At 55.8% G+C, this 229803-nt stretch carries 212 protein-coding genes, 5 tRNA genes and 3 pseudogenes (1 of these 220 only partly in view); 143 read left to right on the top strand and 77 right to left on the bottom strand.

The features are described from left to right. The first annotated feature begins 69 nt into the window (after positions 1-69). The 3 genes from C7H08_RS18330 (at position 70) to C7H08_RS04075 (ending at position 1889) form a co-directional block, all read left to right on the top strand. A complete protein-coding gene (locus C7H08_RS18330; protein ID WP_106669738.1) occupies positions 70-291 on the top strand; it encodes a GDCCVxC domain-containing (seleno)protein in 222 nt (73 codons plus the stop codon). A gap of 465 nt (positions 292-756) precedes the next feature. Beyond that, positions 757-1254 carry a DUF3291 domain-containing protein gene (locus tag C7H08_RS04070; RefSeq protein WP_106670506.1) on the top strand — a complete coding sequence of 166 codons (498 nt, stop codon included), beginning with the start codon at positions 757-759 and terminating at the stop codon, positions 1252-1254. Between the two features lie 122 nt (positions 1255-1376). Then, positions 1377-1889: a hypothetical protein gene (locus C7H08_RS04075; RefSeq protein WP_106670507.1), complete on the top strand. Its 513-nt coding sequence runs from the start codon at positions 1377-1379 to the stop codon at positions 1887-1889. A gap of 155 nt (positions 1890-2044) precedes the next feature. Here the strand turns inward: C7H08_RS04075 and C7H08_RS18075 are convergent, their stop codons facing one another. Beyond that, positions 2045-2353 carry an uL1 family ribosomal protein gene (locus tag C7H08_RS18075; RefSeq protein ID WP_133169816.1) on the bottom strand — a complete coding sequence of 103 codons (309 nt, stop codon included), beginning with the start codon at positions 2351-2353 and terminating at the stop codon, positions 2045-2047. A 131-nt stretch (positions 2354-2484) separates the two neighbouring features. On the opposite strand from C7H08_RS18075, the gene C7H08_RS04085 reads away from it, so the two are divergent. The 10 genes from C7H08_RS04085 to ltrA all read left to right on the top strand — a co-directional run bounded on the left by C7H08_RS04085 (position 2485) and on the right by ltrA (position 9422). Continuing rightward, the gene (locus C7H08_RS04085; RefSeq protein ID WP_106670509.1) at positions 2485-2982 is read left to right on the top strand and encodes a hypothetical protein; all 498 of its coding nucleotides are present in this window, start codon (positions 2485-2487) and stop codon (positions 2980-2982) included. Between the two features lie 131 nt (positions 2983-3113). Then, positions 3114-4247: a DUF6602 domain-containing protein gene (locus C7H08_RS04090; protein WP_106670510.1), complete on the top strand. Its 1134-nt coding sequence runs from the start codon at positions 3114-3116 to the stop codon at positions 4245-4247. Between the two features lie 87 nt (positions 4248-4334). Continuing rightward, a complete protein-coding gene (locus tag C7H08_RS04095) occupies positions 4335-4667 on the top strand; it encodes a hypothetical protein (RefSeq protein ID WP_106670511.1) in 333 nt (110 codons plus the stop codon). Positions 4668-4786: 119 nt separating this feature from the next. After that, a complete protein-coding gene (locus C7H08_RS04100) occupies positions 4787-5257 on the top strand; it encodes a hypothetical protein (RefSeq protein ID WP_106670512.1) in 471 nt (156 codons plus the stop codon). Between the two features lie 101 nt (positions 5258-5358). After that, entirely contained in the window at positions 5359-5643 is a 285-nt protein-coding gene (locus tag C7H08_RS04105) for a hypothetical protein (RefSeq protein WP_106670513.1), read from the top strand. A 118-nt stretch (positions 5644-5761) separates the two neighbouring features. Next, positions 5762-6349, top strand: coding sequence for a hypothetical protein (locus C7H08_RS18080; RefSeq protein ID WP_207768284.1), 588 nt, complete (start codon positions 5762-5764; stop codon positions 6347-6349). 147 nt (positions 6350-6496) lie between these two features. After that, positions 6497-6775 (top strand): type II toxin-antitoxin system RelE/ParE family toxin, encoded by a 279-nt coding sequence (locus C7H08_RS04110; RefSeq protein ID WP_106670514.1) that lies wholly within the window; start codon positions 6497-6499, stop codon positions 6773-6775. A 10-nt stretch (positions 6776-6785) separates the two neighbouring features. Further along, on the top strand, positions 6786-7100 hold the full coding sequence (locus C7H08_RS04115) for a HigA family addiction module antitoxin (RefSeq protein ID WP_106670515.1): 315 nt from the start codon (positions 6786-6788) through the stop codon (positions 7098-7100). 124 nt (positions 7101-7224) lie between these two features. Next, on the top strand, positions 7225-7584 hold the full coding sequence (locus tag C7H08_RS04120; RefSeq protein ID WP_106670516.1) for a hypothetical protein: 360 nt from the start codon (positions 7225-7227) through the stop codon (positions 7582-7584). A gap of 557 nt (positions 7585-8141) precedes the next feature. Further along, positions 8142-9422 (top strand): group II intron reverse transcriptase/maturase, encoded by a 1281-nt coding sequence (gene ltrA / locus C7H08_RS04125; RefSeq protein WP_106670517.1) that lies wholly within the window; start codon positions 8142-8144, stop codon positions 9420-9422. A gap of 97 nt (positions 9423-9519) precedes the next feature. Here the strand turns inward: ltrA and istB are convergent, their stop codons facing one another. Beyond that, a complete protein-coding gene (gene istB, locus C7H08_RS04130; RefSeq protein ID WP_106670518.1) occupies positions 9520-10275 on the bottom strand; it encodes an IS21-like element helper ATPase IstB in 756 nt (251 codons plus the stop codon). Positions 10276-10287: 12 nt separating this feature from the next. Further along, a pseudogene (istA, locus tag C7H08_RS04135) lies at positions 10288-11829 on the bottom strand (IS21 family transposase). A 392-nt stretch (positions 11830-12221) separates the two neighbouring features. Between istA and C7H08_RS04145 the strand changes: the two are divergent. Next, positions 12222-12533, top strand: a complete 312-nt coding sequence (locus C7H08_RS04145; protein ID WP_012137896.1) for a type II toxin-antitoxin system RelE/ParE family toxin — start codon at positions 12222-12224, stop codon at positions 12531-12533. Then, positions 12526-12813, top strand: a complete 288-nt coding sequence (locus C7H08_RS04150; protein ID WP_106670519.1) for a helix-turn-helix domain-containing protein — start codon at positions 12526-12528, stop codon at positions 12811-12813. The genes C7H08_RS04145 and C7H08_RS04150 overlap by 8 nt, the downstream gene beginning before the upstream one ends. 82 nt (positions 12814-12895) lie before the next feature. On the opposite strand, the gene vapC is transcribed toward C7H08_RS04150, so the two are convergent. Beyond that, a complete protein-coding gene (vapC, locus tag C7H08_RS04155; protein ID WP_106670520.1) occupies positions 12896-13297 on the bottom strand; it encodes a type II toxin-antitoxin system VapC family toxin in 402 nt (133 codons plus the stop codon). After that, positions 13294-13488: a type II toxin-antitoxin system VapB family antitoxin gene (locus C7H08_RS04160; protein WP_106670521.1), complete on the bottom strand. Its 195-nt coding sequence runs from the start codon at positions 13486-13488 to the stop codon at positions 13294-13296. The genes vapC and C7H08_RS04160 overlap by 4 nt, the downstream gene beginning before the upstream one ends. 175 nt (positions 13489-13663) lie before the next feature. Between C7H08_RS04160 and C7H08_RS04165 the strand changes: the two genes are divergently transcribed. The 4 genes from C7H08_RS04165 (at position 13664) to C7H08_RS04180 (ending at position 14961) form a co-directional block, all read left to right on the top strand. Beyond that, entirely contained in the window at positions 13664-13942 is a 279-nt protein-coding gene (locus C7H08_RS04165; protein ID WP_106670522.1) for a BrnT family toxin, read from the top strand. Beyond that, positions 13939-14211 (top strand): antitoxin, encoded by a 273-nt coding sequence (locus tag C7H08_RS04170; RefSeq protein ID WP_106670523.1) that lies wholly within the window; start codon positions 13939-13941, stop codon positions 14209-14211. Before C7H08_RS04165 ends, C7H08_RS04170 begins: the two co-directional genes overlap by 4 nt. A 146-nt stretch (positions 14212-14357) precedes the next feature. After that, the gene (locus C7H08_RS04175) at positions 14358-14636 is read left to right on the top strand and encodes a type II toxin-antitoxin system RelE/ParE family toxin (RefSeq protein ID WP_106670524.1); all 279 of its coding nucleotides are present in this window, start codon (positions 14358-14360) and stop codon (positions 14634-14636) included. Positions 14637-14646: 10 nt separating this feature from the next. Beyond that, on the top strand, positions 14647-14961 hold the full coding sequence (locus C7H08_RS04180) for a HigA family addiction module antitoxin (protein ID WP_106670525.1): 315 nt from the start codon (positions 14647-14649) through the stop codon (positions 14959-14961). A gap of 241 nt (positions 14962-15202) precedes the next feature. On the opposite strand, the gene C7H08_RS18335 is transcribed toward C7H08_RS04180, so the two are convergent. From C7H08_RS18335 to C7H08_RS04195, 5 genes are all read right to left on the bottom strand, one after another. Then, the gene (locus tag C7H08_RS18335) at positions 15203-15520 is read right to left on the bottom strand and encodes a group II intron maturase-specific domain-containing protein (protein WP_227663377.1); all 318 of its coding nucleotides are present in this window, start codon (positions 15518-15520) and stop codon (positions 15203-15205) included. A gap of 92 nt (positions 15521-15612) precedes the next feature. Beyond that, entirely contained in the window at positions 15613-15996 is a 384-nt protein-coding gene (locus C7H08_RS18340) for a reverse transcriptase domain-containing protein (RefSeq protein WP_227663376.1), read from the bottom strand. A 206-nt stretch (positions 15997-16202) separates the two neighbouring features. Further along, positions 16203-16385: a hypothetical protein gene (locus tag C7H08_RS18085; protein ID WP_133169818.1), complete on the bottom strand. Its 183-nt coding sequence runs from the start codon at positions 16383-16385 to the stop codon at positions 16203-16205. 345 nt (positions 16386-16730) lie between these two features. Then, positions 16731-16985, bottom strand: coding sequence for a Txe/YoeB family addiction module toxin (locus C7H08_RS04190; RefSeq protein WP_106670526.1), 255 nt, complete (start codon positions 16983-16985; stop codon positions 16731-16733). After that, the gene (locus C7H08_RS04195; RefSeq protein WP_106670527.1) at positions 16982-17233 is read right to left on the bottom strand and encodes a type II toxin-antitoxin system Phd/YefM family antitoxin; all 252 of its coding nucleotides are present in this window, start codon (positions 17231-17233) and stop codon (positions 16982-16984) included. Before C7H08_RS04195 ends, C7H08_RS04190 begins: the two co-directional genes overlap by 4 nt. A 207-nt stretch (positions 17234-17440) precedes the next feature. Between C7H08_RS04195 and C7H08_RS04200 the strand changes: the two genes are divergently transcribed. After that, positions 17441-17665, top strand: coding sequence for an addiction module protein (locus C7H08_RS04200; protein WP_106670528.1), 225 nt, complete (start codon positions 17441-17443; stop codon positions 17663-17665). Further along, the gene (locus C7H08_RS18090; RefSeq protein WP_133169819.1) at positions 17662-17955 is read left to right on the top strand and encodes a type II toxin-antitoxin system RelE/ParE family toxin; all 294 of its coding nucleotides are present in this window, start codon (positions 17662-17664) and stop codon (positions 17953-17955) included. The genes C7H08_RS04200 and C7H08_RS18090 overlap by 4 nt, the downstream gene beginning before the upstream one ends. Before the next feature lie 66 nt (positions 17956-18021). Here the strand turns inward: C7H08_RS18090 and C7H08_RS04205 are convergent, their stop codons facing one another. From C7H08_RS04205 to C7H08_RS04220, 4 genes are all read right to left on the bottom strand, one after another. After that, entirely contained in the window at positions 18022-18339 is a 318-nt protein-coding gene (locus tag C7H08_RS04205) for a CcdB family protein (RefSeq protein ID WP_106670529.1), read from the bottom strand. Continuing rightward, positions 18339-18587: a type II toxin-antitoxin system CcdA family antitoxin gene (locus tag C7H08_RS04210; RefSeq protein WP_423793502.1), complete on the bottom strand. Its 249-nt coding sequence runs from the start codon at positions 18585-18587 to the stop codon at positions 18339-18341. The genes C7H08_RS04205 and C7H08_RS04210 overlap by 1 nt, the downstream gene beginning before the upstream one ends. Before the next feature lie 330 nt (positions 18588-18917). Next, entirely contained in the window at positions 18918-19190 is a 273-nt protein-coding gene (locus C7H08_RS04215; protein ID WP_106670531.1) for a Txe/YoeB family addiction module toxin, read from the bottom strand. After that, the gene (locus tag C7H08_RS04220) at positions 19171-19443 is read right to left on the bottom strand and encodes a type II toxin-antitoxin system Phd/YefM family antitoxin (protein WP_106670532.1); all 273 of its coding nucleotides are present in this window, start codon (positions 19441-19443) and stop codon (positions 19171-19173) included. The genes C7H08_RS04215 and C7H08_RS04220 overlap by 20 nt, the downstream gene beginning before the upstream one ends. 387 nt (positions 19444-19830) lie before the next feature. Between C7H08_RS04220 and C7H08_RS04235 the strand changes: the two genes are divergently transcribed. From C7H08_RS04235 to C7H08_RS04260, 6 genes and pseudogenes are all read left to right on the top strand, one after another. Next, on the top strand, positions 19831-20058 hold the full coding sequence (locus tag C7H08_RS04235) for a HigA family addiction module antitoxin (protein WP_265013617.1): 228 nt from the start codon (positions 19831-19833) through the stop codon (positions 20056-20058). Between the two features lie 128 nt (positions 20059-20186). Continuing rightward, positions 20187-20483, top strand: a pseudogene (locus C7H08_RS04240) (transposase); the annotation flags it as partial. Positions 20484-20578: 95 nt separating this feature from the next. Next, positions 20579-20836 carry a type II toxin-antitoxin system Phd/YefM family antitoxin gene (locus C7H08_RS04245; RefSeq protein WP_022990189.1) on the top strand — a complete coding sequence of 86 codons (258 nt, stop codon included), beginning with the start codon at positions 20579-20581 and terminating at the stop codon, positions 20834-20836. After that, positions 20824-21126 carry a type II toxin-antitoxin system RelE/ParE family toxin gene (locus tag C7H08_RS04250; RefSeq protein ID WP_106670535.1) on the top strand — a complete coding sequence of 101 codons (303 nt, stop codon included), beginning with the start codon at positions 20824-20826 and terminating at the stop codon, positions 21124-21126. Before C7H08_RS04245 ends, C7H08_RS04250 begins: the two co-directional genes overlap by 13 nt. 130 nt (positions 21127-21256) lie before the next feature. After that, positions 21257-21886, top strand: a pseudogene (locus C7H08_RS04255) (transposase); the annotation flags it as partial. A gap of 118 nt (positions 21887-22004) precedes the next feature. Further along, the gene (locus tag C7H08_RS04260) at positions 22005-22541 is read left to right on the top strand and encodes a GNAT family N-acetyltransferase (protein ID WP_106670536.1); all 537 of its coding nucleotides are present in this window, start codon (positions 22005-22007) and stop codon (positions 22539-22541) included. Positions 22542-22769: 228 nt separating this feature from the next. On the opposite strand, the gene rlmF is transcribed toward C7H08_RS04260, so the two are convergent. After that, positions 22770-23708: a 23S rRNA (adenine(1618)-N(6))-methyltransferase RlmF gene (gene rlmF / locus C7H08_RS04265; RefSeq protein WP_106670537.1), complete on the bottom strand. Its 939-nt coding sequence runs from the start codon at positions 23706-23708 to the stop codon at positions 22770-22772. Between the two features lie 209 nt (positions 23709-23917). Then, a complete protein-coding gene (locus tag C7H08_RS04270; protein WP_106670538.1) occupies positions 23918-24850 on the bottom strand; it encodes a formate/nitrite transporter family protein in 933 nt (310 codons plus the stop codon). A 240-nt stretch (positions 24851-25090) separates the two neighbouring features. On the opposite strand from C7H08_RS04270, the gene C7H08_RS18150 reads away from it, so the two are divergent. Both C7H08_RS18150 and C7H08_RS04275 read left to right on the top strand, forming a co-directional pair. Further along, positions 25091-25252, top strand: coding sequence for a hypothetical protein (locus tag C7H08_RS18150; RefSeq protein WP_165793926.1), 162 nt, complete (start codon positions 25091-25093; stop codon positions 25250-25252). Positions 25253-25403: 151 nt separating this feature from the next. Then, positions 25404-25604 carry an alternative oxidase gene (locus C7H08_RS04275; RefSeq protein ID WP_279303195.1) on the top strand — a complete coding sequence of 67 codons (201 nt, stop codon included), beginning with the start codon at positions 25404-25406 and terminating at the stop codon, positions 25602-25604. 62 nt (positions 25605-25666) lie between these two features. Here the strand turns inward: C7H08_RS04275 and C7H08_RS04280 are convergent, their stop codons facing one another. Both C7H08_RS04280 and C7H08_RS04285 read right to left on the bottom strand, forming a co-directional pair. Continuing rightward, on the bottom strand, positions 25667-26872 hold the full coding sequence (locus C7H08_RS04280) for an acyl-CoA dehydrogenase family protein (RefSeq protein ID WP_106670539.1): 1206 nt from the start codon (positions 26870-26872) through the stop codon (positions 25667-25669). Between the two features lie 14 nt (positions 26873-26886). Next, positions 26887-28194 (bottom strand): acyl-CoA dehydrogenase family protein, encoded by a 1308-nt coding sequence (locus C7H08_RS04285; protein ID WP_106670540.1) that lies wholly within the window; start codon positions 28192-28194, stop codon positions 26887-26889. Between the two features lie 207 nt (positions 28195-28401). Here C7H08_RS04285 and C7H08_RS04290 point away from each other — a divergent pair, with 207 nt between their 5' ends. The 4 genes from C7H08_RS04290 to C7H08_RS04305 all read left to right on the top strand — a co-directional run bounded on the left by C7H08_RS04290 (position 28402) and on the right by C7H08_RS04305 (position 32048). Then, entirely contained in the window at positions 28402-28686 is a 285-nt protein-coding gene (locus C7H08_RS04290; RefSeq protein WP_106670541.1) for a YkgJ family cysteine cluster protein, read from the top strand. A gap of 46 nt (positions 28687-28732) precedes the next feature. After that, entirely contained in the window at positions 28733-30085 is a 1353-nt protein-coding gene (locus C7H08_RS04295) for a diguanylate cyclase domain-containing protein (RefSeq protein ID WP_207768285.1), read from the top strand. 253 nt (positions 30086-30338) lie between these two features. Then, on the top strand, positions 30339-30845 hold the full coding sequence (locus C7H08_RS04300) for a PRC-barrel domain-containing protein (protein ID WP_106670542.1): 507 nt from the start codon (positions 30339-30341) through the stop codon (positions 30843-30845). 138 nt (positions 30846-30983) lie between these two features. Beyond that, a complete protein-coding gene (locus C7H08_RS04305) occupies positions 30984-32048 on the top strand; it encodes an endonuclease/exonuclease/phosphatase family protein (RefSeq protein WP_106670543.1) in 1065 nt (354 codons plus the stop codon). A gap of 5 nt (positions 32049-32053) precedes the next feature. On the opposite strand, the gene C7H08_RS04310 is transcribed toward C7H08_RS04305, so the two are convergent. After that, positions 32054-33331 (bottom strand): DUF2254 domain-containing protein, encoded by a 1278-nt coding sequence (locus C7H08_RS04310; protein ID WP_227663373.1) that lies wholly within the window; start codon positions 33329-33331, stop codon positions 32054-32056. A gap of 366 nt (positions 33332-33697) precedes the next feature. Here C7H08_RS04310 and C7H08_RS04315 point away from each other — a divergent pair, with 366 nt between their 5' ends. Further along, positions 33698-33961 carry a GlsB/YeaQ/YmgE family stress response membrane protein gene (locus C7H08_RS04315; protein ID WP_106670545.1) on the top strand — a complete coding sequence of 88 codons (264 nt, stop codon included), beginning with the start codon at positions 33698-33700 and terminating at the stop codon, positions 33959-33961. A 50-nt stretch (positions 33962-34011) separates the two neighbouring features. Here C7H08_RS04315 and C7H08_RS04320 read toward each other — a convergent pair whose 3' ends face one another. Continuing rightward, complete coding sequence (locus C7H08_RS04320; RefSeq protein ID WP_106670710.1) at positions 34012-36186, bottom strand: catalase; 2175 nt, start codon at positions 36184-36186, stop codon at positions 34012-34014. 480 nt (positions 36187-36666) lie between these two features. On the opposite strand from C7H08_RS04320, the gene C7H08_RS04325 reads away from it, so the two are divergent. The 3 genes from C7H08_RS04325 to C7H08_RS04335 all read left to right on the top strand — a co-directional run bounded on the left by C7H08_RS04325 (position 36667) and on the right by C7H08_RS04335 (position 39957). Continuing rightward, positions 36667-37890, top strand: a complete 1224-nt coding sequence (locus C7H08_RS04325; RefSeq protein WP_207768286.1) for a DUF2254 family protein — start codon at positions 36667-36669, stop codon at positions 37888-37890. 16 nt (positions 37891-37906) lie between these two features. Next, complete coding sequence (locus C7H08_RS04330) at positions 37907-39118, top strand: NAD(P)/FAD-dependent oxidoreductase (protein ID WP_106670547.1); 1212 nt, start codon at positions 37907-37909, stop codon at positions 39116-39118. 83 nt (positions 39119-39201) lie between these two features. Continuing rightward, positions 39202-39957, top strand: coding sequence for a matrixin family metalloprotease (locus C7H08_RS04335; protein WP_207768287.1), 756 nt, complete (start codon positions 39202-39204; stop codon positions 39955-39957). Positions 39958-39963: 6 nt separating this feature from the next. Here the strand turns inward: C7H08_RS04335 and C7H08_RS04340 are convergent, their stop codons facing one another. Beyond that, positions 39964-40512, bottom strand: coding sequence for an outer membrane beta-barrel protein (locus C7H08_RS04340; RefSeq protein ID WP_165793928.1), 549 nt, complete (start codon positions 40510-40512; stop codon positions 39964-39966). 391 nt (positions 40513-40903) lie between these two features. On the opposite strand from C7H08_RS04340, the gene C7H08_RS04345 reads away from it, so the two are divergent. Further along, a complete protein-coding gene (locus C7H08_RS04345) occupies positions 40904-42025 on the top strand; it encodes a histone deacetylase family protein (RefSeq protein ID WP_106670548.1) in 1122 nt (373 codons plus the stop codon). Here C7H08_RS04345 and C7H08_RS04350 read toward each other — a convergent pair. Beyond that, positions 42022-50556 carry a glycoside hydrolase family 94 protein gene (locus tag C7H08_RS04350; RefSeq protein WP_106670549.1) on the bottom strand — a complete coding sequence of 2845 codons (8535 nt, stop codon included), beginning with the start codon at positions 50554-50556 and terminating at the stop codon, positions 42022-42024. The genes C7H08_RS04345 and C7H08_RS04350 overlap by 4 nt on opposite strands. Positions 50557-50824: 268 nt before the next feature. Here C7H08_RS04350 and C7H08_RS18155 point away from each other — a divergent pair, with 268 nt between their 5' ends. The 5 genes from C7H08_RS18155 (at position 50825) to C7H08_RS04375 (ending at position 55684) form a co-directional block, all read left to right on the top strand. Further along, positions 50825-50986: a hypothetical protein gene (locus tag C7H08_RS18155; protein WP_165793929.1), complete on the top strand. Its 162-nt coding sequence runs from the start codon at positions 50825-50827 to the stop codon at positions 50984-50986. After that, on the top strand, positions 50976-51191 hold the full coding sequence (locus C7H08_RS04355; RefSeq protein ID WP_106670550.1) for a DUF3185 family protein: 216 nt from the start codon (positions 50976-50978) through the stop codon (positions 51189-51191). The genes C7H08_RS18155 and C7H08_RS04355 overlap by 11 nt, the downstream gene beginning before the upstream one ends. A 349-nt stretch (positions 51192-51540) precedes the next feature. Continuing rightward, on the top strand, positions 51541-52413 hold the full coding sequence (gene yghU, locus C7H08_RS04365; RefSeq protein WP_106670552.1) for a glutathione-dependent disulfide-bond oxidoreductase: 873 nt from the start codon (positions 51541-51543) through the stop codon (positions 52411-52413). Positions 52414-52422: 9 nt separating this feature from the next. Further along, positions 52423-54834, top strand: coding sequence for a Lon protease family protein (locus tag C7H08_RS04370; RefSeq protein ID WP_106670553.1), 2412 nt, complete (start codon positions 52423-52425; stop codon positions 54832-54834). After that, on the top strand, positions 54809-55684 hold the full coding sequence (locus C7H08_RS04375) for a universal stress protein (RefSeq protein ID WP_106670554.1): 876 nt from the start codon (positions 54809-54811) through the stop codon (positions 55682-55684). The genes C7H08_RS04370 and C7H08_RS04375 overlap by 26 nt, the downstream gene beginning before the upstream one ends. A 14-nt stretch (positions 55685-55698) precedes the next feature. Here the strand turns inward: C7H08_RS04375 and ftsH are convergent, their stop codons facing one another. Continuing rightward, positions 55699-57588, bottom strand: coding sequence for an ATP-dependent zinc metalloprotease FtsH (gene ftsH / locus C7H08_RS04380; protein ID WP_106670555.1), 1890 nt, complete (start codon positions 57586-57588; stop codon positions 55699-55701). Positions 57589-57606: 18 nt separating this feature from the next. Next, positions 57607-59370, bottom strand: a complete 1764-nt coding sequence (gene ggt / locus C7H08_RS04385; protein ID WP_106670556.1) for a gamma-glutamyltransferase — start codon at positions 59368-59370, stop codon at positions 57607-57609. Between the two features lie 140 nt (positions 59371-59510). On the opposite strand from ggt, the gene purU reads away from it, so the two are divergent. From purU to pyrF, 12 genes are all read left to right on the top strand, one after another. Continuing rightward, on the top strand, positions 59511-60365 hold the full coding sequence (purU, locus tag C7H08_RS04390; RefSeq protein WP_106670557.1) for a formyltetrahydrofolate deformylase: 855 nt from the start codon (positions 59511-59513) through the stop codon (positions 60363-60365). A 126-nt stretch (positions 60366-60491) separates the two neighbouring features. Beyond that, positions 60492-63086: a DNA gyrase subunit A gene (gene gyrA / locus C7H08_RS04395; RefSeq protein ID WP_106670558.1), complete on the top strand. Its 2595-nt coding sequence runs from the start codon at positions 60492-60494 to the stop codon at positions 63084-63086. Further along, a complete protein-coding gene (gene serC, locus C7H08_RS04400; RefSeq protein WP_106670559.1) occupies positions 63083-64165 on the top strand; it encodes a 3-phosphoserine/phosphohydroxythreonine transaminase in 1083 nt (360 codons plus the stop codon). Before gyrA ends, serC begins: the two co-directional genes overlap by 4 nt. Before the next feature lie 2 nt (positions 64166-64167). Further along, on the top strand, positions 64168-65265 hold the full coding sequence (gene pheA / locus C7H08_RS04405; protein ID WP_106670560.1) for a prephenate dehydratase: 1098 nt from the start codon (positions 64168-64170) through the stop codon (positions 65263-65265). 32 nt (positions 65266-65297) lie between these two features. Then, on the top strand, positions 65298-66422 hold the full coding sequence (gene hisC, locus C7H08_RS04410; RefSeq protein WP_106670561.1) for a histidinol-phosphate transaminase: 1125 nt from the start codon (positions 65298-65300) through the stop codon (positions 66420-66422). A gap of 1 nt (position 66423) precedes the next feature. After that, positions 66424-68652: a bifunctional prephenate dehydrogenase/3-phosphoshikimate 1-carboxyvinyltransferase gene (locus C7H08_RS04415; protein WP_106670562.1), complete on the top strand. Its 2229-nt coding sequence runs from the start codon at positions 66424-66426 to the stop codon at positions 68650-68652. Further along, positions 68652-69332 (top strand): (d)CMP kinase, encoded by a 681-nt coding sequence (gene cmk, locus C7H08_RS04420; protein WP_106670563.1) that lies wholly within the window; start codon positions 68652-68654, stop codon positions 69330-69332. The genes C7H08_RS04415 and cmk overlap by 1 nt, the downstream gene beginning before the upstream one ends. 131 nt (positions 69333-69463) lie before the next feature. Next, on the top strand, positions 69464-71155 hold the full coding sequence (rpsA, locus tag C7H08_RS04425; protein ID WP_106670564.1) for a 30S ribosomal protein S1: 1692 nt from the start codon (positions 69464-69466) through the stop codon (positions 71153-71155). Between the two features lie 131 nt (positions 71156-71286). Next, positions 71287-71583 carry an integration host factor subunit beta gene (locus tag C7H08_RS04430; protein ID WP_044385122.1) on the top strand — a complete coding sequence of 99 codons (297 nt, stop codon included), beginning with the start codon at positions 71287-71289 and terminating at the stop codon, positions 71581-71583. Between the two features lie 67 nt (positions 71584-71650). Further along, positions 71651-71953 carry a LapA family protein gene (locus tag C7H08_RS04435; protein ID WP_106670565.1) on the top strand — a complete coding sequence of 101 codons (303 nt, stop codon included), beginning with the start codon at positions 71651-71653 and terminating at the stop codon, positions 71951-71953. Further along, positions 71953-73122 carry a lipopolysaccharide assembly protein LapB gene (gene lapB / locus C7H08_RS04440; protein WP_106670566.1) on the top strand — a complete coding sequence of 390 codons (1170 nt, stop codon included), beginning with the start codon at positions 71953-71955 and terminating at the stop codon, positions 73120-73122. The genes C7H08_RS04435 and lapB overlap by 1 nt, the downstream gene beginning before the upstream one ends. A gap of 31 nt (positions 73123-73153) precedes the next feature. Next, complete coding sequence (gene pyrF, locus C7H08_RS04445; protein WP_106670567.1) at positions 73154-73882, top strand: orotidine-5'-phosphate decarboxylase; 729 nt, start codon at positions 73154-73156, stop codon at positions 73880-73882. A gap of 486 nt (positions 73883-74368) precedes the next feature. Here pyrF and C7H08_RS04450 read toward each other — a convergent pair. Both C7H08_RS04450 and C7H08_RS04455 read right to left on the bottom strand, forming a co-directional pair. Continuing rightward, a tRNA-Asn gene (locus C7H08_RS04450) sits at positions 74369-74444 on the bottom strand. Positions 74445-74515: 71 nt separating this feature from the next. Continuing rightward, positions 74516-75700, bottom strand: a complete 1185-nt coding sequence (locus C7H08_RS04455; protein WP_106670568.1) for a pyridoxal phosphate-dependent aminotransferase — start codon at positions 75698-75700, stop codon at positions 74516-74518. A 186-nt stretch (positions 75701-75886) separates the two neighbouring features. Between C7H08_RS04455 and uvrB the strand changes: the two genes are divergently transcribed. Continuing rightward, entirely contained in the window at positions 75887-77944 is a 2058-nt protein-coding gene (uvrB, locus tag C7H08_RS04460) for an excinuclease ABC subunit UvrB (RefSeq protein WP_106670569.1), read from the top strand. Here uvrB and C7H08_RS04465 read toward each other — a convergent pair whose 3' ends face one another. Continuing rightward, positions 77945-79060 (bottom strand): GNAT family N-acetyltransferase/peptidase C39 family protein, encoded by a 1116-nt coding sequence (locus C7H08_RS04465; protein ID WP_106670570.1) that lies wholly within the window; start codon positions 79058-79060, stop codon positions 77945-77947. It lies immediately after the preceding gene. Positions 79061-79258: 198 nt separating this feature from the next. Between C7H08_RS04465 and C7H08_RS04470 the strand changes: the two genes are divergently transcribed. After that, positions 79259-80758: a RimK family protein gene (locus tag C7H08_RS04470; protein WP_106670571.1), complete on the top strand. Its 1500-nt coding sequence runs from the start codon at positions 79259-79261 to the stop codon at positions 80756-80758. 14 nt (positions 80759-80772) lie between these two features. Here the strand turns inward: C7H08_RS04470 and C7H08_RS04475 are convergent, their stop codons facing one another. Continuing rightward, the gene (locus tag C7H08_RS04475) at positions 80773-81936 is read right to left on the bottom strand and encodes a cation diffusion facilitator family transporter (protein WP_106670572.1); all 1164 of its coding nucleotides are present in this window, start codon (positions 81934-81936) and stop codon (positions 80773-80775) included. A 403-nt stretch (positions 81937-82339) separates the two neighbouring features. Between C7H08_RS04475 and C7H08_RS04480 the strand changes: the two genes are divergently transcribed. Then, the gene (locus C7H08_RS04480) at positions 82340-83377 is read left to right on the top strand and encodes a quinone-dependent dihydroorotate dehydrogenase (RefSeq protein WP_106670573.1); all 1038 of its coding nucleotides are present in this window, start codon (positions 82340-82342) and stop codon (positions 83375-83377) included. Between the two features lie 170 nt (positions 83378-83547). Here the strand turns inward: C7H08_RS04480 and rmf are convergent, their stop codons facing one another. Next, entirely contained in the window at positions 83548-83760 is a 213-nt protein-coding gene (gene rmf / locus C7H08_RS04485; RefSeq protein ID WP_106670574.1) for a ribosome modulation factor, read from the bottom strand. A gap of 324 nt (positions 83761-84084) precedes the next feature. Between rmf and rlmKL the strand changes: the two genes are divergently transcribed. After that, a complete protein-coding gene (gene rlmKL / locus C7H08_RS04490; protein WP_106670575.1) occupies positions 84085-86259 on the top strand; it encodes a bifunctional 23S rRNA (guanine(2069)-N(7))-methyltransferase RlmK/23S rRNA (guanine(2445)-N(2))-methyltransferase RlmL in 2175 nt (724 codons plus the stop codon). A gap of 167 nt (positions 86260-86426) precedes the next feature. Here rlmKL and C7H08_RS04495 read toward each other — a convergent pair whose 3' ends face one another. Continuing rightward, complete coding sequence (locus C7H08_RS04495) at positions 86427-87032, bottom strand: outer membrane beta-barrel protein (RefSeq protein WP_106670576.1); 606 nt, start codon at positions 87030-87032, stop codon at positions 86427-86429. A 106-nt stretch (positions 87033-87138) separates the two neighbouring features. Continuing rightward, the gene (locus C7H08_RS04500) at positions 87139-87624 is read right to left on the bottom strand and encodes a hypothetical protein (protein WP_106670577.1); all 486 of its coding nucleotides are present in this window, start codon (positions 87622-87624) and stop codon (positions 87139-87141) included. A gap of 114 nt (positions 87625-87738) precedes the next feature. Here C7H08_RS04500 and C7H08_RS04505 point away from each other — a divergent pair, with 114 nt between their 5' ends. Continuing rightward, positions 87739-89028, top strand: coding sequence for a M18 family aminopeptidase (locus tag C7H08_RS04505; protein ID WP_106670578.1), 1290 nt, complete (start codon positions 87739-87741; stop codon positions 89026-89028). Between the two features lie 54 nt (positions 89029-89082). On the opposite strand, the gene C7H08_RS04510 is transcribed toward C7H08_RS04505, so the two are convergent. Then, positions 89083-89158 (bottom strand) — tRNA-Asn (locus tag C7H08_RS04510). Between the two features lie 73 nt (positions 89159-89231). On the opposite strand from C7H08_RS04510, the gene C7H08_RS04515 reads away from it, so the two are divergent. Then, positions 89232-90197 carry a YheT family hydrolase gene (locus C7H08_RS04515; RefSeq protein ID WP_227663371.1) on the top strand — a complete coding sequence of 322 codons (966 nt, stop codon included), beginning with the start codon at positions 89232-89234 and terminating at the stop codon, positions 90195-90197. A gap of 188 nt (positions 90198-90385) precedes the next feature. Here C7H08_RS04515 and C7H08_RS04520 read toward each other — a convergent pair whose 3' ends face one another. Continuing rightward, a complete protein-coding gene (locus C7H08_RS04520; RefSeq protein WP_106670580.1) occupies positions 90386-91018 on the bottom strand; it encodes an arylesterase in 633 nt (210 codons plus the stop codon). A gap of 69 nt (positions 91019-91087) precedes the next feature. On the opposite strand from C7H08_RS04520, the gene C7H08_RS04525 reads away from it, so the two are divergent. Beyond that, complete coding sequence (locus C7H08_RS04525) at positions 91088-91807, top strand: ABC transporter ATP-binding protein (RefSeq protein WP_106670713.1); 720 nt, start codon at positions 91088-91090, stop codon at positions 91805-91807. Further along, a complete protein-coding gene (locus tag C7H08_RS04530) occupies positions 91807-94293 on the top strand; it encodes an ABC transporter permease (protein ID WP_106670581.1) in 2487 nt (828 codons plus the stop codon). The genes C7H08_RS04525 and C7H08_RS04530 overlap by 1 nt, the downstream gene beginning before the upstream one ends. Positions 94294-94297: 4 nt before the next feature. Here the strand turns inward: C7H08_RS04530 and C7H08_RS04535 are convergent, their stop codons facing one another. The 4 genes from C7H08_RS04535 to C7H08_RS04550 form a co-directional block, all read right to left on the bottom strand. Continuing rightward, positions 94298-94951: a substrate-binding periplasmic protein gene (locus C7H08_RS04535; protein ID WP_243411410.1), complete on the bottom strand. Its 654-nt coding sequence runs from the start codon at positions 94949-94951 to the stop codon at positions 94298-94300. 301 nt (positions 94952-95252) lie between these two features. Then, entirely contained in the window at positions 95253-96440 is a 1188-nt protein-coding gene (locus tag C7H08_RS04540) for an iron-containing alcohol dehydrogenase (protein WP_106670583.1), read from the bottom strand. Further along, the gene (locus C7H08_RS04545; protein ID WP_106670714.1) at positions 96440-96985 is read right to left on the bottom strand and encodes a hypothetical protein; all 546 of its coding nucleotides are present in this window, start codon (positions 96983-96985) and stop codon (positions 96440-96442) included. The genes C7H08_RS04540 and C7H08_RS04545 overlap by 1 nt, the downstream gene beginning before the upstream one ends. A 161-nt stretch (positions 96986-97146) precedes the next feature. Next, positions 97147-98397 (bottom strand): M48 family metalloprotease, encoded by a 1251-nt coding sequence (locus C7H08_RS04550; RefSeq protein WP_106670584.1) that lies wholly within the window; start codon positions 98395-98397, stop codon positions 97147-97149. A 382-nt stretch (positions 98398-98779) separates the two neighbouring features. Here C7H08_RS04550 and C7H08_RS04555 point away from each other — a divergent pair, with 382 nt between their 5' ends. The 6 genes from C7H08_RS04555 to C7H08_RS04580 all read left to right on the top strand — a co-directional run bounded on the left by C7H08_RS04555 (position 98780) and on the right by C7H08_RS04580 (position 105511). Then, positions 98780-99250, top strand: a complete 471-nt coding sequence (locus C7H08_RS04555) for a PaaI family thioesterase (RefSeq protein WP_106670585.1) — start codon at positions 98780-98782, stop codon at positions 99248-99250. After that, positions 99247-99681 (top strand): PaaI family thioesterase, encoded by a 435-nt coding sequence (locus C7H08_RS04560; protein WP_106670586.1) that lies wholly within the window; start codon positions 99247-99249, stop codon positions 99679-99681. Before C7H08_RS04555 ends, C7H08_RS04560 begins: the two co-directional genes overlap by 4 nt. A 162-nt stretch (positions 99682-99843) precedes the next feature. Then, positions 99844-101736, top strand: a complete 1893-nt coding sequence (gene htpG, locus C7H08_RS04565; RefSeq protein WP_106670587.1) for a molecular chaperone HtpG — start codon at positions 99844-99846, stop codon at positions 101734-101736. Positions 101737-101750: 14 nt separating this feature from the next. Beyond that, positions 101751-101969: a DUF2835 domain-containing protein gene (locus C7H08_RS04570; RefSeq protein ID WP_106670588.1), complete on the top strand. Its 219-nt coding sequence runs from the start codon at positions 101751-101753 to the stop codon at positions 101967-101969. Between the two features lie 264 nt (positions 101970-102233). Next, positions 102234-104405: a catalase/peroxidase HPI gene (gene katG, locus C7H08_RS04575; RefSeq protein ID WP_106670589.1), complete on the top strand. Its 2172-nt coding sequence runs from the start codon at positions 102234-102236 to the stop codon at positions 104403-104405. A 134-nt stretch (positions 104406-104539) separates the two neighbouring features. Next, on the top strand, positions 104540-105511 hold the full coding sequence (locus tag C7H08_RS04580; protein ID WP_106670590.1) for a tRNA dihydrouridine synthase: 972 nt from the start codon (positions 104540-104542) through the stop codon (positions 105509-105511). Between the two features lie 2 nt (positions 105512-105513). Here C7H08_RS04580 and C7H08_RS04585 read toward each other — a convergent pair whose 3' ends face one another. Further along, positions 105514-106533 carry a class I fructose-bisphosphate aldolase gene (locus tag C7H08_RS04585; RefSeq protein WP_106670591.1) on the bottom strand — a complete coding sequence of 340 codons (1020 nt, stop codon included), beginning with the start codon at positions 106531-106533 and terminating at the stop codon, positions 105514-105516. Positions 106534-106686: 153 nt separating this feature from the next. Between C7H08_RS04585 and C7H08_RS04590 the strand changes: the two genes are divergently transcribed. Further along, positions 106687-108756, top strand: coding sequence for a dehydrogenase (locus tag C7H08_RS04590; protein WP_106670592.1), 2070 nt, complete (start codon positions 106687-106689; stop codon positions 108754-108756). 106 nt (positions 108757-108862) lie between these two features. Then, positions 108863-109741, top strand: coding sequence for a metal-dependent hydrolase (locus C7H08_RS04595; protein ID WP_106670593.1), 879 nt, complete (start codon positions 108863-108865; stop codon positions 109739-109741). On the opposite strand, the gene C7H08_RS04600 is transcribed toward C7H08_RS04595, so the two are convergent. Next, positions 109704-110210, bottom strand: a complete 507-nt coding sequence (locus tag C7H08_RS04600; protein ID WP_227663369.1) for a methylated-DNA--[protein]-cysteine S-methyltransferase — start codon at positions 110208-110210, stop codon at positions 109704-109706. The genes C7H08_RS04595 and C7H08_RS04600 overlap by 38 nt on opposite strands. Before the next feature lie 7 nt (positions 110211-110217). Beyond that, entirely contained in the window at positions 110218-110772 is a 555-nt protein-coding gene (locus C7H08_RS04605) for a GNAT family N-acetyltransferase (RefSeq protein ID WP_227663368.1), read from the bottom strand. 216 nt (positions 110773-110988) lie between these two features. Here C7H08_RS04605 and C7H08_RS04610 point away from each other — a divergent pair, with 216 nt between their 5' ends. Beyond that, entirely contained in the window at positions 110989-111150 is a 162-nt protein-coding gene (locus C7H08_RS04610) for a CCGSCS motif protein (protein WP_165793930.1), read from the top strand. A gap of 13 nt (positions 111151-111163) precedes the next feature. On the opposite strand, the gene C7H08_RS04615 is transcribed toward C7H08_RS04610, so the two are convergent. From C7H08_RS04615 to C7H08_RS04625, 3 genes are all read right to left on the bottom strand, one after another. After that, a complete protein-coding gene (locus C7H08_RS04615; protein ID WP_106670596.1) occupies positions 111164-111871 on the bottom strand; it encodes an SGNH/GDSL hydrolase family protein in 708 nt (235 codons plus the stop codon). Positions 111872-111959: 88 nt separating this feature from the next. Further along, positions 111960-113159 (bottom strand): cation:proton antiporter, encoded by a 1200-nt coding sequence (locus tag C7H08_RS04620; protein WP_106670597.1) that lies wholly within the window; start codon positions 113157-113159, stop codon positions 111960-111962. Between the two features lie 122 nt (positions 113160-113281). Continuing rightward, complete coding sequence (locus C7H08_RS04625; RefSeq protein WP_106670598.1) at positions 113282-113548, bottom strand: DksA/TraR family C4-type zinc finger protein; 267 nt, start codon at positions 113546-113548, stop codon at positions 113282-113284. A 239-nt stretch (positions 113549-113787) separates the two neighbouring features. On the opposite strand from C7H08_RS04625, the gene C7H08_RS04630 reads away from it, so the two are divergent. Further along, positions 113788-114000, top strand: a complete 213-nt coding sequence (locus C7H08_RS04630; RefSeq protein WP_106670599.1) for a CsbD family protein — start codon at positions 113788-113790, stop codon at positions 113998-114000. A gap of 48 nt (positions 114001-114048) precedes the next feature. On the opposite strand, the gene C7H08_RS04635 is transcribed toward C7H08_RS04630, so the two are convergent. Together C7H08_RS04635 and C7H08_RS18215 are read right to left on the bottom strand one after the other, a co-directional pair. Then, on the bottom strand, positions 114049-114354 hold the full coding sequence (locus tag C7H08_RS04635) for an arginase family protein (protein WP_106670600.1): 306 nt from the start codon (positions 114352-114354) through the stop codon (positions 114049-114051). Then, entirely contained in the window at positions 114355-114516 is a 162-nt protein-coding gene (locus tag C7H08_RS18215; RefSeq protein WP_207768288.1) for a hypothetical protein, read from the bottom strand. Between the two features lie 213 nt (positions 114517-114729). On the opposite strand from C7H08_RS18215, the gene C7H08_RS04640 reads away from it, so the two are divergent. Together C7H08_RS04640 and C7H08_RS04645 are read left to right on the top strand one after the other, a co-directional pair. Continuing rightward, on the top strand, positions 114730-115383 hold the full coding sequence (locus tag C7H08_RS04640; protein WP_106670716.1) for an ABC transporter ATP-binding protein: 654 nt from the start codon (positions 114730-114732) through the stop codon (positions 115381-115383). Beyond that, positions 115373-117943 carry an ABC transporter permease gene (locus tag C7H08_RS04645; protein WP_106670601.1) on the top strand — a complete coding sequence of 857 codons (2571 nt, stop codon included), beginning with the start codon at positions 115373-115375 and terminating at the stop codon, positions 117941-117943. The genes C7H08_RS04640 and C7H08_RS04645 overlap by 11 nt, the downstream gene beginning before the upstream one ends. Positions 117944-118326: 383 nt before the next feature. On the opposite strand, the gene C7H08_RS04650 is transcribed toward C7H08_RS04645, so the two are convergent. The 5 genes from C7H08_RS04650 to C7H08_RS04670 all read right to left on the bottom strand — a co-directional run bounded on the left by C7H08_RS04650 (position 118327) and on the right by C7H08_RS04670 (position 122829). After that, positions 118327-118686: a VOC family protein gene (locus C7H08_RS04650; RefSeq protein WP_106670602.1), complete on the bottom strand. Its 360-nt coding sequence runs from the start codon at positions 118684-118686 to the stop codon at positions 118327-118329. 74 nt (positions 118687-118760) lie between these two features. Beyond that, the gene (locus C7H08_RS18530; RefSeq protein ID WP_227663388.1) at positions 118761-119213 is read right to left on the bottom strand and encodes a GFA family protein; all 453 of its coding nucleotides are present in this window, start codon (positions 119211-119213) and stop codon (positions 118761-118763) included. A 55-nt stretch (positions 119214-119268) separates the two neighbouring features. Further along, on the bottom strand, positions 119269-119439 hold the full coding sequence (locus C7H08_RS18345; RefSeq protein WP_227663367.1) for a hypothetical protein: 171 nt from the start codon (positions 119437-119439) through the stop codon (positions 119269-119271). A 525-nt stretch (positions 119440-119964) separates the two neighbouring features. Beyond that, positions 119965-120660: a TSCPD domain-containing protein gene (locus tag C7H08_RS04665; RefSeq protein ID WP_106670604.1), complete on the bottom strand. Its 696-nt coding sequence runs from the start codon at positions 120658-120660 to the stop codon at positions 119965-119967. Between the two features lie 30 nt (positions 120661-120690). Beyond that, positions 120691-122829, bottom strand: coding sequence for an adenosylcobalamin-dependent ribonucleoside-diphosphate reductase (locus C7H08_RS04670; protein ID WP_106670605.1), 2139 nt, complete (start codon positions 122827-122829; stop codon positions 120691-120693). 574 nt (positions 122830-123403) lie between these two features. Here C7H08_RS04670 and C7H08_RS04675 point away from each other — a divergent pair. Beyond that, positions 123404-124210 carry a DUF6160 family protein gene (locus C7H08_RS04675; RefSeq protein ID WP_165793931.1) on the top strand — a complete coding sequence of 269 codons (807 nt, stop codon included), beginning with the start codon at positions 123404-123406 and terminating at the stop codon, positions 124208-124210. Between the two features lie 60 nt (positions 124211-124270). Here the strand turns inward: C7H08_RS04675 and C7H08_RS04680 are convergent, their stop codons facing one another. The 3 genes from C7H08_RS04680 to C7H08_RS04690 form a co-directional block, all read right to left on the bottom strand. Then, on the bottom strand, positions 124271-125065 hold the full coding sequence (locus C7H08_RS04680; RefSeq protein ID WP_106670606.1) for an ABC transporter ATP-binding protein: 795 nt from the start codon (positions 125063-125065) through the stop codon (positions 124271-124273). A 9-nt stretch (positions 125066-125074) separates the two neighbouring features. Next, complete coding sequence (locus tag C7H08_RS04685) at positions 125075-125977, bottom strand: ABC transporter permease (protein WP_106670607.1); 903 nt, start codon at positions 125975-125977, stop codon at positions 125075-125077. Positions 125978-126043: 66 nt separating this feature from the next. Continuing rightward, positions 126044-127018: an ABC transporter substrate-binding protein gene (locus C7H08_RS04690; RefSeq protein WP_106670608.1), complete on the bottom strand. Its 975-nt coding sequence runs from the start codon at positions 127016-127018 to the stop codon at positions 126044-126046. A gap of 253 nt (positions 127019-127271) precedes the next feature. Here C7H08_RS04690 and C7H08_RS04695 point away from each other — a divergent pair, with 253 nt between their 5' ends. Beyond that, positions 127272-128939, top strand: a complete 1668-nt coding sequence (locus C7H08_RS04695) for an AMP-binding protein (protein WP_106670609.1) — start codon at positions 127272-127274, stop codon at positions 128937-128939. Between the two features lie 90 nt (positions 128940-129029). On the opposite strand, the gene C7H08_RS04700 is transcribed toward C7H08_RS04695, so the two are convergent. Together C7H08_RS04700 and C7H08_RS04705 are read right to left on the bottom strand one after the other, a co-directional pair. After that, a complete protein-coding gene (locus C7H08_RS04700) occupies positions 129030-130718 on the bottom strand; it encodes an ABC transporter permease (RefSeq protein WP_106670610.1) in 1689 nt (562 codons plus the stop codon). 182 nt (positions 130719-130900) lie between these two features. Beyond that, on the bottom strand, positions 130901-131914 hold the full coding sequence (locus tag C7H08_RS04705; RefSeq protein ID WP_106670611.1) for a Fe(3+) ABC transporter substrate-binding protein: 1014 nt from the start codon (positions 131912-131914) through the stop codon (positions 130901-130903). A 179-nt stretch (positions 131915-132093) separates the two neighbouring features. Between C7H08_RS04705 and C7H08_RS04710 the strand changes: the two genes are divergently transcribed. The 3 genes from C7H08_RS04710 (at position 132094) to C7H08_RS04720 (ending at position 134526) form a co-directional block, all read left to right on the top strand. Further along, positions 132094-132372, top strand: a complete 279-nt coding sequence (locus tag C7H08_RS04710) for a PilZ domain-containing protein (RefSeq protein WP_106670612.1) — start codon at positions 132094-132096, stop codon at positions 132370-132372. A gap of 72 nt (positions 132373-132444) precedes the next feature. After that, positions 132445-133041: a hypothetical protein gene (locus tag C7H08_RS04715; protein WP_106670613.1), complete on the top strand. Its 597-nt coding sequence runs from the start codon at positions 132445-132447 to the stop codon at positions 133039-133041. 174 nt (positions 133042-133215) lie between these two features. Beyond that, a complete protein-coding gene (locus C7H08_RS04720; protein ID WP_227663366.1) occupies positions 133216-134526 on the top strand; it encodes a cyclic di-GMP phosphodiesterase in 1311 nt (436 codons plus the stop codon). Here C7H08_RS04720 and C7H08_RS04725 read toward each other — a convergent pair. Further along, positions 134516-135631: an organic solvent ABC transporter permease gene (locus tag C7H08_RS04725; RefSeq protein WP_106670614.1), complete on the bottom strand. Its 1116-nt coding sequence runs from the start codon at positions 135629-135631 to the stop codon at positions 134516-134518. The two genes, C7H08_RS04720 and C7H08_RS04725, sit on opposite strands and share 11 nt — an antisense overlap. 252 nt (positions 135632-135883) lie before the next feature. On the opposite strand from C7H08_RS04725, the gene C7H08_RS04730 reads away from it, so the two are divergent. The 3 genes from C7H08_RS04730 to queF are packed head-to-tail and all read left to right on the top strand — an operon-like array spanning position 135884 to position 138441. Continuing rightward, on the top strand, positions 135884-136834 hold the full coding sequence (locus tag C7H08_RS04730) for an ABC transporter ATP-binding protein (protein ID WP_106670615.1): 951 nt from the start codon (positions 135884-135886) through the stop codon (positions 136832-136834). Beyond that, positions 136831-137604 (top strand): ABC transporter permease, encoded by a 774-nt coding sequence (locus C7H08_RS04735; RefSeq protein WP_106670616.1) that lies wholly within the window; start codon positions 136831-136833, stop codon positions 137602-137604. The genes C7H08_RS04730 and C7H08_RS04735 overlap by 4 nt, the downstream gene beginning before the upstream one ends. An 18-nt stretch (positions 137605-137622) precedes the next feature. Continuing rightward, positions 137623-138441: an NADPH-dependent 7-cyano-7-deazaguanine reductase QueF gene (queF, locus tag C7H08_RS04740; protein WP_106670617.1), complete on the top strand. Its 819-nt coding sequence runs from the start codon at positions 137623-137625 to the stop codon at positions 138439-138441. A 7-nt stretch (positions 138442-138448) separates the two neighbouring features. Here the strand turns inward: queF and C7H08_RS04745 are convergent, their stop codons facing one another. From C7H08_RS04745 to C7H08_RS04755, 3 genes are all read right to left on the bottom strand, one after another. Then, complete coding sequence (locus C7H08_RS04745) at positions 138449-139741, bottom strand: cation:proton antiporter (RefSeq protein WP_106670618.1); 1293 nt, start codon at positions 139739-139741, stop codon at positions 138449-138451. Between the two features lie 200 nt (positions 139742-139941). After that, positions 139942-141381, bottom strand: a complete 1440-nt coding sequence (locus C7H08_RS04750) for an adenylate/guanylate cyclase domain-containing protein (RefSeq protein WP_106670619.1) — start codon at positions 141379-141381, stop codon at positions 139942-139944. A gap of 1 nt (position 141382) precedes the next feature. Next, entirely contained in the window at positions 141383-141694 is a 312-nt protein-coding gene (locus tag C7H08_RS04755; RefSeq protein WP_106670620.1) for an Mpo1-like protein, read from the bottom strand. A 148-nt stretch (positions 141695-141842) separates the two neighbouring features. Here C7H08_RS04755 and C7H08_RS04760 point away from each other — a divergent pair, with 148 nt between their 5' ends. From C7H08_RS04760 to secF, 18 genes are all read left to right on the top strand, one after another. Beyond that, complete coding sequence (locus tag C7H08_RS04760; protein WP_106670621.1) at positions 141843-142418, top strand: nitroreductase family protein; 576 nt, start codon at positions 141843-141845, stop codon at positions 142416-142418. Positions 142419-142658: 240 nt separating this feature from the next. Then, positions 142659-143057 (top strand): flagellar basal body rod protein FlgB, encoded by a 399-nt coding sequence (gene flgB / locus C7H08_RS04765; RefSeq protein WP_106670622.1) that lies wholly within the window; start codon positions 142659-142661, stop codon positions 143055-143057. A gap of 32 nt (positions 143058-143089) precedes the next feature. After that, a complete protein-coding gene (gene flgC, locus C7H08_RS04770; protein ID WP_106670623.1) occupies positions 143090-143539 on the top strand; it encodes a flagellar basal body rod protein FlgC in 450 nt (149 codons plus the stop codon). A 17-nt stretch (positions 143540-143556) separates the two neighbouring features. After that, entirely contained in the window at positions 143557-144234 is a 678-nt protein-coding gene (locus C7H08_RS04775; protein ID WP_106670624.1) for a flagellar hook assembly protein FlgD, read from the top strand. 28 nt (positions 144235-144262) lie between these two features. Then, on the top strand, positions 144263-146254 hold the full coding sequence (locus C7H08_RS04780) for a flagellar hook protein FlgE (protein WP_106670625.1): 1992 nt from the start codon (positions 144263-144265) through the stop codon (positions 146252-146254). A gap of 73 nt (positions 146255-146327) precedes the next feature. Further along, positions 146328-147080 carry a flagellar basal body rod protein FlgF gene (locus tag C7H08_RS04785; protein WP_106670626.1) on the top strand — a complete coding sequence of 251 codons (753 nt, stop codon included), beginning with the start codon at positions 146328-146330 and terminating at the stop codon, positions 147078-147080. A gap of 78 nt (positions 147081-147158) precedes the next feature. After that, entirely contained in the window at positions 147159-147947 is a 789-nt protein-coding gene (gene flgG / locus C7H08_RS04790; protein ID WP_106670627.1) for a flagellar basal-body rod protein FlgG, read from the top strand. Positions 147948-147950: 3 nt separating this feature from the next. After that, the gene (gene flgH, locus C7H08_RS04795) at positions 147951-148652 is read left to right on the top strand and encodes a flagellar basal body L-ring protein FlgH (protein ID WP_106670628.1); all 702 of its coding nucleotides are present in this window, start codon (positions 147951-147953) and stop codon (positions 148650-148652) included. Further along, positions 148649-149743, top strand: coding sequence for a flagellar basal body P-ring protein FlgI (locus C7H08_RS04800; RefSeq protein WP_106670629.1), 1095 nt, complete (start codon positions 148649-148651; stop codon positions 149741-149743). The genes flgH and C7H08_RS04800 overlap by 4 nt, the downstream gene beginning before the upstream one ends. A gap of 9 nt (positions 149744-149752) precedes the next feature. Continuing rightward, positions 149753-150751, top strand: a complete 999-nt coding sequence (gene flgJ / locus C7H08_RS04805) for a flagellar assembly peptidoglycan hydrolase FlgJ (protein ID WP_106670630.1) — start codon at positions 149753-149755, stop codon at positions 150749-150751. 6 nt (positions 150752-150757) lie between these two features. Next, a complete protein-coding gene (flgK, locus tag C7H08_RS04810; RefSeq protein ID WP_106670631.1) occupies positions 150758-152788 on the top strand; it encodes a flagellar hook-associated protein FlgK in 2031 nt (676 codons plus the stop codon). Positions 152789-152803: 15 nt separating this feature from the next. Next, entirely contained in the window at positions 152804-154036 is a 1233-nt protein-coding gene (gene flgL, locus C7H08_RS04815) for a flagellar hook-associated protein FlgL (protein WP_106670632.1), read from the top strand. 81 nt (positions 154037-154117) lie between these two features. Next, positions 154118-154204 (top strand) — tRNA-Leu (locus tag C7H08_RS04820). Positions 154205-154244: 40 nt separating this feature from the next. Next, positions 154245-155345, top strand: a complete 1101-nt coding sequence (gene queA / locus C7H08_RS04825) for a tRNA preQ1(34) S-adenosylmethionine ribosyltransferase-isomerase QueA (protein ID WP_106670633.1) — start codon at positions 154245-154247, stop codon at positions 155343-155345. Positions 155346-155359: 14 nt separating this feature from the next. After that, positions 155360-156481: a tRNA guanosine(34) transglycosylase Tgt gene (gene tgt, locus C7H08_RS04830; RefSeq protein WP_106670720.1), complete on the top strand. Its 1122-nt coding sequence runs from the start codon at positions 155360-155362 to the stop codon at positions 156479-156481. A 98-nt stretch (positions 156482-156579) separates the two neighbouring features. Further along, positions 156580-156882, top strand: coding sequence for a preprotein translocase subunit YajC (yajC, locus tag C7H08_RS04835; RefSeq protein WP_243411415.1), 303 nt, complete (start codon positions 156580-156582; stop codon positions 156880-156882). Positions 156883-156976: 94 nt separating this feature from the next. Continuing rightward, on the top strand, positions 156977-158851 hold the full coding sequence (gene secD / locus C7H08_RS04840; protein WP_106670635.1) for a protein translocase subunit SecD: 1875 nt from the start codon (positions 156977-156979) through the stop codon (positions 158849-158851). Continuing rightward, a complete protein-coding gene (gene secF, locus C7H08_RS04845) occupies positions 158844-159797 on the top strand; it encodes a protein translocase subunit SecF (RefSeq protein ID WP_106670636.1) in 954 nt (317 codons plus the stop codon). The genes secD and secF overlap by 8 nt, the downstream gene beginning before the upstream one ends. Before the next feature lie 99 nt (positions 159798-159896). On the opposite strand, the gene C7H08_RS04850 is transcribed toward secF, so the two are convergent. Further along, on the bottom strand, positions 159897-160697 hold the full coding sequence (locus tag C7H08_RS04850; protein WP_106670637.1) for an inositol monophosphatase family protein: 801 nt from the start codon (positions 160695-160697) through the stop codon (positions 159897-159899). A gap of 203 nt (positions 160698-160900) precedes the next feature. Here C7H08_RS04850 and trmJ point away from each other — a divergent pair, with 203 nt between their 5' ends. The 13 genes from trmJ (at position 160901) to der (ending at position 173606) form a co-directional block, all read left to right on the top strand. Continuing rightward, a complete protein-coding gene (gene trmJ / locus C7H08_RS04855; protein WP_106670721.1) occupies positions 160901-161773 on the top strand; it encodes a tRNA (cytosine(32)/uridine(32)-2'-O)-methyltransferase TrmJ in 873 nt (290 codons plus the stop codon). Beyond that, positions 161766-162545 carry a serine O-acetyltransferase gene (cysE, locus tag C7H08_RS04860; protein WP_106670638.1) on the top strand — a complete coding sequence of 260 codons (780 nt, stop codon included), beginning with the start codon at positions 161766-161768 and terminating at the stop codon, positions 162543-162545. Before trmJ ends, cysE begins: the two co-directional genes overlap by 8 nt. Positions 162546-162623: 78 nt before the next feature. Beyond that, positions 162624-163121: a Fe-S cluster assembly transcriptional regulator IscR gene (gene iscR / locus C7H08_RS04865; RefSeq protein ID WP_106670639.1), complete on the top strand. Its 498-nt coding sequence runs from the start codon at positions 162624-162626 to the stop codon at positions 163119-163121. Positions 163122-163142: 21 nt separating this feature from the next. Beyond that, on the top strand, positions 163143-164300 hold the full coding sequence (locus C7H08_RS04870; protein WP_106670640.1) for an IscS subfamily cysteine desulfurase: 1158 nt from the start codon (positions 163143-163145) through the stop codon (positions 164298-164300). Positions 164301-164365: 65 nt separating this feature from the next. Continuing rightward, positions 164366-164794, top strand: a complete 429-nt coding sequence (gene ndk / locus C7H08_RS04875) for a nucleoside-diphosphate kinase (protein WP_106670641.1) — start codon at positions 164366-164368, stop codon at positions 164792-164794. Positions 164795-164855: 61 nt separating this feature from the next. Further along, positions 164856-165965, top strand: a complete 1110-nt coding sequence (gene rlmN / locus C7H08_RS04880; protein WP_106670642.1) for a dual-specificity RNA methyltransferase RlmN — start codon at positions 164856-164858, stop codon at positions 165963-165965. Positions 165966-166002: 37 nt separating this feature from the next. After that, the gene (pilW, locus tag C7H08_RS04885; protein ID WP_227663365.1) at positions 166003-166809 is read left to right on the top strand and encodes a type IV pilus biogenesis/stability protein PilW; all 807 of its coding nucleotides are present in this window, start codon (positions 166003-166005) and stop codon (positions 166807-166809) included. Beyond that, complete coding sequence (locus C7H08_RS04890; RefSeq protein ID WP_106670644.1) at positions 166799-167776, top strand: RodZ domain-containing protein; 978 nt, start codon at positions 166799-166801, stop codon at positions 167774-167776. The genes pilW and C7H08_RS04890 overlap by 11 nt, the downstream gene beginning before the upstream one ends. Before the next feature lie 35 nt (positions 167777-167811). After that, positions 167812-168930, top strand: a complete 1119-nt coding sequence (gene ispG, locus C7H08_RS04895; protein WP_106670645.1) for a flavodoxin-dependent (E)-4-hydroxy-3-methylbut-2-enyl-diphosphate synthase — start codon at positions 167812-167814, stop codon at positions 168928-168930. A 44-nt stretch (positions 168931-168974) separates the two neighbouring features. After that, positions 168975-170249, top strand: coding sequence for a histidine--tRNA ligase (gene hisS, locus C7H08_RS04900; protein WP_106670646.1), 1275 nt, complete (start codon positions 168975-168977; stop codon positions 170247-170249). 47 nt (positions 170250-170296) lie between these two features. Further along, positions 170297-170953 carry a YfgM family protein gene (locus tag C7H08_RS04905; protein ID WP_106670647.1) on the top strand — a complete coding sequence of 219 codons (657 nt, stop codon included), beginning with the start codon at positions 170297-170299 and terminating at the stop codon, positions 170951-170953. Beyond that, the gene (bamB, locus tag C7H08_RS04910; protein WP_106670648.1) at positions 170953-172119 is read left to right on the top strand and encodes an outer membrane protein assembly factor BamB; all 1167 of its coding nucleotides are present in this window, start codon (positions 170953-170955) and stop codon (positions 172117-172119) included. The genes C7H08_RS04905 and bamB overlap by 1 nt, the downstream gene beginning before the upstream one ends. 65 nt (positions 172120-172184) lie before the next feature. Continuing rightward, the gene (der, locus tag C7H08_RS04915; protein ID WP_106670649.1) at positions 172185-173606 is read left to right on the top strand and encodes a ribosome biogenesis GTPase Der; all 1422 of its coding nucleotides are present in this window, start codon (positions 172185-172187) and stop codon (positions 173604-173606) included. Positions 173607-173643: 37 nt separating this feature from the next. Here der and pta read toward each other — a convergent pair whose 3' ends face one another. From pta to C7H08_RS04930, 3 genes are read right to left on the bottom strand one after another with little or no spacing between them, the layout of a single operon-like run. Next, a complete protein-coding gene (pta, locus tag C7H08_RS04920; RefSeq protein WP_106670650.1) occupies positions 173644-175797 on the bottom strand; it encodes a phosphate acetyltransferase in 2154 nt (717 codons plus the stop codon). Between the two features lie 28 nt (positions 175798-175825). Next, positions 175826-177013, bottom strand: coding sequence for an acetate/propionate family kinase (locus C7H08_RS04925; RefSeq protein ID WP_106670651.1), 1188 nt, complete (start codon positions 177011-177013; stop codon positions 175826-175828). Positions 177014-177034: 21 nt separating this feature from the next. Next, positions 177035-179455 (bottom strand): bifunctional diguanylate cyclase/phosphodiesterase, encoded by a 2421-nt coding sequence (locus C7H08_RS04930; protein WP_188445284.1) that lies wholly within the window; start codon positions 179453-179455, stop codon positions 177035-177037. A gap of 268 nt (positions 179456-179723) precedes the next feature. On the opposite strand from C7H08_RS04930, the gene ccoM reads away from it, so the two are divergent. Next, a complete protein-coding gene (ccoM, locus tag C7H08_RS18165) occupies positions 179724-179873 on the top strand; it encodes a cytochrome c oxidase subunit CcoM (RefSeq protein WP_165793932.1) in 150 nt (49 codons plus the stop codon). A 32-nt stretch (positions 179874-179905) separates the two neighbouring features. Here ccoM and C7H08_RS04935 read toward each other — a convergent pair. From C7H08_RS04935 to C7H08_RS04945, 3 genes are all read right to left on the bottom strand, one after another. After that, positions 179906-179981 (bottom strand) — tRNA-Glu (locus C7H08_RS04935). Between the two features lie 85 nt (positions 179982-180066). Further along, positions 180067-180972, bottom strand: coding sequence for a TIGR01777 family oxidoreductase (locus tag C7H08_RS04940; protein WP_106670653.1), 906 nt, complete (start codon positions 180970-180972; stop codon positions 180067-180069). A gap of 28 nt (positions 180973-181000) precedes the next feature. Continuing rightward, complete coding sequence (locus tag C7H08_RS04945) at positions 181001-181474, bottom strand: sirohydrochlorin chelatase (RefSeq protein WP_341476607.1); 474 nt, start codon at positions 181472-181474, stop codon at positions 181001-181003. On the opposite strand from C7H08_RS04945, the gene C7H08_RS04950 reads away from it, so the two are divergent. The 5 genes from C7H08_RS04950 to C7H08_RS04970 all read left to right on the top strand — a co-directional run bounded on the left by C7H08_RS04950 (position 181473) and on the right by C7H08_RS04970 (position 185794). Continuing rightward, complete coding sequence (locus C7H08_RS04950) at positions 181473-182075, top strand: DUF924 family protein (RefSeq protein WP_106670655.1); 603 nt, start codon at positions 181473-181475, stop codon at positions 182073-182075. The two genes, C7H08_RS04945 and C7H08_RS04950, sit on opposite strands and share 2 nt — an antisense overlap. A 106-nt stretch (positions 182076-182181) precedes the next feature. Continuing rightward, positions 182182-182257, top strand: a tRNA-Gly gene (locus C7H08_RS04955). A 71-nt stretch (positions 182258-182328) separates the two neighbouring features. Further along, a complete protein-coding gene (locus C7H08_RS04960; protein ID WP_243411414.1) occupies positions 182329-183186 on the top strand; it encodes an MOSC domain-containing protein in 858 nt (285 codons plus the stop codon). A 5-nt stretch (positions 183187-183191) separates the two neighbouring features. Next, positions 183192-185129, top strand: a complete 1938-nt coding sequence (abc-f, locus tag C7H08_RS04965; protein ID WP_106670722.1) for a ribosomal protection-like ABC-F family protein — start codon at positions 183192-183194, stop codon at positions 185127-185129. Further along, the gene (locus C7H08_RS04970) at positions 185126-185794 is read left to right on the top strand and encodes a DUF6901 family protein (protein WP_106670657.1); all 669 of its coding nucleotides are present in this window, start codon (positions 185126-185128) and stop codon (positions 185792-185794) included. Before abc-f ends, C7H08_RS04970 begins: the two co-directional genes overlap by 4 nt. A gap of 39 nt (positions 185795-185833) precedes the next feature. Here the strand turns inward: C7H08_RS04970 and C7H08_RS04975 are convergent, their stop codons facing one another. Both C7H08_RS04975 and C7H08_RS04980 read right to left on the bottom strand, forming a co-directional pair. Continuing rightward, positions 185834-186265 (bottom strand): universal stress protein, encoded by a 432-nt coding sequence (locus C7H08_RS04975; RefSeq protein WP_106670658.1) that lies wholly within the window; start codon positions 186263-186265, stop codon positions 185834-185836. Positions 186266-186393: 128 nt separating this feature from the next. Beyond that, the gene (locus C7H08_RS04980) at positions 186394-187212 is read right to left on the bottom strand and encodes a hypothetical protein (protein ID WP_106670659.1); all 819 of its coding nucleotides are present in this window, start codon (positions 187210-187212) and stop codon (positions 186394-186396) included. 314 nt (positions 187213-187526) lie between these two features. Here C7H08_RS04980 and fadB point away from each other — a divergent pair, with 314 nt between their 5' ends. The 3 genes from fadB (at position 187527) to topA (ending at position 193789) form a co-directional block, all read left to right on the top strand. Next, a complete protein-coding gene (gene fadB / locus C7H08_RS04985) occupies positions 187527-189674 on the top strand; it encodes a fatty acid oxidation complex subunit alpha FadB (RefSeq protein WP_106670660.1) in 2148 nt (715 codons plus the stop codon). A gap of 33 nt (positions 189675-189707) precedes the next feature. Then, positions 189708-190883 (top strand): acetyl-CoA C-acyltransferase FadA, encoded by a 1176-nt coding sequence (gene fadA, locus C7H08_RS04990; RefSeq protein ID WP_106670661.1) that lies wholly within the window; start codon positions 189708-189710, stop codon positions 190881-190883. Between the two features lie 266 nt (positions 190884-191149). Beyond that, the gene (topA, locus tag C7H08_RS04995) at positions 191150-193789 is read left to right on the top strand and encodes a type I DNA topoisomerase (protein ID WP_106670662.1); all 2640 of its coding nucleotides are present in this window, start codon (positions 191150-191152) and stop codon (positions 193787-193789) included. A 154-nt stretch (positions 193790-193943) separates the two neighbouring features. On the opposite strand, the gene C7H08_RS05000 is transcribed toward topA, so the two are convergent. Together C7H08_RS05000 and gltA are read right to left on the bottom strand one after the other, a co-directional pair. Next, complete coding sequence (locus C7H08_RS05000) at positions 193944-194813, bottom strand: NAD(P)-dependent oxidoreductase (protein WP_106670663.1); 870 nt, start codon at positions 194811-194813, stop codon at positions 193944-193946. Between the two features lie 105 nt (positions 194814-194918). Beyond that, positions 194919-196193 carry a citrate synthase gene (gltA, locus tag C7H08_RS05005; protein ID WP_106670664.1) on the bottom strand — a complete coding sequence of 425 codons (1275 nt, stop codon included), beginning with the start codon at positions 196191-196193 and terminating at the stop codon, positions 194919-194921. A 474-nt stretch (positions 196194-196667) separates the two neighbouring features. Between gltA and sdhC the strand changes: the two genes are divergently transcribed. From sdhC to rluB, 13 genes are all read left to right on the top strand, one after another. Then, positions 196668-197042 (top strand): succinate dehydrogenase, cytochrome b556 subunit, encoded by a 375-nt coding sequence (gene sdhC, locus C7H08_RS05010; protein ID WP_106670665.1) that lies wholly within the window; start codon positions 196668-196670, stop codon positions 197040-197042. Next, positions 197036-197380, top strand: coding sequence for a succinate dehydrogenase, hydrophobic membrane anchor protein (gene sdhD / locus C7H08_RS05015; RefSeq protein ID WP_106670666.1), 345 nt, complete (start codon positions 197036-197038; stop codon positions 197378-197380). Before sdhC ends, sdhD begins: the two co-directional genes overlap by 7 nt. A 3-nt stretch (positions 197381-197383) precedes the next feature. Beyond that, entirely contained in the window at positions 197384-199156 is a 1773-nt protein-coding gene (sdhA, locus tag C7H08_RS05020; protein ID WP_106670667.1) for a succinate dehydrogenase flavoprotein subunit, read from the top strand. A 13-nt stretch (positions 199157-199169) separates the two neighbouring features. After that, a complete protein-coding gene (locus tag C7H08_RS05025; RefSeq protein WP_106670668.1) occupies positions 199170-199874 on the top strand; it encodes a succinate dehydrogenase iron-sulfur subunit in 705 nt (234 codons plus the stop codon). A gap of 316 nt (positions 199875-200190) precedes the next feature. Continuing rightward, positions 200191-203028 (top strand): 2-oxoglutarate dehydrogenase E1 component, encoded by a 2838-nt coding sequence (locus C7H08_RS05030; protein ID WP_106670669.1) that lies wholly within the window; start codon positions 200191-200193, stop codon positions 203026-203028. Between the two features lie 25 nt (positions 203029-203053). Further along, positions 203054-204271 (top strand): 2-oxoglutarate dehydrogenase complex dihydrolipoyllysine-residue succinyltransferase, encoded by a 1218-nt coding sequence (gene odhB / locus C7H08_RS05035; protein ID WP_106670670.1) that lies wholly within the window; start codon positions 203054-203056, stop codon positions 204269-204271. A 35-nt stretch (positions 204272-204306) separates the two neighbouring features. Next, positions 204307-205749, top strand: coding sequence for a dihydrolipoyl dehydrogenase (gene lpdA / locus C7H08_RS05040; RefSeq protein WP_106670671.1), 1443 nt, complete (start codon positions 204307-204309; stop codon positions 205747-205749). A gap of 196 nt (positions 205750-205945) precedes the next feature. After that, positions 205946-207115, top strand: a complete 1170-nt coding sequence (gene sucC, locus C7H08_RS05045) for an ADP-forming succinate--CoA ligase subunit beta (RefSeq protein ID WP_106670672.1) — start codon at positions 205946-205948, stop codon at positions 207113-207115. Beyond that, positions 207112-207984 carry a succinate--CoA ligase subunit alpha gene (sucD, locus tag C7H08_RS05050; RefSeq protein ID WP_106670673.1) on the top strand — a complete coding sequence of 291 codons (873 nt, stop codon included), beginning with the start codon at positions 207112-207114 and terminating at the stop codon, positions 207982-207984. Before sucC ends, sucD begins: the two co-directional genes overlap by 4 nt. 197 nt (positions 207985-208181) lie before the next feature. Continuing rightward, a complete protein-coding gene (locus C7H08_RS05055) occupies positions 208182-209396 on the top strand; it encodes a tryptophan--tRNA ligase (protein ID WP_106670674.1) in 1215 nt (404 codons plus the stop codon). 30 nt (positions 209397-209426) lie between these two features. Beyond that, complete coding sequence (locus tag C7H08_RS05060) at positions 209427-210254, top strand: segregation and condensation protein A (RefSeq protein ID WP_106670723.1); 828 nt, start codon at positions 209427-209429, stop codon at positions 210252-210254. A 14-nt stretch (positions 210255-210268) separates the two neighbouring features. Next, positions 210269-210934 (top strand): SMC-Scp complex subunit ScpB, encoded by a 666-nt coding sequence (gene scpB, locus C7H08_RS05065; protein WP_227663362.1) that lies wholly within the window; start codon positions 210269-210271, stop codon positions 210932-210934. A gap of 38 nt (positions 210935-210972) precedes the next feature. After that, the gene (rluB, locus tag C7H08_RS05070; protein WP_106670675.1) at positions 210973-211983 is read left to right on the top strand and encodes a 23S rRNA pseudouridine(2605) synthase RluB; all 1011 of its coding nucleotides are present in this window, start codon (positions 210973-210975) and stop codon (positions 211981-211983) included. A 17-nt stretch (positions 211984-212000) separates the two neighbouring features. On the opposite strand, the gene C7H08_RS05075 is transcribed toward rluB, so the two are convergent. Further along, positions 212001-212927, bottom strand: coding sequence for a GGDEF domain-containing protein (locus C7H08_RS05075; RefSeq protein WP_106670676.1), 927 nt, complete (start codon positions 212925-212927; stop codon positions 212001-212003). A 279-nt stretch (positions 212928-213206) separates the two neighbouring features. Here C7H08_RS05075 and C7H08_RS05080 point away from each other — a divergent pair, with 279 nt between their 5' ends. The 5 genes from C7H08_RS05080 to C7H08_RS05100 all read left to right on the top strand — a co-directional run bounded on the left by C7H08_RS05080 (position 213207) and on the right by C7H08_RS05100 (position 223434). Then, positions 213207-213887 carry a GntR family transcriptional regulator gene (locus tag C7H08_RS05080; RefSeq protein WP_106670677.1) on the top strand — a complete coding sequence of 227 codons (681 nt, stop codon included), beginning with the start codon at positions 213207-213209 and terminating at the stop codon, positions 213885-213887. Position 213888: 1 nt separating this feature from the next. After that, complete coding sequence (gene smc, locus C7H08_RS05085) at positions 213889-217383, top strand: chromosome segregation protein SMC (protein WP_106670678.1); 3495 nt, start codon at positions 213889-213891, stop codon at positions 217381-217383. A 121-nt stretch (positions 217384-217504) separates the two neighbouring features. Then, positions 217505-218536: a cell division protein ZipA gene (gene zipA, locus C7H08_RS05090; RefSeq protein WP_106670679.1), complete on the top strand. Its 1032-nt coding sequence runs from the start codon at positions 217505-217507 to the stop codon at positions 218534-218536. A 24-nt stretch (positions 218537-218560) separates the two neighbouring features. Continuing rightward, entirely contained in the window at positions 218561-220597 is a 2037-nt protein-coding gene (ligA, locus tag C7H08_RS05095; protein WP_106670680.1) for an NAD-dependent DNA ligase LigA, read from the top strand. A 152-nt stretch (positions 220598-220749) separates the two neighbouring features. After that, entirely contained in the window at positions 220750-223434 is a 2685-nt protein-coding gene (locus C7H08_RS05100) for a hypothetical protein (RefSeq protein ID WP_106670681.1), read from the top strand. Positions 223435-223453: 19 nt separating this feature from the next. Here C7H08_RS05100 and C7H08_RS05105 read toward each other — a convergent pair whose 3' ends face one another. From C7H08_RS05105 to C7H08_RS05115, 3 genes are all read right to left on the bottom strand, one after another. Further along, positions 223454-224086 carry a CBS domain-containing protein gene (locus C7H08_RS05105; RefSeq protein WP_106670682.1) on the bottom strand — a complete coding sequence of 211 codons (633 nt, stop codon included), beginning with the start codon at positions 224084-224086 and terminating at the stop codon, positions 223454-223456. 112 nt (positions 224087-224198) lie between these two features. Then, positions 224199-226070 (bottom strand): bifunctional tRNA (5-methylaminomethyl-2-thiouridine)(34)-methyltransferase MnmC2/FAD-dependent 5-carboxymethylaminomethyl-2-thiouridine(34) oxidoreductase MnmC1, encoded by a 1872-nt coding sequence (mnmC, locus tag C7H08_RS05110; RefSeq protein ID WP_106670683.1) that lies wholly within the window; start codon positions 226068-226070, stop codon positions 224199-224201. A gap of 5 nt (positions 226071-226075) precedes the next feature. Continuing rightward, positions 226076-226672, bottom strand: a complete 597-nt coding sequence (locus tag C7H08_RS05115) for a peptidylprolyl isomerase (protein WP_106670724.1) — start codon at positions 226670-226672, stop codon at positions 226076-226078. 203 nt (positions 226673-226875) lie between these two features. On the opposite strand from C7H08_RS05115, the gene C7H08_RS05120 reads away from it, so the two are divergent. Next, positions 226876-227625: a cyclic di-GMP-binding domain-containing protein, MshE-related gene (locus C7H08_RS05120; RefSeq protein ID WP_106670684.1), complete on the top strand. Its 750-nt coding sequence runs from the start codon at positions 226876-226878 to the stop codon at positions 227623-227625. Between the two features lie 65 nt (positions 227626-227690). On the opposite strand, the gene C7H08_RS05125 is transcribed toward C7H08_RS05120, so the two are convergent. From C7H08_RS05125 to flgA, 3 genes are all read right to left on the bottom strand, one after another. Further along, a complete protein-coding gene (locus tag C7H08_RS05125; RefSeq protein ID WP_106670685.1) occupies positions 227691-228161 on the bottom strand; it encodes a flagella synthesis protein FlgN in 471 nt (156 codons plus the stop codon). A gap of 7 nt (positions 228162-228168) precedes the next feature. Then, on the bottom strand, positions 228169-228495 hold the full coding sequence (gene flgM / locus C7H08_RS05130) for a flagellar biosynthesis anti-sigma factor FlgM (RefSeq protein WP_106670686.1): 327 nt from the start codon (positions 228493-228495) through the stop codon (positions 228169-228171). Positions 228496-228625: 130 nt separating this feature from the next. Then, complete coding sequence (gene flgA, locus C7H08_RS05135) at positions 228626-229327, bottom strand: flagellar basal body P-ring formation chaperone FlgA (protein WP_227663384.1); 702 nt, start codon at positions 229325-229327, stop codon at positions 228626-228628. A 192-nt stretch (positions 229328-229519) separates the two neighbouring features. Here flgA and C7H08_RS05140 point away from each other — a divergent pair, with 192 nt between their 5' ends. Continuing rightward, a protein-coding gene (locus C7H08_RS05140; RefSeq protein ID WP_106670688.1) for a chemotaxis protein CheV crosses the window boundary here: on the top strand, positions 229520-229803 show its 5' end (the start). Its footprint extends 646 nt past the window's final position; 284 of the gene's 930 nt are visible here — the first part of the coding sequence; it begins with the start codon at positions 229520-229522; the stop codon falls past the right edge of the window.

Below are 229803 nucleotides of genomic sequence, written 5' to 3' on the forward strand. Positions count from 1 at the left end.
AGTTTTTTGTGCTGAGCCAAGGTCAGTGCGGGTAGGGCTGAAATTCACACCTTTCGGGAGGGCATGGCTATGGTCGATGTAATCTTGGAATCAACAATAGAGTGTCCAAACTGTGGCCACCAGAAAACCGAAACCATGCCTACCGACTCATGCCAGTATTTCTACGAGTGTGAGTCTTGCCATGTTTTACTAAAACCCAAGCATGGAGACTGCTGTGTTTTTTGTTCATACGGCACAGTACCGTGCCCGCCGATTCAGCAAGGGTCAGGGTGTTGTGCTCCTGGCCCATAACAAGTCGCAGCAGTATGCGGCCGATGGCCGCCGGACGCCCTTTGCGTGGCTCCTTCGTCGCCACTCCAAGGGCGCCGCTGTGCTTCGGCGTTAAATTGCAGGAATAGCATGCGAGTAGGGAGCTTCATTTTCGTTGTGGTTGGGCTTTTAGGAGCTTTTTTCAGCTTCTTGGAATTTTCTGGAGCCTCCCTTCCTTATCAGGATGCAACGCCAGAAATGTTGGAGCAGCAATCCGCTAGCATTCAGTTTTGGGGAGCGTCACTGCTGGCAAACCTTTTTCTTCTCATTGTTGGCGGGTGGGGTTTATGGCGTTCACGCCGCAAGAACTAACCAAGTGGTTGCAGTTGGCGTGGGACTGCAACTTAACCAGGCCATTAAGTCTGTTCCGGGCCGATGGCCCTCCACGGGACGCCCTTGTCAGGGCGCCCCTTATGGCCGGCGTTAAGTGTTTTCAGGGAGGAAACTGTGAGTAAGTATCAAATTGCCCAGCTCAACATTGCCACGCTGATGGCTCCAATCGATTCGCCTCAGCTTTCAGATTTCGTCGAGAATTTGGACAGGATCAACGCGTTGGCTGAGGATTCCCCTGGTTTCGTCTGGCGCTTGCAAACCGAAGAAGGTGATGCCACCGGCATTGATTATTTCGGCTCTGATAAGATCGTGAATCTTTCTCTCTGGGATTCGATCGAGGCTTTGCATAATTACGTTTATCGCTCTGCCCATGTCGAGATCATGCGTCGCAAGAAAGAGTGGTTCCACAAAATGGGTGAGGCATACATGGTTCTTTGGTGGGTGCCTGCCGGTCACATTCCGTCAGTCGAAGAAGCAGCGCGAAAACTAAACATCCTGAGAGAGCACGGACCAACCGCCGAGGCTTTCACGTTCAAAAAAGCCTTCCCGGCTCCCAGTGAATTGGCCAGCGTGCCGACCGATACTTTGGGTGGTGAATGTCCAGCCACTTAACAAATCAATTAAGTTCGTTGCGGCCTTCGGCCTCCACCGGACGGCCCTGTCGGGCTTCCGCTTATTTTTGGCGTTAGTGGCGGCGAGCCTCTGTCCTTAAAGTTCTAAAAAGGTCTAGATACATGTTTTCGACCGATATGTACAAAATGGTCAGATCGAACGGTGACAGCGTGTGCTTCGACCGTCCGGTTTTACCCAGCGCGATTATTTTTGGAGTGATAGGTCTACTTGCAGCTATTTTTACAGTTTTCCTCTGGGACAAACCAAGACTGGAAGCTTGGTTTTGGTTTTCAAGCATAGCAGCAGGATTAATGGTCTACGGGCTTTTGTATATACTCATTCCAGATAAGAGAATTACGTTGGAAAACGGTGGTTCTATATTTGTGTTGAAGGGTAAGCATTGGTTTGGAAAGCGAAACAGTAAATTCTCGTCTGATGGCGCAATGACGATCGTGAGAGTCATTGCGTCAGACGGCAACAGTGCTATGAACTATATCTTAGAGGTAAAAACCTTGGATGGGTTACGCTTCATGATGGGCTTTCATGGCTTTGGAAGTTTTAGTAAAGAAAAGCTCGAGGAGCTTGGTAAGCTGTTAGAGGAGAAATCCAGAAGTCGATTAGCATTGGTGCGTTAATTGAATTCGAATGGTGTGCTAAGTTCAGGCAGCGTCGGAATACGCCACTAACCAGTCGGTCAACCGGACGCCATAACCCTTGCGGGTTCTGGTTCCCTCCGCTTCGCTCCGGCGCCGGTTACCATCAGCGTTAAGTGTCTATTATGGATAGAATTTTAGTCATAGCGGTCGGCTCCGGAATCGTGTCGCTTTTCCTTTTGACCAAGGTTTGGCGAAGCAATGAGCATCTTGCATTCAAGATTGCCGTTAGCTGCGTGACTGTCATACCGATAGTTGGACCGGTCTTCTATCTTTTCGTGGCCAACAACACGCCACCCCAGGATCGGTGCCTTCAGAACAGAGGGCCCCGGGGTGAATATGCACACCGTTGGCTCAGCGTGAAGCCTCTGTACCAGGACATCATTGACGAAAAAAAGGCGGGTGATGGGGTGCAGCAGCGTGAAAACACTTAACCAATCGCTCAAGTACGTTCCCGGCCTGAAGGCCGTCCACCGGACGTCCCTGACGGGCCGCCGCTTAGCTTCGCGTTAAATTCAAAACCTAAAGCCTGATGCTCCCAGGGAGTTGGCTGTAAAGCTGCAAAAAAGGAAGAAAGATGAAAATATTATTTTCGATCGCGTTGTTTTCATTCGTGGTTGCGCTTACTGCATGCGGTAGCTCCGATAATGGTTCTGGTCAGCAGGATATTCCAGATGACGTATTTTCAGAGCAATCTCCACTCGCGTTCGCGCAAGATTACGTGAAGTACGTGCAAGATGACGCGAGTAAAGAGATTTATGGCCAGTTTTTGCACTCGGACGCACGTGAGAAACTAAATTCTGGTTCTAAAATGCTGGACTTCATGTATCAAAGTGCCCCACGGGAAAATTCCGTAATAACCGACCGGGACGTGTTGAGCGAGGAAGCCAAGATAACGGAAAGTGGAGATAAAGTTTCAATACGGTTTTATTTCGACGAGGAGATTGATTTTAAAACCGTTTACCCGCATTCGCCATTTGCCGATGAGGGCTACGTCATCAAAAGTGGTCAAATTAACCTACGAAAGGATAACGACCGGTGGGGAATAATCGGCCATTCCCTTGATGGAGAATAGTGGTTTGAGGCCAGGGCGTTGCTCGGAAAAGAATTTAACCAGTGCAGGCACGGCGACGCCCATTACATTGCGCCTTCGGCTCCATTCCATGGGCGCGCATGCTGCAAGCGTTATATTTCTAGGAGGTACAATTGAAGAAGCGCCCTAAGGAAGAGCAAGAAATTGTTGACCTCCAGCAACCTTCTGGCAGATGTATCATTGTTGAAGATAAAAATACTGGCCTCCTAGAAAAGCTATACTGGAATGAAGAGAACTTTCTGGCTGATCGATTTCATCGGAAGATAAAATCAGAAGCTCAGTGGTTCGAAAACGTTATCAAGCATGCTCCAACAGTTGGCAGCTTTTATGAAAATTTGATTAGAAATACGCTGAGAGAATTTGCTCCAACTAATAATAAGGTTGGCACTGGTTTTGTTTACGACTCATCGAGAGACAAACACGGCAAGCAAATTGATGTCCTTGTTTACGATGATTCCGATAGAAGTGTGGTGTATCGGTGTGACGAATTTGTAGTGATTAATCCTGGCAGCACTATATCTGCAATTGAAGTAAAGAAAACCCTAAATGCTACGAATTTGAAAGACGTTGTAAGGAGTACTTTCTATAACAATCTAGGCTGGAACGGTCGAAAATATAAAGAAATTAACACCATTAATATTTTTGCATTCTCTCTGTCGTGCAAAAAAGACACGATTGTTAACGCTCTAAAGGATATTCTCGAAGACTGTGTTCTATCGCTGACTGTCGAATCAGATGGAGCGCAGGGTAAGATTCCAATAACATATTGCAGCATTCCGGATATATATTTCCTGGACGAAGATTTTTACATACAAACTCAGATCATAGAGAAGGGGGATGAATTTGGCCTAGAAATTCATACCATTCCTTCGCCGGGAACGGGGTCTGTGGGCGCTTTCTTGAGTAACGTTATTCAAGAAAACCGCGAGAAAATGGCCAGTAATGAGAAAAGCTATCTCTATAGAAATATACGGCCGTGCCCAAAACATTGTGAAGTCGAAGGTAGCATGCTTTTAATTGACATAGTGTCCTTTTCTCAAATTGTTGGAGCATTTCCAGATTCACGAGAAGAGCTTCTGTCGCTATCTCTAGACGAAATGAAACCGTTATTAGTTTTCATTCCAAAAGGACTCGATATTAAGTCTTATGCCAGCGCAAAAGAGTTTTTTGAAAAAAGTGGCGCTACAGTAGAGTTTTTTAACAAGGAAGGCCCAGTGATAGTACCTTGTTCTGAAGTAAAAATATAACAAGGCACTGTTGTCGGACAATTTTTCCACCGCTTCGCGGTTCCAAAATTGCCGCAAAGTTTCAGCGTTATGCACCAAGGAGGAAACATGATTTCAGATATGGAAAGGAAGCTTGCGAAGCAGGTAATAGAGCTGCATGACGGGAAGAGTTTTGCTCTCTTGCAGGAAATGTCGGCCCCATCACTTCGCGAAGAGAGCGACGCTACTATTACTGAACATGCCTACATTTCATCGTGCGAAAGCATTCAGCATGAACTGGGAGAGTTGAGTGAGGTTGAGTTTATAGATTGCCTTCGAAGAGCTGGTTCGCAGCTTACCCTTTGGAAGGCGAAATACTCTGCCAGTGAGGATGAAGTTTTTTGGGCCGTTGGTTTTGATGCCGCAACGCACAAAGTTAAAGATGTTCTCGTAAACTGGTAAATGCATAACAAATCATTCCAGTACGTTCCGGCCCTGAAGGGCCTCCACCGGACGGCCTTTTCTCCGCTTCGCTACGCAAAGGCCGCCGCTGAATTTTGGCGTTATGCACAAGGAGAGTGATGTTCAGTTATAAGTTCAAGCTGTCGAAAGACGAAAAGCATTCGATATATGCAACGATCGTTTTACTGCTGGTTGGCTATCTCATCGCGGCAGGCATTTGCGAGCCCACAATGTTTGCCCGCTTTGGTGCGCTTGCTGTCTGTGTCGGGATTATCTTTAGTATGAAAGGACTACCGGAGATTATTGAGGCCGCACGTCCTCGCTTTACTGATCATGCCCAGGAGATGCGTGAATTAGCGGACAAAATGTTTGTCGACAAAGGGCTCGACTCTGAGCAGAGAGAATCCGCACATTCCAAGCTGGAGCCTTTGATTGAGGAGTACATTTCAGGCACCGGTAAAACGATTGACATGGTGAAGCGGCGCCTCCTTCGGATAGAGGGAACAATAGTCGTTATTGGCACCCTGGTTTGGGGGTTCGGTGACTATCTGGTTCTCGAGGGGATTCAAGCGTGTACCGGCCTTGCATAACCAGTCAATTAAGTTCGTTCCCGGCCTGGAGGCCGTCCACCGGACGTCCCTGACGGGCCGCCGCTTATTTCAGCGTTATACGCAGGTAGGTTCGAGGCAAAGTGCTTAAAGCTCGCAAAGTGATTTCAGCGTTAATTCTTGTCGGTTCAGTCGGCCTGGCTCTGTTTGGTTCGTTTAGTGATCAGGCGGAGATGTTTTATCTTGCCGGTTTCGTTGGGCTTGTTTTGTTTTCTGGTATCTGGCCGTGGGCAAGCAGCAAGGGCGTGAAACGAAGGGCTGATTTGGCAATCTCTGCTTCGGAACTCCCAATTGTCGACTGCCGGTCGCGTATGAATCGCGGCTCACCCGGTTCTTCAAACGATGGTACAGGTATCGAAATTGAGTAACGTATAACCAGTGCATTAAATACGTTCCGGCCCGATGGGCCTCCACCGGACGGCTTTTTCTCCGCTTCGCTACAAAAAAGCCGCCGTTTATGCAGGCGTTAGAGTTCAAGAAAGGCCGGTGATGACTATAACGAGAAAAATTTATTCGTTAGATCATATAGTTTTAGGTATCGTTACAGCAGTATCCAGTATTGGATCAATTTTTTCATTGTTTTCACATGATTTTGTGGTTGATCCTGTAATCTCTAAGTGGTCGGTCTATATATCGTTAGGCCTGATTGTATTTTTGTGCGCTATTTATTGGCTTTTATATGTCAAGGGAATTTTTTGTTCATTCAGAGAGTCCAGTCTTTTCCCCAAGGGGTTAAAAGAGTTTGCTCTATTTCTCGGAGGGCCTGTATTGCTTTTTGGGTTGTTTTGGGTAAATTCGGCGTTTTTCGTTCCAAAGTTATTTACAGAAACTTTTGGTGAAGATGCTACTTTGACTGCTGAAGTAAAAAAACAATCGGGAGCTAGTCGGCGACGGTGGGGTTGTCGGCATCGATTAGAGTTTGATTCATTTAGCCGCCATTTGTTTTTTTACTGTATTTCCGAGCAGACCTATAATTCTCTTCCCGATCGGGGAATAGAAGTTGAGCTTCTGGTTAAGCAATCTGAGCTTGGATATGTGGTTAAAGGTCTAACATATGATAAAGATCAACTCTAACAAGGCCAAGCACGGCGACGACCACTACATTGCGGCTTCGCCTCCATTTCGTAGCCGCGCATGTTGGCGGCGTTATGCCCCTCTCTCAGCCTACTTTGCCGCATATTAACGCTTGACGTTATTAACGCTCTGCGTCATTATTCCCATATGATCATATCGTTCAAGTGTAAGGATACCGAGAAGCTGGCAAGCGGACGCCGCGTCAGACGCTTCGTCAATTTTGAGCGAGTTGCCTTGAGGAAAATTCGGCAACTTCAGGCTGCAAGCCAGTTGGATGATCTTAAAGTACCGCCCGGAAATATGTTGGAGCCATTACATGGTGACCGCCAAGGTCAGCACAGCATTCGAATCAACAGGCAGTTTCGGGTTTGCTTCCGCTGGACCAAGGCTGGCGCGGAAGATATCGAAATTGTTGATTACCATTAGGAGGTAACTCATGCGCAACATTGAAGCTGTAACGCCAGGCGAATTACTTAAAGAAGAGTTTCTTGAGCCGATGGGTATTTCTCAATACCGCTTGGCCAAAGAGATTGGGGTGCCTGCTCAGAGGATAGGCCAGATTATTGCTGGAAAGCGTTCGATAACCGCAGACACGGACCTGCGACTTTGTCGCTTTTTTGGTTTGTCCAATGGCTACTGGTTGCGAGCTCAGGCAGCCTACGACACTGAGATTGCGGAAGATGCCCTTGAGGATCAGTTGAAGAATATTCGTCCGTGGAATGCTGTATCTGAAATCGGGCACAGGGCATAACCAACGGCTGCACAGCGACCGATTTTCCGCCGCTTCACGGCTCCAAACCGGCGCGTGAGCCGGGCGTTACGTTGCATCGACATCGATGGTTTTGAGATCAATTTAAACAGGGAGTTAATTGAGTATGGGATTCAATTTACGTTTCGGTCTTATTTTCCTGGTTACCCTTATGCCAGCATTCACTAATGCCGCCGGGGAAACCATTCAGATAAAGGATGAGGATGCTCCTTTACTCCACGAGATCGATGATGGGCTGTCTTCCCTAATGGACGCTGCCGGGGAGTGCCGTAGTACTGATTCCAATCTCTATGAGTGTCTCTGCACAGAATCAACATCACTCAAAAAATTAGACTCAGCTCTTCGCACAGCACTCGATAAAAAGCCTGAATGGAAAGGCGAGACCATTTATCACGACGGTGTCACTCTTCAGATTCCAAGCCTTGAGAAACAGGTTGAAGACGTCCAAAAGCATTGCAGTGCTTAAGGTCTTTGTTGCGTGGAGTTCGCATGCCACGTAACAAGTCAATCAAGTTCGTTCCGGCCTTCGGCCTCCACCGGACGCCCCTGTCGGGCCGCCGCTTATTTCAGCGTGTGTGCCGGGCATGGCACAGAACTAGGGAGGTGAACGCCGCCCGGGTGAAAGTCCTCCTGCCAGGTGTTCGCAGAGCCGAAGGCTAGGAAAAGGGCAAGGGCGTCATCGCGAGGTGAGGTCTCCGGAGCGCCGGCCGGAAGTAAGCCCAATCCAAAGCGGCGGGGCGACGAACAGGAACCCGATACGAGGTGTGGTACATCCGGGGCGAGCGGGCACGTGACCGCGAAGCCCTCCTTCTGCGACCGGGATGTGCTTTATAAATCGGGCGTCTACGCCGTGAAAGCTCTGTGCCTTACCCCGGGAGGTCTGCCATGTGTGGACGGACCCACTGAGAGACGAGCGATCGCCTCTGATCGCGTGGCAGAAATCAGCCGAGGGCATAGTAGGTTCGCCCGTGAACTGAAGGCCCGAACAGAGACAGGAGTCGAGTGTCCGTGCAGGGAAACGGGATGGCATCCGCAAAGCAGCTTGCGCTGCCCCTGGAGAACCCAGGGGATGAACCCGTTGCCGGAAAGCGGGAAAACTCGCACTTCGTTCAACCCTCACCGTGGATGGCGCGTGTATTGAGCAGGGACAACCTCAATCGCGCCCTGAAACAGGTTCGACGTAACAAGGGAGCGCCAGGCATCGAGGGCATGACGGTCGATGAGTTGCCGGATTACTTGCGCCAACACTGGCCAGAAATCCGGCAACAGCTGCTCCAGCAGACCTACCGACCGAAGCCGGTCCGGCGGGTCACCATCCCCAAAGCCAGCGGCGGCTCCCGCCCTCTGGGCATTCCGACGGTGCTGGATCGCTTTATCCAGCAGGCGATAGCCCAGGTTATCCAGCAAGACTGGGAACCCCGCTTCCACCCACACAGCTATGGCTTCCGTCCGGGACGCTCCGCTCATCAGGCGGTCCGGTACGGACAACGCTGCGCTCGGGAAGGTCGTAGCTGGGTGGTGGATCTGGACCTTGAAGCCTTCTTTGACCGGGTAAACCATGATCGCCTGATGGCACGGTTGAAACGGCACACGCCGAACAGACCACTGCTCAGGCTGATCAACCAGTACCTGAAAGCAGGCGTCCAGATCGACCATCACAAAGAGCCCACACCCGAGGGCGTGCCACAAGGTGGGCCACTGTCTCCGGTGTTGGCGAATGTGGTGCTGGACGAACTGGACTGGGAGCTGGAGAGGCGCAACCTGCACTTTGCCCGCTACGCGGATGACTGCCAGATCTATGTTGGTAGCCGCCGCGCAGGAGAGCGGGTGATGGTGAGTCTGACACGCTTTATCGAGGACTCACTGAGGCTCACAGTGAATACACGAAAGAGCGCGGTAGACCGGCCCTGGAAGCGGAGCTTCCTAGGCTTCACCCTCAGCCGGAAAGGGCAGCGATTGAAAGTGGCTGACAAAGCCATCACCAAGCTGAAAGCCCAGATCCGGAAACTGAGCCGCCGAACACGGGGCCACTCACTGGCCCAGGTGATCGCAGATCTGAAAGAGACCCTGCTTGGTTGGAAAGCGTACTTCGACGCAGCCGAAGTACTGAGCCCGCTGCGGGACCTGGACAAGTGGATACGGCGGAGAATGAGAAGTTACGTGTGGAAGCAATGGGGCCGAAGGGGGTATCGTGAGCTGAGAAAGCGGGGTGTCTCGGTCAGGTTGGCCTGGAACACCGCGAAATCAGCCCGCGGCCCGTGGCGCCTGAGTCATTCGCCGGCACTGCGGGAAGCCTTTGCGTAAACCGCTGAAGGTTGCCACCCATTCCACGTGAAGCCTGCCACCCGGACCGGGGCAAGGCTGCCACCCATCGGAGCGTAGCGACGAGGGGTTTCTCTTCTTACTCCGAAGCCGTAGTGTCCGTCAACTTTGCCTGCCGCTTTCGCATGGATTCGCCCCTGAGATTGATCTTGTAGGCGTTGTGAACGAGGCGGTCCAGGATGGCATCGGCCAGAGTGGCGTCCCCGATGACGTCATGCCATTGATCCATGGGTAATTGGCTAGTGGCGATGGTGGAGCGCCTGCCATGTCGGTCTTCCAGCACCTCCAGCAAGTCCCTTCGGTTCTCCGCGCTCAGTTTCATCAGCCCCCAGTCATCCAGGATCAGCACGTCAACCTTGGCCAGACTTGTCAGGAGTTTTGAGTATTGGCCGTCGCCCTTGGCAATGGTCAACTCCCGCAACAGTCGGGTCAGGCGCACGTACTGTGCGGTGTAGCCTTCCCGGCAGGCCTTGTGTGCCAGTGCACAGGCCAGCCAGGTTTTGCCAACCCCGGTGGGACCGGTGATGAGCACGTTCAGGTGCTCTTTTACCCATTGGCAGCCGGCCAGTGATTGCACCAGCCCTTTATCCAGGCCCCGTGAGTTCCGGTAATCGATGTCTTCGAGGATGGCCGTGTGTCGCAGCCTGGCACGGCGCAACCGGCTGGTCATGCGCCGGTTGTCTCGCTCGGTCATTTCCCGGTCCACGAGCAGCCCGAGGCGTTCCTCGAAGCTCAAGTCGGTGATGTCGGGGGTGGCCGACTGATCCGCCAGGGCGGCGGCCATGCCGGTCAGTTTGAGGGCGTGGAGCTTGTCCAGTGTAGGATGTTTCAGCATGTCAGAGATCCTTCAGTGGTAGTAGGCGGGGCCACGGATGTTGTCGTGGGTGTCGGGCAAGGCCAGTTCCTGTTGCTCTTCCAGGGGCTGCTGATCCAGACGGTGTTTGAGGATGGATTCAATGCTCTTGTAGCGGCAGCTTCCCAGCATCAGGGCTCGCTGGCAGGCGGCCTCCAGCCGCGACTCGCCGTAGCTCTGCCCCAACCGGAGAATGCCCAGACATGAGCGGTACGCCTGCTGTGGGTGTTTGCGGGCACCCAGTGCGGTGCGGATAAGCTTCTCCGTCGCCGGTCCGGTCTTGGCTGCCCAGCCGATCAGCCGTTCCGGCGACCACTCGCCGGCCTGGCGGTGGGATTCGGGCATGTGAGCGGCAATGGTGGTGTGTCGCCCCTTCTGATCAGAGCGCCGGTGGCTGGCGACCCGGTTGCCCCGGTAAAAGCACTCGATGGTGTTGTGGGTGATGCGGACCTCCACCTCTTTCTTGATCAGGGTTTAGGGCACTGAGTAGTAGTGACCGTCGATAGCCACGTGGTAGTCGATGTGGACTCGGGCTATTTTCCACTCGGCATAGGTGTATGGCTCTACCGGCAATGGCTGTAGAACCGGTTTATCTAGCTGTTCGAAGTGGTCGCGCCGGCAGCCAGGCAACTTGCGGAAGGGCCGGGTGTTCAGCCGCTCCAGCAACTCACGGATGGTGGCGTTAAGCTGACCCAGGGAGAAGTGCTGGCGATGGCGCAACGCCGCCAGGATCCAGCGCTCGACGATCAACACACCCCCTTCCACCTTGGCCTTGTCGCGGGGCTTACGGGCGCGCGTGGGGACGATGGCGATCCCATAATGGGCAGCCATATCCTGGTAAGTTGGATTGAGGTCCGGCTCGTACCGGTGAGCCTTGGTAACGCCCGATTTCAAATTGTCGGGGACCACTAATTCCGGAACTCCATTCAGGTACTGGAAGGCCCGGGTGTGAGAGCCGATCCAGTCCGGCAATGTCTGGCTCCAGGTGGCTTCGGCGTAGGTGTAATTGGATGCGCCCATCACCGCGACAAAGACCTGCGCCTCATGGATCTCTCCGGTGGTACGGTCAATGACGGGCACGGTCTGGCCGGCATAGTCCACGAACAGCTTCTCACCGGCCCGATGGTCCTGGCGCATCACCAGATCCAGCTTGCCCTGCCAGGCCCGGTAGTGCTCGCAGAACCAGCTGTACTGATACCCCTCCGGATTGGCCTGCCGGTACTCCTGCCAAAGCAGGAACAGGGTGACGTTCTTGCCTCTGAGTTCCTCGTGGATCTGCTGCCAGTCCGGTAGGCCCCGGATCTGGGCCGGCAGGTCCGGTGGCGGCGGGAACAGCAACTGTTCCAGATGGGCCTCATCCAGATCCGCAGGCAGTGGCCAGCTCAGGCCAGCCTCAGCGGTACGGCGCAGGTATTCGCTCACGGTGGGGCGGCTGACGCCGCAGGCCGCCGCAATCTGACGATTGCTCAGGCCCCGCTCCCACTTGAGGCGAAGGACTTCTTTGATTTTTCGCATGGATAACCTCTTCGCTGGCATCTGACCTTCTCCGGATGAAAAGGGTCAGAGTACCGTTAAGTTATCCCGCGTCACGCGGCTTTGATGGGGTGAGTCAGGCAGCCTGCCAGGGTGGCAGCTTTGCCGTGGAATCAGTGGCAGCTTTCGCGTGGAATGGGTGGCAGGCTTCGTCTGGAATCAGTGGCAACCTTGGTCTGGAATACGCAGCCTTACCGGCTCGGTTGTTCCGGAGCTATGGACTGCCGGAATTGGCAGTACGGTAACGGGTTGAATCAAGTCACTGAATCGCCGTGGTACGTGATCCGTATGCCCGGTGATGTGGGAGGAGGGGCATCGTGAGGTGCCTCCCTATCCCGATTACACCTCACTAACCTGGCCTTGAATTTTATACGGCATCGCCGTATATTTTGGTGATGCTATTCATCGAAACCTCAACGTTCACCAAGCTATTGCCGAACTACCTCACGGACGAGGAATATCGTGGGCTTCAAACCTACCTTTTGCAGAAGCCGGATGCCGGGGATCTAATCAAAGGCTCAGGTGGCGTTCGTAAAGTTCGATGGGCACCAGCGGGTTCGGGAAAGAGCGGTGGTATCAGGGCCATTTACTACTGGAAGAAGTCTGACCACGAGATATGGATGCTCACGCTGTACAGTAAATCAGAGCGCGCCAGCATTCCTGGCCATACGCTCAAGCAGATAGCGGAGGCAATCAAAAATGGGTGACAGGAACCTTGGGGCAGAGATTCTTGATGGCATCAATGAAATCAAGCAGTTCAAGAAGGGCAAATTGGCTCTACGAACCCATGAGCTATCAGAGCCCTCACCGCCTAAAGTGATCAGGCTGAAGTTGAACATGTCGCAAGCTGCATTTGCCGGTCTAATGGGTGTTAGTGTGCGAACCCTTCAGGATTGGGAGCAGGGTCGGCGTGAACCGCAGGGGCCTGCGGTGGCGCTTTTGCGCATTGCTGAGCAACACCCGGAAGTTTTCAATCAGCTTCACTGACCAAAGTGAGGTGTAACCAGGCCATGCACCGGATGCCAAACCCTCCGCTTCGCTGCGGTTTTGTCACCGGTGATGGCGGGCGTTATGTTTCTTTCAGAGCAGGCTCGAGTCCAAGGTGATCAACAAAAGGAATAAAGTCGCGATCCAAAAACAGAAGAGGTAGCTCCTTCTCTATGCAGAAGGTCGCGATAATCACGTCGGCAGTTTTTCTGATCGTGATGCCCCTTTTTCGAAGCGCTCGATAATTGTCGGCGCACTTGGTTGCCATAGCTTTGCCAAACATTTCATATTGATTCAGCGCTTGCAGGCTTTGTTTCGTCTGACGGTATTGTTTGTTGTTGCGGATGCCTTGCAGGATTTCCAGAAATATGAGGTCGCCGATAGCGACTGATCCTTGGATTATCGAGGCGTCCAGCAGGTCGGTTTGCGGGTTTTTGACTCCGTTGAAATAGTCGATCCAGACGCTGGTATCCACCAGTATCATCGGGCGCTCCGCATTTCATCCAGGTCGCCTTCCCACTCGACTTTGCCTCGCAACTTTCGAATTTCTTGTTGCTTGCTAAGCTGGACCAGAAGTTTCAGGCCTTGCTCAACGGCCTCTTTTTTGGTTTCGTAGCCGGAGGCCTTGAGGGCTTCGGCCATCAACTGATCGTCAATGACAATGTTCGTTCTCATCTGGCACCTATGTGTATAAACTTAAATATCTATACACAATCTAGCACTTCAGGAAGAACATAACAATCGGCTGCACAGCGACCGATTTTCCGCCGCGCTGCGGCTCCAAACCGGCGCGTGAGCCGGGCGTTAGCTATTGAGTACAAAAAGCACACAATGTGCTAAGATTTGACTCATGAAACCTATCACATGGAACCCAGAGAAGAATAAGCTTCTTCAAGCAGAAAGGAACGTCTCTTTCGAGGATGTGGTTTTGCATATCTCGGTTGGAGGCATCCTGGATACGTTCGAGCATCCGAATCAGGAGCGATATCCGGAGCAACAAATTCATGTGGTTGAGATCGAGGGGTATGCGTATTTGGTGCCCTTTGTGGAGTCAGAGGATGAGGTTTTTCTGAAAACGATCATCCCGAGCCGGAAAGCGACCAAAACCTATTTGGGAGGTCCAAAATGAGTAGGCTGGATAAAGAAGAGCAAGAAATTCTGGATGCATTCGATGCAGGAGAGCTGCAGCGGTCGCCAGACAGTGAAAACAGGAAACTGCGGCATCAACAGTACGCCGAGGCCATGTTCAAGAAAGATGCCCGTATTAACATCAGACTATCCTCCAAGGATCTTAGGGGGCTGCAGAAGAAGGCTCTTGCAGAAGGCATCCCCTACCAAACGCTTGTTGCCAGCATCCTTCATAAATATGTTGAAGGTCGCTTGCACGAGGATCGATAGCTAACCAGGCCATGCACCGGATGCCAAAACCTCCGCTTCGCTCTGGTTCCGTCACCGGTGATGGCGGGCGTTGTGCCCCTCCAATCCATTGATTGGCGCAACAGTAACGCTTGACGTTAATAGTGTGGCGCGTCATTATTGGACTCATGATCCTATCATTCAAGTGTAAAGATACCGAAAAGCTGGCGAACGGACGTCGTGTTAAGCGCTTTGTGAATTTTGAGCGCGTGGCGTTGAGAAAACTGCGACAGCTGCAGGTAGCGACTCAATTGGATGATCTGAAAGTGCCACCGGGTAACAGGTTGGAGCCGTTGGCCGGGGACCGCCAAGGCCAGTACAGTATTCGCATAAACAAGCAGTACCGGGTGTGTTTTCGCTGGACTGCGTCTGGTGCAGAAGACGTTGAAATTGTTGATTATCACTAGGAGGTAACTCATGCGTACCATTGATCCCGTAACGCCGGGCGAGTTACTGAAAGAAGAGTTTCTTGATCCCATGGGGATCTCCCAGTATCGGCTCGCCAAGGAAATAGGCGTGCCCGCCCAGCGCATTGGCCAGATCATAGCTGGCAAGCGTTCTATAACCGCCGACACGGATTTGCGCCTTTGCCGATTCTTCGGCTTGTCAAATGGCTATTGGTTGCGAGCGCAAGCCGCCTACGATACCGAGGTTGCAGAGGATACTTTGGCTGAACAGCTTAAGAATATTCGACCTTGGAATTCGGCATCCAAGTTAGACCACAGGGCATAATCGGGTAGCCGAGGGTATCTAACCCCCAGCCCCCACAACACCCTGCATGCGGCTCCGCACAGGGCGTTTCACCGGGAATGATGAAGTTTGATCCATCCATCGCGCAGCGATACCAGTCCCTCGGCTTTCAGGTAATCATTGGATAATGCCTGCTGAATACTCGGGGTCTTGGAACTGCGCCATGGCCCTTTGCTGGTGATGCCACACGCAACGGCAGCCTGTACATGAACGCCCAGCCTCATCAGATTCCGGACTTTGGTGGCGGAGTGCCGCCCACTTGCTTACGCCACTGTCGCCAGTGAGCCATCCTGACGCGGCGACGGATCCGGTGGTCCAGATCGCAGCAGCGCTGGTAGCCGGTGGCGATACCAAAGTAGTGAATCCAGCCACGGATATACTGGCTGATTTTGAAAAGCTGGTAGTGCATCGACACGCCCCAGTTCCGGTTCGTCAGTATCCGAATGCGCTGCTTGAACTTGCGCAACGTGTACGGGTGCCAATGGATCTGGGTTCCCTTGAAGGTAAATCCCAGGAACTTGCTCTCATTGGTTCTGACCACACGGCTCTTGGTCGTGTTGACCGTCAGTTTCAGGCAGTGTTCCAGGAAGTGGCTGATACTGGCCAGTACCCGGTCGCCAGCTCGGTGGCTGTTTACCAGAATGGTAAAGTCATCAGCAGATCGTGATTCACCCGATCGAAGAACTTCGACAGGTCCACATCCACGGCAAAGCGCCTCCCTTCCTTGAGGATGCTCTGCACCCGTCGCACTGCCTGGTGCGCGTTGCGACCCGGCCGGAAGCCGTAGCTGTCCGTTGAGAATCCCGGGTCGAAGATTGGCATCAGAATCTGGGCAATGGCTTGCTGAATCACCCGGTCTACCACCGTTGGAATGCCAAGCTCACGCTTGCCACCGTCCGGCTTGCCGATTACAACCCGCCTTACCGGCGCCGGTTGATAGTCGCCCGAGAGAATCGACTGCCTGACCGTGTTCCAGTGGCCAGCCTTTACCCAGCCGGGGAATTCGTCGATGGTCATGCCGTCGACGCCTGCTGCCCCTTTGTTGGCTCGAACTTGCTTCCAAGGCTGGCTTCGTCACCGTACGCTGAGTCACGTCACTGCCGGTCGGCATTCGTGTGTTCAAGTCGGTCAAGGCTCCTCCTTTATTCTCGGTGTTAGGCCCTTCACCCTGTCCCATCCATTACGACGGGCGTTTGGCTACTATGGCCGCTGCTGACTTCTGCTCAATCACCGGCGGAGTTACCCCCGTCGGCGCTATCGGTGTCCATCTCGTTCGCTCGCAACCGCCGATGGCAACGGCTGCGCCCAGGCTTGATCGACCAGGAGCCTGACTGGTAATTGACCGATCGCTCGTTGAGCAGATCCCGATACGTCGGACCGCCCCAGATAAGGACATGCACTGTCACTGCACTGCTGCATCATTTACGGTGGCCGTTAGATCACGTGGCTTCGTCGTCTGGTGCCAACTCGCCTTCAGCCTACGCCTCGTATGATGTTCTTGTTCATCAGCTCGCAGTTTTGCTAGCGGCTTACTTCCGGCCGGCGCTCCGGAGATCGCTCCTCGCGGATCGGCCCTTGCCATTCGCTAGTGGTTAGCGTTCAATCGGCTAAAGCCATTGAACGGTGATCTTCCCACAGGGGACTTTCACCTCATTAGTTCATGCCCATGCTGGGCGTACACCAGGGGCTGCAGCCGACCACTTTTCCGGCGCGGTGCGCCTCCAAAGCGGCGGCTGAGCCCAAGCGTTAAATCAATAGTGATATCGAACCTGGGCGATAAGTAAGGCATCATCCGTGACCTTGTACACCATTCGGTGCTCCTCATTGATTCGGCGAGACCAGTAACCGGCGAGGCTGTGCTTGAGGGGCTCCGGTTTACCAACACCGTCGAACGGTTCTCGCTTGGTCTCTTTGATCAGCTTGTTGATTCGGTTAAGGATCTTTTTGTCGGTTTTTTGCCAGTATAGATAGTCTTCCCAGGCGTTCTCGGAGAAGATGAGTTTCACTCAAGAAGTTCCTTTTCTTGACCACCGCCTTGCTCCAGCTCGGCAACGGATTCCATCAAACGCCGCGCGTTTTTTGGTGCGCGCAGAAGGTATGCAGTTTCTTGCAGCGCCTCGTAGTCCTCAAGGGAGATCATTACCACGGACTGCGACTTGCTCCGGGTGATGATCACAGGGGAATGGTCCTCACAGACCTGTTCCATGGTTTTTGCTAGATTGGTTCTAGCGGCTGTGTAGCTTATGGCATCCATAAGGCTGCTCCTGTACAGGATGTGGTCCATGAACAGGATACCGTACGCCAAAGGATTTAACAATCGGCTGCACAGCGACCGATTTTCCGTCGCTTCGCGGCTCCAAACCGGCCCGGGAGCCGGGCGTTAAAGCGAAAAAACCGAGTCGTGGCACCTGATACTCATCCGTGTCAAAATTGAGTGATACGCGAACGAGAGGTTTCTTCCATGAATCTTCAGAAAATTGAAGACGAGGCGCTCCACCTTCCCAAAGAGGAGCGAGCCCAATTGATCCATCGACTGGTGTTGAGTCTGGAGTCTCCGTCAGAAGAAGAGCTCAGGTCTGATTGGTTGCTTGAGGCCCGACGTAGAAGCGAAGAACTCGATAATAGCGCAGTTCAGGCTGTGTCTGGTGAGGATGTCATGAGGAAGGCTAGAGCACTGATCAAATGAATTACTCTTTTCACCCGGCAGCGGAAGCCGAGTTCCTGGAATCAGTTGGTTATTACGAATCAAAAGTTCCGGGATTGGGTGGTGCCTTTATAGAGGAATTTGAGGCCCTGGCCAATTTAATTGGCGAGTCACCAAAAGCCTGGCAAGCTGAGTTGCCACCAGATATTCGTAGAGCGCCCCTCCACAGATTTCCCTTGTCTATCGTTTACCGAGAGAGCCCTGATGGTTTTCAGGTTCTGGCTGTTTCCCATGACCGCCGGCGTCCGCAGTACTGGTTGGGAAGGCTTTAACAATCGGCTGCAGAGTGACCGATTTTCCGCCGCTTCGCGGCTCCAAACCGGCGCGTGATCCGGGCGTTAAATGCCAGTGACCGCGAGATCCAGTGCCGCAATAATCTGATCCCTGAAATGTAAGAGAGAACCAACGGGATTTTTGAGACTTTTTTCTGGTACCGAGGATATTTGAGGAGTCATTAACAGCAACTGCTGATCGTCGAACGATAGTTCAGGCGTGAGACCCCGCATCGACTGGCTCCCAAAAGCTGAATGCTTGCCCAACGGAATAACGATACGAGTTGCCAGATCCGTCAGGAGGCCACTCTGAATATCGACGAGGTAGGGATATTGAGTTTTGCTGGTTTTGCTTGGGTTGGAGTAAACATCGAACTGCGCCATCAAAACTCCCTGAATTCGTCACCGAAACATCCATGTTGCTCGACAAACTCGTTGTAGCTTTTGATCGCAGCGCGATTTTCTTCGACCCATTGAGCGGCTTCGCGTTTCGAAAGCTCTTCTTTCAGGGCTCGCTCCAGGGTTGCAGACAGGTTAATGTTCAGATCCCGGGTTTTGCGGAGCAGGTCACTATTAACTGACAAGTTTGCTGCTTTTTTGGGTGCGGCTGTGTTGTAAAGTTCGGCCATCATAGTCTCCGAGGGGCTGTCACATGCATTGCTTCATCCTATGCGCATCGACATGCGCACGCAAGAGCATTTAACAAGGCACGGAAGACGGACGCGTGAGACGCGCCGCTTCGTTCAGCGTGTGTGCCGGGCATGGCACATGTTAGTGGCCAATTAAAATGAACCACTACTGGCCATTAAATTTGACCCACCCCCGGTTGTTCCGGAGCTATGGACTGCCGGAACTGGCAGTGCGGTAACGGGTTGAATCAAGTCACTGAATCGCCGTGGTACGTGATCCGTATGCCCGGTGATGTGGGAGGAGAGGCATCGTGAGGTGTCTCCCTATCCCGATTAGGGCTGATCGTAGTGTCCACCAATGGCGAAAATATAAATGGATTTATCATCGAACCGGTATATCAGCCTATCCTTCTGTGAGATGCGTCTTGACCACAGGCCTGATAAATTGTGTTTGAGGGGTTCAGGTTTGCCGGTGCCAGTGGATGGATCTTCAGACCGGAGCATTTCTTTCAACAATTTGCAGAGAGCCTTGTGCAGCTTTTTGTCTTTCTCGCGCATCTTTTCATAGGCTTCCCAGGTGTTGCCCTCAAATACCAGTGATCTCATTCATCTGCTCATCATCAGGTGTGAATCCTTGGCCACGGCTGTGAGTGTTGAGGGAGGCCGCAATCTGTTGCATCAGGTCTCGGTTCTGGAGAACGTGCAGGGTTTCTTGCTCTCTCTCCCAGTCCTCAGCACTAATAATCACGAAAGCCTCTCCGGCACGACGCGTTACCTTGAGGGGTTCGTGTCTACTAATGACCTGCTCGACAAGGTTTTTCAGATTGTCTCTAAATTTGTTTACACTGATTATGTCCATATCTTCACCATCACGTACGGAAACTCCGTACAACTATAGCGCAATAGCCCTAACAAGGCCAAGCACAGCGACAGCTTTTACGTTGCTGCTTCGCCTCCACTACAAAGCTGCGCGTGTTGGCAGAGTAAGTAAGATGCCAATAGGCACACACTCTGCTAGGCTCGTTCCATGAAGCAAATTAACTGGAATGCTGAAAAGAATCAGCAGTTGATGAGCGAGCGCGCCGCTGCCTTTTGCGCCATGCAGTCATTCCTATGCCTTATTGACATGTGACACGTGACACGTGACACAATACGCTTCAATGCATGATCAAGTCCTTTTCTGACAAACGAACCCAAGAGCTTTACTCCAAGGGCGAGACAAAGAAATTTCCTGCCAGACTATGGCCTGACCGTTACGGGGTTGGCTGCATCTCTGGGTGTCTCTCGCCAGTCAGTTAATGAACTTCTGCGTGAGCGCCGTGCGGTCAGTCCTGAAATGGCGCTTCGGCTTGCCCGTTTGTTTGGTAACTCTCCAGAATTCTGGCTGAATGCGCAGCGATCTGTTGATCTTTGGACGGCGGCTCAGTCGGTCAAGGAAGAAGTGGATCGCATCAAGCCGCTACATGCTGCATAACAAGTCGCACCAGTACGCGTCCTGCGGCCGCCGGACGCCCCTTTCGGGGCGCCCTGGGCTCAGCGTTGAGGCTGTAGAAAAACCCCGAAATCCCCATCCTGGTTTGGTAAAGTCAGGCAAACGGACACGTTCTGCATTTCACCACCCTGGCCAAGTTTGTCAGTAGCCACGCCGATGAGATCGAAGAGCTGTTCGAACAAGTTCTGCTGGTTTGCCACGAAGAGGGCCTGTTGGGTAACGCGCTGTTTGCCATCGACGGTTGCAAGATTTCCTCCAACGCCGCCAAGGAATGGTCCGGCACCTTTAAGGAAATGGGTGAGTGGCGGGAGAAGTTGCGACGACTGATCCGCCATCACTTGAAGGAGCATTACGAGCGGGACGAGGCCGAAACCGAAGCCGAACTGGACCGGGATACCCGCCGAGCCTACTAATCCGGTTTTCTGCAACCTCGTTAGCTGTGATTGCCTCACCTGCAAAGTGATACTATAGTGTCACTATCAATTTGGATCAGGGTGAGCCCATGAAAGTTGAGCTTGTTACAAACCTTAAACGCCAAGCCACAAAAATCTTGGCAGACCTGCATCTGTCTAAAGAGCCAGTACTGATCACTGAACATGGCCAGCCATCGGCTTATCTTGTTGATGTGCAAGATTACGAATTCATGCAGCGTCGGCTTGAGCTGCTTGAGGGGCTCTCACGAGGAGAGCGGGCTGTACTTGAGGGAAGAACGTACAGTCAAAGTGAGGCCAGGGAGAAAATGAGTAAATGGCTGAAGTAATCTGGACTGAGCCGGCCCTTCAAGAGTTAAACGCAATCGCAGAGTACATTGCTCTGGATAATCCTGCAGCTGCGAGTCGCCTGGTAGAAGAGGTTCTCGATAAAATCGACCGCTTGGAAGATTTTCCGCAATCCGGGCGGATTCCTCCAGAGCTCCCTAATTCGGTATATAGGGAAGTAGTTGTTCCACCATGTCGCATTTTTTATCGTGAGGATGAGAAGCGGGTTTTCGTCCTCTATGTTATGCGAGAGGAGCGGCAGCTTCGTGCGTACATGCTTGGGAACAGCTAACCGGGCGCGTCACTCGGATGCCTTTGTCTCCGCTTCGCTACGTCAAAGTCACCGGTGCGCTTCGGGTTGAGGCTGTAGAAAAACCCCCGAAATCTCCATCCCGGTTTGATAAAGTCAGGCAAACGGACACGTTCTGCATTTCACCACCCTGGCCAAGTTTGTCAGTAGCCACGCCGATGAGATCGAAGAGCTGTTCGAACAAGTTCTGCTGATTTGCCACGAAGAGGGCCTGTTGGGTAACGAGCTGTTTGCCATCGACGGTTGCAAGATTTACTCCAACGCCGCCAAGGAATGGTCCGGCACCTTTAAGGAACTGGGTGAGTAGCGGGAGAAGTTGCGACGACTGATCCGCCACCACTTGAAGGAGCATTACGAGCGGGACGAGGCCGAAACCGAAGCCGAACTGGACCGGGATATCCGCCGAGCTTACTTCCAGGGCCGTTTACTGCAATGCCGGCAAGTCTCGTTTACTATCGATAACAAACGCCAGCCGAACTACACGGACTGGATGAGGCACCGTATCGACAGCCAACAGGGCAAAGAGATCCACAGCCACCGAATGTCAGTGGTGGAACCGGTGTTCGGCAACATCGGCACGAACAAACGGCTGAATCGCTTGAGCTTGTGAGGCAAGAAGAAGGTGTAGGGCCAATGGCAGCTATACTGCTTGGTGCATAATATTGAGAAGTTGGCGAATTACGGGCGGTTAGGGCGTGATACCGGCATTGACACCGTCAAAAGGGCCGAAACTGATGGCTGAACATTGGAACGATGATAATCGGCTAGCTGGTGGAAGCCACAAAAATTTTTGGAATTAGGTGCTGGGGAGGGCTCGAAATCGGGTTTTCTGCAGCCTCGTTATGCACAGGGAGAATTCGGTGCAACTGTTTGAAACCGAGAGGTTGTTCGCAAGGAAGTTGTCACACCAAGACCTTTCCGCTCTCGCTGAAATTTTAAGTGATCCCGAAGTAATGGAATATTCGGTTCGCGGAGTTTGCGATGTGGCGGCCACCAAGAAGTTTATCGACTGGTGCGTGGAGTGTTATGCCTCACGCGGCATTGGTCCGTGGGCATTGGTAAAAAAAGACTCCGGCGATCTTATTGGTTTCTGTGGTGTCGGGCCAGAACTAGTTGCCGGTGTCGAGGAAACCAACCTGGGTTATCGGTTAGCGCGAAAGTTTTGGAATCAAGGTTTTGCAACAGAAGCCGCCATAGGAGTTTTAGGCTACGCGTTTGGTCAGAAAAAATTCTCATCGGTAGTTGTCATCATCGAACAAGAAAATGGCGCTTCAGTCAGGGTTTCGGAGAAAGCAGGATTCAGGCATTACACAACACTGGAATTTCATGGTCAGTCAGTACGTTTGTACCGGATGACCTGCCGAGACTGGAGTATTTTGCATAACAAGTACGGTTAAGCGACGTTCCTGACGTCGCGCTGATCTTGCATCGTTTTTCGGATACGGGGCACTAAGCGGGGCGCGATGATCCGAACTTGATGACCGAGCTTGGTCATCTCCCGGGCTCAGTAGTGGGCACCAGTGCAGGCCTCCGTGCCAATGGTTGGAACATCTATGATGACACCTCCTGCTTCGGATTGAAGGTGTCGACGCTTTCGAGCAGGCACATGGAGGCGGTGGCAGCGGCTAAATGAATGTCCAGGCCAATACCCTCGTAATCTTATTTCCCTGCTTCATCTCTATTTCCCGAATATCAACTGCACCGAGCTTACCAATCAACTTTTTTGCCGGCTTAACATTGTCAGCTTTTGAAACGAGGCTGGTAAACCAGTGGCATTGCGTTGAATACACCTTGCTTTCTCTTATCAGCTTTTTCAGAAACAGCTGTTCACCCCCTTTACACCAAAGCTCTGCTCCCAGCCCGCCAAAATTCAGAGTGGTGGATTCGGCTTTTACTTTTTGTTCGCCGCGGCTACGGGCAAGGTTATTGAGTTTAAGCTGGCTGCCTTTAAGTGCTTCATCGAGCGAGGCATGGAAGGGTGGGTTGCACACGCTGACGTCAAAGAACTCCCCGGTTTGAATGATCCCTTCAAACATGTGGTTTTTATTGTGTTGCGTGCGTAGCGTGAAGCGATCTTTGAGTGTGGGATTGTTGCTGATAATCGTGGCTACGTTCTCAAGCGACTGAGCGCTAATGTCACTTCCGACACACTGCCAGCCGTAAATTTGGCAAGCTAGTAACGGGTAGATTCCATTTGCTCCAGTCCCTATGTCGAGTAGCTTGATGCTGGGCCGTGCAAGTCTAGGTTCAATTAAGTCCGCTATGTAATGGATATAATCGGCTCTGCCTGGGATGGGAGGGCAAAGCGCGCCCTCTGGAATATCCCAACCGGCAACGTTGTAGTATCGGTTTAATAACGCGGCATTGAGAGTTTTTACTGCCAATGGGTCTGCGAAATCGATGGAAAGGTCGCCATAAGCGTTCGGTTTTACATGGGGGGCCAGTGTTGGGTGGCTTTTTACGAGAGCAGGGAAGTCATAACCTTGGTTGTGCAGATTCCTGGGGTGCAGACCTTTGCGAACAGGCTTGGTTTTGCTTTTTTCACTTCGATGGTGGGTGCTCACAGTATTAGGCCTGGGGCTTGGAGTTCAATAGTGGAGTAGGTCTGACTTGGGCAGTAATTATATGATTAATGTATGGCATGGGCATACTCGGCAGTTCGAGGATCGCGAGAGGCCTCCGGTTATGCGTGTTTTGCATAACTAATTACGGAAGGAGGCTGGATGAGGCGAGCGGAAATCACTCTGATCATCAGCTTCACCGAGGCACTTTGTCACATTTCTTCATGAACCTGACCATAGGTCAGCATCGCGAACAAACCGGTACCGCCGAGAATGTTGCCGATGAGAACCGGGGAAATATGGTAAATCAAGGCGGTGAAGATATTCATGTCCCCATTGAGCACCAAAGTGAAAATTTCGTTTGACCCCGCAATCACATGGGTAAACTCACCCGCCGCGATCAGCCAGGTAAACATGACGATAACCAGCACTTCGGATCTTTTCGCGGAAGGCAGCATCCACACTATTGCAGCTATGAAAAAGCCTGACGGAATGCCGCGCAAAAGCGTCTCAGCCGGGGTCAGTGTTGCCAGGTGGTGCGATATCTCCAGGATCGCTGCGAAGGTGTCGACGGGAAGGATATTTCCGTGGACCATGATGGTGGCGGTAATAAACGTGCCACACAAATTTGCCCCCAGCACAATGCCCCAAAGGCGTGCGGTGCAATAGAACCGGTCGCGCGTCGGCTGGGCCAGAACCGGCAGCACGACGGTGATGGTGTTTTCGGTGAACAGTTGAAGCCGGCACAGGATCACGAGGACAAACCCGAACGAGTAGCCCAGGCTTTCAATCAAGGTCAGGTAGGGGTGATCTGAGCCGAGATTGGAGCGGATAGTGCCTTCGACAAGGACCGAGGTCGAAATCCCGAGCCCCGCGGCCACTCCAGACCACCATAGCGAGATGTTCGGGCGCCGCAGCTCCTCTTCGCCCTCGCGCAGGATGATGGAGTAAAGAGTCAGTGAAGTTAAGCCGCCATGTTCGGCTACGGTATCACGTTCTTTCGGAGTCAGTGACTTTTCGCTCGGCGTTGGTGTCTGTTCGCGCGATTCACGATCCTGGGCCTTGGCGCGAGACTCTTGTTCGTCCGCGGCTTTCTTGGCTTTCTTTTCGAAGGATGTATCTCTATGAGCTTCCCTGTCACTCATTCTGCTGTCCTTAAGCCATCCAGAAACGCTTGAGTTGCCGCGAGATGGGGCTTGCTGGAAAGTTATCTTCGATAACAAGCATAGCTCAGATGCTGTATTAGGGCACAACGCAAGCTGAAGAACGGGTTAAGTGATGGTGATTATCTGATTTTATTATTCACTGCAACAATTTTTTTCGATTTCAGATATAATCACCTAGAGAAGCTGGTGATTTAGCCAGTATTTAACTGAGAGAACATCATGAGCAAGAAACCCGTAAAAGATACGATAACTACTGCCACAATCGAGGAGCAAACGGCTGCTTTTTTAAAGTCTGGCGGGGCGGTTGAATATGTGGTTAAGGGTAGAAGTGGGCAAATCGCAACTGCAGGTTCGAAGCAGATTAACCTGAAGAGCAGCTGATGTATTCGGTGCCTGGCATCGAAACACTGAAAAAATTATCCAATTGACATCTTTTGTCTCGTCGCATTTTTGGTGTGGTTTCGTGACCGTATCCAAAAATTCCGGCACACAAAAGATGTTTTTTTTTACGCCAACTGGATAGATAGGCTATCTGGACGAAGAAGCTGTGTTCAGCCACACCAAATATCTGGAACGCGTGGACAGCGGCAAAAATGAAAATGTCACTTCGCCACAGATTGCCACTGACTACTGGCAGTTGCCTCAAGATGCCAGGCTAAGTGATGTGATCATTGGGGGCAGGGCTGATGAAGCCAAACACCGGGATGCTAACCACGTTTTGCCGATCAGCTGACATCTGGTGTGCGGGATTAAGGCCTGTGTTCAGGCCTTATCTCAGGTGCATTCGACGGTCGTCTATTTCAATTGCCTGGAACTCAACCCTAACACTCGGCGGGCAATGACCAGTTGCTGGATTTGCTGAGTGCCCTCGAAAATATCAAGAATCTTTGAGTCGCGGGCCCATTTCTCCAACAGTTCGTCTTCGGTGTAGCCCAGGCTGCCGGCCAGTTCAACACAGCGCAAGGTGATGGCGTTACCCACGCGACCAGCTTTGGCCTTGCAGATAGACGCCTCCAGAGTGTTGGCTTTCTTGTTGTCGGCCATCCACGCGGCTTTTATGGTCAGCCAGTAGGCGGCCTCCCAGTCTGCTTCCATCCGGTAGATTTCCGCCTCCGCTGCTGAGCAGTTGTCCACGGGTTTGCTGTAATCGTAGGTTATGCTCTCTTTGAGTAGCTCTTTAATGCGCTCCAGAGAAGCTTTGGCACAGCCGACGGCCATTGCGGCCACCAGTGGCCGGGTGTTGTCGAAGGTTTCCATGACCCCGGCAAAGCCCTTCTTGGTGTCAATGTCCGGGCTGCCCAGCAGGTTGTCCGCCGGCACCCGGCAGTCCACGAAGTTAATGGCCGCCGTATCGGATGCACGTATGCCGAGTTTTTTCTCCAGGCGCGCCAGTTCCATGCCCGGGGTACCCCAGTCCACCACAAATGACTTGATGGCAGCCCGGCCCAGTTTCGGGTCCAGTGAAGCCCACACCACCACACAGTCGGCGCGAGAACCAGAGGTTACATAGATCTTCTCGCCGTTCAGCACGTAATGATCACCGTCTTTACGGGCGGTGGTGCGAATGGCCGCGGAATCCGAGCCGCAACCGGGTTCGGTTATGGCCATGGCTGCCCATTTGCCTTTAAACCTTTCCAGCTGCTCATCGTTGGCTACGGCGGCGATGGCCGCATTACCCAAGCCCTGGCGGGGCATGGCCAGCAAGAAACCGGTATCGCCGTAACACATTTCCATGGCGCCCAAACACACGCCCATGTTGGCGCCGTTTTTCACGCTGCCGTCGTTCTGCACCTTGCCGCTGCCGGTGGTGGCGGCGCCGGCGGAGTTGGCCGGATCACCTGCATTAAAGCCGTCCAGTACTGACGCCAGCATATCCAGTTCTTTCGGATACTCGTGCTCGCCCCGGTCATATTTACGGGAGATCGGGCGCAGGCTGCTGCGGGCTACCTGATAGGCGTTGTTGATCAGTGGTCTGAACTTCTTGGGAATGTCGATATTCATGTTTGTCTCCCTGCTTACAGGTGCAGGCCGCCAAAGGCGACACCGATGGCACGCAGATCCCGGTACCAGCGCTCAACCGGGTATTCGTGAGTAAAACCGTGACCGCCCAGCAACTGAACGCCGTCGGTGCCGATTTTTATGGCCTTGTCTTTAACCAGAGTACGAGCCAGATGCGCTTCGCGCTGGAATGACTTGCCTTGTTCGGCGCGGCTGGCAGCGCGATAGGTGAGCATGCGCATAGCGTCCAGCTCAATGGCCATGTCGGCGATCATGAACGCGACAGCCTGGCGATGACTGATCGGCTCGCCAAAGGCAGTGCGGTCGTTGCAATACGGCACCACGTAGTCGAGCACGGACTGACAGGTGCCGATGGCCAGAGCACACCAGGCCAGAGTGCCCAGGTCGACAAAGGCACGGTAATCAAAATCGCCGGTACCGAGGCGATTTTCCAGGGGCACCCGCACGTTATTTAGTTTCAGTGGGCGCTGACCACTGGCCCGAATGCCCATGGACGGATCATCACCGGCTGACAAGCCCTCGCTGCCGCCCTCGACGATGAACACCGCCGGGCCGTCATCGGCCTGGGCCGCCACCAGAAAGAGTTCTGCTTCGGCGGCCAGCGGCACCAGGGATTTTTCGCCATTAAGTACATAGCTGTCGCCGGTTTTGCGCGCGGTGGTTTGTAGCATCATGGGATCGAACAGCGGGCGTGGTTCACACAGGGCGATGGTGGCTTTGGGTGGGTGTTCTTCGGCAAATGTGCTCAGGTATTTGCTCTGCTGTTGAGCGCTACCCCATTGGGTAAGCGCATTAGCGACGCCCATCGGTGCGAGGATAGCCACGGCCTGACCCATGTCGCCCTGGGCCAGGTCTTCGGCCACCAGCATGCTGGATACGGTGGAGCGTTCGGTGGCGGCGCCCCCCAGGGCTTCCGGCACGGCAAAGTAGTTGAGCCCCAGTTCCAGCGCCTGGGAAACCACCTCTTCGCTGGTCTGTTGTTGAGTATCTGCATGTTCTGCCTGATCTCGCAGCACTTCACGGGCAAAGGACTGAACGCTGTCGCGGATCATCTGCTGTTCGTCGGTGATGCTCAGGTCAAACAGATCTCGGGTATGACCAGGCGCGTTCAGCCGCTGCGGCTTGCTGCCGGGTTTGCCGGAGTTGAATGCACGGGCGGTGGTGGTGATCACCTGAAAGCCACTTTTGGTGAACGTGTAGGCAAGCCGTTCTACGGTCTTGCGCATACCGATCTTGTCCAGCACTTCCGAGCCGGAGAGCCGGTGGAGTGCGGTAAGCGCATAACCAACTGCATCTTTTGCCATGGGGTTTTGCCTCGTAGTTGTGTCCATTGGATTCGATTATGGACCTTGGAGGCTCAGTCACATTGACCAGTGTGACCATGGGTTCGGGCCAATTGGCAAACCTGCTGTCGCCATAGGCCTGCAAGCGCCCGTCAGTGATGGGGGGGAGCATGCTAAGTAGCGAAGATTTAACGTATCATGCGGTGAAAGGCTTTATTGTAGAGATCCATGACTATTCCTATTATGAACGTGAATGAGCCTGAAGTTTCCTGCTCAAATTGTCAGGCCTGTTGTTGCCGTCTGGAAGTAATGATCATCAGTGACACCGGGGTTCCTGAGCGGCATATTGCGTTCGATGAATGGGGTGGAGAAACCATGTTGCGGTTAGCGGATGGCTGGTGTTCCGCGTTAGACCGCAACACGTTCCTGTGCACGATTTATGAGAAACGCCCCTGGATTTGTCGAGAGTTTGAAATGGGGTCCTATGAATGTCGCGAGGAAAGAAACAGGTGACTGAAACCGTCCCCGGTCTGTTCTGCTCTCACTGTGAGTCGAATAAATGCCAATGAATGTGCGATTTTCGGATTTTATCAGGGCAGAAATAGAGCCGATTCTTCAGGCTTGGGAAGAATTTGCCGAAACCATTCTGCCTGCCGAACGTATGGACAGGAGCGGGCTGCGCGACCACGCCAGAGAAATGCTTCTGGCGATTGCCGATGATCTCGAATCACATCAGAGTGAAGAAGAACGAGCGGCCAAATCGAAAGGCCACGGGCCAGAAGGTAAAGGGCCGAAAGGCAAAGGGCCGTCCTGGGCGGAAGTGCACGGTGGCGATCGCCACAGCAGCGGCTTCAGCGTTATGGAGACGGTATCCGAGTTTCGGGCCCTGCGTTCGAGTGTGGTGTCACTCTGGTCGAAAACGCATTTGATAGTTTCGGAACGGCAGCTTGGGGACCTTACCCGTTTTCATGAAGCCATTGATCAGGCTGTCGCCGAATCGCTGGAGCATTATGCGACGGTTAAAGAGATGGAAACTCGCTTGTTCGGCGCCATTTTGGTGGCATCTCCCGATCCGATTTTTGTGCTGGATCTCGAAGGTCGGTTCATCTACGCAAACAAGGCCACGGCCGACCTTTTTGGTCTGGAGCTTGAGGCCATTCTGGGAAAGACGGCCTTTGACCTCGGGTTTTCATTCGCTTCGGATATCAAACCGAACCTGGTAACAGTCATTGCTGAGCAGTCCAGCTTTCGAGGCAAGTTTATTCACAGGTTCAACTCCGGTATCGGTGAGCGGTTTGAATACTTGCTTGCGCCGGTGCTGGATGAGCATCATCACACTGAAGCGACGGTCTGCATTCTGCAGGATGTGACCGAACGAACGCTTGCCGAGGAAAAAGTCTGGCACAACGCCCACCATGATCTTCTGACCGGGTTGCCGAATCGACGTTTGTTTCTTGATCGGCTGGATCAGGAAATCAAGCAGGCTAAACGCGGTAAAGCGCCCATTGCGGTGTTGTTTATGGATCTTGATGGCTTCAAGGACATCAATGATTCCCTCGGCCATGATGCCGGAGACCGTATATTGTCGGAAGTGGCAGAACGGCTTACGGATTGTGTCCGGGAGGCCGACACGGTAGCCCGTATGGGGGGCGATGAGTTTACCGTGATGCTCACCGGCGCGCAGCAGCGCAAGGATGTGGAGTTTGTGGCCCGGGCCATTATCAATGCGCTGGAGCGGCCCTTCAGGATCGCTGAACAGACTGTCGGGCTCTCCGCAAGCATTGGGGTTTCCTTCTACCCGCAAGACGCATGTTCCCCTCCCGCGTTGCTGGAAGCTGCAGACCAGGCTATGTACAAGGCCAAAGATTCTGGTTCAGACCGGATGTGTTTTTACGACACCCTCTACGAATAAAAAAAACACATGTAATGAAGCAAGATGCGGATGTGATCTCCCGCCTGAAGCCCAGCCCTCACCACTGTCCTATGCGCGACAGCGAACAGACTGCCTATCTCCGTCGACGTACCTTAGGGGCACATCCTGAATCCCACATCTCGTGGCGATTCAGTTCTCTTACCGGTAATGATGCAGGTAAGAGTGGATTTGATGCAGACGTTAATAAGGACACTATTGTCCAGCTGATTTATCCGTTTCGAAGGAGATTCTTATGAAAAAGTTACATTCACTTGCTTTCTACGCTCTGGTCACTCCGGCTATCGCCTTGGGTGCAGGTTCTGCGTTGGCTCAACAATCCGATGCTCAGAATGCTGATCGTCAACAGCAGGGAACTCAGAGCTATCAGGGCGCTGATAAATCCGATCAGCAAAAGTCGGCAGATCGTATGCAAATGGGTGACAAGTCAGGCATGCAAACTCGAGGCTACATGAGCGCTGTTCCGGCTGAAGGCCGGCAGGCGAGTGAGCTGATGGGTGCTGATGTTCGAACCGCAGATGATGAAAACATCGGTTCGGTGAATGACCTGATTATTGATAAGGACGGTCAGGTTGTTGCGATTGTAGTCAGCGTTGGCGGATTCCTGGGTATGGGTGAGAAAGACGTAGCCATTGCCTGGGATAACGTAACGCAAACCGGCACCGCAGAAGAGCAGCAACTTCGGGTTGATGTAAGCCGAGATGAACTGAGCAGTGCGCCTGAGTTTGAAAAGCGGGATTGAATTCCAGTACCCCAATTTCAGTAGTGGTTTGAAGAAATGCTGGAATGAATACAACGGTGGGGGCGAAAGCCTCTGCCGTTTCTGTGTTGGTCGGATTAGCTCGCAGTCATACTTCTCCAGGACGCTCTTTCAGATACCATGAACATTATTCTGGTCGTACTGGCCTTGTTGCTGGTGATTGCTACCGCTCTACCACTTCTGCGATTCGACCAATGGTGGGTTCGCGTTTTTGATTTTCCAAGAGGGCAGATTGCCATCTCAGGCGCTGCCGTTATTGTCATCTTTATTTTTTTCTGGGACCCACATCGCGTTTACGAATCTGTTGTTCTGGGGCTGTTGGTGCTGGCCGTGGGGTATCAGGCAGTAAAGATGTTGCCTTACACGGTGCTGATGCCCAAGCAGGTAATGGCTGCGGAATTACCCTCTGGGGACACCAACCTCAAACTGTTTGTTGCCAATGTGCTGATGGATAACCGACAGTCAGATGCACTTCTGCAGATTGTGCGCGAATACGATCCGGACATGATCCTGACCGTGGAAACAGATGAGTGGTGGGAAAGAGCACTCACGACCCTGGAAGAAACGTATCCACACACTCTTAAATATCCGCTCGATAACACCTATGGCATGCTCGTATATAGTCGACTGGAGCTGATTGATCCCGAAGTCCGCTTTATTCTCAAAGACAGCATACCGTCGATGCACATGCAGGTGGTGTTGCCGTCAGGGGACCGGGTTTTTATGCATTTCGTGCATCCGGACCCACCCAATCCGAAGTATGCGACCGAGACAACCGAACGTGATGCGGAAGTGCTGATCGTGGGCCGGGAAGTGGAGACGCGCGACAAACCAACCATCGTTGCCGGGGATTTCAACGATGTGGCCTGGTCCCAAACCACCGGGCTGTTCCAGAAAGCCAGTGGCCTGCTTGACCCCCGCGTTGGTCGGGGTATGTACAACACTTTTAACGCCAAGAACCTGCTCCTGCGCTGGCCGCTTGATCACGTTTTCCACTCCAATCATTTCAAGCTGGTTCGCATGGCGAAAGGGCCTGCCTGGGGCTCGGATCATTTTCCGATATTCATCGAGCTGAGCCTGGAGGCCGGGGCAGTAGCCGAGCAGGAAGAACCGGATACGAGCCGGGCAGAGGGGGAGCAGGTAGATGAAAAAATTGAAGAGGGTGAACAGCACAAAGGTGAGTGAGCCATTCAGGAGCGAGTGGCCGAAAACTCAGCCGTTTTGCGCACAGCGTCGATATCGTCCTGAAGAGACATAGCGTATTCCGAGCGGGCAAGCGCCATCCGTGAATGTTTTTTCGCGGCGGCAACCAGCGACTGGTTACCTGTTTCGGCCAAGGCGAAGAACGCTTTCTGCAGCCGGATGGACACTTCAACGATACCTGCGCCGTCACGAGCAATTGCGGTAAAGGCGTCGTCGAACATGTCCTGGGTCGTCAGCTCCGGCACCGATACACGATCATAAGTGATCGGCAGCATTTGATCCTGTTCGAGCGGAGATTGCCAGAGCGTAAAGAGTCGTACCAGTGTACCAATGACATTGATCGCGGTTCCCGGATCATTGATGCCGGGCGAAAGCGCTTTGTCGGCGATTTCAGACAGGGCAAGTAACCCGAAGCGGGGATCATCTTCAAAAGATCGGTTTGAACTGATCTTGAAGGCGCTGGAAAAAACTTCTGGCTTTATTAACGTCTCCCACTGTCCAGTAGGCTCTTCAATGCGCAGCAGTGGGCGATGTGCGGTCACAAATGTACCTGGCAGGGCCATCACCTTTACGTGGCAATTGAGCTCTTTGGCGCAGGTTTGCAGTTTTTCCAGATCAATATGTTGAACATAGCCAACCGTTGAGGCGCATACGGGGATGCCTTTGTTCTCGGGCTGGTTCAGTGACACAGTCAAAGCGCCAAGTGTGGGCGCATGGCGACGACGATCCAGTGCGCCGTGCGCCGCTTTTTCCACTTGTTGAATGGTATTTACCACCCGACCCAGCCTGGCAATTCTGTCTACCCAACGAACGAAAGTGATGATGACAATGGCAAACACCAGAAGGGTAAGCGCGAAAATCGCAAATCGACCAGCAGAGTCAAACAGGTGATTCTGAATGGTAATCAAGGAGACAATGCTGAAGATGAAGGCGCCTATAAACGCTGACAAAGCGTTCTGGGTAACGTCATCTGCAATAACCAGCGGTATCGAGCGAGGTGTCGCCCGGGTGCTGGCGGAGGTATAAGCGGCCACCATGGAACCCACCGCAAATGTTGCAATAACCAGCATGCTGGAAGCCATGATGGACAGTAACGACTCGACTGACTTCAGGGTGACTCTGGGCAACACACTCGACAGGCCCGTATCGTCGGCCAGTCTCGCGATGAATGTGCCGCCGATAGAAAGCACACACAGCACCAATGGCTTGACCCACAAACGCTCCTTAATTCGACTGAAAACAAAGTGCAGGCTGTCTAAGGTCAATGCTTCGATTCCAGTATGTTGTCAAGCTGGTTTTCGGCCTGAGCCGCGCCTATCACGGTTTTTAAATAGCGTTTCATGTACATGGTATTTTCCTGAATGCAGACAGGCAGCGCACCATAAGGTGGCTGTCATCGTGATTTGTCTTCCAGCTCGGCCATTGTCACCCGGCCTGGCCTAAAATCATAGCCAACGTCGACAGCCCGGTCGGTGCACTAGTCCACACAGCGGCGGAGTCTTCATTTGTCGCGATCCGAAAGTGTGGTGAGAGCGTGGTGAGGGTTCGGTAACGCACGGTGAATGAGGCCCTGCAGTTATATGCTTCATTAACTGGCGCCTGGCGCGTCGTAATTATCTGGAGGAAAACTTATGGGTATCATCATATGGCTCATCATGGGCGGCCTGGTAGGTTGGGTTGCTAGCCTGATCATGGGTACTAACGGTCAGCAGGGCATCATCCTCAATGTCGTGGTCGGTATTGTTGGCGCGTTGATTGGCGGGTGGCTGATCGGCGCCGGATCGATAAACGAGGGCATCACTGTCATGAGCTTCGTTGTTTCACTGATCGGTGCGGTCATACTGCTCGCCATAGTGATCCTGATTCAGCGACTCCAGCACCGCTCCTCGCGGTAGGTAGACGTCTCGCCCGCCACGCACCAACTGTGTGCGGCGGGCGTCGGCAGTTATTTGACTGGGGGATCGCTGTCGCGGGAGAAGTGCCGATGGGCAGCGATTGCTTTAATAAAGGCTGCCGCGATCTTCGCCGCATTGGCGCTTTTTGCCCTCAGGATACCCTCGTCTTCCTCTCGGGTTGGGTCAATTCCGGCCATTTCCAGCAGCTGTTGTCCGGCACCCAGGGCGAGAATCGTTTTGCAGTGCCTGAACTGGTCTTTGACAAACTCCACCGTATGTCCGTTAGCTGCGAGGGCTTGAACCGCCTCACTTCCGTCCGGAAGCACCAGGGCATCGAACAGGAATCCCGGAGCGTTCTCCATAGACTTGTCTGCTGCCAGTTTCTCGCCGGAGTCGCCAGCGAACATGCCCACCCGTGGCCCGACGAAGTGAACGACCGCACCCGCGCCGATCAACGCCCCATCAAGATCGACGAGCGAGGCGTGGTGCACACCCTCTTCGACCAGCACGGCTATTTGTCGGGTGCGGATACCGGTTTTTCCGGGCAGTGCCATTAACGACAGCGCCGGAGATGTGGTGACCTCGGGTGGCTGCGAATCGTTGGAGGCTTTCGGCATGGCAGCGGGTAGGTCTATGCCCAAACCGGTTGCGACTTCTGTCGCCAGTTCCACTGAAACGTTCACCAGCGAGGACACCATCCGCTCTCGTATGGCAGGCACGCCAACTTTGCTCAGCTCAAAGCGGAAGGCGGCGGCAATGTGAGCTTTTTCGACGTCTGTCTGACTGTTGTAGAACAGCGTGGCCTGTGCATAGTGCTCGGCGAACTTCTCCGGCTTGCCACGAACCTTATCTTCGGCATTGGCATCGGGGAAAGACACGAAGCCTGCAGTGCCGGCCTGAAAGGGACAGCCGCCCGCCAGTGAATTTGGCTCGTAGGCCACGCGACCGCGATTCAATGCCTGGCGATGCATGCCATCGCGCTGGTTGTTTTGCACCGGGGCGATAGGTGAGTTGATCGGGATTTCGTGGAAATTGGGGCCGCCGAGTCGAGTAATTTGCGTGTCCGTATAGGAATGAATGCGACCGGCGAGCAGGGGGTCATTGGAGAAGTCGATACCGGGTATGACGTGCGCGGTACAGAACGCGACCTGCTCGGTTTCCGCGAAGAAGTTGTCAGGATTGCGATTCAGTACCATGCGCCCGACGGGCGTAAGCGGTACCAGTTCCTCGGGTATTATCTTGGTTGAATCTAGCACATCAAAGCTGAACGCTTCGGCTTGCTCTTCCGTAAAAATCTGAAGTCCCAGTTCCCATTCCGGGAACTCGCCAGATTCGATGGCTTCCCACAAATCACGCCGATGATAATCTGGGTCTGCGCCGGAGATCTTCACAGCTTCGTCCCAGACCAGTGAATGAGTGCCTTGCAGTGGCTTCCAGTGGAACTTACAGAAGACGGATTCGCCCTGGTCATTAACCAGGCGGAAGGTATGCACACCAAAACCCTGCATCATCCGATAGCTGCGTGGTATGCCACGATCTGACATTACCCACATCAGCATATGGGTCGACTCTGGCATCAGGGAGACGAAATCCCAGAAAGTGTCGTGCGCAGATGCCGCTTGCGGCATGCCGTGATGCGGCTCGGGCTTGACGGCGTGAACCAGGTCGGGAAATTTCATCGCATCCTGGATGAAGAATACCGGGATATTGTTGCCGACCAGATCCCAGTTGCCTTCGTCGGTGTAGAACTTCACCGCGAAGCCACGGGCGTCGCGGGCGGTGTCTTTCGAGCCGCGTTCGCCGGCGACGGTGGAGAAGCGCGCGAATACCGGTGTAATTTTGCCTTTCTTGGCGAACGGGGCCGCACGAGTGACCTTGGTCATGGCGTCGTAGGCTTCGAAATAGCCGTGGGCTGCGGAGCCGCGGGCATGAACGATCCGCTCCGGGATGCGTTCGTGATCAAAATGCGTGATTTTTTCCCGAAGAATGAAATCTTCGAGTAACGAGGGCCCGCGCAATCCGGCTTTTAGCGTGTTCTGATTGTCGCCAATGGCAACACCTTGATTGGTGGTCAGCGGTTGATCGCTGGCATCGACGCGAACCCGATCGAGCGACGCGACGGTCGCGTTGGTGCCGGGCCGCGCTGCGCCTCCGGTCTTGCCGGTTCCGGTTTCCTCGGTCGCGGTGCTCGCGGTTAATCCATTCGAGGCCGGCTTGGCAGTCATCCCGGTTGGCGGTGCTACAGCGTTGTCATGACCGTGTTCGAGCTCTTTATTGCTGTTGTGGGGTATCGCAGCGACAAAGCCATCGCTGGCGCTGGCTTGCTCGGCGACTATGTCGTTGGTTCTGAGTACCCCGTCGTGGTTCTGCCTTCTGTCGTCTTGGTTTTTCACTTTTGGTGATCGCGCTGGTTTCTTATTCGATGGCATGATTCTTCTCCGAAGAGTTGAGGAATGTGGACAATCGAGATGTCGCTCGAACCGCCAGCCTTGGTAAATTCTCATACTGCTGGTGAGGGCTGTCTGTTCGATAGCGAACCGACGCGCCTGTTGCCGCCGGGCGAATCTAATTGGCACAGTCTCCAGAAATGACGTATTGGAAGTCGACGAAAACAGTGCTGACACAGTGCACGGCTAAAACCAGGAGGTGCCAGCTTGGGGAAGACAAACCGTGACAGGCCCAGTCCCCGTTGGACCATCCTTCGAATGGGTGAGATCACAGTGGCGATGGTTGCGGCGATAGCCGTTGGCCTGGGCGTAGGTCTGGCGGTATTAGCCGTGGATACTGAGTGGCTTTCGCCGCCACCGATTGAACTCGGCACCGTCGCTGGCGCGCGGGTTCTGTTGGGTTCGGTGATTGGTGGTCTGATCACGGTCGCAGTGTTTGGTCTGTGGATGCGCACCGTCGTGATTGGGCTTATGGCCGCGCACTTCTCGCCCCGAACGCTGCTCATCTTTCTGGACGATCGCTTCCAGCGAAATTTGCTTGCGTTCATGTCAGCGGGGGTGGTGGCCGTGCTGGTCATTCTGTTGAGAATGCCTGCGGATGAACAGGCGGCCGCTCCGCTGGTGAGTACGGTGCTGGTGGTGGTGATTGCACTTGCTGCCATGGCGGGCGTGTTGCTGGCCATGCAGCACGCGGCGCAGAGCCTGTCGCTGCCGGAGTTGGTCAGCCGCCTGGCTGAAGACGTCCTCAAGGTGCTTGATCGCCACCCGGAGGCGCGGATTGAACTCACTGAGGTGCCACCGCCGCTATCTGAGCCGAGGACGGTCCTGGCCCCGGGGACGGGCTGGATTGCCCGAATCGACATCCCCCGGATGCTCAGTGCGTTGCCTTCCGGAGGAATTGTCCACCTGCGGTGTCGGGTTGGTGAGTTTGTCACTCCTCGCCGCACTGTCGCGCTGGTTTCTTCCATAGAAGATGGCGCGGAGGTCGACTTCGATGGCTTAGCCAGGGCCTTCAATCTCGCCCGTACCCGAAGCCCTGATATGAACCTCGTGTTCGCCATCAGCCAACTGGTGGATGTCGGGACCTTTGCGCTGCAGGCGCGGGCCGACACCTCAACCGCTCACGAGGTCATGGTTCACCTTGAAGCCGTGCTCGAGGAAATTATTTGTCGGGGATTGCCGCGGCTGCACGATAAAGACAGCGATGGCCGCTGCATCTACGACGAGGTGGGCTGGGACGTAGCCGACGTGGTGCAGCTGTGCGTGGAACGCCTGCGGGATCAAGCCTCCCGAGATCCGGAAGCGGCCCGGCACTTAATGCACATGCTCCAACGGGTAAGTGAAGTCGCCGAAGAGTGTGGAGTGTTCACGGTTGTCTCTGAGGTCAAATGCCAGGTGGAAATGGTGCAGGCTCTGGCGAAAGCCAACGGCATGCTGCCTCATGACTATCAGCGGCTTGAGCGAGAGGCCGGTATTTCTTGACCCCTTAGGAGGCGCGATGGACCTGAAAAGTGGATATCCATTCTGGGCCGTAAAAAACGGCCTCATGTATGCCTTTCCGCAGCTTGAAGCCAACCTCAGTTGCGATGTGGTGGTGATGGGCGCTGGTATTACCGGCGCGCTGATTGCCAATGACTTGGCAAAACATGGTCACGATGTCGTTGTGCTTGATCAGCGTGACGTCTGCTGGGGCAGTACCTCGGCCAGCACCGCCTTGTTGCAGTATGAAATAGATACCCACGCAACGGACCTCGCCAGACGTTACAATCAGGCCTCAGCCCTGTTGGCCTATCAGTCCAGCTTGCGTGCGATCCGTGAGATCGAGGAAGTCGCGCACGACGTGGGCGATGTCGATTTTGCCACCTGCGAAAGTCTGTATTACGCCAGCAATCGCGCCGATCACTCCCGCCTGGCTGATGAATTCGCCTGGCGAGAGCAAAACGGATTTCCGGTGCGCTGGCTGAGCCGCGCCGCACTCAAGGACGAGTACGGCCTGTTTGCGCCCGCGGCTATTCTCAGTTCGGTGGCCGCCAGGGTTGATCCCTACCGGTTAGCCTCGAAACTGTTGCAAAGGATGCAGCAAAAGGGCGCGCACATATTCGATCGCACGCAGGTGACATCTTTCACCGCGACCGAGGGTTCGGTAAAGTTGACCACCGACAGTGGCATGTCGCTCACAGCCGGGCACCTGGTAATTGCCTGTGGCTACGAATCACAAAACTGGCTACGCCAGCGCGTCGCGAAGAATCTCAGCAGCTATGCATATATCAGCGATCCCGTTGATCCGGACCAGCTGCGCTGGTTGGCAGGCACGATGCTTTGGGAGTCTTCCCGACCCTACATTTATATGCGCACGACTGGAGATGGGCGGCTGTTGGTGGGAGGTGAAGATGACGACCTTGACATCCCGGCGCGTCGGGACCGATTGATTGACCGCAAGGCAGCGACGCTGCAGCGCAAGGTTGCCCGCTTGTTTCCTCATCTTCAGGCACCGCCAGCCTTCGCCTGGGGGGGCACCTTCGCTGAAACCAGCGATGGCCTGCCGCTGTTCGGCCCGCACAAGGAGCACGGGCCGCGCGTTCTGTTCGCGCTGGCTTACGGCGGTAACGGCATCACCTACAGCATGCTCGGCGCAGGACTGCTGCGCGCGCAAATAGAAGATCGCCCGCATTCACTCACCGGACTGTTTGCCTTTTCCCGGCTGGGGTAATTGTTTCCAGGAACACAATCTCTTACCAAATTACAACCGACATTGCCTGAGGCTGTCACTACTCTGTCGCGATGATTCGAGTCTTGATACCGCAGAAACGCCTCCTTCAGTCGGGGCACATCATCAAAGCGCTGATCGTGGCTGCTTGTCTGTCGCTGTCGCTTCCATTACACGGCGGCGACAGGGATGGCGGTTATCGGCTGCTTGAGCTGGACGGCTCCCTGGTGAAATGGGGCGAGCAGGCGTTAGGAGTTGGGGCGAGCATCAGCTATGCCTTCGCTGACGAGACGCTGCGCTTTGATGGCGCGCGTAACTGCCGCGATCTGGCGCCGATGAAGATGCTCTCGGGGCAGAATCTTTCATTCGAGACGTTGGTGCGAGAGACTGCTGCAGCGTTTGAAGTATGGGAGCGCGCTGCTGACCTGACATTCCATCAGGTTGCTGATGCCCGTGACGCGGATATCATTATTGGTGCACAAGGTTTGCCATACATGCGGGCATTTGCCAATGTGACCTATGTACCCGATGAAGAAGAGGGTATACGCACCATAAAGCAGTCTTTGGTATGTCTGAATCCCGAGCAGAAGTGGAAGGTCGGGTTCGACGGCGACGAGGATGTGTACGACATCCGCTATACGCTGATTCATGAGATTGGCCATGCTATTGGCCTGGACCATCCCGGGCCAGCCGGGCAGGTGATGGGTTTTCGCTACACCGAGGCTTTCCCCGAGCTTCAGCCCGGGGATTTGCGCGGTGTACGTCGACTATACGGGCGCGGAGCCAACGGCACGCAACTTGCCGATGGCCCCGGCACCCATACCCTCAAGTCACCGCTTTAACGTGACTCAGAAGTGGTAGCCCAAGCCCACGGTGTAGGCCCAGATTCCGTCGTCCTGAAACGCATCGGTGGCATCATCGGTGTCGCTGAACAGGAACTGATACTCGGCGCGTGCGAGGATAAAGGTTTTTGACCGCACGTAGTACTTTATGCCCGTTTCCAGGCCGGCAAAGGCGCTGTCCTTGACACCATCGCCATAGATTCCGCCGAGGCTGGCGCCGACAAAGGGCCGCGCACGATTGTCGAGAAAGTGATGATTAAGGTAACCACGGGTGGAGCCGTTCCAGAAATCATCGGTGACGCCTTCGCCTTCGATATCGGCGTAATTGATGCTTTGCCTGACACCGGCAACCATGTTGTCATTCAGATACCAGCCCAGATCGCCGCTAACGCCGAAGCTGCCGCTATTGAAGTCCCGGTCGTTACTGCCAGTCCCGGAGAGGGAGAATTCCCGTTCACCCTCAACTGGGCCGATATTTGAGGATTGTGCAGATGCTGCCATGGGCAGTGCACCGAGAAGACAGAGAGTGATTGCCGCTGTGTTGACTCTGTTCATAAGAAACTCCTTGCTTGCATTGCCTGATTGCGCCATGAATTCCTGACGCGGTCCGTGTCGCTGCGAATACCGAAGCAGTTAGCCAGCGCGAGAACACCCTTTCAGCATCGCTTCCTGATCATTTGCCGTCTGTACGTCACCGCACATAATATAATGTGCGTGGGGTACCCGAATTTCGACATCGTTGATCTAACGGTCAGCCTAAGGATGACGCCGATTTCCGTGCCGATTGACATTCAAATGACAGAAAAACAAGAGGGCCATGCGTTAGCTCAGTAGGCCAAGGCCCTGAACTTTGTTGTGATTTGGCTCATTAAGGCTAGGATTGTTATAGAACCTGGAGGAGGCAATTTAGCCGGATTTGCCGTTACTTTCTCACCGGAACGGCATCATGGAGGGCAACGCCTTGGCACAACGACGGGACGTCACCGTTTTTTACGATGAGCGGGTACTGGCTCATTATCCGGATAGCAACATGGAGTTTTTGCCCGGCCGCCTGGACAAGCGGGTTCGGGCCATATTGTCCGGGCTGAATGTGCAGTGGAAGTACCCTGAGCATCCTGGCCGAATGACGGCCATCATGGACTTACTGGCCCGAGAACCGATTCCCGGTGTGCGGATCGAGCCGGGTAAGGCGGCAACCCTGGATCAGTTGAGCCGGGTTCATACCACGTCCTTTCTGGACGATATCTTTTCCCTGAGAAATAAAAGTGCCTGGTTGGATGTGGATACCACGGCGGTTTCGCCAGGCAGTGTTGAAGCGGCCGAAGTGGCCGCTGGTACCGCAATTGCTGCGGTGGAGGCCGTGATAGAAGGGCGTACCGGCAGCGCGTTTGCAGTGGTGCGGCCGCCCGGTCATCATGCCGAGCCAGTGCGGGCAAGGGGGTTTTGCCTGTTCAACAATGTGGCAGTTGCTGCATCTCACGCACGGGATGAAATGGGCTGCAAGCGGGTGTTGATTGTGGACTGGGATGCGCATCATGGAAACGGCACCCAGGATATCTTCTGGGCCGATCCGGATACGGTTTTCTTTGATATCCACCGTGCCTCGCCGTTTTATCCGGGTAGTGGTTCATTAATGGACGTCGGCGCGGGCAGGGGTGAGGGCACCACCATTAACGTGCCGATGCCCGCCGGCGCGGGCGATGAGGCCTATCTGAAGGCCATGCGCGAAATTCTGGTGCCGGCTGCGGACTACTTCAAGCCAGATTTGGTGCTGGTCTCTGCCGGGTTTGATGCCCACTGGTTCGATCTGGCGTTGAATGTGACCTACGAAGGGTTTGCGGCCATGACCGGTATTGTCCAGCAAATTGCAGACAAGCACTGCAATGGCCAGCTGGTGATGGTTCTTGAGGGTGGCTACAACACCGAATCTCTGTCTCATGGGGTACACGCGGCACTGCAGGTGCTTGCCGGTGGCGTGCCGCCAGAGCCAAAGGTCTGCGGCATTGAGGCCGTGGAGGCCGCCATTGAATTTCACAAGGGTGCCTTTGACCCCGACAATCCGGATTAGCCAAAGTCCACCTCGACAAAGTGCTCCTGGCGGTCGTCGGTCAAGGGTATGCGGGTGTCGGGGCGCACGGTCCCGTCTACCGACACGCGGGTTACCTGCGCGGATGATTCGCCGGTGCGCTTCAGGGTGATGTGGTAGACCGTGTCACCAAAACGGTAGTGAATCTTGTAGCCCTCCCAGTCTGCGGGAACGCAGGGGGCAATTCGCAAGTGGTTCCCCTCCAGCTGCAGTCCCAGCAGTGTTTCCACAGTCAACCGGTACATCCAGCCGGCTGCGCCGGTGTACCAAGTCCAGCCGCCGCGGCCGGTATGCGGCGATACGCCGTAGATATCCGCGCACATGACGTAGGGCTCGACCTTATAGCGCTCGATGGCTTCAGAGCTGCTGCCATGATTAACGGGATTGAGCATGGCGAAGAATTCCCATGCCCGTTCGGTGTCGCCCAGCATGGCAAACGCCATGGTGGTCCAGATCGCGGCATGGGTGTATTGCCCGCCGTTCTCCCGCACACCGGGGATATAGCCCTTGATGTACCCGGGTTCCAGGTCTGATTTATCAAACGGTGGGTCGAGCAGCTGGATAATCTGCTTGTCGCGCCGCACCAGGCGTTGGTCCACCGCCATCATCGCCTGGCGAGCGCGCTGCGGGTCACCGCTTTTCGAGATAACTGACCAACTCTGACTGATCGAATCGATCTGGCACTCGTCGTTACTGCGTGAGCCCAGCGGAGTGCCGTCGTCAAACCAGGCTCGCCGATACCAGCCACCATCCCAGGCCTGAGCTTCGATGTTACTGCGCAGTTGTGCTGACTGGGCGCCGCACAAGGCGGCAAACTCCTGATCATTGCGGTCGCGGGCCAGCTCGGCAAACAGCTCAAGATTCTCGACCAGGAACCAGGCCAGCCACACGCTCTCGCCGCGGCCGTCCTTGCCGACGAGATTCATACCATCGTTCCAGTCGCCACAACCCATCAGCGGCAACTGATGGGGGCCGAAGCGCAAGCCGTACTTGAGGGCGCGCACACAGTGCTCGTACAGGCTGGCTGCCTCAGGAGAGCGTTGAGGCTGGTCATAGTAGGCCTCCTCTTCGGCATACAGCTCACGCCCTTCCAGGAAATGAATCGACTCATCGAGTACAGCGGTATCGCCGGTCGCCTTCACATACCGACAGGTAGCGTACGGTAGCCAGAGATAGTCGTCGGAAAAATGGGTGCGTACGCCCTGTCCATTGGGGGGATGCCACCAGTGCTGGACATCGCCCTTGAGAAACTGGCGGCCAGCGTGCCGGATCAATTGCTGGCGGGCTAGCCAGGGCGTGGTGTGGGTCAGCGCCATGGTGTCTTGCAGCTGGTCGCGGAAACCGTAGGCACCGCCGGACTGATAGTAGCCGCTGCGCCCCCACAGCCGGCAGGATAAGGTCTGGTATACCAGCCAGCCGTTGGCTAACACGTTCAGTGCTACATCCGGCGTGTCAACGTTGACCGCGCCCAGGGTGCGATTCCAGTGCTCCCATACCGCTTCGAGTACCTGCCGTGCACCGGCATGTCCGCCAAGTTGCTGGATATAATGCCGGGCCTGGTCAGCGTTATCAGCCGCCCCGAAGATGAACACGATTTCGCGTTCCTGACCGGCGTCGAGTTCGATCCGGGTCTGGATTGCGGCGCAGGGGTCAAGTCCGGCTCCGGTCCTGCCCGATAGCCGTTTGCGGCGCATTGCTGCCGGATTGGCGAGTGCGCCGTTGCGGCCAATGAACTCGGTGCGATTGCCACTGACCGACTGATTGCGTTCACTGGCCTGGGCGAACACCATACGGTTGGCGCATTCGCGACCGTAGGCATTGCGGGCGAACAGTGCGCCCGTGTGCAAATCTACCTCGGTAACGATGTGCATCAAATTGGCATGCCGCCATTCGCCGAGCACCAGCTCCCAGAATCCGGTGAGCGACAGGCTGCGGCCACGCTTCGACTGGTTGCGCAGCTTGACCACCACGAACTTGACCGGCGCATCCATAGCAACATAGGTGAACAATTCCGAGGCGATATCAGCTTCAACGTGTTCGAATACGCTGTAGCCGAAGCCATGTCGGCACACATAGCCGGAGCGGCCACGGGCGGGCAGCGGCGTTGGCGACCAGAATGCTCCGGTTTCTTCATCACGAATGTACAGTGCTTCGCCACTGCTGTCGGAGACGGGGTCGTTGTGCCAGGGGGTCAGGCGAAATTCGTGGGCGTTTTCTACCCAGGTGTAAGCGCTGCCACTCTCGCTGACGACGGTGCCGATGTGCGGGCTGGCGATCACGTTGGCCCAGGGTGCCGGGGTGGTTTGTCCGGGTTCCAGGGTAATGACGTATTCATGGCCGTCGGGCGTGAAACCGCCGAGGCCATTGCTGAAAATGCGCTCACGCGGCGCCAGCGGAACAGGCGGTTCGGCACCTGGCTGCTGCGAAGGCTCCAGCAGGTCCGATGCGCGTTTCGGCGACACTCGGCGATCTACCTGCTCGATCAGGGTTTCGGCGGTGTCGCTGAAGACGATGCGGGAAACGGTTTGCAGTAGCACGCGTTCGTCCTCGGAAAGCTCCTCGGCACGGCGCACGAAGATGCCGCCGGGCCTATCGATCACCTGTGCCTCAGGCCCGGCATTGACCAATCCCATGATCAGGTCCTGTAGTACCGCGCGATAGCCAGAAAAGCCCTCGTTGATGATCACCAGGTCTGCGGCCAGGCCCTTCATCCGCCAGTAGGCATGCGCCTGCATCACCTGTTTGACCAGACCGATGCGGTTAACATCGCCGATAAGCAACAGAACGATGGGCAGGTCGCCCGAGATGGCAAAACGCCACAACCCGGACTGACCCAATTGATTGCGGGCGATGATGCTCGGTGCCGCACGACGCAAAGCATTTCCGTAAATGACCGAGCTGGCCAGGCGGCCAAAAATCTGAGCGTCGGCTTCAGTCGCATTGAGGTGCCGCAGAACTTCCTGGCTCTGGAACCAGGCCATTTCGAAGGCCCGCTCGACAAAGTGTCGGTCGCAGTATTTCTCGATCAGGGCCAGTGCGGCGTCGCGGGTATCTGCCACCCCGGAAATGATCTGCACGCTCGCCGATTCATCGGGTGGCAAGGTCAGGGTGCTGCGAATTGCCACGATGGGGTCGAGCACCGCCCCCTGCGTGTTCGACAACAATGACGTGTCGCCCTTACTATCCAGCACCACCGGATTGGCCACGGTGCGGCCGCGTCCGATGAAACGGGCCCGGTCAGTCTCATAGGTCGGTTGGCAGGCTACCGAGCCCGGTGCTGCCAGAAGGTGAAACATCCAGGGCACCTGTTCACCCGGCGTGCGGGGGCGTCGGGTGCAAAGGATCGCTTGTTGTTCGGGAAGTATCTCGGTCTGGACAAACAGATTGCTGAACGAGCGGTGCGCCAGGTCGGCGGTCAGGGGCGCCAGCACCACTTCCGCAAAACTCGTTACTTCAATATGTCGGGCGCGCGATGACTGATTGGTGAGCGTGACCCGGCGGATTTCGACGTTGTCTTCCGGAGACACGCTGATCTCGGTGTGGGCTTCGATGGCGTGGTCGCGCCGTCGGTATTCCGCGCGAGCTTGCACGAAAATGGCTTCGTAGTAATCGGCCGGGCGCAGTGTCGGCTGGTGCGCCGTCGACCAGTAATCTCCGTTGTCGCGGTCGCGCAAATAAATGAATGTGCCCCAGTCATCCGACGTGGCGTCTTCGCGCCACCGGGTAATGGCAAGGTCTCGCCATCGGCTGGTCCCGCCACCGGCATGGGTCGCCATAACGTGATAATGGCCATTTGACAGCAGGTGAACTTCGGGGACTCGCGTATCAGGATCGGTAAATACGCGCATGATCGCGCCGACGTCTGCACTGGGTGGGCGCGCAGCGGCGCTGACTTCGGCTGCGTGTGGCTGCAGGGTATCACCCCTCTTCGGCACCCGCTCCTGCAGCAGTAACTCGGTCGCGCGCACCAGCGGATCAGACATGAAGCGCCGCTGCATCGGCTGGTCGAGCAAGACATGTGCAAACGCCAGCAGGCTCATGCCCTGATGGTGCGCCATGAAAGTTTCAACGATGGCGTTCAGTTTGCCCCGAGGTACGCGAGTGGGCGTGTAATCGATGGCTTCGTAAAAGCCATAGGCACCCAGAAAGCCCTGCTCGGCCAACGCCTGCAGATTGCGGCAGGCCTCCCGCGGCATCACCATCAGCGCCAGTGCACTGGCGTAGGGTGCGATCACGAGGTCGTCGCCCAGACCGCGCTTGAAGCCGAGGCCAGGCACTCCGAATGCACGGTACTGGTAAACCTGGTCGAAGTCCGTGGCGTTGTAGCAGGATTCGGAAATTCCCCAGGGTACCGCTCGTTGTCGGCCGTATTCGATTTGGCGCGACACGGCAGCCTTGCAGGTTTGCTCCAGCAGGGTGTTGGCGTAGCTTGGCATGATCAGCTGCGGCATCAGATATTCGAACATCGAGCCGCTCCACGATATCAGGCTGACGGCGCCGCCATGACTGGTCAGCAGACGGCCGAGCGCGAACCAGTGCTTTTGCGGTACCTGCCCCTGTGCGATCAGCAGAAAGCTGGCGAGCCGAGCCTCCGATGCCAGCAGATCGTAGCAAGCAGGATCGCGGCGTCGTTCACTGACGTCGTAGCCGATGTTCAGCAGACCGCTGCTGACATCGTAGAGAAATTCGAAATCCATTTCCGCCATATGGCGGCAACGATCCATTAGCTCGTCGATGAGGTCGAGTTGTGATTGAGCGCCTGCGCTCTGCATGCCAGCCAGCTCCACCCGGGTCGGCAGCCCACTGCCTTGCCAGGACTCGGGCACTAGAAATCTGAGTTCGTCGCGAAGGGCGTGCATTTGGTGATCGAACGCCTTAGCCCAATACACTCGTTCCTCATCGGCGTCGCCATTCACTGGCAGCGAAGCCAGCAGTGCGCCGCCGGTGTGAGCGATCTTGTCCAATGCCTGATAAGCAGCCGCCAGCGTCTGGGGTGGACCTTCCAGCGTGAGCGCGCGCAGGGTGTCTTGCAGCACGCGGATGTTTTCCGTCCGCTCGGGGACTGGGAAACCGGGAAGCTGTTCAGCCAACACCTGCAGGGTATCTTGCAGGCCTTGCAGTGCGTTGGCCGAAAGCACCGGCTGGCTTTTTAGCTCGGCCAATCCGGCCTGCAGAGTGAGCAGGCTACCGGCCAGGTTCCCGCTGTCCACCGACGAGACGTATTGCGGGGGCAAAGGTTGCAGCGTTCGGGTATCGTACCAGTTAAAAAGATGACCGCGGTATCGTTCCAGCTTTTCCATTGTGGTGAGCGTGTTATTGATGCGTTGCAGGCATTCCCCCACCGTGAGATAGCCAAAATCAACCGCAGCGAGATCGGCCAGCAGCGACATGCCGATGTTGGTGGGCGAGGTTCGCGAGGCGATGGTTGGTGCAGGATAGGTCTGGAAATTGTCGGGCGGCAGCCAGTTGTCATCCGAGCCGACGAAGTCTGCAAAATAGCGCCAGGTGCGGCGGGCCGAAATCCGCAGGAAAGCCTGTTGGTCGACGCTCAACCCCGGGCTGGGGTCAACCAGCGGACGGCTGATCCACCAGCCGATGGCAGGTGCCACCAACCACAACACCAGGAAAGGGGCCGCGATGAGCCACACCGCGGATTGGCTGCCTGCTGCAACAAAAGCCGCGCTCAGCGCTAAGGCGAGAGCCGGCGCGATCCACATTTCCCGGAAATAGTCAGCTAGCGATCGGCTTGCGTTGCGGCGCGCGTAGCCGGGCAGTTGCCATAGCAACAGGCCGCGCTGGGTGAATGGCAAGCGCGCGCCCGAGCGCAGAATTGCCCCCAGGCTGATGCGCGTGTCGTAGGGCAAAAAAGCCAGGGCCAGGAGTGCGAGTGTGATTGGACGGCCCGCGGATGTCCCGGTTCGGTTCAGGTGCACCAGCCAGTCGCATTGTTCAGGTTTGCGAATCAGCTCGATCAAGGTAGACAGCAGCGTAGGCAAGAATAGCACCGATACCACCAGCAGGGTCCACGCCCATATGGGCTCTGGGCTGGCAAACCATCCCCCAATCAGTAGGGCAAGCAGTGCCGGCGCCACCAGACTGCGCCGAAGATTGTCGAAAATCTTCCACAGCGACAGCGCTGACAGCGGATTTCTCTGCCGCCTGGATTGGGCTCCGTCCACGCCGGGTGGCCCCGGCACACGCGGCATTAACCAGCCAGCAAGCTGCCAGTCGCCGCGTATCCAGCGATGGCGACGGCTGGATTCAATGGCGATGCTGGCCGGCTGTTCCTCGATGAGGTCGACGTCGGTCACCAGGGCTGAGCGCGCGTAGCCACTTTCCAACAGGTCGTGGCTTAGGATGAGGTTCTCCGGAAAGCGTCCGTCCACGGCCTGACGAAACGCATCGACGTCGTAGATGCCCTTGCCAATGAACGAGCCTTCCCCGAACACATCCTGATAGACATCCGACACTTCTCGCGTGTAGGGGTCAAGACCTGCGTCACCCGCGAACAGCTTGGCAAAGCGCGACTGGCCGGCACTGGTCAGACTGATTGAGGCGCGTGGTTGGAGTATGGCGTAGCCGTCGACGATGCGGCCTTTGACGGCGTCGTAGACCGGCCGGTTGAGTGGATGTGCAAGGTTGCCGACCAAGGCACGTGCCGCATCGCGTGGCAGTTGGGTATCGGTATCCAGAGTAATGACGTACCGGATCGAACCCAGGATGGATTGGTCGCCGACGATGCTTGAAAAAGCCGATTGTGCTTCGCCCCTGAGCAAGGCGTTGAACTGCTCAAGTTTGCCGCGCTTGCGCTCATAGCCCATCCATACCCGTTCAACGTGATTCCATAGCCGCGGTCGGTGAAAAAGGTAAAAGATGCAGGCGCGATCGTCCTGATAGGTTTTGTTGAGCGCTTCAATCTCAGACCGCGTGTAGGCGAGTAAGGCGGCGTCATCGGGCAGCGTTTGTTCGGGTGCGTCGTGAAAGTCTGTCAGCAGGGCAAGGTAGAGATTGGGGTCGCGATTGCCGAGATAACGTATCTCCAGGGCTTCGAGCAGTTGATCGATTTCCTGCCGACTGCCCAGCAGGGTGGGTATAATCACCATGCTCCGGTGTTCGTCGGGGATGCCGTGTGAAAAATCCAGTCGTGGCAACGCACGTGGAGGCAGCAACAGGGTGACTGTCAGGTTGACCAGCGCAACAGCCAGCGCCGAGAGCCCGACCATGCCGGCGAGCCCAAAAAACCAGGAGCGCCAGTTATACGCAGCGAATCCATCAAGCAGATAAAGCATGCCTGCTGTTGTGAGCAGCGTTAGTAACAGAATTGGCCCGAGATACAGGTGCAGGCGGGCAGGGCGGCTTACCCGCTTTACACGGACTTTCAATGACGGGCGACAGCCGACTGCTTGTTCCAGACACGGCCTGCCTCGATCAATCAGGTAGTAGCCGACATGTGCGCTGCGGTCGTGCCGGCCCCGTTTTACGGCTGCCGCCTGAGCGAGAACAATGGCTTCGCGTGCTACTGCAATCTCGCCACAGGCACTGCCGCGCGCCACGTCCTCAATACCATGCCGGTAGTGATCACGGGTGGCGAAATCCTGACCGGCATAGGTGTCTGACGGATCCTCGCACAAGATCTTCTCGACAACACTGAGCGATTCGACGTAGTGCTTCCAGTCCATGGCGCCGATAAAACGCAGGCTGCCGATGCTGTTAGCGATGGAAATCTGGTTGGCGGCATCGGTGCGACCGGCGGCTTCCGACAACTTGGTTGCCGTTACACCCTGTTCGAGCAGTTTTTGCTCAACCCAGGTTTGTACGAAGGCCATAGACGGCCCTTGCGCCTGAAGCCGGTCATAGAACTCCTCTACAAACGGTGCGGTCAGTGGCACATCGGCGTGGGCAAACTCGGCCAGCAACTGAATCAACTGTTTTGGATCGCTTTCGGCGGTGGCAAGCATGCGGTCTGCCCACCGTATGGCTGCATCGCGTTCTTCGCGCCGTTGGGCGATACGTACACCCACGCGGCGCAAGTTTTCCAACAGCGCCAGCTGCAGCATGATGGGGAAAGCCCACAATTCACCCAGTTTCAGAGGTTCCACCGTCTGGTAGGCGGCGACGAACTGGGTCACGTTGTCGCTGTCGACGCGGCCGTCCATATGGGAGATTAACGCCAGCGCGAGATCGTAGATGCGAGGGAAACCGGCCGAGCTGCCATCAGCCAGGCGCGGCAACTGCCGGCTGTAGCCGCGCGGAAGATGTCGACGTGCCAGGCTGATCTGCTGCTCGATCAGGTAAAAGTTATCGAGCAGCCAGGCTTCGGTCGGTACGATCCGCTGTCCCGTTGTCGCGGCCGCCGTGACAACGTCATAGGCCGCCAGCAGCACACGGGCATTGTCTGCCAGGCGTGGCAATAGCTTGTCCGGCTTTTGGCGCGTGTCGATTTGGTGACGGTCCGCAAGGGTGAGCGCGTGGCGCTTAAGTTGCTCAATGCTGAACAGCTCTGCGCGCAACAACTCGGTGTCCCGGTCATGGCGCAGTTCATTCCGTGTCCGTGCCGAAAACCTGAATGCTTTGATGGCAATTGCTCCTTGCTAACCCGCAAACAGTACTGATCTTCATACCGGCAAGCGGAGCTGTCTGTGCGATACCGAACGTTCACTAAGTTAGACACCGCACCGACCCGGCCTCAGTCTTTCCCTATTCTGGCTTCGTGCCTGTTGTCTATCTGAGTTCAGGGCAACAGGCAGCACCCGAACGGAATACTCATCTGGAGATAAGCTCATGAACAAGAATCCTGCCAAAGGTAATTCAAATGAAGAAACCAGAAAATCCAAGGAGGATGCCGACAAGAAGACCGATGAGGAAAATACGAAAAACAAGGATAAAGCCGGCAAAAGCGGTGACAAGGATGGCACCGTGTTAGGAGAGATCAATGACGACTAATCGAACCTTGGCCCTCGTCTTGTTGGTGGTGGGCGCCATCCTGCTTTTCTTTGCTTATCAGGCATCCCAAAGCTTGGGTGATCAGGTGACCGAAGCCGTTACGGGTCGCTTTACCGACTCCACCACCTGGTTTCTGATCCTTGGCGCGACTGCTGCCGTGGCGGGTGTCGGGCTGTTGTTGTTCGGTAAGTCTGCGCGCAGATAACTCCGGAACCCGCAATGCCGGACGATATACAGGAACCGCGGGATACTGGGGCCAAGGTTGCCGGTTCGCAACCGGAGCCCTTCCGTCTGGTCAAGCGATTGTTCAACATGGTTGATCTTCGCTTGTTTCGCCACACCGCGGTTCTGCTGCCCCCATTTTCTGGCCAAAGTAATGTTGCTGCTCGCCTTGAGCAATGGCAACGCACCCAGCCCATATCGAAACAACATCTGCCTGCTCGATAATGACCCGGGATTTAATACCATCACTTGCGACTGCAGCCGTTGAGACCTGCCGTTATTGGTGTATAAACTGAGTCTTGTCCAGATTCTTTTGATTAACGGAGCAGTTGATGAGCGACCCTACCTATACCCCACCTAAAGTGTGGACGTGGAACCCGGAAAGCGGTAACAAGTTTGCCAGTATCAACCGCCCGGTTGCCGGCCCCACCCACGACAAGGAGCTCCCGGTCGGTGAGCATCCGTTCCAGCTGTATTCTCTGGCTACGCCCAATGGGGTGAAGGCCACGATCCTGTTTGAAGAATTGTTAGAGCTGGGCATCCGGGAAGCGGAATACGACGCCTGGCTGATCGACATCATGAACGGTGATCAGTTCGGCAGCGGCTTTGTTAACGTGAACCCTAACTCCAAAATCCCGGCCATGCTGGACCGCAGTGTGGACCCGGGGGTCCGGGTGTTCGAGTCGGGCTCGATTCTCCTGTATCTGGCTGAGAAGTTCGGCGAGTTTCTGCCGAGCGAACCCGCCAAGCGAGCGGAAACCCTGAACTGGCTGTTCTGGCAGATGGGGAGTGCGCCATTCCTGGGCGGTGGCTTCGGTCACTTCTTTGCTTATGCGCCGGAAAAATATGAGTACCCGATCAATCGCTATGCCATGGAAGTGAAGCGGCAGCTGGATGTTCTGAATCGTCAGTTGGCCGATAACCGCTACATTGCCGGTGACGACTACACTATTGCCGACATGGCGATCTGGCCTTGGTATGGGGCGCTGGTCAAAAACATGGTGTACGAGGCTGCTGAATTCCTCGAAGCTCACAGCTACACGAATGTGCTGCGTTGGACGGATGAGCTTGCCCAGCGCCCTGCAGTCAAGCGCGGTCGGATGGTGAACAAAGCCTGGGGTGATCTGTCGTCCCAGTTGCATGAGCGCCATGATGCCAGTGATTTTGATATACGCACCCAGGACAAGCTGGAAGACAGCAACTAAGGAGCACTAATGGCGGTACCTGCGGCGTTAACCGAGGGCCAGATCTACCACCGCTGCCCGATGGACAAGCTGGATTTTGAGACGACGGCAGCCCTGGCAGACCTGGAACTTCCGTTTGGACAGGATCGCATGCTCAGGGCCCTGGAGTTTGGCGCCAGCATACAAGCCAGTGGTTTCAATCTGTTTGTGCTGGGGCCGTCCGGCGCCGGCAAGCATAAGCTGGTAAAGCAGTTTCTGGCCAATCATGCCGCAGGAAAGCCGGTGCCGTCGGACTGGTGCCACGTGTTTAACTTTCAGCAGTCGGACAAGCCCGAGGCGATCAGGCTTCCACCGGGTGAGGGCCAGGCGCTGAAGAGTGACATGAGCGGTTTGGCCAATGAGCTGAAAACCGCCATTCCGGCCACCTTTGAAAGCGAGGAATATCAGGCTCGTATCCAGGAGTTGCAGGAAGAGGTCACCCGGCGCCAGCAAAAAGGTTTGTCCGCGATCCAGGAGGAAGCCAGCGCCAACAACATAGCAATGCTGACCACTCCCGCCGGTTTTACCTTTGCACCCATGCGCAACGGTGAGGTGATTGAGCCGGAGGAGTACAAAAAGTTCTCCGATAAAGAAAAAGAACTGGTCGAATCCAAGGTGGAGGATCTCCAGAAAGAGCTCCAGCAGGCCATTCAGCAGGTGCCGCGCCTTCGCAAAGAAGTGCGCGAGCGAATCCATGAACTCAACGAAGAAATGGTGCAGCTTACGCTCGGCGGCCCCATCGGTGAATTGCGTGAAAAGTGGTCTCATTTGCCAGCCGTGGTCGCCTATCTCGATGCTGTGCGCGAGGATGTGGTTGAGCACGCCGAAGCCTTTCAGGACAATGAGAACGGCGCACCGGCCGGGCTGCTGAACCGGTATCGGGTTAACTTGTTGGTGGATAACGCCGACACTCGGGGCGCCCCGGTGGTTTATGAAGACCTTCCTAACCACCAGCACCTGACCGGGCAAATCGAGCACCGGGCGCACCAGGGCAATTTGTACACCGATTTCACCCTGATCCGCGCTGGTTCATTGCATCGTGCCAACGGCGGCTACCTGATTCTGGACGCCCGCCGTATTCTGACCCAGCCGATGGCCTGGGAGAGCCTGAAACGTATTCTGTTCTCCGGCAAAATCCGGATTGAATCCCTGGAGAGGCTGTATGGCCTGGCCACCACTGTCAGTCAGCAGCCGGAGCCCATTCCCCTGAATGTGAAAGTGGTCCTGCTCGGCGACCGGATGCTGTATTACCTGCTATCCCATTACGATCCGGACTTCCTCGATCTGTTCAAGGTTGAGGCGGATTTCGAGGATGATCTGGACCGGGACGACAAAAGCTATCAATTGTATGCCCGGATGATTGCCACCATGGCCCGGTCATCCGCTGTCAAAGCTCTGGATCGCGCTGCTGTTGCCAGGCTGATCGAGCATGCCAGCCGGCTGGCCAGTGATCAGAAAAAACTGACCGCCCACGACCGAGTGCTCAAAGATCTGCTCGCCGAGGCAGACCATTGGGCCACTGCGTCGGGCAGTGAGCGCATCGAGACCTGTCACATCCAGCAAGCCATTGATGAAAGGGAGTATCGCGCCAGTCGAATCCGTGAGCGCAGCCTGGATCAGATTCGCCGGGGCGTAATGATGATTGCCACCGACGGGGAGCAGGCAGGCCAGGTGAACGGCCTGTCGGTTCTGCAGATTGGTGCCACCCGATTCGGCCAACCTACCCGCATCACGGCGACTGCGCGGCCCGGCAAGGGCCAGGTGGTGGATATTGAGCGCGAGGCAAAACTGGGCGGGCCGATTCACGGCAAGGCAGTGATGATTCTGTCCCGGTTTCTGGCCAGCCGTTACGCGCCCATGGGCGAGCTATCGCTGTCTGCCAGCCTGGCGTTCGAGCAGTCCTATGGCGGCGTGGAGGGGGATTCTGCCTCCGTCGCAGAAACCTGCGTTTTGTTATCCGCCATCACCGGCGTTCCGTTGAAGCAATCGCTGGCGGTGACCGGGTCGATGAACCAGCTCGGCGAAGTCCAGGCAGTCGGTGGTGTTAATGAAAAAATTGAAGGCTTCTTCAATGTCTGCAAACAGGCCGGAGGCGTCAACGGCCAGGGCGCCTTGCTACCAGCCAGCAACGTTGAACACCTGATGCTCAATGAAGAAGTTCGAGGCGCGGTGCGGCAGGGGCGTTTCGCCATCTATCCGATCACCCGGATTGACCAGGCCATTGAACTGATGACCGGTATGGTGGCTGGTGAGCGAGGTGCGGATGGCAACTTCCCGGAGAACAGCTTCAACCGGCGGGTGGCGGAGCGGCTGGCGGAGTTTACAGAGATCGGCAAAAAGAGGGATGCCGACCAGGGCAACGGCAACGGAGACAAAAATGGCGACAGCAACGTTAACGGCTGACGGCCAGCAGCCCGTGAAGGGTTCTGGCCGCGTGCTGATTTTGTTGGATGGATCAGGCCCAAGCCTGGCAGCCCTGCAAGCCGCTGCGGAAATTGCCGTTACCCGCAATGCCGAAGTGCTTGGTATCTTTGTGGAGGAAGTCAATCTGTTGCGCAGCGCCGGCTATGGCTTTGCCCGCGAGGTCGGTGGCAGCTCCGGACTGGTCCGGCCGCTGCAAATCGATGTTCTGGAGTCAAGGACGCGGATGTTGGCCGAGCAGGCCCGGTGTTCTCTGGAACAGGTTATGACGAGCCACGGTCTTGTTCAGGCGCTGAAACTTTGTCGTGGCCGGGTGGTGGAAGAAGTACTGAACCTGGTGGGCCCAGAGGATCTGGTGGTCATGGGCCGGGTGGGTTGGTCCGGTATTCCCGGTGCCAGGCTCGGCTCCACTGCCCGGGTTCTGGTGCGTCAGGCGCCGGGGGATGTGCTGTTATGGTCGGAGCCCCACCCGCGCAGGCAGAATCGTGTGGTAATATTGTTGAACCACGATCAGGGCGCCAATCACCGGGCTGTCCAAGTGGGCGCGGCATTGGCCCGTAACAACCACCAACCGTTGACGGTGCTGATCCGAGCGGATGCCAGCGGGGATCAAGCCGTCACTGGAGGTTTATTGGCTTACCTCCAGGGTGAAGGTGTTGGGGCGGCAAAAGTAAGATGGTTGCCGATGGGCAGTGCGGAGTCGGTGGTAAGAGTCATACGGGAAGAGGGCGCTACCCAGTTGGTGGTGAGCCGGCAATCCAGTTTGTTGGCTGAGCAGGGCGCGGACGTCCTGCTGATAGAGACAAATCTTCCCGTTACCGTAACCTCCTGACACTCCCTGGGTGTTCAGGCGATCTTCCGGTTGTTGGCCTTGTTGAGCACGTCGATAATCTCGTCCGTACCCAGGGTTTCGTGTTTCATCACGGCTTTGGCCAGCGCCTCCAGTTCTTTCCTGTGTTCTTTCAGAAAACTGACGGTAAAGGATTCCAGGTCCAACAGCTGGGACTGAATTTCCGAATCAATCATCTCCGCCAGTTTTTCGCTGTACTCCCTGGGCGCCCCCATTTCCCGGCCCAGAAAGACGTGTTCCTCACCGATGCCGAGCCCGAGCGGGCCAACTTTCTCGCTCATGCCCCATTGGCCGATCATCCGGCGCAGCAGTTTGGTGGCTTCTTTCAGATCGTTCTGGGCCCCGGTGCTGACTTCGCCGTAGATGATTTTCTCGGCTGAGCGACCGCCCAACATCACTTTGATGCGATCCCGCAAATAGCTTTCGGTGTAGTTGAATTTGTCCTCTCGTGGCGTCTGCTCCGTTACGCCCATGGCCATGCCGTGGGGAATGATGGTGATCTTGGTCAGGGGGTCGGCTTTGGGCATGTAATAGGCCATCAGGGCATGACCACATTCGTGATAAGCCACCACTTCCCGTTCTTCCGGGGTGAGCTGGGAGTCCCGTACTTCGCCCAGAATCAGCCGGTCTCGTGCCAGTTCAAAGCAATGCGCGTTGACCACTTCCAGGTTCTCCCGGGCAGCAGTCAGGGCGGCTTCGTTCACCAGGTTTTTCAGGTCGGCACCGGAGAAGCCGGTGGTGCGCGCGGCCAGTTGCATGAGATCGACATCGCCAGCCAAGGGTACCTTGCGTACGTGAACCTTCAGGATGGCTTCACGGGCATCTTTGTGTGGTCGGTCCAGAGTGATCTTGCGATCAAACCGGCCGGGGCGGAGCAGGGCACTGTCCAGCACGTCCGGGCGATTGGTGGCGGCCAGTACCAGAATATTCTCGTAAGATTCAAAGCCGTCCATCTCAGTAAGAATCTGGTTCAGGGTCTGTTCACGTTCATCGTGGCCGCCACCGAGACCGGCGCCCCGGGAGCGGCCGATGGCATCGAGTTCATCGATAAAAATCAGTGCCGGAGCTTCCTTGCGGGCATTCTGGAACATGTCCCGAACCCGTGCCGCGCCAACGCCCACAAACATCTCGATGAATTCCGAGGCGCTGATGCTGAAAAACGGCACTTCCGCCTCGCCGGCAATGGCTCTGGCCAGCAAGGTTTTACCGGTGCCGGGCGGGCCAACCAGCAGTACACCCTTGGGCATGACGGCGCCCAGTCGGCGATACTTTTCCGGGGATTTCAGAAAGTCGATAATCTCGGCTATATCGCGTTTGGCGGATTCGATGCCAGCGACGTCGTTCAGGGTTGTCGTGGAGGTTTCCTTGCGAGCGCGGCGGGCCCGGGATTTTGCGTAGTCAAAGGCCCCACCACCCTGGGTCATGCGCTTCTGGGCGGCGCCCCAGAACCAGAACATCAGTGCCAGTAACAAAATCCAGGGCACGAAGCCGAGAATCAGATCCTGCCACCAGGGCCGCCCCGAGGGAGCACCTCGAATAACGACGTTCTGCTGTTCCAGTAACGAGAGCAGTTCCGGGTCGTCTACCGGTGGCCGCAACGCCAGAAAAGCGCTGGTGGTGCGCCCGGTGTTTGAGCTGAACCGGGCCGAACCGGATTCAGTGAACTGTCCCCGGATCTCTTCGTTACGCAGCGTTACCTCTGAAATCTGGCCACTGAGCACCGCTTCCTTAAATTCTGAATAGGCCAGCTCCTGTTGCTGAGGGCGCTCGCTGTCCTGTAGCCAGAGAAACATCAGGAAAATGGCTGCGCTGAGCCACAAAAAGGAATACTGGTTTGGTATGGCCGGTTGCGGGCTTTGGTCTTTGTCTTGTTTCTCAGGTTCCATGACGTCTGTCCTGTTACGTTAGTAGCCCATAGCCGATGAAGTGCTGCGCCGCGGGTCTGCGCCCCCGTAGAGCGTTCCGTCTCCTTCAATCATAATACTCTGAATGGCGCCCATGGCATTGCTGGGGGTCACTTTGTGGCCTTTGGACTGCAGCAAGCCGATGGTGTCCGGGCTGATGCCCTGTTCAATACGGATCTCATCCGGCCACCATTGGTGATGGATTCTGGGCGCGCTCACAGCGGTCTGGATGTTCATATTGTGGTCGATCACATTCATCACCACTTGCAGGGTGGTGGTAATGATGCGCGAGCCGCCGGGGCTGCCGGTGACCAGATAATTACGGCCATCCTTGCGTACAATGGTGGGCGACATGGAGCTGAGCATGCGCTTACCGGGCTCGATCTTGTTGGCCTCGCCACCTATCAGGCCATAGGCATTGGGCTCGCCGGGTTTGGCGCTGAAATCGTCCATTTCGTTATTGAGTAGAAAGCCGGCGCCGGCGACGGTGATGCCGGAGCCGTAACTGAAGTTGATGGTGTAGGTGTTGGATACTGCATTGCCCCAACGATCGACTACCGAGAAATGGGTGGTTTCCGGACTTTCCCAGGCGGCGGGTTGGCCGGGTTTGATCTCTTCTGCAGGGCGCGTCTTATCCGGGGTGATGGTTTTGCGCAGTTCGGCGGCGTAGTCCTTGCTGGTCAGGCCAGTCAGGGGTACCTCCACGAAATCGGTGTCGCCCAGATATTCGGACCGGTCGGCGTAGGCCAGTTTCATGGCTTCGGCCATGGAGTGAATGGTCGCTGCAGAATTGTGGCCCATCTCCCCGATAGGGAAACCTTCGAGAATGTTCAGTATCTGAACAATGTGGGTGCCGCCGGAAGAGGGCGGTGACATGGAAAAAATATCGAAACCGCGGTAAGTGCCGTGTATCGGCTGGCGGATTGCTGGTTGGTAGTTCTTCAGGTCAGCCAGAGTGATCAGGCCGTCATGGCGCTGCATCTCATCGACGATCAGGCGGGCGGTTTCGCCTTCGTAAAAGCCTTCAATGCCCCTGTCGGCAATACGCTGCAGGGTGGCGGCCAGCTCCGGCTGTTTGAACACTTCACCGGGCTGCGGCGCGGAACCGTCCTCTTTATAGAAGGTGGCTTTGGTGGCTGGCCAGCGTTGCAATCGCTCCCTGGCCTGCTCCAGCCCCTCGGTGAAGCGCTGTGGTATGGCGAAACCGTCTTGCGCCAGGCGAATGGCCGGCGCCAGAGCGTCTTTCAGGGTGAGGGTGCCGTGGAGCTCCAGTGCCAGAGCCAGTCCGGCCACGGTGCCCGGGACACCGGCGGCCTGATGGCTGAACCGGCTGCGCTCGTTAACAACATTGCCGGCGTTATCCTGAAACAGGGTTTCCGTGGCGGCAGCCGGTGCCGTTTCCCGGTAATCAATGGCTTCCGGGGTGTTGCCGTCGCCAGGGGAGTACAGCAGAAAGCCACCGCCTCCAATATTACCGGACCGGGGTTGGGTGACCGCCAGCGCAAAGCCCGCCGTGACCGCAGCATCGATGGCGTTGCCGCCATTTTTCAGAACCTGCAGGGCGACCTCGCTGGCCAGGGTGTGACTGGTGGCGACCATGCCCTGGCTGCCCTGCACGGGGTGGAAACGCTCGCCCTCAAGAATGGCCGGGTTGCTGGCATGAGCGGTAACCGTCAGGAATGATGCCAGTAGGGCGGCTATCAGGCCCCACGGGCGCCTTGGCGGGATTTTTGTCCGGGGGCTGTAGATGACTCTGTCTAACATCGGATTCCTCGTGTCTGGTTGCCAGATAGGCTATCATAGCCGGTCATTTTTACCGGTGCTTACCGACATTCCACCGCAGGCTGGCATTTGTGGTTTCCCGTAGCACCCGCTTTCCCGGATTCTAGTAAAGGAATGGCTTAATGGAGCATACCTATCGTCTTGTTATTTCCTGCCCGGATCGGGTAGGGATTGTTGCCAAGGTGAGTAATTTTCTGTCCACCTATAATGGCTGGATTACTGAGGCGAGCCACCATTCAGACACCCAGTCTGGCTGGTTTTTCATGCGGCATGAGATCAAGGCCGAGTCGATTCCGTTCGGGCTGGACCAGTTCCGGGCCGCTTTTGAGCCGATTGCCCGCGAATTCAACATGAGCTGGCACATTGCCGACTCCGCCCGCCCGAAGCGGGTGGTGCTGTTGTGCAGCAAGGAATCCCACTGTCTGGCTGACCTGCTGCACCGGTGGCACAGTAAAGAGCTGAACGCCGAAATGGTGGCGGTAATCTCCAACCACGACGATCTGCGCCGGATGGTGGAGTGGCACGACATTCCCTACCACCATATCCCGGTGAGCAAGGAAAACAAGACCGAAGCCTTTGGCCAGATCGAAGATTTGCTGACGCAGTATGACGTGGACATTGTGGTGCTGGCGCGCTACATGCAGATTTTGCCGGCTGAATTGTGCGAAAAATACGCAGGCAAGGTGATCAATATTCACCACAGTTTCTTGCCATCGTTCGCTGGTGCCCGGCCGTATCACCAGGCCTACAGCCGCGGTGTCAAGCTGATCGGCGCCACCTGCCACTACGTGACTCAGGACCTCGACGAAGGCCCGATCATCGAGCAGGATGTGATTCGCATCAGCCACAGCGACTCCATTGAAGACATGGTTCGCCTGGGCAAAGACGTGGAAAAGAACGTGTTGGCGCGGGGGCTTCGGTCTCACGTTGAAGATCGCGTGATTACTTACGAAAACAAGACCGTAGTGTTTGATTAACGTGTCGCGACAGCTGCCCCGGGCCGGTTTGGACTGTGGTATGCTTGGCGGCTTGTTAATGAATAAAGACGGGGCCCGAAAAAGGCCTCGGGACGACTTCCAGATAACGCAAAGGAACCTTTCTCGATGGGTGAGTTAGCCAAAGAGATCCTGCCGGTCAATATTGAAGACGAGTTGAAACAGTCCTACCTCGATTACGCCATGAGCGTCATCGTCGGCCGGGCCTTGCCGGATGTACGCGACGGCCTCAAGCCGGTGCACCGTCGGGTATTGTTCGCCATGTCCGAGTTGGGCAACGACTGGAACAAGGCGTACAAGAAATCTGCCCGTGTGGTGGGTGACGTTATCGGTAAATACCACCCCCACGGTGACTCTGCTGTTTACGACACCATCGTTCGAATGGCTCAGCCGTTTTCCCTGCGTTACCCGCTGGTCGATGGTCAGGGTAACTTCGGTTCCATTGACGGCGACAACGCGGCCGCCATGCGTTACACCGAAATCCGCATGGAGAAGATTGCCCATTCGCTGCTGGCGGATCTGGACAAGGAAACCGTCGATTTCGTTGACAACTACGACGGTACCGAGCGAATTCCGGAAGTCATGCCGACCCGTATACCCAACCTGCTGGTGAACGGTTCCTCCGGTATTGCCGTGGGCATGGCCACCAACATTCCGCCCCATAACCTGACGGAAGTGGTCAGTGGCTGTCTGGCGCTGATTGATAACCCGGATCTGACCATCGATGAGCTGATGGAGTACATTCCCGGCCCGGATTTCCCGACTGAGGGCATCATCAACGGTCGCGCGGGCATTGTAGAAGCCTACCGGACCGGCCGCGGCCGCATCTATATCCGGGCCCGCCATGAGATTGAGCACGACGATAAAACCAACCGTGATGCCGTCATCATCACCGAGCTGCCGTACCAGCTGAACAAAGCGCGCCTGATCGAGAAGATCGCCGAGCTGGTCAAGGAAAAGCGCCTGGAAGGCATCACCGAGCTGCGGGATGAATCCAACAAGGAAGGTATCCGCGTGGTGATCGAGCTGCGCCGTGGTGAAAACCCGGAGGTTGTGGTTAACAACCTGTTTTCCCAGACCCAGCTGCAGAACGTGTTTGGCATCAATATGGTGGCGCTGATCAACGGCGAGCCGAAGATTCTCAACCTGAAAGAAATGCTTGATGCGTTCGTGCGCCACCGCCGCGAAGTGGTGACCCGCCGGACCCTCTACGAGCTCCGCAAGGCACGTGAACGCGGCCATATCCTTGAAGGTCTGACCGTTGCCCTGGCCAACATCGACGAGATGATTGCGCTGATCAAGGCGTCTCCGACTTCGGCTGAAGCGAAAGAAAAGTTGATGGCCAGGGGCTGGGCCCCGGGTAATGTTCTGGCGATGCTGGAGCGTGCCGGTGAAGACGCCTGCCGTCCGGACGATCTGCCGGAAGTGTTCGGGCTGCGTGATGGCCTTTACTACATGTCTCCCGAGCAGACTCAGGCGATCCTGGATATGCGCCTGCATCGTCTGACCGGTCTGGAAACTGAAAAGCTTCAGAGCGAGTACAGGGACATTCTGGAGAAGATCGCCGGCCTGCTGGAAATCCTCGGCGATCCGGATCGCCTCATGCAGGTGATCCGCGAAGAACTGGAAGCCGTGGTTACCGAGTTCGGCGACGTGCGCCGTACCGAAATCACCAGCTCCCAGCGTGATCTGACCATCGCGGATCTGATTGATGAAGAAGATCTGGTGGTCACCATTTCTCACAGCGGTTACGCCAAGACCCAGGCCGTTGAAGACTATCAGGCCCAACGCCGTGGTGGTCGCGGTAAGGCGGCTACGTCAATGAAGGACGAAGACTTCATTGAAAAACTGCTGGTGGCCAACTCCCACGACACCATTCTGTGCTTCTCAAACCGAGGCAAGGTGTACTGGCTGAGAGTGTTCGAGATTCCCCGTGGCAGCCGTGGTTCCCGTGGTCGCCCGATGGTCAACATTCTGCCGTTGGACGAAGACGAACGCATCACTACCTTCCTGCCGGTACGGGATTACCCGGAAGATCAGTTTGTGCTGATGGCGACTTCGGCTGGTGTCGTCAAGAAGACGCCGCTGCCGAATTTCTCGCGTCCGCGCAGCAGCGGCTTGATCGCCCTGAACCTGGACGAAGGCGATACCCTGATCGGTGCAGCCATTACTGATGGCAACGCTGAAATCATGCTGTTCTCCACCGCAGGCAAGGCGGTGCGTTTCCGGGAAGATCAGGTGCGTCCGATGAGCCGGACCGCCCGTGGTGTTCGTGGCATCAAGATGCAAGGCGATCACCATGTGGTGTCGCTGATCATTCCGCAGGAAGGCGGCGTTCTGTTGACCGCCAGTGAACACGGTTACGGCAAGCGGACTTCTATCGAAGAATTCCCGGCTTACAGTCGCGGCAGCCAGGGCGTTATTGCCATGCAGTGCTCGGACCGTAACGGCAATCTGGTCACCGCTCTGCAGCTGTTTGAAGGCGACGAGATGATGCTGATATCCGACAAGGGCACCCTGGTTAGGACCCGGACGGATGAAGTGTCTGTGCTTAGCCGGAACACTCAGGGTGTACGCCTGATTCGCCTGGCCCAGGAAGATGAGCGACTGGTAGGCGTTGAGCGTATTGCGGAATCTGATGATGACGGCGTAGACGTAGGCGCAGAAGTCGAGGACGTAGAAGGCGAGGACACCGAAGAATGAGCAGAGCGTTTAATTTCTGTGCCGGTCCGGCTACCTTGCCGGAGGCCGTGCTGAAACAGGCGCGGGATGAAATGCTGGATTGGCGTGGTACCGGTATGTCGGTGATGGAAATGAGTCACCGCGGTGACGCATTCGTGACCATTGCCGAGACCGCAGAGAAAGACCTGCGGGAACTGGCGGGCGTTTCCGACGACTATGCCGTGTTGTTCATGCAGGGTGGGGCATCCAGCCAGTTTGCCACCATCCCGCTGAACCTGCTGGGTGACAAGTCCTCTGCCGACTACGTGAACACCGGTATCTGGTCAAAGAAGGCGATTGCCGAGGCCAAACGCTATGGCAATGTCAATGTGGTGGCCAGTTCGGAGGACAGTGGCTTTACCACCATCCCGGAACAGTCTGTCTGGACAACCAGCGCCGAGGCGGCTTATCTGCACTACACCCCGAACGAGACCATTGGTGGCCTGGAATATGATTTTATTCCAGACACCGGAAGCGTGCCGCTGGTGGCGGACATGTCTTCTACCATGCTGTCGCGGCCGGTGGATGTTTCAAAGTTCGGTTTGATCTACGCCGGCGCCCAAAAGAACATCGGGCCCTCCGGGCTGGTGGTTGTCATCATTCGTAAGGATTTGCTGGGCAGGGCCCGGAAGGAAACCCCAACGATGATGAACTATCAGGTCATGGCTGAAAACGGGTCTATGTACAACACGCCGTCGACCTACTCCTGGTACCTCGCGGGCCTGGTGTTCCAATGGTTGAAAGCGCAGGGTGGCGTTAAGGCGATGGGGCAGATCAATGCCCGTAAAGCCAAAAAATTGTATGACTTCATTGATAACAATGACTTCTACGCCAACCCGATTGATCCCCGTTTCCGCTCTTGGATGAACGTGCCGTTCACGCTGGCAGATGGCGCGCTGAACGATGAATTTCTCAAGGGCGCCGACGCCCGTGGCTTGCTCAATCTTCAGGGTCATCGCTCTGTCGGTGGTATGCGCGCCAGCATCTATAACGCCATGCCAGAGTCGGGTGTGGATGCGCTGATTCAGTATATGGCCGAATTTGCGAAGGAACGGGGCTGATCATGACAGACGAGAAGACCCGCCTGGGCGAACTTCGGGACGAAATTGACAGCCTTGATCAGCAGATCATGACGCTGATCAGTGCCCGGGCCAAGTGTGCCCAGGAGGTGGCCCATGTGAAAATGGCCGCCAATCCCGGTCAGGATGTTTTCTTCTACCGACCGGAGCGGGAAGCCCAGGTACTGCGGCGCATCAAGGAACACAACCCGGGACCGCTTCCGTCCGAAGAGATGGCTCGGCTATTCCGGGAGATCATGTCGGCCTGCCTGGCGCTTGAAAAACCCATGCACATCGCCTTTCTGGGGCCCGTTGGCACCTTTACTCAGGCGGCTGCACTCAAGCATTTTGGTCACTCCGTGATCAGTGTGCCATTGCCGGCCATCGACGCGGTGTTCCGTGAAGTGGAATCCGGCTCGGCTCAATATGGCGTGGTACCGGTGGAAAATTCTACCGAAGGCATGGTCAACCACACGCTGGACATGTTTATGTCCTCGCCGCTGAAGATCTGCGGCGAGGTGCAGTTGCGTATACATCACCATCTGCTGGTCTCGCCCAAGCACAAAGATCAGGAAATAACCCGTATCTATTCCCATCAGCAGTCTTTTGCCCAGTGCCGACAGTGGCTGGACACGCACCGCTACGGCGTAGAGCGAGTAACGGTTTCAAGTAATGCTGAAGCGGCGCGCCGGGCTGGGGAAGAGCCGGGCACGGCGGCGATTGCCGGCGATATGGCCGCGGAGTTGTATGGTCTGGAAATGCTTTCCAGCAGCATTGAAGACCGGCCGGATAACACCACCCGTTTTCTGATTATCGGGCGGGAAGAAGTGCCGTCCAGCGGCCAGGACAAGTCGTCGGTTCTGGTGTCCATGCGCAATAAGCCCGGCGCCCTGTACCAGTTGCTTGAGCCGTTCCACCGGCACGGTATCAGTCTGACCCGGATTGAAACCCGGCCGTCACCGAGTGGTACCTGGGCCTATGTGTTCTATATCGATTTTGAGGGGCACATGGACGATGAACTGGCGCGCACTGTGTTGTCCGAAGTAGATGAAGAAGCCGTGGAGCTGAAGCGCTTGGGGTCTTACCCCATCGGTGTGCTCTGAGCCCAGACAGATCTGATCCAGAGGAGCGTTGAATGGCAGTGAACTACCAGAGTCTTGCGGTAAAAGGTGTTCAGGCTCTGTCTCCTTACCAGCCGGGCAAGCCCATTGAGGAGCTTGCCCGGGAGCTGGGGTTGAATCCCGCGGAGATTATCAAACTGGCCAGCAATGAAAACCCTCTGGGGCCTAGTAAATTGGCTCTGGCGGCGGCTCGTAAGGCGCTGGATGAGCTGTGCCTGTACCCGGACGGTAACGGATTTGATCTGAAGCAAGCTCTGGCCAATCGGTTTGGTGTCGCCATGAACCAGATCACCCTGGGCAACGGCTCCAACGATGTGCTGGAAGTGATCGCACGCTGCTTTGCCGACAGCGACAGCGAGGTGGTGTTTTCCCAGTACGCTTTTGCGGTTTATCCCATCGTTACCCAGGCCATCGGTGCCCGAGGCATTGCGGTGCCGGCGAAAGAGTGGGGCCATGATCTGGATGCCATGTCGGCAGCAATTACCGAGCGCACCAAGCTGGTGTTCGTGGCGAACCCGAACAACCCGACCGGCACGGTGCACAGGGCAGACGCCATTGAGGCGTTTCTGGATCGCGTTCCGGAGCAGGTGCTGGTGGTTCTGGATGAAGCCTACTGCGAATATCTGACTGGCGAAGAGTACCCGGACGGCATCAAGCTACTGGGCCGTTACCCGAACCTGATTGTATGCCGTACGTTCTCCAAGGCCTGGGGCCTGGCCGCGTTGCGGGTAGGCTACAGTCTCAGCTCTCCGGAAATAGCCGATGTGCTGAACCGGGTGCGACAGCCATTTAACGTAGATTCGGTTGCGCTGGCCGCGGCAACGGCGGTTCTGAATGATGAAGCCTATCTGAACCGTTCCCGTGAGGTTAATACAGCCGGTTTGCGCCAGCTCGCCGACGGTTTTGACCGTATGGGTTTGCCCTATATTCCGTCTGCCGGCAACTTTATCGCGGTTGAAGTGGGCGAGCGGGCTGCCGGTATCTATCAGTCATTGCTGGCTCATGGTGTAATTGTCCGTCCTGTTGCCGGTTACGGTATGCCGCGCCATCTGCGGGTGTCGGTTGGTCTGCCAGAAGAGAACGAGCGCTTTCTCGATGCTCTTGCCCAGTCACTGGTAGCTGCCGGGCAGGGGGGTTGACGTGGCAGATCGCCTGCCGCCGTTCAGGCGCGTGGCCATCATTGGTCTTGGATTGATCGGTGGTTCGTTGGCCAGTGCCATTCGCAAGCACCAGCTGGCGGGCACGGTCACCGGTTTTGATCAAAGAGCGGACGAACTAGCCCTGGGTGTTAGCCTCGGGGTTATTGATGAAGCTGCGCCCAGCCTGGAGCAGGCTGTTAAAGGCAGTGATCTGGTGGTGCTGGCGGTACCGGTACGGGCAACGCGTGAGGTGCTGGAGCAGATCCGGCCGTGGCTGGGGCCCGAGGCGGTGCTGTCAGATGTGGGTAGCACCAAGTCCAGCTTTGTCGCCGACGTTGAAGTCGTCTTTGGTGAGCTTTCCCCAAGAGTGATCCCGGGTCACCCGATTGCTGGCTCTGAGAAAAGCGGCATACGCGCTGCAAACCCGGAGTTGTTTGCCAATCATAAGGTGATCCTGACTCCGGCTGACAATGCCGATGCGGTCAGCGTGGCGCGTTTGAAAGCTCTGTGGGAGGGCACCGGCGCAACTGTGCTAACCATGTCGGTGGCCTACCACGATGAAGTGTTGGCCGCCACCAGTCATCTGCCACACCTTATTGCGTTCTCTCTGGTCGACACGCTGGCCGGCGAAGACGAAAATATGGACATTTTCCGGTACGCGGCCGGCGGGTTCCGGGATTTTACCCGAATTGCCGCCAGTGATCCGGTGATGTGGCATGATATTTTTCTGTCAAACCGCGACGCTGTGTTGCGTGTGATTGACCATTTTACTCAGGACCTGGGCCAGCTACGAAGTGCCATTGCCAGCGGTGATGGCGCTACCTTGCTCCGGGTTTTCAGTCGCGCCAAAGCGGCGCGGGAACACTTTTCGAAGATGCTTTCAGGGCAGGCGTACGTGACCAACAACAGTGATCAGCAGGTTATCTTTCATATGCAGCCCGGCGGTTCCGTTCGTGGCGATATTCGGGTTCCGGGCGACAAGTCTATGTCTCACCGATCCATCATGCTGGGTGCCCTGGGAGAAGGGATTACCGAGGTTAAAGGGTTTCTTGAAGGCGAAGACAGCCTCGCAACTCTGCAGGCGTTCCGGGATATGGGCGTGACCATTGAAGGGCCGGAAGACGGTTTTGTCCGCATTCATGGCGTTGGTCTGCACGGCTTGCAGGCCCCGCGCGGCCCGCTGTATCTGGGTAACTCCGGTACCGCCATGCGCTTGTTTTCGGGTTTGCTGGCAGCACAGCCGTTTGATTCCGAACTGACCGGCGATGCCAGTCTGTCCAAGCGACCGATGGGCCGGGTTGTTGATCCGCTGCGCGCTATGGGTGCGGTGATTGATGCCGCTGAGGCCGGCCGGCCCCCTTTAAAGATCCGGGGCGGGCAAGCGCTCACGGGTATCCATTATGATATGCCGGTGGCCAGCGCTCAGGTCAAATCCTGTTTGCTGCTGGCGGGCCTCTACGCCGAAGGCGTCACCTCGGTCACCGAACCTGCGCCGACTCGTGATCATACCGAGCGCATGCTGGCAGGTTTCGGCTACCACGTGCACCGGGATGGCCCGACCGCCAGTGTCACCGGTGGTGGCAAGCTTGCGGCTGGTACTATTGATGTGCCAGCGGACATTTCGTCAGCTGCGTTTTTTCTGGTAGCGGCCAGTATTGCGCCGGATTCTGACCTGACTTTGCGCCATGTCGGTATGAACCCGACCCGCGTGGGTATCATTAATATCCTTCGTCAGATGGGCGCCAACATCGAAGTGCTCGAAGAGCGCGTGATTGGTGGTGAGCCGGTGGCGGATTTGCGAGTCCGTTCTGCCGACTTGCAGGGTATCGATATACCAGAAGATCAGGTGCCGCTGGCGATCGACGAGTTCCCGGTACTGTTCATCGCCGCAACTTGCGCCAAGGGGCGTACCGTGCTTCGAGGCGCTGAGGAGCTGCGCGTCAAAGAAAGTGATCGCATTCAGGTCATGGCCGACGGCCTGTCCGCACTGGGTGTTGAAACCACGGTGACAGCTGACGGCATTATCATTGAAGGCGGTCAGACAATCGGTGGCGGCACCGTTGAAAGCCATGAGGATCATCGAATCTCGATGTCGTTTGCGATTGCTTCACTGCGGGCAACGGGCCCGATCATTATTAACGATTGCTCCAACGTCGCCACTTCATTCCCGGGTTTTGTCGAGTTGGCACAACAGACAGGTATTCTTATCAGTACAGAAGGCACTTCCTGATGGTGGATAGTAAGGCGCCGGTCATCGCTGTTGATGGTCCGGGTGGATCCGGCAAAGGCACGATAACCCAGATGCTGGCCCGGAAACTGGGCTGGCATTTGCTGGACAGCGGGGCGCTCTATCGGTTGACGGCGCTGGCTGCCCAGCGCCAGGGTGTGTCACTGCAAGACGAATCAGGACTGGTGGACGTTGCTGCGACGCTTGATGTGGCGTTTGAACCGACCGAAGCCGGTCGGCCGGTCCGGGTGGTGCTGGCAGGGGAGGACGTGACTTCTGAAATCCGAACCGAGACCTGCGGCGATAATGCCTCCCGCGTTGCTGTCATGCAGCCGGTTCGGGATGCGCTACTGCAGCGTCAGCGGGATTTCCGGCGGTCCCCCGGGCTGGTAGCAGACGGTCGTGACATGGGAACGGTGGTGTTTCCCGATGCGCCGGTAAAGATTTTTCTGACGGCCAGCGCGGAAGAACGGGCCCGACGCCGGTACAATCAGTTGAAGGAAGCGGGGGTCGATGTTAACATTGACGCCGTTTTAGACGAGATACGGGTACGCGATGAGCGGGATACGAACCGTTCTGCTGCCCCTCTCAAGCCTGCGGATGATGCGCAAGTCATTGATTCTACGGGTTTGAGTATAGAAGAGGTGCTAGACAGGTGTATGGCCACAGCAGGTCAGGCCTGACTACACCTTTTTGTCGTAGAAAGGCCGGAAACAGCGTAAATTTGCCAGCCGCTGGCTGATTCCGGAAATTATTAACAGACCGTGTTGCTGGTGGCACGGAGCACACTTGCGTTGATCAAATAGGGCACATAATGAGCGAGAGCTTTGCGGATCTTTTCGAAGAAAGTTTGAAAGAAATCGATATGCAACCGGGTTCCATCGTCCAGGGAACCATCGTTGATATCGATAACGACTGGGTCACCGTTAACGCCGGGCTTAAGTCCGAAGGCGTTATCCCCGCCTCCCAGTTCCTGAACGAAAAAGGCGAGATGGAAGTTAACATCGGCGACGTTGTCGACGTGGCTCTCGAAGCAGTTGAAGACGGTTTCGGCGAAACCCGTCTGTCCCGTGAGAAGGCCAAGCGCGCTGAAGCATGGAAGGTACTCGAGAAGTCCTTCGAAGCTGAAGAAGTGGTTAAAGGCATCATTAATGGCAAGGTCAAAGGTGGTTTCACTGTTGATCTGGCCGGTATCCGTGCCTTCCTGCCAGGCTCCCTGGTAGACGTTCGTCCGGTTCGCGACACTGCGCACCTGGAGAACAAAGAGCTCGAATTCAAGGTTATCAAGCTGGACCAGAAGCGTAACAACGTGGTTGTTTCCCGCCGCGCCGTTCTGGAAGCTGAAAACAGCGAGCAACGTGAAGCTCTGCTGGAAACCCTGACTGAAGGTCTGGAAATTAAAGGTATCGTCAAGAACCTGACCGACTACGGCGCGTTCGTAGATCTGGGTGGTGTTGACGGCCTGCTGCACATTACCGATATGGCTTGGAAGCGCATCAAGCATCCGAGCGAAATCGTGAATGTGGGCGACGAAATCAACGTTAAAGTTCTGAAGTTTGACCGTGAGCGCAACCGTGTTTCGCTGGGTCTGAAACAGCTGGGCGAAGATCCCTGGGTTGAAATCAAGGCTCGTTACCCGGAAAGCGCCCGCGTTACTGCTCGCGTAACCAACCTGACAGACTACGGCTGCTTCGCCGAGCTGGAAGAGGGTGTTGAAGGTCTGGTTCACGTATCCGAAATGGATTGGACCAACAAGAACATTCATCCGTCCAAGGTTGTTCAGGTAGGCGACGAAGTTGAAGTGATGATCCTGGATATCGACGAAGAGCGTCGTCGTATTTCTCTGGGTATCAAGCAGTGCGTCTCCAATCCGTGGGAAGACTTCTCCGGCAACTTCAACAAGGGCGACCGTATCGCCGGTAAGATCAAGTCAATCACTGACTTCGGTATCTTCATCGGTCTGGATGGTGGCATCGACGGTCTGGTTCACCTGTCCGATATCAGCTGGAACGATACTGGCGAAGAAGCCGTCCGTGAATACAAGAAGGGTGACGAAGTTGAAACCGTCATCCTGTCTGTTGATCCCGAGCGTGAGCGTATCTCCCTGGGTATCAAGCAGCTTGAAAGCGATCCGTTTGCCGAGTTCGTTCAGCTGAACGACAAAGGCTCCATCGTTAAGGGCACCGTATCTGCGGTTGACGCCAAAGGCGCCACCATCGCCCTGAACGAAGAAGTCGAAGCGGTACTGAAAGCGTCTGAAATCAGCCGTGACCGTGTTGAAGACGCACGTAACGTTCTGAAGGAAGGCGAAGAAGTCGAAGCCAAGATCATCAGCATCGATCGCAAGAATCGCGTTATCAACCTGTCGGTCAAGTCCAAAGATGTTGAGGATGACAAACAGGCTCTGGATACCGTACGCACCAAGACTGCAGAATCCTCTGGCGCCACCACCATTGGCGACCTGATCAAGGAACAGATGCAGCAGCAGAACGCCAACAAGGATTAAATTCCGGTTGGTATCAAAAAAACGGGCTCTAAGAGCCCGTTTTTTTTGTGTTTTTTTCTGGTTTGGCTAAACTAGAGGCAACGGTTTCCGTTAAACGACAGCGGAATAATAATGACAGAGGGAAAAGCCTCATGACGAAATCCGAACTGGTTGAGCTGATAGCGTCGAAGCAGACACAGCTCTCCGTAAAAGATGTTGAGTTGGCGGTGAAGACCGTGATTGAGCATATGTCTCAGGCTCTTGCAGATGGGCAGCGAATTGAGATCAGGGGATTTGGCAGCTTTTCCCTTCATCACCGGGCGGCGCGCACGGGTCGCAATCCGAAAACCGGAGAGGCAGTGCAGTTGCCAGCAAAATTTGTTCCGCACTTTAAACCTGGAAAGGAATTGCGGGAACAAGTGAATGACAGCCTGAAAAAGGGTTTCTGACCCAGGTTCTGTTCTTGTATAACGGAACCATATTATCGGACATTATGCCGTCTGGAGCGACTACGACATGGCAGGCCTGCAGAAGATATTGATCATCGTACTGGTGCTGGCTTTGATTCTCCTGGCGCTGGTGTTTTCTTTGAATAATCAGATGGCGGTTTCACTCAACTTCCTTTTGTTTGAAACGCAGCCTCATGGCGTTGCCGTCTGGATTATCATGTCCTTTGTGATTGGAGCACTGTTTGGCGTGCTGATCGCATTATTGGCAACGTTCCGCACATCGGTGTCAAGACGCCATCTCAAGAAAAAACTTGAACGTACCGAGCAGGCATTAGAGAAAACCAAGGCACAGAACGACCGGGCACTTTGATGGATATGGTTTTTCAGTGGCTGCTTCTTACAGTGGCCGTGGCCGCTGGCTGGGCGGCTGGGAGGTTTAGCAATCAAAGCAAGCGTTCTTCCCAGGTTATTTCTGACGAGAATTCTGTCCGGGACCGATTGCAATTCCTGTTTACTAACTACTCCGACCAGGCGGTCGATAACTTTGTCCAGTCGCTGGCGGTTAACAAAGACACCGTCAGCCTGCACCTTTCCATTGGCAGCCATTTCCGCAATAAAGGCGAGACTGATCGCGCTATCCTGATTCACCAGAACTTGCTGGCCCGTCCGGAGCTACCGGCCCGATATACGCCGCAGGTTACTCTTGAGTTGGCCATGGATTACCTCAATGCCGGCTTGTTGGATCGGGCTGAGGCTCTTTTTCATCAATTGATGGGCGACAGGGAATATGGGCGTCGAGCGTCAACTAACCTGATTGAGCTCTATCAGCAAGAGCGGGAGTGGGAAAAAGCGGCGCAGGTAGCGCAGACCTTGACCCGCCGTGATGCTGATCCCGCCATGTTCAAGAAGCTGGCGTACATCACTTGTGAGTTGTCAGATGCGGCGTTGAAAAAAGACGACCGCTGGGCGGCCCAGAAGTTTGCAAAAGAAGCTCTCGATTACGATCGCTCCTGCGTACGCGCAACCTTGCTCTTGATGAAGCAGCAAATCCGCCAGGGTAATTTTCGCGAGGCCGGTAATCAGAGCCTTAAGGTTTTTGATCAGAACCCCGAGTTTGGACCTGAAGCCGTTGACCGGTTGATGAAACTGGAGCACGAGCACGGTGACGTTGGTCGTTTGTTCAAGAAGCTAAAAAAGCTCTACGAGCAGCATCCCAGCACCAGCTTGCTGCTGGCGTTGGTTGAATCGGTGGAGCGTTCCTCCGGTCGTCCGGCCGCCGTCGACTTGCTCCGGCAGGAGCTCGAGGTGCGGCCTTCTGTGCGTGGCCTGTTGCGGTTGGTGGAGATGGCCGGCTATGAGAAAGGCATGAGTACCGACGAAGGCCGCCTGGTCAGCCGTATCGGCCTCTTGATTTTGGCCAATCGCCCGATTTATCGCTGCGTAAGTTGTGGTTTTTCGGGCCAGCAACTGCATTGGCTGTGCCCGAGTTGCAAACAATGGGAAACGGTGCGGCCTATTCAGGGCGTGGAAGCCGAATAATGTTTTAACCTACTGACCCGGAAACCAGACTGTGCAAAACCCTAATGACCCGAAAATTATCGTAGCCCTGGACTTCCCCTCCCAGAATCCGGCCCTGGCCCTGGCCGATCAGCTGGACCCGGACAAGTGTCGCCTGAAAGTCGGTAAGGAGCTGTTCACCCGCTCCGGTCCTGCGCTGGTGAAGGTGCTGCAGGGCAAAGGCTTTGATGTGTTCCTGGATTTGAAATTCCACGACATCCCGAACACCACGGCAGCGGCAGTCGCCGCTGCGGCTGACCTTGGCGTATGGATGGTCAACGTCCACGCCTCCGGCGGCGAAAAAATGATGGTCGCCTGCCGTGAACGCCTGGAACCGTTTGGTGCCGACAAGCCGTTGTTGATCGCGGTAACCGTCCTCACCAGCATGTCCAACGAAGACTTGGCCGGCATCGGCATCACCGGCTCGGCGGAAGCTCACGTCTCCCTCCTGGCCACGCTAACCCGAAACTGCGGCCTCGACGGCGTCGTCTGCTCCGCCCAGGAAGCTCCCCGCCTGAAAGTCGAGCAGGGCGTCGACTTCAAACTCATCACCCCCGGCATCCGCCCGCTGACCGCCGACAAAGGCGATCAACAACGCATCATGACCCCGACAGATGCCCTAAAAGCGGGCGCCGACTACCTCGTCATCGGCCGCCCGATCACCCAGGTGCCTGATCCTCTGGCTGCCCTGGAGGCTATTCACACAGAGATGTTATCGGTCTTACATTGTCCTGGTGGCTGACTCTGTCACTAGCCTGCTAGTCGGGTGGTGTGGGGCTGTGGGGGCTTGCTCCCAAAAAACGCTACAAGCACATCCATGTGCGCTTGGGCTCCGCCATCCATGGCTCCGCAAATTTTTGTGAGCAAGCCCCCACAGCCCCACCTCCTGCTAAGGTGAAATAGTCCCATAAAGCCTGCAATGAATTGGAAGTGTCGGCTTCAATAATAGTCGCGTTTCTGTAATGACTATACTGGTGCTGCTCGAATGGCAGGGTGGGAAGTCCTTTCCAAAAATCTCGGAGGCCATGGATGGCCGGAGCGAAGCGCACATGGATGTGCTCGTAGCGTTTTTTGGAAAGGACTTCCCACCCTGCCACTAACCCAGAGCCAGCAGGCTGGGGCCAGAGTGACCCAAAACCACCAAAAGTTGCGGTTAACAGAAGTGCCCGGTTAAATGAAGGCACTAAAAAGCCCGCTAATTCATAGAACTAGCGGGCTTTCGAAATAGTGGCTCCCCGACCTGGGCTCGAACCAGGGACAAACGGATTAACAGTCCGTTGCTCTACCAACTGAGCTATCGGGGAACGTCGTCGTGTGACGAGGCGCGTATATTAAGTTGGCTATACCGCCTCGTCAAGCCTCCAGCTAAAAATTTTTAGCCAAGCGCCTTCTGCAACCGCTCAATGGCCTTTTGCAGATTATCCATGCTGGTGGCAAAGCTTAAACGCATATGCCCGGGGCTGCCAAACGCAGAACCCGGAACCAGTGCCACACCGGCTTCGGTCAGCAGCTTCTCAGCAAACTCCACATCCGTGCTCACGCCGTCAGTGGCATCAATCGCGCCCTGGAAGCTTGGGAACACGTAAAAGGTACCGTCGCCGTTCAGGCACTCAACGCCCGGCAGTTTGTTCAGGGCAACAACCAGCCAGTCATGGCGTTCCTTGAACGCCTTGACCATCTCGCCGACGCACTCCTGCTGGCCATCCAGAGCCGCCTGAGCGGCAGCCTGGGAGATCGAGGCCGGGTTGGAGGTGCTCTGGGACTGGATCTTCTTCATGGCACCGATGATTTTCGCCGGGCCAGCGGCATAGCCGATACGCCAGCCAGTCATCGAGTAGGCCTTGGATACGCCGTTCAGCACGAAAGTGCGATCGTACAACTCTGGGGTCGCGTTCAGGATGTTGCAGAACGGCTTGCCAGTCCACAGGATCGGCTCGTACATGTCGTCGGTAGCGATCATGATGTTCGGGTGCTTTTTCAGCACCTCACCAATCGCCTGCAGCTCTTCCATCGAGTAGGCCATGCCACTCGGATTGGACGGGCTGTTGATCACGAACAGGCGGGTACGCTCGGTAATGGCGTTCTCCAGCTGTTCCGGAGTGATCTTGAAGCGGGTCTCGGGGCCCGTCTCGATGATTACCGGCTTGCCTTCGGCAACCAGAACCATATCCGGGTAGGATACCCAGTAAGGCGCGGGAATGATGGCTTCGTCACCGGCGTTCAGGGTCGCAAGGGCCAGGTTGAAAAAACTCTGTTTGCCACCACTGCTTACCAATATCTGGTTGGCTTCGTATTCCAGGCCGTTGTCGCGTTTGAACTTCGCAATAATCGCTTTCTTCAGGGCGGGCGTACCATCTACGGCAGTGTATTTGGTCTGGCCGTTGTTAATGGCCTCAATCGCGGCCTGCTTGATGTGCGCGGGGGTGTCGAAGTCCGGCTCGCCAGCACCCAGGCCGATGATGTCCTGGCCTGCAGCGCGGAGTTCAGCTGCTTTGTTGGTAACTGCGAGGGTGGGGGAAGGCTTGATCGCCTGTACTCGGCTGGAAAGTTGAAGGTCCAAACTTGAGCTCCTTAAAGCTGCGTCTTATGGGCGGCGATCGGCAGGGCAGGAGCCAGACGTCCTGGCTGATAATTCACCCAGCCGTCGATCGCACAGATGGTACCATGAAGCAGCGTTATCGCTAAATTTCTTGTAGGTACTGGCCCGTATGCGCCAGCACCGCCCCTCGGAGGTTAGTCGCCAGTTATGGCTAGTAAAACACCCAGTGCCGCCAGAGAAGGTGTGTTCCGCGTTGATTCTCCCTACCAGCCGGCAGGTGATCAGCCCAAGGCCATCGCCGGACTGGTGGATGGTATCCATTCCGGGCTCGCGCACCAGACCTTGCTGGGGGTCACCGGCTCCGGTAAAACCTTTACCATCGCCAACGTCATTCAGGAAGTTCAGCGGCCCACCATCGTGATGGCTCACAACAAAACCCTGGCGGCCCAGTTGTACGGGGAGTTCAAGGAATTCTTTCCGGACAATGCGGTGGAGTACTTCGTGTCTTACTATGATTACTATCAACCGGAGGCCTACGTGCCTTCGTCTGATACCTTTATCGAGAAAGACGCCTCCATTAACGAGCACATCGAACAGATGCGACTGTCGGCCACCAAGGCCCTACTGGAGCGACCTGACGCGATCATTGTGGCATCGGTATCATCTATCTACGGTCTGGGCGATCCTCAGTCCTACATGAAGATGATGCTGCACCTCGACCGGGGCGATCCGGTGGATCAGCGCGCCATTTTGCGCCGGCTGGCCGAGCTGCAGTACACCCGCAACGACATTGAATTTCACCGCGCTAATTATCGGGTGCGGGGCGATGTCATTGACGTTTTCCCGGCGGAATCCGAGCGTGAGGCCATTCGCATCGAGTTGTTTGATGATGAGGTGGAACAGCTCAGTTATTTCGACCCACTGACCGGGGAAGTGCTGCGCCGTGTGCCTCGGGTGACCATCTATCCCAAGTCCCACTACGTGACTCCGCGGCAAAAAGTGCTGGATGCGGTAGAGCACATCAAGGTCGAGCTGGACGAGCGACTCAAAGTGCTGCGGGACAACCATAGATTGGTGGAAGCGCAACGGCTGGAGGAGCGTACCCGCTACGACATGGAGATGATGCTGGAGCTGGGTTATTGCAACGGCATCGAAAACTACTCCCGCTACCTGTCGGGCCGGCCATCCGGTGAGCCGCCTCCCACCTTGTTCGATTACCTGCCGGCCAATGCATTGCTGGTAGTGGATGAATCCCACGTGACCATTTCCCAGATCGGCGCTATGTACAAGGGTGATCGCTCACGAAAGGAAACGCTGGTTGAGTATGGTTTCCGGCTGCCGTCAGCGCTGGATAACCGGCCCATGCGCTTTGAGGAATGGGAACGCATTGCGCCACAGATGATTTTCGTGTCGGCCACCCCCGGCAACTACGAAGCGGAACACGCCGGTCAGGTGGTGGAGCAGGTGGTCAGGCCCACCGGCTTGCTGGACCCGATCATAGAAGTGCGTCCGGCGTCGACCCAGGTCGACGATCTGTTGTCTGAAATCCATACCCGGGTGGCGGCAAAGGATCGTGTATTGGTGACCACTCTGACCAAGCGTATGGCAGAAGACCTCACTGACTTTTTTATGGAGCACGATATCCGGGTGCGTTATCTGCACTCAGATATTGATACCGTGGAACGGGTGGAGATTATCCGGGATCTGCGCCGGGGCGAGTTTGACGTGCTGGTGGGCATCAACCTGTTGCGGGAAGGTCTGGACATGCCGGAAGTGTCACTGGTGGCCATTCTGGATGCCGATAAGGAGGGTTTCCTTCGCAGTGAGCGATCGCTGATCCAGACCATTGGTCGGGCTGCCCGGAACATCAACGGTCGGGCGATTCTGTATGGTGACCGAATTACCGGCTCCATGCAGCGGGCCTTGGATGTCACCGAGCTCCGCCGGGAGAAGCAGCGGGCCCATAACGAGAAACACGGCATTACTCCGACTGGCCTGAACAAGAAGATTGCTGACGTGATGGAGGGGGCAACCGGGGGTGGCCGTGGTCGTCGCAAGCCGGATCGGCCGGGTCAGAAAGCGGCGGAAGAAGCCGAAGGCTATCTGGTCAAGGCTGGCAAGCGCTCGCCGCAAGAGCTTCTCAAGGAAGTGTCACGCCTCGAAGACGATATGTACAAAGCCGCCGCCGATCTGGATTTCGAGACCGCCGCCCGGCTGCGGGATCAGATTTCCGAGCTCAAGGAAGCGGCCATCCGCACCGGCTGATCAGGTTCTTTTGGGGCCAACAATCACGGCGGCCTGTAGCGGTTGGTTGCGGCCATAACTGGACATCTTGCCGAACACCCGTTTGTCGATGGGCAGGTATTGCTTGTCGGCAACGGTTTCGCCCTCATCGGTATCGATCTCCGGATCGTGCAGGTACACGAAATCCTCATCCATGGCGCACACGGTCACCCAGTGCGGCACTCGGCTACGGTTCAGTTGCCAAGTGCTGATTAGAATGACCGGTATTTGGCCGTTGTGCAGGGCGGCTTCCATGGCTTCCAACGTCAACGGGTCGTGATGCAGCTGAATGCCGGTCTGGCCAATGTCGTGCAGAAAACCTTCGTGCACCAGTTCCAGTACCCGTTTTTTATCGTCATTACGGACCGTATCTTTGAACAGGGCGCCCTCCTGACTGATCCATGCACTGGCCTCAAAACCGCGGTGCCAGGCCGACAGTGCCAACCCGTGGGGGCCGCAACCACCGTGACCGGCGAGCATGAAAATGGTGGTGGCTTCGCGCCAGATTTTCAGCTCTTGCAGAGTATTGAGCTGTTGTTGCTGATCCAGTGCAGCCATGGCCATGATCAGCGCCGCTGGGCCACAGGTGAACTCAGTGGTCTGCGGGTAGTAGGGCACCGGCAGGAATTCCCGGGAGGGTTCATAGTAAAGAATGCGGCGCTCAAACCGCAACGCCGTGCCGTGGTCCTCATAGTAATCCCGGTAAGTACCGAACTGGCGATAGCCCAGGCGCCGATACAGATTGATGGCGCCGGAATTGTCTTCACGTACCTCCAGGCGCATGATAATCCGGTCTGCTTCTACGGCCTCTCTTTCCGCTTCTCGCACCAACCTCTCGCCCACACTCTGGCCGCGCACTGATGGCGCCACCGCAATGGAATAGATCCGGGCCAGGCGAGTGGCAGCGTTCATCAGCACCAGGCAGTAACCCACCAGTTCGGAATCCAACTCTGCGACAATCAAACGGTCTCTGGGCATTTCCAGAAAACGTCGGAAGCTGCGGCGGGAAATGCGGTCTTCGGTAAAGCAGCGGTTTTCAAGTTGCACCAGGGGGTTAAGGTCTTCGGCGACAGCTTGTCGAAGCAGTACATCAGGCATAGCGATCAAACCCTGGAGTGTAAAAAACGGGGAAGCTGGCAAGCAGTTCCTTCATCGCTATTATGGTAGAGACAGGTGGGTTTCGATAGCGCGCAATCATGCGTAAAAGCACGCATTAACAGCAGATTGTGGACTTGCCCGCAGCGGCGTATCGTTGCGCCAATTATCCGGCTGAACCTTCAGGGAGGAATGCCATTTATGTCCCGTTTGTTGATCGTTGTGGACCGTGCCAAAGACTGGGCACCTTATTATCCCAGTGATGATGTTCTGACCTTTGATGAGTACCTCAAATTTACCGCTCCGGCCAACAGCCGGGTGCGGGTGATCAACCTGTGTCAGAGCGCCAAGTATCTAAGCCGTGGTTACTACTGCTCGCTGCTGGCAGAAGCCCGGGGCCACCATGTGGTGCCTTCGGTCATGACCCTCAACGACCTTGGCCGAAAGGGGCTGTTCTCTCTGGAGCTGGAAGAGCTGGACCACAGCGTGATTCAGTGGCTGGAAAAGGAAGCTCAGGAGATTGACCCCGCCATCGATAATCGGGACGCCACCCACGAAGTGCGGATTCGCACCTATTTTGGTCAGGCCGAACATCCTGATCTGAAGCCGGTGGCCAGGGCGCTGTTTGATCGATTCCCCTGCCCGGTGTTGGAGGTGGTGTTCCGGCACCGTAAGCAGTGGCAGATTGAGTCCATGAAACCGGCTAGCCCGGCCGATCTGCATGAGCGTGAGCAGGATTTGTTTGCGGCGGCGCTGGATCGTTTCAGCAGCATGGTCTGGCGCAAGCCCAGAACCCGCCGGCGCTATCGCTTTGATCTGGCCATGCTGGTGAATCCGGAAGAGGAAATGCCGCCGAGTGACGAAGCCGCGCTGAAGCGATTTGAGCGGGCAGGACGTAAGTTGGGCATTAATGTCGAGCGCATCACCCGCCGGGATTATATGCGACTGCCGGAGTACGATGGCCTGTTCATCCGTGAGACCACCGCCATTGATCATCACACCTACCGGTTTGCCCGCAAGGCCGAAGCCGAGGGCATGGTGGTGATAGATGATCCGGTGTCGATTCTGCGCTGCACCAACAAGGTGTTTCTGGCGGACTTGCTGAAGAACAACAAGGTGCCGACTCCGAAAACGCTGATTCTGTCGAAAGACCAGAAAGACGCCATTGAGCAAGTGGCGAGTGAGTTGGGCTTTCCGGTGGTGATCAAGATTCCGGACGGTGCTTTCTCGCGGGGCGTCGCCAAGGCCAAGGATGAAAAAGAGCTCAAGGCCGGGCTCAAGGAGCTGTTCAAGCAGTCGGCTCTGGTGCTGGCCCAGGAGTATTTCTACACCGAATACGACTGGCGCATAGGCGTGCTTGGTGGTCGTGCGATTTACGCCTGTAAATATCTGATGGTGAAAGGCCACTGGCAGATCTACCAGCATGGCGGCCCGGCTATAGAGAGCGGCGGCTTTGAAACCATGCCGACATACGAAGTGCCCCGTAACGTGATCCAGGCAGCGCTAAATTCCACGCGACTGATCGGCAACGGCTTGTATGGGGTGGATATCAAGCAGGCGGGCAACCGGGTGGCGGTGATCGAGGTGAATGACAACCCCAGCATCGATCAGGGGGTTGAGGATAAGTTTCTTGGTGGCGAACTTTATACCCTGATTATGCAGGAGTTCCTTTCCCGCATGGAAGCAAACCGGCGCCGTTAGCCCAGACGCGGTTATCAGCTGGCGGCCACCCAAACCCTTGCGCTGCCAAACCAGGGATAGCCCGCCAGTGCCTCCCGTACCCGATCGTTGGTCAGATCGGGTGCAGGGTAGCTTTCATCCAGAAAGATCTCCAGATGTATCCGGTTCTTGAGATAATGCAGTCTCAGCTTGCTGTGTGGAGGCAGCTCACCCAACACCTGTGAAATCTGCGTACGGATTTCCTCCCGGGAGGGTAGGTTTGGTTCGGTAGGGTTGGGGTATTTTTCGTCGTTCTCTGCGTCAATGTGAAAGTTAATGTCCCGAATATTGCCCAAGGAATCACGCATACCCGCCACCACTTTCATTCCGATCTGATGGCCCTCAGACACGCTGATTTCCGGGCGAACCACCAGGTGAATATCCAGAAGAATATCGTGGCCCATACGCCGGCTGCGAAGCTCGTGAACGTTGCGTACACCGTCGGTGCCCATGGCAATGGTCCTTAGCATTTCAGTGTCTTCTTCAGATAGCCCGGTGTCGACAAGTTCCTTGACGCTGTCCCAGGTAAACTTCCAGCCGATATGAATAATGATGAGTGCAATCACCACAGCGGCAACCACGTCGAGCCACACGAATCCGAGCATGGCGCCGGCGGTAGATACCAGCACGACCACCGATGAGAATGCGTCGGTCCGGCTATGCCAGGCGTTGGCAATGATCAGGTCGGAGCGGATGCGAATACCAACACGTCGGGTGTAACGGTAAATCCATTCCTTGCCGATCACCGAGACCGCAGCAGCAACCAGTACCGGCCAGCCTGGCACCTTGAGATCCTCACCTGCCAGCAGTCGAAGAATGTTTTCCCAAGCCAGGGCCGCACCGACCGCAATCAGGATGCTACCGAGTAATAATGTTCCCAGGGTCTCGATGCGTTGATGGCCGTAGGGGTGATCGGCATCGGGTTCTTTTCGTGACAGCCGCATAACGGCGAGCACCACCCAGTCTGAGGCAACGTCGGTAAAAGAGTGGATACCATCAACCAGCAAGGCCTGAGAATGAAAAAGAGTACCGCCAATGACTTTTATTATGCCCAGGAACGCATCCAGGAACATGCCAATAATCGTGACTCTGGAGGCTGCGTGCTTTTCTTTGTCCAGGTTTCGTACAGGTTTTTGGTGGCTTGAAGAATGTTGTTCCATGTAGCTCTGCTCCGGGGGTCGCTGTGGTGCCAGTATAGCGTTAACCCGAATGCAATAGGGCCGGGTTAATCAAGATTCGCTGGGTGATTTATGCACATGATGACAAACTGCTTACCGGCTAGCATTTTGTCACAATTGCCGTCAATTCTTATTTAAGGCTTTATAACATATTGATAAATATAGATAAAAACACTGATCAAAAAATGATCAATCTGTAGGCTGGCGCAGTTATCAAGGGTTGGAAACGTTTGCCCCGACCTTTTCAACAGGGTTATCCACAGATTCCGTGGAAAAGCCCCGTCAGCCTTCTGAACATGGGGTCTAAGGATACATTTGTTTCTCAGGAGGATGGTGTGGAAAACTTCCGGTATACTCCGGCCACCCTTTGGCAAGGAATTTTCTGATGTACGGTGTTCTGCGAAACCTGTTGTTTCGGTTACCCCCGGAGCAGGCTCATAATGTGGCTCTTGGTAGCCTGGACATTGCCCAGAAACTGGGCATGTTGAATGCTTTTTCGACGCATCCGGAGCCGTGCCCGGTGAACGTGATGGGCTTGGCGTTTCCAAATCCGGTCGGGCTTGCGGCAGGGCTGGACAAGAACGCTGACCACCTGGATGCGTTGGGGGCTCTCGGGTTCGGGTTTATTGAAGTGGGCACTGTAACGCCACTGGCCCAGCCAGGCAATCCGAAACCACGGATGTTCCGGCTTACAGAGCATCAGGCTATTATCAACCGGATGGGCTTTAATAATGAAGGCCTGGGCCACCTGGTGACGAATGTTGAACACCGGCGCTACAAAGGTGTGTTGGGGATCAATGTCGGCAAGAACAAAGACACCCCGAACGAGCAGTCGGAACAGGATTACCGGAAAGGGATCTCGGCCGTCTATGCTTTGGCCGACTACATCACCGTCAACGTGTCCTCGCCCAACACGCCCGGATTGAGAGACCTGCAATTCGGCGATTCTCTGAAACAGCTGCTCAGTGGCATCAAAGACGAGCAGGTTCGTTGCCATAAGGCCCTGGGCCGTTACGTGCCGGTTGCCGTGAAGATTGCGCCGGATATGGACGACGAAGGTATCCGCTTTGTCGCCAACGCATTGCTGGAGGCTGGCCTGGATGGTGTGATCGCCACCAATACCACCATCAGTCGGGACGCGGTGAAAGGCCATCGTCATGAGCATGAGGCCGGCGGGCTGAGTGGTGCGCCGGTTCGTGCGGCGTCAGTGCGGGTTATTGAAGGGTTATACGCCGAGCTTGGTGAGCGGCTGCCGATCATTGGCGTGGGCGGCATCACCGATGGTGACAGCGCGGCAGAAAAAATTCGGGCGGGAGCCAAGCTGGTGCAGATATATACCGGCTTCATCTATAAGGGGCCGGCCCTGATTCGTGAGGCGGTTGAGGCGATAAGAGCGGAACAGCAAAAAAATCAGGGGCTGTAAAACGAAGGTGGGCCCGCTGAGCGGGCCCTTGCGGGGAACGAACCCCGTAGCGTTTCTTCGCATGGTCCGGGGCGTGAGGCCCCGATTCGGTTGCTTGGAATACTGCTTTATATTGTGATGTAACTTTGAAAAAAACAGATCAAGTTAAACGGGGTAGGCCAACACCGCGATCAGGTTGCGGTTACGTTGGCCAGTTTATGGATGCCGGAAACGCCGGTCATGCCCTCCCAATTATCGGTGCGGCCTTCTCGCCACCCACTCAACCATTCCTGGCGAGCTTCTGGTTGATCAACCGGGCAGCTGTCTTTGGATTTGCCGGACACGCCAGCGAGATAACCCCGCTTGAATGCACGAGCGTACATATCTCTCTTCTGTCTTTTCATGCCATTCCTCACTGATGGATTAACAGAAAATCGTGTACACATCTGCAGTGACCACGGCAGAATTGGTTCCCATCCGGGATAACCCACTATTGCCAGCTCAGGTCAGAGCAGTCAGGATCCTGTTAACGGAAGCTTTGGTTATTGGGCTTCCGGAATGACGCGTCAGGTACAAGGTAAGACGAACCTTGAGCGCATGTACACGATTTATTTCATCTATATGAAGCATTTTTTATAGATTTATGAACTAACGATGACAGCCCGTATTCGGGTTTTGCCGCTATACCGGCGGCTTACCGGCTTTATCCAGAAAACCAGGAGTTGATTTTGTCCAAGCATGTCTTTTTTGTAACCTGCCCTAAGGGCGTTGAGTATCTCCTGGGTGATGAACTGGAGAGCTTTGGCCTGGCACAGGTGCGCAATGCTCCGGCAGGGGTCTGGGTAGAGGGCGAGCTGGAGGCCGGTTATCGGGCGTGCCTGTGGTCACGACTGGCCAACCGGGTGATCCTGCACATTGCGGAGGTGGATGCCCGCAGCGCCGAAGAACTCTATGACGGTGTGGTGGCGTTGGACTGGCTGGCTCATATTCCGGCCGGTGGCAGCTTTCGGGTGAACTTCCTGGGGCAGAACGAAGAGCTCCGGAACACCCAGTTTGGCGCCCAGAAGGTCAAGGACGGCATCGTGGACAGCATCCGCGGCGCCGGTGCGGCAAGACCGGCGGTGGCCCAGAAAGACCCGGATGTGACGATTTCAGCCCGGCTGAACCGTGGCCGACTGGCGGTCGGCCTCGATCTCAGCGGCCACAGCCTGCACATGCGCGGCTACCGTACCGAGCAGGGGCTCGCCCCGCTGAAAGAAAACCTGGCGGCAGCACTGCTGTTGCGCGCGGGCTGGCCGGAAATCGCGGCAGCCGGTGGTGATTTTGTCGACCCCATGTGTGGCTCCGGCACTCTGTTGATTGAAGCAGCCCTGATGGCCCTGGATATTGCGCCCGGGCGCAAGCAGGATCATTTCGGCTTTGAAAAGTGGCCTGGACACCAGCCGGAACTCTGGCTTGGCCTGCGTCAGGAAGCCGAGCGCCGCGCCCACGAAGGCAAACAGGGCCGTGTACCGGTGTTTGCCGGGTTTGACCAGGACAGCCGGGTGCTGGACACGGCCTGGCGCAATATCCAGCGGGCCGGGCTCGAAGGCATCGTCATCGTGGAACCCCGTCCGCTGGCAGAGTTCGCCCGTCAGGACACCTGGGCGGAGCAGGGGCTGGTTCTGACCAACCCGCCCTACGGTGAGCGCCTGAGTGAACGCAAAGACCTGGCCGGCCTGTACCAGAGCCTGGGTGAAGTGGTGATTCGCGAGTTGACCGGCTGGCGCCTGGGTGTGTTCACCGGTGCCCCTGAATTCGGCAAGTCCGTCGGCTTGCGCAGTTTCAAGCAATACAACCTGTTCAACGGCAAACTGCCCGCCCAGCTGCTGTTGTTTGAGGTGCGCGCTGAAAACGCCATGGTGCCAAGAGATCCGGCCACGGCCGGCCAGGTCATGCCGCGTATCGCCAACCCCGAGCGCGCAGACATGCTGCGCAACCGTTTGAAAAAGAACCTGAAAACCATCGGCCAATGGGCCAGAAAACAGAATATCGGTTGCTACCGCCTGTACGACGCCGACATGCCGGAGTACGCCCTGGCGATCGACATCTACGAGGGTAGGGTGCACGTTCAGGAATACCTGGCGCCAAAATCGATCGATGAAAAGGCTGCCCGGGAGCGACTGGCGGAAGCGATGGCGGTCATCCCGGACGTGCTGGAAATCGATCCGAAAGACATGGTGTGCAAACAGCGCCAGCGCCAGAGCGGCACCAAGCAGTACGAGAAGCAGGCGGCGACCGGTGAATACCTCAACGTGCAGGAGTATGGCTGCACCCTGAAGGTCAACCTGAAAGACTATCTCGACACCGGCCTGTTCCTGGACCACCGCCCGGTACGCCACTGGATACAGCAACACGCCAAAGGCAAACGGTTCCTTAACCTATTCTGCTACACCGGTGCGGCCACCGTACACGCGGCCGTCGGCGGCGCCAGCCGATCTCTGAGCCTGGACATGTCGAAAACCTACGTAAACTGGGCCATCGACAACCTAGCCCTGAACCGCGCCGACCTGCGCAAACACCTGGTCGAACAGGCAGACTGCTTGGCCTGGCTGGGAGACAGAAGAACTGCGAACCAGACCTTCGACTTAATCTTCATGGACCCCCCGACCTTCTCCAACTCCGCCCGTATGGCCGGTGTGCTCGATGTCCAGCGGGATCACGGCGTCCTGGTGAGGCAGTGCATGGAGCGGTTATCCAGCGATGGTCTGTTGATCTTCTCCAACAACTTCCGCAAATTCAAACTGGACGATGACCTGGCGGAAGAGTTTGAAGTGAAAGACGTGACGGCCAGCACTCTGGACAAGGATTTCCAGCGGAATCAGAAAATTCACAGCTGCTGGCATATTCAGCACAGGGCCTGACTGGAGGGGGAGGAGGCAGGTGGGGGCCTCTTCCTTGGAAACGCTACGAGCACATCCATGTGCGCTTCGCTCCGGCCGCCCATGGCCTCCGAGATTCCAGGAAAGAGGCCCCCACCTGCCTCGCCGGGCGTCGGAGTGGGAGTCGTGGGGTTTAGGAAGTCTTCCGCTCAGAACTCGTAACGCAACCCCGAAGAAAACTGAAAGGTATTGGCACTGCTGCCGGTGTCCTTGAACAAACGCCCGCCTTCGAACACCAGAAACGTATTGTCCAGCACTTGAAAATCTATCCCGGCCAGCCAGCTGATGCTGAAACTGCTGTCCGGATAATCGCCCTCGATATCCCGGAACTGGGCGTTGTAACCCTCTTCACGGTTGGCCAGCGTGGCGTCGCCCTTGATGTGGGTGAACCCGGCCTGGGCATAGACGTTGGCGTAGCTGGTGACTGGATAGTGCAGGCCCATGTACCAGCTGGCAAAGTAATCCACCGCCAACGTCAGATCTCCCCGGGACACTTCCGCATCGCTGAATCCGCCGCCAAGGCGGATTTCAGCGTGAATCAGATCGTTCAGATGGCCGCCAATGACCACAGAGCCCGCCTGACCCCAGCCATCTTCCTTGGTGCGGTCGCCGATGGAGCGATGCTCAAGGGCGGTAACCAGAAGCCCGACGTAGTGCTTGTCAGAGCGGGGAGTTTCCTGAGCCTGGCTGGCCAGAGGCGCCAGGCAAAGAGTGATCAGGCTGGTGGTGAGAAAACGTGATGCGACCTTGTTCATTATTATTCGGCGTCCTGTCAGTAACGGTGCTGACGTCAGATTCTGCCTTGTGTAACGCTTTGTTACGCAGACACCGGTCACACTTCCCCGTCTCGGTCGGGATGGTTTACAAGTCGTCCAGGCAACCCGCCTCACGGGCCAGCAGGAGCAGGGCATACACGCCATTCTCCGGCAACTGGGGCTCCAGGCCTTCGTCAAACATCAGCTGGCGACGTTGATCTTCGATGGTGTCGCTGTCGAGGCCGCTGATCAGGTCGGCAATCGGCGCTATTTCGAACGGGGCATCCTGCTGCACCGCGCTGAAAATCAGATCGACCAGAATCTCATCCGGGTCCATGCCATCTACGTACACGGTCTGGTCCGGCAGATCTTCGTGCAGTTCCCGGACCAGCTCAAGTACCGGCACTCCCTGTTCTTCCAGGTACAGCAGGTCGATGTCTCCTAAGTCGCCGTCTTCGGGCAGCCAGGCATCATCCGGTGCAATCACCACGGACTTCATTTGGCCATCCGCCAGGGACCAGGCAATGGCCGTGGGAAACAGAACGTCGTCGGTCTGACAGTATTCGATGTCCAGAAAACGGGGTATCGACACAGTGAACTCCGGGTTGGATCGATGGGTGAGTATAGGGACAATCCGTCGCCCTGTAGGAGCGGCAGCGGCTTCATGCCATACTGTATCAGCCATTATCATGCAATCAGGAAGATCATGGAACACACTGAATTTAATAATGACTTGATTCAATTTCTGAACGCTTCACCAACGCCGTGGCATGCGGTGAAAACCATGAAGGCCCGTCTCGATGCTGACGGGTTTCAGCCGCTGGACGAGCGCGAAGACTGGGTTCTTGAGCCGGGCAAAGGCTATTACGCGATTCGTAATGGCTCATCCATTGTCGCCTTCCGCACCGGCACCAAAGACGTGGTGACCTCCGGCATCCGTATGGTCGGTGCCCATACAGACAGCCCCTGCCTGAAAGTGAAGCCGAATCCGGAACTGCGCCGCAAGGGCTTTTTCCAGTTGGGTGTCGAAGTCTACGGTGGCGTGCTGCAGAACCCCTGGTTCGACCGGGATCTGTCACTGGCCGGTCGGGTTACCGTGCTCGATGATGCCGGTAAGGTTCAGGATACTCTGATTAACTTCCGCAAGCCGGTGGCAATTATTCCGAGCCTGGCGATTCACCTGGACCGCGAAGCCAACAGCAACCGCACGGTGAATGCCCAGACCGACCTGCCGCCGGTGGTCATGCAGGTGCCAGAAACCGATACTACGGCCTTCAGCGATTTGTTGCGCGAGCAGATTGCCAGTGAATGCGGCCTTAAAATCCGCAAGGTGCTAGGCTACGAACTCAGTTTTTATGACGCCCAGGGCGCATCATTTGTCGGCCTGCGGGAAGACTTCCTAGCCTCTGCGCGCCTCGATAACCTGCTAAGCTGTTTCATCGGCCTGCAGTCACTGCTGCAAACCTCCGGTGACGAGGCCGCACTGCTGGTATGCAACGACCACGAAGAAGTCGGCAGCATGTCAGCCGAAGGTGCCCAGGGCCCCTTCCTTGCAACGGTGCTCGAGCGTTGGTGTGGTGCCGGCAAGGGCAGGGCGATTGCTCATTCCATGATGATTTCCGCCGACAACGCTCACGGCGTGCATCCGAATTTCATGGACAAACACGATGAGAATCACGGCCCGATTCTGAACCAGGGCCCGGTCATCAAGGTCAACCACAATCAGCGCTACGCCACCAACAGCCGCTCGGCCGCTCTGTACCGTCATATCAGTGATGAGCTGGGCTTGCCTCACCAGACCTTCGTGGTGCGCAGCGACATGGGTTGTGGCAGCACGATAGGCCCCTTGACCGCTGGCAACCTGGGCGTGACCACGCTGGATATCGGCGTGCCGCAGTTTGCCATGCACTCTATTCGTGAGTTGGTGGGTGCGGCAGATGGCTTCACTCTGTACCAGGTGCTGAAGGAGTTTATGCAGCGGGCAGAAGTGTTCTGAAACAGACAATAAAAAACCGCTGATTGAGAACAATCAGCGGTTTTTCGAAATAAGTGGCTCCCCGACCTGGGCTCGAACCAGGGACAAACGGATTAACAGTCCGTTGCTCTACCAACTGAGCTATCGGGGAACAGCATCAATGTGCCGCGCATATTAAGTGCTTTGATTTGGTTCGTCAACCCCCTGAAATGAAAGGTCAAAATTTGCACAGAAGCAGTCATCACCCGTATCGGCCTCCAGTCTGGTTGCGCAACGGACACGTTCAGTCCGTCTGGCCAACCCTGTTCCGCAACGTGCCCATGCCCGCACCCCAGACCGACATCATCGCCACCCCCGATGACGACGAGCTGCACCTGGACTGGTATCGCCAGGGCAGCGACCGCCTGGCCATCATCTCCCACGGCCTCGAAGGCCACAGCCGCCGGCCCTACGTACTCGGCCTGGCAAGGGCGCTGATGGCCGACGGCTGGGACGTCCTGGCCTGGAACTTCCGTTCCTGTGGCGGCGTGATGAACCACCAGCCTAGGTTCTACCACAGCGGCGCCACCGAAGATCTGCACACCGTGGTTAGCCACGCCCTGGGCGCCAGCTACACCAACGTCTTTCTGTCTGGCTTCAGCATGGGTGGCAACCTCACGCTGCTGTATCTGGCCCAGCAAAGTGAACGGATTGACAGCCGAATCAGCGGCGCCGTCACCTACTCCGTCCCGGCCGACCTCGCTGGCAGCGCCGACATGCTGGCGCTGCCCAGCCGCAAGATCTACATGCAGCGATTTCTTCGAGACCTGCACGGCAAAATGCAGCAAAAAGCCGAACGCTTCCCGGGTCTGATCGACGTCGACGGCTTCGAAAACATCCGCACCTTCCACCAGTTCGACGACCGCTACACCGCCCCCTTGCACGGCTTCAAAGATGCCCAGGACTACTGGGCCAGCTGCTCGGCACTGTTCCGATTAAAAGACATCCGGGTACCGGCCCTGATGGTCAACGCCGCCGACGACCCGTTCCTGTCCCCGCAGTGTTTTCCGGAATCCCGGAAGACTCTTGGGGCTTATGTGAAGGTGGAAATGCCGAAGTGGGGAGGGCACGTGGGATTTGTCGAACATGCCAAAGATGGCTATTACTGGTCAGAGCGAAGGGCGCTAGACTTTGTAAGAACCATTTATTAAATAAATGGTTGGAGCAGTAACTTGACTCCAGTTCTAAAGTTTGGGTTGAGGGAGTCCGGAGGCTTTTTCCTGGAATCTCGGAGGCCATGGATGGCCGGAGCGAAGCGCACAGGGATGTGCTCGTAGCGTTTCCAGGAAAGAGCCTCCGGACTCACTCAACTTGCACCAAACAAACAAAACTCTAAAAACTAAGCGCCAGAAAGAAGAGGCTTCAACCGATCCCAAAGGTTGTCCAGCAACACAGGCTGAGCCTGCTCGGTCGGATGAATGCCGTCGTCCTGCATCATCCCGTTCTGGTTGTAGATCCCCTCCAGAAAAAAGGGAACCAGAGCCGCACCGTACCGGTCTGAAAGAGTTGGAAAGATATCCGCAAACATCTGCGTGTAACGCTGACCATAATTTGGCGGAATCTGCATACCCACAATCAGCGGTGTAGCACCGTTTTCCAGAATCAGCTCGATCATCTGCGCCAGATTCGCCTCGATCACCTCAGGCGGAAACCCTCGCAGGCCATCATTACCCCCCAACTCAATGATCACCACATCGGGCTGATTTTTCTCCAGCAAATCCGGCAGGCGCCGCAAACCGCCATCGGTCGTTTCCCCACTGATACTGGCATTCACCACCTGCCACTCCAGGCCGCGGCCTTCCAGCCGGTCACGGAGCAACTGCACCCAAGCGGTCTCGGAGGGCACTCCGTAGGCAGCGCTCAGGCTGTCACCAACCACCAACAGTGTGTTTTGAGCGGCCAATGCCGGCCAGGCCAGCAGCGTGAATACCAGGAATGCGATTGATCTGACGTACACCGATACCGTATGCATAGTAAATTCGTATACCCTTTACAGATTCGATAAACCAAAGAACCAGACAACGGAGCGACCGTGAATCAGATGACGGATCTCAGCACTAGCGACACCAGTCCGATGTTACGGGTGACCGATCTTGCCCACCGGGTCAGCCTGGAAACAGATACGTTGACGATCTTGCAGGGGGTCAGTCTGGAAATCAATCGGGGAGAATCCGTAGCCATCGTCGGCCGCTCGGGATCTGGCAAAACCACACTGCTCGGTTTATTGGCCGGACTGGACACCCCCACCGAGGGAACCGTGGCTTTAGACGGCGCCGAAATCAGCAGCCTCAGTGAAGACGAACGAGCCAAGCTGCGGGCAAGCCGGGTAGGTTTCGTGTTTCAGTCCTTTCAGTTACTGCCGGCACTCAGTGCCCTTGAGAACGTCATGCTGCCACTGGAGCTGGCGGGCATCGATGCACCGGAAGTCCGGGCCAAAGAGCTATTGGTGCGAGTGGGGCTGGGTGAGCGCCTGAACCATACTCCCCGTCAGCTATCCGGTGGCGAGCAGCAGCGGGTCGCCATCGCCCGGGCGTTCGCCTCCGACCCAGTGGTGCTGTTCGCCGACGAGCCGACCGGCAATCTCGATAACCGGACCGGGCAAGACGTCTCGGATTTGCTAATGGCACTGAACCGCGAGCAGGGCACCACGTTGGTCATGGTCACTCATGATGAACAACTGGCTGCCCGGTGTGGCCGACAGCTGCATATCGAAGCCGGAATTCTGACGGAGCCAGAATCGGCCCGGGAGCGGGCACACTGATGGCAGCCAAACAAAAACTGATGTCGGTGCGCCGGGACTGGCGCGAGCGTGATGTGCGAGTGGTTCTGGTCGCCCTGGTCATTGCCGTGGCCACCGTGGCGACCATCGGTCTGTTTGCCAGTCAGCTTCAGCGCACGCTGGTGTCTTCTGCCAGCTCCTTCCTGGCGGCGGACCGCCAGCTGGAGTCCGAAAATGGACGACCGGTACCGCCAGGCTGGCTTGAAGAAGCTCGTGACCGTGGTCTCGAAACCGGCCAGATGATCGAATTCTCGACCATGGTTTTCGGCGAAACAGGGTTCCAGCTGGTGTCGGTAAAAGCCGTCAGCGATGAATACCCGCTTCGGGGCGAGATTGAAATCCAGCCAGGCGCGGATGAATCTCGATCTATCGTTGATGCGGGCCCGGGCCGGGGTGAAATCTGGATTAACCCACGTTTGCTTCGTCTGTTGGAGCTTGAGGTCGGCGATAGCCTGGAAGTGGGTAATCTGGAGCTGACGATCACCAACCTGCTGATCCGGGAGCCCGATGGCGGGTTCCGGCTGTCATCATTGGCGCCTCGGGTGATGATTCACGTCGATGACGTGGTGGGTACCGGTGTGATTCAGGAGGGCAGCCGTGTTGAGTATATCTACCTGTTTGCTGGTACCGAGAACCTGTTGGATGACTATTACCAATGGCTTCAGCCCCAGTTGGAGCCGAGCCATGAGTGGGAGGGTGTGCGCGATGGCGAAACCTTCTCCCGCTCGCTGGAGCGAGCCGAGCGCTTTCTGCTGTTGGGTGGCAGCCTGGCGGTGTTGTTGGCAGCAGTCGCAGTGGCCGTCGCCAGTCGTCAGTATGCGTTGTCTCAACGCGACACCGTGGCGCTACTGAAAACCCTGGGGCTTCCCAGCAAGGGTATTGGCCGTCTCTACCTGCGCCGACTTGCCCTGTGGGGGCTAGTGGGTGTGCTGGGTGGCCTGCTGGTGGCGCTGCCATTGTTCTGGGTTCTGGTGCGGCTGTTGAGTGACGTCCTGGAGCAACCGGTGGACTTCTATCTGGATCCCTCGGCCTTGGTGCCAGCTCTACTGACCGCACTGGTGTCGCTGTTCGCCTTTGCCTACCCGCCCATTCGCCGGCTGCGTCACGTTGCTGCCATGCGGGTGCTGCGGTCTCAGCCCGGAGAAACCGGCAGGGAGGCGATACCGGATATGGTCATCGCCATTGTGGCGGTGTTTGGTCTGGTCTGGATGTATGCCGGCGAGATCTCGCTGGTGATTTCCCTGTTGGGTGGCCTGGCGCTGTTGCTGGTGGCACTGGCCTTGCTCGGAGGCCTGATGGTGGCAGCTCTGCGCCAGGTCCGTGGCGGCGGCAACGCGTGGCGTCTGGCGCTGGTGGGACTGTATCGGCACCGGCGGGCCAGTATGGCGCAGATGGCGGTATTTGCGATGACGCTGATGCTGGCGGCAACGCTGATACTGGTTCGTACCTCCTTGCTCGACGACTGGCAGGCACAGTTGCCTGACAATGCGCCCAATCACTTCCTGATCAATATCGCACCAGACGCTGTCGATGACGTTGAAGCCTTCTGGGCTGACCGTGATGCCCCGCTGGATACCGTCTATCCGATGGTACGCGGACGCCTGACCGAGCTGAATGATCAGCCGGTTAAAGAAGCCGTCAGCAAAGATGAGCGGGTCGGAGCTCTGAACCGTGAGCTCAACCTGACCTGGATGGCCGCACTTCCTGAAGACAACGAAATTGTGGCCGGTTCCTGGTTTACGCCCGGAGAAACCGAAGGGGTCTCTGTTGAAGCTGAGTTGGCGGAACAGTTGGGGTTGGTGCTCGGTGACCGGTTGACCTTCACCATCGGCTCGGAAACGGTGACAGAGGCAATAACCAGCATACGGACGGTTCAGTGGGACAGCATGCGTCCCAACTTTTACATGGCGTTTCCGCCCGGAGGTGGGCTGACGGACATGCCGGGTACCTGGATCACCAGTTTCCACCTGGATCAGTCCAACAAGGTGGCGCTCAATGAGTTTTCACGCCGGTTCCCGACGGTGTCGGTACTGGAAATTGATCACATCATCGAACGTATCCAACAGATTGTCCGGCAGGTGACCCAGGCCATCGAGGCTATCCTGGCGCTGATTCTGGCGGCGGCGCTGGTGGTCATGGCGGCGGTTGTCAGTGCCACCCTCAGGGATCGGCAGCGTGAGGGTGCATTGCTCAGAACCCTGGGTGGTCAGCAATCCCTGTTGGCGCGTAGCACCATGCTGGAGTTCGCGCTTCTGGGCTTCTTCGCCGGTGTGCTGGGGGTTCTGGCTGCCGAGGCAGCGGTCTATGCCCTGCAGGTCAGAATGTTTGAAGGTGGCTTCAGTTGGCACTGGCAGGTCATGCTGCCGATACCAGTAATCAGCGCGGTGCTGTTGGCGTTGTTCGGGCGCTGGCAATTACGCCCAGTGCTGAGTGTGTCACCCATGCTTTTGCTGCGACGACTCGAGTAAAGGGTCAGCGATAGTTCGCGAGAATGGCATCCAGTTCGCCGTTCTCGCGAATCACCTCCAGTTCACGGTTGAAGGCTTCTGCGAAGTCAGCCCAGTCAGGCCGGACCATAACCCGGAACCCGTATTGGCTGATGCCGTTGTCTGAGGTGCGGATATTGTCTTTCAGGCCTTCGGATTTGAGAATCCACTGACCCACAAGGCGATCGGCCAGAGCAGCGTCGAAGCGCTCACCGTGGAGCAGAAACCGGAACATGTCGCGATCGCGCGGCACATCAAACCGGGTGATACGGCGGTCCTCGAAGTAGGGTTCCAGGTCAGGGTAGAGGTACCCCAAATGAGTCACCACGGTTTTGCCAAACAGATCGCTGGGGTACTGGTATTCCAGTTGTGAGTTGCTGGCAAAGAAGAACACTTCTTCCACGTTGACAACCGGGTCGGTGAACAGGAATTTTTCAGGTTCTTCAGTCCACTCGATCGCTCGCGGCGTTCCATCCAGGTAGCCGTCTTCGAGCATTTGATCGACTCGCTTTCTCGGAATTTTTTGGGCCTCCAGGGTATAACCCAGGCGAGGAACGATCGTCGCAACCACATCCCACATGATGCCCGAAGGCTCATGACCGTCGACAATCAGGTAGGGGGGATAACCGTTTGGGGACACATTAAATCGAAAGATTTCCGACCGATCGTCGGAACTATAGGAAGGCAATGAAAAAACGGCACCAGCAATCAGTCCGATAAGGGCTTTGTTGGGAAGCAGTGATGTTCGGGAAAACAGATGTCTCATTGCAAGGAACTCAGGTTGAAACAGGTATGCTTTGTTTATCTGTCTTACTTGCGTGGCCAATTCCGTGCCAGAGCCATTGTCAGATAGTAACGTTTTCCCTTTTTATTTCAATCATTGTGAATCTGACCTTAGGCTAACCGGCTAAATTCGCGGGTTAGCCTAAGTGTACTGTTGATCAGGCCCAGGCTTTGCGAAGCACAGTGCGCGCGTCTTCCAGAGTTACTTCTCTTGGATTGAACATGATCGAGCCATCGTCCAGAGCCATTTCGGCAATAGCGTCAAGCTGGCTTTCCAGAACCTTGCCGGTCTCCTTCAGAGTCCGCGGTAATTCGCAGCGCTTGTAGAGTGCGTCGCGAAGCTTGCGGATGGCGGAAATACTCGCTTCGGCACGGCGTGCCGCCGGCGTGGCCGAATAAACTTCCGGGCCTTCCAGGTAAAGCAGCAGCTCACCCAGGGGCTCGCGAATGCTTTCCAGATTGAACTCCAGCACGTAGGGCAGGTACAGGCTCATACAGAGGCCGTGGGGCAGGTGGCAGATGGCGCCAGTGGCGTGTCCCAGGGAGTGAACAAGGCCTACCATGGAGTTGGAGAACGCAATGCCCGCCATAGTGGAAGCCTGAGCCAGTTCCAATCGGCCATCTTCGTCTTTCGGGTTGTCCATCACCTGTAGCAGTGAGTGGCTGACTTTCTTGATCGCTGCGGTGGCGTAGGCGTCGCTCAGCGGATTCTTGGCCATGCAGGTAAAGGCTTCGGTGGCATGGGTCATCGCATCCATAGCCGTGGCAGCCGTGATATGGGGCGGCAGAGTCAAGGTCATGCGTGGATCGATAATGGCGGCGTTCGGCAGCAGGAAAGACGAACTGAATGGCAGTTTGACGCCTTTTTTCTCATCACTGATGATGGCAACCGAAGTCACTTCAGAGCCCGTGCCGGCCGTGGTCGGGACCACGAAGAAGGGTTTGAGGGGGTGCTTCAATATGCCGGCACCGCTGTACTTGGCGATGTCATCGCCGCCTTCAGAGACCAGAATGTTGACGGCCTTGCCGGTATCGATGGCCGAACCGCCACCGACCGCGATAATGGAATCGCATTTTTCTTTGCGATAGACCTTGGCGATGTCACGGACCACGGTGGTGGAAGAATCCGGGGGCACGTCATCATAAATGGCCACAATCTCCAGCCCACTCTCTTCGCAGGCAGCAATCACCGGGTCCAGAAGGCCGGCAGCGCGCACGCCTTTGTCGGTCACAATCATGGGCCGTTTGGCAGCCAGCCCGGTCAGTTCATAAGGGATGTGTTCCAGGGCAGCTTTGCCGGCAATCACTTTTACCGGGCAGAAGAACTCGTAATATTTGTTAGTCATTATGCTCTCACTGTCTCGACAAGATTGGTGGCAACTTTCAGGTAAATTCGGGCCGCGCTCATCAGCTTCTCAGGCAGATGCAGATTGGCCGGGTATTCTTTTACCGCTCTCTGGGCAACCAGTTTCGGCAGAATGAAAGACTCCAGCCGGTTTAGCACCCGGGTCATTCTGACCGCCAGGCTGACATCGCCATCTACCAGCATTCGATCGTTGGCAAACGCGACCGAGGTTTTCTCCTGGAACGACAGCACCAGAAACGCATGGGTCAGATGTTTGAACTGAATAGACAGATCCACAGGGCGGGGCGCGCTGTCGCCGTGGTAATACAGCAGCCCGTCGCCGGTGTGCTCCACGATCAGTGCCGGGCCGTTAGGCATAACCTGCATTTCGAACAGGAAGCCCTCAGGCAGGGCCCGGGTTTCATTACGGGTTTTTTCATCTACTTCGCTGATTGCCTGCAGTGCCCGGCCCATTACCTGGAACATCAGTCCCACATAACTCCGCCTGGCATGGGAAATCATCGGTTGAAGTCGCTTTACGAGCATGATCGCCATCCGATTGTTGTTTGTTCAGGTGATTTTTAGAGTTATTGCTCTAAAAGTCAATGCAATCAGTGACAGGCTTTCGGTGTCAGTGCGGCAAATCGGGTAATCCAAAAAAAAACCGGGAGCCTCAAGCCCCCGGTTTCTCTGGCGATCCTCACGGTTTACCGGGCGAGTTCGGCCAGTTTGCGTTTCGCCTCTTCACCCACGTCGCCGCCGGCTTCCGCCGCGGTGGAATAGTATTTCACTGCGTCGTTACGACGACCCTGGCGGCTGGCAATATCACCCAGGCGCAGAAAAGCGATCGATGTTGGCACGACCTGATTTGCGCGCTCCAGGTGGCCACGGGATTTGTCCAGATTGTTCAACGCCAGGGCATTCAACCCGTTGTAAAGCTGGTACTCAAACATTTCCGGGTACAGCGAAACGGCTTTGTCGAAATCTGCCTGCGCTTTCTCCGTTTCATTCTGTTTTTTGAAGATGCGGCCACGCAGCGCATAGAACTTGGCCTCACCCGACTCTTGCCGGATCGCCTTGTTGATGGAATCCAGAGCGCCGCTCATGTCGCCCTTGGACGCCAATTTCATCGCCTCGTCGTGGGCATCGTAGGCCGGCTGAAGTTCCTTGATCATGGCAATGCGGCGCTGGTAAATGTCACGGCCACGGAATCCGCCTGCACCAATCTGACTAACCAGTGCCTGGTTTTCCTGAACCCGTTTAGCGGATGGCGGGTGCGTGGCAAACATGTTGTCCAGCCAGCTACTGTCACGTCCCTGGGATAGCTCCAGGAACAACTCCTGAAGCTCTACCGCAGCCTGGGGATCATAGCCCGCCGCTTTCATGTAGCGAATACCATAGGCGTCCGATTCCAGCTCATCCCCCTGGCTGTATTGGGCCAGTGCCAGCTGAGCGCCTACGGCAGCGCCACCCATGATCAGTCCGGCCCATTCGTTGTCAGAAAGGGCAAGGCCAAGACCGGCAACACCGGCGGTAATCAGCATGCCTTGCTGCATACGCTGAACGCTGTGGCGGGCGGCCGCATGAACAATCTCGTGGCCGAGAACAGACGCCAGTTGGGCTTCGTCGTCGAATTTCACCAACAAGCCCCGGTTAACAGCGATTTTACCGCCCGGCAGTGCCCAGGCATTGGGAGCGCTGGCGTTGAGCACTACGAACTCATAGGGCAGGTCGGGGCGATCACTGACCCGGGCCATTTTCATGCCCACCTCACGCACATACACCGTCAGCTCCGGGTCGAGGTAGAATCGGCCACCCTGAGTTTGCTGGGTCGGGGTGTATTGTTCGGCCCCAAGCGCCAATTCCTGGCTTTCGGAAATCAGCGACAACTGTTTCTTGCCAGTGACGGGATTTACAGCGCAACCGGTGATGATTAAAAACATCACGGCAAGTGCCATCAGTCTAGAAAAGTGTCGGGGGTTCACAGCTGACTCCTTTGGGCGTTCGGATCCGTTGAAGCGCAAGCGTAGGCTTGGAATGCCCATTATATAGCACACTACGCCGATAGTTTCGGTGTCGGGCCCTTGCAGTGATGGCCCGACCCGACGCCTTCGCGTATCATAATACGGCTTTGTTTTCGCACTTTCTCTGTTTGCACAAGCGGACTGATTCGCGAGCCTGCCTGTCCAATACCCCTACATCTGCAACCTTGCAGGCGATGACTTTGAGATGCCTATGCTCCGGGCCTGCGCTCCGGTAAGGTTTTGTTTTGAAGAAGCGTTTCCGGGCAAGCAGAGCGCAGCAATCACCACGAAAAACTGATTTGCAGGACCCTCTTGGATGAATGATGAAACCCGAATTGACCGGGTTAACCGGTTTGTGAGCACGCTGAACCAGGCCCGCGAACTCGGCCTGTCCGCAAAGGAAGCGGGTGAGGGCTATCTGATTATGGAATTGCCGTATAGCGACAAGATCATCGGCAACCCCGATACCGGTGTAATTCACGGTGGTGCCATCACTACGTTAATGGATACTGCCTCCGGATCCGTCATGATCTGCGCATTGGAAGACTTCGAACTGTGCCCGACACTGGATCTCCGGGTTGATTACATGCGTCCGGCTGAGCCCCGAAAGCCGGTCTTCGCCCGTGCGGAAACTTATAAGGTTACTCGAAATATTATTTTTACCCGGTGCGAGGCCTACCAGGAAGGCGGCGAAACCATCGCCAACTGCGTGGGCACATTTATGCGGATCGGCAAGGATGCCAGCCCGAAACACTACCGTGACCTGATTACCGGAGGTGAAGAATGACCGACCCGGAAATCCTCAAGCACACCCAGAAAACCGGCGACTTCTCCCGCATGATGGAAAGCATTCCCTACGCCACCTGGATAGGCTTGCAGTGCGACCGCTTCGGCGACGACCTGATTTTCCGCCTACCCAAAAAAGAGCAGAACCTGGGCAACCCGATACTGCCGGCTATCCACGGCGGCGTGATCGGCGGCTTCATGGAAATGTCCGCTGCCATCTACCTGATCATGTCCCAGGACACCCTGCGCATGCCCAGAATCATCGACTTCTCTCTTGATTACCTGCGCGCGGGTCTCAACCTCGAAACCTACGCCGAATGCCACCTGACTCGTCAGGGCAACCGCGTAGCCAACGTCATGATCACCGCCTGGCAAAAATCCCGCTCCCAGCCCATCGCTACCGCAAGAGCGCACTTCTTGTTAGAAGACTGATTTTACGGGCCCAAGGTCTTGAAAATCGAATACCCGCCCCCAACTTTTGTTGAAACCAATTCCATTGTTCGGAGACGGGGTGGGGGCGGCTTTCCAAAACCTTGCAAAGTCGTTCCCACTCCCGTCTGGCACCAAACGTAACCAGTAGGAGAACGAAAAGCCATGACGGTAGAAACCAACAAAGAGACCCTGGGATTCCAGACCGAAGTGAAGCAGCTGCTTCACCTGATGATCCACTCTCTGTACTCCAACAAGGAAATCTTCCTTCGTGAGCTGATTTCCAACGCCTCAGACGCCGAAGACAAACTGCGCTTCGCCGCCCTGAAAGACGATGGCCTGTTTGAGGGCGACTCCGAACTCAAAATCCGCCTGGATTACGACAAAGACGCTGGCACCATCACCCTCAGTGACAACGGCATCGGCATGACCCGCGACGATGTTATCTCCAATCTGGGCACCATCGCCCGCTCCGGTACCGCTGAATTTCTCAAGCAGCTGTCGGGTGATGAAAAGAAAGACAGCAAGCTGATCGGCCAATTCGGGGTTGGCTTTTACTCCGCCTTTATTGTGGCCGACAAAGTCGACGTGTTTACCCGCCGTGCCGGCGCCCCGGCCGAAGAAGGCGTGCACTGGGAGTCCAAAGGCGATGGCGAGTTCACCATTGAACAAGTGAACCGTGAACGCCGTGGCACCGAAATTGTCATTCACCTGAAATCGGACGCTCAGGAATTCGCCGACGGCTGGAAGCTGCGCAGCCTGGTCAAGAAATACTCTGATCACATCTCCTTCCCGGTGGTCATGAAGGCCGAAGGCGAAGAAGACGGCCAGAAGGGCGAATACGAAACCATCAACGATGCCACCGCCCTATGGACACTGCCGCGTACCGAGATCAAAGACGAAGAATACAAAGAGTTCTACAAGCACATCGCCCACGACTTTGAAGACCCGCTGACCTGGTCCCACAACAAGGTCGAAGGCAAACTGGATTACACCAGCCTGCTGTACCTGCCCAAGCGTGCACCGTTTGATATGTACAACCGGGAAGCGCCCCGCGGCCTGAAACTATACGTGCAGCGCGTGTTCATCATGGACGACGCCGAACAGTTTCTGCCGTTGTACCTGCGCTTCACCAAAGGTGTGATTGATTCCAACGATCTGTCGCTGAACGTTTCCCGTGAGATTCTGCAGAACGACAGCACCGTTGAAAGCATCCGTACCGCGGTGACCAAGCGGGTACTGGACATGATGTCCAAGCTGGCCAAGAAGAGCCCGGACGAGTACCAGGGGTTCTGGGATGAATTCGGCACCGTGCTCAAAGAAGGCCCGGCCGAGGACTTCGGCAACCGGGAGAAGATCGCTGGCCTGCTGCGCTTTGCCTCTACCCACACTGGCGAGGCCACCCAGAACGTTTCTCTGGATGACTACATTGCCCGGATGAAAGAAGGCCAGAGCAAGATCTACTACGTCACCGCCGATAACTTCATGGCCGCCAAGAGCAGCCCGCACCTGGAGGTGTTCCGCAAGAAGGGCATCGAGGTACTGATTCTGTCGGACCGCATCGACGAGTGGATGATGGGTTACCTAAACGAGTACGACAGCAAGCAGTTCCAGGACGTTGCCCGCGGTGATCTGGACCTGGGCGAAGTGGAAACTGAAGAAGACAAGAAACACCAGGAAGAAGCCGCCAAAGAACACAAGGGCTTGACTGAGCGGATTCAGAAAGCACTGGAAGACCAGGTTCAGGAAGTTCGGGTGACCAACCGCCTGACCGACTCACCGGCCTGCCTGGTGACCGGACAGTTTGATATGGGCGCCCAGATGAAAAAGATCATGGAAGCCGCCGGCCAGAAAGTGCCGGACAGCAAGCCGATCTTTGAAATCAATGTGGATCACCCTCTGGTGCAGCGCCTGGAGCAGGAATCCAAAGACGAGCGCTTCAGTGAGCTGTCGGCGGTGTTGTTCGACCAGGCCACCCTGGCCAGCGGCGAACAACTCAAAGATCCTGGCGCTTACGTTAGCCGTTTGAATCGTCTGTTGCTGGAGCTGGCTAACTAAGCCGGCCGCACCGTATGCAGCAGATCATTGTGGACATCAGTATCAGCCCTGACGAGTGGATCAAGCTTTATCAGGGCGTGGCGACCGATGTGCGCACCACGGCCCGGGACGGACGCTCCGTCCGCTTCCCGGGTCGTATCCTTTCCCGCTTTTACCTGCAAAATGGCATTCAGGGCAGCTTTCGGATCCTGTTTGACGACCAGGGCAAGTTCATTTCCATCGAGCGGCTTTGATCACGCACTCCAGGGGAATACGACCCCGTCTATCGATTGTTAAAAGCTTTCAAAAGCTTATCTTTAATTAATTGTTTCTTGGGTGCGCCTGCGCGCTAAAGTTATCACGTTCTGATGGCCTTCCAGTCACAGTAAAAAGCCTATAGGTGTTCACTATCTCGACGGTAGGAAACATTCAAGCAGGCAATTCTGAATGTTCTATTCTTAGTGAAACCGCATCAAGAAAATAGAGATTTGCCAATGACGCAGAAACAGGAGAATACGATGTCTGATAATAATACTGGTGGTAAGTGCCCGGTAATGCATGGATCGAACACAGCCGAAAAGAGTGATGTGATGAACTGGTGGCCAGAGTCACTTAACCTGGACATCCTGCATCAGCACGACAACAAAACCAATCCAATGGGCGAAGAATTCGACTATCGCGAAGAAGTCAAAAAACTAGACTTTGAAGCGCTCGAAAAAGACATGCATGAGCTGATGACCAACAGCCAGGAATGGTGGCCTGCCGATTGGGGTCATTACGGCGGCCTGATGATTCGTCTGGCCTGGCACGCAGCCGGTACCTACCGCCTGGCCGACGGCCGTGGCGGCGCTGGTACCGGCAGTCAGCGTTTTGCCCCGCTGAACTCCTGGCCAGATAACGGCAACCTGGACAAGGCGCGCCGTCTGTTGTGGCCGCTCAAGAAAAAGTACGGCAATAAGGTCAGCTGGGGTGACCTGTTCATCCTCGCCGGAAACGTTGCCTATGAATCCTTTGGCCTCAAAACCTTCGGCTTCTCTTATGGTCGTGAAGACATCTGGCATCCAGAGAAAGATATTTACTGGGGTGCTGAAAAAGAGTGGCTGGCGCCATCCGATAGCCGCTACGAAGACGTCGATAAGCCCGACACCATGGAGAACCCGCTTGCTGCTGTGCAAATGGGCCTGATCTATGTGAACCCTGAGGGTGTGAACGGTCAGCCCGATCCTCAGAAAACGGCCGAGCAGGTTCGCGTGACCTTCGCCCGTATGGCGATGGATGACGAAGAGACCGCAGCCCTGACTGCTGGTGGTCACACCGTTGGTAAGGCTCACGGTAACGGTGATGCGCAAACACTGGGAGCGGAGCCAGAAGGTGCCGATGTTCACGAACAAGGGTTTGGCTGGGTCAATCCGAATCTGGACGGTAAAGCGACCAATGCTATTACTTCGGGTATTGAAGGCGCCTGGACCACCAACCCGACCAAGTTTGACATGGGGTACTTTGACCTGTTGTTCGGCTACGAGTGGCAACTGACTAAGAGCCCGGCGGGGGCAAACCAGTGGGAACCCGTGGATATCAAAGAAGAACATATGCCGGTTGATTCTACCGACCCCTCGGTCCGCCGTATGCCAATGATGACCGATGCGGACATGGCGATGAAGGTAGACCCGAAGTACCGTGCGATCTGTGAGAAATTCATGGCAGACCCCGAATACTTCAATGACTGTTTTGCTCGTGCCTGGTTCAAGCTGACTCACCGTGACATGGGGCCGAAATCACGTTACATCGGCCCGGGCGTGCCGGCTGAAGATTTGATCTGGCAGGACCCGGTTCCGCAAGGTGAGACCAATTACATTGAAGAGTCGGTGAAAGAGAAGATCGCCGAAAGCGGTCTCAGCATCAGTGAACTGGTCTCAACCGCTTGGGACAGTGCACGCACTTACCGAGGCTCAGATATGCGTGGCGGTGCCAACGGTGCCCGTATCCGTCTGGCGCCTCAGAAAGACTGGGAAGGCAACGAGCCTGCCCGTCTGGCCAAGGTGTTGAACGTGTACCAGCAGATCTCGGCTGATACCGGAGCCAGCATCGCAGACGTCATCGTGCTGGGTGGTAACCTGGGTGTCGAGAAAGCGGCGAAAGCAGCCGGTTATAACGTGCATGTGCCTTTCCAGAAAGGCCGTGGCGACGCAACGGACGAGATGACCGATGCAGCATCTTTCGAGCCGATGGAGCCGCTGTCTGATGGCTTCCGCAATTGGCAGAAGAAAGAGTACGTGGTCAAGCCGGAGGAGATGCTCCTGGACCGCGCCCAGCTGATGGGCCTGACCGCGCCGGAAATGACGGTGCTGATGGGCGGCATGCGGGTGCTCGGTACCAACTATGGCGATAGCAAGCACGGTGTGTTCACAGACCGCGTTGGCCAACTGACCAACGACTTCTTTGTGAATCTGACCGACATGACGAATGGCTGGGAGCCAACCGGTAAAAACTCCTACAACATCGTGGATCGCAGGACCGGCAACACCAAGTTCACTGCGACCCGTGTTGATCTGGTGTTCGGTTCAAATTCTGTCCTCCGGTCTTACGCGGAAGTATATGCGCAGGACGACAACCAGGAGAAGTTCGTGAAGGACTTCGTCTCCGCCTGGGCCAAGGTCATGGACGCTGACCGTTTTGATGTGAAGAAGTAAGCTAGCCGTACCCGGCCGGGCACTCCCGTAGGGGAGTGTCCGGCTATCAACTTCCCACCAAATTCCTTACAATCCGCTCCGCCTGATTTTTGATCAGCTGCATTGTGCTTTTTCTTTCAGCTTCTGGAGCCTTCATGCGAATCATCCTTGCCCCGATGGAAGGGCTGGTCGACGCACCCATCCGCGAAACTCTTACCCGTGTCGGTGGTATTGACCGGTGTGTAACCGAATTCATTCGCGTGACCCACGGCATGTTGCCGCCCCGGATTTTCTACAAATACGCGCCCGAGTTGCACAGCCAGGCACTCACCCAGGTGGGTACACCCGTCGCTGTCCAGCTGTTGGGATCCAATCCTGAGATGATGGGGCGCCACGGTGCCCAGGCTGCAGAATTGGGGGCCACCCAGGTTGATATCAATTTCGGCTGCCCGGCCAAAACCGTCAACAAGCACAAGGGCGGGTGCGTTCTGATGCGCGAGCCGGAGCTGATGTACGCGATTGCCGCCGCCGTGCGCAAAGCCGTCCCCCCGGAGGTTCCGGTCACCGCCAAAATGCGTCTGGGATACGATGATCGCTCCATGGGTGTCGCCTGTGCCCAGGCCTTGGAAGCCGCGGGCGCCTCGGAAATCGTGATCCACGCGCGCAGCAAGGTGGACGGCTACAAACCGCCAGCGTACTGGGAAGAAATCGCGAAAGTACGGGAAGCGGTCACAAGCCACGTGATCGCCAACGGCGAAATCTGGACCGTTGCCGACTACTGGCGTTGCCGGGAGGTGTCCGGTTGTGACGACGTGATGATCGGCCGGGGCCTGATCGCTCGCCCGGATCTGGCGGCGCGGATCAAAGCGTCCCAGCGCGGTGAAAACTTTGAGCCCATGACCTGGGCCGAGGCGGTAGCGTTGGTGCGCGAATACGCCGCTGCCCTGCAAACCCGGCTGGAAGACAAATTCGTCACCGGCCGCATCAAGCAATGGCTCAACTACCTGCGCCAGGGCTTTGCCGAGGCTGAAGCCCTGTGGCCCCAGGCCCGCAAAATTCGTGAGGTGGCGCCCATGCTGGCCTGCCTCGATCAGCCGGTATCAGCCGGCGACAGTCGCGCGGCCTGAGGTCAGTTGTCGTTTTCCATCTCTGATGAATAACGGCCAGAGCGGGCCAGGCCATTGAGTCTGGCCCGTTTTTTAAGGGCCGCCTGCGTGCTTTGTGCATTGGCCAGCTTGCCTGCCCAGGCCTTTTGCGCGGGCTCCTGAAGTGCCCGGCCATAGGAGAAACTCAGCTCCCAGGGGTGATAGCCCATGTTGTTCAGGGCGTTCAGGTTTTCTGTGGATTCTTCCGGCGTTTGACCGCCCGACAAAAAGACAATGCCTGGCACCGCCGCCGGCACCACGCGGCGGAACACGCTCAGGGTGGCTTCCGCAACCTGTTCTGGCGTGGCTTTACCGGCGTCTTTGCCCGGTGTCACCATGCTGGGTTTCAGTATCATCAACTCCAGATTCACCCGGTGACGGTGCAGCGCCTTGAACACCTCAAGCAGCACGTCTTCACTGACCTCCGCCGCGCGCTCGAGGCTGTGATTGCCGTCAATCAGCACCTCCGGCTCAACAATCGGCACAATGCCCATGGCCTGACAGACCGCCGCGTAGCGGGCCAGCACCTCGGCGTTGGATTTGATCGCTTGAAACGAGGGCAGGGTGTCAGAAATGTGGAACACGTCCCGCCACTTGGCAAATCGAGCTCCCAGTGACTTGTAGTGCTCCAGCCGCGACTCGAGGCCATCCAGTCCGTAGGTGATCTCATCGCCCGGCGAGTTCACCAGCGGCCCTTTGCCGGCGTCTACCTTGATGCCCGGCACAATGCCTTGGCGCGCCAGCAGTTTGGGGATGGCAATGTCATCCAGGCTTAACTGTTCCAGGGTTTCTTCATACAGAATCACGCCGCTGATGTGGTCACCCAGATCCGGCGTTGAAAAAATCAGGCTACGGTACTCACGGCGGGTGCCTTCGGTTGATTCCACACCCACCGCTTTGAAGCGTTTGGCAATGGTGGGGGCGCTTTCGTCGGCGGCAAGTATGCCTTTGTCCGGTTGTACCAGGTCTGCGATGGTTGCCGTCAGCTCTTCCTGAATGCTCATGATGCCTCCTTGGGTCGGGTTGGGTTGGCCGTTCTTTGGTTGCTGAAAACAGTTTAGACGGTAAATCCATCGTCGTTATTTGATCTGGGCTAAGGCAGGATCAGTCTGCGACTTCTAAACTTGACGCATAACAAAATAAAAAGGGAGCCAGCCATGAAAACTGTTGTCAGTGTCAGCCAGGGATCGTCCGAATACGACTACGAGCTGGAAACCGAGTTTCTCGGTCAATCATTCCGTGTCGTCCGGGTAGGGACCGATGACAACCTCGATCGTGCCGAAGCCATTCTGGACTCCATCCGAGAGCAGGCCGATGCCATCGGTCTGAGCATGATCCACGACCATTACCAGGTAGGGCGGGAGCAGCTTGAGCATCCGGACACCGCTCGCCTGCAAGGCTGCGTGCCTGACAAGCCCGTCACCACCGGTGCCGGCCTGCGGGGCATTCTGCAGGAATGGGCGGTGCGCCACACCCAAACCGAGCTGGGCCATTTTTTCGATAACGCCCGGGTGATGTTCCTGAACGGTCAGGCGGGTTTTCGTATCGCCAAGGCGCTCTCTGAGCACACCGACAACCTGTTCTTTGCCGACCCCTACCTGGATTTTGGTGTGCCGCGCCTGCTGACCTCCATCAACCAACTGGAAGCCTACACCAGACTTACCGCACCGGTGATGTTCAGCCCAAGAGCGGTCAAGGTGATCGAAAGACTGCACCGCACGCCCTTGTACCGGATGGGCGAGAAAATGATCAGCGGCTCCCTGCATGAGTCGGTCAAAGACTGCCACGTTATCGTCGGTTCCATAGGTGACCTGGAAGTGTTTTCCGAAAAAGAGCTGGACGGCAAAACCGTCATTACCTCTCGGGTCACCGAGTCGGCCCTGGACTGGTTTCGCTCCCGCCGCGTGGCTATGGTGGTGGACTACAGCCCCTGGCTGGAAGGACGGCCGGTAGGCGTGAACGTGATGGAGGCGATGATCAGTGCTGCGCTGTCGCGCACGCCAGAACAGCTGGGTGCCGATGATTTTCTGGACGTTATCGAGCAGCTGGGCGTCGAACCGCGCATTCTGTACCCCAACGGCTACCGCCGGATAAATCGCTTTGCCTTTGTGATTCACCCGTTGTCACAGCAATACCTGACCAAAACGCCGCCGCTGGACTGGGTGGCCAATGTCTCACCCCCGGTGGTGATGAATCTGATCGAAAAAGCGATCGCCTACACGCCGCCCTTTGTTTACTCCAAGGTCAGCGGCATCAAGTCGCCCAGCGGTGACGAGGTCGAAGGCTGGCTGATCACGGTCGGTGGCACTCCGAAAGAAATCATGGCGCACGATCCTGAATTCACCTACAGCCGACTGCTGGCGGCGGCGAAACTGGCCAAGAAAATGGGCGCCCAGATCATGGGCCTGGGCGCTTTCACCAAGGTGGTGGGCGACGCCGGCATTACCGTGGCCAAACGGGCTCCACTGCCAATTACCACCGGCAACAGCTACAGCGCCTCGGGCGCACTCTGGGCCGCGCACGACGCCGCCCGGGAGATTGGCCGGGTGAGTATTGGTAAAAGCGGAAAGATGGCTGGCAAGGCCATGATCGTCGGCGCCACCGGCGCCATCGGCTCGGTGTGCGCCCGGTTACTGGCCAAAGCGGTCGATGAAATTTACATGGTCGCGCCGGAGGCCGCCAAGCTGCTGTCGCTGAAAGAAAGTATCGAGCTGGAAACGCCCGGAGCAATCGTGCACGTGGCCGCCACCACCGACCGGGATTTGTCAGAAATGGACATGGTCGTCACCGCCACCTCCGGCGCTGGCAAGCGCATTCTGGACATCATGAAGGTCAAACCCGGCTGCGTGATCACCGACGTAGCCCGGCCGCTGGATATTCCCGCGGAAGACGTCGCCAAACGCCCGGACGTACTGGTGATTGAATCCGGTGAAATCCAGCTGCCCGGCCAGGTAAAAATGAAAGACATCGGCCTGCCCAAGGGCATTGCTTACGCCTGCCTGGCAGAAACCATCGTGCTGGCGCTGGAAGCCCGCTTCGAGAACTTTACGCTGGGCCGCAATATCGAGTGGGAAAAGGTCAGGGAGATCTACAAACTGGGCCTGAAGCACGGAATGAAACTGGCGGCGGTATCCGGCGTCAATGGTGTGTTCACCGAAGAAGACTTCGAGCGGGTGCGGGTATTGGCCGCCAAAGCTGAGGCGCCTGCCGACAAGGGTTTGGCCTGATAAGACATCTTGGCGCGGCGGTTTGGCCTGTTAACAACTAACCGCCCTGCACTCGGGGCCCGTACGCTGGAAGGTGTAAATCCGTCGGGCTCCAGGGAGAGTGAACATGAATGCGCCAGCCTCAGAGATCAAAAAGACCAAGCCGGCAAAGTATCGGAGCACCACACCACCGGGGGTGATACCCGTGGTGCGAAACCCGGATTTCAAGTTTCCGGAGGACCTGCCCCGGTATTGGTGGGACAACGATCCTGTCAAAACCCTGTTGCTGGCGGCGTTGTCGTCCAGCTTCCCGCCCGGTGAAAAGTTCTTTATCGATTCGGTCCGGCATTATCAGGACCAGATCACTGACCCGGAACTGAACAAGGCCATTCGCGCGTTTATCGGCCAGGAGGCTCATCACTCCAAAGAGCACAAGCTGATGAACGGTTTTCTGGAAGAGCGCGGTGTTGGTCTGGGGCGCCTGGAGCGGGAAGTGCAGTGGTTTATGGACTGGATGCGCACACGCTTCACCCCGGAGCGTCAGCTGGCCCACACCGTGGCGGTGGAACATTTCACTGCGCTGATGGCCGAAGAATTCCTGCTGAAATTTGACGCGCTGGACGAGATGGACCCACGCATCGCTCCGGTCTGGGCCTGGCACGCCATAGAAGAATCCGAACACAAAGCGGTCGCCTTCGACGTGTACAAGAGCGTTGGCGGCAGCGAGTTCATCCGGATAACCGAAATGATGGTTGTGAGTGTGATGTTCCCTTTGTTCACCGCTGTTCATCTGGCGCAACTGATGAAGGCAGACGGCCAGCTGGGTAACCTAAAATCCTGGGCTGGCGCGCTGAACTACATGTGGGGCAAGCCCGGGGTGTTCCGTAAACTGATTCCGTCTTACCTGAAGTACTACAGCCCGAACTTTCACCCCTGGAATAACGATGCCCGGAATCTGGTCGAAAAAGCTAAGACCCGTTGGCTGCCAGCGTCGCTTCGCGGTTGAGCAAGGCCTTTTTACGTTCCAGGCCCCAGTGAAAGCCGCCTAAGCCGCCGTCTGCCCGCACAACCCGGTGGCAGGGGATGACCACCGCCAGCCGGTTGGCCCCGCAGGCACTGGCCACCGCGCGCACGGCTTTGGGCTTGCCAATCATGCGTGCAACGTCTGAATAGCTCACGGTTCTTCCGGGGGGAATTGATTGCAGAGCCTGCCATACATCACGCTGAAAGGTGGTGCCCTCTGGCGCCAGAGGGTGCTCGAGAGTGCCGGCCGGCTCATCGATAAAACGTGCTACCCGGGCAAGCATTCCGGAATCTTCTGAATCGGCCGGTTCAAAGGTTTGATGGGGGAAATGGGCGTGGAGCAGGGCGAGCAATTGCTCTTCGCTATCGCCCAATTCAATTGCACAGAGGCCGTTTCCGGACCAGCCGACAATCAGCTGGCCCAGGGAACACCCAGTAATGCCATAACGCATCACCGGATTAGGCTAGCAACGACTTGCGCATGTTGTAGCGCAAGAAGTGTGCTCCGCGAACGGTAACCCGCTGCTCATCCACCACTTCGAACCCATGCCGCTCAAAAAACGGCCTTGCCACCACGCTAGACTCGGTACGAAGCTCTTTCAAATCTTTGGCTTTCAGTTGTTCTTCGGCCTCCAGATACAGGGTAGACGCAATGCCCTGGCGAGCGTAGTTGGGCGCAGTGTAAACCAGATCGATATTGCCGTCCGGCTCATAGGAAATGAAACCGGCCAGAGCGGAGCCGTCCTCCGCCACCAGAGTTTCCATTCCTTCCAGCCGCTGTTGCCAGGTGTCGAGATTGGGCGTGCGCGACGCCCAGGCATAGCGCTGGGTTTCATCATAGGCGGCGGCTGTTAGCTCATGCACGGAATCGGTAAACAAACGGACAACCGGGCTCAGATCCTGAATCCGGTACTTGCGGATAGTGATAGAAGAAGCTGTGGTCATGATGATTCTGTCTGCGCCTGTGTTGGAAAGCTGGTTGATAACCAGTACGCCAGTTACTTCCTGCAGCATACCGACACCAGCAGGAAAATCCAGCATTACACGCTGGCAAACAGGCTTTCAGTCTGTGTGCCAACTACGTAGCCGACCCGGTCATCAAAGTTTCGGATATAGGCTTTCGCCTTGTATTTCTGCTCATGGCTGGTCACGGTGAGGCTTGACCAAATTGGTGCTACGTTATAACCTTCATGCGAAATGTATCTTAAATGCTGCAATAGGGAAACTCCAATGAAACTGTCATTCCTGAACATGGTTAAGAAAGAAGACTCAGAAACCGAATCCTCAGCGGCGCCAGCGGTCGAAGTGCATGAAACTGCCGAGGCGAGCCAGGATGAGGCTCAGAGCAAGGGCAAACACGGTAAGGACTTCTGCTGCGGTTCCTGTTCATAATCAGGCGAAACATTTACCTGATGCTTTCGGCCAGAGCTTCGGCTATGGCTCGATAACCACTCTCTCCCGGATGATAGCCGTCGCTGGCAAGCAGCGACGTGTCGGTGAGTGCCGGGTAACTCAGGTATTGAAAATCGCCGGGTGCATGCCTGGCCAATTGCTCATAAACCCGATTAAGTTGTCGGGCGCGCCATCCGATGATTTGGCGAAGCGGGGCGGGCAGTGCCGTGAACAGGTGCATGGGTGGTACGCTCAGCAGGCAGAGTGATTCCGGATAACGTTGAGCGAGCCCAGTACGAAGCGCCAGCAGTTGCCGCCGGAACCGGTACCTGGGTGTTAAGCCAGTGGTGTCGTTTACCCCCATGCTCAGAAGGACTACATCTGCCTGTGGCAGTTCCACGCTGGCCAGTTTCCTGTTGAGTTGGCCCAGCCGGATGCCGTTAACCCCAAAGGTGTGCCAGGAAATGGTCTTGCCGCGACGCTCATGCAATCCCAGCGCCAGCTGGCTCGCAAGGCCCTGCTCGTGATTGGATACCCCCACGCCGGCCGCCGTGGATTCGCCGATGACCAGCAGCCGCAGATGGGGGCATCCGTCACCGTGTTGTCCAGAAATAGCACCTCCGGCTTCCGGTAGCCGCGGCGTATTCTTACGGGTGCGTTTTCCTTGATAGAGGAGTACCGGGGAGAGCAGGGCGGTGGTTAACCAGAAAGGGAGGTGCATGGGTATCTCGTTGGTTTTCTGTGCATTGCTCTGGATTACCGGAGTTGACCGATTTCGCTGCTCCGGCGATTGATGCCGCCGGTGCGGGTTAACGCAGCACCCGCTTTACAAGTACCGGCCCGAGCAACTCAAAAATAATGGTCGAGGCCACCACCACCGGAAGAATGGAGTCGCTAAATTCCGGAAACCGCTCCGCCGCAAGCAGTGCCATACCAATGGCCACACCTGCCTGGGGTGTCAGCGCCAGACCGATATTGCGCGGCAACGCCTCGTGCTTTGCCCTACTGAATATCACTGCAAGATAGCCGCCCAACACCCGGCCGATCAGGCGCAGGAAAACATAGGCCAGAGTCAGCAGTATTGCATCATCTACCTTGTACAGATCAATGCTTGCGCCAGAAAGTACAAAGAAGAACACCAGAAATGGCCACTCAACATGCTCGATCTCCCTGAATGACCGGGTATGATGATAGGCCAGATTGGCCACCAGGCCCCCGGCAATCATCGACGCCAGCAGGGCAGACACGCCCAGCAACGAGGAAAGCCCGGCGAGTAACAATATTATCGCTATTGCTTCCACCTGAGTGGGCTCTCCGGACTTAAGGCGACCCGTCAGCCAAGCGGCTGGCAGGCCGACGGCTACCCCTAATACTATCGCACCGCCCAACTCCCACAGGGCATGCAGCAAAGCCAGTTGGCCATCGCCGCCAATCACCCAGCCAAGAACTGACATGCTCAGCCCGAAAATGATAATGCCCCAGGCATCATCAATGGCCACAATGCCCAGCAAAATCCTGGGTGCCAATCCAGCACTTCCCTTCTCGCGAACCGATTCGCTTACAGCGGCGGGGTCCGTTGCTACCGAAATGGCTGCCAGAGATACTGCAACCACAAGCGGAAACCCCAGCATCAGCAAACCGGCACCAACCATGGTGCCACCCCCGATGATCACGAACAGGGAAATAACCAGAATCAATGGACCGGTATTACGCAGCCGTCGCAACTCCAACTCACTGCCCAGCAGAAATGCCACCATCACCAGTGCCAGTTGGATCATGGGCTCGCTTAGACCACCGAGCACGTCGCTATGTTGCGCACCTATCCACACCTGATGAACGAAGGCAATACCAATGCCCACCAGCATTAATATCGATATTCGCGGAATCCTCGTGCGGTGAGCAAGGGCGTCAGCAAAAATACTGACAGACAGAATGGCGCCCAGCAGAATGATGTTGATAGTGGCCTGGGAGGCCTCTGCGGGCAGCCAGTGGGGAAGATATTCAAGCATGTGAAATTTTCACCATTTTACAAACTGTTCAGTTTCCTGTTGAGTTGGTTCAGCCGGATGCCGTTAACCCCAAAAGGGGAGGTGCATGGGGATTTCGTTGGATTTCTGCACATTGCTCCGGATTAGCGGAGTTGACTGTCTTTGCTGCCCCGGCGATTAATACCGCCGATCTGCGTTTCCTGCTTTTCGAGAGCGGATTGACACGCAATGCAAAGCCGAACGCCAGGGATCGCTTTGCGACGCGCCTCTGGAATAGCACAGTCACATTCTTCACACCTCGCGGCGCTCTCACCGACCGCCAATTGGCTCCGTGCGCGTTTCACTGCATCTTCAACGCTCGCGTCAATTTGATCCTGAACGGCGCCATCCCGTGACCAGCCTCCAGCCATAGCGTTCTCCGATATTTGATTGAGCGATGGGTTCAGTTTAGCCAGTCACACTCTGGCTGGCTAATGGGCTTGCCGGTTTTCTTGTGGAGTTGAATTACGAAGGAATTTTTACGTCGGTAAACGCACAGACGCGCGTTCGATTCATAGACATTCTCATTCCTTGACGGCTCCGAACTCTGCTGTTTTAAAAATCCGTCCTACGATTCAACCTGATGACGCCAGGGCCAGAGGAGAGACTGATGAACAAGGATACCATTGAAAAAAGACGGCAAAAGTCCCGGGCCAGGGTGTCCAATGACCGGCTTGATGTGATTGCAGCCAAACGAGACCAGTTAGAGGGTGAAATTCAGCAGGCATTCACGAGGATAAAAACCACTACCGAAGATCAGGACAGTTTCCGGGCTTTCGGGCGCGGGTTACAGCGGATATCCATACCGCCAATGCTGCATTGATTGCTTGAATCCAGATAGGCGCCTTGCCAATTTGCCCCGATCGTCATCCTAGCCGCCACCAATCACGGTAGCGACCGGAATGCCCAAACGTTTCAGTTCACTCAGCACCCGATAGTCCCGCTCCCGGATGCCAGGCTCCGAGACGCTCATTTTGCCTAAAGGGGCACCCTGAAACACATCTACCCCTGCGTCATAAAGGACTATGTCTGGTCTCGACATCGCCAACACCTTTTGCAATGTGTTACTGACCACGTGCAGATAGTCCTCGTCACCCATGCCATTTGGCAGGGCCACATCCAGATCGCTGATCTTTTTCTGACGCGGAAAGTTGCGCTCGCAGTGAATGAGGGTCAGCTACGCCTGCCGGCACGGACCGGGACGGTAGCTATTGCCAGACGTAAGCAGCCCTTTTGTGCGCATGTAATCCGCAAGCAGCCCGAACTTTTCCATGGGAAAAAGATGCTTTTCCGGAAACGGAAAACTGTAATCCGGATGATCAACCACGGGAATGGGCATGCCAGTTTCCAGTTACGATAAGCTTTGCAGAGATGTACGGGTTTTGTTGCATCAGGGATTGCAAGTTACTCACAATGCGCCAGTCTGTAAAACTGCACGTACCCGGATGTGCACTCCAATTTGTGCACGGCTGCCAAAGGAATTGATAACGGCGGTGCAAGCAACGTTGTTTCACCCACTAAGAAAGGTGTTTTTGTGTCCACCAGTGTCCAGATGAGCGATATTTACCTGAGCTACCCCACCGAGTCTGGTCCTGTTGCGGTGCTCAACAACGCCTTCCTCTCGGTCCCGCCCGGTGACACACTGGCCATTACCGGTCCCTCTGGTAGCGGCAAAACCTCTTTGCTTTTGCTGCTGTCTGGCCTGCAAAGGCCAGACGGGGGTGAGATCCTGGTGGGCAGCCAGCGCCTGGGCGATATGGACTCCGATGCGCTGGCAGATTGGCGCAGTGAGCACCTTGGCATCGTTTTCCAGTCCTTTCATTTGCTACCGGGCCTGACCGCGCTTGGTAACGTCAGCCTGCCGCTGGAAATTTCCGGGCAGCCGAGGGCCCGTGAGCAAGCCATGGCCATGCTGAACGCCGTAGGCCTGAGCCACCGGCTGCAGCACTACCCGGGGCAGCTGTCTGGTGGTGAGCAACAACGGGTCGCCATTGCCCGGGCCCTGGTGCACCAGCCCAGCCTGCTGCTGGGCGATGAGCCCACCGGCAACCTGGACCAGAAAACCGGCGAAAAAGTACTTTCGCTGCTGTTCGACCTCCACAAACAAAGCAAGTCCACGTTGGTACTGGTGACCCACGACGAGCGGGTTGCCGAGCGTTGTCAGCATCGGGTGCGGATGGAAGGCGGGCGCCTTTATGAGATCTGAGTCCGCCACCCCGCCCTTATGGTTGCTGACATTCGCGATCACTGATTTGCGTTCGCGCATCTCGGCGCTGAAAGTGTTTCTCGCCTGCTTGATCCTTGGTGTCACCCTGGTGGCGGCGACCGCCAGCCTTTACCGCGTTATCGAGCAGAGTCTGCTGGCGGACACCCGCGCGCTGCTGGGTGGAGACGTCGAGCTTGATGGCAACGAGCCATTACCCGATGAGATGCTGGATTGGATCGGCGATACCGGTAGCTTTTCCCTGGTTCGGGATTTCGAAACCATTGTCAGTGGTAATGACGGTGGAGGCTTCTTCAGAGCCAAGATACTGATTCCCGACGCGGCCTATCCTCTTTACGGTCAGCTGCAACTGACTCCGGCTCAACCCCGTGAAGAGCTCAATGCGCGCAAGGATGGTCTCTGGGGCGCGATCATCGACCCCTTGCTGGCTGAACGTATGGGCCAGTCCATTGGCGATGAGATTGAGATCGGCGCTGCGACCTTCCGTATCAGCGGCCTGATTGAGGCGCAACCAGACCGCAACCTGAATGCCAACTGGCGCGGGCTGCCAATCATGATTTCCGAGCAGGCGGTGGCGGCCACAGAACTGATCCGCCCGGGCAGCCGTGTCGACTATGAATACCGGGTGCAGACCGATCAGGATCTGACCATCTGGCTGGAGAAGTTCGAACAGGCGTTCCCTGATACAAACTGGGACATCACCACCTTTGCCGAGCGCAGCGAGAGAATAGCCGAGCGGCTGGACCAGATTGCCACAGCGCTGATCCTGATCGCGTTTACCACGCTGTTCATTGGCGGCCTGGGCGTGGCCAACAGCATCCACGCCTACCTGGACGAGAAACTGGGCACCATTGCCACGTTGCAGACCCTGGGCCTGCGCCGCAAACCCTTGGTGGCAATCTATCTGTTACAGATCGGCATACTGGGCAGCCTGGCGGGCCTGATCGGTGGCAGCATCGGGCTGGGACTGTCCGCCGTGGCGATCAGCCTGGCTGGCGATACCTTTGCAATGGCCGGGCCGGGCGGGGCAGGCGAACACGGGCTGGACCTATGGCTTGTGCCCCTGCTACTGAGCTGGCTATTTGCAGTGCTGACGGCCTACGTGTTTGCACTACCGGCAATGGCCAGAGCACTGGCGGCCCCACCGGCCGGATTGTTCCGGGGCCAGGTGCAGGCTGCGCCTCACGAGCCCCGCAGCTGGCGGATTGCCAGCAATCTACTGTTGGCGGTCTACATTGGCGCCACGCTGTTCTGGTTGCCATCCCCGCAACTGGGATTCCTGTTCCTGCTGGCGGTGATCGTGCTGTGGGGGTTGCTGGAAAGTCTGATCAAGGGCCTGCGCCGGGGCGCCAAAGCTCTTGAAAATACTGATTTCGCCGACCGTAATTTCGCCCGCAGACTGGCGCTGGCCAACCTGCACCGGCCCGATTCGCCGTTGCGGGTGACACTGCTTTCACTGGGCACAGCGCTCACTTTGGTCGTGGCCTGCACCCTGATCGTCGCCACGCTCCTGCGCGCACTGGAAACCACCATCCCGGCGCAATCCCCAGCGCTGATTCTGTACGAAGTGTTCCCGGATCAAATGGAAACCCTTGAATCTGGACTTGAATCGCTGGATCCATCGAGCAGGGCAGAGCTGCTGCCGCTGGTGCGAGCCCGCCTGGCTACCATCAATCAGCAGCCGATCGCACAATTACTGGCGGACGATCCACAAGCCAGGCGCGAGGCCATGGGGGATGAGTACAAACTCACCTACCTGTCGGGCAACCCGGAAGGCCTGGAGCTGGTCGAAGGCAACTGGTGGACACAACCTGCGCCCGACGGCAAGCCCGCCTTCATGGCCATGGAAGATCGCGAGGCCTATCAGCTTGGCTTGAGTGTCGGCGACCAGATCGAATTTACCGCCCAGGACCAGCCCATCACCGTCGAAATCAAGGCCATTTATCGGCAGAAAGGCCTGCAGACCCGGTTCTGGTTTGAGGGTATTGTTCAGGACGGTGCGCTGGACGGACGGATCAGCCTGTACGTCGGCGCGGTCTACCAGAGCGATGCTGCTGCCAAAGCGTCACAGCAATGGCTGGCCAGAAACCTTCCGAACGTGATCACGCTGCGCACCGCCGACTGGCTCGAGACCGCCGGTGCGCTGCTCGGCAAGGCCGCGGCCGGGCTGGCTGCGGTGGCCAGTGTCAGCCTGATGGCGAGCCTGCTGGTACTGTCCAGCGTGGTCAGTGTAAGCCGCCGTCGACAATTGTATGAAGCCAACCTGCTGCACTGTCTGGGCGCCCGGCATCAGGCCATTCGGCTGTCCATGCTGCTGGAAACCGGCTTGCTGACGGTGCTGGCGACGGTCTTCGCAACGGCACTCGGGGCGCTGATCGCATTGCCCGTGGCGGCCATGGCCCTGAAATTGCCGGCCGGCGACCTGTGGTGGCTGGGTGCACTGGTAGCGGGTTGCGTCAGTGCGCTGGCGCTGCTGGCGGGCCTGGTGCCGACATTGCTAGCCCTGCGGCTTAATCCGGCTCGGTTGCTGCAGGATGGCTGAGAGAGGGCACGGTATTCCATAAAAAAACGGCCGCGCCGGGAGCGAGGCCGTAAAAAAGGCTTTGTGGGTCCATAGCCTTACTTCTAATGAGGGTCCGGTAACAACTCCGGCTCAGCGTAAGCCGAGAAAAGAAAGAATCACCAGAATGATGACCACGGCGCCGACGATATAAACGATTCTGTTCATGTGTATATCCTTTGCTTATGAATCATGAATTCTGGTTGCGCCTTCATCCATGCGGCGCATGATGTAACGTCCTGTACAGGCGGCTCCTTCGCCTCATCAGGATCTAAGTTAGGCTTTTGGTTTTGACAGGTCTGTTCGGTGTCGCACTGAGTGCAAAAAAGATGACAGGGGAGAGCGGCCGGTATGCGCAACGGAGGTTATACATTTTGATCGGACCAGACCGCGTATTCATTGCCATTCGGGTCAGTGAAGTGAAAACGATGACCGCCAGGAAAAGGGAAAATAGCCTGGACAATCGCCCCACCAGACAGCTTAACTCTCTCGAGACTCGCTTCCAGGTCGGTGCTGTAGAGCACGACCAATACACTGCCATTGCTCGTCGTGGCGACACGGTCGGACTTGAAGAACCCGCCATCCAGCCCCGCGTTCTCAATAGCCACATACCCCGGCCCGTAGTCGACAAACGACCACCCAAAAGCATCCGCGAAGAACCTCTTGGTTGCTTCAAGGTCTCGTGAGGGTATCTCGATATAGTTGATTTTCCCGGTCTCTTTCATTACTTCCTCCTTGATGTATGAGGCCCGCAACTGGCAATGCTAAGAGACGCCAGGGGCCGCTCTGACTGGCATGGTTATGCATTTGTATTTCTGACTCTGGATTCACTGCCTGGCCAGCTGTCGAACTGTGGCAGTGAGTCTGTGATTTGATGCCAGCTTGCCTTTGAAGCTATAAAAATATGCGCCTCGGGCTCACCCTGAATGTCACCTTCCAGACCACCAAGCGGGACGCCAATAACATCCGGACGGTCTTTATAGGTACTGATCAAAGGCGAACCGCAGGTTCTGCAAAAGTGTTTGGTGACGTTCTCGGACGATGGGTACGTTGTGACATTCTGCTCTCCCGACAACCATCGGAACTGATCACTCCGAATGGAAGCGCGAGTGCGGAAAGCAGCACCGTGCCACCGACGACACTTGGAGCAATGACAATTGAAAATTGGGCCAAGCTGCCCTTCAATTTCATAGCTTACTGTTTCGCACAAACATTTCCCTGTTACCTTGCTCAAAAGGTTACCTCCCTGCATCACGGCGTATTAGGCGCTTGTGTTGCTCCGTCGGTGCGCCCCTTGACCGCACTAGTCAATTGGATACTCCAATGTACCACTTGGGCTTGATGCGCCCGAAATCCCGGCGGATGTTTGATTTCAGTGCCTTTTTGGAATCCAGCACGTTTGCCTCATTGCCTTCTCTGACAAACACGACCCAATGCCAGAATGGCTTGCCCTGTTCCATACGCCATTTGATAGCCATGAGGGCTTTGTTTGGAAGGCGCTCCCAGGACTCGAATGGTGTTTCTCTGGGGGACACTGAGATACTGAGTTCCCGGAGAAGTTTCCGGACGTGCTCCGTCTCTGACCAGAGCGCTGTATCTGAGGCGTAAATACCCAGACTATTCGCTCTCCGTTTGGCCTCTGCGTAGCTGATTCCCGCGAGAGCAGCGCTTGCCGCAATACCACAACCGGTGGTTTCTTCTTGGATGACTGGTTCCATGTCTGTACCAATTAACAGCGTATTGGATAGCAGTCTTTATTATTGCGGTTATCTGACCGCTTCATTATCACGGACCGAAAATAAAGCGCGCTGGCCAACGGCGCTCCAAAAACACCGTAAGATCATATAACTACAAGTCAAAAAAAGAAGCAAGCCAGATCCCGCTTAGCAATATCAACGCGGTCGCACTTTCGCCAATTACAACGCGCTACAAATCTGCCAACCAACAAAAAGGCCCGGCAGCTTCCGCAACCAGGCCTTTTCATCACTCAGCGGTCAATCACTTCAACCGCACTTGCTATCGCCGCAAGACAGGCAGGTGGCACACCCGTCCATCACGATCACCGCCTTGGTGCTGCACTTGCCGCACATGGTGGCGTTGGCGGGGTAGTCGCTGGCGCTTTCGTCGTTGGTGGCTGTGTTGTGACTGGCCTCAAACTCGGCGCGCTTTTCGGCGAGGATGCGCTTGGTGGTTTCGCTCATTTCGTCGCTTTCGAGCAGGCCAATGGCCTTCAGGTGCTTCTCGATCACGGCGCCGATCTCAGCCACCAGCGACGGCATAAACACGCCGCCTTTCTTGAAGTAACCACCGTTGGGGTCGTACACACTGCGCAGCTCTTCCACCAGGAAGGTGACGTCGCCACCTTTGCGGAATACCGCAGAGATAACGCGGGTGAGGGCGATTACCCACTGGAAGTGTTCCATCGACTTGGAGTTGATGAACACTTCATAGGGCTGACGGCTCTCGTGGTCCGTGTCTTCGTTGAGCAGGATGTCGTTGATGGTGATGTACATCGCATGTTCGGCAATCGGCGGCTTGATCTTGTAGGTGGTGCCCAACAAGAAGTCTGGTCGCTCGATGGTTTCGTTCATCTGGATCGGTTTTGGCTCCAGACTTTTGGCCGTAGCGGCTTTTTGCTCGTCGGTTTCGGCTTTCTTGACTCGGTAGCCGACAATCTTGTTGGTAATTTTAACTGTCATGTTCGTGGTCCTGTCTTTCGGTTCCCGGGATCAATATTTGCCGTAAGTGCCTTCTTTAAGCGCATCAAACAGGTTGGCGGCGGTGTGGATCTCGCCATCGTAATCAACCTGTTCGTTGCCCTTGAGAGTCACTTTGCTGCCATCGTCCAGGGTGAACTCGTACAGAGTGTTTTCGAGGTCTTTTTCTTTAACCAGTACGCCCTGGAAGGCCTCCGGGTTGAAGCGGAAGGTGGTGCAACCTTTCAGGCCCTTGTCGTAGGCGTACAGGTAGATGCCCTTGAAGTCCTGGTAGGCAAAGTCGGTCGGCACGTTGGCGGTTTTGGAAATGGAGGAATCAACCCATTTCTGCGCGGCGGCCTGGATGTCGACGTGCTGTGTGGGGGTTACGTCATCAGACGTGGTGAAGTAACTCGGCAGCTTCTTGTCTTCTTCTTCGGAGAAGGGCATGGCACCGGGGTTAACCAGGTGGCGGTAGGCCAGCAACTCGAAGGAGAATACGTCGACTTTCTCTTTGGTTTTACGACCTTCACGGATGATGTTGCGGGCGTAATGGTGCGAGAAGCTTGGCTCGATGCCGTTACTGGCGTTGTTGGCCAGTGACAGACTGATGGTGCCGGTCGGAGCGATGGAGGTGTGGTGGGTAAAACGACCACCTTTCTCCGCCAGTTGCGCAACCAATTCCGGATCAATCTGGCCGATCTGCTGCATGTAGCGGCTGTACTTGGCGTGCAGCAGCTTGCCTTTGAGCTTGTCACCGACCTTGTAGCCGTCTTTGGCCAGGTCCCGGCACTTGGCCAGCATCTTGGGGGTGACTTCAAACTCATCTTCCATGATCGGCGCTGCGCCTTTTTCTTCGGCCAGGACCAGCGACTGGCGCCAGCCTTCCACGGCCATTTCACGGACGACTTCTTCGGTAAACTCCACCGACTCACTGGAGCCGTAGGGCATGCGCAGCATGGCGAGGGTTGAGCCCAGACCCAGGATGCCCATGCCGTGGCGGCGCTTGTAGGTGATTTCGTGGCGCTGTTCGGCCAGCGGCAGGCCGTTGATTTCGACTACGTTGTCCAGCATACGGGTGAAGATGCCAACAACTTTGCGGTATTTTTCGTAGTTGAAGCTGGCCTTGTCGGTGAACGGGTAGTCGACAAAGTTGGTCAGGTTGACCGAGCCCAGCAGGCAGCTGCCGTAAGGGGGCAGGGGCTGCTCGCCACAGGGGTTGGTGGCGCGGATGTCTTCGCAGAACCAGTTATTGTTCATCTGATTGACCTTGTCGATCAGAATGAAGCCCGGCTCAGCGTAGTCGTAGTTGCTGGTCATGATGGTGTCCCAGATGAACTGGGCTTTCATGGTCTTGTAGATGCGGCAGGCGACTTTGCCTTCTTCGTTGACCACGTAGCCGTCCTGAACCGGGAAGTCGCGGTACAGGAACTGGGTGGTGTCGCTTAGGTCCAGGCCTTCCTCTTCCGCTTCTTTGCGGGTCATCGGGAACGACAGATGCCAGTCGCCGTCGTTGCGCACGGCGTCGATGAAGTCTTCGGTGATCAGCAGCGACAGGTTGAACTGGCGCAGGCGGCCGTCTTCACGCTTGGCCTGGATGAACTCGATTACGTCCGGGTGGTGCACGTCGAAGGTGGCCATCTGGGCGCCACGGCGACCACCGGCAGACGACACGGTGAAGCACATGCGGTCGAAGATATCCATGAACGACAGCGGGCCGGAGGTGGTGGCGCCAGCGCCGGCCACGTAGGCACCGCGGGGGCGCAGAGTGGAGAACTCATAACCAATACCACAACCGGCTTTGAGGGTAAGGCCGGCTTCGTGGTTTTTTTCCAGGATGTCGTTCATCGAATCCTGAATGCTGCCGGAGACCGTGCAGTTAATCGTCGAAGTGGCAGGCTTGTGGGCTTCTGCACCGGCGTTGGAGGTGATCCGGCCGGCAGGAATGGCGCCGTTCTTAAGTGCCCAGAGGAATTCCTTCATATACTTGTCGCGGGCGGTCTTTTTCTCGACTTCAGACAAGGCTTTGGCAACGCGTTCGTAGGTTGCGTTGATGTCCTTATCGACGGCTTCGCCGGTTTTGGTCTTCAGCTGGTACTTGCTGGTCCAGATATCGAGCGACGCTTCCTGCATGGGAATCGTTGCGATTACTGCCTGTGCCTTAGCGTTCATTGCCACCCTCGGTTTTCAGTATGTCTCGTTTTGATGGCGCCGTGCTGAGCGCCATACCCCGTTCGTTCTTTAGTGCTTTTCTGAGTCTCGGCCTTTTTTGAGCACAAAACACTATATGTGGTGTTTTGTCTGACTGTTTGTACAGCCTGCCCGGAGCCGGTCTTGCGCATTCAAATCGTTGCTGGCCTGGCTGCGGCCGGCTTGCTGGGCGCCTGTGCGCGGTCTGTTGTTATTTTCTGATGACCCTATATATAGGCGCTATGCGAAGAAGTATAACAGGATATAGTGTTCTGTGAAGAAGAGAGCAACTATTGGTTAGGCTGTGAAGGCAAAGAAAATCAATGACGAAGTGCTTGCAACTCTGCCAGCCCGCACCACTCAAGCGTTTGGTCGAATGGAGTGAGCGCTACTACATGTTGTGGTTAAAATTTGTACGTTGAGAATTGAAGATATGTCCCCGTTTTTGTGACCTTTGCACGTATCCGATTGCGACGTGTCGATAGAGTATGAAAGTGGTGTCGTCAAACTGCAGTGGCCCACAGGAAGTGATAACGACTACAAAAGGAAAAGAATAATGAAAGGCCTGAAACCTAATATGCTGGTGCTGTGCATCGTCGGGGCGACGCCGACGGCGATGGCGTTCACGCCATTGGATGAAGTCGCGATGGGTAACATCACCGGCCAGGCGGGTGTGACGATTGAGCTGGAAACCAGGCTCAATATCGATCGTTTCATCTACACCGATGAAGGTTCGCTGGAGATCAACGACATCTTCATCGGTGGAGCCAACCGGACAGACATGTTTTCTGAAATGAACATCAACCTGAATGGCGATGCCAATGACCGCTTGGACAATATTCGGGTGAATATTGATATTGCCCGCGATGGTGATGCCATCATCAATCTGTTGCCAATCAGTTTTAATGCAGTTGATTTCCGGATGAGCACGGGTGCCTGGAATCTGACCGGCACTGGCGGCAACACCACCATTCTTGATAACTTTAAAGTGGATATGTTGATTGGTTCCGGAACCATCCGTGTGGATACCGCAACTGATACGGTTCGCTTCCTGACCGACATTGCCATTGATGATATGGATTTTGACATTCCGTTCCTGGCGATGGGCATTCGTGATCTGCAGCTGACTGGCGCCAACTATGATCTGTCTGCACCTCAGCCGTTGCGCTTGTTTGCTAACGTCGATCTGGAGATCTTCAAGGGCGCAAATGCTGCGGGTGTCGATGTGCTGGCCATCGAGATGGCGTCTTTCGAGGCCGATTTGCGCATTGGCGGAGTGTTGATTGGCGGCACCTCCATTGGCTCTGTAGCCATGGATAACCTGGCAATCACCGATACCTCGCTGCGGATCTACGGGCACTGATGCTTGCACCATAAAAACGGGGCCATGATGGCCCCGTTTTTATTACGACGATGCCGCCGCTTAGCTAAGCAGCAGGCTGTCGTCGTCCACTTCCAGCCCGCGTTGTTTTTCAAACAGTTCCAGCAGGTCTTTTACTTCCAGTCCTTCGCGTTCCTTGCCGGCAATATCAAAGACCACCTGGCCTTGGTGCAGCATCACGGTGCGGCTTCCCACTTCCAGTGCTTGCTTCATGCTGTGGGTGACCATCAGTGCGGTGAGCTTTTGCTCTTTGATGATGTTCTGGGTCAGCTCCAGCACAAACCTGGCAGTTTTCGGGTCCAACGCCGCGGTGTGCTCATCCAGCAATAGAATAGCGGATGGGGTGAGGCTGGCCATCAGCAGGCTGACAGCCTGGCGTTGACCACCCGAAAGCAGGCCCATTTTGTCACCCAGGCGGTTTTCCAGGCCCAGGTTCAGAGACGACAGGCTGGCACGAAACTGGTCCAGATACTGCTTTTTGACTGCGGTGGTCAGGCCCCGGCGTTGGCCGCGCTTGATGGCCAGTGCCAGATTTTCCTCGATGGAGAGGTTTTCACAGGTGCCGGCCAGCGGATCCTGAAACACTCGGGCGACCCGGGCGGAGCGTTTGTGGGTGGGCAGGCGGGTGACATCGAGATTGTCTACAATGATTTTGCCACTGTCCACCAGCACTTCGCCGGCCAGGGCGTTCAGGAATGTCGATTTACCGGCGCCGTTGCTGCCGATAACCGTAACGAACTCACCCTGGTTGACGGTCAGGCTCATGCCCCGCAAGGCCGGGTTTTCCAGTGGCGTGCCTTTGCCAAAGGTGAGCCTCAGATCGGTTGCGCTGATCATACTGCCTCCTCAGGCTTTCTTGCGGGTGAAGCGGTTGGTGAGGTTGGTGCGCACGCCGGGTAATACGATGGCGAGGGTCACCAGAACCGCAGTAATCAGGTTCAAATCCTGAGCCTGCAGGCCGAGCGCGTCTGCATTAAGGGCAAAGGCGATGGCCAGTCGGTACATGATGGCGCCGATGACACAGGCAATCAGAGCCCGCACCACGGTGGTCGGGGTCAGCACCGCTTCGCCGCCAATCAGCGAGGCCAGGCCGATGACAATTACGCCGACACCCATGGTGACGTCTGCCGCCCCCTGGCTCTGGGCAAACAGCGCACCCGCCAGGCCGACCAGGCCGTTGGAGAGGGCTACACCCAGAATAACCATGCCGCCGGTGGCAATGCCCTGGGCTCGAGCCATGCGGGCATTGGCACCGGTGGCGCGCATCGCCAGGCCGGTTTCTGACTTCATGAATCGCCATAGCAGAATCAGGGCGACCACCACCACAATCAGGAACAGCAACACTGGCACCTGATGGAACTCAAGGCCCAGCGAGTACCAGGGGGTCAGTACTGTTTCTTCGGTTAGCAGGGCGATATTCGGACGCCCCATGATGCGCAGGTTGATCGAATAGAGCGCGATCATGGTCAGGATGGATGCCAACAGGTTCAGGATGTTGAGCTTGACGTTCAGGATGGCGGTAACCGCACCCGCGGCCATGCCGGCCAAGGCGGCAAAACCCGTGGCCACCCACGGATTCCAGCCTTCCAGAATCAGTACCGCGGCGACCGCAGCACCCAGAGGGAAGCTGCCGTCTACCGTCAGGTCGGGAAAGTCGAGTACGCGGAATGACAGATAGATACCAAAAGCAACCAGGCCATAGATGAGGCCGGTCTCAAGAGCACCGTAGAATGCAATTTCACTGAGCATGGGTAATTATTCACCGTGAAAGAAAACGGGCGGGCCCTTTTGGGGTCCGCCCGTGTTGGTCAGGCGTTATTGGTCGCTTTTGACGACTTCTTTAGCGTCCTGGATGAGGTCTTCAGACAGGGTGATGCCCATGCGCTCGCCGGCGGCAGGGTTCACGAACAGGTCCAGCTCGTCCATGGTTTCAACGGGCATGTCGGCGGTGCCGGCACCTTCCAGTATGCGCACAACCATGGCGCCGGTCTGGCGGCCGTGATTGTAATAGTTGAAGCCCAATGCGGCTACGGCACCACGCTCAACGGTGGCGGTATCTGCCGCAAACACCGGAATGCCGGAGCGTTCGCCGACGGAGATCACCGCTTCGGCGGCACTGATCACGGTGTTATCGGTGGTCAGGTAAATGGCGTCCACTTTACCAACCAGAGAACGGGCCGCGCCCAGCACTTCGGAGGTCTTGGTGGCAGCACCTTTGACCAGCTGCATATCGCGGGCGGCAAGGCGCTCGTCGAGCAATTCTATCAGTGCGGCCGCGTTGGCTTCACCGGGGTTGTAGACGGTGCCTACGCGCTTGGCGTTCGGCATGATGCGTTGCAGCATGTCGATGTGTTGCTCGATCGGCAGCATGTCGCTGACGCCGGTGATGTTCCCGCCGGGAGCTTCCCAGCTTTGTACCAGCTTGGCGGCAACCGGGTCAGTGACCGCAGAGAACACCACGGGCACGCTTCTGGCCGCGGCGGCAACCGTTTGGGCGGACGGCGTAGCAATGGCGACGATGACGTCCGGGCTTTCGCCTACGAATTTACGGGCGATCTGTGAGGCGATTGCCGAGTTGCCCTGAGCACTTTCGTGCATCAGACGGAGGTTTTGGCCAGCAATATAGCCGCGCTCGGCCAGCTCATCCTTGATGCCTTCGTGCACGGCATCCAGAGCTGGATGTTCCACAATCTGTGTAATGGCAACAACGCGGGTGTCTTGAGCCTGAACTAGGCTTGCTGCGGCAAGCAGCGAAGCGCCAATCAGGGTGCGCAGGGTCTTCTTGGCCATAAGCCCATCTCCGGGTTGGTTATTGATGTCCCCGCGGTGCGGGGTGGCAAAAATAAGGTGGGCAAGTTTACCACAGGGATATGGGTTTCGGGGTAGGGATGCGCGATACTTTATCAGTTGCGGATGCGCATTAGTCCGGAATACAGATAATTTTGGCTCGGTCACGTTTTGACGAGCGAGGGTGTGTTGAAATAGTCTACTAAAGTCTAATAATACGCTTACCCCCAACTATAAAGATAAATTAGGAAGGTTCATGGACACGATAAACAAACTTCCCCTGGAAATGCTCTACCATTGGGAATCAACCAAAGCCGACGCTCCTTACATGACCCAGCCCATCGGCAATGGCAAAGTGGTTGAGTACACCTGGGGGCGGGCAGTGGATGAAGCCCGCAGAATGGCGACCTACCTGAAATCACTTAACCTGCCGGATAAGAGCCGGATTGGCTTGATTTCAAAGAACTGTGCACAGTGGGTCATGACGGATTGGGCGATCTGGCTGGCTGGCCATGTTTCTGTGCCGCTGTACCCCACTCTGAATGCTGACACCGTTAATTACATTCTTAAGCACGCGGAGTGTGATGTTCTGTTTGTTGGCAAGCTGGACGACTGGGACAGCATGAAGTCGGGTGTGCCCGAGTCTGTTCGTTGCATTTCTTACCCACTCAGCCCGCCTAACAATTTTGAGACCTGGGACGATATCGTCGCCAAGTACCCGCCGCTGGAGGGCCAGGTACACCGGGAGCCAGCAGAGCTGGCCACCATTGTTTATACCTCTGGCAGTACTGGCCGTCCCAAAGGCGTCATGCTCAGTTTTGAAAACATGGCCTTCTCCGCTGCCGGCGGCATCCAGACTCTGGGGGTCGGTCCTGAAGAGCGCATGCTGTCTTATCTGCCGCTGGCGCACGTGTTCGAGCGCACGTTCGTGGAGCTTGGGTCACTTTACGCGGGCTTTCACCTGTATTTCGCGGAATCTCTGGAAACGTTTGTGCAGGATCTGCAGCGGGCGCAACCAACGCTGTTCCTGTCAGTGCCCCGGCTGTGGGTGAAGTTTCAGCATGGTGTACTGCAGAAAGTGCCCAAACAGAAGCTGGAACGGATGCTGAAGATCCCGCTGCTGAACAGGCTGATCAAGAAGAAGGTGCTCAAGGGCCTGGGTCTGGACAAGGTGAAGCTGGCGGGTTCCGGGTCAGCCCCGCTGTCTAACGACGTGCTGGACTGGTACCGCAATCTGGGCCTGGAGCTTTTGGAAGGCTACGGCATGTCTGAGAACTTTGCCTATTCCCACATGAATAAGCCAGGCCGGACCCGAACCGGTTATGTGGGCGAGGCGCTGCCTGGCGTTGAGGTCAGAATCAGTGAGCAGGGTGAAATACTGGTCAAGAGCCCGGCAACCATGATGGGTTACTACAAGGATGAAGAAAAAACCAAAGAAACCTTTACCGACGATGGTTTCCTGAAAACCGGTGATAAAGGCGAAATCGATGAGATGGGCCGCCTGAAGCTGACTGGACGGATCAAAGAAATTTTCAAAACCAGCAAGGGCAAATACATCGCGCCGGCGCCGATCGAGAATCGCCTGATGTCGCACGACGCGATTGAGATGGTGTGTGTCTCTGGCGCAAACCAGACTCAGCCCCACGCGTTGGTGTTGTTGGGTGAGGAAATTCGACCCAAGATGGCGGATGAAAAGTTCCGTAAGGAAATCGAAGAAAGCTTCACGCAGCTGATCAAAGACGTAAACAAGACCGTGGATCCCCACGAGCAACTGGCATTTATTGCCGTGGTCAGCGATGAGTGGTCGATTGAGAACAGCTTCCTGACTCCGACACTGAAGCTTAAGCGGAATGTGGTTGAAGACGCTTACGAAGAGAAAGTGGACAGCTGGTATGCGCAAAAGCAGAAGGTGATTTGGCAGTAAGCTGCCGCAGACCAGACTCTTCAAGAGGCCCGACAAAGTGTCGGGCCTCTTTTTTTTCCTGGTGCCGGGTTCAGAGCCTGGGCCGATTGTTCAGGACATGGTCCTGGAGTTGGAGATGGACCGGCTCATCAAAATGATCGGCACGATGCCTGCGAGCACGATGATCAGTGAGGGCAGGGCGCTGTGATAGAGCTGTTCGTCAGAGGCAAACTGGTACACGTAGGTGGCCAGTGTTTCGTAATTGAAGGGCCGCAGTATCAGCGTCGCCGGCAACTCCTTCATGCAATCCACAAAGACCACCAGCGCCGCGGTCAACAGCGTACCGCGAAGCATGGGCAAGTGGACCTTGACCAGGGTTTTGCCGGGCGTGTGGCCCAGGGAGCGCGACGCCATGTCCATACTGGGCGTGATCTTTTGCAGGGCACTCTCGATACTGCCGGCAGACACCGCCAGAAAGCGCACAGTGAACGCGAAAACCAGCGCAAAGGTGGTGCCGCTCAGCAGCAGCCCCGTGCTGTAACCGAAGTAGTCCCGCATCAGTCCGTCCAGCCAGTTATCAAAGCCGGCGAGGGGGATGATCACGCCGACGGCCAGCACCGCACCGGGCATTGCGTAACCTAGGCTGGATAGCCGCATCATCACCTGCATGCCGCGGGTATTGTGAAGCCGACGGCTGTAGGCGAGCGTTACCCCGATCAGTAGAGTGGTGAGGGCGGCAGTGCCAGACAGGAACAGGCTGTTGAAAGTGTTGCGAATAAAGCTGGAGTTCCAGCTTTCATCGAAGTATTCCCAGGCGTAATAGCCCAGTGTTGCTCCGGGGATGATAAATCCGAAGATCAGCGGCGCGGCGCACACTGCCACGCAGATCATCTGTCTGGGAAACGACATGGTAAAGCGTTGAATGGGGTCGCGGTTATCTCGTGCCGCAAATTGCTGTTGCCGGCGCCGTGAGTAGCGTTCCAGGGTGACCAGGATGACCACAAACATCAGCATGGTGGTGGCGATCTGGGCGGCACCGCCAAGGTTGCCGAGGTTCATCCAGGTATCGAACAGGCCCAGAGTCAGGGTTTGCACCGCAAAGAAGTCGACCGTGCCGAAATCATTGAGGGTTTCCATAAGCACCAGAGAGAGGCCGACCGCGATGGCCGGGCGTGCGATCGGCAGTACTACTCTGAAAAAGGTACTGAGGGCTGAGTGGCCAAGACTCCGGCTGACCGCAAACAACGACGGGGATTGCTCCATAAAGGCGGCGCGGCCGAGCAGGTAAACGTAGGGATAAAGCACCAGGCCAATCATCAGGATCGCGCCTTCCAGGCTACGAATCTCGGGAAACCAGTAATCACTCGCATCTTGCCAGCCAAACCATTCCCGCAGGGTTTTCTGAACCGGGCCGGCGTAGTCGAGCAGGCTGGTGTAGACGTAGGCGATAACGTAGGCCGGAACGGCAAAAGGCAACAGCATTGCCCATTCGAAATATTTTCGGCCGGGGAATTCACACATGGTGACGGTCCAGGCTGTTGCCAGACCAATCACGAGGGTAAGAATGCCCACGCCAATCATCAACTTCAGTGTTGTTGTCAGGTAGCGCGGCAGGGTGGTGTCAATCAGATGTGGCCAGATGTTCTCGTCTGGAAAAAAGGCCAGGTAAAGAACAGAAAAAACCGGTAGGACAACAATCGCGGTGGTTATCAGCGCACTGATCATCCAGCGCTTTGAGGTACGTTTGGCCAGAAGTGGTTGAGCAAGCCCCGGATTGGCACTGGTAACGACCTCGGTCATGCTTATCCCGTTATGATAGTGGTGATGAGAAGTGTTGCGATTTTAGATACTGAAATGTCTCACTGCAATGACTCGCGTCAGATAACGAAGGGTGGTGCGAAAAACAGAGGGTGCCGATTGTTACTGGGCACCCTCAGATCAGGCTATCATCACCGGCTTCAGGCCGGCCCCGAAATCAGCCGTTAGCCGTCGTAATCCACACGGTCTACCAACCTGACGGCCGCGTTACGGTTGTTGGCAATTTCTTGAAGTGACAAGCTGTCTGGTGTCATCTCGCCCCACTCCGCCACCAGGCCGGTGGGTTTTACGTTCGGGTTGGCCGGGTACTCGCTGTTGGCTTCTGCGTAAATGCGCTGAGCACTCGGAGAAGAGAGAAACTCCATCAGTTTGACGGCGTTGTCTCTGTTCGGGGCACTCTGGGTCAGCGAAATGCCACTGATGTTGACGTGCGTGCCACGGTCATTGGCATTCGGGAAAACCAGATTGACCTGTTCTGCGGTCGGGCGCTGGTTTTCATCCATCAACATGTTGCCGTAGTAGTAGCTGTTGCCGATAGAAATGTCGCATACACCTTCCGCGATGGCCTTGATCTGGTCACGGTCGCCGCCTTGTGGTTTACGGGCCAGGTTGTCCTTTACATCGTTCAGCCACTGTTCCGTCTGCTCTTCACCGTGATGAGCAATCATCGAAGAAATCAGTGCAATGTTATAAGGATGCTTCCCGCTCCGGGTGCAGATGCGACCTTCCCACTTGTCATCGGCGAGATCTTCGTAGGTGCTGATTTCACCTTCTTCGACGCGATCTTTTGATGTGAAAATCAGGCGACCCCGGGTGGTCAGCGCGTACCATTTGCCGTCTGGATGGCGCAGGTTTTCCGGAATGTTCTTGTTCATGGTGTCGCTGTTCAGGTCAGCGACCAGATCTTTCTCAACCAGTTCGCTGATGCGAGAAATATCGACGGTCATGACAATGTCAGCGGGGCTGTTGCGGCCTTCGCGCTGCAGGCGCTCGGCCAGACCCTGGCGGGCGAACACGACGTTGGTTTTGATACCGGTTTCATCGGTAAAGGCGTTCAACAAAGGCTCTAACAAATAAGCCTGGCGATAGGAATAAATGTTCACTTCGCCATCTGCGGTGGCGGCCATGGGCATTGCGGTTAGAGCGATTGCGGCAGCTGCGGTAAGTTTCATTCGCATGATGTTTTCCTTTCTTGTGGCTGGCTTACCTGAGAGTTGAAATTACAGGCAGTTCAAAACGACAATCATTCTCAATGCTATCCGCGTTTGAGTCAATAACCCTGTTGGGATATTTGTGTAAAAATGGTGTTATGCTTCATAACACTATAAAAACCGGTTAAAAACAGGGTTCCAGGGGTATGGCTGATAATGATCGCAGAGTGCACAGTCGCACGGCCTTGAGTGCGAAAGTTAAGGTGGTTCACGAAAGATTTGGTGAGTTTGTGTTCTCCACCCGAGACATCTCGGATGGAGGTGTCTTTATCGTGCTTAATGATGAACCGTTCACACCAGAAATGGGTGATAACGTGACCGTTCAGGTTCAAGGTTTGCCAATACCGGCACCGGTACTGGACATGGTGGTTGTGCGCAAGACCATTGATGGCTTTGGCCTGCAGTTTGATCAGAATGATGAATAGTCCGTGGAATGTCGCTGGCCGATACTGATAATGGGGTACCTCCAGTCAGTGTATTGAAAGGACGGCTTTCCAATGACAACTTCTTTTGCTGTGCGATCTGGGTTGGTTCTGGCAATGCTATCCCTGCCTGGGCTCCATGGTTGCGCCAGCTACCACACCCATTACGCCATGTTTCCTGCCCAAACTTCGGCCGGCGAAATCCGGCAGGTGAGGGTGTCTTGGCAGAGCGCAGAGTATCCGCAATGGTGGGTAGCGAGTAACAAGGCGACGCCCATCCGGCTCGAAACCCAGTGCAGTGAGCGAGTCTGGCGGATTACCGACAGCAGCCACGATGACACCAGTACCTGTTCAGGTGAAGTTCGGGCCTGCGGCAGGCCAGGGCGTGATCTGGTGGCAGCGACAGGCAAGCCGGCATCCGCTCAGGATGTGTGTCTGGCGGTACAGTCTCCGGAGGGTACGGAGAGGGTGGCAGACATTGGCGCTCGGTTTTCCCTGTTGGTCAGTTGTCAGCCCCAGTCCGTTACGGTTAATCATGAAAGCGATACTGTGAATATCGACTATTTGCGGCCATCACCGGTGGCCTATACCGTCTACGCACGAAAGGTACCCCGGGGCGCGCTCAGTGCTCGCTTGCCATCGTTCAATCAGAATGAGTGTAAAGAAGACTGAACAGTCTGGCTTTTTCCCTGTGACGTCCGTCACGTTGCTACATTTCGTTGCGGCCTGAAAACTTGAGTTACCTTATGTTTCATTGTGGTGACTTTTGGCTACCAAATCGTAATGGAGTCTTCCCGCCAAAGTGGCAAACTGGTAGTCATCAAATAATTCGGTTTGCCGAGGTGCATGGTGGGAGTCCAGCAGAACAAAATTGCGGTACATGACCTGGAGGTAGGCATGTTTGTGTCTGACCTCGACAGGCCATGGCATCAGACTCCTTTCCCCATCCAGGGCTTTTATATTCGCTCCCAAAGCGATGTGCGTGCGCTGGTCTCTCACTGCAAATGGGTTATGGTCGACGTGGCCGAGAATCGCGACTCGACCAAACCTGGCAACGAAACCGGACGCTCCTTTCGCCGGAGTTCCAGCAACCGGGGCAACGGCCGTGAAGAGTTGCAATTGCCGCCACTGAGTATCCGTGAGCCCGTCTCCTATCAAGCCGTTACTCCGCTTAAGAAAGAGCTCAAATCCTCTCGCCGCCTGCTCGATGATGCGGAAGTGGCATTGGCGCGCATGTTTGCCTCAGTACAAACCGGGCAACTCCCGGATTTGCGGCCTGCGGCAGACATTGCTCGCAAAATGGTGGCCAGTGTGGCCCGTCAGCCCAATGCATTGCTGTGGCTGAGCCGTACCCGCCAGTATGATGATTTTGTGTATCGCCATGCGCTCAATACTGCTGTTTGGGCGTTGGTGTGTGGTCGACAGCTTGGCCTGAATGAGAGTTTGCTAAGCCATCTTGGGGTCGGTTGTCTGCTTTCCCAGGTGGGTAAGACTGCGCTGCCTAAAGACCTGCTGGCTCGTGAGCATCAATTGAACCCGGAAGAGTTCGCAGTCTACCGCAGCTATGTGGTCAAAGGTGTCGAAATGCTCGAGCACACAGGTCTGTCCAGGGCGGTGATGAATGTTGTTCAGGGGCATCGCGAGCGGCATAACGGCTCTGGTTTCCCCTTGGGCCTTCGCGGTGACCGGATTGCTTTGCTTGCCAAGGTCGCTGGTATTGCCGAATTTTTTGAATCAATGACGGCGCCCCGCGAGGGGCAAAGTCCGATGACACCAGCGAAAGCGGTGGCTCTGCTTTACGATATGCGCAATATTGAGTTTCAAGAAGACCTGGTTGAAGGTTTTATTCAGGCGATCGGTGTTTACCCAACCGGCTCACTGGTTGAATTGTCTGATGGCCAGCGAGGCATCGTAGTATCGCATTCGCCTGAACGGCGCCTGTGGCCAAAAGTCATGGTGATGCAGGGTCGCGATCGTCAACCTCTCAAAATCGCCAGGATCATTGATCTGGCCAAGCATAACGAATCTCGCCCGGCCTCGGAAGCGCTCACGGTGCGTGATTGCCTGCCCCATGGCACTGAAGGGCTGGATCCGTCCCACCATGACGTCACCGGTGCCGAATCCAGGTGGTCTTTAAACAACCTGATCAGTCGATGATCACGCGGATCTGTTTGCGTACCCAGCGATAGGTGTCAGTCGGGCGGAAGTTAATCAGCAATTCAGATTCGCCCCCTGCCGAGCCCGCCAAAAAGTAATCCACATCGGCGTCTTGCCAGCTCCATGAATGCACCACCACATCCTGTGGCCGTTTACTGATGGCCTCCAGTTGACCCAGTGCCGGATCGCCGCCAATCTTGCGGATTTTCACGGTCTTGATACCGGTGTCACTGGCGGGATGATTGGCTTTGTGGTCGGCCAGAAAATAACGACGACCCACTTCCCGGCTGATAGCATCCAGTTCTCTGCGCAGATAGTTTCTGGCGCGCTCGTTGTCAGCCTCATCCAGGGTACGCACTGCCTGCAGGATGCGGTTGCGAAGACTCTCGAGGTCTTCGCTGTAATCCACGTCGGGGTCGATATCTTCATCGTTTTCTGGCCGGGGCGGGGCACTGCTGATGGCATCTTCTGTGGGTGGCTCCGAGCACAAAACGTCGTCTTCCGGATAGAAGCAGATGGCAGCCAGCAAGCGGTTAGCGGGTGAGTCCTCGGCGGTGAAGTCGGCCTGGTTTACCGTAAAATCGATGCTGTTCGGAAGGCCTGGATCATTCAGCGCGGCGTTAAGCTGCGAAATGACCCTTGAGCGAATATCGATACCCTTGTCGTCAGCGATGATTTCGGTCCAGTTCAGCGCCATCAGAAATCGCGTTACGTTCAACAGGGTGATGTTGCCCAATTGTTGCTGTTCGATCAGCTGGTGGTCTCTGAGTGCTTCATCATCAACGCCGGGGGACTGCAGTGGTTCACGGGTTTCCGGCAGAAACTCGAGAAAGGTGACATATTCCTGTGCCGGCACACCGTCAACGATTGGCAGATTGCCTGCTTTCAGAGCAAGTGTTTCGCCAGGATAGTAACGGAATTGGCCACTGCCATCGGTAGTCCCGGACTGGCTGGCGGTCTGATAGCTGAGACCGCTGACACCCAGGTAGTGAATCTGGCCGCTACGGGTGTCGTCGCCTTCGGAACTGTTGCTGTCGAGGCACCCGGTCAGGGTAAAGGCAGCGGCAAATAGCAAACACAGGCGAGTAAGGTGAGCGAATCTCATGGCGTGTCGTACAATCCCTTCGCGTTGACCTGGCGCATCCGGTACCCGGTGTCAGGCATTTTGTAAGTTGTTGTAACAACATTATAGGGCGGGGAGCTGAGGCATATCGGGAAACCTGTCTCAGTTTGTGAGTTTGGCGACGTGCGGTTTCGGCTGGCCGGCCCTTGAAATTCTCCGGTAAGCCACAATCACATAGCACTCTATCTTCTTGCCCGAAACGGGCGGATGTTTCGATCAATTAATGGTTTGGTTATGACCTACGCATTGGAAATCGAGGGCCTTGTCAAAAATTACAGTGATGGCTTTCAGGCCCTGAAGGGGATTGACCTTCAGGTACGCAAGGGCGATTTTTTTGCCTTGTTGGGCCCGAACGGCGCAGGCAAGTCCACGACACTGGGTATAGTGTCGTCACTGGTCAACAAGTCCGGCGGCCGGGTGCGGGTGTTCGGGCATGACATCGACTCCGAACTGTCCAAAGCCAAGGTCAACCTGGGCGTGGTCCCGCAAGAGTTTAATTTCAATCAGTTCGAGAAAGTTATCGACATTGTTACCACTCAGGCAGGTTACTACGGCATTCCCTTGAAGCAGGCTAAGGTCTCTGCCGAAAAATACCTGAAAAAATTGGGCTTGTGGGACAAGCGTGACACGCCCTCCCGGATGCTATCCGGTGGTATGAAGCGTCGGCTGATGATTGCCAGGGCGCTGGTGCACGAACCCCGCCTGCTGATTCTGGATGAGCCAACGGCGGGTGTGGATATCGAGCTGCGCCGCTCGATGTGGCAGTTTCTGGAAGAGATGAACCGCCAGGGCACGACCATCATTTTGACCACTCATTACCTGGAGGAAGCCGAGGCGTTGTGCCGGAATATTGCCATCATTGACCAAGGTAAAATCATCCGCCACACCAGCAAACGGGAGCTACTGCAGCAACTGAGTGTTGAAACCTTCGTTCTGGACACCGATCGGGGGCTCGACACCCCCCCGAAGCTCAGTGGCTTTCATTGCACAATTAACGACGACGGTGCGTTGGAGGTGGATGTGGTCAAAGGCCAGGGGCTCAACGCGTTGTTTATCGAACTGGAAAACAACGGCATCAAGGTCATGAGCATGCGAACCAAGGCCAATCGCCTTGAGGAGCTGTTTGTGCGGATGGTTGAAGACAACGCCCGCGACGACAGCACACAGGCGGAGGTGACAGCGTGACAGCTCAGGCTCTCTGGACAGCATTTTGCACCATAGTGCTGCGCGAAGTGCGCCGGTTTACCCGTATCTGGCCTCAGACTCTGTTGCCGCCGGCGGTCACCATGACCCTGTACTTCATCATTTTTGGCAACCTGATCGGCTCCAGAATTGGTGAGATGGGCGGCTTCGATTATATGCAGTTTATCGTGCCGGGACTGATCATGATGGCGGTGATCACCAGCTCCTATGCCAACGTGGTGTCTTCGTTCTTCTCGATGAAGTTTCAGCGCAGTATTGAAGAGTTGCTGGTATCGCCCGTGCCGAACTGGACCATTCTGACCGGTTATGTGGCCGGCGGCATGGCACGGGGCCTGAGCATTGGCCTGATTGTGACGCTGCTGTCTCTGGCCTTCACTCGGTTGTCGGTCCACAACCTGCCGATGGTGGTGATCACAGTGTTTCTGACCTCGGCGCTGTTCTCTCTGGGCGGCTTTATCAATGCCATGTTGGCCACCAAGTTTGATGATATCTCCATTGTGCCCACCTTCGTGCTGACGCCGCTGACCTATCTGGGTGGGGTGTTCTACAGTATCGACATGCTGCCCTCGTTCTGGCAGGGGGCGTCGATGATTAACCCGATTCTCTATATGGTGAACGGCTTCCGTTTCGGCATACTGGGCGTGTCGGACGTTAATCCGTTTGTCTCTCTTGGTATGATTGTGATCTTTATTGTCCTGCTGGCGGCGATTGCCTTGCGCATGCTTGCCCGGGGCAAGGGTATTCGCCACTGACCGGTTTCAGGAATCACTATGGCTTTGCACAACGCCCCGCTGGGCAAGTCCAGCGACTATCCGGATCAGTACGATCCGGCTCTGCTGTTTCCGGTGGCACGCGAGGAAAATCGCCGTCGTATCGGCCTGCACGATGGCCGCTGGCCCTGGTTTGGTGAAGATCTGTGGCAGGCCTGGGAGATCTCCTGGCTGCGCCCGGGTGGTGTGCCAGCGGTTGCCTGGGGTGAAATCCGGTTTCCGGCCACATCGCCATCCATTATTGAAAGCAAATCGCTGAAGCTCTATCTGAACTCCCTGAATCAGGCGGTGTTTTCGACCGAGGATCAGGTGGTGGAAACGATCACCGCTGATCTGTCCAGTGCCTGCGGTGCAGCGGTCGATGTGCGCTTGTTCAGCGTGGATGAGGCTGCGCCTGCGGAGGGCAGGCCGGTCGGCTACGAGCTGATCGATGATGAGCCGGTGCAAAACGTCGTCTATGACTATTCCGCCGAGTCATTGGCGGCAGGTACCAAAGAGGTGTCTGAGCAACTCTGTTCGCATTTGCTGAAGAGTAATTGCCCGGTGACCGGGCAGCCGGACTGGGCCAGCGTGTTCATCCGCTATACCGGGCCAAAAATCGACCGTTCGGGGTTGTTGCGATATATCGTCAGTTTCCGGCAGAAACAGGACTTTCACGAGCACTGCGTGGAAACCCTGTTTACCGACCTGATGTCTCGGTGTCAGCCATCGCAGCTGATGGTCTGTGCCCGGTACACCCGCCGAGGTGGTCTGGACATCAATCCGGTGCGCAGCACCAGCCCTGAGGATGGTGCGGGGCCAAGGCTGGTCAGGCAGTAAAAGACGCCTAACGGTCTGGTTTTCGAACACGCCAGAGGCGGGCGATGGCAGGCTTTACACTCATGCCGTGCACAATGATCGATAAAGCAACCACCACCAGGGTCAGGTGAATCAGTTCCAGCGCGATGTCTTGTGGCAGGCCATGCTGGATGGCGTATACCAGATAGTAAAGCGAGCCAATGCCCCGTACACCGAACCAGCCAGAGAGGTTACGCATCCGGATTGGCGTCTTGCTTCCTAGCAGGCCCAGGTGAACACTGATCGGGCGGGCAATAAAGAACAGGAAGGCGGCAAAACCAACCGCTCGCCAGCTCCAGGAGTCCCAGAACATCGAGCCGCCGATCAACAGCACCAACACAATTTCGGCTAGCCGTTCGAGGTGTTCATTGAACACCAAAGAGCTTTGATGCACGTGGGCAACGGTCTGAGGCTTCGCCTCTGGTTGCGTTTCTCCGGGTGCCGTACTGGGGTAGCGTTGTTTGAGACCGGCCAGTTTCAGCTCGGTATGTCGCAATGCCACCGCTGCACTGAACACCGCCAGAAAGCCCCCGGCATACAGCAACTGGCTGATACCGTATACAAACGCAATCAACCCCAGCCCCAGAAAACTTTCCAGAAATTCCGATCCAGTGTAAGTGGCGCGTAGTTTCTGTACCAACCAACCCACGGCGCACCCAGCCATAATGCCGATGATAATCCCGGCAGCGCTGGCCCAGGCCACATCAAACGCCACCCATCGCCAACCGCTATCGCCCAGTTCGTGCAGGCCCAGTAAGCCCAAACCGAGCATCGCAAAGGGGAAGGCGCTGCCATCGTTGATGCCGGCTTCGCAGGTCAAGGCAAACCGCAGGCGGTCTGGGTCGTCAGCATGGCGGACCTGCACCTCCGTGGCCAGCACCGGGTCTGTCGGCGCCACTATAGCCCCCAACAAGACGGCTGCGCCCAGAGGAAGAGACAGCCAGTAGTATCCAAATAGTGTGACCAGCCCCACCGTGAGCGTCATCGAAATGACGGCAAGGCGCAGAGGGTTGCGCCAGCGCTTAAAGGTAACCGGTGCCGGCATTTTCACGCCGGCGCAGTATAGTGAGATAAGCACGGCGAGTTCTGTCAGCAACTCCAGCAGTGCCGATTCTTCGAGGGGGTTGAAGTGAAACAGCGCAAAGCCCATCGGGCCGACCACAAACCCGATAAGCAGATACACAATGGCCGATGTGACTGGAACAGTTTGGATGTAGGATGCCGTAAATCCGACTACCAGCAGCAGCGAGCCAAGTAATATAAACCAGGTGGCTGCGGTCATAAGTAACTCGTAGGTGAGTGATGGTGCAGCGGAAGCTGGCGAAAGCCACGGTGCGCTTTCTACCGGCATTTTGCCAGCGGATATCTGGTTATTTCCTATACGATTCGGTAATCACTCCGGTGGAGTTGAGCCTGCCTGCCCCGGGTTGTTTCAGTCTGTGTTCGGCTGAGAATGCGGGTATTCAGAGTGCGGGGAAGGGACTATTCGGCGTCTTCTTCCTGGCGCAGGCGATCGGCGGCGTCCTCGAGAGCGGCGAGTACGGTTTTGCGCTCCCGCTCAGTGATTTTGTCGGAATCCAGGTACATGGCAAAGCCGCTGTGCTCATGTTCGAGGAAGCTGCGGTTTGGCCCCATGTCGCGGCGGAAGTCGACCACCTCATAGATGGCGACAGGCTTGCCGAAACCTTTCACGGTGATCTCACCCTTGTCGCGACACATGATGCGATCCTTGATCAACGAGAAGGTCTCATAGGAAACCAGAATTTCCCCGGCTTCGGCCAGCGATTCCAGCCTGCTGGCCAGGTTCACTTCCTTGCCGATGATGGTGTAATCCATGCGGTTTTCGGCACCAAAATTGCCGACGGTGGTGTAGCCGGTGCTGATGCCCATGCGGATCTCAAGCGGTGTTTTGATGCCCTGGCTGCGCCATTTCTGCCGCATGATCTTCATGTGCTTGCGCATGTCGATGGCCATGGACACGCAGGCGAAGGCATCCTCCCGCTGGCCGCGACTGGTGGGATCGCCAAAGAACACCATGATCGAGTCGCCGACAAATTTGTCGATGGTGCCGCCGTACCGGAGGGCCACTTGCGACATTTCATTAAAGTAGTGGTTTAGCAGCTCGGTGAGGGCTTCTGGTTCCATTTCTTCCGACAGTTCGGTGAAGCCTTTGATGTCGGAAAAAAATACCGCCAGTTTTTTGCGCTGGGTTTCGAGCCGGACGTCTCTCTCGCCGGTGAAGATGGATTGCCAGACTTGAGGTGACAGGTACTTCGACAGCTTGTGCGACAGAGCGATGGACTGTTCCCGTTGATTCTGGATCTGGGTTTTGGCCAGCAACAACGCTCGAGCCTGCTGGTGTGAATAATAGGCGGTTACGCAGATGTAAGTGCCGGTGGCGGCCACCGCGATTATGCTGGTTAGCAGGGGTGTTTGCGGGCTATCAGCGACCCCCAGGGTAGCCGCTGATGCGGCCAGCGACGCCGACAGGAGTGCGGTGCCAAACAGCCATTGACGAATGCCGCCAACGATCAGGCAACTGAACATCAGCATTAGAATCACAGACACCGAGGGAATAGCGACGAGGCCGATCAACCCGATAAAGGCACCACCGATGAGGCAGTCAAAAAGCAGCATTTTTTGGCGAATGCGGTAAGACCGCCGAAGAAAGGTGCGACGGGTCAGCAGGTGAGCCAGATGGGGCCAGATCAGGGCACCGGCGACAATCCATAGCAGCTCTTGCGGGAAGGTGCCCTGAAGAACGCCGGTGACAATAATCGCAGCGGTGGCCGTGTAGGCGAGGATGCGGCCGTTGTAGTCCGGCATTGGAGGGATTGCCACGATGTGATCGTGGATCTCTCCGGGGGACAGTTTACCCGTGTTGCTGGTAACACTGCGCAGATCGGCCGGTGTGCTCATCATCTCAGAACCGGATCCTTCCGATCAGCATGTCGCGGAACATTACCCAGTCGCCCATCAGGCTGTAAAAAGGATACTCGAATGTGGCCGGGCGATTCTGTTCAAATTTGAAGTGGCCCACCCAGGCGAATCCATAACCAATGACCGGCAACGCCAGTAGCCAGATCAGATTGCCGCTGACAATGGCCCATACCGCAACAACCAATACCAGCAAGCTGCCTGTAAAGTGCAGGCGCCGACAGATGATGTCACTGTGTTCTTCCAGGTAGTAGGGGTAGAATTCTTCAAAGTTATGAAAAGTTTGTTGGTCGCTCATTGTATGCCGCCGAATTCTTTATACTTGTGATTGCGCTTTTTACGTGCGTCTACGACCAAAGATTAACAGTATTACGTAGAACCCACAATTCACCGGGGCGCCTTTGCCCTCAGAGTTATCTGGACATTGATTCGGACTGCGAGCCTTTATGACCTCTGTTACCCGCTTTTTACTGGACAAAACCTCCGAACCCCGGTTGCAAGCGCCAGCCCCGGCCCGGGATGTTGTTGATACTGCCTTTAAGTGTGCGGCGCGGGCGCCGGATCACGCCTTGCTGAGACCCTGGCGATATCTGGTTATTGAAGGTGATGCCCTGGAGGCTCTGGGCGAACTGTTTGCCCAGACTTGCCCGGACGGCGCCAGCGAGCAGGAGCTTGAGAAAGCCAGAAGGGCACCTTTGCGGGCCCCTATGGTCATCGTTGGCATTGCCTCACCACGCATGCACCCGAAAGTGCCCGAGGTCGAGCAGCTCATGTCGGCAGCGGCGGGCATGAGTTTTCTTTCTCTTGCTCTGACGGCTGCCGGTTACGGGGTGATGTGGCGCACCGGTGGCGTTGCTTACCATCCGGCGGTGTACGAGGGGCTGGGTTTGCGGACCGGTGAATCGGTGGTCGGTTTTATGTACACGGGAACGGTAGTGAATGCGAAGCCCCCGGTGCCCCGGCCAGACACCGAACAGTTTGTGGCTGTCTGGTCCGGCCCCGGGCGCAGCGAAGCCTGGTAATCCGCCAAGTCTGCCACACTACCTGAGCGGCAATTCCTCTTTCCCTATGCAGGAAGCGGATTGCCGCCCCGAGCTCCCGCCTCCGCTTGTTGCCGCCCAAAAACTGAACAACTCTCTCTGAACTCCCCATCCCAGAAGGCCCTTGAAGAATTGGCACTGCCTTTGCTTAGCTTATGAGAGAACGCAAAACCGGCAAACCGTTTGATCAAACGCAGCCGGTGCAGGATTCCGGAGGCAGTCATGGCAATTACATTCGATAGGGCGCTGGGTATCCACGAGCATGCCCTGCAGGCACGGGTACAGCGTGCCGAAGTATTGGCAAATAACCTGGCGAACGCAGACACCCCCGGCTTCAAAGCCCGGGACATCGATTTCCAGGCGATGATGCAACAAGCGCAGGAGTCGGTCAGCGGGATGTCGATGAACAGAACCCATCACGGCCACATGGATACCTCCAGTCCCGGCAGTAACGGTGAGCTCTTATACCGCACACCGCATCAGCCTTCGATTGACGGTAACACCGTGGATGCCCAGGAAGAGCAAAGCCGCTTCATGCGCAACGCCATGGACTATCAGGCCAGCTTTCAGTTTCTGAGTAGCAAGTTTTCAGGGTTGACCAAAGCCATTAAGGGTGAGTAAGCCGCAGCCACTTAAGATTAAAGGAGATTGCCATGTCACTGGGCAACATTTTTGACATCGCCGGGTCCGGCATGACCGCACAATCCCTGCGGCTGAACACCACGGCGTCCAACATTGCGAACGCGGAAACGTCCAGTTCCAGTACCGAAAACGCCTATCGGGCCCTCAAGCCGGTGTTTTCGGCCATCCAGCAAGCCATGCTGAACCCCGACCAACACGGCTTCGGAACCGGCTCAGGTGAAGGCCCTGGCGCTGGCGTCAGGGTGGAAGGCATTATGGAAAGCGACGCCGAGCTGCAGATGCGCTATGAGCCTAATCATCCCGGCGCTAATGAAGATGGCTATGTGTTCTACCCGAACGTGAACGTGGTGGAAGAAATGGCCGACATGATGTCTTCGTCGCGCAGTTTTCAAATGAATGTGGACGTGATGAACACCGCCAAGTCCATGATGCAGCGAATCCTGACACTGGGTCAGCAGTAAACACTGAGGAGTGAGTCATGAGTGCAATCAACACAGCGTCGGCCTCAGACGTACTGAGCCAGTATCAGAACAAGCCGGATGAGAAAGCGCAGGGTGGCAGTGAGCTTGGCAAAGACGCCTTTATGGAGTTGATGATTGCTCAGTTGAAAAACCAGAACCCGCTTGAGCCTCAGGATAACGGCGACTTTATCTCTCAGTTGGCACAGTTCAGCTCTCTCGAGGAGATGCAGAACCTGACCGGCACGGTCGATGATGTTGCCGGTCAGTTCCGCTCCAGCCAGGCTCTGCAGGCATCCGCCATGGTTGGCAAAACGGTACTGGCGCCCTCCAATATTGGCATTCTGGGTGGTGATGGTGAAATTACCGGCACCATCGAAGTTCCCGCGACGACTGGCGGCCTGAGGCTGTCGGTAATGAATCAGAGCGGTGAGTTGGTGCGTCAGATTGATATGGGTGCGAGCCAGGCTGGCGTAACGTCGTTCCGCTGGGATGGTCAGGACGGCAACGGCAATCCTTTGCCGCCAGGCCCGTACCAGATTGTGGCTCAGGGATCCTACCCGTCTGGCCCCGAGCAGCTGGGCACGATGGTGAGCGCAAACGTGGACAGCGTCTCTCTGGGTAAGGGCGGCACGATTACGCTGAATCTGGCTGGCATGGGCTCGATTGCCCTGTCCGACGTCAAACAAATTAACTGATCCGGTGTCAGGCCAGGAGGTATAAGTCATGGCATTTAATACAGGTTTGAGTGGCCTCCGGGCCGCCTCGGTGGATCTGGACGTAACCGGCAACAACATTGCCAACGCCAGCACTGTGGGTTTCAAGGGCAGTAAAGTACAGTTCGGTGATCTTTACGCCAGTGGCTTTCTCAGCGGTGGCACCAATCCGATTGGTGACGGCGTTCGGGTTCAGGATGTGAAGCAGTCGTTCGGGCAGGGCAACATCAGCTTTACCGATAACGGCCTGGACATGGCAATCAGCGGTGATGGCTTCTTTATCCTCAATAATAACGGCGAAACCCGTTACTCCCGTGCCGGTCAGTTTGGTATCGATAAAGATGGCTTTATCACCAATAACCAGAATATGAAGGTGCAAGGCTACACCGCCGACGACGACGGCAACCTGTCCGGTATTCGTGGTGATTTACGGATCGAAACGGACAACCTGGCACCGCGCCGAACCACCAATCTGCGATCTGATTTGAACCTGGACTCTAGAGAATCGGTACTCGAGGCTCGTGTCAATCGTCTTGGTGACGTATCAATCGAGGATCTGATCGCCAATGGTGGTGATGAGTTTCAGATTGTTTATGCCGATGGTCGGCCAAACCAGCGAGTTGAGATACCCTCTGAAGTGGATGATGGGGCTGGCGGCACTCGTGACATCACTGCGCGCGAGGTTGCGGGTCTGTTAAATGACATTGCAGGGGTTTCCTCATCCGCCACCACGGCTTTCAGCTTTGAAACGGATGGCGGCGGCATAGGCACGCTGGATGCTGCGTTAGCTGACCCTGACTTTGAGTTTAATCTTGGCATCGATGGCCAGAATATCCCGATCGCGCTTTCGGGTGTGAGTACCAAGCAAGGTCTGGTTGAAGCGATCAATACGTCCAGTGCCAGGTCACTGTCGGCCAATCTGGTCGATGTAGTGGATGTAAACGGAGACCCCGTTCTGGATGGTGGCGGGAATCCGGTTCAGGACGTGAGAATTATCGACAACCGGGGATCCAATGTAACGGTCAGCTATGGCAATGGCGGCACTACAACCCCCTATAGTAGAGTGGGTGATCTGAATATTTCTACGGACCGGACGATTCAGGATATTGCTACCACGGATCCGGATGACCCGACGGTTACAAGTTTATTTTCGGCCGGTTACGATGCAGGTGAACTTTCCATCACCAACTCGTTCAATCCGCTGGACCAGCGCACCTATAATCACGCTACTTCCACCCCCATTTTTGATAGCTTGGGTAATTCCCATGAGTTAACCCAGTTCTATGTAAAGAACCCGTCGCCTGGCAACGGTGTCGGGGTAAGTGAATGGTCAGTTTACCTGCAGATTGACGGGGAGCTGGTCGCAGGCACAGACACGTCGCCGTATACTGCGAGGTTTGATGAAAGCGGTATTCTGCAGTCAGTTAATGGTGACGCCAACGGCGAAATTGTCGTGACCGACTGGATCCCGAAAGATCCTGATGGCGAGCCAAACGGCGCTGACGGCCCGCCGTTGCCGAATCAAGAAGTAGTGACACCGATACCAGAGCCGCCGACCACGTCTGCGTTCGTTGTTGATCTGGGCAACACTACCCAATACGGCGCGGCTTTCGGGGTCAACGACCAGCGCCAGAACGGCTACAGCACCGGCCGGTTGTCTGGTCTGGATGTGTCTGATCAGGGGGTGATCTTTGCCCGTTATACCAACGGTCAGTCCAAGTCTCTGGGTCAGGTTGCCCTGGCGTCATTCAATAACACTAATGGTTTGTCTCCGGTGGGTGAGACCACCTGGGTGGAAACCTTTGAATCCGGCCAGCCGGTCATCGGCGCCCCGGATACCGGAACCCTCGGTTCCATCAAGGCGAGTTCTCTGGAAGAGTCCAATGTGGATCTGTCGGCTGAACTGGTAAACCTGATTATTGCCCAGCGTAACTATCAGGCCAACGCCAAGACCATTGAAACCTCCGATGCGGTTACCCAGACCATCATCAACCTCCGTTAATTCTTATCTGTGAATATGGCATGACTCCTGCAGGAAGACTGTAAACAGTCAAAATTCCGGCAGGAGTTTGCCCATGGATAAAGCCCTCTATATTGGAATGTCTGGCGCCAAGCAGAACATGCTGGCCCAGCGTGCCCATGCCAATAACCTGGCGAACGTCAGTACCACCGGTTTCAAGAAGGATTTTGCCCAGGCCCGCAGCATGCCGGTTTTCGGTGAGCACCATCCAACCCGGGCCTATGCCATGACCGAAAGACCGGGTACCGATCTCTCGGCCGGCGCTTTGATGGATACAGGCCGCAAATTGGACATTGCCGTAGAGCGTGACGGCTGGCTGGCGGTTCAGAACGATCTGGGGGAGGAAGTCTTCAGCCGCAGTGGCAGCCTGCAGATCGACGTTAACGGACTGGTGCGTCTTGCCAGCGGTGAATTAGTCCTCGGTAACGGCGGCCCAGTGGCTTTGCCGCCTTTTGACAATCTTCAGATTGGCTCAGACGGCACCATCTCTATTGTGCCTGTGGGTGGTCCGCCGGATCAGCTGGTTGAGGTGGACCGCCTGAAAATGGTGAACCCACCGCCGGCAGCACTTGAAAAAGGGCTTGATGGCTTCATCCGCAGAAAGCCCGACCAGGCCATCGATGGCCCTGAGCCGGCCGATGCGGCCATGCGTGTGGCCACCGGATTTCTGGAAAGTTCTAACGTCAACGCGGTGGAAGAAATGATTTCCAATTTGCAGCTCTCCCGTCAGTACGAGATGCAGGTGAAAGTCATGTCGACCGCAAAGGAAAATTCTGAGGCGGCGGCACGACTGTTGCAGAACCTCTGATAACACTGAATACGCATCACCCGCTGAATACGAGCGGCAAAACATAGCCGCTATGGCAGCAGGGTAAGGAGTATAGCAATGCATCCAGCACTTTGGGTTAGCAAAACCGGGTTGAGCGCACAGGACACCAACATGTCCACCATTTCCAATAACCTGGCCAACGTCAATACCACAGGTTTCAAGCGGGACCGGGCAGTCTTTCAGGATCTTCTGTACCAGATCAACCGGCAGCCGGGTGGCTTGAATAATGAAAACGCAGAGCTGCCCTCTGGCTTGCAGTTGGGCACCGGGGTGCGGGTGGTTGGCACCACCAAGCAGTTCAGCCAGGGCAATCTGCAGATTACCGAGCAGCCTCTGGATATGGCGGTTAACGGCCGTGGCTTCTTCCAGATCGAGATGCCGGATGGTCAGGTAGCCTACACCCGGGATGGTCAGTTCCAGTTGAATGCCAATGGCGACGTGGTCACCCCGGATGGTTATCCGTTGGCACCGAACGTCAACGTGCCCGAGGATGCCACCAATCTCACCATTGGCAAGGATGGCACGGTCACAGTAGTGACGGACGACCAGGCAGCGCCGATCAATCTTGGCCAGATTACTCTGGTGGATTTTATTAATCCGCAGGGCCTTCAGGCCATTGGCAACAACCTGTTCAAGGCCACCAACGCCAGCGGTGATCCTGCCGAGGGTGAGCCGGGCCTGGCCGGGCTGGGCAATATTGAACAGGGCACCGTGGAATCTTCCAACGTGGAAGTGGTGGAAGAGCTGGTGAACATGATTACCACCCAGCGCGCATACGAGATGAATTCGAAAGTGGTTTCCACCACCGATCAAATGCTTCAGTTCATCACCAACAACATCGGGTAAGTCATGAGCAACCTTCATCACACCTTTAAAACCGAACGGTTGGCCACCCTGGCACTGGTGGGTGTGCTGATTGTGCTTCAGGGTTGTACCGCCATGAGTCGCTCAAGAGCGATGCCGGATGATCCGTCGTATGCCCCGGTGCGAGCGCAGGCCATGATGCAGCGTGATATGGATTCCGGCGCGATATTTCAGCCGTCCCGCAATTACAACCTTTACGGCGATACCAAGGCGCTGAACATTGGTGATGTCCTGACCGTGACGCTGCAGGAGTCAACCCGCGCCAGCAAAAATGCCGAAACCAGCATCACCAAGGATCAGGAGTTGAGCATTCTGGAGCCCAACATCTTTGGCAAGAACAACATCGGGCTGAATGCCTCGGCCAATTTAGAGCGTGACTTCAGTGGCTCGGCTGAAGCAGATCAGAGTAACAGCCTGGCGGGCAGTATCACCGTAACCGTTATCGAAGTGCTGCCCAATGGCGTACTGCGTATTCGGGGCGAAAAATGGTTGTCCCTTACCAATGGTGATGAATACATTCGCCTGACCGGTATGGTTCGGCCGCAGGATATTCAACCAGATAACACGGTTGCCTCAAACCGGATAGCGGATGCGCGTTTTGCCTACGGCGGCACCGGTGACTTTGATCAAGCTAATCAAATGGGCTGGCTGGCCCGCTTCTTTAACAGTGAGTGGTGGCCGCTATGATGCGTAAACTGATGGTTGCATTTGTGTTGCTGACGGTATGTTCCGCGCCCGCTATGGCGGATCGCCTGAAAGACATGGCCCAGGTTAAAGGGGTTCGAAACAACCAGTTAATTGGCTATGGTCTGGTAGTTGGTCTGGACGGTACCGGCGATAGAGCGCCGTTCACTAACCAGACATTCCGCAACATGATGAACCAGTTCGGCATTACCTTGCCGGATGGCGTCAATCCGAACCTGGCGAACGTGGCTGCGGTCACCGTCAGCGCGACCTTGCCGCCATTTGCCAAAGTTGGGCAGGAGCTGGACATCACCGTATCCTCCATCGGTAACGCCGATAGCCTGCGCGGTGGCACGCTGTTAATGGTGCCGTTGAAAGGTGTCGATGGTCAGGTCTACGCGATGGCGCAGGGCAGTATGGTGGTCGGTGGTTTTGGTGCCCAGGGTCAGGATGGTTCCCGGATTACCGTGAACGTACCCAGTGTGGGCCGTATTCCCAACGGCGCAACCATTGAGCGGGAAGTGGAATCGCCGTTCAGCCGCGGTGACACCATTACTTTCAATCTGATGCGGCCGGATTTCACCACTGCTCGTCGAGTGGTTGAAGCAATCAACGATAACCTTGGGCCAGATATGGCGTATGCGCACGATGCTACAGCGATTTCCGTGCGGGCACCGCGTGATCCTTCCCAGCGGGTCAGTTTCCTGTCGATTTTGGAAAACATCAACGTTGAGCCGGCTCAGGAATCCGCCAAGGTGGTTATTAACAGCCGTACCGGCACCATCGTGATCGGACAGAACGTGAAGGTCAGCCCGGCGGCGGTCACCCACGGCAATCTCACGGTTACCATCCAGGAAAATCCGAACGTGGTGCAGCCGAATCCGTTTGCCGAAGGCGAAACCGCGCTTGAACAGAATACCCAGATTGCGATAACCGAAGATCCCGCCCGTATGTTTAAGTTCGGGCCGGCGACCACCCTGAACGAAATTGTGCAGGCGGTGAACCAGGTCGGCGCGGCCCCGGGCGACGTGATGGCGGTGCTTGAAGCACTGAAACAGGCAGGCGCGCTTCGCGCAGAACTGATTGTGATTTAGGTATTGGCCATGCAGGACAATCGCTTACAGCATGCACAGATCTACACCGATTTCAGCGGCCTCAATGCGCTGAAAACCCAGGCCCGCTCTGACAAAGAAGCGGCTCTGGAGCAGGTGGCTCAGCAGTTTGAGAGTCTGTTCCTGGCTGAAATGCTGAAATCCATGCGCAAAGCGGGCGATGTCTTTGCGGAAGGCAACTACCTGAACAGCAACGAATCCGAGTTTTATCGCGATATGTTTGATAGTCAGGTCAGCCTGAGCATGGCCAACGGCAGCGGTACCGGCCTGGCCGAAGCCTTGGTGCGGCAGCTGAGTCGGGATGTCCCGGGGATGGACAATCAGGGTGGACGGCTCGCAGGCCACAAAGCCAGCCTTGCGGATTACGACCGGAGTGTGCCGGCTATCTCCCGCAACTTGCCTGAACAAATGAAAGCGGTTGAGGAAGTGGCCCGGTCGGTCAGTTCCGAAAAGTCCGATACAGTCAGCAATGTTGCCGTTGAGTTGCCGCTGTCATTCGAGTCTCCGGAGCAGTTTGTCAGCCAGCTTATGCCGTTTGCCCAGCGCATCGGCAAGGAAAGCAGCATAGACCCTCGTCTGATGGTAGCCCAGGCGGCGCTCGAAACCGGGTGGGGGCGCCACATGATCAAGGGCGACGGCGACCAGCCCAGCTTCAATTTGTTCGGTATTAAGGCCGATACCCGCTGGGGTGGCGATGCAGTGTCCATCACCACCACCGAATTCCGGGATGGCGTTCCGATGAAAGAGCGGGCGGACTTCCGGGCCTATCCGGATTACGAGGCCAGCTTCCGGGACTATGTGGATTTTCTGAACAGTAACCCCCGCTATCGCGACGTGCTTGCCTCGGCAGATGAGCCTGAGGTGTTCGCAGACAAACTGCAGGAAGCAGGTTACGCAACCGATCCGGAGTATGGCTCCAAAATACGCCGGATTATGAACAGAGATTCTCTGATGACGCTGTCACAAAACAGCGACGTGCCAAGGGAGTAAAGCATCATGGCAGGTTTGATCGGTATCGGTTTGACCGGGGTGCTCAGTCATCAGACGGCGCTGAACACCACGGGTAATAATATTACCAACGCCAACACCCCGGGCTACAGTCGCCAGGAAGTGCAATTCGACACCCAGGAAGGCCGCCGTACAGGCGCGGGAACCATTGGCAGCGGCGTTTCCATTACCAATATTCGCCGGTTGGCGGACGAATACCTGACCCAGCAGGTCAGGGAAGACAGCACCCTGTTCGGCGAGCAGAATGCCCTTAACTCAGAGCTGACACGCCTGGACAATCTGTTGGGTGGGGAAAGCACGGGGCTTAACAGCGCATTGAATAACTTCTTTGCTGCTCTGCAGAATGCGGCCGAAGACCCGACTTCTTTGCCTCAGCGCCAACTGGTGTTGAGCGAGGCCCAGCAGGTAGTCAATCGCTTTCAGGCCCTTAATCAGGAGTTTATCCAGCAGCGGGAGTCGGTGAAGACCCAGATGCAGCAGGGCGTAAAAGACGCCAACTCGTTGCTGAACAGCATTGCCGATTTGAATCTTGCTATTTCCGAGTCGCCCGGACTGGCCCAGGGCAAAATGCCCCTCGAGTTGATGGACCAGCGTGATGAGAAGCTCAGGGAACTCTCTGCACTGGTTGGCATTCGTGTCAGTGCCATGGAGGGGAGCCAGGTGAACGTATCTCTGGCCAACGGCCTGTCGCTGGTTACCGGTGCCAACGCTGCGCAATTTGCCACCCGAACCAGTGCTGAAGATCCTACCCGCCTGGAATTCACACTGACCAACAGTGGCAGAACCACTCAGGTGGACGAGCAGATCAACGGCGGCAAGCTGGGTGGTTTGCGCAAGTTTGATGATGATGCGCTCAAGCCGGCCTTCGATGAACTGGGCCGGCTGGCCATGGCGCTGTCGGCCTCGATGAACCAGCAGCACGAAATCGGCATGGATCTCGAGGGCGATCTGGGCAGCAACTTCTTTACCGACATCAATGGCATCGAGCTGCAGCGCAGCCGTGTGGTGGCCAACGCCAATAACGCAGCACCGAAAACCAGTCTGCTGGCGGTTGAAATAACCGACAGCAGCCAGTTGCCTGCCGGCACCTGGACGCTTCAGTTCAGCGGGGATGGTAAGGATTTTGAGCTGATTGATGCAGTAACCGGAAAAACGGTGAACCAGGGCCGCCTGCCAGATCCCGTGCAGTCTGAAATTACCATGCCCGGGTTCACTGTTCGCGTTGAAGGCGGGCAGTTCAACGCCGGCGACAAATTCCTGATTCAGCCCAGTCGGAATGCTGCAGAAAACATCGCACTGAATGTGTTGCGGGAAGAGGACCTGGCCTTTGCCAGCCCGATCAGAACCAGTGCGGGCGAAAGCAATCTGGGTAATGCGCAAATCAATCAGGGCAAGATGCTGAATGTTCGTAACCCGAACACCAATGCCTTGTTGCCTGGATTTGAGACTCGTGGTGAGTTGGCTAACGGCCCTTTGGAGATTCGTTTCAGCAATGACGGTACCGACATCACCTACACCATCTTTGATCGCGCTAATAATCCGGTGGGTCCGGCTGATCAGGCCTACAACGCCCAGCAGATCAACACCATCTTCAGCAATGATCCGGCGGCGGGCGACCTCTATCAGGGCTATCAGTTTGAAATGACCGGCGAGCCCGCAGACGGCGATCAGTTTGTCATCCGCTACAACAGTAACGGCGTCTCCGACAACCGCAATGCTGAACTGCTGGCGTCGCTGGGCACCGCCAATACGTTGAACAATGGCCAGCAGAGTTTTACCGAAGGCTATGCCGGTCTGGTTGAGGACATTGGTGTAAAAACTCGCCAGAGCCAGCTCGACATGAGTGCGGGCAAGACATTGCTGGAGCAGTCTACCAACCAGCGCGAATCCATTTCCGGAGTCAACCTGGACGAAGAAGCAGGCAAGCTGATCCAGTACCAGGCAGCCTATAATGCTTCGGCACAGGTGATGTCGGTAGCGCAGGACCTGTTCAACACGTTGCTGCAGAGCTTCCGGTAAGGTGAGGTAAGTAAAATGATCCGGATTTCATCTCAACAGATTTTTTCGGGCGGCATCAGTCGGATGCAGGAAGTAAACGCCGATCTGGTGAAAACCCAGCAGCAGCTATCCACTGGCAAGCGGGTCAATAAACCATCCGATGACCCGGTTGCGGCAGCGCGCATTCTCAAGCTCGATCAGGAAGTAAAACGGATTGAGACCTATGAGCGCAACGCTAATCTGGCGGACAACCGGCTGAAACAGGAAGAAAGCACTCTGGCCAGTGCGGTGGATATTATTCAGCGAGTAAGGGAACTGACGGTGCAGGCGGGTAACGGCTCGTTGTCTGCAAACGACCGGATGTCCATTTCTTCGGAACTGAAAGAACGCCTGGGCCAGCTGGCCAATGTGGCCAATACCCGGGATGCCTCCGGTGAGTATATCTTTAGCGGTTTTCAGGGTAGCACGCCGGCCTTCGCCAAGGATGCTTCTGGCGCCTGGACTTATCAGGGTGACGAAGGTCAGCGGGTTCTGGAAATCGACGATGGCGTAACGGTGCCCATCAGTGATCACGGCAAGGGGATTTTCGTGAATATACCGGCAACCATTTCTGTCAAAGAAAGCGACAGTGTTGATGGTTACGTCTCGGGGCTTGAATTATTCGCGCCACAGGATCTCGAGGATGCGTTCAGTCCGGCTGTCCCAAATGATTTAACGATTACTGTGGTAGACGCCGCAGGCACGCTGTCAATAACCGCAAATGGCGGAACTCTGGACCTCACACCTACGCCAGCGCCAACGGTGGGGGAGCCATTTGAAGTGTCCGGCATTGCGCTGACAGTTAACGATGCAGTATTTAATGCAGATCCTACATTAACTGACTCGTTCACCATTGGTGTCAGCGATAAACAATCCATTTTCGGCACCATCGAAAAGCTGGTTGCCGGCCTGGAAGGGATCGATAAGGCCACACTCAAAACTAGCGCGGAATACGACGCGCTGATTGCGGAGTCGCTGGCCAACCTGGATAACGGCCAAGAATCCATCTTGCTTAAACAGACACAGCTCGGCGGAAGGCTGAATGCCGTAGAGTCCACCACTGCGTTTCTGGAAGACTCTGGCCTTTACTCCAAAGAAATCCGCTCTCAGTTGCAGGACGTGGACTACGCCGAGGCGATCAGCAATCTGAGCTTCCAGAGCTTCGTATTGCAGGCGGCTCAACAGTCCTTTGCCCAGATTTCCAGGCTGTCGTTGTTCGATCGGCTGTAATTCACTGAGGCGGTGGGTGATTTTGCTTGCTGCCCTGGTTGCTTTCAGGCTCAGGCTCAGTATAATCCTCCACTCTCTGATGGCGGCGTGGTGAAATTGGTAGACACGACGGATTCAAAATCCGTTGGGGTAAAACCCGTGGCGGTTCGAGTCCGCCCGCCGCTACCACTTATTGGCCGCAACTTGCGGCATCGTGAATAGCCGGCCCATGAACGTCTCTGATTTTCATTTTGACTTGCCGGACGAGTTGATTGCTCGTTATCCGCTCAAACAACGCAGCGCTTCCCGTCTGCTTGGCCTTGACGGCCTTTCCGGCCAGACACAACACCTTCAGTTCACCGACCTTCCGGAACTGCTCCAGCCAGGCGATCTTCTGGTTTTCAACAACACCCGTGTGATTCCTGCTCGTCTTTTCGGCCAGAAAGAAAGCGGTGGCCGTGTTGAAGTGCTGGTTGAACGGCTGTTGGGCGAACGTGAGATTCTGGCGCACGCCCGCGCGTCGAAAGCCCTTAAAGCAGGCCAGAAAGTCATCCTGGAAGACGGCACGTCAATGACCATGGTCGGTCGAGATGATGCTCTGTTCCGCTTTGTCTACGACGGTGAGGAAGTCATTCTGGATGTGCTGGACCGCATCGGTCACATGCCGTTGCCGCCGTATATAGAGCGTGAAGACGACCTGTCTGACCGGGAGCGTTATCAAACCGTCTACGCCAGAGAAGCCGGCGCGGTAGCCGCGCCGACGGCGGGCCTGCACTTTGACGACGCGCTGCTGGAAATCTTGAAAGCCCGGGGTATCGAGTTCGCCTACGTAACATTGCATGTCGGCGCCGGTACGTTCCAGCCGGTGCGCGTCGACAAGATAGAAGATCACGTGATGCACAGCGAAGTGGCTCACGTGCCGCAAGAAACTGTGGACGCGGTACATCAGGCCCGGGCCAGAGGCGGACGAGTGGTTGCGGTCGGCACAACCTCAGTACGCTCACTGGAGTCCGCCAGTCGGGCAGGGCACCTGAGTACCTTCCGGGGCGACACCGACATTTTTATTTATCCTGGCTACCGGTTCCAGACCGTGGACGCAATGGTCACCAATTTCCACCTGCCTGAATCCACCCTGATCATGCTGGTTAGTGCATTTTCCGGCTACACCAATATCAAAGCTGCCTACCGGGAAGCGGTCGATCAGGAGTATCGCTTTTTCAGCTACGGTGATGCCATGTTCCTTACCGCCCAGGAGCCGAGCCGTGGCATGCTGGCTGGCGTAGATGACACCGGCACCAATCTCACCGAATCCAGTGGAGAATCCTTGTGAGTCAATCCTGTTTCATGTCATTTGAAAAGCTGGGTGAGGATGGCAAAGCTCGCCGGGGTCGCCTTACGTTTCCTCGCGGCACGGTTGAAACCCCTGCCTTTATGCCCGTTGGTACTTATGGCACGGTTAAAGGTATGTTGCCACGGGATATTGAAGCGATCGGTGCTGAGATCATTCTGGGCAACACCTTTCACTTAATGCTGCGGCCTGGCACCGAAGTGGTTAAGGCACATGGCGACTTGCACGATTTTACTCAGTGGCAGGGCCCGATTCTGACCGACTCCGGTGGTTTTCAGGTGTTCAGCCTGGGCGACATGCGCAAGATTTCCGAGCAGGGCGTTACCTTCCGTTCGCCGATCGATGGCTCCAAGGTCGAGCTGTCGCCGGAAATTGCCATTCAGGTGCAGCGGGATCTGGGATCAGACATCGTCATGATCTTTGACGAATGCACGCCTTACCCGGCGACTGAAAAGCAGGCCAGGGAATCCATGGAGCTGTCGCTACGCTGGGCGGATCGTAGCAAGCAGGCCCATGCGGGCAATCCGGCCGCACTGTTCGGCATTGTTCAGGGTGGTATGTACGAATCGCTACGGGATCGCTCCCTGGAAGGGCTGACTGAGATCGGTTTTGATGGCTACGCCATCGGTGGCTTGTCGGTTGGTGAGCCCAAAGAAGACATGATCCGGATTCTGGATCACCTGCCGCCAAAAATGCCGGCAGACAAACCCCGGTACCTGATGGGTGTGGGTCGGCCGGAGGATCTTGTTGAAGCGGTGCGCCGTGGCGTAGACATGTTTGATTGTGTAATGCCCACCCGTAACGCCCGCAACGGCTACTTGTTTACCTCAACCGGCATTGTCAAAATCCGTAACGCCAAAAACCGGCACGACACCGGCCCGCTGGATGAACGTTGTGACTGTTACACCTGTCAGCATTTCTCTAAAAGCTATCTGCATCACCTGGATAAGTGTGGCGAAATGCTCGGCTCCCAGCTCAATACCATCCACAATCTGCGTTTCTACCAGAACCTGATGAGCGGATTGCGTGGCGCCATTGAAGCAGGTACATTGTCCGACTTTATAAGCGAATTCTATGCCTTACGTGGCGAAAACGTGCCGCCGATGGGCAATTCCTGATCACCTTTTACTCAAGACTAGTCAATAAACGGAGAACCTGAATGAAATCAATCAAACTGCTTATCGCCGGTCTGCTGTCCATGATGCCTGCACTCGCTATGGCACAAGACGGTGGCCAGGGCATGAGTGTAGTGGGTCAGATCATCTTCTTCGCCGGCTTTATTCTGATTTTTTACTTCCTGATCTGGCGCCCGCAGTCCAAGCGCGCCAAAGAACATAAAAATCTGATGTCTGGCCTGAACAAGGGTGACGAAGTGGTCACCTCTGGTGGCGTAGCGGGCCGTATCACCAAAGTGTCTGACGACTTCATCATTCTGGAAGTTGCCGACAACGTCGAGATCAAGGTCCAGAAAGTAGCTGTGGGCGCGGCTCTTCCCAAGGGCACTCTAAAAGATATCTGAGCCGGTCTCTGAACGGGCGCTGCAATGAGGCGCCCGCTTTCTATTATTGGCTGAAACACCAAGGCCGGCGGCGTTGCCGGCTCGAAGGATTCTCATGCTGAACAAGTATCCGCTCTGGAAGAACCTGATTATCGTGTTCGCGCTGATTATCGGGTTCATTTATGCCTTACCGAATTTCTTCCCTGATGATTACGCCATACAGGTCACCGGTGCCCGTGGCAGTACTGAGGTAGATCAGCGAGTGCTGGACCAGGCCCTCGGTGCGCTCGAAAGCCGCGGTATTGAAGTCAAGGCAAGCGCGCTCGAAGATCGCAATGCACTGATTCGTCTGAGTAATTCGGACGATCAACTGCGGGCGCGGCCGGCTGTACAGGCGGTTCTTGGCAACGATTACCTGGTCGCGCTAAATATGGCGCCATCCACGCCCCAATGGCTGCGCAGTCTGGGTGCGGGGCCAATGAAGCTGGGTCTCGACTTGCGGGGTGGTGTTCATTTCCTGTTGGAAGTGGATATGGAAACCGCCGTCGGCCAGCGTCTTGAGGCGTTGTCAGGGCAGATCAAGAGGGAGCTTCGGGAGGAGCGGATTCGCTACCGGGGTGGTGACGTGCAGGGAGACCGGGACATTGTGCTGAGTTTCCGTGACACCGACGCCCGCAGTGAAGCGTTTGACCTTGTTCGTCAGCAGTATAACGAGTTTCTTCTGAGCGAAAGCACTCAAAATGGTGAGTTTCTGGTCACCCTGACTTTGTCAGAGGGTGAAGTGCGGTCGATACAGGAGTACGCGCTTGAGCAGAACCTGACCACCATCCGGAACCGTGTTAATGAATTGGGTGTTGCCGAACCACTGGTGCAGCGCCAAGGTACGGATCGCATCATCGTCGAGTTGCCGGGCGTGCAGGATACCGCTCAGGCAAAACGGATATTGGGTGCTACGGCCAACCTCGAATTCCGGATGGAGGCGCGTCAGGATACGCCATCGGCGGAAACCGAAGAGTTCAGTTTCCGTGATACGCCACAGCGCAACGCTCGGCTTGAACGGGACGTCATTGCCACCGGTAATAACGTCGCCAATGCCCAGCAGGCGTTTGATGAAAACGGGCAGCCTCAGGTTAATATCACCATGGATTCCGTTGGTGGTGATCTGATGAACCGGGCAACCCGCAATAACGTTGGTCGTCGCATGGCGGTCTTGTTCATCGAGTTCCGCACGGAAACCGAGACCCGTGAGGTTGATGGCGAGATTGAGCAAACCGAGAAGCGGGTTATTGAAAAAGGCCTGATCAGTCTGGCAACGGTGCAGTCTGCTCTGGGGAGCAGCTTCCGGATTACCGGACTGGACTCCATTCCTGAAGCGGCGGAACTGGCCTTGTTGCTGAGAGCTGGCGCGTTGGCGGCCCCCATGTATTTTGTTCAGGAACGGACCATCGGGCCAAGCCTCGGTCAGAAGAACATTGACGCGGGTGTTATGTCTGTGGCCTTCGGTTTCGCACTGGTACTGCTCTACATGCTGGTGTTCTACCGAGGCTTCGGGATGGTGGCGAACGTTTCACTGACCCTGAACCTGATGTTGTTGCTGGCTTGTATGTCGATTTTGTCGGCTACGCTGACCTTGCCAGGTATCGCCGGTATTGTTCTGACGGTCGGCATGGCGGTTGATGCGAACGTTCTGATTTTCGAACGTATTAAGGAAGAGCTCAAGACCGGGGTGTCGCCACAAAATGCCATCAACTCAGGTTACGGGCGAGCCTTCGTCTCAATCGTTGATGCCAACATTACAACGTTACTGGTGGCGGTGATTCTGTTTGCTATGGGCTCTGGCCCGGTTAAAGGCTTCGCGATTACCCTGTGCATCGGTATTCTGACGTCCATGTTTTGTGGACTTGTGGTCAGTCGCGCCATGGTGAACGTTGTCTACGGCGGCCGCAGGGTCGAGAAATTGTCGATCGGGGGGAAGCTGGCTAATGGCTGATATACAGAAGCAACCATTTGATTTTATGGGTTTTCGAAAGATTGCTTCCGCACTTTCGATCGCTCTTGTGGTGGTATCCATAGTGCTGTTGGGTGTTCGTGGCCTGAACTATGGTATGGATTTCACCGGCGGAACCTCTGTCGAACTGGAATATGCCGAGGCCCCGAGCCTCGATAACATCAAAACCACGATGACAGACGCAGGCTACGAACAGTACGTTGTTCAGAATTTTGGTTCTGACACCACTATCCTGATCCGTATGGCTGAAGCTGAGAACGATCAGCTAGCCCGCGAAGTCACAGCTTTATTGTCGTCAAGTGGCGCCGAACTGGAGTTGGTGGGTTCAGAGTTTGTCGGTTCCCAGGTTGGGGAAGAACTGAAGGAAGACAGTGGCCTGGGCTTGTTGATCGCACTGGCCGTAGTTCTGATCTATGTCGGTATGCGCTTTCAGTTCAAGTTTGGCATCGCGTCGGTTATTCCACTCGCGCACGATGTGATCATTGTTCTGGGGATGTTCGCATTGTTTCAGTGGACCTTTGATCTGACGGTGTTGGCTGCGTTGCTGGCTGTGATCGGCTACTCCCTGAACGACACTATTGTTGTGGCGGATCGTATCCGGGAGAACTTCCGGAAAATGCGCGTAGGAGAGCCCTGGGATATCATCAACGAATCCATTCACCAGACTATTACCCGAACAATCAATACCTCTGGAACCACGCTGGTGGTGCTGCTGGCGCTGTATTTCTTTGGTGGTGAGGCGATCAATAACTTCGCTATCGCGCTGATTATCGGTGTCGTAGTGGGTACCTATTCCTCCATCTATGTGTCTGCGAACATGCTGATGGTTATGGGTGTCACCCGTGAAGATCTGATGGTTCCGGCCAAAGAAGGGTCAGCGGAAGAGATTGAAGAAGAGCAGCCACCGGAATGGCTGAACCGGATGTGAGAATGTTATGCCGGGCCTGGGTCCCGGCATAAAAGTTCCGGAACAAAAAAAACCGCCAATCTGTGAAGATGGCGGTTTTTTTGTGCTCCCGAAGACGGTCTATCGGGGCAGGCGACCCCGAAAGGGGTGCAGCAGTTTCAGGATTTCACGGAACAGCTTCGGGTTGGCTACGATCAGTTGACGGGCGTTACCGGTGGAGGGATTGCCCGAGAAATCACCGGTCAGCGCGCCAGACTCCATGGCCAGGGTTACACCAAGGTCGAGGTCAGCGGGTTGCGGCCGAAAAATGACCGCGGCGTCCAGCAAGCCGGCAGATACCCGGGCAATGTCCAGTACTACGCAGCCGGAGGTGCGGAACATGCCGGTTTCTCGAGCCAGGGTAGCTGCCATGTCTCCCCAGATCATCGGGTCGTCGCCTTGACGAGCCTGATCCAGGAGGTTGGTGGCAAGTGCCGATCTGGCAGGCATTTTGATGTCTGATGCCCGCACGCGGCGGCTGTTCAGGGCAGCACCATGACCACGGCTGGCGGAGTATTCTTCTCCGGTGACCGGGTTAACCAGAAGCAGGTTCTCGGTGCGATTGTTCTTTTTCTGGGACAAGGCCAGAGCAAATTCCGGAATGCCACGGACAAAGTTATCACGACCGAGAACCGGAAAAATGTGCCAGCTTCTGTCGCTGCCACCGGCGTCTGCTTCTCCCATTGGTGCGATGGTGTGATCTTTATAGGCCTTCGTCAGTTGCTCGGCAAAGTTGTCGTAGATGGACTGCTCAACCCGTTCCAGCTGCTGGTAACGGTCGGTCTCATCTTTGCCGTTGGGTTCCTGTCGCTCAAAATGTGCTTTCAGGTAGTCGGATCCCTGGCGGGCAACGCGCAGGGCCATTTTAATTGCTGGTTGCATCTGAGAGTTCGTTATCCGGGTGTGTTAAGGCCGGGCATGATAGCAAAAACTACCAGCGGTTGTCTGTTTTTTGGCTCAGCAAAAGCACGGATGTCACTGGGTCTCGGGGTTGTTGCGGCATATCCGGAGGGCGGGCATGTTCTTATTTCTGCTATCATTCATCTCCTTCATTTAAAGATCTTACACTTATAGGCCTGATGACCATGCACAAGCCCGCGTTGCCGATGGAAGGCACCGATACCTTTAATGATCAGATCAGGATCGTCCTGGTGGAAACTTCCCATTCCGGCAACATTGGTGCTGTGGCCAGGGCGATGAAGAATATGGGGTTGGGAAACCTGTGGTTGGTCAATCCGTCGTCGTTTCCGGATGAAACATCCTACGCCCGGGCAGCCGGTGCTTCTGATGTGCTGGACCGGGCTCAGGTGGTGGATTCTCTGGATGAGGCTCTGGCAGATTGTGTTCTGGTGATGGGCACCAGTGCTCGTGGCCGTAAAGTTCCCTGGCCGGTTATTGCACCACCCCAGGCTGCAGTCACTGCTTATGAAGCTGGGCAGCAAGGCCCGGTTGCCATGGTGTTCGGTCGTGAGAATCATGGTCTGTCCAATGAGGAACTTCAGCGCTGTCACTACCACATTCATATTCCATCGAATCCTGACTACAGCTCTTTGAATCTGTCCATGGCGGTTCAGGTCATCTGTTACGAATTGCGAATGCATTATTTGCGTAGTCTTGACGAAGGTGAGTCCAGCCCTTACCTCGAATCCATGGTGGCGCCTGGCGATCGGGGCTGGGATGTGCCACCGGCGGCCGTCCATGATGTCGAGGGGTTCTTCGGTCACCTTGAACAGGTGTTGGTCGATGTGGACTTTCACCGCCGCAACAACCCCCGGCAACTGATGACCCGGATGAGGCGGCTTTTCCAGCGAGCCCGACTCGACCAGATGGAGATTAATATTCTTCGGGGAATTCTGACGTCGGTGCAGAAAGCTGCCGGTACGCTTCCAGGTAATGGCCAGCAACAACCCACTGCGGCGGATGTCGCGAATGCAGGGCAGGATAAAGACCATGTTTGAGCGTTTGCGCGAAGATATAAAGAGTGTATTTCACCGGGATCCGGCAGCACGGAACACGTTTGAAGTACTGACTAATTACCCGGGCTTGCACGCCTTGCTTTTTCACCGGTTCTCACACTGGCTCTGGAATCTGGGGTTGAAATGGGTGGCACGAACCATCTCCACGCTGGCGCGTTGGTTTACCGGCATTGAAATCCATCCGGGTGCAACGATCGGCCGGCGGTTTTTTATTGACCATGGTATGGGGGTGGTGATCGGCGAAACCACGATAATCGGTGATGATGTGACGCTCTATCAGGGTGTGACACTCGGTGGCACCAGCTGGAACAAGGGCAAGCGTCATCCGACCATCGGTGACGGTGTGGTTGTGGGTGCCGGGGCAAAGATTCTGGGCCCGTTTGAAGTGGGAGAGGGTGCCAAAATTGGCTCTAATTCCGTGGTGACCAAAGCTGTGCCTGCGGGAGCTACCGTGGTTGGCATCCCGGGGCGGGTAATTGTCAAGCGGCATACCGAGGATGACGTTCGACGCAAGGAAATGGAAGAGCGTATGGGCTTTGATGCTTATGGTGTGACTGAGGAAATGCCGGATCCGGTTGCTCGGGCCATGCGCTCGTTACTGGACCATATGCATGCGGTCGACGATCGTATTGAAAACATGTGCAAGGCTATTCGCAAGGTCAACAGTGAATACCAGAATGGGGAGTTGCCGCCTCTGCACGAAGAGGATTTCGATTGCGTTCGTGACGATGAGGATAGCGCGGGTAAAGGCTGAATACTTGACTGTTTTGGTTGGTCAATTCATACTCATCACTTCGAATCGAGATTCAATCCCATCTATGGGGCTGACAGTATGAAGCTGACCACGAAAGGCCGCTATGCCGTGACGGCAATGCTGGATCTGGCTCTCCATGGGAGCCAGGGGCCGGTGAGTCTTGCAGACATTTCGGCCCGGCAAGAGATTTCCCTGTCTTATCTTGAACAGCTGTTTTCACGCCTGCGCCGCCAACAACTTGTGGTGAGCGTGCGTGGACCAGGTGGTGGCTATCGTTTGAGCCGGTTAGCTGATGACGTCTTTATCGCCGAAGTGGTCGATGCGGTCAGCGAATCGCTGGATACCACCCGTTGCGCCAATAAAGGTGATTGTCAGAACGGAGAGAAATGTCTGACCCATCATCTGTGGTCGGACCTGAGCGATCAGATTCACCAGTTCTTGAGCGAGATCAGTCTGGGCGACCTGATGCGTAAGCATGAAATCCGCCAGGTGGCGGACAGGCAGAATCGGATGCAGTCCGGCGATGGCTCGGATGCGATTAATACCCGACGCCTGATAGACCAGGCAACGGCCTGACAACCAACATTCCCTGTGATTATGAAAAAGCCCGTTTACCTGGATTACGCGGCCACAACGCCCGTCGATCCATCCGTTGCCGATGAGATGATGAAGTTTCTGACCCCTGACGGAGTGTTTGGCAATCCGGCCTCGCGCTCCCATGGCTATGGTTGGCAGGCGGAAGCTGCGGTGGAAAATGCCCGGCGGCAAGTTGCCGAGCTGATTCACGCAGACCCGAGGGAAATCGTCTGGACGTCTGGTGCGACCGAATCGGATAACCTGGCGATCAAAGGTGTTGTTGGTCAATGTTCAAAAGCTCGCGGTGGGCATATAGTGACTTCGGTTATCGAGCACAAAGCCGTAGTAGACACCTGCAAATGGCTGGAGAGCCGCGGTACAGAAGTTACCTGGTTGCGACCGGATACTGAGGGACGGGTCACTGCGGACTCCGTTGCCGAAGCGTTACGCCACGACACGGTCCTGGTAAGTCTGATGATGGTCAATAATGAGCTGGGGTGCGTCACGGACATCCGTGCCATCGGGACGTTGCTTCGCCAGCGTGAGGTGTTATTTCACGTTGATGCCGCGCAGGCCGCAGGTAAATTGCCAGTCGACGTTGTCAGTTTGAATGTTGATTTGTTGTCGCTTTCGGCGCACAAGGTATATGGCCCCAAAGGTATTGGAGCGCTTTATGTTCGTCGCTCCCCGAGCGTAGCGATCGAGGCGCAGATGCATGGCGGCGGCCACGAACGAGGCATGCGCTCAGGCACTTTGCCTACGCACCAGATCGTCGGCATGGGCAAGGCCTTTGAGTTGGCAGGTGAGGGTCTTGATCGCGAAACCGGACATCTTGAGCAACTGCGCGAATTGTTTGTGTCAGGTCTTGAAGGCCTTGAAGGTGTTCATTTCAATGGTAGTCGGGAACACCGGGTGCCGGGCATTGTCAATCTGTCATTCGAGGGCATAGATGCTGAATCCCTGATGTTGGGATTGCGCAATCTCGCGGTGTCATCAGGGTCGGCCTGCGCATCTGCTACGGTTGAGCCTTCCTTCGTATTGCGGGGAATCGGTGTGAGCGATGAACTTGCTCACCGCGCACTTCGGTTTTCGTTCGGGCGTTTTACCACTGTTGAAGAAGTAGAGTTCGCCTGTTCGCAAATCGTTGATGTTGTTAAGCGACTTCGCGGCGTGCGGTAGGCAGTTGCACCCGGACTGCGTATAATCGCCGATCTGAATTTTCTGAACACAACTGGAGAAATACCATGGCAAATGAGCGCACGCTCTCAATTATCAAGCCCGATGCGGTCGCTAAGAACGTAATTGGCGAAATCTACAGCCGTTTTGAAAAAGCGGATCTGAAAATTGTTGCGTCTAAAATGATGCACCTGACCCAAGAGCAAGCGGAAGGCTTCTACGCCGAGCATAAAGAACGTCCCTTCTTCAACGATCTGGTTGCGTTCATGACCTCTGGCCCGGTAGTGGTTCAGGCTCTGGAAGGCGAAGGCGCTATTCTCAAGAACCGTGAGCTGATGGGTGCGACAAATCCGAAAGAAGCTGAGGCTGGTACCATTCGTGCTGACTTTGCATCATCCATTGATGCCAACGCCGTTCACGGCTCTGACTCTGCGGCTTCCGCTGAGCGTGAAATCGCGTACTTTTTTAATGATAACGAGATCTGCCCGCGCGGTTGATTTTGTGGTTCAGGGGTGGCAGTAGTCGCCCCTGAATTGGCTATTTGATCGAGGTTATTGCATGACTGGCACTGCCGAAAAAACCAATCTCCTGGGGATGCCTAAAGCCAAGCTTGAGGCGTTTTTTGAAACCCTGGGTGAAAAGCGCTTCCGTGCGCAACAGGTTCTGCAGTGGATCCACCAGTGGGGTGTTGATGACTTCGATCAAATGACCAATATGAGCAAGGTGCTCAGGGACAAGCTTAAAGAAGTGGCAGAGGTGCGCGGCCCCGAGGTGGTTTTCGATGAAACCTCCAAAGACGGAACGCGCAAGTGGGTCATGCGGATGGACAACGGCAACAGTGTCGAAACTGTGCTGATTCCGGACGGTGAGCGCGGCACGCTGTGCGTGTCTTCGCAGATCGGCTGTACCCTCGACTGCACATTCTGCTCAACCGGAAAACGCGGATTTAACCGGAATCTGACGGCTGCCGAAGTGATCGGCCAGGTATGGGTTGCCCGCAAAGCGTTTATGCCGTTTGACATCAAGGACCGCCCGATCACTAATGTTGTGATGATGGGTATGGGGGAGCCGTTGTTGAACTTCGACAACGTCGTTGATGCGATGAACCTGATGATGGAAGACCTTGCTTACGGGATTTCCAAGCGCCGTGTAACCCTGAGTACCTCCGGTGTGGTTCCTGCCATTGACCGATTGGCTGAGGTTACCGATGTTTCACTGGCCATCTCGCTTCATGCGCCCAATGATGAATTGCGCAATAAACTGGTTCCATTAAATAAAAAGTATCCGATCGCTGAATTGCTGGCCGCCACGAAACGGTATTTTGCAAGATTGCCAGAAAAGCGTAAAGCGACCATTGAATACACCGTTATCGAGGGCGTTAACGATCAACCGGAACACGCCCACGAACTGGCAGTTTTGCTCAAGGATTTGCCTTGCAAGATTAATCTGATACCGTTCAATCCATTCCCTGAGAGCGATTTCAAACGGCCGAGTATGAATGCCACGCGTAGATTTCAGACGGTGCTTAATGAGGCCGGCTACGTAGCAACCATCCGTACCACACGCGGTGACGATATCGATGCAGCATGTGGTCAGTTGGTCGGCCGTGTTGATGACCGTACCCGCAGGAGCCAGAGATACATAGCGGTGCAACAGGTTAACCCCTGATATCGGCGCCCCGGAAGTGACAAAGATAAGGTGTTTCGTGAAAGGAAAAGCACAAAGTTCACCTCTGTATACAGTGGCTCTGCTCTTATTTGGTCTGATGTTGTCGGGCTGCGTTACCACAACCGATAGTCGATTCTCGCGTGAAGCAGACCGGGATAAGGCGGTCAGTAACTATGTTCAGTTAGCCACTGCCTATATCGGGCAGGGCAATCTCGATCGTGCTCGTCATCATCTTGAACGGGCACTGGAAATTTCGCCCGATAGCGCTGAAGCGCAGGCCGCAATGGGCTTGGTTTATAATGCCGAGGGCGACCCGGGTCTGGCAGAGCAAAGTTTCAAACGGGCAATCTCTGAGGACGATCGTTATACGCGTGCTCGTGTTTACTACGGTGCTTTTCTTTACAGCAATTCCCGTTATTCGGAAGCCAGAGATCAGTTCAGTGTTGCTTCCAGAGATACCGGCTACCGAGAGCGCGGTGCGGTATTCTATAATCTGGGGATGACCGAAGAGCGTTTAGGTGACCGGGAAGCGGCTGAGGCGGCTTATCGCCGGGCCGTCGAGCTGACTCGGGGCGAAGCACGAACCCTGCTTTCCCTGTCTCGCGTACTGGTGGAAATGGAGGATTATCCGGCGGCATCCCGATATTACAGCCGCCTGCAAACGATGATTCAGCGCAACACGCGGTTGACGCATTCGCCGGAAAGCCTGTTTACCGGTATTCGCATAGCCCGTCATTATAAAGACCGGGATCAGGAGGTGAGTCTGGCCTTGCTGCTCAGAAATGAGTATCCGGATTCTGCTGAGTACCAACAATATAAGGTGTTGATTGCCAATGAGCGGTGAGGTGAAGCCAGACCAGGTGGCAGCGGAGCGTGTCGGTGAACAGCTCAGGCTTGGGCGCGAACGTCTGGGGCTGGATCTGTCAGCAATTGCGGACGAACAGCATCTCCGCCCCTCCGTGATTCAAGCTATTGAAAGCGGCGATTACAGTAAAATCGACAGTGAACTTTTTCTGAAAGGTTACGTTCGAGCATACGCTCGTCAGGTCGGGCTGGATGCGGACGCTGTGATCGCTGAGCTGGATCGGGAACTGGAACCAGGTCGCCAACAAAAAGAGTTGGAGTATCAGGCCAACCCATTGGTTTCTATCGAGCTGAAAAAGCGCCGAAAACGACAACTTGCCAAGCTGCTCGTGGTATTGGTTATTCTGGCTGCGGCTGCGTATCTGATAGCCGCTTATCTTGCTGAACGGGACGTAGGCGTTGATCCGGCAACTGAAGGCTCGTCACAGATGGCAGCGCCGCAGGAAAATCTGATGTCTTCTGCAGATTCGGAGCAAGGCGCTGAAACGCCGGAAGCTCTGGTCCAGGAGCCTGAGCCGGTTCCGTTTGATGAGGCTGCTGAACCTTTGAATGAGACAGCGGAGTCATTGAATGTGCCCGCGGATCCAATGCCTGCAGAAGCCGTCCCGGAAGACCTGCCGCCAGACCAGGTACCTGTGGTTACCCAGTTGACGGAACCCGCTCTGCAAGAGCCAGAAGTGTTACCAGTCAGTGATGTTACGCAAGCACGGCTGCAAATGTCTTTTTCGGATGACTGCTGGATTCAGGTGACTGATGCCGAAGGTAACCGTTTGGCAAGTTCGCTTCGTCGTAGCGGAGACCAATTGGATGTCGCCGGTGAGGCACCTTTCCGGGTGGTGATTGGCGCAGTCAGTGCCGTTGAGTCAATTCGATTTCAGGGTGAAACTCTGAACGTTGGCGATTTACGCGTCGTGAATAACCGGTCAGAATTTAGCCTCGAACTTTAAAGCCAAACGTCCGGATAAACTGTTGGTCCCAGCACATGAAACACGAATCCCCGATTAAAAGACGCAAATCTCGCCAGATCATGGTGGGTGATGTTCCGGTTGGCGGTGATGCACCGATTGCCGTGCAGAGCATGACCAATACCAATACCTGCGATGTAGACGCGACGGTTGGTCAGATTGAGGCATTGCAGGACGCCGGAGCGGACATTGTCCGGGTGTCTGTGCCCTCGATGGAAGCCGCTGAGGCATTTGGCAAAATTCGTGACAGGGTGTCGCTGCCACTGGTTGCGGATATTCATTTTGACCACAAGATCGCATTGCGAGTCGCCGAGCTCGGGGTTGACTGCTTACGCATCAACCCGGGAAATATTGGTCGGGATGACCGTGTTAGTGCAGTGATCAGTGCCGCCCGGGACCGGAATATTCCCATCCGGATCGGTGTGAATGCCGGTTCGTTGGAAAAAAGCCTGCAACGCAAGTATGGCGAGCCTACGCCGGAAGCGCTGGTCGAATCGGCCATGAGGCATATTGATATTCTGGACCGGCACGATTTTCAGAACTTCAAAGTCAGTCTCAAGGCGTCTGATGTGTTTATGACGGTCGCCGCTTACCGGCAAATTGCTTCGCAGATTGAACAGCCGCTTCACTTGGGCATCACCGAAGCCGGTGGCTTCCGTTCGGGTACCGTCAAATCCTCGATTGGCTTGGGTATGCTGCTGATGGATGGCATCGGCGATACTATCCGAGTGTCCCTGGCGGCGGATCCGGTACAGGAAATCAAAGTCGGATTCGATATCCTCAAGAGCCTGCGTTTGCGCAGCCGGGGTATCAACTTTATCGCGTGCCCAAGCTGTTCCCGCCAGAATTTTGATGTTATCCAGACGATGAATGATCTGGAGGAGCGACTGGAAGATGTGAACACGCCATTGGATGTCGCCATCATCGGATGCATTGTTAATGGCCCTGGAGAAGCGAAAGAAGCGGATATCGGCCTGACCGGTGGCAGTCCGAAGAACCTGTTCTACCTGGCTGGCAAACCAAACCAGAAACTGGTCAATGCAACGCTGACGGATGACCTTGAGCGTCTGATTCGGGACGAAGTGGCGAAGCGCCAGGAACAGGAAGCATCTGTTATCGCACGCTCTACCGACTAAAAGCACCGGCACGAAATCATTCAACAAAGTATCAGGGTTTTAACTTGGCTAAGATTCAGGCAATTCGCGGAATGAATGACATTCTGCCGGATCAGACTCCCGTCTGGCAGTATGTGGAGTCAACAGTACGTAAGGTTCTTGGGCAATACGGGTATCAGGAAATTCGTATGCCTGTGGTTGAGCAGACCGAATTGTTCAAGCGTTCGATCGGTGAGGTCACCGATATTGTCGAAAAGGAAATGTACACCTTCGACGATCGCAACGGCGACAGCCTGACTTTGCGCCCCGAAGGTACCGCAGGTTGCGTTCGGGCAGCAGAAGAGCACGGGCTGCTGTTCAACCAAACTCGCCGGCTCTGGTACACCGGGCCGATGTTTCGCCATGAGCGGCCTCAAAAAGGTCGGTATCGCCAGTTTCATCAGATCGGGGTGGAATGTTTTGGCATGGCTGGCCCGGATATTGATGCCGAACTGCTGATCCTGACCTCGCGGTTGTGGGCCGCTTTGGGCCTTGCCGGGCACACTCGCCTGGAAATTAACTCAATCGGGACCAGCGATGCCCGTAAAGTGTATCGGCAGGCGTTGGTCGACTATCTGGGACAATATCGGGATCAGCTGGATGACGACAGCAAGCGACGGCTGTCCACCAATCCTTTAAGAATTCTCGACAGCAAAGATGCCGGCACCCGTAAGGTTCTTGAGGGTGCACCGAGCCTTGATAACTTCCTGGATCAAGCCTCCCTTGAACACTTTGATCAGCTGAAAGCCCTGCTGGATGCCGCGGGCGTGACTTATACCGTAAATCCGGCGCTGGTTCGCGGGCTCGACTATTACGGCAAGACGGTGTTTGAGTGGATCACCGACAGTCTTGGCGCTCAGGGTACCGTGTGCGCCGGCGGCCGTTACGATGGTCTGGTAGAGCAGTTAGGCGGCAAAGCCACCGACGCTGTTGGCTTCGCAATGGGGCTGGAGCGTCTGATTCTGTTACTGGAAACCCTTGATCTGGTGCCCGAGCACGTTAACAATCAGGCGGATGTCTATGTGACTGCCATGGGCGACAAGGTCATTGCTCCGGCGATGGCCATCGCTGAGGAATTGCGAAACGCTTTGCCCGGCAAAGTGGTTGTTGCACATTGTGGTGGTGGCAGCTTTAAGAGTCAGATGAAAAAAGCCGATCGTAGTGGTGCCCGCTATGCGGTCATTCTGGGTGAAAACGAGTTGGCCAGCGGAAACGTTGGTCTGAAACCGCTGCGCGACGATGAGCCGCAGCAAGAAGTGGCTCGGGTAGAATTGGCACAGTTACTGGTTAACAGGCTTTGATCATCGCTCTACAAGAACAGCAACATTATTGATTAACAGGAGTTTACATGGCTGAGTTGCGCACCGAAGAAGAACAGGTCCAGGCGATCAAAGACTGGTGGAAGAAAAACGGCAGTTCCTTGCTGATTGGTATCGGTGCCGCCCTGGCCATCGTGTTTGGTTGGCAGGCCTGGCAAAATAATCAGGCCCAGCAACGGGCCGAGGCCGCAAATCAGTTCGCCACCCTGCTGAATGCGTTCGCGACTGAAGCTGACGAAAATGCGGGCGAGACAGTTGCATTTGTCGCCCAGACGCTTCGTGAAGATCATGGCAAAAGTGCCTATGCCATATACGGTAACCTGGTTCTTGCCCGCCAACAGATCATGCTTAATGACAATGTCGAGGGTGCAATTGATTCTCTGCAATGGGCACTGGATAAAGCATCGGACTATCCGGCGTTGAACTTGGTGGTGCGCAACCGCCTAGCTCGCGCCCAATTTGCGGCCGAGCAATTTGACGATGCGTTGGCGACACTTGACGGCGCAGTTTCGGTCGATGCGTTTGCTGGTATATTTTCAGAGTTACGCGGTGATATTCTGCTGGCCAAGGGTGATGCAGAAGGTGCCCGTGAAGCCTATCTGGCTGCTCAGGAGCAAAACCAGCAGGGCCGCAGTGGCATTCTGGAACTGAAGCTGTCTGACCTGGGCGTTGAGGAGGGGGCCTGATGCGGATCGATCGCAACAGGGCCGTCGCATTTCCGTTAGCGTCTTTGCTGCTGTTTTTGCTTGTCGGGTGCAGTGCCACCGATACTTTTGAGCAACCCGTTCCGGTTCCGGATATTGACGCAAGCGTTGAATTCGAGCCGATCTGGAGCATGTCTGTCGGAAACGGTCACGATAACCAGTTTCTACATCTGGTGCCCTTGTACGCGGGTGACGTTATTTATGCGGCGTCTGCAGATGGCCTATTGGTTGCTGTTGAACCCGAAAATGGCAAAACACGTTGGCAGCGGAGGTCAGAAGATCGCATCTTTGCCGGAATGGGCGGAGATAGTAACCACCTCTATTACATAACTCGCGACGCCGAACTGGTGGCCCTGTCCCGGGAAACCAGCGACGAAGTCTGGCGCTCCGCTTTGCCGACTGAAGGTCTCGCTGCGCCCCAGTCAAACGGGGCTCTGGTCGTGACGCAGACCACCGATGGTCGGGTTATTGGTTTTGATGCCAGTAATGGCGAGCAACTATGGCAATACGATGGTCAGGTGCCGGTGCTGTCCATGCGCACGGCTGCAGCGCCGCTGGTGGGCGGTGATGTGGTGATTGCCTCGTTTGCCAACGGCAGAGTTATTGCGCTCACGGCGGATGCCGGTCAACCAGTCTGGCAGTACGAGGTAGGGCAGCCGCAAGGTCGCACCGAACTCGAGCGCCTTGTGGATATTGGAGGCCAGCCTCTGGTAGTGGATTCTGCCATTATGGTGGCCGGTTATCAGGGCAAGCTTGCACTGGTTGATATCCGTACCGGCCAGGAAATCTGGAGTCGTCGCGCGTCCAGTTTCTACTCGCCGAGCATTGGCGCTGGCAATATTTTCCTGTCGTCTGCCAATGGCGACGTCGTTGCTTACCGTGGCAGTGATCGTCGGGAGCTATGGCTACAGGATCGTTTGTCCTGGCGTCAGTTGACGCAACCGATCGCGGCTGGTGACTATCTGATTACCGGCGATTATGAGGGTTACCTTCACGCCTTGTCGTTAAGTGATGGCAGCCTTCAGGGGCAGATGAAGTTTGACAGTGACGGTATCCGCGTACCGGTTCAGATCATCGAAGATGGTAATCTGCTGGTATTCGGAAACGGCGGGCGCATGACTGTCTTTACTTTGAAAACTGAACAGTAACACCGCAACTCATCGATAAGCCCGGCCCAAGCCGGGCTTTTGACCTTTTTATATAGCAGATAATTATGACCCCAGTTATAGCCCTGGTCGGACGGCCGAATGTCGGTAAGTCCACGATTTTCAATCAGATGACCCATTCCCGTGATGCGCTGGTCGCAGACTTGCCGGGCTTGACCCGTGACCGGAAATACGGCGAGGGCCACTACGAGGGTCGCAAGTTTATCGTTATTGACACCGGCGGTCTCACCGGTGATGAGGTAGGCCTGGACGCGGAAATGGCGCGCCACTCAATGCAGGCGGTGGATGAAGCCGACATCGTGTTGTTTATCGTCGATGGCCGTGCAGGATTGACGGCGGGTGATCAGATGATCGCCGACCATCTGCGTCGCACCGGTAAGAAGGCTCATCTGGTGGTTAACAAAACTGATGGCCAGGATCCGGACATTGCTACTGCTGATTTCTACTCGTTGGGCTTTGAGTCCACGTTCCAAACGGCTGCGGCCCATAACCGCGGCATCAAATCGATGCTGGAGGTGTTGCTTCCGGAACCAGAGAATCCGGAAGACCAGGATCGTGCTGACAAGTACCCGGGTATTCGCATTGGCGTGGTCGGGCGCCCGAACGTTGGCAAGTCGACGCTGGTCAACCGGATGCTGGGTGAAGAGCGGGTGGTGGTCTACGACATGCCGGGAACAACCCGTGACAGCATCTACATTCCCTATGAGCGACATGGCCATCAGTACACGCTGATTGATACCGCCGGTGTGCGTCGCCGCAAGAACGTTCACGAAGTGGTCGAAAAGTTTTCCATCATCAAGACACTCCAGGCTATCGACGATGCCCATGTGGTGATTCTGGTCATCGACGCCCGCGATGGTCTGGTGGATCAGGATATGCACCTGATGGGCTTTGTACTGGATGCCGGTCGGTCGCTGGTGATCGCGATCAACAAGTGGGATGGTATGAATCCGGAAGATCGCGAGAAGGTGAAAGAGCAAGTGGCTCGTCGTCTCGACTTTGTGGACTTTGCTGATAAGTATTACATCTCGGCATTGCACGGTACCGGTGTTGGAACCATGTATGAATCGGTGCAGGCATGTTATGAGTCGGCGATGTCGAAGTGGCCAACTAACCGGCTGACAGCGCTTCTGCAGGATGCGATAGCACAGCACCAGCCGCCAATGGTACATGGCCGACGCATCAAGTTACGCTTCGCTCATCAGGGTGGCTCGAACCCTCCGGTGATCGTCGTACATGGCAATCAGGTGGATTCGCTACCAGGAGCTTATAAACGCTATCTGGAAAATACCTTTCGCAAAGTGCTTAAGGTTGTTGGCTCACCGATCCGGTTTGAGTTCAAATCCGGCGAAAACCCGTTTGCCAACAAGGTAGACCGTATGACGCCGAGGCAGAAGGTCAAGAAGGACACGGATATCAAGAAAGGGCGCACCGTCCGAAAAACCCGGCAGAAAAGCGTCAAACGCTGATTGCCGGATCTCGGGAGCTCCATGGGAGTGGTCTGCCTCAGGCCACTCCTGAAGCTTCTACCTGTCGTGCCTGAACCGCAGTCAGTGCGATGGTGAAGACTATATCCTCAACCAGCGCACCCCGCGACAGGTCGTTAACCGGTTTTCTCAGCCCCTGCAGCATTGGCCCGACACTCACCACGTTGGCACTTCGCTGAACAGCCTTGTAGGTGGTGTTACCGGTGTTGAGGTCAGGAAACACGAACACCGTCGCCTTACCCGCCACCTTGCTGTCTGGTGCCTTGGCCCGGCCAACGCTTTCAATAGCGGCGGCATCATACTGCAATGGTCCGTCAATCAGCAGGTCCGGGCGTCTCTCGCGGGCAATCCTGGTCGCTTCCCGAACCTTGTCGACATCGGCGCCAGTCCCGGATTCTCCGGTGCTGTAACTGATCATGGCCACCACCGGCTCAATTCCGAAGGCTTCAGCAGACTCGGCGCTCTGGATGGCAATGTCTGCCAGTTCTTCAGCGCCGGGATCAGGATTGATGGCGCAATCACCGTACACCAGCACTTGTTGGGGTAGCAGCATGAAGAAGACTGAAGAGACCACTTTGGCACCTTCGTGGGTTTTGATCAGCTGCAGCGCCGGCCGCACGGTGTTAGCCGTCGTATGAATGGCGCCGGAGACCAGCCCGTCGGCTTCATCCAGGGCGACCATCATGGTGCCCAGCACCACGTTGTCCTCCAGCATGGCCTCGGCCATGTCGTGGGTCAGTCCTTTGTGTTTGCGCAGTTCCACCATCGGTGCGATGTAGCGCTCTCTGACGGATTGCGGGTCGAGTATTTCCAGATCATCCGGCAGCTCGAGTCCCTGTGAACCGGCGACAGACTGTATTTCTTGAGGATTTCCGATCAGTACACATCGTGCAAGGTTGCGCTGGTGGCAGACAATAGCAGCGTGAACCGTTCGTGGTTCACTGCCTTCCGGCAGCACAATCCGCTTATTGGCGGCCCGGGCCCGCTCAGACAACCGGTACCGGAAAGCTGGCGGCGACAATCGGCTCTGGCGGGGAACCCTCAGGTGCTCCTGTAGCCAGTCGGTATCCATGCGGGTAGCAACGGACTCCATGGCTTGCTCAATCCGTTCCGGATCATCGATCGGTATGGTGGCAGACAGACTGGCTAACATGTGGGCGGTTTCGTAGGTATTTTTAGAAGAGCTCAATACCGGCAAACCCGTGCCCAACGCGCGCCTGCACAGCTCGATAACCCGATCGTCTGGCATCAGACCACCGGTCAGCATCAGCCCGGCAAGAGGCACGCCGTTCAAAGCGGCGACGGCTGTGGTTACAACAATATCTTCCCGATCGCCCGGCGTGACCATCAAGGTACCAGGCTTCAGGGTGTCGGTCATGTTGCGAATGGAGCGTGCGCAGACTGAAACCCGCTGAACGCGCCGGGTGTGCATCTGTCCTTCATGAAGAACCTGCATTTCAAGTTCTCGGGCGACGTCGGAAACCCGGGGTGCCTGAAGATTTGGTTGCCAGGGAATCTGACCCAGCAGGTGGAACCGCTTGGAGCGGAAAACTTTACAGGATTCCCGGTAGTCGATGATGGGGCTCTGATGACCGGATTGGTGGTCCAGTGCAATACCGGTTTTTTCCGGCTCACCGACTTTGTTCAGAATGACGGCGATTACATCCGGGTCGGAAGGCGCCGCAAATAGCCGCGCTGAAAAATCCAGTTCTTCATCAATCTGACTCGCGGTGCAGGCCCTGGGGGTGCTCACCAGAATCACTTCCGAGCCCAGATTGCGAGCCACTTCGACGTTCAACCGGGCAATATAGGCCTCGCTCCGGTCGGGTACCAAGCCTTCGATAATCACGACGTCGAAATCTTTCGCGACCTTCTGGTACTCGCCCACGATGGTTTCAAGGAGCAGGTCGCCCTTGCCTTGATTCAGCTGCTGTTGGGCGTTTTTCAGTGGAATCGGGTCGGGGGTCTGCCGGTGGCTGCGCGACCTGACAAACTCGACCGACGAGTCCTTGCCGTCGTTGTGCCGCACTTCGCCTCGGTGGACAGACTGGCTGAAGGGTTTGTAGAAACCAACGCTTACTCCCTCGCGCTCAAGCGCTCGGAGCAGGCCCAGGCATACAGATGTCAGTCCTGAGTCGAGAGAGGTGGGAGCTATAAAGAGACTCTTTGCCATAATAGGTTCCGGTTTCATCCTTGGAGGTTCAATTTGCATTGGCAAGCCGGCTGGCTTCCCTCGCGATGACCAATTCTTCATCGGTTGGTATCACTAGCACCGGAAATCGGGAATCAGCGTCACCGATATGACCTTCGCTGAACTGGCCGTGATGGGCATTCAGGTCTGCGTCAAGACCAATGCCCAGAAGGCTCAGATGCTGAATGGTCTGGGCCCGGATCCGAGCACTGTTTTCGCCGATGCCGCCGGTAAACACAAGTGCGTCAAGCCGGTTGAGCGACGCCATCATGGCACCAAAGTATTTGGCCAGGCGATAGCAGAATACGTCGATAGCCAGTTCCGAGGGTTCATGGCCATGGTCAGCCAGCTCACACAGCGAACGCATGTCGTTGGTCTGACCAGAAAGCCCAAGCAAACCGCTCTCCTGGTTGAGTACCCGGTGCGCCTGGCTGGCATTGACGCCACGGCTGGCCAGATAGTCGAACAGGCCGGGATCAACGTCACCGCTACGGGTTCCCATGACCAGGCCTTCAAGGGGCGTCAGCCCCATGCTGGTATCTTTGCTGATTCCGTCTTCGATCGCGGTAATGCTGCAGCCGTTGCCGAGATGGGCGGAAATGATCGACGTGGTTGCCGGGGTTTTGTTGAGACGACGGGCAGTCTCCAGAACCATGAAGTAATGACTGGTGCCGTGAAAGCCGTAGCGGCGGACCCCCCAGTCCCGGTAGTAACGCTCTGGCAGAGCATACAGATAGGCCTTTGGTGGTAGAGTCTGGTGGAAGGCTGTGTCAAACACGGCAACCTGCGGGCAGTCAGGAAACAGCTTTCGGGTCGCCTGTATGCCGATCAGGTTGACTGGATTGTGCAGTGGCGCCAAGGCGGCGCAGGTCTCGATGGCTTTAACAGCCTTATCATCGATCAGAACGGCTTCCCGGAACGACTCGCCGCCGTGCACAACCCGATGGCCGATTGAAACTGGCTTGCCGCCCATCAAGTTGCGGTCTTCAAATGCCTGGACCAGAGCCTGCAGGGCCTGCTCATGGCATGCGTTTTCGGGGAGTTGGACCGGGGCCTGATCTCCGGATATTCGGGCGCTGGCGTCAGATTGATTGAGACGTTCTGCCAATGCCGATGCTTTCTTGTGATGATTGCTGTCGAAAAGTGCGAGCTTGATCGAGGAGCTGCCGCAGTTTACGACCAGTATTGTTTCGTCCATGCCTAGTGCCGTGGTGGTGGTTCAGAGGGTTGCCCGGTGGTTGGTTTCAAGCCAGTGCATGAAATCCTGTTCGGGTAGGGGGCGACTGTAGAAGTAGCCCTGGGAATAGTCGCAGCCTTCGTTCTTGAGAAAATGGCTCTGCGCTTCCTGCTCGACGCCTTCTGCGATGACAGTCAGGCCGAGACTGTGGGCCATATTGATGATAGCGCGCACCAGCGATGCGTCGCCACTCTCATTCAACACGTCCTGAATGAAGGACTTGTCAATTTTAAGGGTATCAAACGGATAGCTTTTCAGATAGCTGAGGGCAGAGTAGCCGGTGCCGAAGTCGTCAACCGACAGCCGTATACCACTGCGGTCCAGTTGTCTCAGGATATCTGCGGTTTCAATGCTGTTATCAAGAATCAGCCGCTCGGTGATTTCAAGTTCCAGAGACTCGGGCCGCAGCCCGCTGGTGTTGAGTGCGCGCATGACAGCATCGGTAAAGCCTGGGTCACGGAACTGCCGGGGTGAGACATTAACGGCGATCGAGAGGTTGTCGAGGCCGGTCACAGCATGCCAGGTCATCGCCGCCTGACAGGCCTCACGGATGACCCATTCGCCAATCGGAATGATCAGTCCGGTTTCCTCAGCAAGCGGAATAAATCGGTCTGGCATCACCAGACCCATGGCCGGGTTGTTCCAGCGGAGCAGGGCCTCGGCACCGATCAAACGACCGGACGCGGTCTCTATAATAGGTTGATAAAAAAGCTCGAACTCGCCCAACTCTAGCGCCTTACGCATGTGGGACTCCATTTGCAGGCGCTCATGGGACACTTCCGTCATTTCCGGAGTGAACCGGGCATAGGCGCTTTTGCCCTTATGTTTGGCCTCATACATTGCTGCGTCCGCGTGTTGGAGCAAGGTGCCGCTGTTATCTGAATCAGCCGGGAAAGTGGCGATGCCGATACTGGTGCTTACAAACACTTCCTGGCCGTTAAGCATGAAGGCGACCGAGAACGTCTTCAGGATGCGCTCTGCAACCTGGCACGAAGCCTCGGGCCCGGTCAGCCCGGGCAGAATGACCAGAAATTCGTCGCCACCGAGCCGGGCCACTGTGCTGGTGCCGCGCAAACAGCTGGAAATACGGCGCGCTGCCTCCACAAGAAGGTTGTCGCCGGCATCGTGGCCGAGGGTATCGTTGATGTGCTTGAAATTGTCGAGGTCCAGGAACATCACCCCGACCTGGGAGCTTTCCCGCCGGGCCTGGGCCAGCGCAAGTTTCAGACGGTCAAGAGCCAGCATTCTGTTGGGTAGACCAGTAAGAATGTCGTAGTTGGCCTGGCGCAGCAGTTGTTGCTCGTAGCGCTTCCGGATACTGATGTCTTCGCCCAGTATCAGAAAGCCGGTGGTCTCACCGTTGTTGGCCCGGATCGGTGTCACCACGAGTTGTTCCCAATACCGCTCACCATTACGGCGGACGCTGTTCACTTCGCCCTGCCATACGCCCACGCGCTGTACCTGCAGCCTGATAGATTGCCACAGGTGCCTGGCCTCCTGGAGATCCATGCTGTTCTCAATCAGGGTGGACGGGTGCTTGCCAATAATGTCATCGGTACTGTGACCGGTCAGTTGGCTGAATTTACGATTGGCATATTCGATGCGCCATTGGCGATCGCAGATCAAAACGGATGAGGGGCTCTGATCAATGGCTTTGGAAAATTTGAGGATGTCTGCAGCATCTCGCTCTCGACGCGCCACATCCTGGTTGAGGCGTTCCCGCATCTCGTTGATGGCATCGGTGACCATGCCCAGCTCATCCTTGCTGTTGGTTGCGGTGTCTGGACGATCGAGCACCAACGGTCTAGACAAAGTGCCCAATGACAAGTCTTTCGTGTAATCCGCCATGGCGGTGAGGTGTCGGGTGACGAGATGCTGGAATATCCAGAGAATGAGCACGGACACAAAGAACACGGTAAGAAACTGAGTCGCTAAAATCACGCCAACCTTCCTGCGCAGGTCTGCGTATACTCTGTCGAGATCGGCGGTAATGACCAGTTCCCCAAGCTGGTACTCCGTGCCATCGTGCTGGACCAGCTTGAACCTATGGGACAAGGTGTCTGCGTGCCGGGGGATTTCTCCCATGACCAGTTCTGAGTCCGGCTCGATTCTGAGTCGCAGGTGGGTGATGTCGGGCAGGCTCAGAATACCTTCCATTTGAGTCTGAAGCAGTTTCTGATCCAGCGCCCACAGGCTTCTGGCCAGACTGGAAGAATAACCCGATTCGATGACCTGCATTCGTTCTTCAATCAGAGAAAGGTCTTTGCGGTAATCGGAGTAGATCTGCACTCCGGCGGCAAGCAATGTGAAGGCCGTACTAAATAGAAGGATCCATGCCAGGAGCCTGAAAGACAACGGCGAGGTCGCGCGAATACGCCTGAATCGTGTCGTAATTTCTGGCATGTTGCGAACTTCGCCATCACATTGGAGATTGGACATAAGGGGCGCAAATTTGAGTTCTAAGCCTAGTGACGACTATAGCAGTTGTTTATTGCGAATGCGCTGCAAATGCAGGAAACGCTGGAACAAATCTGGAGAGCAAGTCTCAGTTTTTGGCGGAGTTTCGACGAAGTAAAGCGGTTGTTTGCCTTTGATTCAGATCAATACGCCAAAACTTTCGGAAGCGTAATCTAAGCGCAATCAGGTTTCAGAATCATTGGGAGAAATGATCATGTATATGGACGCTGTTGTTATCGCTGGGATTGTAACTGTATTGCTGGTAATTGGATTCTTTGTCGGTGTTGGTATATTCGTTATGAAAGACCAGAAGGCTCATGGCAAGGGGCAAACCAAAGAGCACCACAAGGAGCAGGGTGGCTGAAACAAAAAATCTGGATCAACCAGTTAAAAAAATGGCGTCCCCTAGGGGGTTCGAACCCCTGTTGCCGCCGTGAAAGGGCGGAGTCCTAGGCCACTAGACGAAGGGGACGCAACGTTTTCAACAACTTGCCTCGTCGAGGTGGCGCGTATATTAAGTAAGGGTCCGATCGCTGTCAACATTTTTCTGAAAAAAATTACCCAGTCACACTTTCTTCCAATGCCGCCCTCAGTTCGGGGAACTTGAATTCGAAGCCTTCGTTCTGTAGCCGCATCGGAACCGCTTTTTGTCCCGTCAGCAACAGTGTGGCCATCTCTCCGAGTGCCAGCTTCAAGATGGGCGCAGGTGCAGGGAATAAGGTTGGTCGGTGCAAAACTTTGCCAAGGGTGCGGGTGAATTCGCGATTGGTTGCCGGGTTGGGACTCACCATATTGTATGCCCCATGAGCGCGATCGTACTCGAGCATCCAGATCAGGCCCGCGACTACGTCATTCCTGTGTACCCACGGCATAAACTGATGTCCAGATCCTAATCGGCCGCCCAGACCCAGTCGGAAGGGCAAAATCATTCTCTGTAGAAATCCACCTGCCCTGCCGGCGACGACGCCCGTGCGCGACAGGCATACTCGAACACCATCCTGCTCCAGAACCAGGGCTTCCTGTTCCCAGTCATGGCAAAGTTCATGGGTGAACTCTGCGTTGGGCTGGGTGTCTTCGGTAACAAGGTGATCACGTTGATCCCCATAAAAACCAACCGCCGATCCCGACACCAGAACCTCGGGTAAATTCTGCCAACTCTTGATAGTTGCAACCAGGCGGCGAGTGACCCCGATCCGACTGTCGCGAAGCGCTTGCTTTCGGGCCTCTGTCCACCGTTTGTCGGCGATGCCTTCGCCGGCGAGGTTGATGACGGCGTGAAACCCCGGGTGTCCTTCAAGGTTTTTCAGATCAGCCGTTACTTCAACTCGCCCACACAGTGCTCGCACCGTGTCGGCCCCTTGTCTGCTGAGAACCGTTAGCGAGTAACCTTTGCTGATCAGATCCCGGCAAAGCACCGTGCCGATGAACCCGGTGCCGCCTGTAATAAGTACCCGCTTATCCATGTTCTTCTCCTTTTGATCGCAGGATTGTTCAGGCAATGGTACCCGCCAGTTCCTGCATTACGACGTCCCGGATTGCATCACCCAACTGTGGGTTCTGGCCAATCGGATCGGCCAGTTTGATGCTGACACCGTGTTGGTTCTCCAGCTCTTCGATCATGGCCGGCACATCTTTTCGCAAGTGCCGGCCAGCTGCCAGAAACAGTGGCACTATAGTAAAATTCAGGGTGCCGGTTTCTTTTCCCTGACTAACGATGGTCTCAAGCGAAGGCTCCGCGAGTTCCATATAGGCTATCGCTGAGTGTTCAACCGAGTGCAGAGTTGGCGCAGCCAGTCGCTCGAAGGTCTCACACCAGCGTCGGTCGCTGCTGCCATGCGCGAGCAGAATGATTTGATGTGAAGTGGTCATGGTATCTCCTGGATGATCAATTAGAGAAACTCTGTCGTACCCGAATGATGTTGCGTTTACATCCGCTGATTCAAATGTAACAGGGAGTTGGTAAATGTTCGATTGGAAAGAGCTTCTGGATTTCTGGTTCGGTGAATTGAACGAGCTCGGATTGCCAGACTGGGATCACCGAAACCGCTGGTTTCGCTCCGACCGCATGTTTGATCAGGAAATCCGGCGACGCTTTATGTCATTGGTGTTATTCGCCTCTGAGCAAGGTATGGATCATTGGCGAAAGGATTCGGGCGGCGCTTTGGCAGAGATCCTGTTGTTAGACCAGTTTAGTCGAAACATCTTCAGAGGCGTCGCGCTGGCGTTTGATAACGATTCTCTGGCCCGTAAGTTGTGCCGGCGGGCGATGGAAAAAGGCCAGGATATGGCGCTGCCTGCAATCCAGAGAGCGTTTGTTTATATGCCGTTGCAGCACTCGGAGCGACGCGAGGATCAGAAGCTGTCGGTGGAGTGCTATCAGCAGCTGGTGGCGGGCGCCGATGGCATGCTCGCAAAGTTCCTCGAAAGCTTTTTGGAATCAGCTCTGAATCATCAGGAGATTATCAGCAGGTTTGGCCGGTTCCCCCACAGGAACAAAGCACTTGGCCGGCCATCAACGGAGCAGGAGCGAGGCTACCTCAAGGGTGGACGACGTTTTGGTCAGTAAGATGGCATGGCAGCACACACGGAAATATTTTATAAATTTGTTGACGGCCGATGTGTTATCAGTAGAATACGCCGTCGTTGAGAGGCAACGCCCTGGCTCAACACCTGCGGGAATAGCTCAGTTGGTAGAGCACAACCTTGCCAAGGTTGGGGTCGCGAGTTCGAGTCTCGTTTCCCGCTCCAGATTTAAGAAAAAACCCGACCACCGAGTCGGGTTTTTTGTGCCCGGTTTATAATTTCTCCCCCATGTGCGCTTGCTCGTCAGTTATACTCGACATCCTCCATTTACATCCGACGCATTGAAGGTTTGTATTATGCGCGTCCATTCCCTCTTCCTCTACCCGGTCAAATCTTTGGCGGGTGTTGAGGTGTCAGTCATTGACCTGGATGATTTCGGCCCTGTCGGTGACCGGCGCTGGATGTTGGTAAATGACCAGGGAGAATTCGTTACTCAGCGGAAATTGCCCGCGCTTGCCAGAATTGGCACAGGGATCGATGAGCGTGGCGTATCGGTTCACATTCCTGGCGAGGGACGTTTCCATCTGGCACCGGGCCATGAAGAGCTGTCTGTGCTGGTCTGGCGGGATTGGATGAATAGCTTGATCGGACCAAAACAGGCCAGTGCCGCCGTCAGCCGATTCTGTGAGCGAAGCCTCCGCTTTGTCTATATGCCTGACGACACGTTCAGGCGTGTAGATCCTGCTCGTGTTGTGGATCAAAAACGAGTCGGCTTTGCCGATGGCTTTCCGTTTTTATTCGCCAATCAGGCCTCGCTGGATGAGCTCAACAGCAGGCTAAAGCATCCGGTGAATATGCGACACTTTCGTCCAAATATTGTTATTTCGGGCGCTGAGCCCTGGTCCGAGGACCATTGGCAGTATCTGACCATCGGGCAGGCCCGCTTCAAAGCGGTCAAGCCATGCTCCCGATGTGTGATAACCACGATGGATCCTGATACGGGTACCAAAGATCCCGGTACAGAGCCCCTAAGAACCCTTTCGACCTACAGAAAAACACAAGATGGTGTAATTTTCGGCCAAAACGCTGTTCATCAGGACGGGGACCACTTGTCCGTCGGCGATGCCGTTATTATTTGCCCACAGGAGTCATGATCAAAGTGCCTTTGTTAACACTTGAAAAAATATCCCTCGCTTTCGGTATGCATCCACTGCTTGATGGCGCCACGCTGATGATCGATCCGGGGGAGCGGGTGTGCTTGCTGGGGCGCAATGGTGAGGGCAAGTCGACCTTGCTCAAGATTGTCAGTGGTGAGGTAACACCTGATGGCGGCGTGGTTCGCCTGGAGGAGGGCTCGGTGTTATCCGTTTTGCCCCAGAGCCTGCCCTCGGATGATCCTCGTACCGCGTACGACGTTGTTGCCTCCGCGTTCCCCGAGACCGGTGCCGTACTGGCAGAATTTCATCGGCTGTCCCAGCAGGCGGACGAGGCCAGTATGGACGCAATGATGAAGGCTCAGGAGCGAATCGAAACGCTCGATGGATGGCGCCTTGATCAGAAAGTCACCACCATTCTTGGCCAGTACGGCATTGAACCTGACCGCACTCTGAACACCCTGTCTGGCGGATGGCAGCGCCGGGTTCTGCTGGCCAAAGCGCTGGTTGCCGAGCCGGACATCCTGCTGTTGGACGAGCCTACCAACCATCTTGATGTGCCGGCCATTGCCTGGCTGGAAGAAGCACTTGCGCAATTCCGCGGTGCGATGTTGTTTGTCAGTCACGATCGGGCGTTCATTCGACGGATGGCGACCCGGGTGGTTGAGTTGGACCGGGGGCAGTTGGTCAGCTTTTCCGCCAGTTACGATCGCTACCTGGAACTGAAGGAAAAGGCACTTGAAGACGAAGATCGCCAGAATGCGCTGTTCGATAAGCGTCTGAAACAGGAAGAAACCTGGATTCGTCAGGGTATCAAAGCCCGCCGTACTCGTAACATGGGTCGGGTTCGCTCCCTGAAAGCCATGCGTGAAGAGCACCGCCAACGCCGTGTGCGGGGCGGTACGGCGAACTTCTCCGTTGAAGAAGCCGCAAAATCCGGAAAACTGGTCGCCGAAGCCCGCAACGCGGGTTTTGCCTATCCGGACGGCCACCGGGTGGTGCAGGGCATGAATCTCACCATTATCCGGGGTGATAAAATCGGCCTGGTGGGTGAAAACGGAACCGGTAAAACCACTCTGGTCCGGTTGTTGTTAGGCGAGTTGCAGCCGACGGAAGGTGATATTCGTCTTGGCACCAATCTGAAGGTGGCGTATTTCGACCAGCTCAGAGGCGAGCTGGATCTCGAACGCAACGCCCTGGATAACCTGGCGGAGGGTCGCGAGTTCATCGATATCAATGGCCAGAGCAAGCATGTTCTTGGGTATTTGCAGGAATTTCTGTTTACCCCGGAACGTTCTCGGTCTCCCGTGCGTGTGTTCTCTGGCGGCGAGCGCGCGCGCCTGTTGCTGGCCAAGCTGTTCAGCAAACCGGCGAATATTCTGGTGCTGGATGAGCCCACCAACGATCTTGATGTGGAAACGCTGGAATTGCTGGAAGAGCAGTTGGCGGATTTCAAAGGCACCGTGATCGTGATCAGTCACGACCGGGAGTTTCTGGACAACGTGGTTACTGAGACCATCTTCCTGGATGGATCCGGGAACGTTCAGGAGCATGTGGGCGGCTACACCGACTGGCGTCGGCAAGGGGGCAGATTTCCGGCTGAGGTCTCAGGTAGTCGGCCTGACAAGCAGGACAAGCGTGATAAAACCAACCCTGCCGCTAAGCAAGCGGCACCGCTTGCGGAGACTGTGGTGCAGTCCGCAAAACAAAAAACCACCAGATTGAGCTACAAGCTTAAACTGGAGCTGGATCAGTTGCCCGGCCAGATCGAGGCGCTGGAACAAGAGGTTGCAGACCTTCAGGCAGCCGTCGCTGCCCCGGACTTTTATTCAGGCCCAGCGGATGAAGTATCAGCCACTCTCGAACGGATGTCGGAAACGGAGTCCCGGCTGGAATCGGTCATTGAACGGTGGATGGAGCTGGAAGAACAGGCGAATCAATGAACATTAATTACAAATTCAAGTTTCAGGATGGTCGCACCATTGATTTCAAGGTAACCGGAGAGCCCGCCAGGCCTCCGGTTGCTGAAATGCCAGCATGGGCCAAGTTGGAGCATTGCCAGTGCTCCAACTGCCCGTTGAAATCAGGGGAGGTGACCTATTGCCCGGCCGCGATCGAAATCTTGCCGGTCGTCGAAGAGTTTCAGGCTGAAGACGCGTACCAGAAAGTAGATGTGGTGGTGACGGATGAGCGGCGTTCGTACTCCAAGGAGACCACGCTGGAAGAGGCACTTCGATCTTTGCTCGGATTGAAGATGGCAACCAGTGGTTGCCCGGTGCTGGCGGAGCTCAAACCGATGGCTCTTCACCATTTGCCGTTTGCCAACAGCGATGAGTTTGTGATGCGCAGCGTAGGCTATTATTTGTTACAACAGCTGTTTGCAAAACGCAGCCAGGAGCCGGCGGATTGGGATCTCAAGGGCCTGGTGGAGCGCAATCAAAGACTGCAGTTGGTCAATCAGGCGCTTTGGCAGAGGATTCACGCGGTCTGTCGTGGTGACAGCAATCTGAAGGCCTTATTGAACTTTTTTTCAATGGCGTCCAGTGTCAGTGTATCGCTGGAGAGTCAGCTCAGGAAGTTGCAGGCAAGAATGGAAGGGGAGGCTTGAGCCTCCCCTTCATGCGCGACGTCGGTATTTGGTGAGCGGTTAGTGGATGCGAATCGCCAGTACGTCACATTCGGTTCCGTGCAGAACGCCGTTTGCGGTAGAGCCCAGAAGGAGCTGGAAGCCTTTTCGGCCGTGGCTACCCACGATCACCAGATCCACCCCCTGATCTTTCACCAGGCGATGGATTTCTGACTCCGGACGACCAACAGTCACAATCTGGTGGCTCTTTGGCACACCGTACTGATCACCATACTTGGACAGTTGTTCCCGGGCCGCTTTGTCCAGTTGATCTTGCAGTTCTGTCAGGTCCATCGGAATATCGCCGCCGTAGGCGTAACCCACCGGCTCAACCACGTGCACCAGCAGCAGCTCGGCACCGTAGGCATCACAAATCGCTTTCGCTTTGTTGAGAACTTGGGGGGCTTCTTCTGTCAGGTCGATGGCAACCAGCATTTTTGTGTAAGTGGACATTCAGTCACTCCTTTGCGCATTTGATAAGGGCAGTATCAACAGTCTATATCAAAAAGTGTAGCGGGATTCTGACAGGCATCAACCGGTAGCTAGGTTCCAGGAGGGCGGGGAGCCTGCCTGGCAGAGGGTCAGGCGTTACTTTGGAGTAGTTCGATGGTGGTGGTTAATCCGCCAATGATGCCTTTCGAATAACGATCGATCACGAAACTCACGTTGTTCTCGTTGTAGTTAATGTAAGAGCTACGGATAAATAGCCATTTAGAGCTTACATCGTCAATCGCCGCTTTCAATTCGCCGGCCGCGTTACCGGCCTGAAGTTTCGCGAGCAGGTCATCAAATTCAAGAGCCTGTTGGTCCAATGGTGCCTCGTCGGAGGAGCCTTGAAAGGTCTGTGCAACGGATGAGTGAGTGCGAGCAGAGTATCTTGACATCATCTGAGCCATGACGACTGCTGCGGACCGTGCAGACTCAATACGGGCGTTCGCCTGGGCGCCACTATTTTCCTGGGCCACGCCGTACAATTCGGTGGCAAGATCGTTCAATTCCACTGCGTTATTTGCCAGATCGGCCATCAATCGCAGGTCGGGATATCCGCGGTCCCGCACTTCGTTGATGTTGCCGCGCATAAGGTCTTTGAACTGGTCAAATTCCTGATTGAGGCTTTCAATCTGTTGTTCGGTCAGCACACCGCTGATGCTGGTGATGACCGAGTTCATGGCATCGTTGGAAGCGTTGATGCTGCTGACAATGCGGTTTAATGCCACGGTATCGCCACTGGCGCTAAATGCGTAGAACGAATCAAGTGCCAAAAAATTATTTATCCGGAAATCGTGCAGGTCAGAGAGAAATTCTGCTCCGGTATCCTGAGCCTTGGCGCCAAACGCGGTCAGGGAGAGAAGTAGCAGTGCCGCAAGCAGTGACTGAATGCGCAGGCGAGTGTCTTTCATCGGATGAGTCCCCGTAATGCTGTTTATTATTGTGGACTAAAGTCGCATTTCGAAGTTAAAGTAACTTGGTCGGCTAATCAAGCAGTTTCCGGCTCTTACAGGCTGTACCTCCTATTTTCTGCCGGTTTCATCAAGAAACAAATTGACAAATGCTCCATTTTTTTTCATCGTGTGCCCTCACGATTCAAACGACTGTATGAATTTTGGATCGGAAAGATCGGGCAGTGACCGAAATCTCGCTGCACAAGCAACCCGGTTGACGAGTTGTCGTCGAGTGGTTGCCAGCAGTTCAAACACAGACTGGAGATCAGTTGATGATTTACGAAGGTAAAGCCATCACGGTTAAAGAGATCGAAGGCGGGATAGCTCAGTTGGACTTTGACTTGCAAGGCGAGTCAGTGAACAAGTTCAACCGTCTCACCATCGAAGAGCTGGGCGCCGCAGCTGAAGCACTCAAATCCCAGAAGAACCTCAAGGGCCTGGTGGTAACCAGCTCCAAGGACAGCTTTATTGTCGGTGCAGACATCACCGAGTTTACCGAGCTGTTTGCGGGTTCCGAGGAAGACCTCGTTGCCAACAACCTGAAGGCGAACGAGGTATTTAACGCCATTGAAGACCTGCCGTTCCCGACCGTTACCGCCATTAACGGTATTGCATTGGGCGGCGGTTTCGAAATGTGTCTGGCGACCGACTACCGCGTTATGGCGCCCAAGGCCAAGGTAGGTCTGCCGGAAGTGAAGCTGGGCATCTTCCCGGGCTTCGGCGGCACTGTGCGTCTGTCTCGTCTGGTTGGTGTGGATAACGCCGTTGAGTGGATTGCCGGTGGTACTGAAAACCGCGCTGACGCCGCTCTGAAAGTAGGCGCTGTTGACGCCGTGGTTGAAGCCGGCAAGCTGGTTGACGCTGCCGTTGCCATCATCAATCAGTGCAACGAAGGCAAGCTGGACAACCTGGCTCGTCGCGAAGAGAAGAAAGGCAAGATCAAGCTCAACGCCATGGAAAGCATGATGGCGTTCGAGATCTCCAAGGCGTTCGTTGCTGGTAAAGCCGGCAAGAACTATCCGGCGCCGGTGGAAGCGATCAAGACCATGCAGAAGCATGCTGGCATGACCCGTGACAAGGCGATTGAAGTGGAAGCCAAAGGCTTCGCCAAGATGGCCAAGACCAACGTTGCGGCCTGTCTGGTAGGTCTGTTCCTGAACGATCAGGCGCTGAAGAAGAAAGCCAGTGCCTGGGAAAAAGAAGCCTCCGATGTGAAACTGGCCGCTGTACTGGGTGCCGGTATCATGGGTGGCGGTGTTGCCTATCAGTCTGCATTGAAGGGCACGCCGATCATCATGAAAGACATCAACCAGGACGGCATTACCCTGGGTCTGAACGAAGCCAAGAAGCAACTGGTCAAGCGTGTCGACAAGGGCAAGATGGACGCCGGCAAGATGGCCGACGTCCTAAACAGCATCACCCCGACCCTGAACTACGGCGATTTCAAGAACGTAGACCTGGTTGTGGAAGCCGTTGTTGAGAATCCGAAGGTAAAAGATATCGTACTGCGCGAAACCGAAGACATGGTTCGCGACGACGCTATCATTACTTCCAACACCTCCACGATTTCCATTGACCTTCTGGCCAAAAACCTGAAGCGTCCGGAAAACTTCTGTGGCATGCATTTCTTTAACCCGGTGCACATGATGCCGCTGGTTGAGGTTATCCGTGGTGCCAAGACCAGTGATCGCGCCATCGCGACCACCGTGGCTTACGCCAAGGCTATGGGCAAGACTCCGATCGTTGTTAACGATTGCCCGGGTTTCCTGGTTAACCGTGTTCTGTTCCCGTATTTCGGTGGCTTTATCGGTCTGGTACGTGACGGCGCCGACTTCCAGAAAGTCGACAAAGTCATGGAGAAGTTCGGCTGGCCGATGGGCCCGGCGTACCTGCTGGACGTTGTTGGCATGGACACCGGTAAACACGCTGGCGCAGTCATGGCCGACGGCTTCCCGGATCGCATGAAGCACGAAGGTACTACCGCCATTGACGTGATGTTCGATAACAACCGTTATGGGCAGAAGAACGACAAGGGTTTTTACAAGTACGAACTGGATCGCAAAGGCAAGCAGCAGAAGGTTGTCGACGAAGAAACCTACAAACTGCTTGAGCCGGTTGTTCAGGGCAAAAACGAGTTCAGTGACGAAGACATCATCGCTCGCATGATGATCCCGCTGTGCCTGGAGACTGTTCGCTGCCTGGAAGACGGTATCGTGGAAGATCCGGCCGACGCGGATATGGGTCTGATCTTCGGTATCGGCTTCCCGCCGTTCCGTGGTGGTGCCCTGCGCTACATCGATGATTTGGGTGTAGACAAGTTCGTCGAACTGGCAGACAAGTTTGCAGATCTTGGTCCTTTGTATCACCCGACCGAGAAACTGCGTGAAATGGCCAAGACTGGTAAGAAATTCTTTGGCTAACCCTGAACGAGATTTCCGAACGGAGAAAGATCTATGAGCCTTAATCCGAGAGACGTTGTCGTCGTCGATTGCGTGCGGACTCCGATGGGTCGTGCCAAAAACGGTTGTTTCCGCAACGTACGTGCGGAGACGCTGTCGGCTACGCTGATCGACGCACTGTTCGAGCGCAACCCGAAGCTCGACCCGAAAGAAATTGAAGATGTGATCTGGGGCTGTGTAAACCAGACTAAAGAGCAGGGCTTTAATGTGGCGCGGCAGATTTCTCTGCTGACCCGTATCCCGCACGAGTCTGCAGCCCAGACCGTAAACCGTCTGTGTGGTTCAGCGATGAGCGCCATCCACACCGCGGCCCAGGCTATCCAGACGGGCAACGGTGACGTGTTCATGGTTGGTGGTGTCGAGCACATGGGTCACGTACCTATGACTGCCGGCTTCGACCACAACCCGGCCGCGTCCAAGTACACCGCCAAAGCGTCCAACATGATGGGCCTGACCGCGGAAATGCTGGCCAAGATGCACGGTATCACCCGTGAGCAGCAGGATGAGTTCGGTGCACGTTCTCATCGTCTGGCCCACGAGGCGACATTGGAAGGGCGTTTCAAGAACGAGATTGTGCCGATCGAAGGGCATGACGATAACGGCTTTGTGAAGCTGATCGAGGAAGACGAGACCATTCGTCCGGAAACTACGGTTGAATCTCTGGGTCAGTTGCGCCCGGCGTTTGATCCGAAGAACGGTACCGTGACTGCCGGTACGTCTTCCCAGCTGACCGATGGCGCGTCTGCTATGGTGCTGATGTCTGCAGAGCGTGCACAGGCATTGGGTCTGACCCCGATTGCCAAGGTGCGCAGCATGGCAGTGGCCGGCTGTGATCCCGCGATCATGGGTTACGGTCCGGTTCCGGCTACCAAAAAGGCGCTGAAGCGTGCGGGTCTGAAAGTTGAAGATATTGACTTCTGGGAGCTGAACGAAGCGTTTGCTGGTCAGTCTCTGCCGGTTCTGAAGGATCTGAAACTGCAGGGCGTAGTAGATGAGAAGGTCAACCTGAACGGCGGCGCGATTGCTCTCGGCCATCCGCTGGGCTGCTCCGGTGCCCGTATCTCTACCACTCTGCTGCATATTATGCAGGCCAAGGGCGGCACACTGGGTGTTTCTACCATGTGTATCGGTCTGGGCCAGGGCATTGCCACGGTGTGGGAGCGTATCTGATCCGGTAATACTGGTCAGTATCGTTCATTCAGGAGGCCCGGCTTTTGCCGGGCCTTCCTGTTTGTGGTGGTGCCAATCTGCACTGATATACGTAAAAAAGGATGACTGAAGTCAAAGAATGGGTTGTCTTGCTATTCTTGACCCTGTAAAACAGTGAGCTTATACACAATGGCAGCCTTTATGTTTTCCAGTTGCCTGATTTTTATGCGAGTTTGCGGTTTGTTCAGCTCTTAACCGATTTATCGCCAAGGATACAGATCTCCGATATGGGTAAAAGTCTCGTTATTGTCGAGTCGCCAGCGAAAGCGAAGACCATCAACAAGTACCTGGGCTCCGATTTTATTGTCAAGTCCAGCGTCGGCCATATTCGCGACCTGCCAGTCAGTGGCAGCGGCAGCCAGTCTGACCCGAAAGAACGGGCCAAGCAGGCGGCGGTCACTCGCAAATTGAGTCCTGAGGAAAAGGTCAAGCATAAGAAACGCAAAGCTAAAGAACAGCTGGTTGTCCGAATGGGTGTTGACCCAGACCATGACTGGAGTGCCCGTTACGAGATTCTTCCTGGCAAGGAAAAGGTCGTCAGCGAATTGAAGCGGCTGGCCAAGTCTGCTGACCATATTTATCTGGCAACGGATTTGGACAGGGAAGGGGAAGCCATTGCCTGGCACCTTCAGGAGACCATTGGCGGCGAGCCTGAAAAATACCGGCGAGTGGTGTTTAACGAAATCACCAAACGCGCAATTCAGGAGGCCTTCAAGGACCCTGGAAATCTGGATAATGATCGTGTCAACGCACAGCAGGCCCGTCGTTTCCTCGATCGGGTTGTGGGTTACATGGTGTCGCCATTGCTGTGGGCGAAGATTGCCCGTGGCTTGTCGGCAGGCCGTGTACAGTCTGTTGCGGTTCGCTTGATTGTTGAACGTGAGCGGGAAATCCGGAAGTTCATTCCGGAAGAGTTCTGGCAGTTGCACGCCGATCTCGGCACCGTGGGCGCAAAAGAGCCGGTGCGCTTTGAAGTGACACGGCACAACGACAAGCCGTATCGGCCGGTCAACGAAGCTCAGAGCAATGAGCACGTGGCGCGGCTGAATGAAGGCGGCTTCAAGGTAGCCAAGCGAGAAGACAAGCCGACCCGCTCCAAACCCTCGGCTCCTTTTATTACCTCGACGTTACAGCAGGCGGCCAGTAACCGCATGGGGTTCAGCGTCAAGAAGACCATGATGCTGGCACAGCGGCTGTATGAAGCCGGTTATATCACCTACATGCGGACAGACTCCACCAACTTGAGTCAGGATGCGGTGGCCAGTTGTCGTGAGTTCGTCGAGAAACAGTTTGGTGAGCGCTATCTGCCTGACAGCCCGCGGTTATACGGCAGCAAGGAAGGCGCACAGGAAGCACACGAGGCCATCCGGCCATCGGACGTTTCCCGCCGGCCTAGTGACATTTCCGGCCTGGAAAAAGACGCAGAGAAACTCTACGACCTGATCTGGCGCCAGTTTATTGCCTGCCAGATGGCAGATGCTGAGTTTCTGAGCACGTCGATCATGGTTGCCAATGGTGAGTACGAGCTGCGTACCCGCGGCCGTATCGTCAAGTTTGAGGGTTTCCTGAAAGCTGCGCCCCAGTCTGCCAAGAAAGATGAAGACGTGGCATTGCCGGATATCAAAGTGGATGAGGTTCTGGATCTCAAAAAACTCGATCCTACGCAGCATTTTACTAAACCGTCGCCTCGGTACACCGAAGCGAGCCTCGTAAAAGAGCTTGAGAAGCAGGGAATCGGTCGGCCGTCCACCTACGCGTCGATTATTTCGACGATTCAGGATCGGGGCTATGTCCGCCTGCAGAACCGCCGGTTTTACGCTGAGAAAATGGGCGAAATTGTTACTGAGCGGCTCGCAGAATCTTTCCCTAACCTGATGGATTACGATTTTACCGCCCGTCTAGAGAGCGAGCTGGATCAAATCGCCGGTGGCGCCGTTAACTGGAAGAAGGTTCTCAACGACTTTTACGCCAAATTCCGGAACCAGCTCGAAAGCGCTGAACAATCGGAGGGCGGCATGCGGGCCAATACCCCGACAGAGACCGATATCGCGTGCCCGAGCTGCGGCCGGCATATGCAGATTCGTGTCGCCAGCACAGGTGTGTTCCTGGGGTGCTCCGGTTATTCATTGCCTCCCAAGGAGCGCTGCAAGACTACCATCAATCTGGTGTCGGGTGATGAGGTGGTCAGCGCTGATGAGGATGTAGAGGGTGAGGGCGAAAGCCGGTTGCTGCGCAAAAAGCGGCGGTGCCCCAAGTGCGAAACGGCAATGGACAGCTATCTGATTGATGAGACACGCAAACTTCACGTCTGCGGCAACAACCCGGACTGCTCAGGCTACGAGGTAGAGCAGGGCACATTCCGGATCAAGGGCTACGACGGACCCACGCTTGAGTGTGACAAGTGTGGCTCGGAAATGCAGTTGAAGACCGGCCGTTTCGGTAAGTACTTCGGTTGCACCAACGCCGAATGCAAAAACACCCGCAAACTGCTCAAGAGCGGTGAGCCGGCGCCGCCCAAGATGGATCCGGTGCCCATGCCCGAGCTGCAGTGTCAGAAAGTGGATGACACCTACGTGTTGCGGGATGGCGCTTCGGGCCTGTTTCTGGCGGCCAGCAAGTTTCCGAAAAATCGGGAGACCAGACCGCCACTGGTGATGGAAATCAAACCACACCGAAAGGAAATCGACCCGAAATACGATTACCTGATGGACGCTCCGGAGAAAGATCCGGAGGGTAACCCGTCGGTGATTCGCTACAGCCGGAAGTCCAAAGAACAGTACGTCATGTCTGAAGAAGATGGCAAAGCGACGGGCTGGTCTGCCTGGTATGAAAACGGGCGCTGGGTTCCGAAGGATAAGAAAAAATAGGGCTTAGTCTGCTGATTTACGGGTAATAAGCCTGGAAGCAAAGCTATGGCCACGGACGGCACGGACTCACACGGACTCACACGGACTCACACGGACAAAGAGCTTAACGCCATAACGTTGTTTTGATCATGTCCGTGAACGTCCGTGGTAAGCCTTATTTTCGGCGAAGCCTCTGGATTAGTGAAGACGTGTCCCATCGATTTCCGCCCATTTGCTGTACATCCCCGTAGAATTGATCAACCAGAGCTGCAACCGGTAATCTGGATCCATTGCGCCGTGCCTCGTCAAGGCAAATGCCCAGATCCTTACGCATCCAGTCCACCGCAAAGCCGTGCTCAAACTCGCCATCAATCATAGTGCCTGAGCGATTTTCCATCTGCCACGATTGAGCGGCGCCTTTGGAAATCACGTCCACCACCTTGCGCGCGTCCAGCCCTGCCTGTTCGGCGAAGTGCAGAGCTTCTGACAGACCCTGCACCAGCCCGGCTATGGCGATCTGATTGACCATTTTTGTTTTCTGACCGCTGCCCACAGGGCCCATCAGATTCACCGCTCGGCCGTAATGATCCATCACCGGTTTTGCTTTGGTGAAGGCCGCTTCCGAACCGCCACACATGACCGTCAGCTTGCCGTTTTCCGCGCCCTGCTGGCCACCAGAGACAGGTGCATCGATGAATGCCTGGTTGCGCAAGGCGGCCGCCGCTGCCAATCGCTCTGCGACACCTGAGGACGCCGTGGTGTGGTCGATCAGGATGGCACCTTGGGGTGCATTTGCAATAATGCCATCGTGGCCTTCAAACACCTCAAGGAGATCTTTGTCAGCGCCAACGCAGGTCATCACCAGGTCTGCGCCTTCAACAGCTTCGGAAACAGTCTTGCAGGCCTTGCCGGGATACTCATTCGCCCATTGCTCGGCCTTGGCCGTGGTCCTGTTCCAGACTCGGACATCAAAGCCGGCTTTGGCAAGGTGCCCGGCCATTGGATAGCCCATTACGCCGAGACCGATAAAGGCAATGCAAACCATGCTGTTCTCCTTATTGTTTTCGATGAAGGGTCGTGTTGTTGAGTTATGATACGAAAAAAGCCGCTGAGATCAGCGGCTTTTTTGGCTATGAGCGTACAGCGATGCTCATTTCTTCGGGTAGTCTCGCTTCGGCGAGCCGGTATACAACTGGCGTGGACGGCCGATGCGGTAGTTACCGCTGACCATTTCGTTCCAGTGGGAGAACCAGCCGATGGTGCGGGACATAGCGAAGATCACGGTAAACATAGAGGTTGGAATACCGATGGCTTTCAGGATGATGCCGGAGTAGAAGTCGACGTTCGGGTACAGCTGTCGTTGCACGAAGTATTCGTCTTCCAGGGCGATCTGTTCCAGACGCTGAGCGATCTTGAGCAGAGGATCATTTTCCAGACCCAGTTCGGTAAGCACTTGGTGAGCGGTTTCGCTCATGACCTTGGCTCGCGGGTCAAAGTTTTTGTATACCCGATGCCCAAAGCCCATCAGACGGAACGGGTCATCTTTGTCTTTGGCCTTCTGAATAAACGTGTCGATGTTGGATACGTCGCCAATTTCAGCCAGCATATCCAGAACGGCTTCGTTAGCACCGCCGTGAGCAGGGCCCCACAGAGCCGCAATGCCAGAAGCTATACAGGCGTATGGATTCGCGCCGGTAGAGCCGGCTAGGCGAACGGTAGAGGTGGACGCATTTTGCTCGTGATCGGCGTGCAGAATGAAGATCTTGTCCATGGCGTTAGCCAGTACTGGATTCGGCTGATATTCCTCACAAGGCGTACCGAACATCATGTACAGGAAGTTTTCAGCGTAGGACAGATCGTTGCGCGGGTACATGAACGGCTGGCCAACAGAATATTTGTAACACCAGGCTGCAATGGTCGGCATTTTCGCGATCAGGCGGTGCGCAGTGACTTCGCGCTGCTTGGGGTCGGTGACGTCCATCTGGTCGTGGTAAAACGCAGACAGAGCACCAACAACGCCACACATGATGGCCATCGGATGCGCATCACGGCGGAAGCCGTGGAAGAAATTGCGCATCTGATCGTGCAGCATGGTGTGGTTTTTGATGGTGTCGTGGAAGCGCTTGTTCTCTTCTGCGGTAGGCAGCTCGCCATTCAGCAGCAGGTAGCAGACTTCGAGAAAGTCGGATTGCTCGGCCAGCTGGTCAATCGGGTAGCCACGATGAAGCAATATGCCCTTGGCACCGTCGATATAGGTGATGGCCGATTCGCAGGCTGCCGTAGACACGAATCCCGGGTCGTAGGTGAAAACGCCTTCCTGGACCAGGCCACGTACGTCGATAACGTCAGGGCCGACGGTGCCAGAATAAATCGGTAGCTCAATGGACTTATCTCCCACCGAGAGCGTGGCTTTCCTGTCGGTCATGTTGCTCTCCTGTTTGATTAACTGTTACAGCTTGTTTGCATGTGTATGCGCGAGAAAGCGCGTATTATCGCAAAACTGGCGGCAAAATATAGGGCGTTCGCTTTTTTTGTCAATGCACCTGTGGTGAAAAGATCGAATTTGACGTTTGCCGTAAATGAGGGATATCACGAATAACGGCACTGCGCGGCCGAAATAGGGTTTGTCAATCATCCTTATAGAGGGGGCGAGGCTGCTATTCTCAGGGGTTTGGAAGTTGTTGCGCGTTTGTAATTACCGGGGTGTCTCCTTATAATCCCTAGCCCGGAATCGGGGATGAGCCTAAATGCGAGCTTTAATATAGTAAGCTATCGGGTTGTCATCCGCCCTCCTGAACCAATCGGTTGTCGGTAACGTACCGATTCCCCGATCTTTACATACCAACCATCCGCCACCGTTTTTCGGTCCCGCGGAACAAAAAGAGAGTGTGAGAGCGCTGTGAATAGCAAACGACCAGTAAATCTCGATCTCGGCAAGTTTCATTTCCCGCTGCCTGCCATCACATCGATCCTGCATCGCGTCAGCGGCATCATCATTTTCGTGGGTGTTGCCTTTCTGTTGTACGGTCTGGATCTCTCCTTGTCAGGAGAAGATGGTTATGCCCGGGTAAGCGAACTGCTGGACAGCTTCCTAGCCAAGCTGATTATTTGGGGCATCCTTTCTGCTCTGCTTTACCACCTGGTTGCAGGTATCAAGCACCTGCTGATGGATATGGGTATTGCTGAAGAGCTCGAAAGCGGTCTTCTCGCCTCGAAGATTACTATTGTGGTTTCCATTGTTCTCATTATTCTGGCTGGAGTCTGGGTATGGTAAGTAGCGTAACTAATCTCGGCCGCAGCGGTGTTTTCGATTGGTTGATCCAGCGTGTTACAGCCTACGTATTGGCTCTGTACACACTGTTTTTGCTGGGATTCATGGTGTTCAGTGATGTGAACTATGAGACTTGGAATGCGCTGTTTTCGCAAACCTGGTTCCGCATCTTTACGCTGTTGGCGCTCTTGTCCATAGGTGCTCACGCCTGGGTTGGGCTTTGGACAGTCACTACCGATTATATCAAGGCGATGGCACCGCGTTTTCTGGTTCAGGCATTGTGCGGTTTGACCATGTTCGTGTATGTGATCTGGGGCATTCAGATTCTTTGGGGGCTTTAATAGATGACTAATATCAAGACCATGTCTTACGACGCGATTGTTATCGGTGGCGGCGGCGCCGGTATGCGAGCTGCCCTGCAGTTGACCGAATCCGGCGTCAATACTGCCTGCATCACAAAAGTATTCCCGACTCGTTCGCACACCGTGTCGGCCCAGGGTGGCATCACCTGCGCCATCGCAAGTGCGGATCCCAACGATGATTGGCGCTGGCACATGTATGATACCGTAAAGGGATCTGACTACATTGCCGATCAAGACGCCGTGGAATACATGTGTTCTGTAGGTCCGCAGGCGGTGTTTGAGCTTGAGCATATGGGTCTTCCGTTCTCACGGACAGAGCAGGGGCGTATTTACCAGCGGCCGTTTGGCGGTCAGTCCAAAGGGCCGGACAACCCCACTCAGGCTGCTCGTACCTGCGCTGCAGCGGACCGTACCGGTCACGCGTTGTTGCACACTTTGTACCAGGCGAACCTCAAGGGTGGAACCACGTTCCTGAACGAGTGGTACGCGGTCGATCTGGTCAAGAACAGCAAAAATGAAGTGGTAGGTGTTGTCGCTATTGAGATAGAGTCTGGCGAAGTGGCTTACATCAAGTCCAAGGCGACGGTTCTTGCTACCGGCGGTGCAGGTCGGATCTACGCCTCGACCACCAACGCGCTGATCAACACCGGTGACGGTATCGGCATGGCACTGCGTGCGGGCTTCCCCATGCAGGATATGGAAATGTGGCAGTTCCATCCGACCGGTATTCATGGTGCGGGTACTCTGGTAACTGAAGGTTGTCGTGGTGAAGGTGGCTACCTTATCAACTCCGAAGGTGAGCGCTTCATGGAGCGTTATGCTCCGAACGCGAAAGATCTGGCTGGCCGCGACGTCGTTGCCCGGTCGATGGTTATCGAGATTCTGGAAGGTCGTGGCTGTGGACCGGAAAAAGACCATGTGCTTTTGAAGCTGGATCATTTGGGCGAAGAAACCCTGAATCTGCGTCTGCCAGGCATTTGTGAGCTGTCCCGTACCTTTGCTCATGTTGACCCCGTCAAAGAACCGGTCCCGGTCGTTCCGACTTGCCACTACATGATGGGCGGCATACCGACCAACGTTGGCGGTCAAGCGCTTACTCAGGATGAAAATGGCAAAGATCAGCCGATTCCGGGTCTGTTTGCTTGCGGTGAAGCGGCCTGCGTATCGGTTCATGGTGCCAACCGTCTGGGTGGTAACTCGTTGCTGGACCTGGTTGTCTTTGGTCGTGCCGCAGGTCTTCACATTGAAGAGCAGTTGCGTGGCGGATTCGAAGTAGATGGCGCCAGTGAAGAAGATATCAAACGAGCAATGGCGCGTCTTGATCGTCTGAACAGTGCCTCCGAGGGCGAAAGTGTTGCGACTGTTCGCAAAGATCTGCAGAACTGCATGCAGCTCTACTTCGGCGTTTTCCGTGACGGCAAGAGCATGGAGGAAGGGTTGCAAAAGCTGGAGGCTATCGGTGAACGTGTACGCAACACCAAGTTGACGGATACCAGTAACGCCTTCAACACAGCGCGTATTGAAGCGCTTGAACTCGACAACCTTTTCGAAGTGGCGCTGGCGACAGCTATCTCAGCATTTGAGCGTAAGGAAAGTCGTGGTGCTCACGCCCGCAACGACTTCACCGAGCGTGACGACGAAAACTGGCTGAAGCACTCCATGTACTTCCCGCTGGACAAGCGCGTCGGCAAGCGTGATGTGAACTTTGCGCCGAAGACCGTAGACACCTTCCAGCCGAAGGTCCGGACTTACTAAGGGGGATGTTAAAATGTTAGTAAGCCTTTATCGTTATAACCCGGAGAGCGACAACGCGCCCTACATGCAGGACGTTGAAGTTGATATTCCGGAAGGTAAGGATTTGATGGTTCTTGATGTGCTGAACCTCATCAAAGAACGCGATTCTTCAATGGCGTATCGCCGTTCCTGTCGTGAAGGTGTTTGTGGCTCAGATGGCATGAACATGAATGGCACCAACGGCTTGGCGTGTATCACGCCAATGTCCAAGGTGGTCAAAAAGAACAAACTGGTATTGCGTCCGCTGCCGGGCCTGCCGGTTATTCGCGACCTGGTCGTGGATATGAGTTTGTTCTACAAGCAGTACGAAAAGGTCATGCCGTATCTTGTTAACGATACGCCGGCCCCTGCCATTGAGCGCCTGCAGACTCCGGAAGATCGTGAGAAGCTGGACGGCCTGTACGAGTGCATTCTCTGTGCTTGCTGCTCAACGGCTTGCCCGTCTTTCTGGTGGAACCCGGACAAGTTCATTGGTCCGTCTGGCCTGCTCCAGGCCTACCGCTTCCTGGCGGATAGTCGTGATACCGCTCAGGCAGAACGCCTGTCCAATCTGGACGATCCGTTCAGCGTTTTCCGCTGCCGGGGAATCATGAACTGTGTCAGCGTTTGTCCGAAAGGCCTGAACCCCACAAAGGCGATTGGCCACATTCGGAACCTCCTTCTGCAAAGAGCGACTTGATCGGAAAATCTCGCATAACCAGCTATACTGGTGTATCTGCACCAGTTTGCACCCTTGAAGGCCCCGCATATGCGGGGCCTTCAACCAAAGGCTTATAGGCAAAAGTCTTACCAGAGTGCAAACTTACGTCCACTGTTTGGTTGCCTTACCCAGGAGACCGGGCAGTGTCGCTGAGTATAAAAATCACTGGGGACGGAAAACATCCTTGCAGGGTGTGGTGGCCAAAAGTCATGCCGTAATATCCCGTATTGACTGAGATTTACCCCTGGACCACCATACTCGCTCCCCCGCACCAGCCCAAGGTGAGCTATTCAAAATGCACGAAAGCATCATGGAGCAGTTATGGCAGACTTCCCATCTTCAAGGTGGAAATCTGGCCTATGTTGAACAGCTTTTTGAAACCTACCTGACAGACCCCAACGCAATTCCTGAAGAGTGGCGGAGTTACTTTGATAAGCTCCCCAGCGTTGATGGCCATCATGGCCGTGACGTTGTTCACTCGACCATCCGCGAACAGTTTGAACACATTTCTCGTAATCAGCGTTTTCTGGCAAATGGTGGCGTTCCTGCCAGTGCCACAACGAACGCCGATAAGAAACAGATCCGTGTTCTCCAGCTGATTAACGCCTATCGTTTTCGCGGTCATCAGGAATCAACGCTCGACCCCTTGGGTGTCTGGCAGCGTGAGCCTGTTGAAGATCTTGATCCGTCCTTTCATGAACTGGGCGAATCGGATCTAGATCTGGAATTCCAGACAGGTTCCCTGAATTTCGGCTCCGAGACCATGAAGCTCGGAGACATTGTTGACGGTTTACGCCAAACCTATTGCCAGACCATCGGCGCCGAATATATGCATGTGGTTGATACTCGCATCAAGCGCTGGTTCCAGCAGCGTATGGAGCCGGTTCGGTCCCGTCCGGAATATGAAGCGTCAACCCGCAAACATCTTCTGGAGCGTCTGACGGCTGCAGAGGGTCTTGAAAAATATCTGGGCTCGCGCTATCCGGGCGTCAAACGTTTCGGTCTGGAGGGGGGCGAGAGTCTGATTCCGTGTCTGGACGAATTGATCCAGCGTGCTGGCTCCTACGGCACCAAAGAAATTGTTCTGGGTATGGCACACCGTGGTCGGTTGAACGTTCTTATCAATACCCTCGGCAAGAACCCGAAAGAGCTGTTCGATGAATTTGAGGGCAAAAAGCTCGCCGATTCCGGCTCCGGCGACGTGAAATACCATCAGGGCTTTTCTTCCAACGTGATGACTGCCGGTGGCGAAGTTCACCTGGCGATGGCGTTCAACCCATCGCACCTCGAAATCGTCTCTCCGGTGGTGGTCGGTTCTGTGCGCGCGCGCCAGGATCGTCGTGATGATAATGACGGTAGCAAGGTGGTCCCTATCGTTCTGCACGGTGATGCCGCGTTTGCCGGTCAGGGTGTGGTGATGGAAACCTTTCAGATGTCCCAGACCCGGGGCTTCGGTGTTGGCGGAACCATCCACATCGTGATCAATAACCAGGTAGGTTTCACCACTAGCAAGCAGGAAGACGCCCGTTCGACAGAATACTGTACTGATGTGGCGAAAATGGTTCAGGCGCCGATTCTGCACGTGAACGCAGACGATCCTGAAGCGGTCATGTTTGTGACCCAGATGGCGATGGACTACCGCAACGAATTCAAAAACGACGTGGTGATTGATTTAGTTTGTTACCGCCGTCGCGGGCACAACGAGGCGGACGAGCCGGCCGCAACCCAGCCGCTCATGTACGAGAAGATTCGCAAGCTGAAAACCACGCGCGGTATCTACGCCGAGCAGTTGATTGAAGCTGGCGTGATCAGTGAAGATGAATCCAAACAGATGGAAATGGACTACCGTGATGCGCTGGATAACGGCGAGCATGTAGTCAAGTCACTGGTTAAAGAGCCCAATAAAGAGCTTTACGTTGACTGGGCGCCGTACCTGGGCCACGAATGGACTGCCAAGTGCAAGACCAGTGTAGCGCCGAAGACAATTCAGAAGTTGGGCAAACTGCTGACCCAGGTGCCGGAAGGCTTCAGTGTTCAGCGGCAGGTTTCCAAAATTGTTAATGATCGGGAAAAAATGACCGCAGGTGCGCTATCCCTGAACTGGGGTTACGGTGAGATGATGGCGTACGCCACGCTGCTCAATGAAGGTCACCCGATCCGCCTTGTTGGCCAGGATGTTGGTCGTGGTACGTTCTCCCACCGTCATGCGGTTTTGCATAACCAGAAGGACGGCGCAACACACGTATCGTTGCAAGAACTGTCTGAAAGCCAGCCGAAGTTTGATATCTACGACTCGTTTCTTTCTGAAGAAGCGGTTATGGCGTTCGAATACGGCTACTCAACCACCAAGCCAGATGCGCTTGTGGTCTGGGAGGCACAGTTTGGCGACTTCGCCAATGGCGCGCAGGTGGTTATTGATCAGTTCCTGACCAGCGGTGAGCATAAGTGGGGTCGGCTGTGTGGCCTGACACTGCTGCTGCCACACGGTTATGAAGGTCAGGGTCCAGAGCACAGCTCAGCCCGGATGGAGCGGTTCCTTCAGTTAAGTGCAGAGCACAATATTCAGGTATGTGTGCCCACCACGCCCTCGCAGGTATTCCACATGCTGCGCCGCCAGGTGAAGCGTCCTTTGCGCAAGCCGCTGGTGGCGATCACGCCGAAGAGCCTGCTGCGTCATAAAGAGGCGATTTCCAGCCTGGAAGATCTGACGTCCGGCACTTTCCAGACGGTCTTGCCCGAGAAAGAGCCCTCCGATTCCAAGAAGATAACGCGGCTGGTTATGTGCAGCGGTAAGGTCTACTACGATCTGTTGGAAAAGAAAAAGGCAGATGAGCGTGATGATGTTGCGCTGGTGCGTATCGAGCAGCTGTACCCGTTCCCGGGTGACGATCTGGATGAGCTTCTGGCCCAGTACCCCAAACTCAAACATGTGGTCTGGTGTCAGGAAGAGCCAATGAACCAGGGCGCCTGGTACTGCAGTCAACATCATATGCGTAACGCGCTGCAGCGCCTTAACCCGAAACTTTACCTTCAGTATGCCGGCCGTGACGCTTCTGCTGCTCCTGCGTGTGGACACATGTCTGTGCACATCGAAGAGCAAAAGAAGCTGGTTAATGACGCGTTCGAAATCTGACGAGCTACCGAACTAAGGATCCGTAATGTCAACTGAGATTAAAGCCCCCGTTTTCCCTGAGTCGGTTGCCGAAGGCACCGTCGCAACCTGGCACAAGCAGCCGGGCGAAGCCTGTTCCCGTGATGAGCTAATTGTCGATATCGAAACCGACAAAGTAGTGCTCGAGGTGGTTGCACCTGCTGACGGCGTGATTGAAGAAATCCTTAAAGGTGAAGGCGATATCTGCGAAAGCGGTGAAGTTATCGGCAGGTTTAAGGAAGGCGCTGCGGGCGAATCCAAGCCGGCTGAAAGCAAAGCGGAAGCCAAACCTGAAGAACCGAAAGAAACTGTATCAGAAGCCGCTTCAGGCGACGCTATTCTGAGCCCGGCAGCACGCAAGCTGGCCGAAGAAAACAGCGTTGACCCAAGCGCGGTCAAGGGTACCGGTAAAGATGGTCGTGTAACCAAAGAAGATGTGCAAAACCACGTAGCCAGCAGCAAAGCTGCCACCCCTGCGGCAGCCAAGCCGGCCGCCATGCCAGAGGTCAATATGGCGCCGGGCGAGCGTCCGGAAAAGCGCGTTCCCATGACCCGTCTGCGGGCCAGTATTGCCAAGCGCCTGGTGGAAGCTCAGCAGACTGCCGCGATGCTGACCACCTTCAACGAAGTCAACATGGCGCCGATCATGGAGCTGCGCAAGCAGTACCAGGATAGCTTCGTGAAGCGTCATGGTATCAAGTTGGGCTTCATGTCCTTCTTCACCAAGGCGGCAACCGAAGCGCTCAAGCGGTTCCCAGCAGTCAACGCGTCCATCGATGGCAGCGACATGGTGTATCACGGTTATCAGGATATCGGTGTTGCCGTTTCCACTGATCGTGGCCTTGTTGTACCGGTGGTTCGTGACGTCGACGCACTCGGTCTGGCCGATATCGAAAAGAAAATCGTCGAGTACGGCACCAAGGCCAAAGACGGCAAACTCGGCATTGAAGACATGACCGGTGGTACCTTTACCATTACCAACGGTGGCATCTTCGGCTCACTGATCTCTACGCCGATTCTGAACCCGCCGCAAACGGCAATTCTGGGTATGCACAAGATCCAGGAGCGCCCAATGGCGGTTAACGGCAAGGTTGAAATCCTGCCGATGATGTATCTGGCGCTGTCTTACGATCACCGCATGGTCGATGGCAAAGAAGCTGTGCAGTTCCTGGTGGCCATCAAGGAAATGCTGGAAGACCCGGCGCGTATTCTGCTGGACGTGTGAACTGACACTTAACGAATCAGAAAACGGGATAAATTATGTCTGATAAGTACGACGTCATTGTCATAGGTGCGGGCCCGGGTGGTTACGTGGCCGCAATCAAAGCTGCTCAGTTGGGTCTGAAAGCAGCCTGCGTGGAATCGTGGGTTGCTGAGGATGGTAAGAGCACGGTTCTTGGCGGTACCTGCCTGAACATTGGCTGCATTCCGTCCAAGGCGTTGCTGGAAATCTCCCATAAATTTGAGGAGGCCAGCCACGACTATGAGAAGCAGGGCATCATCGCCAAAGACCTCAAAATTGACCTTGAAAAGATGATGGAAAGGAAGAGTGGCATCGTCAGCCAGTTGACGGGTGGTATCGGTGGGCTCTTCAAGGCTAACGGTGTGACGTCCATTCAGGGTCACGGCAAGTTGTTGGCCGGTCGCAAGGTTGAAGTAACGGACAAAGACGGCAAGACCAAGATCTACGAGGCCGAGAACGTCATTCTGGCCAGCGGCTCCAAGCCGATCCAGATTCCGCCTGCACCGTTTGACGGTGAATACATAGTCGATTCCGAAGGCGCTCTGTCGTTCACGGAAGTGCCCAAGCGGTTGGGCGTTATCGGTGCTGGCGTTATTGGTCTGGAGCTTGGCAGTGTTTGGGCTCGGTTGGGCTCAGAGGTTACTGTGCTGGAAGCGCAGGATACCTTCCTGCCGGCCGTTGACCAGCAAATTGCCAAAGATGCGCTGAAGCAGTTCCAGAAGCAGGGTCTGAACATCATCCTTGGTGGTCGTATGACCGGCGCTGAAGTCAAACGCAAGCTGATTAACGTCAGCTACGAAGATTCCAAGGGTAAGCAGGAAGCCAAGTTCGACAAACTGATCGTCGCGGTCGGTCGTCGTCCTTACACTGACGGCCTGCTGTCGGAAGACTCCGGTGTTAAACTGGACGAGCGCGGTTTCATTTTTGTCGATGACACCTGCAAAACCGAAGCGCCCGGTGTCTGGGCTGTAGGTGATGTTGTACGTGGCCCGATGCTGGCACACAAGGCTTCTGAAGAAGGCGTGATGGTTGCCGAGCGCATTGCGGGGCACAAGCCTCAGGTCAATTACGATTGCATCCCGAACGTTATTTACACGGCGCCTGAAATTGCCTGGGTCGGCAAGACCGAGGAAGAAGTGAAGGCGGCGGGTGAAGAGTACAATGTGGGCGCGTTTCCATTCGCGGCTAATGGTCGTGCCATGGCAGCTAACTCTGCCAGCGGTATGGTCAAGATCATCGCGGACGCGAAGACCGATCGTATTCTGGGCTTCCACGTAGTCGGCCCGCAGGCGTCTGAGATCGTTGCCCAGGGCGTTATCGCCATGGAATTCGGTGCCAGCGCAGAAGATCTGGCTCTGACCTGTTTTGCGCACCCAACTCTGTCCGAGTCTGTGCACGAAGCAGCCTTGGCCGTTGCTGGTGGGGCGATTCACATCGCCAACCGCCGCAAAAAGAAGTAACGCAACACCGGAATCCGGGGCGCCATTTCAGGCGCCCCGCTGCCATCATAACGGCAGGTTTTCGGATGCGTAACCGGTGGGTATAGGCGATCCCTCGCCCACCAGAACGAATTCGCATTCGGTATGCCAGGGACGGTGTATCGGCGGGTTCTTTTCCGTACGTGGTTATCCTCCATCAAATGACGGGACACTAACTATGAATTTGCACGAATATCAGGGCAAGCAGCTTTTCGCTGAATATGGCCTGCCTGTATCCCAGGGTTTTGCCTGTGATACTCCGGAAGACGCCGTCGCAGCGGCAGACAAAATCGGTGGCGACGCCTGGGTTGTCAAAGCTCAGGTTCACGCTGGTGGTCGCGGTAAGGCTGGCGGTGTAAAGCTGGTCAAGAGCAAAGACGAAATCCGTCAGTTCGCTGAGAACTGGTTAGGCAAGAATCTGGTGACCTACCAGACAGACGAAAACGGCCAGCCGGTAACCAAGATTCTGGTTGAATCGCTCACTGATATCGACCAGGAACTGTACCTGGGTGCAGTGGTTGATCGTGGTACCCGTCGCATTGTTTTCATGGCCTCCACTGAAGGTGGCGTGGAAATCGAGAAGGTGGCCGAAGAGACTCCGGAAAAAATCCTGAAAGCCGAAGTTGATCCACTGGTCGGCGCGCAGCCATACCAGGGCCGCGAACTGGCATTCAAGCTGGGCCTTGAAGGCAAGCAGATCGGTCAGTTCACCAAGATTTTTATGGGTCTGGCCAAGCTTTTCGAAGAGTGCGACCTGGCGCTGGTTGAAATCAACCCGCTGGTTATCACTCCGGCTGGCGATCTGCACTGCCTGGACGCCAAGCTCGGCGTTGATGGCAACGCTCTGTACCGTCAGAAGAAAATTCTGGACATGCGCGACCCTTCTCAGGAAGATGCCCGTGAAGCCGAAGCGGCCAAGTGGGAGCTCAACTACGTAGCCCTGGAAGGCAACATCGGTTGTATGGTTAACGGTGCTGGCCTGGCCATGGGCACCATGGACATCATCAAATTGTCCGGTGGCCGTCCTGCCAACTTCCTGGACGTTGGCGGCGGTGCTACCAAAGAGCGCGTTTCCGAAGCGTTCAAGATCATCCTGTCTGACGATGCCGTTCAGGCGGTTCTGGTTAACATCTTCGGTGGTATCGTTCGTTGCGACATGATCGCAGAGGGCATTATCGGTGCTGTTAAGGAAGTGGGTGTCAAGGTCCCCGTTGTTGTGCGCCTTGAAGGCAATAACGCTGAGCTGGGTACCAAAGTGCTCGCTGACAGTGGCTTGAACATCATTGCCGCCACCAGTCTGGCGGATGCCGCAGAGCAAGTCGTTAAAGCCGCAGGGGGTAAATCATGAGCATCCTGATCAACAAAGACACCAAGGTTATCTGCCAGGGCTTTACTGGCGCGCAGGGTACTTTCCACTCTGAACAGGCGATTGAGTACGGCACCAAAATGGTCGGTGGCGTCAGCCCCGGCAAGGGCGGCACCAAGCACCTGGACCTGCCGGTATTCAATACCGTACGTGAAGCCGTAGAGCAGACCGGCGCGGAAGCAACAGTGATCTACGTGCCAGCACCGTTCTGTAAAGATGCCATCATCGAAGCCGCAGACGCTGGTATCGAGCTGATTGTGTGTATCACCGAAGGCATCCCGACCATCGACATGCTGTATGCGAAAGAATACGTCGATCGCAAAGGCGTGCGCATGATTGGTCCGAATTGTCCGGGTGTTATCACACCGGGTGAATGCAAGATTGGTATCATGCCGGGTCACATTCATAAGCCGGGTAAAGTTGGTATCGTATCCCGGTCAGGTACCCTGACTTACGAAGCGGTCAAGCAGACCACGGACTTCGGCTACGGCCAGTCTACCTGTGTTGGTATCGGTGGTGATCCGATTCCGGGTTCCAACTTCATCGATATCCTCAAGCTTCTGCAGGAAGATCCGCAGACTGAGGCCATCGTGATGATCGGTGAAATTGGTGGTACTGCCGAAGAAGAAGCAGCAGCGTTCATTAAAGAACACGTCACTAAGCCTGTGGTTTCCTACATTGCCGGTGTAACAGCACCTCCGGGCAAGCGTATGGGCCATGCTGGCGCCATCATCTCTGGTGGTAAGGGTACCGCAGACGAGAAGTTTGCTGCTCTGAACGACGCCGGAGTTAAAACCGTGCGCAGTCTGGCAGAGATCGGAAAGGCGCTGAAGGAAGTGACTGGCTGGTAAGTCATCTCACAACCTTTACCAAAACCCCCGGATTCGAAAGAATTCCGGGGGTTTTGCGTTATGGACATGCTGTTTTAACGGTGTTTGCTTAACGCAGGCGAACGATAAGACTATAATGCGCGGTCAGCCAGATTTCAGCAGTCGCAATTGCGCGGCGAAATCTGGCGCCTTACAAACAGAAAGAAGGAGTTCGTGCTTTGAGTTCTGTCGATTCCCAGCAAAGAGTTTTGTCCGGCATGCGTCCGACCGGCAAGCTTCACCTCGGCCACTACCATGGTGTGCTGAAAAACTGGGTGAAACTCCAGCATGAATATGAGTGCTTCTTCTTCGTCGCTGACTGGCATGCATTAACCACCCAGTACGATGACCCCTCCGGCATCGAACAGAGTGTCTGGGACATGGTGATTGATTGGCTGGCCGCGGGCGTTAACCCCGGTTCCTCCACTATGTTCATTCAGTCTCAGGTACCGGAACACGCCGAATTGCACCTGTTGTTGTCGATGATTACCCCGCTGGGCTGGCTGGAGCGCATCCCAACATACAAAGACCAGCAGGAAAAGCTGCGGGAAAAAGATCTCGCCACCTATGGCTTTCTGGGGTATCCGTTGCTGCAGAGTGCCGACATCCTGACCTATCGTGCAGGCAAGGTGCCGGTGGGAGCTGATCAGGTGTCTCATGTGGAAATTACCCGTGAAATCGCCCGTCGCTTCAACCATATCTACGGCCGTGAGCCCGGTTTTGAAGATCAGGCCGAGGCGGCCATTGTTAAAATGGGCAAGAAAAACGCTAAGTTGTACCGCAATCTTAAGAAACGTTATCAAGAAGAGGGCAACATGGAGGCCCTCGAAACCGCTCGCGCTTTGTTAAAGGAGCAGCAAAACATTTCTCTGGGGGATCGTGAACGTCTTTACGGCTATATCGAGGGGGGGGGCAAAGTTATCCTGCCGGAGCCTCAGCCGCTGCTGACGCCGGAATCAAAATTGCCGGGACTGGACGGTCAGAAGATGTCCAAATCTTATAACAATTACATCGGCCTGCGTGAAGAGCCGGATATCGTATCCCAGAAAATCCGGACCATGCAGACCGATCCTCAGCGGGTTCGTCGCACCGATCCGGGTGATCCTGAAAAATGCCCGGTCTGGGGTATGCATCAGGTCTACTCAGATGCCAAAACCTGCGAGTGGGTGCAGGAAGGCTGTCGCAGTGCCGGTATTGGCTGTCTGGATTGCAAAACACCACTGATCGATGCAGTGATTGAAGAGCAGCGGCCCTTGCACGAACGTGCCCGTGAGTATGAAAAGAACCCGGATGTGGTCCGTTCGATCCTTGAAGAAGGTCGTGAGCATGCCCGTGATGCAGCCCGAGACACACTCGAAGAAGTGCGCGCCGCCATGGGGCTCAGCTACCGCTGAGTTTCGGCGGCCAGACCGGTGGGAATGGGCATGACGGACAAACCTGAAGAGCTGGCCAAAGCCCCCTCCAAATCCGGGGAGCAAGTTCCGCTTGCCCTGGTGTCGGGCAAACCTTTAGTGGATATGCCCAAGGATCTCTACATTCCACCGGATGCCCTCGCCGTGTTTCTGGAGTCCTTTGAAGGGCCTCTGGATCTGTTGCTGTATCTGATCCGGCGCCAGAATATGAATATTCTGGAGATTGATGTCAGCGAAATTACCCGCCAGTACATGGAGTACATCGGTGCGGTCGAATCGATGCGCTTTGAACTGGCGGCTGAGTACCTGGTGATGGCCGCAACCTTGGCGGAGATCAAGTCGCGCATGCTATTACCGCGTCAGGATACTGAGGACGATGAAGAACTCGACCCTCGGGCTGAGCTCATCAGGCGACTGCAGCAGTACGAACGTTTCAAAAAGGCGGCTGAAGACATTGATCAGATGCCGAGAATGGAGCGAGATATTTTCTCGGGATCTGCGGCGTTGCCCAAAATGCCATCGTCACAGCCGCATCCGGAGGTCGACATGAAAGAGCTGCTGCTGGCGCTTCATGGCGTGCTCAAACGGGCGGACTTGTTCACAAGCCACCACGTTGAAAAGGAACGGCTGTCAACACGAGAGCGAATGTCCCACATTCTCTCGGTATTGCAGGGTGATCGTTTCGTAACTTTTGAAAGTCTGTTCACGATTGAGGAAGGGCGCCTGGGCGTGGTGGTCAGCTTTCTTGCGGTGCTCGAACTGGTCAAGGAGCAGCTGATTGAAATTGTGCAGGCAGAGGTGCTGGGCCCGATTCATGTCCGGACCCGGTCTGCCAGCTAGGGGAGCGCAGGATCATGAACGAAGAACACCTGGCCCGAATACAGGCGATTGCCGAAGCCGCGCTACTGGCCGCCGGTAAACCGTTGTCAGTTGAGCAGCTGCGTGAGCTGTTCACGGAAGATGATCGGCCTCCCCGGCAGGTGATGGAGCACGCGCTGGTGCTACTTGAAAAGGCCTGCGAGGGCAGAGGGTTCGAGCTTAGAAAGGTGGCCAGTGGCTATCGCCTGCAGGTGCGAGAAGAATTTGCGCCCTGGGTGGCTCGGCTGTTTGAGGAGAAGCCGCAGCGCTATTCTCGGGCTCTGCTGGAAACGTTGTCGTTGATCGCTTATCGCCAGCCGATTACCCGGGGTGAGATTGAAGATATCCGTGGCGTTACGGTAAGCAGCAATATCATTCGAACATTGCTTGAGCGAGAGTGGGTGCGCGTAGTGGGGCATCGGGATGTGCCGGGCAGGCCAGCGATGTACGCCACCACCAAACAGTTTCTGGACTATTTTAACCTGACCGGTCTTGATGAGCTGCCGCCACTGTCTGAAGTACGGGATCTTGATGAGATCGGTCGGGAAATCGAAAAGAACATGCAGGGAGAGATTCAGTTTGAGTCTTCCCAGGGTGAACGTGTCAGTCAGGGTGATCCTCAGGATGCCCCGACTGCGTCACCGGAACAGACACTTCACTGATGCCATGAGGCTTCAGCTATTCAGTAAGGATTTATGACATGGCGGCATCTGGCCCCGGAAAATCAGGCTCGAAAACCAAACCTGTACAAGACGAAAAATCCTTGTCGGGCGGTCCTGAGCGTATTCAGAAACTTCTGGCCCGGGCGGGTGTTGGCTCCCGCCGTGAAATCGAAGGCTGGATGGAGGCCGGGCGGTTACTGGTCAACAGCAGGCCGGCTGAGCCAGGACAGAAGGCCACAACAGGCGATCAGTTCGAACTCGACGGTAAAGTGCTCGATGTTGCATCGGCAGCCCAAGTGGTTCGCCGGGTGTTGATTTACAACAAGCCGGAAGGCGAAGTGACCAGCCGTAAAGATCCGGAGGGCCGGCCCACGGTTTTTGACCGCTTACCGCGTTTAAAAGATCAGCGCTGGATTTCTATCGGCCGCCTGGACATCAACACCACAGGACTGGTGCTGTTCACTACCGATGGTGAACTGGCCAACCGGCTGATGCATCCGTCGAGCGAGATCGACCGGGAGTATGCGGTGCGGGTATTCGGTGATGTCGACGAGGCCATGCAGGCTCGGTTGCTCGAGGGCGTGCTGCTGGACGACGGTCTGGCCAAGTTTTCCGACATTTCACCTGCCGGTGGCAGCGGAATTAACCGGTGGTTCCACGTTACGCTGCTTGAGGGCCGAAATCGCGAAGTCAGGCGTTTATGGGAATCCCAAGGTGTTCGGGTCAGCCGTTTGAAGCGCGTTCGTTATGGGCCTATTTTCTTGCCGAGCCGGCTAACTCTGGGTAAGTGGGAAGAGCTGCAGCAAAAGGACGTTGATATCCTGAGTAAGGTGGTCGGCCTGACGTCAGTGGATATTCCGCAGAAGACCCCTGATGAGCAGGCGGAACATGATCGTAGAAGTCGGAAAAGCCCTGGTAAGTCATTGCATCGTGCCCGTAAAGGCAGTTGGCAGGTAAGCGACTCGGCGCCATCAAAACCGAAACCAAAGCGAGACGAGCGAAAGGGTTCTGCCGGCACCTCAAGGCCCGCGCGCAACAATCGGGGCTGACACGCCCCGGCTGGTGGTTACGAAATTGTGGCGAAAACTCGCGTGCAGTTGCGGCCTTGGGCTTTAGCCCGGTACAAGGCCTCATCGGCGCGAGCAAGCCATTGATCCGATGACTCTTCCATGAGGTGCACAGCCACACCGCAACTGGTTGTCACCGTGAGCGGTGTTTCACCGCCATCTACCCGAATACTTTCAACAGCCAGGCGGATACGATCGGCCACGTCACGTGCATCCAGCTCATTGGTGTGAGGTAGCAGAATGGCAAATTCCTCACCCCCGAAGCGGTAGACCGTATCGGAATTACGAACCGCTTGTTCCAGTTTTTCTGCAGTTTTCGTCAATATGTGATCGCCCACTACGTGGCCGTGGTTGTCGTTGATTTGTTTAAAATGGTCAAGATCACACAAAATCAGGCTCCAGGGAGCACCGTGCCGGTCTGCCATTGCGCTGGCGCGTGACAGTGCTTCGTCCAGTGCCCGTTTGTTACCAATATTGGTCAGTGAGTCGGTTAATGCTGCTTGTTCAATCGAGATAAATTGACAGGCATTGCGCAATGGACAGATGGCCGCGGAGAGCATCATTTCCAGACCTGTCATCTCTTCACTACTGAATTTATGCCGGCGGTGGAAGGTGAGTGTGCCGTAATAGCTGCCCTCCAGTGTCAATCGGTATTCACAGCGGTGAGGACCACCCATACCGGTTGAAAATACAAAGTCCTGCCGGGCGATGCGATGGCGGTAGTTCAAGGCATCGAAGGGGATGGTTGCTGCTATCTCTTCGGCAACGATGCCCAGCTGGGTTTCCAGAGAAAGTGTAGTAGAGAGCCGTTTGGCCATCTGAGTGAGCACGTCCGGCGTGTTGTTCCAGTCGTGAAAAGACTGCTTCAAAGCGGCCAGTCTGGCGTGCTGAGTCTTTGATGGCTGGATCGATGTAAGGTTTTTCACGGCGGCTCACTCTGTTTCGTGAATAAGGTTTCACATAATAAGCATGAGCCGTGCCATCCATTATAATATGCGTTTAGACAATAAGTTATAAGCAATATGTGACATCATTTTTAGCTTTTTCGCCGCTGTGTCTCTTAAGGCGTCATTATTTCGGCAGGGTTTTGCCGCCGGTAAAAAGACCTGCAATCAAAATGTCGGACAAGGGGTGGGGCAATCAGGCAGCTGTGATAAACTCCTGCGCTTGACCATGTCCTGCCGTTAGAAGTGAGCATCAGGTTTATGAGATTTCAGGCACCGGAAAGCCTTTCTGAACAAATAGCCCAGCATATTGGCCAACGGATCATCGTCCGAGACCTGAAACCGGGACAGCGCGTTCAGGAGCTGAAAGTGGCCGGCGAGCTCAATGTAAGCAGGGGCTCGGTTCGCGAAGCGCTGCTGATTCTGGAACGCCGCCACCTGGTCGAAATCTTTCCCCGCCGTGGCGCCGTTGTTTCAGAACTGACGCCAGATTCAGTCGATGCCCTCTACGATATATACATTGATCTGTTGTGCATGCTCGGGCGCAAGGTGCTAGAGCGTTGGTCTGGCCCCGAACTCGGTGGTGTAATGAGCCAGGTCAAGGAGCTTCAGGCGGTGATTGATGCACTTAATTCCAACGCTCCGGATGCCGCTGAACAAGTGATTGATGCAGGTTTTGGCGTTATGCGCTATGCCTATCGACTGATTGAAAACCCCTTTCTTGAAGAGACGCTGGAAAACTTTCGTCCTGCGATCAGTCGCACTTACTATGTGGCGCTTGAACATTTCAGAACCGAAATCGAAGAAACCGCAACCTTTTTCCGGCATCTGGCCGATGCCGCCATCAACGGCAACAGCGATCTGCTCGAGCAGGTAATACAAGAATTCGGGGAGCATCAGAGAAAACAGGTTCTGAGCATTCTCACGGAGGAGAACGCCTGATATGCGGCTCAAGTCCATCAAACTGGCCGGGTTCAAATCGTTTGTAGATCCTACCACCGTCCCGTTCCCGTCCAACATGACGGCCGTGGTCGGACCCAATGGTTGTGGTAAATCCAACATCATCGACGCCGTGCGCTGGGTCATGGGCGAGAGCTCAGCCAAGTATTTGCGCGGTGAGTCCATGACGGACGTTATCTTTAACGGTTCCAGCGCGCGCAAGCCGGTCGGGCAGGCAATCATTGAACTGGTGTTCGACAACAGCGATGGCTCCGCACCCGGTGAATTTGTCAAATTCAACGAAATTTCCGTAAAGCGCCGGGTCTCCCGCGAAGGTCAGTCCGACTATTTCCTCAATGGCGCCAAATGCCGACGCCGAGACATCACCGATCTGTTCCTGGGAACCGGTCTGGGCCCGCGCAGTTACGCCATCATTGAACAGGGTATGATTTCGCGCCTGATAGAGGCCAAGCCGGAAGAACTCAGAGTTTATATCGAAGAAGCGGCCGGTATTTCCAAATACAAAGAACGGCGGCGCGAAACTGAAAGCCGGATTAAGCGAACCAAGGAAAATCTGGAGCGCCTGACGGACCTTCGGGAAGAACTGGGTCGTCAGCTGCAGCATCTGGAGCGGCAGGCCGCATCCGCCGAGAAGTACAAGACTTACAAACACGAAGAGCGGCAGAAGAAGGCGGAACTCACCGTGTTGCGCTGGCAGGCGCTGGATAACGATCTCCAGTCCTGGCGCAACAAGACCCGTGACACCGAGCTGGAGCTTGAAAAGCTGCTTACGGACCGGGTGAACCTGGAAACGTCGCTGGAATCCCTGCGCGAAGGCCATTATGAGCGCACTGAACACTTCAACCGAGCCCAGGCCCGATATTATGAAGCCGGCGCCGACATAGCGCGCATTGAGCAGAGCCTGGAGCACCACCGGGAGCGCAGTCGCCAGACTGCGGCCGAACTGGATCAGGCGATGGCCAACCAGCGTGAACTGGGGCGGGAACTGGAACAGGACGAAGAAAAGCTGGCCGGCATTCAGGAAGAGCTCGACATGATCGAGCCGGAACAAGAAACCCTGGCCATTCGTGCTGAAGAATCTGGCGAGCAGCTGCAACAGGCTGAAGAGGCCATGAGCGACTGGCAGCATCGTTGGGAAACCTTCAGCACCCGGTCGTCCGATGCCCGGCGTCAGGCCGAGTTGGCTCAGTCCCGCATTCGTTCCCTTGAAGAGGCCATCACCCAGTTACTGGGCCGTCGAAGCAAGCTTCAGGATGAGCAGCGGTTGCTTGAAGGCCAGCTTGACCGTGCAGAGCTGAACGATCTTCTGGAGCAGCAGGAAACTCTGGAGCTGCAGCGGGAAGACGCCGCCGAGCGGATCCAGTCCTTGCAGGATGACGTCTACCAATGCCGGCAGCAGTTGCGAGCGGCCGAGCAGGAGGTCGCCGAGCATCGGCAACAGGCCCAAAGCCTGCGGGCTTCACTGGAATCTCAGCAGGCGTTGCTGGATGAGCAGATGGGGGGGCAGGACGATGCCCTCCAGGCCTGGCTCGGCGACAATGGTTTGTCCGATGTGCCCAGAGTGGCGGCTGAGTTACGCATAGAAGACGGCTGGGAATTCGCGGTTGAGCAGGTGATTGGTCGGTTCAGTCAGGGGCTATCGTTACCCGGTTTCAATCACCTGAGAGAGGCCTTGAATCAGGCCCCGAAGGGACTGGCGCTGGTCTCAGGGCAAGTGTCTGGCACCGTTGCTGAGAGTGGGCTGGCCAGCAAAGTGTCGGGAGTGTCCACGATTGCACATCTGCTTGAAGGTATTGATGCCGTCGACACCCTTGCCGATGCTTTGGCCCGACAAGGCCAGCTTGAAGCCGGCCAGAGTCTGGTTACCCGTGCCGGCGTTTGGGTCGCCCGGGACTGGATACTGATGCCGGATTCGGACGCCGGGCAGGTTGGCGTGATCGAACGTCAGAAAAAAGTCAGTGAGCTTGAAGCGCGGCTGGCCGAAGCGGAAGCGCGGCTGGCACAAACCACGGAAAAGCTCGGTCAGCTCCAGGAAACGTCAGAACGCGCCGAAGCTTCGCGGGAAGACGCGCAGAGTCGTCTGAGCGAAGCCGAGCGGGAGCTTGGCACACTGGCATCCCGGGTCAGTGGGCTGAAAGCTAGAGCGGAACAGATTGATCAGCGACTTTCTGGCATCCGGGACGACATCGATGATGTGGCGGCAAACCTGGAGGAGCAGCAGGAGACTCTGGAGGAGGCCAGGGAAGAGTGGAATCTGGCGCTGGCCTCGACCGAAGACAGCGATGAAGAGAAAGAGCAGCTGTTGGAACAACGGGACACTTTGCGAGAGAATCTTGACCAACTGCGCCAGGAAGCGCGCCATGACCGGGACCATGCACATCAGCTCCAGTTGCAACTGCAAACCCTGCAAAGCCAGCGGGATGGTCTCAAGCAGACCATTGATCGCATGCAGTTGCAAAAAGAGCGGTTGGAGGAGCGGCTGGATGTTCTGAGGGAATCCCGGGAAAGCGCCGAAGAGCCCCTGGAAGATCTCCATTTGCAACTGGAAGGTTTGCTGGAGCGCCGGCTCGCGGAAGAAGAAAAGCTGGCCGCTGCCAGAGATGGCCTGGAAGACATTGACCGCGAGGTGCGGGAACGTGAGCAGGGCAGAAGTCGGACCGATCATCTGGTGCAGGACGTTCGTGCTCGTCTCGAAAAGCTCAAGATGGAATCCCAGGCGCTTGAAATCCGAGCTGGTAATCACATTGAACAGCTCAAAGAGCTGAATGTGAAATTGCACGACGTCTTGAGTGAGTTACCTGATGAAGCGGAGGAAAAGGCCTGGGCTGAAGAACTGGAAAAAATCGGGAACCGAATCCAGCGGCTGGGCGCCATTAACCTGGCGGCCATCGAAGAGTATCAGGTACAGAGCGAGCGCAAGAATTACCTGGACGAGCAGCACAACGATCTGATGGAGGCAATGGAAACGCTCGATACCGCCATACGCAAAATTGATCGAGAAACCCGCCAGCGCTTCAAGGAGACCTTTGATCAGGTCAACGGCGGTTTACAGGCATTGTTCCCGAAAGTATTCGGGGGTGGTAATGCCTATCTGGAGCTGACCGGAGAGGATCTTCTGGAGACCGGGGTAACCATTATGGCGCGGCCGCCGGGCAAAAAGAACAGCACTATTCACCTGTTATCCGGCGGTGAAAAGGCATTGACTGCAATTGCTCTGGTATTTTCAATTTTCCAGCTCAACCCGGCGCCTTTCTGTATGCTGGACGAGGTCGACGCCCCGCTGGATGATGCCAACGTAGGTCGATACGCCAACATGGTGAAAGAAATGTCGAAACAGGTACAGTTTATATACATTACCCACAATAAAATCGCCATGGAAATGGGCGATCAGTTGATGGGGGTCACCATGCATGAGCCCGGATGTTCAAGACTGGTATCGGTGGATGTAGACGAGGCCGCGGCACTGGCCGAGGCCTGAGGGTTGGCGAAAAAGCCGTCAACCATGACAATAAGGCCATCTCGGCCCAGTGTGCGTTGTATTCATTACCGGCTTTTCTTAGAGTAGCAACGTTCCAAACTGCAAACAGGACAGCAGCATTATGTCACTTAGGGAATGGTTAATTGCCATAGGTACCCTGGTTATACTTGGAATCGTAATTGATGGCGTTCGGCGCATGCGCCGGGCCCGCAAAGAATCCATGGCAATCTCTTCCGGTATGGGGGCAGATGACCTGAAGGATTCGCCGTTGGATGACGATTACAACCCCGAACTGCCCAACGGCGGCGCCCGAACTATTTCCAGAGGCACGCTGGAAGCTCGTGGGTACTTTACTTCTGACACGTCAGAAGCGTTCAGCAGCTCGGATGAAGACGACATAACCCCGGAAACCGGCTGGGGCGCGGCCGATGAAGGCGTCGACGACAGCGAGTTAGGTGAGCCCAGAGTGGTTCGGTCGGCACCTGAACAGCCAGAGCCAGAGCCAGAACCTGTTCAGCAACCAGGGCCCGCGATCGCTGCCGATTCAGTCGACAGTGAGCAGCCAGAACCAGAGACGGTGAAGAAGGTTGAGCCCGCGGAGGTCAGAACCCCGCATAAAAAAGTGCCGATTGTTACTTCTGAAGTGGAAGAAGACACCGCCAAACGGGCCGCCGTCAAACCCCGCAAGAATCAACCGCTGGCGGGGGCCAACCGCCCGGAGGCTCGTGAGGTTCTGGTGATCAACGTACTGGCCCGCAGCGGCGCGCAGTTTGAAGGCGTCATCCTGAAGAAATTGTTTGAGGCCTGTGGTCTTGAACTTGGCGATATGGATATCTACCACCGTCACGAAGGCTCAGATACTACCACTCCGGTCCAGTTCAGTGTCGCTAACGCGGTTGAGCCAGGAACGTTCCGGCCAAGGGATATGCCGGTTCTCAGCACGCCCGGCATCAGCTTCTTTATGAGTTTGCCTGGGCCTACCAACGCGATGCAGGCGTTTGAGTTTATGCTGGAAACTGCTCAGTGCGTGGTGCGCAATATGGGCGGTGAGCTGAAAGATGAACGCCGAAGCGTGATGACCCCACAAACCATCGAACACTGCCGGCAGCGCATCCGTGAGTTCGAACGTAAACAGCGTTCCCAACGGGTGTAACGCTTAACCAGGACACCCAACCTGATGACTCAAGTCTCTGCAGATATCCGGCAGCGTGTGGAAGAACTGCGCGCTGCTCTCGACGATCACAATTATTATTATTACGTTCTGGACGATCCCAGAATACCCGACTCCGAGTACGACCGACTGTTCCGGGAGCTCCAGACTCTGGAGGCTCAGCATCCTGAGCTTGCCTCTGACGAGTCGCCTACACAGCGGGTCGGTAGCAGCGCCGAAACCAGTTTTCAGGAAGTGATTCACCGTTTGCCCATGCTTTCTCTGGATAATGCATTCAGCGACGATGAATTACGGGAGTTTGATCGTCGTGTGCGGGACCGTTTATCGACCGACGACACGATCGAATACGTTTGTGAGCCAAAACTGGACGGCCTGGCCGTCAGCCTGCACTACGAACAGGGTGCACTGACCCGGGCAGCGACCCGGGGTGACGGCTATGCCGGAGAAGATATTACCGCCAACATACGCACCATCCCATCCGTCCCCCTGAAGCTCAGAGGCAGCAACTGCCCGGAACTGGTTGAGGTGAGGGGGGAAGTCTATATGCCCAAGGCCGGTTTCGAAAAGCTCAACGCAAGGTTGATAGAGCAGGGTGACAAACCTTTCGTGAATCCCCGTAATGCAGCAGCCGGCAGTCTGCGCCAGAAAAAATCAACGGTGACGGCGAAACGGCCATTGGAACTGTGCGCGTACAGCATGGCCGTGACCGATGAAGGCTTGTTGCCGTTTACCCACTGGGACAGTCTGCAAATGGTGCGGGAATGGGGCTTCCGGATCAATCCTGAAATGCGCAAAGCGCAGGGGGTCGACGCCTGCCTTGAAGCCTATAACGAGCTGATGAACAAACGGGACCTCCTGCCATACGAGATCGACGGTATTGTGTTCAAGGTGAATCGTATGGACCTGCAGCAGCAGCTTGGCTTTGTTTCTAGGGCGCCACGCTGGGCTATCGCCCACAAATTTCCGGCTCAGGAAGAGTTGACCGTAATCGAAGATGTGGAATTTCAGGTCGGCCGTACCGGGGCGGTGACTCCCGTTGCCCGTTTGAAACCGGTGTTTGTGGGTGGGGTCACGGTGTCCAACGCAACCTTGCACAACATGGACGAAGTTCGACGCCTCGATGTACACATCGGCGATACGGTGTTTATTCGCAGGGCCGGCGACGTGATTCCTCAGGTGGTCAAAGTGGTGCCGGAGAATCGCCCGGAGGGCGCTCCGGAGGTGACCATGCCCGGCCATTGCCCGGTGTGTGAGTCTGACATCGTACAGATTGAAGGCGAGGCGGTGGCACGTTGTTCTGGCGGGCTTTACTGCCCGGCTCAACGCAAAGAGGCCATTCGGCATTATGCGTCCCGCAAGGCTCTGGATATTGAAGGCCTGGGTGACCGGCTTATCGAAGTGCTGGTGGACGAGGGCATGGTGCAGACGGTGGCGGATTTGTACCGGCTCACCAGATTCCAGTTAACCAGTCTCGAGCGCATGGGCGATAAATCCGCAGCCAACCTCATTGCGGCCATCGATCGTTCCCGCAATCCGGTGTTGTGGCGTTTTCTCTATGCCTTGGGCATTCGGGAAGTCGGTGAGGCCACCGCCAAGGCTCTGGCCTCCTGGTTCGGATCGCTCGAAATTATCTCGCAAACCGGTGAAGAAGAGCTGCAGCAAGTTCCGGATGTCGGGCCGATCGTTGCTGGCCACGTTCGTAGCTTTTTCGATCAGCCCCACAATCAGGAAACCTTGCAGGCTCTCAAGGAGGCCGGAGTCGTCTGGCAAGAGGAGCAGGTTGCCGAGAGGGCAGAGCGGCCCCTTGCCGGCGAAACCTGGGTGTTAACCGGCACCCTCACTCACATGACCCGTGACCAGGCCAAGGAAAAGCTGGAGGTGCTCGGCGCCAAAGTTGCCAGCAGCGTCTCGAAAAAGACGGCCTGCGTGGTGGCCGGAGAAGCGGCCGGTTCCAAACTGACCAAAGCGGAGCAACTGGGCGTGCCCGTGCTTGACGAAGACGGCCTGCAGGCACTGCTTGAGGAGCATGGCCTGAGCGACTGATGCCAGTCCGGCCGGCGAATCTGAGAACTCGCGCAGATCCCGCGGAGTTCAAATTGGCTACCATGGCGTTGATCTGTAACGGTGTGTAAACCGGAATCGAACACGAGCTCCGGGCACCGCCATAACAACAACGTCATGAAACGGATTTTTGCATGCGCGCCGATGTGTTCTCCCGCCCCCCCTTTACGTGCCGTCTCATAGGCCTGTCCCTGATTGCGTTGGCGGCGACCGGCTGCAAGACCGAAAAAGATCCCGACCAGCCAACCTTGCTTGGCGCTCCCCCGACCACGGCTTATCTGGGTGTTGAGTATTACTACAACTGGGGCGCTTATGGTGGCGAGAGCATTCTGGACTACGCCCTGACCAATGCGCCATCCTGGTTGGCACTGGAGGACACCAGCAACAAAGCCCGCCAGGGTGTGATCATGCGCGGCGTGCCAGGGTTTTCTGGTGGTGCGCGCGGCGAGGCCGATCTCGGCAAAACCGAGAACATTGATATTGTCTCCACCGATGGCCGCATGTCCGGCTTTCAGCCCTTTGATATCGAGGTAAAGCGCAATGTGTTGTCGCTGGAGGCCCCGATGTTTGCCGAGGGTCAAAGTCCGGAGGTGTCAGACAGTTCTCGTGAGCGATGCGCTTTACCTGATTTGGAAACATTGGGTGAGCACGACTACAACATTGATCTGTATGAATCTGACGGCTCATCGAATACCTCCAAATCGGTGACATCTGCAACCAATCGGGTGTTTGTCAAAGTGCTGCTTGATCAGCCCTCCGTCACCCGCGTCGCCGTTGCCTTCGAATTACGCTCCGAATTTGATGCAAATGCCTGTGATGACGAACAAACGCCGCCGCACCAGAGCTGCGAATACAGCAGCAATAACCTGGGCCGGGCCATTATCGGTAACGACATCGTAGCCCGTGGCAGTGGCTCCGCGTTTCCCACGGACGAGGACGGCGACAAGCTCGACTACATCACATTATTCCAAAATGATCAGGGGGTGTATGACCATGGAGTCATCACCCTCGAACCGGGTATCACCGAGTGTTATATCCCCCTGGAAATCATTGATGACAAAATTCCTGAGCCTTCCGAACTTGCGCAACTCTATCTGACTGAAATCCGCACCGGCATTGCCTCTTTGGGTGCCTCCAACACCGAGGTACGTACTAACCTGACCATTCAGGACAACGAACCGGTGGTGTCCATTGAAACGATGAATGGCGGGCCCAGGGATACCCTGAACATCGGTAATAGCGGCAGCTATCGGGCTATTTTGTCGGGAGACCGCGAGGTGCCGGTCAGCGTCCGCCTGACTCAGGCGCAAGGCTCAACGGCTCGGTTGGGCACCGAGTTTGCCATTGAGCAGGAGGGCGTGGTGAACGCTACCCTGGAATTCCCGTTGGGCCGGGATGAGGTGCTCTTTGATATTCGTGTCGACGACGGCTATACCGCACCGGATGATCTTAACGACCGCTTTGCGCAACTGGCGGTTGATAATGTGTATCAGGCTGGCCGTGAGGGGTTTGCGCGGGGTGCAAGTGATAACTTGCTTCGGTTGAGCTTTAATCGCTTGTTTAAGCATCTGGGCTGGATAGACGGATTTGTACCGACCGATTTCACGGTGGGCCATGGTGGCCGTTTATTTGTGGCCGGTTATGAGGGCAATCAAGTTCAGGTGCGGGTCTATGATCAGGCCGGCGATCCAGTGGGCAATACGGTTGCTGTCGCCACGCTCGCCACTGCAGCGCAGCCTGATGTCTTTGTTGATGTGGCAGAACGTCGGGTGGCCGAGGGCACTACCCGGGTCACTCGGTACGAAATGGCCGTGGCCTTTTCGACCAATGAGGCTATCGGGGCTGGCGATGTTTCCGGCAGCACCAATAATGTAGTAACAGGGCTCTATCGCCTGCAGACTGGCGATGAATACCAGCTGCGCTGGGACGAACTGCATCGGATTGGCACATCTGGTGATGACAGGGTGCGCTGGGTCGGACTCAATGCCGGTAGCGGGTATGTGGTGGTCGCCGGCGAAACCAATGGCACCTGGATAGGCGAGACTGCTGTTGGTGGTGTCGATGCCTTTCTCGCGCGGATCGACAGCCTGCCGGACGGCGAATCATTGGTGCCGACCCTTGTCTGGTCTCGCCAGGTCGGCTCCTCTGGTGACGACAGGGTCGTCGGCGGCAGTGTCAGTGGGGTGAGCCCGCTATTATTCGGGTCTGCTCCTGTATCTGTTGATGGCACGGCGGTTATTGGCCCGTTTTTCTTCGCCGGCAGTGCCAGTGGTTCGCCGACCGTGTATCAGGTTGGCGAAGACTCGTCCGAGATTCTCAAACATGGCTTCTACGGTGACGGCAGTGTCTGGCTGATTGGTGATGCCCCCCGGGATTATTCGGTCCAGGACAAAGCCGACGATGACACAGAGCTGATGCGTGCCCCGCTGGATAACCGGGCTGGTTTCGCGCTTGGTTACAGCACCAGTGGTGCCATTGGCACTGCGTTGATGGCCAAGGCCTTGAACGACAATGCCAGCGTCACGCTGAGCCAGGGTATGTTGTTTAATGGGGATATTGTGATTGCCGGCAACACCGATGGCGAGTTCGCGGAGGAGGTGGTGCAGCCGGGGGCCGGTCAGGGCATTCTTGCGCGCCTGAATCGCAGTGACGACGATGTGGCGTACCGTACCTGGCGCCGGCAGCTGGAAATCGGTGGTCTCAAGGTGATCCGGTTGAAAAACTATCGTGACGACGAAATCGTTGCGTTGGTTGATCGTAACGGCAACCGTGAGATCCGGGTATTCAGTCCGGAAGGCGAGTCGTTAACCTCTGACTGAATGAGATCTGGTGCCGGGGCTATACAGAGCCTTCGTGTCGTCCGGCGCTGGCATAGAGCTTGAGGTAATCGGTGCTGGTGACGATGCCGAAGGGCTTGCCGTCAGCATCGATGACCAGTGCTGCATTGAGCTGGTGGGCGAGCATCAGTCGCGCCAGCTGATGAGCATCGGTTTCCGGTGAGGCGGTCAGAAAGGCGGGCAACTCGATGTGGGTGAGGATTTGTTCCATGGCATCAGAGCCATGCTCATGCAGCCAGGTCAGCAGCCAGCGAAGGTCAATGAGTCCTGCAACATTTTTTTCTGCCATGATCACCAGGTGGTGAATGCCGTTATCCTCCATGCTGGACATAGCATCGGCGACAGACGCAGTGGCTGGGACCGAATACAGCGCCGGTGAGCAGATACCCGAGACGGGCAGGTAAATTCGCTCCTCCATTCTTTCGCCGGCAGCGGCCGCCCCATACTCCTGAAGGGCACGGTGACGGCCGCTGTTTGCTGCCTGTTGGAACTCGGCGTCGGTTGCTTCGCTGTGGCCCGCTGAAATAGCGCCAGATTCGGTCAGCTCGGTAACGTTACCCACCCTGCGGCTGCGGAACGCTTCTGGTAACCGGGTTCCAATAGGTCGGCCCGGTTCACTGACAAAAATGGACATTGCACTACCCCTCGACTTTGACTACTGCAATTATCGTCAGCAGAGCTCACTATTTAAACGTAACGGCCGAATATAGCCAGACTATAGGTCCAGTGTATTACGTCAAGGTAAGCTAGGTCCGGTACAGACGTCCCGTTTCGAGCCGCTTGGCAAGCCGCTTGGACAAACATCTGGGCTGATTGGTAATCATGTCTGTCAGATATTCTGCCAGCAACGGCGCCCATACCAGGCCTTTGCTGCCCAGTCCCGTCATCAGATAGATACCGTCAACCGGATCGCCAGTTTTGTCATGCAGCAGGCCGGCGACCGGTTGATAGTCGTGGGTGGTGCAGCGGAAGGCAACACGGCCTTCGAGTTGGTCTGCGTCCAGCGTATTGTCGATACTGACGGCGGGCAGCATAGCGGTCACCTCTTCAAGGTTTTGCTGGTTGCTGATGGTGGTCGGTGTCGGGTTGTCGTCTCTCAGGTCGAAGGTGGCGCCAGTGGTCGCATGTCCGCCATTGACGGGGTTCAGGTATTTTGTCCCGCAAATGACCGTGCGGGGTAAGTTGAATCGTGGTGCCGGTAATTGAGTGGTTTGGCCCCGGATCGGCTTCAATCGGAGCTCTCCCGGTACCGGTACCAGTTTGGCGGCCTCATGACCGCCTGCAATCACGACCTTAGCAATCTGCCGGTCTTCGCCTTTGCTGTTGCGGATACTCCACTGGCTGTTGCAGGGCTGAATGCTGGCGATCTGGTAATTGAAGCGAGTTTCGATCAGTGGATGGTCGGCAAGTTGCTGACAAGCGGTGGCGGGGGCCAGCCAGCCAGAGCCAGGAAACCATAGTCCGGGGTGTTCGATGGCAATGCCGGCGAGTTCTGTTGCCTGGCGGGCATCCACCGGACGCATCAGGTCGCTGGGGTAAGTATTGCGTTCACAAAAGCGGCGCTGGCGATCAACTTCCTGGGGGCTGCTGGCCAGTTGTAAGAGCCCGGTTGGGTGCCAGAAATCCGACTGCCAGGCGCCATAATAGCGCTGGCTGAAGCTGAGTGCCGTGGCTGCAAGCTCTGTCTGTGCGTTGTATTCCACACCAAGTTTCACGTAAAGCGCGCCTTGGGGGTTGCCAGAGGCGGCGGAGCCGGGCTTTTCGGCTTGATCAATCAATAATACGGAAATGCCACGCTCAGCCAGATTACGGGCCAGCAGAGTGCCTGCAATGCCTGCACCGATAACGGCCACCTGGTCAACGGAGGGGCTTGCTTCACCAAGCATTTCTGCAGTAAACCGTCCGGCCAGCATATCCCGTTTATGATCAAAGCCTCCCAGTATCTTCATATCGAATCCGGCATCTGCCAGGACACGGCGCACCTGACTGACGGCCGTGAAGGTGGTCAGCGTGGTGCCGGTTTTACTGTGTTTGGCAATCTGTTTAATGGTTTCACTGTGCCACATGGCCGGATTCTGTGACGGCGAAAATCCATCCAGAAACCAGGCGTCGGCGGTGAATGTGAGGTCTTGCCAAGCGTTCAAGACATCGCCGAAATACAGCGTCAGACGAATCTTGCCACCGGCAAGAATGAGTCGATGCGTGCCGCTAATCAGGGACGGGTAGTGTGCGATCAGCTCGGCGGCCTGATGATTGAGTTCAGGCCAGTGCGACAGAGCCTTTTCAAGATCCGTGCGGGTGAGGGGGTAGCGCTCAACGGACACAAAATGAAGTATGGCGTTGTCATTGGCAGGTCTTTGAGCCAGCCATTCCAACCAGGTGGTCAGAAAGTTCAGGCCCGTGCCAAAGCCAGTTTCGGCGACCACAAAATGACCGAGTGAGGGCACTTGCCGAAAGCGCTCCGGCAGGTGGCTGGGACCAATGAACACATGCCGGGATTCCGCTAATCCGTTGTCCCGATTGAAGTACACATCCCCAAATCGGACGGATTCTGGTACATCGTCATGCCAGGTCAGTTCTGCCGGTTCCATTGCCGGCGGCAGGGGCCTTTCGTGCATAGCTGTCAGTCTTCAGAGGTAACCATAGAAACGCTTTCAATAATCACATGCTGGAGCGGCACATCGGCCATGCCCTGCCTGTGACCGGTTGGTGCGGCGGCAATGCGATCAACAACGCCCATGCCGTCAGTGACTTTACCGAAAACAGCATAACCGGCACCGCGAACACCGACATTCAGGAAGTCATTCTGCGCTAAGTTGATAAAGAACTGTGAGGTTGCGGAATCGGGTGCGTTGGTGCGGGCCATGGCAACGGTGCCGCGCAGATTTGGCAGGGTAGCCACCCCCTCATTCACGATGGGTGCTTTGGTGGGCTTGCGCGACATTTTCTCATCGAAACCGCCGCCCTGAATCATGAACCCGGCAATAACCCGATGAAACACCGTGCCGTCGTAAAATCCGTCGTTAACGTAGCTAATGAAGTTGTCAACGGTTTTGGGCGCGACATCCGGGCGCAGCTCCAGCTCAAAGGCACCCTCTGAGGTGACGAATCGGACTTTAGGCAGTTCGTCAGCATGGGCGGTCGTGGGCACCAGTAGGGCGAACATGATGGCAAACAGGACAGGCATCACAGTTGACGAGAATTTTACGGAATTTGTCATTTCAGAAGCGCTCACAATGTCAGTTGTCGTTAGGAATCCTGAGATAATCCGGTTAAAACAAAATAGTCGAAGATCTTAACAGATCCTTACCGCAATGAGGGTAATCGGAACAGCATGCACGAGAGTAGTGAGCTACTCTTGAAGCAATCTAACGATACCGGGCCGGGTTGTACGGTGATCACTGTGAACGCAGGAGTAGTCTAGTGAGAATCCGTAAGGGGTTTGAAGAAAAGTCCCGGCTTGGCCGGCTGTTGATCAATCGCGGGTATCTGTCTGAAGGGCAGCTCGATGAGGCCTTGCTGGCGCAGCGGCAGTCCGGCCAGCGGCTGGGTGAAGTGCTGGTTGCATCTGGCTGGGTGTCTGAAAAAGAACTGCACCGTGTACTCAAGCACCAAGCCCGCTACCGCAATGCGGCCGCCCTCGTGACCATGGTTACTCTGCCTTTCCAGCCGCTGGTTTCACTGGCGTCGACCAACACCAACGCTGCCAATATGCCCATTGAAGCGGGTGAGCTCTACGAGAAAGGCGGTTTTGCCCCGATGTCAGAGCATGAGATGGCGGACGTGGTGGCCCGGAGCAATGTGGGATTGTTGGCCCGAATCGACTCTGTTGCGACCATGCCGGATATTGCCAACCAGGGCGATGTTACCGATTTGGAGGTTGCTGGCCTGGATGCTGTAGAAGGTATCAAGCTGGCGGCAAATATCTTCGTGCCTGTGCTCAGCTTCCTGGATTCAGATCTGACCATCTCTGGCGTCTATTACCGGGAGGGAGAGCCCCGGTATTCAATTCATGAGGATGGCGCACTGCGGCTTGCCTTTCCTGAAAGAATCGAAGAAATCCGTATGGACAACATTCGGGTCAGCGGCGATCAAAGCCCGGCATTGGGAAACGTCAGCCTGCATAATATCCGTTTCCACCCGGATTCGCAGATGACTATTCATACCCGGTAACACAACGGTTACACCAACAAAAACGCCCGGAACAGATCCGGGCGTTTTTGTTGGTGTCTGGCTTGTCAGGCGCTGGCAAGAATGGTTCGGTTGGCAACGCCAGTCTGTTCGCCTTTGGCACCGTAAAGTTTTTGCTGGGCAGAGGCGCCACGGAATATGTCGGTCAACCTGTTGAGGCGCTTTTGCAGATGCCCGACCACCCGACCGTTGTTCTGGTTCAGACCCTGGCAGGTGCGTAGTTTTTGTTCCGCTGCTTTCCACAATTGATACAGATCTTCCTCGCCACTGGCACGGATAAATCGTGAAGGCTCTCCGGCATCCGGACGATAGCCGATGCTGACCAGCAGCCGAATTTTCTGTTTGGCGCGTTCGCGGATTTCGCCCAGAATGGCGTTTTTCTCAGTGGTAATGCCTTGCAGCGGTTTGATATCCGACGAGGACAGAACTTCTTTTTCCTGAGAAAGCACACCCGCCAGGGTTTCCAGCTGGCGGATATCTGTTGAGAGGAGGGTCTTCAGTTCATCGATGGCAGCCATAATTTACTCACCCAAAAATGCTTTTATCCATCTCAAGCATTTTCTGGGCCAGTTTCTCTGCATCAATCTTGTAGCTGCCATCTTCCAGAGCTGAACGGATTTGCGCGATGCGGTCATCGTCCATCTCCGGGTAATCACCCAGCTTCTGCTCCAGCTGTTTCAGATTTTTGGCTTGATTGCTGAGGCTGACATTCTCACCGCGGGCCGCTGGGCTCTGTGCCTTGGCCTGATCGGCGGCTGGTGATGGTGTGCTCTGACTGCCGGATGATTTATCAGCGGTCGTTCTGGTGGTGTTGACCTGGCCTGGGCCAATTCCATTTAAGTCAACTGACATAAGATTACCTGCTTGCCTGTGGCCACTGAAGTGACAGTGGCAGATTCGGGTTTATATCGTTCTATCGGCAGCGTATCGCCAACCTTTAGAGAAACTAGGAAATATTTTGCCGGTCGGTGAAAGTTTGCCGCTACATCGGGATTTCAACCCGACCGGGTGCAGTTACCGTTGCCCTGACGGTGCGCGAAGATCGAAGATTTTCAACCAATACCTGCTCGCCAACGCTGGCGCTGGCAAGGGCTTTACCTCGTGAACTGACGGAAAACACCGTTGATTTTGCCATAATGATAACATGATCGCCCCGTTCAATTGCATTGGGGGCCTCGAGCAGGTCGGGCGTGATGGGTGAGCCCGCGTTGACCGGTCGGCGCACCAACATGCCGGATATCTGCTCCGGGTCCGTCAGAATGCCGCGCCTGCTGGCATTGATCTGTATCTGTCTTTCCTGCAGGACGGTGGCGGTTAGGCGCTCTCCCCGGGCAAGAGGCCGGGCTGCGACCAGCGCCGGGCCGTGCACTTCGACAGAGCTTGTGACATACATGCGCCAGGGCCGCTCGCCTGAGCAGGATACCAGCACCGACGGTGACGTGGTGCTCAGTGGGTCAGTGGTGAAGGTGGTTTCAAGAGGGCTATTACATGCCGCCAGGGTCAACCGGCTATCGATGTTGCCAACGGTAAACCTGACATCCAGGTTCTGTAGCGCCTGCTGTTCGGCCCAGGCTTCAATAAAGCCAGCAGCGGCGTCACGAATCTGACTTGAGGTCGTTGCTGCGGCAACAGTGTTCAGCGCGGTTGTAAACAGGCAAATAGTCGCTAAAAAGAGGGTTCGCATCTGCACGGCTTTGTCCTATGCTGTCTGTTAGGCACATTAGTGCGAATTCGCCTAAGGAAACGGAAGTTCGGGCCGTTAACACTTTATAGGGTTCGGGGCGTCAATGTTTTGGTCCCGATTCGCGAAAACAGTGTGTTTCGCAGTGATTCAGCAAATTCTGTGCCGGTTTCGGCATGCCAGGAGTAGACGGTTATGGCAGGGGTTTTGGACAGCGTTAATCAGCGTACGCAGTTGGTGGGTCAAAACCGGCTTGAGCTGTTGTTGTTCCGCTTAAAGGGGCAGCAGTTATTCGGCATCAATGTCTTCAAGATTAAAGAAGTGCTTCAGTGTCCGAAACTATCCTCCATTCCCAACAGTCGGAATGTGGTCAGGGGCGTTTCACACATCCGGGGCGAGACAATTCCAATCATCGACCTGGGTATGGCCATTGGCATGCAGGGTGTGCCCGCCGAGCAGCTGGCGACGAGTTTTGTCAT

It is taken from the genome of Marinobacter halophilus (assembly GCF_003007685.1).
GTDB classification, from domain to species: Bacteria; Pseudomonadota; Gammaproteobacteria; order Pseudomonadales; family Oleiphilaceae; genus Marinobacter; species Marinobacter halophilus.

Excerpts from the sequence above, each read along its gene's own strand:
- C7H08_RS04705 (WP_106670611.1), bottom strand. The coding sequence starts at position 131,914 with ATGCGAATGAAACTTACCGCAGCTGCCGCAATCGCTCTAACCGCAATG.
- queF (WP_106670617.1), top strand. The coding sequence starts at position 137,623 with ATGGCTTTGCACAACGCCCCGCTGGGCAAGTCCAGCGACTATCCGGAT.
- C7H08_RS04180 (WP_106670525.1), top strand. The coding sequence starts at position 14,647 with ATGCGTACCATTGATCCCGTAACGCCGGGCGAGTTACTGAAAGAAGAG.
- C7H08_RS04850 (WP_106670637.1), bottom strand. The coding sequence starts at position 160,697 with ATGCAACCAGCAATTAAAATGGCCCTGCGCGTTGCCCGCCAGGGATCC.
- sucD (WP_106670673.1), top strand. The coding sequence starts at position 207,112 with ATGAGCATCCTGATCAACAAAGACACCAAGGTTATCTGCCAGGGCTTT.
- C7H08_RS04465 (WP_106670570.1), bottom strand. The coding sequence starts at position 79,060 with ATGCCTGATGTACTGCTTCGACAAGCTGTCGCCGAAGACCTTAACCCC.
- C7H08_RS04550 (WP_106670584.1), bottom strand. The coding sequence starts at position 98,397 with ATGGCACTTGCCGTGATGTTTTTAATCATCACCGGTTGCGCTGTAAAT.
- yajC (WP_243411415.1), top strand. The coding sequence starts at position 156,580 with ATGGCACAAGACGGTGGCCAGGGCATGAGTGTAGTGGGTCAGATCATC.
- queA (WP_106670633.1), top strand. The coding sequence starts at position 154,245 with ATGAACGTCTCTGATTTTCATTTTGACTTGCCGGACGAGTTGATTGCT.
- hisC (WP_106670561.1), top strand. The coding sequence starts at position 65,298 with ATGGCAGTGAACTACCAGAGTCTTGCGGTAAAAGGTGTTCAGGCTCTG.
- C7H08_RS04175 (WP_106670524.1), top strand. The coding sequence starts at position 14,358 with ATGATCCTATCATTCAAGTGTAAAGATACCGAAAAGCTGGCGAACGGA.
- C7H08_RS04975 (WP_106670658.1), bottom strand. The coding sequence starts at position 186,265 with ATGTCCACTTACACAAAAATGCTGGTTGCCATCGACCTGACAGAAGAA.
- lpdA (WP_106670671.1), top strand. The coding sequence starts at position 204,307 with ATGTCTGATAAGTACGACGTCATTGTCATAGGTGCGGGCCCGGGTGGT.
- C7H08_RS04430 (WP_044385122.1), top strand. The coding sequence starts at position 71,287 with ATGACGAAATCCGAACTGGTTGAGCTGATAGCGTCGAAGCAGACACAG.
- C7H08_RS04295 (WP_207768285.1), top strand. The coding sequence starts at position 28,733 with ATGCCAATGAATGTGCGATTTTCGGATTTTATCAGGGCAGAAATAGAG.
- flgM (WP_106670686.1), bottom strand. The coding sequence starts at position 228,495 with ATGTCAGTTGACTTAAATGGAATTGGCCCAGGCCAGGTCAACACCACC.
- flgH (WP_106670628.1), top strand. The coding sequence starts at position 147,951 with ATGAGCAACCTTCATCACACCTTTAAAACCGAACGGTTGGCCACCCTG.
- C7H08_RS04950 (WP_106670655.1), top strand. The coding sequence starts at position 181,473 with ATGTTCGATTGGAAAGAGCTTCTGGATTTCTGGTTCGGTGAATTGAAC.
- C7H08_RS04480 (WP_106670573.1), top strand. The coding sequence starts at position 82,340 with ATGTACGGTGTTCTGCGAAACCTGTTGTTTCGGTTACCCCCGGAGCAG.
- C7H08_RS04710 (WP_106670612.1), top strand. The coding sequence starts at position 132,094 with ATGGCTGATAATGATCGCAGAGTGCACAGTCGCACGGCCTTGAGTGCG.
- C7H08_RS04800 (WP_106670629.1), top strand. The coding sequence starts at position 148,649 with ATGATGCGTAAACTGATGGTTGCATTTGTGTTGCTGACGGTATGTTCC.
- C7H08_RS04670 (WP_106670605.1), bottom strand. The coding sequence starts at position 122,829 with ATGAACGCTAAGGCACAGGCAGTAATCGCAACGATTCCCATGCAGGAA.
- scpB (WP_227663362.1), top strand. The coding sequence starts at position 210,269 with ATGAACGAAGAACACCTGGCCCGAATACAGGCGATTGCCGAAGCCGCG.
- C7H08_RS04150 (WP_106670519.1), top strand. The coding sequence starts at position 12,526 with ATGGGTGACAGGAACCTTGGGGCAGAGATTCTTGATGGCATCAATGAA.
- C7H08_RS04540 (WP_106670583.1), bottom strand. The coding sequence starts at position 96,440 with ATGACTAACAAATATTACGAGTTCTTCTGCCCGGTAAAAGTGATTGCC.
- C7H08_RS04165 (WP_106670522.1), top strand. The coding sequence starts at position 13,664 with ATGAAACCTATCACATGGAACCCAGAGAAGAATAAGCTTCTTCAAGCA.
- C7H08_RS04115 (WP_106670515.1), top strand. The coding sequence starts at position 6,786 with ATGCGCAACATTGAAGCTGTAACGCCAGGCGAATTACTTAAAGAAGAG.
- ggt (WP_106670556.1), bottom strand. The coding sequence starts at position 59,370 with ATGTTAGACAGAGTCATCTACAGCCCCCGGACAAAAATCCCGCCAAGG.
- sdhD (WP_106670666.1), top strand. The coding sequence starts at position 197,036 with ATGGTAAGTAGCGTAACTAATCTCGGCCGCAGCGGTGTTTTCGATTGG.
- C7H08_RS04325 (WP_207768286.1), top strand. The coding sequence starts at position 36,667 with ATGGGTGAGATCACAGTGGCGATGGTTGCGGCGATAGCCGTTGGCCTG.
- katG (WP_106670589.1), top strand. The coding sequence starts at position 102,234 with ATGTCTGATAATAATACTGGTGGTAAGTGCCCGGTAATGCATGGATCG.
- C7H08_RS04890 (WP_106670644.1), top strand. The coding sequence starts at position 166,799 with ATGAGCGGTGAGGTGAAGCCAGACCAGGTGGCAGCGGAGCGTGTCGGT.
- C7H08_RS04470 (WP_106670571.1), top strand. The coding sequence starts at position 79,259 with ATGTCCCGTTTGTTGATCGTTGTGGACCGTGCCAAAGACTGGGCACCT.
- C7H08_RS04720 (WP_227663366.1), top strand. The coding sequence starts at position 133,216 with ATGGTGGGAGTCCAGCAGAACAAAATTGCGGTACATGACCTGGAGGTA.
- C7H08_RS04785 (WP_106670626.1), top strand. The coding sequence starts at position 146,328 with ATGGATAAAGCCCTCTATATTGGAATGTCTGGCGCCAAGCAGAACATG.
- fadB (WP_106670660.1), top strand. The coding sequence starts at position 187,527 with ATGATTTACGAAGGTAAAGCCATCACGGTTAAAGAGATCGAAGGCGGG.
- C7H08_RS05100 (WP_106670681.1), top strand. The coding sequence starts at position 220,750 with ATGCGCGCCGATGTGTTCTCCCGCCCCCCCTTTACGTGCCGTCTCATA.
- C7H08_RS04200 (WP_106670528.1), top strand. The coding sequence starts at position 17,441 with ATGAATCTTCAGAAAATTGAAGACGAGGCGCTCCACCTTCCCAAAGAG.
- fadA (WP_106670661.1), top strand. The coding sequence starts at position 189,708 with ATGAGCCTTAATCCGAGAGACGTTGTCGTCGTCGATTGCGTGCGGACT.
- C7H08_RS05030 (WP_106670669.1), top strand. The coding sequence starts at position 200,191 with ATGCACGAAAGCATCATGGAGCAGTTATGGCAGACTTCCCATCTTCAA.
- C7H08_RS04170 (WP_106670523.1), top strand. The coding sequence starts at position 13,939 with ATGAGTAGGCTGGATAAAGAAGAGCAAGAAATTCTGGATGCATTCGAT.
- flgC (WP_106670623.1), top strand. The coding sequence starts at position 143,090 with ATGTCACTGGGCAACATTTTTGACATCGCCGGGTCCGGCATGACCGCA.
- C7H08_RS04495 (WP_106670576.1), bottom strand. The coding sequence starts at position 87,032 with ATGAACAAGGTCGCATCACGTTTTCTCACCACCAGCCTGATCACTCTT.
- zipA (WP_106670679.1), top strand. The coding sequence starts at position 217,505 with ATGTCACTTAGGGAATGGTTAATTGCCATAGGTACCCTGGTTATACTT.
- C7H08_RS04700 (WP_106670610.1), bottom strand. The coding sequence starts at position 130,718 with ATGACCGAGGTCGTTACCAGTGCCAATCCGGGGCTTGCTCAACCACTT.
- C7H08_RS04340 (WP_165793928.1), bottom strand. The coding sequence starts at position 40,512 with ATGAACAGAGTCAACACAGCGGCAATCACTCTCTGTCTTCTCGGTGCA.
- C7H08_RS05080 (WP_106670677.1), top strand. The coding sequence starts at position 213,207 with ATGAGATTTCAGGCACCGGAAAGCCTTTCTGAACAAATAGCCCAGCAT.
- C7H08_RS04605 (WP_227663368.1), bottom strand. The coding sequence starts at position 110,772 with ATGCTGCAGGAAGTAACTGGCGTACTGGTTATCAACCAGCTTTCCAAC.
- C7H08_RS04930 (WP_188445284.1), bottom strand. The coding sequence starts at position 179,455 with ATGCCAGAAATTACGACACGATTCAGGCGTATTCGCGCGACCTCGCCG.
- flgA (WP_227663384.1), bottom strand. The coding sequence starts at position 229,327 with ATGCGAACCCTCTTTTTAGCGACTATTTGCCTGTTTACAACCGCGCTG.
- C7H08_RS04580 (WP_106670590.1), top strand. The coding sequence starts at position 104,540 with ATGCGAATCATCCTTGCCCCGATGGAAGGGCTGGTCGACGCACCCATC.
- flgB (WP_106670622.1), top strand. The coding sequence starts at position 142,659 with ATGGCAATTACATTCGATAGGGCGCTGGGTATCCACGAGCATGCCCTG.
- C7H08_RS04980 (WP_106670659.1), bottom strand. The coding sequence starts at position 187,212 with ATGAAAGACACTCGCCTGCGCATTCAGTCACTGCTTGCGGCACTGCTA.
- pta (WP_106670650.1), bottom strand. The coding sequence starts at position 175,797 with ATGGCAAAGAGTCTCTTTATAGCTCCCACCTCTCTCGACTCAGGACTG.
- purU (WP_106670557.1), top strand. The coding sequence starts at position 59,511 with ATGGAGCATACCTATCGTCTTGTTATTTCCTGCCCGGATCGGGTAGGG.
- C7H08_RS04775 (WP_106670624.1), top strand. The coding sequence starts at position 143,557 with ATGAGTGCAATCAACACAGCGTCGGCCTCAGACGTACTGAGCCAGTAT.
- C7H08_RS04675 (WP_165793931.1), top strand. The coding sequence starts at position 123,404 with ATGAAAGGCCTGAAACCTAATATGCTGGTGCTGTGCATCGTCGGGGCG.
- smc (WP_106670678.1), top strand. The coding sequence starts at position 213,889 with ATGCGGCTCAAGTCCATCAAACTGGCCGGGTTCAAATCGTTTGTAGAT.
- odhB (WP_106670670.1), top strand. The coding sequence starts at position 203,054 with ATGTCAACTGAGATTAAAGCCCCCGTTTTCCCTGAGTCGGTTGCCGAA.
- C7H08_RS04290 (WP_106670541.1), top strand. The coding sequence starts at position 28,402 with ATGACTATTCCTATTATGAACGTGAATGAGCCTGAAGTTTCCTGCTCA.
- secD (WP_106670635.1), top strand. The coding sequence starts at position 156,977 with ATGCTGAACAAGTATCCGCTCTGGAAGAACCTGATTATCGTGTTCGCG.
- C7H08_RS04695 (WP_106670609.1), top strand. The coding sequence starts at position 127,272 with ATGGACACGATAAACAAACTTCCCCTGGAAATGCTCTACCATTGGGAA.
- C7H08_RS04370 (WP_106670553.1), top strand. The coding sequence starts at position 52,423 with ATGGCGGTACCTGCGGCGTTAACCGAGGGCCAGATCTACCACCGCTGC.
- flgG (WP_106670627.1), top strand. The coding sequence starts at position 147,159 with ATGCATCCAGCACTTTGGGTTAGCAAAACCGGGTTGAGCGCACAGGAC.
- C7H08_RS04715 (WP_106670613.1), top strand. The coding sequence starts at position 132,445 with ATGACAACTTCTTTTGCTGTGCGATCTGGGTTGGTTCTGGCAATGCTA.
- C7H08_RS04725 (WP_106670614.1), bottom strand. The coding sequence starts at position 135,631 with ATGAGATTCGCTCACCTTACTCGCCTGTGTTTGCTATTTGCCGCTGCC.
- C7H08_RS04750 (WP_106670619.1), bottom strand. The coding sequence starts at position 141,381 with ATGATGAGCACACCGGCCGATCTGCGCAGTGTTACCAGCAACACGGGT.
- ndk (WP_106670641.1), top strand. The coding sequence starts at position 164,366 with ATGGCAAATGAGCGCACGCTCTCAATTATCAAGCCCGATGCGGTCGCT.
- C7H08_RS18330 (WP_106669738.1), top strand. The coding sequence starts at position 70 with ATGGTCGATGTAATCTTGGAATCAACAATAGAGTGTCCAAACTGTGGC.
- C7H08_RS04870 (WP_106670640.1), top strand. The coding sequence starts at position 163,143 with ATGAAAAAGCCCGTTTACCTGGATTACGCGGCCACAACGCCCGTCGAT.
- C7H08_RS18215 (WP_207768288.1), bottom strand. The coding sequence starts at position 114,516 with ATGCCCATTCCCGTGGTTGATCATCCGGATTACAGTTTTCCGTTTCCG.
- C7H08_RS04745 (WP_106670618.1), bottom strand. The coding sequence starts at position 139,741 with ATGACCGCAGCCACCTGGTTTATATTACTTGGCTCGCTGCTGCTGGTA.
- flgJ (WP_106670630.1), top strand. The coding sequence starts at position 149,753 with ATGCAGGACAATCGCTTACAGCATGCACAGATCTACACCGATTTCAGC.
- pheA (WP_106670560.1), top strand. The coding sequence starts at position 64,168 with ATGACAGACGAGAAGACCCGCCTGGGCGAACTTCGGGACGAAATTGAC.
- vapC (WP_106670520.1), bottom strand. The coding sequence starts at position 13,297 with ATGATACTGGTGGATACCAGCGTCTGGATCGACTATTTCAACGGAGTC.
- C7H08_RS04610 (WP_165793930.1), top strand. The coding sequence starts at position 110,989 with ATGAAACTGTCATTCCTGAACATGGTTAAGAAAGAAGACTCAGAAACC.
- uvrB (WP_106670569.1), top strand. The coding sequence starts at position 75,887 with ATGGCTAGTAAAACACCCAGTGCCGCCAGAGAAGGTGTGTTCCGCGTT.
- htpG (WP_106670587.1), top strand. The coding sequence starts at position 99,844 with ATGACGGTAGAAACCAACAAAGAGACCCTGGGATTCCAGACCGAAGTG.
- istB (WP_106670518.1), bottom strand. The coding sequence starts at position 10,275 with ATGCTGAAACATCCTACACTGGACAAGCTCCACGCCCTCAAACTGACC.
- C7H08_RS04435 (WP_106670565.1), top strand. The coding sequence starts at position 71,651 with ATGGCAGGCCTGCAGAAGATATTGATCATCGTACTGGTGCTGGCTTTG.
- C7H08_RS04525 (WP_106670713.1), top strand. The coding sequence starts at position 91,088 with ATGACGGATCTCAGCACTAGCGACACCAGTCCGATGTTACGGGTGACC.
- C7H08_RS04925 (WP_106670651.1), bottom strand. The coding sequence starts at position 177,013 with ATGGACGAAACAATACTGGTCGTAAACTGCGGCAGCTCCTCGATCAAG.
- C7H08_RS04095 (WP_106670511.1), top strand. The coding sequence starts at position 4,335 with ATGATTTCAGATATGGAAAGGAAGCTTGCGAAGCAGGTAATAGAGCTG.
- C7H08_RS04250 (WP_106670535.1), top strand. The coding sequence starts at position 20,824 with ATGGCTGAAGTAATCTGGACTGAGCCGGCCCTTCAAGAGTTAAACGCA.
- C7H08_RS18090 (WP_133169819.1), top strand. The coding sequence starts at position 17,662 with ATGAATTACTCTTTTCACCCGGCAGCGGAAGCCGAGTTCCTGGAATCA.
- gyrA (WP_106670558.1), top strand. The coding sequence starts at position 60,492 with ATGGGTGAGTTAGCCAAAGAGATCCTGCCGGTCAATATTGAAGACGAG.
- C7H08_RS04755 (WP_106670620.1), bottom strand. The coding sequence starts at position 141,694 with ATGAGCGACCAACAAACTTTTCATAACTTTGAAGAATTCTACCCCTAC.
- C7H08_RS04345 (WP_106670548.1), top strand. The coding sequence starts at position 40,904 with ATGGAGGGCAACGCCTTGGCACAACGACGGGACGTCACCGTTTTTTAC.
- ispG (WP_106670645.1), top strand. The coding sequence starts at position 167,812 with ATGAAACACGAATCCCCGATTAAAAGACGCAAATCTCGCCAGATCATG.
- C7H08_RS04730 (WP_106670615.1), top strand. The coding sequence starts at position 135,884 with ATGACCTACGCATTGGAAATCGAGGGCCTTGTCAAAAATTACAGTGAT.
- iscR (WP_106670639.1), top strand. The coding sequence starts at position 162,624 with ATGAAGCTGACCACGAAAGGCCGCTATGCCGTGACGGCAATGCTGGAT.
- C7H08_RS04545 (WP_106670714.1), bottom strand. The coding sequence starts at position 96,985 with ATGCTCGTAAAGCGACTTCAACCGATGATTTCCCATGCCAGGCGGAGT.
- bamB (WP_106670648.1), top strand. The coding sequence starts at position 170,953 with ATGCGGATCGATCGCAACAGGGCCGTCGCATTTCCGTTAGCGTCTTTG.
- C7H08_RS04280 (WP_106670539.1), bottom strand. The coding sequence starts at position 26,872 with ATGAATATCGACATTCCCAAGAAGTTCAGACCACTGATCAACAACGCC.
- C7H08_RS04120 (WP_106670516.1), top strand. The coding sequence starts at position 7,225 with ATGGGATTCAATTTACGTTTCGGTCTTATTTTCCTGGTTACCCTTATG.
- C7H08_RS04970 (WP_106670657.1), top strand. The coding sequence starts at position 185,126 with ATGAACATTAATTACAAATTCAAGTTTCAGGATGGTCGCACCATTGAT.
- C7H08_RS04320 (WP_106670710.1), bottom strand. The coding sequence starts at position 36,186 with ATGACTGCCAAGCCGGCCTCGAATGGATTAACCGCGAGCACCGCGACC.
- C7H08_RS04560 (WP_106670586.1), top strand. The coding sequence starts at position 99,247 with ATGACCGACCCGGAAATCCTCAAGCACACCCAGAAAACCGGCGACTTC.
- C7H08_RS04220 (WP_106670532.1), bottom strand. The coding sequence starts at position 19,443 with ATGGACATAATCAGTGTAAACAAATTTAGAGACAATCTGAAAAACCTT.
- C7H08_RS04305 (WP_106670543.1), top strand. The coding sequence starts at position 30,984 with ATGAACATTATTCTGGTCGTACTGGCCTTGTTGCTGGTGATTGCTACC.
- C7H08_RS04245 (WP_022990189.1), top strand. The coding sequence starts at position 20,579 with ATGAAAGTTGAGCTTGTTACAAACCTTAAACGCCAAGCCACAAAAATC.
- C7H08_RS18340 (WP_227663376.1), bottom strand. The coding sequence starts at position 15,996 with ATGACCATCGACGAATTCCCCGGCTGGGTAAAGGCTGGCCACTGGAAC.
- C7H08_RS04905 (WP_106670647.1), top strand. The coding sequence starts at position 170,297 with ATGGCTGAGTTGCGCACCGAAGAAGAACAGGTCCAGGCGATCAAAGAC.
- C7H08_RS04595 (WP_106670593.1), top strand. The coding sequence starts at position 108,863 with ATGAATGCGCCAGCCTCAGAGATCAAAAAGACCAAGCCGGCAAAGTAT.
- C7H08_RS04375 (WP_106670554.1), top strand. The coding sequence starts at position 54,809 with ATGGCGACAGCAACGTTAACGGCTGACGGCCAGCAGCCCGTGAAGGGT.
- rlmN (WP_106670642.1), top strand. The coding sequence starts at position 164,856 with ATGACTGGCACTGCCGAAAAAACCAATCTCCTGGGGATGCCTAAAGCC.
- mnmC (WP_106670683.1), bottom strand. The coding sequence starts at position 226,070 with ATGCACGAAAGGCCCCTGCCGCCGGCAATGGAACCGGCAGAACTGACC.
- rpsA (WP_106670564.1), top strand. The coding sequence starts at position 69,464 with ATGAGCGAGAGCTTTGCGGATCTTTTCGAAGAAAGTTTGAAAGAAATC.
- ligA (WP_106670680.1), top strand. The coding sequence starts at position 218,561 with ATGACTCAAGTCTCTGCAGATATCCGGCAGCGTGTGGAAGAACTGCGC.
- C7H08_RS04075 (WP_106670507.1), top strand. The coding sequence starts at position 1,377 with ATGTTTTCGACCGATATGTACAAAATGGTCAGATCGAACGGTGACAGC.
- C7H08_RS04640 (WP_106670716.1), top strand. The coding sequence starts at position 114,730 with ATGAGCGATATTTACCTGAGCTACCCCACCGAGTCTGGTCCTGTTGCG.
- C7H08_RS04600 (WP_227663369.1), bottom strand. The coding sequence starts at position 110,210 with ATGCGTTATGGCATTACTGGGTGTTCCCTGGGCCAGCTGATTGTCGGC.
- C7H08_RS04315 (WP_106670545.1), top strand. The coding sequence starts at position 33,698 with ATGGGTATCATCATATGGCTCATCATGGGCGGCCTGGTAGGTTGGGTT.
- C7H08_RS18530 (WP_227663388.1), bottom strand. The coding sequence starts at position 119,213 with ATGCAGGGAGGTAACCTTTTGAGCAAGGTAACAGGGAAATGTTTGTGC.
- lapB (WP_106670566.1), top strand. The coding sequence starts at position 71,953 with ATGGATATGGTTTTTCAGTGGCTGCTTCTTACAGTGGCCGTGGCCGCT.
- C7H08_RS04570 (WP_106670588.1), top strand. The coding sequence starts at position 101,751 with ATGCAGCAGATCATTGTGGACATCAGTATCAGCCCTGACGAGTGGATC.
- C7H08_RS04615 (WP_106670596.1), bottom strand. The coding sequence starts at position 111,871 with ATGCACCTCCCTTTCTGGTTAACCACCGCCCTGCTCTCCCCGGTACTC.
- gltA (WP_106670664.1), bottom strand. The coding sequence starts at position 196,193 with ATGACCGACAGGAAAGCCACGCTCTCGGTGGGAGATAAGTCCATTGAG.
- C7H08_RS04940 (WP_106670653.1), bottom strand. The coding sequence starts at position 180,972 with ATGGATAAGCGGGTACTTATTACAGGCGGCACCGGGTTCATCGGCACG.
- C7H08_RS04210 (WP_423793502.1), bottom strand. The coding sequence starts at position 18,587 with ATGATGGCCGAACTTTACAACACAGCCGCACCCAAAAAAGCAGCAAAC.
- serC (WP_106670559.1), top strand. The coding sequence starts at position 63,083 with ATGAGCAGAGCGTTTAATTTCTGTGCCGGTCCGGCTACCTTGCCGGAG.
- C7H08_RS18345 (WP_227663367.1), bottom strand. The coding sequence starts at position 119,439 with ATGGCTATCAAATGGCGTATGGAACAGGGCAAGCCATTCTGGCATTGG.
- C7H08_RS04195 (WP_106670527.1), bottom strand. The coding sequence starts at position 17,233 with ATGGATGCCATAAGCTACACAGCCGCTAGAACCAATCTAGCAAAAACC.
- C7H08_RS05115 (WP_106670724.1), bottom strand. The coding sequence starts at position 226,672 with ATGACAAATTCCGTAAAATTCTCGTCAACTGTGATGCCTGTCCTGTTT.
- C7H08_RS04650 (WP_106670602.1), bottom strand. The coding sequence starts at position 118,686 with ATGAAAGAGACCGGGAAAATCAACTATATCGAGATACCCTCACGAGAC.
- C7H08_RS04780 (WP_106670625.1), top strand. The coding sequence starts at position 144,263 with ATGGCATTTAATACAGGTTTGAGTGGCCTCCGGGCCGCCTCGGTGGAT.
- der (WP_106670649.1), top strand. The coding sequence starts at position 172,185 with ATGACCCCAGTTATAGCCCTGGTCGGACGGCCGAATGTCGGTAAGTCC.
- C7H08_RS05060 (WP_106670723.1), top strand. The coding sequence starts at position 209,427 with ATGACGGACAAACCTGAAGAGCTGGCCAAAGCCCCCTCCAAATCCGGG.
- C7H08_RS04630 (WP_106670599.1), top strand. The coding sequence starts at position 113,788 with ATGAACAAGGATACCATTGAAAAAAGACGGCAAAAGTCCCGGGCCAGG.
- C7H08_RS04555 (WP_106670585.1), top strand. The coding sequence starts at position 98,780 with ATGAATGATGAAACCCGAATTGACCGGGTTAACCGGTTTGTGAGCACG.
- tgt (WP_106670720.1), top strand. The coding sequence starts at position 155,360 with ATGTCATTTGAAAAGCTGGGTGAGGATGGCAAAGCTCGCCGGGGTCGC.
- C7H08_RS04760 (WP_106670621.1), top strand. The coding sequence starts at position 141,843 with ATGACCTCTGTTACCCGCTTTTTACTGGACAAAACCTCCGAACCCCGG.
- C7H08_RS05000 (WP_106670663.1), bottom strand. The coding sequence starts at position 194,813 with ATGGTTTGCATTGCCTTTATCGGTCTCGGCGTAATGGGCTATCCAATG.
- sucC (WP_106670672.1), top strand. The coding sequence starts at position 205,946 with ATGAATTTGCACGAATATCAGGGCAAGCAGCTTTTCGCTGAATATGGC.
- C7H08_RS04520 (WP_106670580.1), bottom strand. The coding sequence starts at position 91,018 with ATGCATACGGTATCGGTGTACGTCAGATCAATCGCATTCCTGGTATTC.
- topA (WP_106670662.1), top strand. The coding sequence starts at position 191,150 with ATGGGTAAAAGTCTCGTTATTGTCGAGTCGCCAGCGAAAGCGAAGACC.
- C7H08_RS05025 (WP_106670668.1), top strand. The coding sequence starts at position 199,170 with ATGTTAGTAAGCCTTTATCGTTATAACCCGGAGAGCGACAACGCGCCC.
- C7H08_RS04355 (WP_106670550.1), top strand. The coding sequence starts at position 50,976 with ATGACGACTAATCGAACCTTGGCCCTCGTCTTGTTGGTGGTGGGCGCC.
- ccoM (WP_165793932.1), top strand. The coding sequence starts at position 179,724 with ATGTATATGGACGCTGTTGTTATCGCTGGGATTGTAACTGTATTGCTG.
- ltrA (WP_106670517.1), top strand. The coding sequence starts at position 8,142 with ATGGCATCCGCAAAGCAGCTTGCGCTGCCCCTGGAGAACCCAGGGGAT.
- ftsH (WP_106670555.1), bottom strand. The coding sequence starts at position 57,588 with ATGGAACCTGAGAAACAAGACAAAGACCAAAGCCCGCAACCGGCCATA.
- rluB (WP_106670675.1), top strand. The coding sequence starts at position 210,973 with ATGGCGGCATCTGGCCCCGGAAAATCAGGCTCGAAAACCAAACCTGTA.
- trmJ (WP_106670721.1), top strand. The coding sequence starts at position 160,901 with ATGCACAAGCCCGCGTTGCCGATGGAAGGCACCGATACCTTTAATGAT.
- cysE (WP_106670638.1), top strand. The coding sequence starts at position 161,766 with ATGTTTGAGCGTTTGCGCGAAGATATAAAGAGTGTATTTCACCGGGAT.
- cmk (WP_106670563.1), top strand. The coding sequence starts at position 68,652 with ATGGTGGATAGTAAGGCGCCGGTCATCGCTGTTGATGGTCCGGGTGGA.
- C7H08_RS04505 (WP_106670578.1), top strand. The coding sequence starts at position 87,739 with ATGGAACACACTGAATTTAATAATGACTTGATTCAATTTCTGAACGCT.
- C7H08_RS18155 (WP_165793929.1), top strand. The coding sequence starts at position 50,825 with ATGAACAAGAATCCTGCCAAAGGTAATTCAAATGAAGAAACCAGAAAA.
- C7H08_RS04270 (WP_106670538.1), bottom strand. The coding sequence starts at position 24,850 with ATGAGTGACAGGGAAGCTCATAGAGATACATCCTTCGAAAAGAAAGCC.
- C7H08_RS05125 (WP_106670685.1), bottom strand. The coding sequence starts at position 228,161 with ATGGCTGCCATCGATGAACTGAAGACCCTCCTCTCAACAGATATCCGC.
- rmf (WP_106670574.1), bottom strand. The coding sequence starts at position 83,760 with ATGAAAAGACAGAAGAGAGATATGTACGCTCGTGCATTCAAGCGGGGT.
- C7H08_RS04330 (WP_106670547.1), top strand. The coding sequence starts at position 37,907 with ATGGACCTGAAAAGTGGATATCCATTCTGGGCCGTAAAAAACGGCCTC.
- C7H08_RS04215 (WP_106670531.1), bottom strand. The coding sequence starts at position 19,190 with ATGAGATCACTGGTATTTGAGGGCAACACCTGGGAAGCCTATGAAAAG.
- C7H08_RS04085 (WP_106670509.1), top strand. The coding sequence starts at position 2,485 with ATGAAAATATTATTTTCGATCGCGTTGTTTTCATTCGTGGTTGCGCTT.
- yghU (WP_106670552.1), top strand. The coding sequence starts at position 51,541 with ATGAGCGACCCTACCTATACCCCACCTAAAGTGTGGACGTGGAACCCG.
- C7H08_RS05105 (WP_106670682.1), bottom strand. The coding sequence starts at position 224,086 with ATGTCCATTTTTGTCAGTGAACCGGGCCGACCTATTGGAACCCGGTTA.
- C7H08_RS04645 (WP_106670601.1), top strand. The coding sequence starts at position 115,373 with ATGAGATCTGAGTCCGCCACCCCGCCCTTATGGTTGCTGACATTCGCG.
- flgK (WP_106670631.1), top strand. The coding sequence starts at position 150,758 with ATGGCAGGTTTGATCGGTATCGGTTTGACCGGGGTGCTCAGTCATCAG.
- C7H08_RS04590 (WP_106670592.1), top strand. The coding sequence starts at position 106,687 with ATGAAAACTGTTGTCAGTGTCAGCCAGGGATCGTCCGAATACGACTAC.
- C7H08_RS04585 (WP_106670591.1), bottom strand. The coding sequence starts at position 106,533 with ATGAGCATTCAGGAAGAGCTGACGGCAACCATCGCAGACCTGGTACAA.
- sdhA (WP_106670667.1), top strand. The coding sequence starts at position 197,384 with ATGACTAATATCAAGACCATGTCTTACGACGCGATTGTTATCGGTGGC.
- C7H08_RS04300 (WP_106670542.1), top strand. The coding sequence starts at position 30,339 with ATGAAAAAGTTACATTCACTTGCTTTCTACGCTCTGGTCACTCCGGCT.
- C7H08_RS04530 (WP_106670581.1), top strand. The coding sequence starts at position 91,807 with ATGGCAGCCAAACAAAAACTGATGTCGGTGCGCCGGGACTGGCGCGAG.
- C7H08_RS04685 (WP_106670607.1), bottom strand. The coding sequence starts at position 125,977 with ATGCTCAGTGAAATTGCATTCTACGGTGCTCTTGAGACCGGCCTCATC.
- C7H08_RS04680 (WP_106670606.1), bottom strand. The coding sequence starts at position 125,065 with ATGATCAGCGCAACCGATCTGAGGCTCACCTTTGGCAAAGGCACGCCA.
- C7H08_RS18150 (WP_165793926.1), top strand. The coding sequence starts at position 25,091 with ATGAGCAAGAAACCCGTAAAAGATACGATAACTACTGCCACAATCGAG.
- C7H08_RS04205 (WP_106670529.1), bottom strand. The coding sequence starts at position 18,339 with ATGGCGCAGTTCGATGTTTACTCCAACCCAAGCAAAACCAGCAAAACT.
- C7H08_RS04475 (WP_106670572.1), bottom strand. The coding sequence starts at position 81,936 with ATGGAACAACATTCTTCAAGCCACCAAAAACCTGTACGAAACCTGGAC.
- flgL (WP_106670632.1), top strand. The coding sequence starts at position 152,804 with ATGATCCGGATTTCATCTCAACAGATTTTTTCGGGCGGCATCAGTCGG.
- C7H08_RS04160 (WP_106670521.1), bottom strand. The coding sequence starts at position 13,488 with ATGAGAACGAACATTGTCATTGACGATCAGTTGATGGCCGAAGCCCTC.
- secF (WP_106670636.1), top strand. The coding sequence starts at position 158,844 with ATGGCTGATATACAGAAGCAACCATTTGATTTTATGGGTTTTCGAAAG.
- C7H08_RS04100 (WP_106670512.1), top strand. The coding sequence starts at position 4,787 with ATGTTCAGTTATAAGTTCAAGCTGTCGAAAGACGAAAAGCATTCGATA.
- C7H08_RS04285 (WP_106670540.1), bottom strand. The coding sequence starts at position 28,194 with ATGGCAAAAGATGCAGTTGGTTATGCGCTTACCGCACTCCACCGGCTC.
- C7H08_RS04625 (WP_106670598.1), bottom strand. The coding sequence starts at position 113,548 with ATGGCTGGAGGCTGGTCACGGGATGGCGCCGTTCAGGATCAAATTGAC.
- C7H08_RS04110 (WP_106670514.1), top strand. The coding sequence starts at position 6,497 with ATGATCATATCGTTCAAGTGTAAGGATACCGAGAAGCTGGCAAGCGGA.
- C7H08_RS04665 (WP_106670604.1), bottom strand. The coding sequence starts at position 120,660 with ATGACAGTTAAAATTACCAACAAGATTGTCGGCTACCGAGTCAAGAAA.
- C7H08_RS04690 (WP_106670608.1), bottom strand. The coding sequence starts at position 127,018 with ATGGCCAAGAAGACCCTGCGCACCCTGATTGGCGCTTCGCTGCTTGCC.
- C7H08_RS04620 (WP_106670597.1), bottom strand. The coding sequence starts at position 113,159 with ATGCTTGAATATCTTCCCCACTGGCTGCCCGCAGAGGCCTCCCAGGCC.
- C7H08_RS04145 (WP_012137896.1), top strand. The coding sequence starts at position 12,222 with ATGCTATTCATCGAAACCTCAACGTTCACCAAGCTATTGCCGAACTAC.